The following is a 224,048-nucleotide window of genomic DNA, read 5'->3' as shown; positions in this document are numbered from 1 at the left end:
CAGAATCGAACGAAAAGGGGGTTTAGGGGAAGGAACAACCTCCCCCTCCCACACCGGTCGGACGGCGTCGCGCGAAGGGCCGGAACGGGTCGGACGGCGTCGCGCGAAGGGCCGGAACGGGTCGGACGGCGTCGCGCGGAGAGCCGGAACGGGTCGGACGGCGCGCCGGTCAGCGGGGCTGTGCCCGCGCGCTCTCCAGGTAGTGCAGGACGGCCGCCACCCGACGGTCGACCTGGTCGGCCGGGGACAGGTCGAGCTTGGCGAAGATGCTGCGGATGTGCTTGTGCACCGCGCCGTCGGTGACGACCAGCCGTGCGGCGATGGCGCTGTTGCCGAGGCCCTCCGCCATCAGGGCGAGCACCTCCCGCTCCCGGGGACTGAGACGCTCCAGTCGGGTGTCCTGACGGGTCCGGGTGAACAGCTGGGCGACGACCTCCGGATCGATGGCGGTGCCTCCGGCCGCGACCCGGCGCAGCGCGTCCATGAACTCCTCGACCCGCCCGACGCGTTCCTTGAGCAGGTAGCCGAGGCCCCCCACCCCGCCGGTCAGCAGGTCGGTGGCGAAGGACTGCTCCACGTACGCGGACAGCACCAGCACGGCCATCGCGGGGCGCCGGCGCCGGGCCTCGACGGCCGCGCGGACGCCCTCGTCGGTGTGTGTGGGCGGCATGCGTACGTCCAGGATGGCCACGTCGGGCTCGTGCTCGCCGATGGCGTCGAGCACCGCCTCGGCGGTGTCCGCGGTGGCGACCACGTCCAGGCCCTCGGCCCGCAGCAGCAGGGCGAGTCCCTCGCGCAGCAACGGGTCGTCCTCGGCGATCACGATCCGCAGGGCGCGGTCCGTTTCACGTTCCACGGGGGAGGTCCACTTCCAGGATGGTCGGTCCGCCGGGCGGGCTGGCCAGGCGGAGAGTGCCGTCATGCGCCGCGACGCGGCGCCGGATACCGGTCAGCCCCGAACCCCCGCCCTCGTCGGCGCCGCCCCGTCCGTCGTCCTCGACCACCAGCCGCAACCGGTCGCCCCGTCCCCGCACCGTCACCGACGCCCGCCCCGCACCACTGTGCTTCGCGACGTTCGTCAACGCCTCCGCCACCACGAAGTACGCCGTCGCCTCCACCGACGCCGCGCACCGCTCGGGCACGTCCGCCGCCACCCCGCAGGGCACCCCGCAGTCCGCCGCCAGCCCCGACAGCGCCCCCGCCAGCCCCCGGTCCGCCAGTACGGGCGGCAGGATCCCGCGCGCCACCGCACGCAACTCCCCCAACGCCTGCTCCGCCGCCGACTGCGCCCGCTCCAGCAACTCGTCCGCACCCACCGGATCACGCGCCGCCATCCGCCGCGCGGCGCCCAGCAGCACCGTCACCGACACCAGCCGGTTCTGCGCGCCGTCGTGCAGCGACCGCTCGATACGCCGCAACTCCGCGGCATGCGCGTCCAGCGCCGCGGCCCGCGTCGCCGTCAACTCCGCCACCCGCAACGACAGATCCGTACCCGGACCCGCCACGAGCAGCGACCGCCCCGGACCGGCCTGAAGCCGTGCCATGCCCGGCCCCAGACCCAGCAGGATCGCCATCCAGCCCAGGCCCAGCAGCATCGCCGCGACGGCGTCCGGCCAGGACTCGGCGGTCCCGACGCCCACGGACGTGGTCGTCGCGTCGCTGGGCACGAGCCGCCACCACAGGGGAAAGGTGGTGTCCCGGACGGCGCAGACGGGCAGCAGGAGACCGGCCAGGCCCAGGAGGAGCCCCAGGGTGGCGTGCCGGACCAGCCAGCGCAGCTCGCGCCGGGTGGTGGGGTCGGCCAGGGCGAGCCGCAGCCGGGTGGGCGGCGGATCGGGGGCGATGATCTCGGGGCCCCAGCGGCCCAGCCGTCGCCGTTCCCTGCCGGCGAGGGTGTGCAGCGCCCGCGGCACGGCCGGGGCCATGAGGAGGCCGACGCCGACCAGACAGGCCAGGGCGGTGACGACGACCCCGCACAGGACGAGCAGGGCGAGGAGGGCCGTGCCGAGGCCGCCGGTGAGCTGCCGCACCGCGGCGAGCGCGGCGGAGACGGTACGGACCATGATGTCCCGCCGCCCGGTGAGCCGGTCGCCGGCCGAGCTGTCCCGCGGTGTCTCCATCCGCATTCCTCCGGTCAACGGCCTTACTGGGCAGGCGGGTCGGCTTCCGGCGTGGGCCAGGGATCACCCCAGTCCGCGTCGCGGGCGGCCTTGTACAGGTCTCCGTGGCGCTTGGTGACCGTCCGGCGGCGAAGCTGTTCGTCGGGCTCGCACAGGTCGAGCAGCACCTGGCCCTTGCGGATCTGCGGACGCCGGACCACCCGGGAGGGGGCGGGGTCGACCGGGAGCCGGGTGGCGGCGACGTAGCTGAACTTCTCGTCCTCGTAGGCGAGGGAACCGCCCTTGACCTGGCGGTGCAGGGAGGAACGGCTGACCCGCGCCGCGAAGTGGCACCAGTCCGTGCCGGGGACGATGGGGCAGGCGGCGCTGTGCGGGCAGGGGGCGGCGACCCGGAACCCGGCGGAGATCAGCCGGTCGCGGGCCTCGATGACCCGGGCGTACCCGTCCGGTGTGCCGGCCTCCACGATCACGACGGCCCGCGCGGCCAGGGCGGCGGCGTCGACGAGGGCGGAGCGGTCGGCGCCGGTCAGCTCGTTGAGCACGTAGGAGACGGTGACGAGATCAGTGCTCTCGACGGTGAGCGCCGATCCGATCCGGGAGCGCTGCCAGCGTACGTCGCCCAGGGCCGGGTGGGCCGCGGCGATCTCCCGGCCGAGGGCCAGCGCGGGCTCGGCCCAGTCGAGCACGGTCACCGGGCGAACGCCGCCCCAGGTGTCGCTGACGGCCCAGGTCGCCGCGCCGGTCCCACCGCCGACGTCGACATGGCTCCCGGGCACCCACCCGGGCACGGCGTCCGCGAACGCCGCCAGCGCGGACCGCACCGCCGCGAAGGTCGCGGGCATGCGGTAGGCGGCGTAGGCGACGACGTCCGCGCGGTCCCGCAGGATCGGGGCGTCGGTCGGGGTGGCCCCGCGATAGCTGGCGATCAGCCGCTCCACGGCCTGCGCGGCCTGCCGGGGCGGCAGCCCGTCGACCAGGTCGGCGAGGGCGGTACGCAGGGTGTCGGCGGGGGTGGCTGGGTCGTTCACCCGTCGATTCTACGGGGCGGGCGCTCGGTCACGGCCCCGACCGGCATCCGGACGCACCCCGCCACGCACACCCCCGCCGGCCCCGCGCAGGCCGCCCGCAGACACCCCGGCTCACTCTCCCGCACAGGCCGCCGCAGACACTCCTGCTCAATCCCCGCGCAGACCGCCGCAGACACTCCTGCGCGGTCTCTCGCACAGGCCGCCGCAGGCACTCCTGCGCAGTCTCCCGCGCAGGCCGCCGCAGGCACTCCTGCGCAGTCTCCCGCGCAGGCCGCCGCAGGCACCTCGGCTCAAATCTCCCGCACCGCCCGCGCCACCCGCGTCCCCAGCGCCGCCCGGGGCCCGTTGTCCGGGGTGCGGCGGCGCGGATGGACCGTGTTGGCGAGGAGGACCGCGAACGTGTCCGTCGCCCGGTCGAGGATCAGCATCGTGCCCGTGAACCCGGTGTGCCCGGCCGCCCCCCGCCCCGCCAGCTCGCCCATGAACCAGGGCTGGTCCAGCGCGAACCCGAGCCCCGGCTCGGTGAGCAGCAGCTCCACGAAGTCCGCCCCGAGGATGCGGGCCGGCCCGTACGAGCCCCCCGCCAGCAGCGCGCGGCAGAAGACGGCGAGGTCCCGCCCCGTCGAGAACAGCCCCGCGTGACCGGTCACCCCGCCGAGCGCCCACGCGTTCTCGTCGTGGACGACACCTCTCAGCATCCCCCGGTCCGCCTTGGCCCACGGCCTGCGCTGGTCCTCGGTCGCCGCCGCGCCCGGGCACGGCCCGAAGCGCGTCGCCGTCATGCCCAGCGGCCGGGTGATCCCGTCGTGGACGAGGACGTCGAGGCCGCGGCCGGTGACGCGTTCCAGGACGTGCTGGAGGAGCAGCATGTTCAGGTCCGAGTAGCAGTACGTGCCCGGCACCCCCACCGGCCGCTCCGCCCGCAGCCGCCGCAGTCGTGCCTCGTCGTCGGCGCAGTCGTACAACGGGAGCTCGGGCCGCAGCCCGGAGGTGTGCGTGAGCAGCTGCCGCACGGTGACGCGGTGCGCGGCGGCGGCCCGGAAGTCCGGCAGATAGGCGCCGACCTCCGCGTCGATGCCGAGCGTGCCCCGTTCGATCTGCTGCACGGCGGCGACCGCGGTGAACACCTTCGTCAGGGACGCCAGATCGAACGGCGTGCCGACGGTCATCGGCACCCTGGAGCGTTCGGGCAGTTCCACGCCCGCGTCGGCGCGCGAGTCGTAGGACGCGTACCGCACGGCCCACCCCGCGGCCTCCTCGACGGCGAGCACGGGGCCGCGGCCGACGGCCACGACGGCACCCGCCGCCCAGGGACGCTCACCGGCGGTGAGGCCGTGCACCTCCTCGACGACACGGCGGAGCTGCCCGGGGGCGAGCCCGGCCCGCTCCGGGGTGCCGCTGCGCAGTCTCGGAACGCTCAGCTGTCCTCTCCTTCCGATGGACGGCACATCCCCAGGAAGAAGGCGAGTGCCACCAGCGCCGCCACCAGCTGGACCACGGCCATCGGCAGGGCGGTGTCCTCCCCCGCGATCCCGACGAGCGGGGAGGCGACGGCGCCGATGAGGAACGAGGACGTGCCGAGCAGCGCGGAGGCGGAGCCGGCGGACTTCTCGACCCGCATCAGGGCGAGCGCCTGGGTGTTGGGCAGGCTGATGCCCATCGCGGACATCAGCACGAACAGCGCGCAGGCGACCGGCGCGAGGCCGACCTCGCCGAAGACGCCGAGGGACATCAGCAGCAGCGCGGTCGCGGCGGCGATGACGATGAGCAGCCCGAGACCCAGCACCCGGTCCAGCCGGACCCGTCCGACGAGGATCTTGCCGTTGATCTGTCCGACGACGACCAGGCCGATCGAGTTGACGCCGAACAGCAGGCTGAACGTCTGCGGGGAGGCGCCGTAGATCTCCTGGATGACGAACGGCGAGGCGGCGATGTAGGCGAACAGCGAGGCGAAGGCGAAGCCGCCCGCGAGCATGTAACCGGTGAAGGCGCGGTCGGCGAGCAGCCCGCGCATCGCGCGCAGGGTGCCGCCGACGCCGCCCGCGTGCCGCTCCTCCTCCGGCAGGGTCTCCGGCAGCTTGGCCCACACGACGACGCCCAGGACCACCCCCACCACCGTGAGCACGACGAACACACCCCGCCAGTCCGTCACCCGCAGGACCTGCCCGCCGATGAGCGGCGCGACGACCGGCGCGACTCCGGAGATCAGCATGAGGGTGGAGAAGAAGCGGGCCATGGCGACACCGTCGTACAGGTCGCGGACGACGGCGCGGGCGATGACGATGGCGGCGGCTCCGGCGAGGCCCTGCGCCAGCCGGAAGGCGACGAGGAGTTCGACGGTGGGCGCGAGGGCGCACAGTGCGGTGGCCACGACGTAGACGGCGAGGCCCGCCAGGAGCGGGCGGCGGCGGCCCCACTTGTCGCTCATCGGTCCGACCACGAGCTGCCCGAGCGCCATGCCGGCCAGGCACGCGGTGAGCGTGAGCTGGACGGTCGCGGCGGACGCGTGGAGGGAGCGGGTGACGTCCGGGAGCGACGGAAGGTACATGTCCATCGCCAGCGGCGGCGTCGCGGTGAGGCCGCCGAGGATGAGCGTGACGAGCAGGCCGGTGCGGCGGGTGGCGCGCAGCGAGCGGGCGGCCGGTCCCGTTTCCGGCCCGGCCGCTCGCTCGGTGATCGGTGTGGTGCCCGTGTCCGTAGCTGTTTTCGTGTCCATGTCCGGTGATGGGTGCGGTATGGACGGCCCGCGCTCGGGCATGTGCCCCTCCCTCTTCGACAGATCCGCCACCTATGCTCTCAGCTCGTACGGACTTGAACGAACAGACTCGAACGAATCTGAGCGAGGGTGGGGCAGCGTGTCAGCGGTGACCGGGCAGAGGGTGCGCTGGGGGATTCTGGCGACCGGCGGGATGGCGGCGACGTTCACGGCGGATCTGGTCGATCTGCCGGACGCGGAGGTCGTGGCGGTGGCGTCGCGGACCGAGGCGTCGGCGAAGGCGTTCGCGGAGCGGTTCGGGATACCGCGGGCGTACGGCGACTGGGAGACGCTGGCGCGGGACGAGGAGGTCGACGTGGTGTACGTCGCCACCCCGCACTCGGCGCACCGGGCGGCCGCCGGCCTGTGCCTGGAGGCGGGGCGGAACGTGCTGTGCGAGAAGCCGTTCACGCTGAACCTGCGCGAGGCGGAGGAACTGGTGGCGCTCGCCCGGCGGGGCGGCGGCTTCCTGATGGAAGCGATGTGGATGTACTGCAACCCGCTGGTGCGGCGGCTGAAGTCGCTGGTCGACGACGGCGCGATCGGCGAGGTGCGCAGCGTTCAGGCGGACTTCGGGCTGGCGGGGCCCTTCCCGCCCGCGCATCGCCTGCGCGACCCCGCGCAGGGCGGCGGCGCGCTGCTCGACCTGGGTGTGTACCCGGTGTCGTTCGCCCAGCTGCTGCTCGGTGAGCCGTCGGACATCGCGGCGCGAGCGGTGCTCTCCGACGAGGGCGTCGATCTCCAGACGGGTGCCCTGCTCTCCTACGAGAGCGGTGCTCTCGCTTCGGTGCACTGCTCCATCACCGGCGGTACGCCCAACTCCGCCTCGGTCACCGGCTCCAAGGGCCGCATCGACGTCCCGTACGGCTTCTTCTTCCCGGACCACTTCGTGCTGCACCGGGACGGCCAGGACCCGCAGGAGTTCCGGGCCGACCCGGCCGACGGCCCCCGGGCCAGCCTCAAGCACGAGGCCCGGGAGGTGATGCGCGCGCTGCGCGCGGGCGAGTCCGAGTCCCCGCTGGTCCCGCTCGACGGCACCCTGGCGGTGATGCGGACGCTCGACACGATCCGTGACCGCGTCGGCGTCCGCTACCCCGGCGAGGAGCGTGCGGTCACGCCGGCTTGAGCCCCTGCTCCCCCACCTCCGTCACGAAGGACCCGGCGGTCGTCAGCGGCGCGCCCTGCGTGGTCACGTGGGACACGGTCTTGAAGTCGGCGCGCGCCGACTCCCGGCCGAGTGACACGGTCACGTAGCCGCGCCGCCCGTTGAAGAACTTCAGGTGCGGGTTGGCGGCCATGAGGGTGTCCCAGTTGGACGGCTTCTCCGCGCCGTCGCGGCCGCTGGTGACGGAGGTGGTGACGATCTCCGTGCCCAGGGTCCGGGAGCCGGGGTCGTCGAAGTCGCGTTTGATGTCGAAGCCGTAGGAGACGTGCACGTCGCCGGTGAGGACCATGAGGTTCTCGACTCCGGCTGCCTGCGCGCCGGCCAGCACCCGCTCGCGCGAGGCCGGGTAGCCGTCCCAGGAGTCCATGGAGACCTTGGACGGCAGGGTGGTGGAGTTGAACCGCCGGGAGAAGGTGACCTGCTGGGGCACCACGTTCCACAGGGCGTCCGACCGGTGCCAGCCGTTGATCAGCCAGCGCTCCTGGGCGTCGCCGGTCAGGGTGCGGCTCGGGTCCTCGGACTCGGGCCCGGAGTACTGCCAGCCGTCGCCGTAGGCCTGGTTGGAGCGGTACTGGCGGGTGTCGAGCACGTCGAACTGGGCCAGCCGGCCCCAGTGCAGGCGGCGGTACAGCCTCAGGTCCGGACCGTCGGGCAGCTGGGGCCGGCGCAGCGGCATGTTCTCCCAGTACGCGCGGTAGGCGGCGGCCCGCCGGACGAGGAATTCCTCCGGCGGGACGCTGTTCTCCGGGGTCCCGTCGGCGTAGTTGTTCTCGGTCTCGTGGTCGTCCCAGGTGACGACGAAGGGGTGCGCGGCGTGCGCGGCCCGCAGGTCGGGGTCCGACTTGTAGAGGGCGTACCGCAGGCGGTAGTCGTCCAGGGTCACCGTCTCGCGGTTGAACAGCGAGGGGAGGGTGCCGGCCGGGTAGGCGCGCCGGCCGGCGACGTCGTTGACGGCGTACTCGTAGAGGTAGTCGCCGAGGTGGAAGACGACGTCCACGTCCTCCTGGGCCAGGTGCCGGTAGGCGGTGTAGTAACCCTCGTCGTACTTCTGGCAGGAGACCACGCCGAAGGTGAGGTCGGAGACCCGGCTGCGCTGCGCGGGCGCGGTACGGGTGCGCCCGGCCGGGCTGACCCAGCGGCCGGCGCGGAAGCGGTAGTAGTAGACGTGGCCGGGGGCGAGGTGGTCGACCTCGACGTGCACGGCGTGGTGGAACTCGGGGTGGGCGGTGGCCTTGCCCCGTCTGACCACGCGGCGGAACCGCTCGTCGAGGGCGAGTTCCCAGCCCACGTCGACGCGTTTGGCGGGCAGCCCGCTGTCGGCCTGGTACGGGACGGGGGCCAGGCGCGTCCACAGCAGGACGGAGTCGGACCGCGGGTCGCCGGAGGCGACGCCGAGCGTGAAGGGGTCGTCGGTGAGCTGTGCCGCGTCGAGCTCGGCGGCGCTCGCGGTGCCGACGGCCGGCAGGTTCACGGAGAAGGCGAGCGCGGCGGCGGCGCCGGTGACGGTCAGGAATCGACGGCGGCCCAGGTGGCGGGCGGCGGCGCGGAGTTCGGGCGCGTGCGAGGGCTGGGACTGGGCCTGGTGGTTCGCGGGTGTCATCCGTTCCTCCCCTTGCAGTGGTTGCAAGGGGCATTCGAAGGGCCGGGAACGACCCTTTCTTGGCGCGAACATGGCGAACCCATGTCGGGAGGGTGAGTTCCGCACGATCCGCCACGCGTACGCTGCCGACTCATGAACACCGTGAGAACCGCCGACAAGGAACAGGTCCGCGCACAGAAAGTGGCCGTCGTCACGGGCGCCGGCTCCGGTATCGGCCGGGCGGTCGCCGTCGAACTGCTGGCGGCCGGCTGGTCAGTGACCCTCGCCGGCCGGCGCGTCGAGACGCTCGAGGAGACGGCCGCACAGGCCCCCGCGGGCAGTGCGACGGCGTTCCCCGTGCGCGCCGACGTGTCACGCCCCGAGGACGTGGCGGCCCTGTTCGGCGCCGTACGCGACCGCTTCGGGCGGCTGGATCTGCTGTTCAACAACGCCGGGACGTTCGGCCCGGGCGGCGTGCCGGTCGAGGACCTGCCCTACGAGGCGTGGCGGCACGTGGTGGACACCAACCTCAACGGGGCGTTCCTGTGCGCGCAGGCGGCGTACCGGCAGATGAAGGAACAGGCCCCGCGGGGCGGCCGGATCATCAACAACGGCTCGATCTCGGCCCACACGCCGCGTCCGCACTCGGTGGCGTACACGGCGACCAAGCACGCGCTGACGGGCCTGACCAAGTCACTGTCGCTGGACGGCCGCCCGTACGGCATCGCGGTGGGGCAGATCGACATCGGCAACGCGGCGACCGACATGACGGCAGGTATGCAGACCGGCGCGCTCCAGGCCAACGGGGAGACGGCACCCGAGCCCGTGATGGACGTCGCCGACGTGGCGCGCACGGTGCGGCACATGGCGGAGCTGCCGTTGGAGGCGAACGTGCAGTTCGCGACGGTCATGGCGACGGCGATGCCGTACGTGGGCCGCGGCTGAGCCCACCGCGCGCACCACCGCTGTCTCACACAATCGGAATTTCGCAGTCCGCAGTATCGCGGCCGGTGAAGGGCATATGCTCAACTCGCCTTCACCAGAGCTTCACATTTGGAGCGTTGGCCTTCCGTAACGCTCCTGCCGTTCCGCAGGCCACACCGAGGGGGAGGCGGCAGCCGTCCCGCCGCACCGGCTGGGGGTGGATCCCGCGTGGGACCGCGGGATGCACACCGGTGGGCGGAACGGCTGCCGCGCAGACCACGCGGACGCGGGCTACACCTGCGCGGCTACACCTGCGCGGTTACGCCTGCGCGGTTACGCCTGCGCGGTCTCGAACCGCGCGATCCGCCCCTCCTCGTCCACGGTGAAGTCCCACCGCGTACGCATCTCGCCCCAGGTGTCGTTGCTGTAGCGGGCGATGAGGGCGCGACCGCCGTTCGACTCCTTGTCGACCTCCAGGTGGCCGTGGGAGGAGAAGATCTCCTGGTCGATCCACTGGCCGAGGTCCCGGTCGTTCCCGTCGTCGGCCATGGTGGCGTCCGGGGAGAGCAGGGAGAGGAAGGCCTCGCGGTCGTGGGCGTTGACGGCGGCGACGAAGGCGCGGACGGCCGGGTCGCTGAGTCGCGTGGTCTGAATCGTCATGGCGGCAGCGTCACACCGGCCCCGGGCCCCCGCCACCCGGCCCGCCAATCGGCCCACCACCCGAACGGCGCCCGCGACGGGCCCGAGCGGCGCGGTCGGGCGACGGTGGGGGGGTGAGCCGCCACCACCTGCGAGGGAGTCGACGTGAACTGTTATGACCGGCGTGATCTCGGGCTGCTGCTGCTCCGGCTGGGTACCGGCGGCGTCCTGGCCGCGCACGGCGCGCAGAAACTGCTCGGCTGGTTCGGCGGCGGCGGCATCGAGGGCACCGGCCAGGCCATGGAGGCCATGGGCTACACGCCGGGCCGGGCCAGCGCCACCGCGGCCGGGCTCGCGGAGGCGGGCGGCGGAACGCTGCTGGCGCTGGGTCTGGCCACCCCGGCCGCGGGCGCAGCGGCGGCCGGCGCGATGGCGGGCGCCGCGGCGGTGCACACCCCGAACGGCTTCTTCGCCCAGGCCGGCGGCTACGAGTACGCGGTGTCCCTCGGCCTGACCGCCGCCGGCCTCGCGGTCACGGGCCCCGGCCGCCTCTCGCTGGACCACGCCCTGGGGCACGCGGTCAACCGGAACTGGATGGTCCCGGCCGCCCTGGCGGCGACGGCCGCGGCCACGGCGGTGGTCGTGGGGGCGCGGAACAAGCGGGTACGCAAGGCGGCGGAGGGCGAACAGGAACCGCTGTTCGACTGACGCACCGTCCCGGCCGGACCGGCCTCCGTGGCAGGCTGCCCCGCATGAGCGACGACCGTAACGGCACGCCCCCCGGCCTCTGGGACACCATCGACGACCTGTGGAAGTGGCTGGAGGCCGACCAGCCCGTCGGCGGCGGGGAGGGCCTCCTGCTGCGCATGCTGAAGCTCTCCGAGGAGGTCGGCGAGGTGTCCGAGGCGGTGATCGGCGCGACCGGCCAGAACCCGCGCAAGGGCGTTACCCACACGTGGGACGACGTCGAGGCGGAGCTGTGCGACGTCGTGATCACGGCACTGGTGGCGCTGCGCACGCTGACGCCGGACGCGCGGGAGGTGTTCGCGCGGCATCTGGCGCGGGTGGCGGGGCGGTCGCTGGGCACCTGAGGCCTGCCCGTCCGGGGCACGGCGGCCGGGGACCGCCGTGCCCCAGGAGCGGGCCGGGTTCAGCCGGCGGCGCAGGAGACCGTCGGCCAGGTCCAGTTGCCGTTGGCCTGGATGGTGGCGCCCCAGTTGCCGCCGCTGCCGTTGGACTTGGCCGTCAGCGTCTGCGCGCTCGGGTAACTGGCGTCGATGTTCCAGGTGGACAGGACCTTCGCCGGGGACGGCACGTTCATCGTCACGGTCCAGTCACTCGCCCCGCTCACCGAGACGTCGAGGTTGTACCGGTCCCCCCACCGCTGGCCGGCGGACAGCGTGGCCGTGCACGCACCGCCACCGCCACCACCGCCCCCGCCGCCCCCGCCGCCTTCGGGGGCGACCGCGCGGCCGGTCTGCGGCGAGATCATGCCGGAGCAGAGGCCCTTGCCCGCCAAGGTCTGGGCGATGCGCGGGATGGCCGCGAGCGTGTTGGCCGACCAGTCGTGCATGAGGACGACCTGGCCGTTGCCCAGCCGGGAGACGGCCTGCACGATCGCGTCGGTGCCGGCGTTGTTCCAGTCCTGCGAGTCGACGTCCCAGATCACCTCGGTCAGCCCGTACTTGGCCGCGACCGACCGCAGCGTGGCGTTGGTCTCGCCGTACGGCGGGCGGAACAGCTTGGGCGTACCGCCACCGGCGCTCGCGATGGCCTGCTGGGTCCGGGAGATCTCCGAGTCCATCTGCGCCTGGCTGAGCTGGGTCATGTGGGGGTGGGTATAGCTGTGGTTGGCTACCCACATGCCGGCGTCGGCCTGGGCCCGGACCAGGGACGGGTTCTGGGCCGCGTACTGGCCCTGGTTGAACATGGTGGCCCGCAGCCCGCTCTGCTCGAGCGCGTTGAGCAGGGCCTGGGTGTTGCCGGAGGGGCCGTCGTCGAAGGTGAGTCCGACGTAGCCGTCGCAGGCGGCGGCCCGCGCCGGGGCGGCGTCGGCGGCCACGGTGCCCGCGGCGGCCAGCGCGGCGACGGCCACACCGGTGACGAGGGCACGCAGTGGCGGGCGTGGTCTGGTGCGCATGCGCATACGAGTTGCGCCTCCTCTCCTCGTGTCCGGTGCGGTCAGCCCGCGCTGCAGGAGACCGAGGGCCAGGTCCAGTTGCCGTTGGCCTGGATGGTGGCGCCCCAGTTGTTGCCGCCGCCGTTGGACTTGGCCGTCAGCGTCTGCGCGCTCGGGTAACTGGCGTCGACGTTCCAGGTGGACAGGACCTTCGCCGGGGACGGCACGTTCATCGTCACGGTCCAGTCACTGGCCCCGCTCACCGAGACGTCGAGGTTGTACCGGTCGCCCCACTTCTGCCCGGCGGACAGCGTCGCGGTGCAGCCACCGCCGCCACCGCCACCGCCACCGCCGCCGCCACCGCCGCCACCGCCGGTCCCGCCGACGGTGATGTTGGAGCTGCCGCTGCTCTGGTAGCCCTCGGTGGCCATGATCATGTAGTAGCTGAAGTTGCCCAGCGGCATTCCGGCACGCGACCAGGCGTCGAAGTGGTTGCCGGTGGTGATGGTGCCACCGGTCCGCTTGGACTGCCGCACGCTCCAGTACTGGTCGAAGGTGCGGGTGCCCTCGACGGAGGGCGCGTTGTAGCGGGTCGTCTTGTAGATGTCGTAGGTGCCGCCGTCGGTGGTCACGGTGCCCTTGTACTCACCCGTGGGCCGGTAGGTGCCCCAGTTGTCGACGATGTAGTACTCGACGAGCGGGTTCGACGTCCACCCGTAGAGGGTCAGGTACGCGTTGCCGGACGGATTGAACGTGCCCGAGTACTGCACCGTCCGGCGCCCGCCGTTGCTCCAGCCCTTGCCCGCGACGAAGTTGCCGGTGTTGCGCCACGAGGTGCTGTACTGGCCGCCGGACCCCATGTCCATGGAGACGGTGCCCTGGCTGTCGGTCCAGAACGAGTAGTAGTAGCCGTTGTTGGTGCCCTCCTGGTTGGTCGTGACGACCGTGCCGGCGTGGGCGGTGCCCGGCAGCATCAGCGCGGCCAGGGCGGCCAGCGCGAAGGCCCACGCACTCCTGACGAGCAGTGTGACGGGACCGCTTCTGCGGCGCCCCGGTTGGACGAGCACGTTCATGGCGGGTGCTTCCTCTCCGTGGGGGTTCCGTGGGGGTGTGACAACGGCGCCAGTGTTGAGCCGCACCCGTCGGCCGTCAACAGTTTCGGTAAAAATTTCGAAATCTTCGGCCCGCCATGCCGTTCACAAGTTGCCAGACAGGGCAGCTCAACCCAGCCACGCGGATTGAAGAGGCTATCCAGCAGCACGGCGCGCGACACCATGATCAGAAATCACAGTACGACTCACCGAATGTTTCGATGGCGTCGATGCCGTCTGGACAACGGCGGGCGGGATCACAGATTCCGGAGAGGCAGAACACCAACTCGCCGACGAGGTCGGCTTCCACGCCTGATACGCCGCCCACTACCGCGTCGACTGGGCCCGGACCAGACCGCTCGCAGTTGCGGCTCGCCCAGGAGCGGATCATGCCGGCGTTCGCCTGAGCCGGGAGCTTGTCGAACCACTCGTCCGAGTCGGACCACTCGTCCGAGGTGACCGCGCGACGAGCCGCAGGGAGGGGGTGACGCCGAGGTCAGGGCCCGAGGCCGATGAGGCGTACGGGCTGCCCCCTCCACGCTTCGGGTTCGGTGGTGGCGATCACCGCGCCGTTCGGCCGCTCGGCCGTCGGCTCGGCGGCGTACCGGGTGTGGGCCGGAGCCCAGGAGGCCTCACGGGCCACGGCGAGCACGGCGGACAGGCCCAGTTCCAGCACGGTGATTCCGGGTAACGCGGCAAGATGCTCCGCCGTGCCGGGCCGGATCCGGTCCGCCGCGACCAGGGCGCAGGCGGGGGCGTAGAGGAACCAGCCCGCCTCGGCCTGGGCGCGGTGGATCAGCCGGGAGGCGAGCACATTGCCCTTGCCGGCCGCGACCATCGCGGTGTCGTCCAGGACGATATGCAGGGGCTCGGTCGTCACCTGGCGCCCGCCTCACTCAGCCGCCGGTCGAGCTCCGCGTCGAGAGCCGCCTGCTCGCTCGCGCTCGGGTCGTAGCCGTTCCACTCCCGCAGGGCGACGCGGGTCTGTTCGGCCCTCTCCGCCCTCTCCTCGGGTGTGAGCAGCGTCTCGGCGAGGTGGGAGAGGTACCCCCGCAACGACATGCCTTCGGAGGAAGCTATCCGCGCGAGCCTATCCCGGGCCTCGGCGGGGATGCGGACATTGGCGTCGGACACGGTGCCTCCTCGGTCTGGGCAAGCCAGAGTATGGGTACGGGTACGTACCCGTCCACTGGCGGGGAGATCCACTCGGCAAGCCATCGCCGCGGCCGAGGTGCCGGGGACCTCTCACCTGCTTCGTGCCGGCGCGCGGCTGATCACCAACGGGCCGGAGGGGCCTGCGGTGGAGGCGGCGCGGGCCGGCCATCACTTGTGCCGGGCCCCTGTGCCCCGGCGTGCCGGTTCCCGCGCAGGCCGAGGACGGCCGCGCGGAGCACGCACGCGGTGAAGACGACGTTGACCCCCGCCGCCGACCAGACCCACCTGGCGACGTGGGGCGCACTCCAGCTGGGCGGCACCTCGCCTTCGGGATCCGAATAGACCCGGACCTGGTCTCCGACTCGCGCGCCACGACAGCCACCGGCCGGGCCCGCGAAGCGGGTGCCGTCACTCCCGCTCAGCTCACAGGTCGAGTTGACCCTGGTCTGCTCCCTCGACGTCACGACAGCGTCGATCCACTCGCCGCGCTGTTGCAGGGCCCGGTCCTGGATCAGCAACAGACCGAGGCCGAAGAGCCCTGCGGCGGAGAGGAGGAACACCAGCGCCAGGGCCATCCGCTGACCGGTGTGCACCGCGACCAACCACAACAGCCCGAGCGCCCCCGCAAGGCCGGGGAACACGAGCCAGCGGCCGACGACGCCGGAGAGCATGGCGCCGTCAAGAGCGGCCAGGACGGTCACGCACACGTAGAAGCGCGGTGCCGGGTACCGCCGTTCGAGCCTGTCGAGCCACTGGGGACCTGCCATCACCACCTACCACCGCGCGGGAACGACCGGCCAGGTCCTCTCCTCCGACACCCTCGCCCGGGCTTCCCGCAGTGCCCACGCGTAGTGCCGCACCCCCTTGCCCACCCCCCAGAGGCCGACGGCCGCGATCCCCGCGCCCGCACCGGCCACGCCCGCCTGGACGCAGGCACCGCCGTCGCCCTGGCCGAGGTCTCCCGTCAGGGCGACGAGCACCAGGACCACACCGGTCAGAAGCGGTGCGACGGGCGCCATCATCCACACGAGTGCCTTTCCGGACAGGAACACCAGGTACCGGCGCCCGTCCAGCGGAACGGTGTTCTTCCAGGGCTGCCCCGCCCGCATCAGGTCCCACGTGGAGGCGAGCGGCTGCGGAATGTTCCCCGGCGGGAGGGAGCGGGCCGGGGGCAGGCGATCGAGCTCCGACCACGCCTCCAGCAGCCTCTGCGCGGCACGGCCCCGCCGCACCACGCGTACGAACGCCGCGGCGGCCGCTCCCGCAGCCAGCAGCGGGACGACCACGAGCACGACGGCCACCAGCAGTTCCGTGCCATCGGGACGGTCGAGGCCGAGGTACCAACCGAGTCCCACCCACGCGAGGAGCCAGCCTCCCGCGATCACCGCCGTGGCCAGCCAGGCCCACAGCATGCTCCGCAGCGCCATACCGCGCCGGGCCAGGACGTCCGTCGCCGCGGCGCGGGCGGTCAGGAGGGCTGCCCGGTCGTACCAGATCAGTGTCCGCGGGTCCGGGGGGAGGTCCGGCGGGCTTCCCGGGTTCATGACGACGCACCGTCCTCGGCAGGTTCAGGGTCTTCGAGAAAGGTCGACTTTCCTGCGATGAGGGCCACGATGCTCGCCATCGCCAATACCTGTTCGGCGTCCAGGCAGGTACCCACGACCAGGAGTCCACGGCCGCCGCCGGGCGGGCAGGCCAGGCAGACGGCGAGTCCGAGCTTCGCCAGGGGGCGGGTCGCCCCCGCTCCGCCGCCCCAGCCCCCGTCCGTCTCGGCCTTCGCGGCCTCCGGGAAGAGTTCCGCCCTGTCTGCCGAGTGCAGCTCCGGCTGGGAGATGATTCCCATGCCGATCCCCATCTCGGTGGGGAAGGATTCGGTGTACACCTGCCGCCCCCGCAGTTCCTGCCCGAAATGCCGCGCGAGCACCTCACCGAGGTCCACGTCCTGGTTGGCCGCGGGCACCTCGACGACTCCGGCGCTGATCTGCCACACGGCCCTGCCGTACTCGCCTTCGGGCACCGCGACCACGCCGTGGGTGATCACGCCCTGACTCAGGAGGACCCGCCGCCAGGCCAGCAGCGCGTCGGTGTAGGCCTGGCGCAGACCGGTGGCCTTGTGCGGGTAGCTTCGATTGATCAGGTCGACGCAGCGCGCCCGTGCGGCCTCCTCGTCGTGACCGTCGGCGAGCAGGTCGAACCAGTCGGTCGGCGCGTACAGCAGGACGGAACCGAGCGGGTCCCGCAGGGCGGAGACGTCGAGGTGCGGTGAGACAGTCATGTCAGACCATTCTGAACGTGCGGTCGATGGGCTCGTGCGTCCGGGCCCGCCGGCCGGCCATGGCCGAGGTCACTTCTCATCCCTGAGGGGCGCGGGCGTCAGGGCTTCGGGCCACACGTCATCGCCCGATCCCTTCGTCTGGTCGCCCGGGACTACGTACTTCCCGAGGTCCCACATCAGCTGAGCCCCTCCGCCGGGTCCGAGGGCCGCGGTGTTGGCGCCCCAGTTGGCGCCGAACTGGGCGACTTTCAGTCCGAACTCGGCCCCTTCCATGACATGACCGGGCTGGGTGAGAACCCCCCGGAAGAAGCCGTAGGGCGAGGCTCCCGCCATCTTGCCCAGCTGACTGCCGAGACGGTACGCGCCGAACCCGAAGGTCAGCGCGGCGGCGTCCGCGAGCACTGTCGGGTCCGTGAGCGCGTCGACGAAGCTTCCCGACTCCCCGACCTTCTGCAGGTAGTGGGACCCGAGTGCGACGGCACCGAGGATCAATGCCGGTGCAGCCAGGAACTGCAGTCCGGGGACGAGGGAGAGCAGGCCGAGCACGGTGCTGGCGAAACCGGCGACGTTGCCGATGATCTCGAAGACCCAGGCGTACTCCTTGAGGAAGTCCTTGATGTCGTCGAGGATCGCTTCGCCCAGTTCGGCGGCCATCTTCGCGAAGTCCGCGATGGCCTCACCGATCTTGTCCCAGATGCCCGGCTCGTTGGGCGCGACGTCCATCGCGTGCTTGAGCCGGTCGGCGACCGCCCCGCCTTCCTCGATGTAACGATCCCGCAGTCGTTCGGCCCGGCCGCGTACCGCCTCCAGATCGGCGTTGGCCGTGTGGAGCGACTTCTCCTTGCCGCTGCGCTCGGCCTCCTGCCTCTCCCTCTTCTCCTTCTCCTCGTGCGTCTGGTCGCGCAGCCGCTCGGTGAAGCCGGGTTCGGGGGGCATGCGGTCCAGCTCGCGCTGGAGGCCGGCCGCCTTGTCCTTGGCGTCCTGCGCCTCGCTCTCCAGCTTCTCTGCGTAGGCCTGACGCCCGCGCATGTACTGTGCCCAGTCGTCCAAGGCCCGCCCGGCATCGGTGAACGAGTCGCGCGCGTCGTTGACCTTGGGCCGGAAGTCGTCGTGGAACTGCTCACGGAACGCCTCGGCGGCCTTGCCCTTCCACTCCCCACGTCCGGTGCCGTTGAGGACCTGGGCGATGTCGCGCAGCGTCTTTCCCGTCCGGACGACGATCTCCGCCACGCGCGCGGCGTCCATCTGGTTGCCAGGGCAGGGACAGAATCCGATCGCCGGGAAGCGGGCGTCGGCGGCGGGGTCCGGACGCAGCCAGCCCGGCTGCGAGTAGTCCGTCACCGCTTCCCGCCCTTCGCGGGCCGGGCCTTCTCCAGCTCCCGCGCGAACTCCTCGTCCGTCTCCTCGAAGGTCTTCTTGATCTGTCCCAGCGCCTTCGCCGCGGACTTGGAGAACTTCGACATCTGCTTGATCCCGTACGACCACTCGTCGCCGAAGTCGTCCATGCGCTTGGCGAGCTTGAAGACGCCCATCGCGGCGCCGTCGACCTCCTCCATCTCACGGCACGGCGCCGCCATCACCTCGTGGATGTCGCGGATGTCCTTCTGCGTCTGCTCCAGCATCTCGTAGTCGATGTACAGGTCGCCCATGAATCCCCCGCCACTGCTGTCACTGCTGCTTCACTCGCGCGAACCAACGCTATACAGCGGGAATATGAGGCGACCCGCCGGGGGCCCTTCAAGATCGTTCTTCTGACTGTCCGAACCCGGGCGCATCCAACTGATCAGCGATCAGCAACGGTCACAGCTGGGAACTCGCACTCGGCCCAGACGGTCTTGCCCGGGCCGTCGATGCGTGGATGCCAGTCCCAGCGGGTGGCGAGGCCGGCGACCAGGAGGAGGCCCCGGTCCGACTCCGACTCCCGGGGTGGGGGGCGGTGGCCCCCGGCCGGGGAGGCACGCGCTCGCCGCGAGTGTCGGTGACTTCGATGCGAGCGGTCGTGGTAGGGCCCAACCGGCCGACAGCCTGACCGCGATGGACGTCGAGTCGAAGCTCGACGGCCAGGCCCACACGACCTGGATGGACGTGGCTCTGACCTGAGGAAATAAGGAGCGGCAGACGAGTCGGGCTGTACGCCGGGTTCTGTTCCGGTGGGTCCTCGCGGGCCCGCCGGCGACGGCCATCCATCTAGGACCGGCGTTGCCGCCGGCCTCGTGCGGTCTACCCGCGGACTCGGGCGGGCAGCCCTCGAACGTCCGCGCAGAGACACCGGGGTGTCTCCTTTTGACCTTGCTCCGGGTGGGGTTTACCTAGCTGCCCAGGTCGCCCTGGGCACTGGTGGTCTCTTACACCACCGTTTCACCCTTACCGGAGACCGAAATCTCCGGCGGTCTGCTTTCTGTGGCACTGTCCCGCGGGTCACCCCGGGTGGCCGTTAGCCATCACCCTGCCCTGTGGAGCCCGGACGTTCCTCGGGAAGTCCCGTGAGGGACTCCACGCGGCCGCCCGCCCGGCTCGTCTGCCGTGTCGACCATGGTACCGGGCGTGCGCGCCGGCCCGGTCCGGTGGCCACCGTGGCCAGGACCGAGCCGGCCAGGATCAGGACGAAGGCGGCGATGACGCCGGGGGTCAGGGACTCGTCCAGGAAGAGCGCGCCGGCCGCGACCGCGATCGCCGGGTTGACGTACGTGATGACCGACGCGCGGGTCGGGCCGACCTCCTTGATCAGTTCCAGGAACGCGACGAAGGCGATCGCCGTGCAGATCACGCCCAGGCCGGTGAGCGCGGCGAACACCTCTCCGGAGGGCAGCTCGTCCGGGCGGCCCGCGATGGCGGCGGGGGCGTAGACCAGGGCCGCGAGGGTGAGGCAGGACGCCGTGAGGTGGAGGGACGGGACGTCCTTCAGGTGGCGGGCGGCGATCAGCGGGGCCGTGGCGTAGCCCACCACCGTCAGCAGCACCTCGGCGAGTGAGCGGGCGTCGCCGCCGGTCAGGTGCGGGACGGTGAGGACGCCGACGCCGGCCAGTCCGAGGCCCAGGCCGGTCACGCGGCGTATGCCGAGGTGTTCGGTGTCGCCGAAGAAGCGGGCCAGGGCGACTCCGACGATGGGGACGCCCGCGATCAGCAGGCCCGCGGTGGAGCTGGACAGGTGGCGTTCGGCGTCGGTCAGGGTCCACCAGGGGCCGATGATCTCGATGACGGCGAAGGCGAGGAGGGGTTTCCAGTGGGTCCCCACGGTGCGGAGCAGGCCCCCTTTGCGCAGGGCGAGGGGGAGCAGGATGGCGGCGCCCAGTGCGCAGCGCGTGAACACCACCCCTGACGGGGACACGGTGTCCACCGCCACCTTGATCATCAGGTAGGGGATGCCCCAGACCACTCCCATCAGGGAGAACAGAAGCCAGCCGCGTGCAGTCATGCGGCCGAGTCTCGGCCGGGTCAGGCGGTGCCGTCTTGAACGCTGTTGCGGTACGCCGCCGGGGTCACGCCCAGTACGCGGCGGAACCAGCGGGTCAGGTGGGCCTGGTCGGCGAAGCCCACCAGTGCCGCCGCCTCGGCGGGGCGCAGGCCCGCGTCCAGGAGCCCGCGCGCCCTGGCTACCCGGTGCTGGGCGAGCCAGGCGTACGGCGGTATCCCCATCGTCGTACGGAAGGCGCGCAGCAGTTGGTAGCGGGACAGGCCGAGGTCGGTGGCGAGGGCTGCCAGGGACGGCGGGGCCAGGAGCTCGTCGGCGAGGCGGTCGCGTACGACGCGGGCGATGCGGTCGGCGCCGGGAACGGTGTCGTCGGTCGCGCGGGCCACCGAGTGGCGGCGGGCCAGGGCCGTGAGCAGCCAGGGGAGGCGGGACTCGGTCTCCACGGGGTCGGGGCAGCGGGTCAGGTCGGTGTGGGCGGCGCGCAGGGCGGCGGCGAGTTCCGGGTCCTCCAGAACGGGCTGGCGGAAGTGTGGGAGGCGGGTGCCGCGGGTGCCGTCGGCGAGGAGGTCGGGGGCCGCGTACAGGGCGCGGTACGAGTAGCCGTCGGGGGCTGCCGGGCCGCCGGTGTGCACTTCGCCGGGTTCCAGGACGACGATCGATCCCGGGCCCGAGTGGATGTGCCCGCCCCGGTAGGCGATGACCTCCAGGCCGCCGACGGTGACGCCGACCGTGAACTCGTCGTGGGCGTGCGGAGCGTAGACGTGGCGGTCGAAGCGGGCGGTGAGGAGGTCGAGGGGCGGGCCGTCCGTCCCCAGCCGGGCCCTGGTCCACCTTGCCTGTTCGCGCACGTCCACCGCTTGCCACCCCCTGCCCCAACGGGATCAGAGGAAGTCGGCGGTGTCCAGTTCGAGGGCGAAGGGGGCGGGGAGGGTGAGGGGTTTGCCGAGGGGGCGGGTGCGGTGCTCGCGGTAGTCGTCCTGCTCCGGGTCGCTGAACAGTGTGATCGACGATGCCTCGCGGTCGACGAGCAGGTAGAGGGGGATGCCTCCCCGGGCGTAGCAGCGGCGCTTGGCCTCGCGGTCGGCCCGAGGCTTGGCGGACGTCACCTCGAGGACCAGCGCGACGCCTTCGCAGGGCATCCAGGGGTCCGCACCCCGGTAGAGCCGCAGTTCGGTCGGTGCGAAGGTGCCGTCCGGGATCGCGTGGTCCTTCGGGCAGGCGCCTCCGCTCTTCAGCCTCAGGCCCTTGTTCCCGGAGAAGTCCATGTCCGTCCGGGACCGCCTGATCACCTGCTTCATGATCAGATTGATGTAGTCCTCGTGATCCCCGTCCGGCGGCGGCGTCACAACGATCTCCCCCTCGATCAGCTCGGCCCGGAAGCCTTCCGGCGTGTCCAGGGCGAGGAACCCCTCCAGCAGGACCTCCGCCTGCGTCAGCGGCTCGTGGGCCATGGCAGTCATGTCACGCCCCTCCTTCGGTCGCTCGCCAGACTGGGACATCGGCTGATCACCTGTCCGAGAGATCGGGATCCGTTCCCTCGATCGTGGCACACGATCACGCCCCCCGTCGGAAGCCGGAGCCACGTCGCTTGACCCTGTCGCAACGTCAACGTTTCTACTGAGCTCATGCGGATCGGAGAACTCGCCGGCGCCGTCGGCGTCACCACGCGGACCGTGCGGCACTACCACCACCAGGGCCTGCTGCCCGAGCCGGAACGGCTGGCCAACGGCTATCGGACGTACACCCTGCGGCACGTCGTCGTGCTGGCCCGGATCCGGCGGCTGACGGAGCTGGGGCTCGGGCTGGCGGAGGTGCGGGACGTGCTCGCGGACGAGGCGGGGAAGGACCTGGCCGAGGTGCTGGAGGAGCTGGACGCGGACCTGGCGCGGCAGGAGGCGGCGATCCGGGAGCGCCGAGTGCGGCTGCGGGCGCTGCTGGCGGCGGAGGGCGGGCTGCCGGCCGAGGGGCCGGTCTCGCCGGAGCTGGCCGAGTTGTTCGCCGGGATGGGGGATGTCTCCGGCTCGCCCATGGCCGTCCGGGACCGGGAGATGCTGGCGCTCCTGGAGAGCACCGTGGCGCCGGAGGACCGGGAGCGGCTGCTGGCCGGGCTGCGCGGTGCCCTGGGCTCGCCGGAGGCGGTGGCGCGGGCCCATGCCGCCTACGCCCTGCTCGACGAGCTGGCGGACGCCGGCGCCGACGATCCGCGGGTTGCGGAGGCGGCCCGGGTGCTCGCCGACTGCCTGCCCGCTGAGCTGTTGCCCGAGGAGGACGTCGTACTGGACTCCGGTGGCGGTTTTCTGGGCGCCCTGTACGCCGATTTCGCGCCCGGCCAGGCGGAGGCGGTCCGGCTCGCCATGGAGATCGCGTCGAGGGGGCGGCGGTCGTGAGGGGCCCGTCCTTCGTCACGGTCCCGTACCTCCTGGTGCGGCACGAGCTGCGGCTGCTGGCGAGTCTGTGGCTGTGGGCGGCGCGGCGGACCGACGGGGCGGCGGCCGGCGGGTCGGCCTTCGGGTACTCGCGGGGGCAGGGCGCGATGATGTTCGGCTTCGGGTTCGTGTGCGTGATCGAGTCCGTGATGATGTCCGTGCTGCTGTGGGACTGGCCCACCGTGCATCACGTGGTGCTGGTGCTGGACGTGTACACCGTCCTCTTCGTCGTCGGGCTGCACGCCGCGTCCGTGGTCCGTCCGCACGTCCTGGATCCGGGCCGCGGCACGCTGCGGATACGCCGGGCCGTGCACGTCGACGTACGGATACCGCTGGAGCGGATCGCCTCCGTGCGCCGCGAGCTGCGGACCACGCACGAGCGGGTGGACGGTGAACTCGATCTCGCCATCGGTTCCCAGACCTCCGTGACGGTCCGTCTCGCCGAGCCCGTCACCCACGTCACCTTCTTCGGGCGGCGGCGCGAGGTGCGCGTCGTGCGCTGCCACGCCGACGACCCCGGCGGTCTCGTACGGGCCGTCGGCCAGGCGCGGGAGGGGTACGCCGTACCCTGACCTGGAGCCCGGGAGCTTGGAGCTCGGAGTGAAGGAGTACGTGTGCTTGTCCTGCTGCCGCCGTCCGAGGGGAAGGCCGCGTCCGGCCGGGGCGCCCCGCTGAAGCCGGAGTCGCTGTCCCTGCCGGGGCTGGCCCCCGCCCGGGAGACCGTCCTCGGCGAGCTGGTCGAGCTGTGCGCCGGTGACGAGGAGAAGGCACGCGAGGTGCTCGGGCTCAGCGAGGGACTGCGCGGCGAGGTCGCCAAGAACGCGGAGCTGCGGACGGCGGGGGCGCGTCCGGCCGGGGAGATCTACACCGGAGTGCTGTACGACGCCCTGGACCTGGCCTCGCTGGACCCGGCCGCCAAGAAGCGGGCCGCCCGTTCGCTGCTGGTGTTCTCCGGGCTGTGGGGTGCGGTGCGGATGACCGACCGGATTCCCTCCTACCGGTGCTCGATGGGCGTGAGGCTCCCCGCGCTCGGGGCGCTGGGCGCGTACTGGCGGGCGCCGATGGCCGAGGTGCTGCCCGAGGCGGCCGGGGACCGGCTGGTGCTGGACCTGCGCTCGTCGGCGTACGCGGCGGCGTGGAAGCCGAAGGGAGAGGTCGCCGGGCGGACGGCGACCGTACGGGTGCTGCACGCGCCGACCCGCAAGGTGGTCAGCCACTTCAACAAGGCGACCAAGGGACGGATCGTACGGAGCCTGCTGGCGTCCGGGACCGCGCCCGAGGGGCCCGCGGAGCTGGTGGAGGCGCTGCGGGACCTGGGGTACGCGGTGGAGGCGGCGGCGCCCGCGAAGGCGGGGAAGCCGTGGTCGCTGGACGTGCTGGTGGCGGAGATCCACTGACCCGACCGCCATCCAGACGTTGCGTAGTGCGCAACGGTGATTGCACATGCTGCGGGTCGACGGCACGATGAGGTCATGAGCTCATCGCCGCCCTCCTCCCCGCATGCCTCGACCCCGCCCGCCTCGGCGCCGTCGGTGCTGGACCTCGCGCCCGTGGTTCCCGTCGTGGTCGTCGACGATCTCGCCGACGCCGTGCCGCTCGCCCGCGCGCTCGTGGCCGGCGGGCTGCCCGCGATCGAGGTGACGCTGCGGACGCCGGTCGCGCTCGACGCGATCCGCGCGATCGCCGACGAGGTGCCGGGCGCCGTGGTCGGCGCGGGCACCGTCATCACGCCGGGCCAGGTGGGGGACGTCGTGGCGGCCGGGGCGCGGTTCCTGGTGAGCCCCGGGTGGACGGACGTGCTGCTCGCGGCGATGCGGGCGTCCGGGGTGCCGTTCCTGCCGGGGGTGTCGACCACCTCGGAGGTGGTGGCGCTGCTGGAGCGCGGGGTGCGGGAGATGAAGTTCTTCCCGGCCGAGGCCGCCGGCGGCACCGCCTACCTCAAGGCGCTCGCCGCTCCGCTGCCGCAGGCCCGCTTCTGCCCGACCGGCGGCATCGGGCCGGCCTCGGCGCCGGAGTACCTGGCGCTGCCCAACGTCGGCTGTGTCGGGGGCAGTTGGATGCTCCCGAAGGACGCGTTGACCGACCGCGACTGGGGGCGGGTGGAGGCGCTGGCCCGCGAGGCGGCGGCGCTCAGCGCAGGTGGGACGTGTCGTTGAACAGGCGGACGCTGGCGCCGCCGTCCGCGTAGTACGCCACCGCCGACAGCGACGCCGCCGACAGTTCCATGCGGAACAGCGACTCGGGCGGGGCTCCCAGGGCGAGCCGTACGAACGTCTTGATCGGCGTCACGTGGGAGACCAGCAGCACCGTGCGGCCCGCGTAGGCCGCGACCAGCTTGTCGCGTGCGGCGGCGACCCGCGCGCCGGTCGCCGCGAAGCTCTCGCCGCCGCCGGTCGGCTCCGCGTCCGGGGAGGACAGCCAGGCGCCCAGGTCGTCGGGGTACCGCTCGCGCGCCTCGCCGAAGGTCAGCCCCTCCCAGGCACCGAAGTCGGTCTCCCGCAGGCCCTCCTCGACCGTCACCTCCAGGCCGAGGCGGGCGGCGACGATGCCGGCGGTCTCGCGGGTACGGGCCAGGGGCGAGGCCACGACCGCCTGGATCGTGCCCCGCCGGGCCAGGCTCGCGGCGACCTTCTCGGCCTGCTCCCGGCCGACGGCCGACAGGGACGGGTCGCTGCCGCCGCTACCGGAGAACCGCTTCTGCGGGGTGAGGGGCGTCTCGCCGTGCCGGAGCAGGACGAAGGTGGCGGGGGCGCCCATGTCGGGGGGTCCCCAGCCGGGCGAGGCGACGGTCTTCGCGGCCCGCACGTCGGCGTCGGCCTCGGCGTCGGCGTCGGCCTCGGCGTCGGCGGAGGCGCGCGGGACACCGGCGATCTCAGCGTCCGTCCGGGCCGACTGAGCGATACGTTCGCCCACGGCGGCACCGTCACCGGACCCGGGGGCGTCTCGCTCCGCGTCCGCGTCCGTGGCCGCGTCGGCCTGGGCCCGGGCGTCACCCGCGTCCAGTTCCGCCGTCGACAGCGACGGCGACCACTGCTCGCCGCGCGCCCCCGCGTCCATCGCCTCGTTGGCCAGGCGGTCGGCGTGCTTGTTGCTCGCCCGGGGGATCCACTCGTACGTCACCCGCCCCGGCGGGAAGACGCGCGCCGCCTCGGCGGCAAGGGGCTTCATGTCCGGGTGCTTGATCTTCCAGCGGCCCGACATCTGCTCGACGACGAGCTTGGAGTCCATGCGGACGCGGACACTCGCGTCCGGGTCCAGCTCCCTCGCCGCGCGCAGGCCGGCCAGCAGGCCCCGGTACTCGGCCACGTTGTTCGTGACGACCCCGAGGTACTCGGCCGCCTCGGCGAGGGTCTCCCCCGTCGCCGCGTCCAGCACCACCGCCCCGTAACCCGCGGGTCCCGGGTTGCCCCGTGACCCGCCGTCGGCCTCGACGACGAACTCCCGTACCCCACCGGCGGCCGAAGCCGCCACCGAAGCTGCCACCGGTCCGGCCCCTACAGCCCGGAGTCGGCCGTGCGCACCAGGATGCGGCGGCAGTTCTCGCAGCGTACGACCGTGTCGGGCGCCGCCGAACGGATCTCGCTCAGCTCGGTGATGGCCAGTTCCTGGCGGCAGCCCTGACAGCTGCGCTGGTACAGCTTGGCCGCGCCGACGCCGCCCTGCTGCTCGCGCAGCTTGTCGTAGAGCTTCAGCAGGTCGTCGGGGACCGAGCCCGCGATGACCTCGCGCTCCTTGGTGACCGAGGCCGCCTCGCCGTCCAGTTCCTCGACGGCCGCGTCCCGGCGCCCGGCGGCGTCGTCGATCTTCCCCTGCACGGAGCCGACCCGCTCGGTCAGCTCGGCGACCCGCTCCTGCGCGGACTCACGGCGCTCCATCACCTCCAGGACGACGTCCTCGAGGTCGCCCTGCCGCTTGGCGAGGGAGGCGATCTCGCGCTGGAGGTTCTCCAGGTCCTTCGGGGAGGTGACGGCTCCCGAGTCCAGGCGCTGCTGGTCGCGGGTGGCGCGCTGACGCACCTGGTCCACGTCCTGCTCGGCCTTGGTCTGCTCGCGGGCGCAGTCGCTCTCCTCGGTCTGCGCGGCCACGAGCAGGTCGCGCAGCTGCGTGAGGTCCTTGGTCAGCGACTCGATCTCGGCGTGCTCGGGCAGGGACCTGCGCTTGTGCGCGAGCTGCTGGAGCCGCACGTCGAGGCCCTGGACGTCGAGGAGTCGGATCTGGTCGGCGGGCGCGGCTTTCAGTTGGGGGCTCCCATTGTGTCGGAGGTCGGGGTGGACGCCGCGTGGGCGGTCCAGGGGTCGGTGACCGTCTTGGATACGTGGACCCTGAGGTCCCAGCCGTGCCGGTCGGAAATCTCGTCGAGCTGGGCTGCGGCCAGCTCGCACCAGGGCCACTCGGTGGCCCAGTGCGCCGCGTCGAGCAGCGCGAGGGGACTGTGGGCGCGGGCCTCGGAAACCGGGTGGTGGCGGAGGTCCGCGGTCAGGAACGCGTCGACACCGGCCGCCCGTACGTGGTCGAAGAGGCCGTCGCCGGAGCCGCCGCTGACGGCGACCGTGCGGACGACGGCCTCCGGGTCGCCGGCGACGCGGATGCCCTGCGCGGTGGCGGGCAGCCGCTCGGCGGCTCGGGCGGCGAGCTCGCGGACGGTCAGCGGATGCTCCGGTTCGCACACCCGGCCCAGGCCGCGACGGCCCTCGGGGTCGGCCGGGTCCGGCACCAGGGGGCGCACGACGCGGAGGTCGAGGGCGCCCGCCAGCGCGTCGGAGACGCCCGGGTCGGCGGTGTCGGCGTTGGTGTGGGCGACGTGCAGCGCGATGTCGTTCTTGATGAGCGTGTGCACCACGCGGCCCTTGAAGGTGGAGGCCGCGACCGTCGTCGTCCCGCGCAGATACAGCGGGTGGTGGGTGACGAGCAGGTCGGCGCCCAGCCTCACCGCCTCGTCGACGATCTCCTGGACCGGGTCGACGGCGAACAGGACCCGGGACACCTCCTGGCCGGGCTCGCCCACGACGGTGCCGACCGCGTCCCAGGACTCGGCCCGCCCGGCGGGCCACAGGTTCTCCAGCGCGGCGATGACTTCTGACAGAGGGGGCACGGATGCAAGGCTACCTGGCTGTTCTGTGCCGTCGTACCCGCAGCGGACCTACCCGGCCGCTCCGCTCCGGCACAGCACACACACCACCCTCAGCTCAGGCGAATCGTTCCTGTGACACACGTACGTGTGATGGGTACGGCGGCCGGTCCCCCGCCCGTGCGTGCGAAAACTAGCTTCGTCGCCGGAGGTGACCGAACGATGACAGCCTGTGCGATCGAGCCTTCGGCGGGCCCCGGGAACGGCGGCCCGCCGCGGGCGGGCTGCAGCATCACCGCGGAGGGCGCCTATGCCGCGCGCCTCGCCCTGAGCGGAGACTCCTGGTACCCGGAGCGCTGGACCCTGGACGGCCCCGAGCCGTACGCGGTGCCGCTGCCCGGCAACCAGCCGGAGGAGCCCGGCACCGAGGTGCAGCCGATGGGCGACGGCCGGGTCCTGATCCACCGGGTCGCGGCCGGACGGCACGTCTTCGCGCTGCTGTACCCGACCGGGCCCGGCACCGGCGAGCTGTCGCTCGGTGCGGTCGAGTGCCCCGAGGACTCGGCCGCGCTGCGGCTGCTGCCGCCGGTCCCGGGCGGGGAGCGGGCGTACGCGCTCGCCGCCGGCCCGCGGGCGACGGTGCTGTGGCAGGTCGTGGGCGGCGCCTTCGGACCCGAGCGGGTCGCCGAGATCCCCGGCCGCTGCTCGGGCGGGGCCTGGCTGGACCGCACGGGCCGGATACTGGCCGTGGACCGGGAGACCGGCGGGCGCACCAAGGCGGTCGTGGTGGACCTGGAGCGGGACGGCGAGGTGTCGCCGCTGCTGCAGATCGCCGCGGAGAGCGACGACCGGATACTGCTGGCCGATCCGGACAGCGGGCTGGTACTGCTCCGCTCGGACGCGCCCTCGCCCGGACAGGGTCGGCTCGGCTGGGGAGTGCTGGGCAGCACGCTCCCGGTGCGCTTCCCGGAGTGCCTGCGGCTGCCGGACTGCGTCGTGACGCCGTTCGCGATCCAGCCCGGCCAGGCGCTGACGCCGGAGCGCTGCGCGGTGGCACTGCGCGTGGACGGCGCGTTCGGCAGCTGGGTCGGGGTGTGGCGGCCCGCCGAGCGGCGGGTGCGTCATCTTCCCGCGCCGGAGGGGTGGCTGGCAGGCGCCGGGCTGTGGACCGCGGACGGGGAGCTGCGCCTGCCGTGCTCGACACCGCGGTTGCCGTGTGGCGTGGCACGGCTGACCGCACCCGACGCGGGCGGCGGACGGGCGGCGGGCGCGCAGGATGCGGGCCAGGCGGGCGAGGCGGGCGAGGCGCAGGATGCGGAGGAATCCACTCCGGGCAAGCCCGCTGAATCCGGCGAAACGGACGCGCCGGCGCCTGCTCCGCAACGCCCCGTACCCCTCCAACAGGCCCCGCTGGGACGGCTTGTAACGAAGTAGTGCCGGTTGGCGTGGCCGCCTGGATTCGGGCCGAGGTGTGCCGGTTACACTCGCCCGGCTGTAGGAAAGATCATGTTGACGGGGTGAATTCCTTCCGATGAACGACGCCAGCACGACCCAGCCGATGCAGGCCGACGGTGCCGACGTTCGCGAGACCGAATCCGGCCACGGCCGGCACCGAGGACCGGTCTCCAGTCAGGACGGCGCGGCGACTCCACGGGGCCGCCACCGCAAGCCGGCCGGAGAGTCCGAGACGGCGGCCTGACGGTACGTCAAGTGGCGAGAGCCATGAAGTAAGAAGCAGGCGACCGACCGCGGCCCCGTTCGTCACTCCGGCGGACGGGGCCGTCGCCGTCATCCGTACCGGACGACGGTGTCGGCGAGGACCGGGGCGTCGTCCCTCTCCGCAGCGCTCACGGCCACCCGAACCGAGCCGCCGCCGGCCCGCACCGTCCCGCCACCGGCCGGCAGCGCGGACCGCCACATGCGCACCCGCAGGGTCTCCCCCGGGTACGCGACCCCGGCGAACCGCGTGCGGTACTCGCGCACCCGGGCCACGTCACCGCCGAGCAGCGTGTCGACGACCGACTTGAGTGTGCTGCCGTAGGTGCACAGCCCGTGCAGGACGGGCCGGTCGAAGCCGGCGCGCGCCGCGAACTCCGGGTCGGCGTGCAGGGGGTTCCAATCGCCGGAGAGCCGGTAGAGCAGGGCCTGGTCCTCGCGTACGGGCAGCTCCGCCACGTGGTCCGGCGGCTCGGCGGGCGGCGGTGCCGGACGCCCGGACGGCCCCCGCTCACCGCCCCAGCCGCCCTCCCCGCGGACGAAGATCTCGGCCTCGTCGGTCCACAGCGGGCCGTCCGCGTCGGTGGCCTCGGTGCGCAGGACCAGGACGGCCGCCGCACCCTTGTCGTACGCGGCGACGATGCCCGAGGCGGCCCTCGCACGGCCCCGTACCGGGACGGTCCGGTGCAGGCGCAGCCGCTGTCCGCCGTGCAGGACGTGGGCGAGGTCGACGTCGACGCCGGGCATGGACAGAGCGCCGATGACGCCCGGCGGGCCGCCGCCCGCGACCGTCGCGAAGCTCGGCAGGACGTGCAGCCGGGACTCCAGGGTGTAGCGCAGCTCGCGGGGATCGGTGGCGGGGCGGCCGGCGCCGATGCCGAGGTGGTACAGCTGGACGTCCTCGTGGTCCCAGGCGATCTCGCGGACGCGGGGAGCGGCGGCGAGCGCCTCGGCTGCGTGGATCGGCATGGCTCTCCCGGTGACGCCGTCACGGACAGCCACGACCGTACGGGACGCCGCCCACCCGTGACATTTGTCCCGCCGGACTCCGGACAACCGGATCTGCCGCCCGCCCGCGCCCGCTCCGTAGCGTCGCCCGTATGCCACCGAACGCACCCAGCACACCCAGCACACCCAGCACACCGACCACGATCACGGCCACCACCACACACCACCGCACCGCTCCCGCCGTCTCCCTCACCGGAGCGGTCAAGGCCTACGGCGACGTACGCGCCGTCGACGGCGTGGACCTGCGGATCGCGCGCGGCGAGACGGTCGCGCTGCTGGGACGCAACGGCGCGGGCAAGTCGACGGCGATCGCGCTGCTGCTCGGCCTGTGCACGCCCGACGAGGGCGCCGTGGAGCTGTTCGGCGGGCCGCCCGAGCGGGCCGTGCGGAACGGCCGGGTCGGGGCCATGCTCCAGGAGGCGCGGGCGGTCCCCCGGGTCACCGTGGGTGAGCTGGTCGCCTTCGTGGCCGGCCGCTATCCGGCGCCGATGCCCGTCGGGCAGGCCCTCGAGCTGGCCGGGATCGCGGGGCTGGCCGGGCGGCGCGTGGACCGGCTGTCCGGCGGGCAGACCCAGCGCGTGCGGTTCGCGGTCGCGCTGGCGGGCAACCCCGGCCTGCTGGTCCTGGACGAGCCCACGGCGGCCTTGGACGTGGAGGCCCGGCACACCTTCTGGGAGTCGATGCGGGCGTACGCGCGGCGCGGCAGCACGGTCCTGTTCTCCACGCACTATCTGGCGGAGGCCGAGGAGCACGCCGACCGGATCCTGGTCGTCGACCGGGGGCGGATCGTCGCGGACGGCACGGGCGACGAGCTGCGCCGGGCGGCGGGCGGCAGCCGCGTCTCCTTCGACCTGGCGGGCCGGTCCACGGCGGGCCTGACGCTGCTGCCCGGCGTGCGCGCGCTGGAGACACGGGGAGACCGCGCGCTGCTGCGCACCGAGGACTCCGACGCGACGGTCGTCGCCCTCGCGGAACTCGGCGCGATACGGGGACTGGAGGTCGCCCCGGCATCACTGGACGACGCGTTCCTCGCCCTGACGGCGGGCCCGGGGGCGCCGACCGGGGAGGAGGCGGCGCGATGAGGGGCGTGGCGCGGGGCGGGATGCGGGGCGGAACGCGGGGCGCGGTGCGGGGCGGGATGCGGGACTATCTGCGGCTGGAGACGCGCCGTACGCTGCGCGACCCCGGTTTCGTCGTGGGCGGCATCGCCATGCCCGTTCTGATGTACCTGCTTTTCACCAACCTCGGGGACGGCGACTCGGGCGGCTGGCGGACCGGCGCGATGGTCGGCATGGCCGCCTACGGCGCGGTCGGTTCGGCCCTCAACACCGGCGGCGGGGTCGCCGAGGACCGGGCGATCGGCTGGCTGCGGCAGCTCAGGGTGACTCCGATGCCCCCGCACCAGGTGGTGGTGGGCCGCGCCCTGACCGCTTCGGTCACCGTGCTCCCCGCCATCGCGGCCGTACTCGCCGCGGGCGGCCTGGTCAACGGCGTACGCCTGGACGCCTGGCAGTGGGCGGCGCTGGCGCTGCTGCTCTGGCTGGGGTCGGTGCCCTTCACGCTGCTCGGCCTGGGCAACGGCTACCGGCTGACCGGGCAGACCACGGGCGTGGCGAACATGGTGGCCAATCTGGGCCTGGCGGTCCTCGGGGGCCTGTGGTTTCCGCTCGCGCTGTTCCCGGAGTGGCTGCGCACGGTGTCGGCGTACACCCCGACGAACCGCTTCGCCCAGCTGGGCACGTCGATCGCCACGGGGCACGCGCCGCCCCCGGGTGCGATTCTCGTACTGTCGGCGTGGCTGCTGGCGTTCGGGGCGTATGCCGTCCTGTCCTACCGCCGCGGCGCGGGCGCCGACTGAGCGACGTGGACGGGAAACGAAGGTGGAAGGGAGCCGATGGCCATGACCCGGACCCGAGGGCGGCTGCGCGGGATCTCGTGCCGGCTGGACGCGTGGCACCTGACGCGGCACTCCGCACCGTCCGGGGCCGGCGGGCGACCGGAGCGGATCGGGCCGCCGCCCACCGGCTTCGCGCTGCTCCCCTGGCTGCTGCTGGGTCTGGGCAGCCTCGCGAACATCCTCCAGGGCCGGACCTCCAACCCCTGCATCGGCGGCCTGGGCCTGCTGGTCTTCAACTCGCTCTACATCTACGTGGCCATGCGCTCCTTCGACAAGGAGCGGCGCGAGTCCCCGTCCACCCGGGTGGCGCTCGTCGTCATGGCCCTGGTGACGTGCGGGCTGTCGCTGGCGTACGGGGGCAACTGGCTGCTGTTCTTCCCGCTGCTCGGCCTGGCCGCGGGCGCGGCGCTGCGCGGCCGGTGGCTGGGCCGGTGGGGCTGGTCGCTGGCGGCGCTGGCGGGTGCCGTGGCCGGTTTCAAGGACGGCTGGAACGGCCTGAACATCGCCTACGGCACCTTCCTGTCGACGATGGTGACGGCCGCGATCCTCGGCCTGTCCGACGCCGTACGGGAACTGCGCGCCGCCCGCGAGGAACTGGCCACCCGCGCGGTGGCGGAGGAGCGGCTGCGCTTCTCCCGCGACCTGCACGACCTGCTCGGGCACACCCTGTCGGTGATCGTGGTCAAGTCGGAGGCGGCCCGGCGCCTGGCTCCCCGCGACCTGGAGGCGGCGCTGACCCAGATCACCGACATCGAGTCGGTCGGCCGCCAGGCGCTGACCGAGGTCCGCGAGGCGGTCACCGGCTACCGCGAGGGCAGCCTCGGTACCGAGCTGGACCGGGCCCGCTCGGCGCTGGCGGCGGCCGGCGTGGAGCCGGTGGTCCGCCGCTCCGGCCCGCCGCTGCCGCCGCAGACCGAGGCGCTGCTGGGGTGGGTGGTGCGGGAGGCGGTCACCAACGTCGTACGGCACAGCGGGGCGAGCCGGTGCGAGATCGCGGTGTCCGGCGACGCGGACCGGGCCCGGCTGACGGTCACGGACGACGGCACGGGCGGTGACGGCTCCGCCCAGGGGCCGGGCACGGGTCTGACCGGCCTGACGGAACGCCTGGCCGCGGCCGGGGGCTCACTGACCGCGGGGGTGGCGGCCCGGGGCGGCTTCGCGGTGACGGCGGACCTGCCGGTGGCGGCGGTGGGGCCCGCGGCGGTGGGAGTGGTGGGCACACCGGCATAGCGAGCGAACCCGGGCCCGGCCCGCCCCCTAACCTGGCCCCGTGACCGACGAGACCCCCGGCGCCCGTCCCGTCCGCGTCCTCCTCGCCGAGGACCAGGGCATGATGCGCGGCGCGCTCGCGCTGCTGCTCGGGATGGAGGACGACATCGAGGTGGTCGCGCAGGTGGCGGCCGGGGACGAGATCGTCGCCGCCGCGCTCACGCACCACCCGGACGTCGCCCTCCTGGACATCGAACTGCCGGGCCGGAGCGGTCTGGACGCCGCCGCCGAGCTGTGTGAGCGGGTGCCCGGCTGCCGGGTGCTGATCCTCACCACCTTCGGCCGCCCCGGGTACCTCCGGCGGGCCATGGAGGCAGGCGCCGCCGGTTTCCTGGTGAAGGACGGCCCCGTGGAGGAGCTGGCCGGCGCAGTCCGCCGGGTGCTGGGCGGAGAGAAGGTCGTCGACCCCGCGCTCGCCGCCGCCGCGCTCAGCGCGGGCCCCAGCCCGCTCACCGCCCGTGAGTGCGACGTCCTCAGGACGTCGGCGGACGGGGCGACCGTCGCCGACATCGCCGCGGCCCTGCACCTCTCCGAGTCCACGGTCCGCAACTACCTCTCCGCCGCGATCGGCAAGACCGCCACCCGCAACCGCACGGAGGCGTTCCGCGAGGCCCGGCGGCAGGGGTGGCTCTGAGCCGGACGGCAGTCCGGCGGGAGCCCGCAGCAGGGGTGGCTCCGAGCCGGACGGCAGCCCGGCGGGAGCCCGCAGCAGGGGTGGCTCTGAGCCGGACGGCAGTCCGGCGGGAGCCGACGGGAGGGCGGTCCGGGCCGCGGCTATTCCCGCGCGCCGCGCTTCGCCCGCTCCCCCGCCGGCAGCCACACCCACATCAGCACCGCCCCCGCGACCAGCACGACCGTCGCCGTACGGAAGACCAGCGCGTACCCGTCCGTCAGTTCCCGGGGCCCGGCGTCCTCTCCCCCGGCGCGGGCCGCCGCGATCGTCGACATCACGGCGAGTCCCAGCGAACCCCCCATCGTCCGGGAGGTGTTGATCAGCCCCGAGACCAGTCCGGCGTCCCCGGCCGCCGGGCCGGAGATGGCCAGTGACGCCAGTGGGGTCGCCGCGAGTCCCGCGCCCAGCATCATCAGCACCCCCGGGATCATGATCGCGGTCACGTACCCGCCGTCCGCGGTCATCGTCGACTGCCAGCCGAAGCCGACCGCGGCGACGAGCGTGCCCAGCACGGCCACGTTCCGGGCCCCGATCACCGGCATCAACCGCGGTGCCGCCTTCGACCCGAGGACCACCGCCAGCGAGCTGGGCACGAGGGCGAGACCGGCCTCCAGCGAGGTGTAGCCCAGCACGTTCTGGGCGTACAGCGTCATGAAGAACCACATGGCGAACATCGACGAGCCGGACACCAGCATCGCCACGTTCGCCGACGCCACCGACCGCAGCCGCAGCAGCCCGAGCGGCATCAGCGGCGCCGCCGTCCGCGCCTCGACGAGGAGGAACAGCGCGAGCAGCGCGAGCCCGGCGAGCAGCGGCACCAACGAGGCCGCCGCCGTCCACCCCTCGGACTCGGTCTGCGAGATGCCGTAGGCCAGGGTGGCCAGGCCGGCGGTGACCAGGAGCGCGCCCGGCAGGTCGAGGCGCCGGCGCTCCCCCGCCCGGCTCTCGGTCAGCCACCGCACGGCACCGGCGAGCACGACCGCGCCCACCGGCACGTTGATCAGCAGCACCCAGCGCCAGGACAGCCCGTCCACCAGGACGCCGCCCACCAGGCCGCCCGCGGCGCCGCCGCCCGCGCCCACGGCGGTCCAGGTCGCGATCGCCCGGGCCCGCGCAGCGCCCTCGGGCACCGCCGCGGTGAGGATCGTCAGCGTCGAGGGGGCGAGCACCGCCGCTCCCAGGCCCTGCACGGCCCGCGCGGCCAGCAGCTGCCAGCTCTCCTGGGCGAGTCCGCCGCCCAGCGAGGCCAGCGTGAACAGCCCGAGGCCGACCAGGAACATCCGCTTGCGCCCGTACAGGTCGCCGGCCCGCCCGCCGAGCAGCATGAAGCCCGCGAAGGCGATGGCGTAGGCGTTGACCACCCACTGGAGCCCCTGCGCGCTCAGTCCGAGGTCGGCCCGCATCGACGGCAGGGCGACGTTGACGACGGACACGTCGAGCACGACCAGGAACTGTCCGGCACAGGCGAGCACCACGACCAGCCAGGTGGGCGGCGTGCGGCGCGGGGATATTCGGGCGGTGGCGGTACCGGCGGCTTCGAGCATGAGTGTCATGGTCTCAAGCCGGGAGCGCCCCTTGCATCGGTATTTGGTCCCCGGGCCGTCGTAGGTCTCCGGACGTAGCCGCCCGGCCAAGAGAAGGTCAAGAAATAGTTAGGGACTCGAAGCAACGGAATAGTTGCCCCGGCGCACGAGGTTCAGCCTGCACACAGCTCGATCACGCACCGCATTCGCCGACTACCGGCCCGGAGGCCTCACTCAATGTCCCACACGACGACCGACGAACCCGCGCGGAAGGCGAGCGGGGCCACCGTCCCGGTGCTCGCCTTCGCGGGCATCGTCGTCGCGGTGATGCAGACCCTGCTCGTCCCGGTCATCAAGGACCTGCCGCAACTCCTGGACACCACACCCGCCGACGCCACCTGGGTCCTGACCTCCACGCTCCTGTCCGGGGCCGTGGCCACGCCGATCATGGGCCGGCTCGGCGACCTGTTCGGCAAACGCCGCATGCTGATCGCCAGCCTGTCGGTGATGGTGGTGGGCGCGCTGGTCAGCGCGTTCACCGACGCCCTGGTCCCGATGATCGTCGGCCGTACCCTCCAGGGCTTCGCGATGGGCGCGATACCCCTCGGCATCGGCCTCATGCGCGACATGCTGCCCCGCGAGCGGCTCGGCTCCGCGATGGCGCTGATGAGCTCCTCGATCGGCGTCGGCGGCGGCCTGGCGCTGCCCGCGGCGGCCCTGGTCGCGCAGCACACCGACTGGCACGCCCTGTTCTACGGCGCCGCCGGCCTCGGCGTCCTCGCCATCGCCCTGACCCTGCTGGTCGTACCGGAGTCCCCGCTGCGCGCCAAGGGCTCCTTCGACCTGCCGGGCGCGCTCGGCCTGACGGCCGGCCTGGTCCTCTTCCTCCTGCCGATCACGAAGGGCGGCGACTGGGGCTGGTCGTCGCCCACCACGCTCGGCCTGTTCGCCGCCGCCGCCGTGGTGCTGCTCCTGTGGGGCCTGATGGAGCTGCGTGTCGCGGCCCCGCTGGTCGACCTGCGCACCACGGCCCGCCGCGAGGTCCTGCTCACCAACCTCGCCTCGATCATGGTCGGTGTCGCCTTCTACGTCGTGTCCCTGGTTCTGCCGCAGCTCCTCCAGCTGCCCTCCGAGACCGGTTACGGCCTCGGCCAGTCGATGGTCGTCGCGGGCCTGTGCGTGGCCCCGCTGGGCCTGACGATGATGTTCACGGCGCCGGTGTACGCCCGCCTGTCCGCCCGCTACGGCCCCCGCACCACCCTGATCATCGGTCTGCTGATCATCGCGGTCGGCTACGGCGGCGGCCTCGGCCTGATGAGCGCCGCCTGGCAGACCGTCGTCACCTCTGTACTGCTCGGGGCCGGCATCGGCCTCGCCTACTCCTCGCTGCCCGCGCTGATCGTCGGCGCGGTCCCGGCCTCGGAGACGGGCGCCGCCAACGGCCTGAACACCCTGATGCGGTCCATCGGTACGTCGGTGTCGAGCGCCGTCATCGGCATGGTGCTCGCCAATACCGCGAACGACGTGGGCGGGGTCGCCGTCCCCACCATGCACGGCTTCCGCGTCTCGTTCGTGATCGCGACCGCCGCGGTCGCCGTCGGCCTGGCGCTGGCCTTCTTCCTCCCCCGCCGCAGCCCGGCGACGACGACCACGCGGCTGCGGGCGAGCAGCGAGGAGGACGCGAACCTGGCCCGTGCCGAGCAGGCACTGGCCGCCGAGCCCGGTGCCGAGGCATCGGTTGGCGGCTTCCGCGGCCGGGTACTGGCCGCCGACGGCGCGCCCGTCGCCCGCGCCAAGGTCACGCTGATCGACCGGCACGGCCGGCAGGCGGGCGCCACCCTCTCCGCCGAGGACGGCGGCTACGCCCTCGCCGTCCCCGCCGGGGGCCCGTACGTGCTGGCCGCCCGCGCCACGGGCCACGGCCCGCTCGCCCACTCGGCGACCCACACGGGCGCCGACCGCCCGGTCGACCTGGACCTGGCCCTGCCGGGCGAGACGGTCTCCGCCTGACCCGTGCCGTCCGGCACCCGCACCCCCTGTCGCACCCCGCGTCGGGCGGTGCGGCAGCATGGGGCGCCCGCCCGCATCGCCGGTGCGCACGCCACCGGTGCACATCACCGCCGGTGCACGTCACCGCGGGTGCACGTCACCGCCGGTGCGCACACCGGCGCATGCCACCGCCGGCGCACGCGCCACCGGCACAAGCGCCACCGGCACACCCGCACCACCGAAAGGACCCCTCATGTCCGCGGCACCCACCCCCGGCACCCTGGCCGCCTTCGAGGCCGCGAAGGGGTTCATGCCCGTGCACGAGGGCCTCGCGCTGTACGCCGCTGCGGTGGAGGCCGGCGGGCTCGGGCTGCCGCTGCTGGAGGTCGGCACGTACTGCGGGCGCTCCACGGTCCTGCTCGCCGACGCGGCCCGCCGGGCCGGGGTGACCACGCTCACCGTCGACCACCACCGGGGCAGCGAGGAGCAGCAGCCGGGCTGGGAGTACCACGACCCGGAGACGGTCGACCCCGAACTCGGCGTGATGGACACCCTGCCCACCTTCCGCCGCACCCTCAACCGGGCCGGTCTGGAGGAGCACGTGGTGGCACTGGTCGGCCGCTCCCCCCAGGTGGCGGCGGTCTGGAACGCCCCCCTCGGCCTGGTCTTCGTCGACGGCGGCCACACCGACGAGCACGCGAACGCCGACTACGAGGGCTGGGCGCCGCACGTGGCCGAAGGCGGCCTCCTGGTCGTCCACGACGTCTTCCCGGAGCCGGCCGACGAGTTCACCGGACAGGCGCCGTACCGCGTCTACCTCAGGGCGCTCGCGTCCGGCGCGTTCACCGAGGTCTCCGCGACCGGCTCGCTGCGCGTCCTGCGGCGAACGGGCGCGGGGATCTGAGGGCGCGGTCTAGAGTCGCTGCGTGTCGTACACAGGCCCGGACTTCGATCCTCCCCAGCCCCGCCGTTCCCCGCTGCGCCGCCCGCTGACCGTGGCGATCGCCGCGCTCGTGCCCGGCGCGCTGCTCGGGTGGGGTGTGTACGCGGCGGTCGGCGGGCCGGACGACGACGGCGGCGCGAACCGCGCGGCCGGCGTGCGGACGTCTCCGGCGCCGTCCTCCGGCGGCTCCGCCTCCCCGTCCGCCGACGCCAAGGCGCCCACCGGCACCTCCCCTTCACCCACCGCGGAGAAGCCGTCCGCCTCCGCCTCGAAGTCCGCCTCCGCCTCGAAGTCCGCGCCCGCCGCGGCGTCCGGCCCGCTCGAGGGCAAGGTCGTCGTCATCGACCCGGGCCACAACCCGGGCAACTTCCAGCACGCCTCCGAGATCAACCGCAAGGTGAACGTCGGCACGCACTGGAAGGAGTGCGACACGACGGGCACCGCCACCAACGCGGGCTGGCCCGAGGCGAAGTTCACCCTGGACGTGGCCCACCGGCTGCGCACGCTGCTGGAGGAGCAAGGCGCCACGGTGGAGCTGACACAGGACGACGACCGTCCGTACGGGCCCTGCGTGGACGAACGGGCCCGGATCGGCAACGAGGCCCAGGCCGACGCCGCGATCTCGATCCACGCCGACGGGTCCGGGGCCGGCAACCGCGGCTTCCACGTCATCCTGCCGGGCTCGGTGCACGACGGCGCCGCCGACACCCGCGCCATCGTCGGCCCCTCCGCAGAGCTCGGCCAGCGCATCGCGGGCAACTTCGTCCGCGCCACGGGCAGCGCGCCCGCCAACTACGTCGGTGGCGGCACCGGTCTCGTCACGCGCACCGACCTGGGCGGTCTCAATCTGTCAACGGTTCCCAAGGTGTTCATCGAGTGCGGCAACATGCGCGATAGCAAGGACGCGGCGCTGCTGACCAGCGGTGCCTGGCGGCAGAAAGCGGCGCAAGGGATGTCTGAGGGAATCGTGAGTTTCCTGCGCGGGTAGCGACCGGCGCACGGATCCCTGCGGACAGCCCCGACCTGCGGACGATAGTGTCGTCCGTACGATGAGGGGCCACCCCCGCGCTTCACACCGGAACCTTTCGGCGACATCGTGACAGCGACGCCTCTACCGACGACGAGACGACCTACGAAGGACCTGAAGTGAATATCCGCTCCCTCACTCGAGGCGACGGCGTGGTGATCGGAGCAGCGGTGTTGCTGTTCATCGCGTCGTTCCTCGACATCTACTCGATCGATGGTGCTCCGGACAGCGCGGAAATCCCCAGCCTGTGGGGCAGTGGGCCGGTCTTGCTCGGTGTCGTCCTGGCGGGCGTCATCGGTGCCGCGCTCGTCATCGTGGCCCGCACCCTGCCGCAGCCCAAGAAGGTGGCCGGCCTCGACCTCGGCCAGTTCGGCGCCGCGTTCACGGTCTTCGCCGCGTGGTGCGCGCTCGGCAACATCTTCGACCCGGCGGGCGCGTTCGACAACGAAGGTGGCTTCACCGAGGGTTTCAGTGCCGGCATCGGCCTGATCCTCGCCCTCGTCGCCACGCTGATCATGGCCGCCGCGGCCATCGCCACCCCCCTGGTCCCCGCCCTCAAGGGCTCCCTGATCCCGGCCGCCCGTCCGGCCGCGCCGCAGCCTTACGGCGGCCAGCCGCAGGGTGGTTACGGCTACCCGGGCGCGCAGCAGCAGCCGTACGGCGGCCAGCCGGGGCAGCCGGGCCAGCCGGGGCAGTCCTTCGGCGGCCAGCCGCAGCCGGGCCAGCCGCAGCCGGGCCAGCCGCAGGCCCCGCAGCAGGCGCAGGCCCAGCCGGCCGGGGACTTCTCGCCGTTCTGGTTCGCCGTGCCGGTGCCGCGTCCGCTGTTCGCGGAGGACGGCTCCCCCGCGCCGATCGCCGAACTGGCACCGGGCACCTGGTACCTGGCCGTCGAGCAGCGCGGCGCCAACCTGGTCGCCCAGACGCAGGACGGCCGCCGCGGCGTACTGCAGGACACCTCGGGCATCCAGCGCGGCTGACCGCGCCCGCCCACCCGTCCACGTCAACGGCCCCTCGCTCGCCGGGATTTCCGGGGCGGGGGGCCGTCGTCGTGCGTACCGGCACAGGTTTCAAACAGACTTCCGGGGCCAGACGGAAGGCATGTCCCCTCGAACTCGCAGTGGCTCCACCTCCGCCGGGACGGCCGTCGCGGTGATCGCGGACATCATGGCCGTCATCCTCGGACTGTGGATCCTGATGTACCTGCTGGACGCGAACCGGGCCAACGACCTGGTGCGCTTCGTCCATGACGCGGCCAACTGGCTGGCCGGCTGGTCACGAGACCTGTTCACGTTCGACGAGGCGTGGGCCCGAGTGGTCGCCGGCTACGGACTGGCCGCGGTCGTCTACCTCTTCGTCGGCCACGCCATCGCCAACCGCCTCGGCCGTCGCTGACCGATCAGACGCAGCAGTCCGGGTCGAGGCCCCTCGGCAGGCGGTCACCGGAGAAGACCTGGCAGGTGGCCTCGTGGCCGCCGAGTGCGGCGACGGCGAGGAGCAGGGAGCCGGCCGTCCAGGTGGTGAGTTCCCGCGGCCAGATCGCGTCGTCCTCGAAGACGTAGCCCGTCCAGTAGAGGCCGCTGTCCGGGTCGCGCAGGTGCTGGATCGACTGGAGGATCTCCAGGGCGTGGTCGGACTCGCCCACCGCCCACAGCGCGAGCGCGAGTTCGGCCGACTCGCCGCCCGTCACCCACGGGTTGGGCACGACGCAGCGCACACCGAGGTCCGGGACCACGAAGCGGTCCCAGCTCTCCACGATGCGGGACTTGGCCTCCGTGCCGGTCAGCGCGCCGCCCAGCACCGGGTAGTACCAGTCCATCGAGTAGCGGCCCTTGTCCAGGAACCGCTCCGGGTGGCGGCGGATGGCGTGCCGCAGCGCGCCCGTCGCCAACTCCCAGTCCGGCTGCGGCTCTTCGCGCTGCTCGGCGATGGCGAGGGCGCAGCGCAGCGCGTGGTGGATGGACGAACTGCCGGTCAGCAGGGCATCCGTGGTGTCCGTGCCGTCGTCGTCCCGCCGCCAGCCGATCTGCCCGCCGGGCTGCTGGAGGCGCAGCACGAACTCGACGGCCGCGTGGACGACGGGCCACATCCGGTCCAGGAACGTGTCGTCGCCGGTGGAGAGGTGGTGGTGCCAGACGCCCACGGCCACGTAGGCGACGAAGTTGGTCTCCCGGCCGCGGTCGGTGACGTCGCCGAAGTCGCCGTCGGCGTAGGCGGCGTACCAGGAGCCGTCCTGGTTCTGATGCCGGGCCAGCCACTCGTACGCCCGCTCGGCGGCCTCGTGCTCGCCGGCCGCGTCCAGGGCCATCGCCGCCTCGACGTGGTCCCACGGGTCGAGGTGGTGCCCGCGGAACCACGGGATGGCACCGTCCTCCCGCTGTGCGGCGAGGATGCCGCGGACGGTGATGGCGGCCTCGGCCTCGGTGAGGACGCCGGGCAGGACGAGGTGCTCGGTGCGGGGCGCGCGAGGGCTGCGGGGCGACGTCACGCGGCGTCCACCGGCGGCAGGTGCGGCTTGGTCGCGTAGGCGACGAAGCTCTTGCCGATCAGCGGGTTCAGCGCCTGCTCGGCGACTCTCGTCGCCAGCGGCTTCTTCATGATGTCCCAGACCAGCAGCTTGTGGTACGCCCGCACCGGCAGCGCCTTGTCGTTGTCGACGCCGAACGCGCACTTCAGCCACCAGTACGGCGAGTGCAGCGCGTGCGCGTGGTGGGTGCCGTAGGGCTTGAGGCCCGCCTCGCGGATGCGGGTGAGGAGCTGGTCCGCCTTGTAGATGCGGATGTGGCCGCCCTCGACCTCGTGGTAGGCGTCGGAGAGCGTCCAGCAGACCTTCTCGGGGCCGTAGCGCGGCACGGTGACGGCGATGCGCCCGCCGGGCCTGAGGACGCGGACCATCTCGGCGAGGACGCCCTTGTCGTCGTGGATGTGCTCCATCACCTCGGAGATGATGACGACGTCGAAGGACTCGTCCGGGAAGGGCAGCGCGAGCGCGTCGCCCTCCATGGCGGTGGCGGTGGCGCCGGCCGGGGCCTCGCCGGCCTCCTTCATCGCCGCGAACCACGTGGCGACCTCGCGGATCTCCTCGGCGTTCCGGTCCAGCGCGACGACCCGGGCGCCGCGCCGGTAGCACTCGAACGCGTGCCGGCCGGCGCCGCAGCCGAGATCCAGTACGCGGTCGCCCGGGGCGAGCGGGAACCTGGAGAAGTCGACGGTCAGCACGTGGCCCTGCTTTCGGGGTAGACGCCGGTGTCACTGGTCGGGGCCGTCGGGGTCGCGGGGACGGTCCTCGGGGTGGTCGCGGAGGGGCCGATGGCCTCGCGGTAGCGGGCGGCCGTGCCCTCGGCGGCGCGGGCCCAGGTGAAGTGCCGCAGCACCCGCTCGCGTCCGGCCGCGCCGAGCCGGGCACGGAGTTCGCGGTCGCCGAGCAGCCTGTTCAGTCCGGCCGCCAGCGCGCCCGCGTCACCCGGCGGCACCGCCAGGCAGGTCTCCCCGTCGCGTCCGGCGACCTCCGGGACGGCCCCGCCGGTCGTGGCGAGCAGTGCCGTGCCGGTCGCCATGGCCTCGGCGGCCGGCAGTGAGAACCCCTCGTACAGCGACGGCACGCACGCGACCTCGGCCGAACGCACCAGGTCCACCAGTTCGGTGTCCGAGATGCCCTTGACGAAGTCGACGGCGCCTTCGAGGCCGTACCGCTCGATCGCCTGGGCGACGGGCCCCTCGGCGGGCCGCTTGCCGACGACGATGAGGTGGGCCCGGGGGTGCTCGACGCGTGCCTTCGCCAGCGCCTCGACGAGGAAGACCAGCCCCTTGAGCGGCACGTCCGCGCTGGACGTGGTCACGATCCGGCCGGGCACCCGCGGCACCGACGGATCGGGCGAGAACAGGTCGGTGTCGGCGCCGATGTGCACGACGTGGACGCGGTCGTCCCGTACGCCGAGGTGGTCGATGATCTCCTGGCGGGAGGTGCCGGAGACGGTGAGCACGGAGGGCAGGCGGCGCGCGACGCGCTTCTGCATGCGGGTGAAGGCGTACCAACGGCGCACGGAGTACCGCCGCTTGCGGCTCTCCGCGGCGTCGAGTTCCAGTTGCCGGTCGACGGTGATGGGGTGGTGGATGGTGGTGACGAGAGGGGCGCCCACGTCACCGAGCAACCCGTAGCCGAGGGTCTGGTTGTCGTGTACGACGTCGAAGTCGCCACGGCGGGCACGCAGATGGCGGCGGGCGCGCAGCGAGAACGTCAGGGGTTCCGGGAAGCCGCCGGTCCACATCGTGCCGACCTCGAGCGCGTCGATCCAGTCGCGGTACTCGCCCCGCTTCGGGGTGCGGAAGGGGTCGGGCTGGCGGTAGAGGTCGAGGCTGGGCAGCTCGGTGAGGGTCAGCCGCTCGTCGTGATCCTCGTCGAGGACGTCGAGCACGGGATACGGCTGGGCGCCGATGACCTCGACCCGGTGGCCGAGGCGGGCCAGTTCGCGCGAGAGGTGGCGGACGTAGACGCCCTGACCGCCGCAGAACGGGTTTCCCTTGTAGGTGAGGAGTGCGATGCGGAGCGGTCGCAAGCCGTCGGCGGCGGGCTCCGGACGGGGACCCGTCTGACTGGCCTCAGCGGTCACTCCGGGCCCCCTTCTCACTGCGCTGTCCCGCGACACTACGCCGGGACGTTAATCTAGAACAAGTTTCAGACTTGATCGTTCGGAGGCTCCGAATCTACCGGCAGGTAGGGGCACTGTGACGAGTGGATCAGGTGATTCACGCCACGGCGCGGCAGGCTGTCGCGCCGGACTCGGGGGAGAAGGTGACCAAGGTGGACAACCCGGCAGCGAACGCCTCCGGCCCGTCGCCCCGCGCCGCCGCGCCGCCCCTCACCGAGCGGCAGCGGGAACGCCGCCGCCGCATCCTGCACGCGACCGCCCGGCTGGCCTGCCGGGGCGGCTTCGAGGCGGTGCAGATGCGCGAGGTCGCGGAGTCGTCGCAGGTCGCCCTGGGCACGCTGTACCGCTACTTCCCGTCCAAGGTCCATCTGCTGGTCGCGACCATGCACGACCAGCTGGAACGGCTGCACGGCACCCTGCGCAGGAGTCCCCCGACCGGTGAGACGGCCGCGGACCGGGTGGCGCAGACCCTGATGCGGGCCTTCGGCGCGCTGCAGCGCGAACCCCGGCTGGCCGAGGCGATGGCCCGCGCCCTGACCTTCGCCGACCGCAGCGTCTCTCCGGAGGTCGACCAGGTCTCCCGGCAGACCACGGCGATCATCCTGGACGCGATGGGCGGCCTCGACAACCCCACTCCCGAGCAGCTCTCCGCGGTCCGCGTCATCGAGCACACCTGGCTCTCGACCCTGATCACCTGGCTCTCCGGCCGCGCCTCCCTCGCACAGGTGCGGGTGGACATCGAGACGGTGTGCCGGCTGATCGACCTGACGGAGGCCGGGGCGCACGGGCAGGCGCCCCGGTCCGGCCCCGTTGCCTCCGGGTAAAGTGGCGGCGTCGTCATCACACCCGTACGGGGGGAAGCCGGTGCAATTCCGGCGCTGACCCGCAACCGTGAGCCGTCCGCACAGACCCTTCGGGGACTTGCCCGACGGTGAGCCGGACTGCCCCGCACGGACGTGACCGGCTCACGTGCCCGGCACCCGCCGGCGCACGGGCACCGTCGAGGCATACGGGGCCGAGCCGCCCGGGGGTGCCCGTGCTGCCCGACTCCGCGCAGGGAAAGGCACCCGCCGAATCATGAACGTCCGCCGTCGCAGCAGCGCCGCGGCCCTCGCCGCCATAGCCGTGATCGGCGCCGCCGCCGCGCCCGCGGCCGCCGCCGATCCGTCGTCCTCCCCGTCCGCGCCCGCGCCCGAGCCCTCCGGGCTGTACGGCACCGCCGACCCCCAGTACGACGGGGTCTGGCGCCAGTCCCTCGCCCTGCTCGCGCAGAAGACGGCCGGTGTGACCCCGTCGTCGCGGGCCGTGGACTGGCTCACCGGGCAGCAGTGCGACAACGGCGCCTTCGCCCCCTTCCGCGCCGACCCGGCCAAGGCGTGCGACGCCAAGACCATGGTCGACACCAACAACACGGCCGCCGCGATCCAGGCACTGTGGGCGGTCGGCGGACGGGGCGACGTCGTCGACGACGCCCTCGTCTGGCTGAAGTCCGTACAGAACGAGGACGGCGGCTGGGGCTACACCCCGGGCGGCCCCAGCGACGCCAACTCCACCGCCGTCGTCATCGGCGCCCTGACCGCCACGGAGAGCGAGCCCGAGAAGGTCGAGAAGGACGGCAAGTCCCCGTACGACGCCCTGCTGGCCTTCGCCCTCCCCTGCGCCAAGGACAAGGGATCGGGCGCCTTCGCCTTCCAGCCCGACGAGGACGGCAAGCTGCTCGCCAACGCGGACGCGACGGCGGCCGGCGTGCTCGGCGCGCTCGGCAAGGGCCTGGTCGCCGAGGCCGGCGAGAAGACCGACGACGCCACGTGCACCGACGCGAAGCAGCCGGGCCGCGAGCAGGCCGCCGCCAACGGCGCCGCCTATCTCGCCGACGCCGTCGCCGAGGACGGCCACCTGGAGTCCGCCCTCGGCGGCTCCGCCGACCAGCCCGACTACGGCAACACCGCCGACGCGGTCGTCGCACTCGCCGCACAGGGCGGCGCGGACAAGGCCGCCAAGCCGCTGGCCTGGCTGAAGAAGAACGCCGCCGAGTGGGCCGAGCAGAGCGGCCCGGCGGCCTACGCCCAGCTGATCTTCGCAGCGCACGCCACGGGCACCGACCCGCGGGCCTTCGGCGGCACCGACCTGGTGGCGGAGCTCGGCGCGACCGGGCCCAGCCCGCAGGGGGGCGAGGCGAGGGACACCGCCACCACGAGCGACCAGGCCGACGAGAAGGACGGGAAGAAGGACGGGAAGGATGACGAATCCGGCTTCGGCGTCTGGTGGTTCGTCGGTGTCTGCCTGGTCTTCGGCATCGGCATCGGCTTCCTGCTGAGCGGCCGCAACAAGAAGCGGCAGCCGTGACCCGCCGCGTCGTCCTCCTCTTCCTGGCCGCGTTCCTGCTCATCGCAGGCGCGGGCCAGGCGCAGGCCGCCGGTTACCGCTACTGGTCCTTCTGGGACCGCGACGGCGGGAACTGGGTCTACGCCACCCAGGGCCCGTCCCTGGTCCGCCCCTCCGACGGCGATGTCCAGGGCTTCCGCTTCGCGGTGAGCGAGAACTCGGGCGACGCGGCCAAGCCGCGCGGCGCCGCGGACTTCGCGTCGATCTGCGCGAAGACGCCGGCCGAGGACGGCAGCAAGCGCGTCGCCCTGGTCCTCGACTTCGGTACGGCGTCCGACGCGCCGTCCGGCGAGACCCCGCCGGCCCCGCGCACGGCCTGCGCCCGGGTCGCCCCCGACGCGACGACGGCCGACGCCCTGGCCGCCGTGGCGGACCCGCTGCGCTACAACACCAACGCCCTGCTGTGCGGCATCGCGGGCTACCCGAAGACGGGGTGCGGGGAGCAGGTCGCGCGGAAGGAGGTTCCGACGACGCCCGGCACGGCCCCGGCCCCGGCCCCGGCCCGGAAGGACACGACGGACGACGACGGCCCCTCGGCCGGCCTCTACGCGGGCATCGCCATCGTGGCGGCCCTGGCCGGAGCGGCGGCCTGGCAGGCGAGGCGGCGCGGGAATGCCACCGACTGACCCCGCGGGCAGCCGTGCCGCACAGGCCCAGCCCGCGGGCAGCCGTGCCACTGGGGCGGCGCGGGTGGGCGCGGGTGCCTCCCCCTCCGGGGAAGGCACCCGGCAAGCGCCGGCAAGCGCCCCCGCCCCCCGCCACCGCCCCGGATCCCTGCACCCGGGGGCGTGGTGGCTCTGGGCGCTGGCCCTGGGCACCGCCGCCACCCGGACCACCAACCCCCTCCTCCTCGCCCTCCTCGTCGCCGTCTCCGCCTACGTCGTCATCTCGCGCCGCTCGCACGCCCCCTGGTCCCGCTCCTACGGCGCCTTCGTCAAACTCGCCCTCGCCGTCATCGTCATCCGTCTCCTGTTCACCACGGTCCTCGGCTCCCCCATCCCTGGCACCCACACCCTCTTCACCCTCCCCGAAGTGCCCCTCCCGGACTGGGCGCAGGGCATCCGCCTGGGCGGCCGGGTCACCGCCGAGGGCCTCGCCTTCGCCCTGTACGACGCGATGAAGCTGGCCACCCTCCTCATCTGCGTGGGCGCCGCGAACGCCCTCGCCAATCCCTCCCGCCTCCTCAAGTCCCTCCCCGGCGCCCTCTACGAGATGGGCGTGGCGGTCGTCGTCGCCCTCACCTTCGCCCCGAACCTCATCGCGGACGTCCAGCGCCTGCGCGCCGCCCGACGCCTGCGCGGCCGCCCCGACAAGGGCGTACGGGGCCTGCTCCAGGTCGGGCTCCCGGTGCTGGAGGGCGCCCTGGAGCGTTCCGTCGCCCTCGCCGCCGCGATGGACGCCCGCGGCTACGGCCGTACCGCGCAGGTCCCGGCCGCCGTCCGCCGTACCACCGCGGCGCTCACCCTGGGCGGCCTGCTCGGCGTCTGCGCGGGGACGTACGGGCTGCTGACCGCGGCGGGGGGCACGTACGGCATCCCCGTGCTCCTGGCCGGCGTCGCCGCCGCCCTCGCCGGACTGTGGCTCGGCGGTCGCCGGACGGTGCGCACCCGCTACCGCCCCGACCGGTGGGACGCCCGCGCCTGGCTGGTCTCCGCCTCCGGCGCGGCGGTCGCGGCGCTGCTGTTCCTCGCCGCCGCCCGCCACCCGGCGGCGCTGCAACCGGGCGTCGTCCCGCTGGCCGCCCCGACCCTCCCGCTGTGGCCGGCGGCGGCCGTACTGATCGGCCTGCTCCCGGTGTTCGTCACCCCCGTCCCCGTATCCGCCAAGGAGTCGTCGTGATCCGCTTCGAGGACGTATCGGTCACCTACGACGGTGCGGCCGAACCCACCGTCCGGGGCATCGACTTCGAGGTCCCCGAAGGCGAGCTCGTGCTGCTGGCCGGCCCCTCCGGCGTCGGGAAGTCCACCGTCCTCGGCGCGGTCGGCGGCCTCGTGCCGCACTTCACCGGCGGGACGCTCAGCGGCCGGGTCACCGTGGCCGGCCGTGACACCCGCACCCACAAGCCGCGCGAACTCGCCGACGTCGTCGGCACGGTCGGCCAGGACCCGCTCTCCCACTTCGTGACGGACACCGTCGAGGACGAACTCGCCTACGGCATGGAGTCCCTGGGCCTCGCCCCGGACGTGATGCGCCGCCGCGTCGAGGAGACCCTGGACCTGCTGGGTCTGACCGACCTCCGCTCCCGCCCCATCGCCACGCTCTCCGGCGGCCAGCAGCAGCGCGTCGCCATCGGCTCGGTCCTCACCCCGCACCCCGAGGTGCTGGTCCTGGACGAGCCGACCTCCGCCCTCGACCCCGCCGCGGCCGAGGAGGTGCTGGCCGTCCTCCAGCGCCTCGTGCACGACCTCGGGAGGACGGTCCTGATGGCCGAGCACCGCCTGGAGCGGGTCATCCAGTACGCCGACCAGGTCGTCCTGCTCCCCGCCCCGGGCGCTGCTCCGCTCGTCGGCCCCCCGGCGGACGTGATGGCCGTGTCGCCGGTGTATCCGCCGGTGGTGGGCCTGGGCAGGCTGGCGGGCTGGTCCCCGCTGCCGCTGACGATTCGGGACGCCCGCCGCCGCGCGGCCCCGCTCCGGGACCGGCTGGCCGGCCGGGAGATCCCGGACCACACGCCACCGGCCGCCTCGCTGCCGGCGCCCCCGGCGCTCCGGCCCACCGCCTCCCGCCGGCGGCGGCGCGCAAAGGCACCGGAGACGGCCGCCGCTCCCGCCCCGTACGCCGCCGAGGTCCGCTCTCTCGCCGTCCGCCGCGACCGGATCCAGGCCCTGCGCGACGTCGGCCTCACCGTCTCCCCCGGCGAGACGATCGCCCTCATGGGCCGCAACGGCGCCGGGAAGTCCACCCTCCTGTCCGCCCTCGTCGGCCTCGTCGCGCCGTCCGCCGGTTCGGTGCGGGCGGTGGACGCCGTACCGCACCGCACGGCCCCCCGCGACCTCGTACGCCGCGTCGGCCTGGTCCCGCAGGAACCGCGCGACCTGCTGTACGCCGACACGGTCGCCGCCGAGTGCGCGGCCGCCGACCGGGACGCGGACGCGGCCCCCGGCACCTGCCGCGCCCTCCTCACCGAACTGCTCCCGGGCGTCACCGACGACATCCACCCCCGCGACCTCTCCGAGGGCCAGCGCCTCACGCTCGCCCTGTCCGTCGTCCTGACGGCCCGGCCTCCCCTGCTCCTCCTGGACGAGCCGACGCGCGGCCTGGACTACGCGGCGAAGGCCCGGCTGGCCGGCATCCTGCGCGGCCTGGCCGCCGAGGGCCACGCGATCGTGCTGGCCACGCACGACGTGGAGCTGGCGGCCGAGCTGGCCCACCGGGTGGTGCTGCTCGCGGAGGGCGAGGTGATCGCCGACGGTCCGGCGGCGGACGTGGTGGTGGCCTCGCCGTCCTTCGCGCCGCAGGTCGCCAAGGTGCTGGCGCCGCGGAAGTGGCTGACGGTCGCCCAGGTGCGGGAGGCCCTGGCATGACCGCCGGTCCCGCCTCTCCCCGTGGCCGCGACCGCCAGGCCCGCGCCGTCCGCCTCGGCCCCCGGTCGGTCGCCGCCCTCGTGCTGGTCAGCGCGGTCGGTGTGGCGGGCTTCGGCTGGCCCTTCCTGACCCCGCCGGACGCCTCGCTGAACGCGCACGCGCAGGACGCGCCGTGGCTGTTCGCGGGTCTGCTGGTGCTGCTGGTGGCCGTGGTGGCGGCGACGATCTCGGAGTCGGGTCTCGGCCCCAAGGCGGTGGCGATGCTCGGTGTCCTGGCGGCGGTGGGCGCGGCGCTGCGTCCCATCGGTGCGGGCACGGCCGGCCTGGAGCCGATGTTCTTCCTCATGGTGCTGAGCGGCAGGGTCCTCGGCCCCGGCTTCGGCTTCGTCCTCGGCTCGGTCACGATGTTCGCGTCCGCGCTGCTCACGGGCGGGGTGGGCCCCTGGATGCCGTTCCAGATGCTGTCCATGGGCTGGTTCGCGATGGGTGCGGGTCTGCTGCCCTTCCCCGACCGGCTGCGGGGCCGGGCGGAGCTGCTCCTGCTGGCCGCGTACGGCTTCCTGGCGGCCTTCGCCTACGGCACGGTGATGAACCTCGCGGGCTGGACCTTCATGAACACGCTCGCCTCGGACATCGCCTTCGACCCGGACGCGTCGATCCCCGACAACCTGGCCCGCTTCCTCGCCTTCTGCCTGGCCACATCCCTCGGCTGGGACGGCGGCCGGGCCGCCGTGACGGTCGTACTGACCCTCGCGCTCGGCACCCCGGTCCTGAAGGCGCTGCGCCGTGCCACCCGCCGGGCGGCCTTCGAGACCCCGGTCACGTTCGAGGAGGCCGACGAGGTGAGCCGCCCCACGTGACGGTGCTCACCTACGAAGCGGCTTCGTAGCCGGCGGACCGCGCGTGCGGCCCTTGCCCCGGCCGCGCCCTCCTCCGCCTACGACCGTCACCGGCGAAAGGGACGATTGCGGGCGAGTGGCCGGCCTGTTTCTCTGAACCAGTCGCCAGGCGCCGACGCCCCCTCGGGCGGCGGCGCCGACGCACGCCCCCGGCCGCACACCACGTGGACCGGCCGGCGTGCGCCGACGCCCCCGTCCCCGAAGAAAGGCCCCCCGTTGACCGCCGCCTCCCTCCTCCGCAGCGTCGCCACCCCGAAGAAGGCCCTCGCCGGTGCCGCCGTGGCCGCGGCCACCTGCGGCACGCTGATCGCCGCCGCGCCCGCCCAGGCCGCGACGCCGGCCTCCTCGGCCCAGGCGACCGCGAAGAAGATGATCGGCGACCCGGCCGAGTACCGGTGCTTCGCGAAGATCGTCGACCACGAGAGCGACTGGAACGTCAACGCCACCAACTCCTCCAGCGGCGCCTACGGCCTGGTCCAGGCCCTGCCGGGCTCGAAGATGGCCTCGGCCGGCTCCGACTGGAAGACCAACGCGGCCACCCAGATCGAGTGGGGTCTGGACTACATGAAGGAGCGCTACGGCGGCGCCTGCGACGCCTGGAGCTTCTGGCAGGCCAACGGCTGGTACTGACCCGGCCACCACCCCACTCCCCCCTACCGAAGGCGGCGGCACCCTGATCCCCGGAGCCGCCGCCTTCGTGTGCCGGCCACGCACGTGTCCAGCCCGACGCAGCCCGACGTTCACCTTCCGCGCTTTCACCGGCTCGAGCACCGGCCGCTTCAGTGTGGGGAGCGGCGCGGCCCGCCGATGAGCGGGCGGTGTTCCGGGGGGCGTCAGCCCTGGCTGCCGGGCCCCGTCCGAAACCGGCGGCGGTACTCGGTCGGTGTCGTGTCGAGTCTGCGGCGGAACGCCCTGACCAGGGTGTCGACGGTGCCGAATCCGCATGCGGAGGCGACCCGTTCCAGGGTGGCGTCGGTGGATTCGAGCTGGTGGCGCGCCACCTCGACGCGGGCCGACTCGATGTAGGCGTGCGGGGTGGTGCCGAGTTCGGTCTTGAAGATCCGGGTGAGCTGCCGGTCGCTGACGTGGGCGCAGGCGGCGAGGTCGGCGACGGTGAGGGGTTCGGCGATGTTGCGCATGACGTGGTGGCGGAGATCCTCGATGCGCCGGGTCGGGGAGACCTGTTCCAGGGGGACGCTGAACTGACTCTGCCCGCTCGGCCGCTTCAGGTACATCACGAGTTGCCGGGCGACACGCAGCGCCACGGCCTCGCCGAGGTCGTCGGCGATGAGGGCGAGTGAGAGGTCGAGGCAGGCGCTGATCCCGGCGCCGGTCCAGACATCGCCTTCACGGATGAAGATCGGGTCGGCGTCGACCTCGACGGCCGGGTGCTCGGCGGCGAGTTGTCGCGCGGTGGACCAGTGGGTGGTGGCTCGCTTGCCGTCGAGGAGTCCGGCGGCGGCGAGGATGTGCGCTCCGACGCAGACGGACGTGACCCGCCGGGTCCGGCGGGCGAGTCGCCTCACCCGCTCCACCACCGCGGGGTCGGTGAGCGGGTGCACACGGCGCTGGTCGTCCACCTCGACGGCCCCGGGCACGATCAGGGTGTCGATGCTCCGCACGGACAGTTCGTCGAAGGTGGTGTCGGGCAGGACGCGGACCCCGGCGCCGGTGGTGACCGGTTCCATGGTCTCGGCGGCGAGGACCACGTCGTAGCCCGCCGCCTCGTCCGTCTCCCGCCGGGCGAGGGAGAACACCTCCGGTGGTCCGGTGACGTCGAGCAGGTCGACGTCCTCGAAGAGGACTATGACGATCAGTCGTCTGACGGTGTCCAAGAAGCCCAACCCCCAAGCTCGGCGACAGCCATGTCGGTTTCTGCATGTTAGACGACATTGCCGACACGGGTCGGTGGGCCATAGCGTCGTAGGCGCAGGTCACCGCACCGGTGAACTGCCTCCCCCTCCACGCGAATCCAGGCGGTCTCCCATGCCCAGAACGACGCTGCGCCGGCTCAACGGCCTCGACGACACCCCCGCGAAGCTCAGCACGTCCACCCTGATCCTCGTCGACTACCAGAACACCTACACGACCGGTGTCATGGAACTGGACGGCTGGCAGGCCGCGCTCGACGCCGCCGCCCAACTGCTGGCGCGGGCCCGCCAGGAGGGCACGAAGGTGATCCACGTCGTCAACGACGGCGGCGAGGGCACCCCGTACGACATCCGCGCCGAGATCGGCGCCATCCACCCGAGCGTCGCACCGGTCGACGGCGAGCCCGTCGTCGTCAAGAAGGCGCCGAACGCCTTCGTCGGTACGGACCTCGACCAGCACGTCGACGCCGCGGGCAACGGCGACCTCGTCATCGCCGGGTTCATGACGCACATGTGCGTGGCCTTCACCGCCCAGGGCGCCTTCCTGCGCGGCAACCGCCCCACCGTCGTGGCCGACGCCAGCGCCACCCGCGCGCTGCCGGTCGCGGGCCTCGAACTGGACGCCCACCAGGTGCACTACAGCGCCCTCGCCACCATCGCCGACCTGTACGGCGTCGTCGTCCCGTCCCAGAAGGAGATCTCCTGATGAAGCTGCTCCGCCCCGCCGTCGCGCTCGGCGCCGCCGCCGTCCTCTCGGTCACCGCCACCGCGTGCGGCGGAAGTCCGCAGGCCGCCACCTCCGACGAGAAGCCGCCGGCCTCCGCCCCCACCACCGCGGAGAAGAACGTCGCGAAGGACACGACCACCCTGCGGCAGCTCAACGGCCTGGACGAGACCCCGGCCACGCTCTCCGACGCGACACTCATCCTCGTCGACTACCAGAACACCTACACCGAGGGCGTAATGGAGCTCGACGGCTGGAAGCCCGCGGTGGACAACGCCGAAGCCCTGCTGAAGCGGGCCCGCGAGGCGGGTACGCCGGTCATCCACATCGTCGACAAGGGCTACGGCCTCAAGTCGAAGGCGGGCCAGATCGTCCCGGCGCTCAAGCCGGCCAAGGGCGAGCCCGTCGTGGAGAAGAGCGTCCCGAACGCCTTCCACGGCACCGACCTCGCCGAGCAGGTCAAGAAGGCCGGGAACAAGAACGTCATCGTCGCCGGGTTCATGACCAACATGTGCACCCTGTTCACCGCCCAGGGCGCGTTCCTCAACGGCAACGCGCCGACCGTGGTCGCCGACGCCTCCGCGACCCGGCCGCTGCCCCTGAAGGGCGACCCGGACGGCGTTCCCGCACAGCAGGTCCACGAGGCCGCTCTCGCCACGGTCCAGGACCTCTACGGGGTCGTGGTCCCGTCGCAGAAGTCCCTGACTTCCTGACCCACGGGCCCCCCGGCCCCCCTTCACACCCCCCTTCACACCCCTCACCCCACCTGAGATCCCCCCACCCCGAACTCCCCCCACGCTGTTCCCCCCCCACATCGCCATAAGGCACTTTCACGCACCGAAGAAAGCAGAAAGACGGGGCATGGCAACACGTAGAGGATTTCTGGGTACCGCGTCGGCCGTCGGGGCGGCGACTCTCTTCACCGGCCAGTCGGCCTCCACCGCCTCGGCGGCCACCGCGGGCATCACCGCGACCGACGAGAAGGCGGCACGCGACGCGATACGCGCCGTCAACACGAAGATGCGCGCGAACTACGCGACCCTCAAGAGCGAACTGACGACGCAGCTCAGTCCCGTCATCGTCGTCTCGAACAACGCGGTCGGCGGACGCTTCACCCTCGTCGACGGCGGCAAGCAGGTCGAGACCGTCGACCCGGTCCCGGAGTACTTCGAACTGGCCAAGTCGATCGCCCACGTCCCCCTGGGCCTCTTCTCGGTACTCGCCGCCTACCTCGGCGATCAGGTCCCCAACATCCCCAACGCGGACCGCATCGACCCGCACGACCTCGACATGGTCGTCACCAAGGCACCGGGCGACCAGGGCTGGATCGCCCCGCTGAACGCCTTCAAGACCACGCTCCAGACGGCGCACACCAAGCTCGGCACCGCCAACCTCCCCCTCGACCTGGAGAACTCCTGCGACAAGATCCTGAGCGAGGCGGTCAAGTTCATCGACGCCTCCGTCGCGGCCCAGTCGTTCGACATGGTGTCGTTCAACCGCTTCGCCGCCACCGTCTACCCGTCCATCCGCGTCAACATGACCTTCGCGGCCACCGCGCAGATCACCGGCATCGAGGGTCTGATGAAGCGGTGGCGGGCGCTGATCGGTGAACAGGCGTGGAGCAACCTGTACGTCACGGTCCTGTCGATCTGGACCACGGCCGAGCTGAACCAGGCGTCCATCATCATCCGACGCACCATGAACCAGGCGAAGGTGGACACCCACCTCATCGACCTGCCGACCGTGGAGACCCCCTCGGACCCGATCTTCGTGGCCCTGGACAACCTGGCCCGCATCGTCCAGGACAACGTCGCCGCCGAGATGGTCTTCAACACCGACCTCAAGGTCGCCGACGCCCTCAAGGGCAAGGAGGACCTGCTCTCCGACGAGATCCTCCAGCAGATCGGCGGCACGGCCCCCACCGCCAGGACCGCTTCCCTCGGCACGACGGCGGCGGCGGCCGGCGCCTGCCCGGTCACCGGGCACACCGCGACGGTGTGACCACCGGGCGTCCCCCGCTCCCGGGGCGGGGGACGCCCCTCCGGACCGCCGTGCCCGAGTGATCCGGCCGGATACCGGTCAACGTTTCTGTTCGAATTATCGTCTTCGCACGTGCCCCCGCCGTGCACCCCGATGACGCCGAACGGAAACCCCGACCGTGGTCCCTGCCGCACTGACGACCGTCCCCCGTCCCGAGCGGCGCCGGGAGAGACGCCCGGGCGATGCCCTGCGTGCCTTCGGGCGCCGGCATCGCGTGCCCCTGCTCGCCACGCTGCCCACCATCCCGCTGTACGCGGTGTGGTGGGTGTTTCTCGCCACCGGCGGGGGCGATCTGGCCGCGCAGGAGGCTTGGGCCGACTTCGTCTCGCGGCACGGCGCCTCGGCCTACGGGCTGTTCTGGTACGGCGGGGCGCACACCGCCAACTACAGCGTGCTCTCGCCGTATCTGATGGCCCTGCTCGGCGTGCGCGCGGTCACCGCGGTGTCCGGGCTGGCCGCCGCCTGGCTGGCGGCCGTGTTGATCACGCGGGCCGGTGTGCGCAAGCCGCTGTGGCCCGCCCTGCTCGCTTCCCTCGCCCTGTGGTGCAACGTCGCCTCGGGGCGTACGACCTTCGCGCTCGGGATCGCCTTCGGGCTGGCCGCCTGTGTGGTGCTGGTCCGGGAGCGGCGGCTGGTCCTCGCCGCCGGGTACGCGGTGCTGGCCACCATGGCGTCGCCGGTGGCCGGGTTGTACCTGGCCGTCGTGGGGGCCGCGTTCGTGCTCGTCCGGGACCGGGGACGCGCCCTCGTGCTCCTCATACCGCCCGCCGCGGTCGTCGGGCTGACCACGCTGCTGTTCCCCTTCACCGGGGAGCAGCCGATGCCCGCGGCCCGAATATGGCCGCCGGTCGTGCTCGGCCTCGCCGTCACCGCGCTGGCCCCGCGCACCTGGCGGGTCGCCCGGTGGAGCGGCGCCGTGTACGCGGCCGGCACCGTGCTGACGTATCTCGTCGCCTCCCCCGTCGGCACGAACGTCGAGCGGTTCGCGGAGTACTTCGCGCCCCCCGCGCTGCTCGCGGCCCTGCTCGGCACGGGCCGGACGCGGCGGATCGCGCGCAGTCTGCTGATCGTCGCCCTCGTCTTCTCCGTCGGGTGGATGGGGAAGAAGACCGCCGACGACCTGAAGGAGTACACCGTGGTGCCCGCCTGGGCCGCCGAGACGGACGGCGTCGTCCGGGCGCTGGACGGTCTCGGGGCCGATCGCACGCGGGTGGAGGTCGTGCCGGCCCGCGACCACCGCGAGGCCGCCGCACTCGCTCCGCACGTCAACATGGCCCGCGGCTGGAACCGGCAGCTCGACGTGGAACGCGCCCGCCTCTTCTACGACGGCACCTTCTCCGCGGCCACCTACCGGGACTGGCTGGACCACTGGGCGGTCGGCTTCGTGGTGCTTCCGCTCGGCAAGCCGGACGGTCCCGCCGAGGCCGAGGCGGCGCTCGTCCGGGACCCCGGCCTGCGGCCCGACTGGCTGGAGCCCGTCTGGCAGGACGAGCACTGGCGGGTGTACCGGGTACGGGACGCCGTACCGCTCGTCTCCGAGCCCGGCACCGTCGTGACGTCCACCAGCGCCGGTCTGGTGCTCCGCGTGGACCGCCCCGGCCAGGTGACGGTGCGGGTCGCCTGGTCGCCGTGGCTGCGCACCGACGGCGGGTGCCTCGCCCAGGACGGCGAGTTCGCCCGCCTGACCGTCAAGGCGCCGGGCGAGTACCGGCTCAGCTCCCGGTACGGTCCTTCGCCGGCGCCGGAGGGTCGCTGCTGAGCCCCTCGGCGGACGGAGCGGTGTCCTTGGCCGGGGGCGGGGCGGGGGCGGGGATGGCGTTCGCGGTGGGGGCGGGCTCCTTGGCCGCGGCGGGCTCCTTGGCCGCAGCAGGCTCCCTCGCCGCAGCAAGCTCCTTCGCCGCGATGGACTCCTTCGCCGCGGTCGCCGCGGTCGCCGCGGCCATCCGGGCCCTCGGGCCCTGGAACAGGTACGTCAGGCCGAAACCCGCCACGACCACGGCCGCGCCGCCCACCGCGTCCAGGATCCAGTGGTTGCCCGTCGCCACGATCGCCGCGAGGGTGAAGAGGGGGTGCAGCAGGCCGAGTGCCTTCATCCACGTCTTCGGGGCGATGATCGCGATCGCCAGTCCGCACCACAGCGACCAGCCGAAGTGCAGCGACGGCATCGCCGCGTACTGGTTGGTGAGGTGCGTCAGCGTGCCGTAGTCCGGCTTGGAGAAGTCCTGCACGCCGTGCACCGTGTCGATGATGCCGAGCCCCGGCATCAGGCGCGGCGGTGCCAGCGGGTAGAGCCAGAAGCCGACCAGGGCCAGCAGCGTGGCGAAGCCGAGGGACGCGCGGGCCCAGCGGTAGTCGACCGGGCGGCGCCAGTACAGCACGCCGAGGACGGCCAGCGGGACGACGAAGTGGAACGACGTGTAGTAGAAGTCGAAGAAGTCGCGGAGCCAGCCGACCTTGACGACGGCGTGGTTGATCGCGTGCTCGATGTCGAGGTACAGGAAGCGCTCGATGTCGAGGATCTGTTGGCCGTGCTCCTCCGCGCGGGCGCGGCCCGCCGAGTTGCTGCCGCCGGTCGCCGCGAGACGGACCTGCGAGTAGGCGGCGTAGGTGACCCGGATGAGGAGAAGCTCCAGGAGCAGGTTGGGCCGGGTGAGGACCCGGCGCAGGAACGGCAGCAGGGGGACGTGCTTGAAGCGGGCCGGGACCGGGGGCGCGTAGCTCGTCGGGACCGGCGCGTCGAAGTACGGCGACGTGCGGGACAGGAACGGCACGGCGACGGCGGCGGCCAGTGCCGCGAGGAGTACGACGTTGTCCCGCAGGGGGTACAGGGCCGCCATGTTCGGCAGGATCATCTTCGCGGGCAGCGTCATCACCAGGACGACGGCGACCGGCCACACGTACCGGTCGGAGGCCCTCTTGCCGACCCGGCCCACGACCGCGGGCAGCACCCACAGCAGCTGGTGCTGCCAGGTGGCCGGCGACACCACGACCGCCGCGCAGCCGGTGATGGCGACCGCGAGCAGCAGCTGGCCGTCGCGTGCGTAGCGCACGGCGCGGCGCAGGGCGAGGACGGCGACGGCCGCCCCGAGGAGGAGGAAGAGGGCGATCTCCAGCGGGCCGGAGAGGCCGAGCCGCAGCAGGGCGCCGTGCAGTGACTGGTTGGCGAGGTCGTCGGCCTCGCCGCCGAGGCCCACGCCGGCCATGTGGTGGACCCAGTAGGTGTAGGAGTCCTGCGCCATGGCCGCCCAGGCGACGGCGGTGCAGGCGAGGAACGTGACGCCGGTGGACAGGGCGGCGCGTCTGCGGTCGGTGAACCACAGGAGGGGGACGAAGAGGAGGACGGTCGGCTGGAAGGCGGCGGCGACGCCGATCAGCGCGCCGCCGATCCGGTCGCCGTGTTCGCCGCGTACGGCGAAGCAGCCCAGCAGGACGAGAAGCACCGGGATGATGCTGGTCTGGCCGAGCCACAGCGCGTTGCGCACCGGCAGCGACACCATCAGCAGGCTGACGGCCACCGGTGCCGCCAGCAGCGCCGTGCGGCGGCCCACCGGCTGCGGCAGGGCGCGGGCGGCGACCAGGCCGAGGGCCACGACGAGCAGCAGCGAGCCGAAGGTCCAGCCCCAGCCGAGGGCCTGTTCGGCGGCGCGGGTGAAGGGCTTGAGGACCAGGCCGACGAAGGGGGTGCCGGTGAACTGTGTCGAGTCGTAGAGGGACCCCTCCACGTGCAGGACCCCGTGCTCCCCCACCCAGGTCTCCAGGTCCGTCAGCCGTTCCCCGCTCGGGGTGCCGAGGACCGCGGCCAGCTGCCGTACGGCGAGGACGGCGGCGACCAGCCACAGGCCGAGGCGCGCGACCCGCAGCCGTGCTCTGGTCGCATCGACGGCCGGGGCTCCGAAAGCCTCCGCCGGTCGCCCACTGTGCTCCGCATTCGCCACGCCTCGTCGGCCTCCCGCCCCGTTCGTACCGCGCCCGTGTACGCGATGTGTTGTCCTTGCGAACCCTATGAGGCTCGCACCACCCCCGGGGGGAGACGCAGGCAACCCCCGTTCAACCTGACCGCCGCCCGCTTTTCGTCCCGCATTCTCCGGCGGTCCGACCGTACGGCGGTCCGGCCGTACGACCGTCCGGCGGTCCGACCGTCCGGCCGTTTGTTCGGACGACGATAGTGCGGGCGCCGTTCGGTCGCCTCTCGTGGAATCTCGCGGAAGCGAGAAGGATCACAGGCCGGGGAGGCGGCGAGCGCTCCGTGGTCTGCGGACGTCCCTGCGTGCACGCCTTTTTGGTGCACTGTGCAACGAAAAGCATACCGGGCGTAAACGGCGCATCACCGCCTATGGTCGCTTTTCAGCCCGTGGCCGAGTGCCGCGGGTTCTTTCCGGCCCGGCGACAGTGCCGCCGTGCGGGTCGTGGCGTCCCTGCTCCCGTCGAAAGGTAGGCGAGCGAAGCTTTGTCGGCTGCCCCCGTCGCCGCTCACCCGTCCCGCACGACCCCCTCGTCCACGCCGGGTGCCACCGCCGCCCCCATCGTCACCGACCCGGCGCTCGTCAGGCGCGCCGTGAAGGCGGCGGCGCTCGGCAACGCGATGGAGTGGTTCGACTTCGGCGTCTACAGCTACATCGCCGTGACGCTCGGCAAGGTCTTCTTCCCGTCGGGCAACCCGACCGCGCAGTTGTTGTCGACCTTCGGCGCGTTCGCGGCGGCGTTCCTGGTCCGCCCGCTCGGCGGCATGGTCTTCGGGCCGCTGGGCGACCGGGTCGGGCGGCAGAAGGTCCTCGCCCTCACGATGATCATGATGGCGGCGGGTACGTTCGCCATCGGGCTGATCCCCTCGTACGCCACGATCGGCGTCTGGGCGCCGGTGCTGCTGCTGGTCGCGCGGCTGGTGCAGGGGTTCTCCACCGGGGGTGAGTACGCGGGCGCGTCCACCTTCATCGCCGAGTACGCGCCGGACAAGCGGCGCGGGTTCCTGGGGAGCTGGCTGGAGTTCGGCACGCTGGCCGGGTACATCGGCGGTGCGGGGCTGGTGACGCTGATGACGGCGCTGCTGTCCGACGGCGATCTGACGTCGTGGGGGTGGAGGATCCCGTTCCTCGTCGCCGGGCCGATGGGCATCGTCGGGCTGTACCTGCGGATGCGGCTGGAGGAGACGCCGGCGTTCGCGGCCGAGCTCGACAAGGCGGAGGCCACGCGGCCGAAGGTGCCGCTGCGGGACATGGTCACCGGGCAGTGGAGGGCGCTGCTGCTGTGCGTCGGCCTGGTACTGGTCTTCAACGTCACCGACTACATGCTGCTCTCGTACATGCCGAGCTACCTGACGAGCGAGCTGAGGTACGACGAGACGCACGGCCTGCTCGTGGTGCTGGCCGTGATGGCGCTGATGATGGTCGTCCAGCCGTTCGCCGGCGCGCTGACCGACCGGGTCGGGCGGCGGCCCGTGATCGCGGCGGGCTGCGCGGGGTTCCTGCTGCTGTCGGTACCGGCGCTGCTGCTGATCCGCGAGGGCAGCCTGCTGGCCGTGGGGCTGGGCATGGCCGCGCTGGGGCTGCTGCTGGTCTGCTTCACCGCGTCGATGCCGTCCGCGCTTCCGGCGCTGTTCCCGACGCGGGTGCGGTACGGGTCGCTGTCGATCGGCTTCAACGTGTCCGTGTCCCTGTTCGGCGGGACGACGCCGCTGGTGGTGACGGCGCTGATCGGGGCGACGGGCGACATGATGATGCCCGCGTACTACATGATGGCCGCGGCTGTTGTCGGCGGTGTGGCGGTGTGGTTCATGTCGGAGTCGGCCGGACGCCCGCTGCCGGGCTCGGCACCGGCGGTCGACGGCCGCTACTAGGGCCTGTGCCGGTTACCCCCGGGGGCGGCGGCACGGGTGGGCGCCGGGGCCCTTCTCCGAGGGCGACACCCCGGCGGCCCGGGCCTCGCGTCCCACCCCGCCCAACCGGCACCGGCACCGGCACCGGCACTGGTACTGGTACTGGTACTGGTACCCAGCAGAAGGCCGCCCGACCGAAACACGCCCACGGAAACGGCCTGCCGCACCCCGCCCCCCGACTATCTTCGTTAGCGCACCTACTTAGAAAAGCTAACGACGCACACGGGAGGCCCCGGCATGAGCGACTCGCGGCTCTGGGACGACGTCGACGCCTACTTCACCACACACCTCGCACCGAACGACGAGCCCTTGGAGGCCGCCCTCAGGGACAGCGACGCCGCCCGGCTGCCGCAGGTGAACGTCACCCCCAACCAGGGCAAGCTTCTCCAGCTCCTCGCCCAGATCCAGGGCGCCCGCACCATCCTGGAGATCGGCACCCTCGGCGGTTACAGCACCATCTGGCTGGCCCGCGCGCTGCCCGCGGAAGGCCGCCTGGTCACGCTCGAGTACAGCGACCGGCACGCCGAGGTCGCCACCCGCAACATCGCCCGCGCCGGCCTCGACGCCCTCGTCGACGTACGCGTGGGTCCCGCCCTGGAGACGCTGCCGAAGCTCGCCGACGAGAATCCCCCGCCCTTCGACCTGGTCTTCATCGACGCCGACAAGGGCAACAACCCCCACTACCTGGAGTGGGCCATGAGACTCACCAGCACCGGCAGCCTGATCGTCGTCGACAACGTGGTCCGCGGCGGCCGCGTGGCCGACGCCGACGACACCGCCGACGACGTACGCGGCACCCGCGCCGCCATCGAGCTGATCGGCAGCCACCCGCGGCTCAGCGGTACGGCCGTCCAGACGGTCGGCAGCAAGGGCTACGACGGGTTCGCACTGGCCCGGGTGCTGGCCTGAGGCCCGGCCCTGCGTGACGACGAGCGCGCCGCCTCACACCTCGTGGTAGAAGCCGACGTTGACACTGCGGGGCTCCGCACGGTCCTGGACCACTATCTCGCCGCTGCCGCCCCTCGGCAGCGGCACCGTGCCGCCGTAGGCCAGGGGCTGCGCAAGGCCGCCGACGGTGAGCCGGACCTCGCAGGAGGGGTCCGGCTGCGAGCCACGCAGCCAGGTCAGCCGCCATGTGCCGTCGGTACCGCACCGGAACTCCAGTTGGACCCGGGAGACGAACAGCCAGTCGTCCGGCGTCGGCAGCCGGCACACGGACTTGTCCCGGCCGACCCGCAGCACCGCATCGGGCTCGCTGGGCGCGTCGGCCATCTGCATGCCGGCCGTGGCGCCCGCGTCCGCCGCGGTGACGGCGGCCATGGTGAGTTCGAGCACGTGCGCTCCTTCGCAGACCTGAAGACATCCGTACGTCCGTCATTGGCTTGTCGACACGTCACGTCCGTCATTGGCTTGTCGACGCCGCATGATAGATCGGCCGGTGGCGTGGTGTCCGGCACAATGGGGTCATGACCGAGCGAAAGCCACCCGGCGTCGACTTCGAGTCCTGGGTCGACAAACAGATCCGTGATGCGGACGCGCGCGGCGAGTTCGCACAGCTGCCCGGCGCGGGCAGACCCCTCCCGAGCGAATTGGACAGCACCTACGACGAACTGTGGTGGGTCAAGCGGAAGATGGCCCGCGAGGGCTTCTCCGTGCTGCCGCCCACGCTGGCCCTGCGCAAGGAGGCGGAGGACGCCCTGGAGGCGGCGGCGAAGGCCCCGTCGGAGCGGGTGGTCCGCCGCATCGTCGAGGAGATCAACGTCAAGATCCGCGACGTCATGTTCAAGCCACCGCCCGGCCCCCCGCTGGGTCTGAAGCCCTACGACGTCGAAGAGGTCGTACGGCAGTGGCGGGAGCGCCGGGCGGAGCGGTGACGCCCGTCGTTCACAGGCGCATCAGGCGGTCCGCCAGCTCGCGGTAGTCCCGCAGGGCGAGGCGGAGTTGTTCGGTGTCGGTGCTCGTCGCGCGCTCGTCCCCGCCGGTGTCCTGCCAGGACGTGCGCAGCGTGCGGCGGCGGTGGGTCACCGCGTCCGTGAAGCGGGCGGTGATCTCCTCCAGGACGCGGTCGGCCTCCTCCACGGAGGCGCGGGGCGCGTCGACGAAGTCGGCCACCGCGTGCTGCAGCCGCTGCCCGAGCCTGTCGCACTCCTCGTGCGGGAGGAGCGTGGTGCCGTGGGCGTCCGGGGCGGTGGTGCTCCGGGGCCGCGGATCGGGTGTGGTGTCGGCGGGTGTGCCGGGAACAGGGTCCTTGGCGCCCGCGCGGTCGGTGCCGAGCGCTGCCCCGCCGCGGGCGTCGGGTGTCTGCCTGTCCCGCTCGACGGGGCTGCCGCCGGGCTGCCGGGTCACATCGGACATGAGCCTCAACTCTCCTTCGGCTGGCGCTTGCTGAGCGACCAGGAGTGGCGGGGGCGGGCGGACGCGGGCGCGGGACCGTCGCCGTCCGCTCCGACGCGGTGCCGGCCCGCGTCGTGGCGGCCGGGCCGTACCAGGTCCTCGAACAGCGCGCGGGCGCCGACCATGGCCTCGCGCATCTCCTCCGTACCCGCGCCGCTGTCCTGGGCCCCGTCGACGCGCGCGTGCGTCACGCGGTGCACGCGCCGGTAGCCGTCGACGTGGTGGGCGTGGTGCACGGACAGCGCCGCGAGCTGCTCCTCGTACTGTCCGCCGTCCGGGAAGCCCCGGGCACCGGCCACCTCCGCGAGCAGCCGGTCCGCCTCGCCGACCGCCTCGCGCGGGGAGTCGACGAAACGCTCCTGGGCGGCGGTCCAGCGCGCCTCGAAACGCTCGCGCTCGGCCGGGTCCAGCGGCCTCTCGTGCAGCGACCCGTGCCGTTCCACGCGCTCGGCGAGTTCGCGCTCGGCGGCCTTGGTGTCACCGTCGTGCCGGGCCACGGCCCGGTCGTATTCGGGCCCGAAGCGCCGCTTCAGGCTTCCGCCGTGCTGGGGGCCCCGCGCGCGCAGGGCCAGTACGGCCGCGACAGCGAGCACGGCCGCCACGATCACGATCAAAGCGATGATCACGCCTGTGGACATGAGTGCCTTCCGGGTTCTCGGCCCTACCGGCTCTCCGAGCGGGCCGGTTCGCCGTTCGGGTTGCCCCGGAGTCCCTCCTCAAACGGCGCACGGCGCGCGCGGACGGCACATCGGTGCGAAAATACGCTTGCGTACGGGGCCGGTCCCGTCCCGACAATGCCGCTCATGACCTGGACCATCGCCCCGGAACCGTACGACTCCCCCGTCGCCGCCGCCCTCTGGCGCGCGTACTACACGGAGGTCAGCGACCGCTACTACCTGCTGCACGCGGGGCGGCCCACCGACCCCGCCGAGCTGGAGCGGGAGATCGCCGCACACTCCGGCGCCGACCTCGTGCCACCCCGGGGGCGGTTGCTGGTCGCGCGGTACGGCGGTGAACCGGCCGGCACGGCGGGCGTGCGGCTGCTGGACGACGGCAACGCCGAGCTGACCCGGGTGTTCCTGTACCGGGGGATGCGCGGCCGGGGTGGCGCCGCGCTGCTCGTACGGGCGGCCGAGGACGCGGCACGGGCGCTCGGCGCCTCGCGGATGGTCCTCGACACGCGCGGCGACCTCGTCGAGGCCCGCGCCCTGTACGCCCGGCTCGGCTACACGGAGACCGAGGCCTACAAGGAGGACCCGTACGCCGAACACTGGTTCGTGAAACCGCTTCCGCTGGCTGTCTGACCGGGGGCCTGATCCGGGTGGCGGCCGGGCCTGATCGAGGTGGTGGCTTGGTGCCGGCCGGGATGGCCGGGCTCAGTGGGCTCGCGCCGGTGTGCGCTCGTCGTGCGGGCGCTCCCGCTCCGAGCCGCACAGCTCGCCGGTGAGCTCCTTCACGAGCTGCGTCAGGTCGGTCGGACGGCCCGGGCCCCACCAGTCGCCGAGCAGCTCGGCCAGGGAGTCCTCGCGGGCCCGCGCCAGCCGCTCGGCGGCCTCACGGCCCCGGTCGGTGAGGACCAGGTCGGGGCCCTCGCGAACGGCGAGGTGCCGTTCCTCCACCTCGCGGGCGGCGGCCATGACGGCGGCCAGCGGGACGGGGCTGCGCTCGGCGAGCAGGGCGGGTTCGACCCGGCCGTACTTCCTGACCCGCAGCAGCACCCAGCTCGACGCGGGCAGCAGGTCGTAACCCGCCCGGGCGGTGATCCTCCGGTAGACCTCCCGGCGCCCCTCGCGGGTGCCGAGCACCGACAGCGCACGGCACACCTCGTCGTGCGAGGACCGCTCCACCGGGTTGCTGGCCAGGGTCTGTGTGCCGTCCGGTGCCCTGACCGAGCCGCGCAGCCGGTCCTCCTTCAGGAACCAGGCCAGCACGAACCCGAGGAGGGCGACCGGGGCCGCGAAGAGGAAGACGTCGGTGATGGCGGAGGCGTAGGCGTGCAGGGCGTCCGGACGCAGTGCGGGCGGCAGGGCGCCGATGCCGCGCGGGTCGGCCTTCAGGGTGTCCACGGAGACGCCGGGCGGGAGTTCGGCGCCCCGGAAGGCGTCCGCGAGCTTGTCGCCGAGGCGGCCCGCGAAAACCGTGCCGAAGACGGCGACGCCGAAGGACGCGCCGATGGAGCGGAAGAAGGTCGCGCCGGAGGTGGCGACACCCAGGTCCTCGTACGCCACGGCGTTCTGCACGATGAGGACGAGAACCTGCATCACCAGCCCGAGGCCCAGCCCGAAGACGAAGAAGTAGGCGCTCATCTCGGCGGTCGCGCTGTTCTCGTCGAGCTGGTGCAGCAGGAGCAGGCCGATGGTCGTGACGGCGGTGCCCGCGACGGGGAACACCTTCCAGCGGCCGGTGCGGCTGACGATCTGCCCGGAGACGGTCGAGGACAGCAGCAGGCCGAACACCATCGGCAGCATGTGCACACCGGACATGGTCGGGCTGACACCCCGGACGACCTGGAGGAACGTCGGCAGGTAGGTCATCGCGCCGAACATCGCGAAGCCGACGACGAAGCTGATGACGGCGGAGAGCGTGAAGGTGCGGACGCGGAAGAGCTTGAGGGGGAGGACGGGCTCGGCGGCCCTGCGCTCCACGGCCACGAAGAGAGCGGCCAGGACGACGCCCAGTACCGCCAGACCGATGATCTGCGGCGAACCCCAGGCCCAGGTCGTGCCGCCCAGCGAGGCCACCAGCACCAGGCAGGTGGCGACGGAGGCGATGAGGAGGGTGCCGAGGTAGTCGATGACGTGCCGGGTGGAGCGGCGCGGGATGTGCAGGACCGCCGCGATCACGACGAGCGCGACGATGCCCACGGGCAGGTTGATGTAGAAGACCCAGCGCCAGCTCAGATGCTCGGTGAAGACCCCGCCGAGCAGCGGTCCGAGCACGCTGGTCGCGCCGAAGACCGCGCCGAACAGGCCCTGGTATCGGCCGCGTTCACGGGGCGGGACCAGGTCACCGACGATCGCCATCGACAGCACCATCAGCCCGCCGCCGCCCAGCCCCTGGAGGGCGCGGAAGGCGATCAGCTCGGACATGCTCTGCGCCACGCCGCACAGCGCTGAGCCGACCAGGAAGATCACGATCGCCGTCTGGAACAGCTTCTTGCGCCCGTACTGGTCGCCGAGCTTGCCCCACAGCGGGGTGGCGGCGGTCGCGGCCAGCAGGTACGCGGTGACCACCCAGGACAGGTGCTCCAGGCCGCCCAGGTCGCTGACGATGGTGGGCAGCGCCGTGGACACGATGGTCTGGTCGAGGGCGGCGAGCAGCATGCCGAGGAGCAGGGCTCCGATCGAGACGAGAACGCCGCTGGAGACCTGCTCCTGCGCCTGCGCCTGCCCCTCCCCCTCTCCCTCTTCCTGCCCCTGCCCCTGCCCCTGCCCCGGGGGCCGTGCCGGATCCGTCGCTGCGCGTGCATCTCCCGCCATGAAGACCTCCCACGGACGTCTCGCCTTCCATCCAGGTCGGTGTGACCAGTTATGGGCGGTTCAGTCCTTTGGGAAGCCCGCATTCCGGGGGCGTACGCGCGGGAGTGTGGAGAAGATCTGCATAATCTCTGGAGTTCGCGAGGGGAGTCGCGAGGGGAGGGACGAACGCGTGGAACAGCACAAAGAGCCACCGCAGCACCCGCGGGAGCGGGCCGCGGAACACTCGTGCCCGGAGTGCGGCACGCCCAGGGAGGCGGACAACACCCCCTCCTGCGCCTGCGGGTCACGGGCGTCCGACGCCCTGCGCGACGCGCGTACGGCCCAGGCGGCAGCGGCGGAGGACTTCGACCCGTTGCGGATACGGCCGTACGTCGAGCTGGACGGCGGCGCCGGGGAGCCCCCGTCGCCGCTCACACCGCCGACGCCCCCGGCACCCCCCGCCGGGACGGCGCCCATGCCCACCACGCCCGCACCCACGCCCGGGACACCGGCGCCCCCACCCGCGCCTGCCATCCCCGGGGCCGGGTCCACGTCCACGCCCGCGTCCGGGTCCGGGTCCGGGTCCGGGGCAGATCCTGACGCCACCATGACGCTGCGCGCCGTCGGCGCCGAGCCGCCCGGCGCGGCCATGGAGGCGACCGCCACGCTGCCCACCCCCCTGGCACCCTCGGCCGACGCGCCCAGCGCGCACGACCTGCGCCTGTTCGAGACCTCGGCCACCACGCCCGGCGCCCCCTCCGCTTCCGCTTCCGCTTCCGTGGAGTCCGGTGCGGACGGTGCCGGTGGGCGTCCGCCGCGCAAACGGCGCCGGAGCGTGCTGCTGAGTGCCGCGGGGGCGGTCGTGGTCGTGGTGGGCGCGGCCGGGTACGCGAGCGGCTTGTTCTCCTACGAGACGCCCTCACGGGACGGGGCGCTGCCCGACGAGGTACGGGCGAGTGTGCCGGACCCGTCGACCAGCGAGGCCTCCGCGCCACCCGAGCCGAGCGCGCCGTCGACCCCCGCGACCTCCGCGTCGCCGTCCCCGTCCGCCTCCGCGTCCCCCAGCGCCGGCCCGTCGCCCTCGCCGTCCCCGTCGGCGTCGAGCGCCTCGCCCACGCCGACCCGGTCGGCGGAGCCGACACAGAGCGCGACGACCACGCCGCCCGACGACCCCACGCAGGAGTCCGAGGACGACGACCGCGCCCCCGACGGAGGCACCACCCTGCACCGCGGCGACCGGGGACCCGAGGTCGTCGAGCTCCAGCAGCGTCTGACCCAGCTGTATCTCTACACCGGCGACATCAACGGCAACTACAACCGCCAGGTCGAGGAATCGGTCCGCACCTATCAGTGGGCCCGCGGCATCCGCGACGACGAACTCGGCGTCTACGGGCAGGACACCCGACACCGACTGGAGTCGGAGACGCGCGAGCCGTAAACAGAGGAGCCGCAGACGCACGAGCCGCAGACGCACCGACGGCAGACACGCGAGCCGCAGTGGCGCGAGCCGCAGACGGCGTTCACGGACGCGCCCGCCAGGGCGTCACGGCATCGCCCCGTTCCCCGCCCGCCGTCAGTCGATCAGCCGATGCGCAGCCGCAGCGTTCCGCCCGCCCCGGCCTCCACACGTACCCGCGTCAGGTCCTCCACGACCACGTCGGGCCCGTGGGCGGCAGCCCGCGGGCCCACGCCCACGACCTGCATTCCCGCCGCGCGGGCGGCCGTGATGCCGGCGCCGGAGTCCTCGAAGGCGATGCAGTCGCCGGGGGCGATGCCCAGCTCGGCGGCGCCCTTGAGGAAGCCCTCGGGGTCGGGCTTGCTGGCGCCGACCGACTCGGCGGTGATCCGGACGTCCGGCTGGGCGAGCCCGGCGGCGGCCATCCGCGCGGTGGACAGGGGCACGTCGGCCGAGGTCACCAGGGCGTGCGGCACTCCGTACAGCGAGGCGAGGAACTCCGGCGCCCCGGGAATCGCGACGACACCCTCGGTGTCGGCGGTCTCCTCGGCGAGCATGCGGGCGTTGTCGGCGTGGTTCTGCTCCATGGGCCGGTCCGGCAGCAGCAGCGCCATCGAGGCGTAGCCCTGCCGTCCGTGGACGACCTTCATGACCTCGTCCCCGTCCAGGCCGTGCCGGTCGGCCCAGCGCCGCCAGACGCGCTCGACCGCGGCGTCCGAGTTGACGAGGGTGCCGTCCATGTCCAGCAGCAGGGCACGGGCGGTGAGAACGGTGGTGGCGGTGGCCGTCATCGGCAGACTCCAAGGCGCGGGGAGGAAACAAGGCGGCCCCGCCCGCCGGTCAGGGAAAACGGGCGGGAGCCACTTTGTTCACCCACGGTACAAAACGCGACGGGCATCGCGCCACCGCCCCGCCCGAACGTTCACGAACCGTTCGCTTCGCACGGCACCGGCTCCGGGTACGCACAGCACCGGGATCCGCGCCGCACCTGGATGCGCACGGCACCGCGACCCGCGCCACGCCGGGATCCGCGCCACGCCTGGATCCGCACGGCACCGCGGCCCGCGCCACGCCGGGACCCGCGCGGCCGGCACTCAGCCGGCGATCGCCTCCCAGAGGCTCCACACCCCGAGGCCCAGCATGAGCAGCGCCGCGACCTTCGTGATCAGCGCCAGCGGCACCCGCTTCATCAGGGCCTTTCCGCCGACGATGCCGAGCCCGGCCACCGCCCACAGGGCGAGCACCGCGCCGAGGCCGACGGAGAGCGGGTCGTCGTAGCGGGCGGCGAGGTTCGCGGTCATGATCTGCGTGAGGTCGCCGAACTCGGCGACCAGAATGAGCATGAAGCCCGCCCCGGAGACCTTCCAGAAGGACTGGTCCTCCGGCTTGCGGATCTCCTCGTCCCCGTCGTCCTTCTTCATGAGCAGCACGGCGGCGCCGCCCAGGAACAGCACACCGGTCAGCGCGTGCACGATCTGCTGCGGCAGCAGGGTCAGCACGCTGCCGGCCGCGACCGCGAGCACGACGTGCAGCGCGAAGGCGGCCGCCACGCCGGCGAAGACGTACGAGGCCCGGTAGCGGGTGCCGAGGACGAGGCCGGCGAGCGCGGTCTTGTCCGGCAGTTCGGCGAGGAAGACGACGCCGAAGACGACTGCCGTCACGGTCAGGCTGATCAAGGGATCCTCTATCGGTCGGGGCCGCCCCGCCGAGAGTGCTGGTCCTGCGCTGCGGACACCTCGGCACGGCAGCACACGGTCGCCCCCGCCGTACGGCACGGGCGTGCACTGCTTGCCGAAGGTCTCGCTGGCCGGCCCCGTGTACGAGGCCTGCCTCCGGGCGCCGGCTCAGACGAGCTGAGCAGTATGTCGACGGTCCGGCGAAGAGCTACTCCCCTTCTGCGCCGTCCATAGTACGCGAACCCTCGGACGGCACCGAGAGGCGGAAGTCCCACGCGGCCCGAGGGCCCGGGAGGCGAAAGTCCCACGCGCCCCGTGACCGAAAGTCCCGTCGCGCTTGTAGACGCGTCATGCGCACGTCACTAACTTCTTACCGACCGCACACCTGTGCGCCATGCGGCGTCGCGAGCATTCCCCTGCCCGCGTCCCAACGCCCCCACAATCCAAGGGAGTTCGCATGCCGAAGTTCTACGCGCGTCGACGGCTCGGTTTCATCGCCGCGTTCACCGGACTCATAGCCTCCGCCGGGCTCCTCAACGGCCCGGCCGCCTCCGCCGCCCTCCCCACCCCGGTCAGCGCCGCCACCGCCCGCTCCTACCTCGCCTCCCTCACGGTGAGGACCGAGAACCGCACCGGCTACGACCGCGACCTCTTCCCGCACTGGATCACGCAGTCCGGCACCTGCAACACCCGCGAGACCGTCCTCAAGCGCGACGGCTCGGGCGTCGTCACGGACTCCTCCTGCGCCGCCACCAGGGGCAGCTGGTACTCCCCCTACGACGGCGCCACCTGGTCCGCCGCCTCCGACGTCGACATCGACCACCTCATCCCGCTCGCCGAGGCATGGGACTCCGGCGCCGGCTCCTGGAGCACCTCCCGGCGCCAGGCCTTCGCCAACGACCTCACCCGCCCCCAGCTCCTCGCGGTCACCGACAACGTCAACCAGTCCAAGGGCGACCAGGACCCGGCCACCTGGATGCCCTCGCGCAGCGCCTACCGCTGCACGTACGTCCGCGCCTGGGTACAGGTGAAGTACTACTACGACCTCTCGGTCGACTCCGCCGAGAAGTCGGCGCTGCAGAACCACCTCGCGAACTGCTGACACCCCGCCCGCGGCCCGGTCACCGCGCGTCCGGCGCGGAACCTCCCCGCCGGTCTCCGTCGTTCCGTACCGTACGGGGCGACGGAGGAGGGGATCACCATGGCCGGACTGCGCCTGGGACCACTGTTGAGATACACCGACGGCTCGAGCGCGACCGTCTGGGTCGAGACGAACCGGCCCTGCACCGCCGAGGTGCGCTGCGCCGACGGCGCCCGGGGCACGACCCGCACCTTCCAGATCGCGGGCCACCACTACGCCCTGGTGACGGTGAGCGGCCTGACACCCGGCACGGCGACGGAGTACGAGGTCCTCCTCGACGGCGCACGGGTGTGGCCGCCGCCCGACTCGCGCTTCCCGCCCTCGGTGATCGCCACGTCACCGGCGGACGAGGACACGCGGATCGCCTTCGGCTCCTGCCGCTGGGCCTCGCCGCCGGCCGGCGAGAAGGACCCGGTCGGCCCGGACGCGCTGGACACCCTCGCCACCCGCATCGCGGCGGACCCGGAGGGCGCCCGGCCCGACGTGCTGCTCCTGCTCGGCGACCAGGTGTACGCCGACGAGATCTCCGACGCCACGCGCCGCTGGATCGCCGGCCGCCGCGAGCTGGCCGAGCCCCCGGGCGACCAGATCGCGGACTACGAGGAGTACACCCACCTCTACGACGAGTCGTGGAGCGACCCCCAGGTCCGCTGGCTGCTGTCCACCGTGCCCAGCTGCATGATCTTCGACGACCACGACGTCATCGACGACTGGAACACCTCCGCCGCCTGGCTCGCCGACATGCGGGCCACGGACTGGTGGCGCGAGCGGCTGCTGAGCGGGCTGATGTCCTACTGGGTGTACCAGCACCTGGGCAACCTCTCCCCGGACGAGCTGGCCGCCGACCCCCTCTACGCGGCCGTACGCGACACCCCCGACGGCACCGACGTGCTCCGCGACTTCGCCGCGCGGGCCGACGCCGACCCGGCCACCGTCCGCTGGAGCTACCGGCGCGACTTCGGCCGCGTACGGCTGGTCATGGTCGACTCCCGCGCGGCCCGCGTCCTGGAGGAGGAGCACCGCACGATGCTCGACCCGGTCGAGGCCGCGTGGCTGCGCGAGCAGGTCCTCGAAGACCGGGATGCCTACGACCACCTGCTGATCGGCACCTCCCTGCCCTGGCTGCTGCCCCACCTCGTGCACGACGTGGAGGCGTGGAGCGCCGCGATGTGCGTCGGCGAACGGGGCGCGCGCTGGGCACGGACCGGGGAGCGGATCAGGCGCGGGGCCGACCTGGAGCACTGGTCGGCCTTCCCGGCCTCCTTCGACTCCCTCGCTGACCTGATCGCCGAGGCCGGTACGGGGCCCGGGGCGCCCGCGACGGTGAGCGTGCTGTCGGGCGACGTCCACCATGCCTACGTGGCCGAGCCGTCCTGGCCGGGCCGCGCGCCCGACTCCGTGGTGGCCCAGCTGACCTGCTCGCCCGTCCACAACTCCGTGCCGCTCTCCATCCGCCTCGGCTTCCGCTTCGGCTGGAGTGCCCCGGCGCGGGCCCTCGGGCGGCGTATCGCCCGGCACGGACGCTGTGCGCCGCCGGCGGTCGGCTGGCGCAAGACCGGTGGGCCCTGGTTCGGCAACCAGCTCATGACGCTGACCCTGCGGGGGCGATCTGCCCGGCTGCGTCTGGAGCAGGCGCGGACGGAGCGCGACGGAACGACCATCCTGCGGGAGGTCACGGACCGGAAGCTGGCGTAGGCAGGGACGGGGGGGCGGGACGAGGGGCGGGACGGGGCGAGGTCGGGCGGTACGGGGTAGGGCGGTACGGGGCAGGGCGGTACGAGGCGGGGCGGGTCCGGGTGTGAATCGAGTCATGCCGACAGGCTCCGCCGCCAGAGTGGGAGCGCTCCCACCTGCGGCGGCGGCCGAGACGGAGGCGTGACCACACGCGAATCCATGGCCAGATGTTGAACTTGCAAGTACTCATTAGGCTCACCTAACGTAGGCGGCCCCACTCGGTTTCGTCCCCCACCGGCCCCGACGGGCCGACCCGACCGAAGGAGCACCCCCACATGTCCGGACGCCTCGACAGCGCCCAGCCCTACGCCATCGGCCTGTTCCGCATAGTCGTCGGCCTGCTCTTCGCCTGCCATGGCGCCGCCTCCCTGTTCGGCGTCCTCGGCGGCACGACGGGGAGCGGCGGCACGGTCGAGACCGGCACCTGGCCGGGCTGGTACGCGGCCGTGATCCAGTTGGTCGGCGGCGGCCTCGTCATGCTCGGCCTCGGCACCCGCGCCGCCGCGGTCATCTCCTCGGGCTCCATGGCCTACGCCTACTTCAAGGTGCACCAGCCGGGCGCCCTGTGGCCGATGGAGAACGGCGGCGAGGCCTCCGCCATGTTCTGCTGGGCCTTCCTGCTGCTCGCCTTCACCGGCTCCGGCGCCTTCGGCCTGGACCGGTTCTTCACCCGGCGCACGTCCGAGCGGGAGAAGGCCGCCGCGGAGCAGCAGACCCCGGTCGCGGCCTGATCCCAACCGGAGCGGTGCCTTCCCGAACGGGGGGGCGCCGCTGCTCCTGCACAGGAGCACCGCTGCCACTTCCCACCGCGACACTCGCGGGCGTGAACGCCCACTCCCGGGTGAACGCTCCGTGTGGAACGCACGAGGCCCCTGTGAACCGTGTGTCACACCCCGGGCGTACGCTGGATGGCTGTCATCGGCCGCTCCTGCCGTCCCCGCGTCTCGCGGCATGGCCCGGCCCACGGGGGAGTAACGGGGAGTTGTGGTGGTCGAGAGTTTCGGGAGTATCGGTTCGCTGGTCAGCAGCCCATGGATCTATGCGCTGGTGGCCGTCTCGGTGGCCCTCGACATCTTCCTGCCGGTGCTGCCGAGCGGTGTCCTGGTGATCGCGGCGGCCACGGCGGCGGCCGCGGGCTCGGGCGCGGCGGCCGCCGGGCGGGTTCCGAACGACGTCCCCGACATCCTGGTCCTGACGCTGTGCGCGGCGACCGCCTCGGTCCTCGGTGACCTCGCGGTCTACCGCCTCGCATGGCGCGGCGGGCCGCGCCTGGACCGTGCGATCGCCCGCTCCCGCCGGCTGACCACGGCGCAGGAACGTCTCGGCGGGGCCCTCGCCCGAGGCGGCGGCGCCCTCGTCGTACTGGCCCGCTTCGCCCCCGCCGGCCGCTCGGTCGTCTCGCTCGTGGCCGGCGCCGCCCACCGCCGGATCCGCGAGTTCCTGCCCTGGTCGGCCCTCGCCGGACTCGCCTGGGCGGCCTACAGCGTCTCCCTCGGCTACTTCGGCGGCCAGTGGCTGGGCGGGACCTGGCTGGCGGCAGGGGTGTCGCTGGCGGCGCTGTTCGGCGCCGGGGCGGGGGCCGCGTACCTGATGCGCCGCCAGCCCCGGGCGACGGAGTCCTCGTGACACGGAGCCGCAGACCGGCCGAAGGCGCCGGCACACGCGGGCTTCGTCGCAGGCGGGGCTGCTTCGGGTTCAGGTAGGCGCGGGCGCGGAACGTCGCGCGGCGGTACGTGCACGGTCACGGCCTGCGCGGTCAGGACCACGGGGCTTCACGGGGTCACGGGGGTCACTGAGTCACGGAGCTTCACGGGGTCACGGGGGTCACTGGCGTCACGGAGCTTCACGGGGTCACTGGCGTCACGAAGCTCCACGGGGTCACTGACGTCACGAAGCTTCACGAGGGTCACTGGCATCACGGATGTCACAGCGTCGGGCGTCACGGGGCGTCACGGGCATCCAGGCGTCACCTCACGGTGGCGTCACGCCACGGTGGCGTCACGTCACGGTAGCGGTGTCACGACGCCCGCCGCGTCCCTCCCCTTACCTCGAGGCCGGCCAGCAGTTCGGCCGTGGCTCCCGCGACGGCCTCCACGGCCTGCTCGAAGACCTCACGGTTGTGCGCGGCCGGCGCACGGAACCCGGATACCTTGCGCACGTACTGCAGGGCGGCGGCCCTGATCTCGTCCTCGGTGGCCAACTCGGCCAGCACGGGCGGACGCAGTGTCTTGATGCTGCGGCACATGACGTCAGTCTCCTCTTTCCAGGTCCACCCGCCAGTCGTTCGATCTGATCCAGTGGCCCTTCGGATACTCGAAGTCGGCCTGCCCGAGCAGGGTGAACCCGGCCCCGCGGCAGACCGCGTTGGAGGCGGCGTGGTCGACGCTCGGGAAGGCGTGCAGCCAGCGGTGCGTCCCGTCGGCCCGGGCCGCCTCCCGCACGGCACGGGCCGCCCGCACGGCCAGCCGCCGCCCCTGGAACTCCGGCAGCACCGCCCACCCGGTCTCCCAGACCTCCGCACCCTGCCAGGTCCGCCGCCAGTACCCGATCGAGCCGACGGTGGCTGCGCCGTCCGTCAGGACGACCCGGTACATCCGCCCCGACCGCAGCTCCGCGTACCGCCGATTCCGGGCCGCGAGCTGCTCGTCGGTCTCCGGACCGCCCAGGTGCGCGGTCATCTCTGGGCTGTTGGTCCTGTGCAGCAGCCACAGGTCCGCCTCCGCCCAGGGGACCAGGCACACCCGCTCCCCGCCTTCTCCGGCCCGCTCGTCCACGCCGTCCATGCTCTTCACGGTAGGGCAGGGGTCTGACAGTCGGTCCCGGCGGCGACGGCCACCCTTTCGCGTGAACCACCGAAGGGAACGCGCGCCTCAAAATCGAACAGGCGTATCATTGGCGTGTGGCTACGACCTATGATTTTCCCAGTGATCTCCTCGCCGGTCAGGAGGAACTGCATCAGGTCCGGGCCGAGCTGTCGGCCCTGCTGAAAAGGCTTCCCTGGTCCGTCGAACCCCTCGACGGATTCAGCGATGACAACGGCTGGCGCAAGGTCGAGCGCCCGGCCTCCCCCGGCTGGTCGGCGGACGAGCAGGCCGAGGTGGAGAAGCTGCGGCGGCGCGAGCGTGAACTCGCCGTGTTCGTCAGCACCCATCGCTACTGGTCGGAAATCACCGGCCCCGACCAGGTGAACGCCCGCTCCGAGCTGAAACGCGCTCACGAGGACCCCGACCGGACGAACCCACCCGGCGACGCCTGACGGCAGGCCCAGGCCCAGGCCCAGGCGGCAGGCGGCAGGCGGCAGGCGGCCAGGGCATTGCCCCGCCGGGCGGTGCCCGTGGCTGCCTGCCCGGCGGCCGGCCGCAGTCGTACCCCGGCCGCGCGGTCCGCGCACGCACGCGAAAGGCCCCCGGAAGAATCTCCGGAGGCCTTCGCACCGACGACAACGGCGCCGGTCCTGGTGGGCGCGGACGGTTTCGAACCGCCGACATCCTGCTTGTAAGGCAGGCGCTCTACCCCTGAGCTACGCACCCAGGACGAGTGGACAGCCTACATGGCCCGGGGCGCTGCCCGGCAACGTGTTGACGGCGGTGCCGACTCGGCCGGGGGTTAACCCCACCCCCGATCCGGTAGTGGCCCGGATCGAGGCGCGGGCCCGTGCTCCGTACGGTCTAAGAGCCTCGCCGACAAGGGCCTCTCCCGCTCGGGAAGTGCCTGGCGCGGCACCTCGCAGCCCGTCCCAGGGGGAGATCGCCATGGCCGCCCGCACCGTTTCCGCTCGCACGTTCGCCGCCGTCGGCGCCGTCGCCGTTCTCGTGGCGGGACTCGGCGCCTGTTCCTCCGCCGGGGACGACAAGGACCCCGACCACCGGACCTTCGCTTTCCAGGGCGAGACCCTGACCATCGACGCCGACGACTCCGGACTGGAGATAGTCGCCGCGGACGGCAATCCCTCCGGCAAGGTCGAGGTGACCCGGTGGTTCCAGGGCTCCGTCGTCCTCGGCTCCGACCCGGAGGTGAGCTGGAGCATGGACGGCGACCGGCTGAAGCTGCGGACGGACTGCTCCGGCGTGGTCGCCGACTGCGCCACCAAGCACCGCGTGGAGGTGCCGCGTGGCGTCGCCGTCAAGGTGAGGACCGACGACGGCAGCGTGCGAGCGCGGGGGTTCCGGGATGCGCTGGAGATCCGCACGGCGGACGGGTCCGTCCGCGTCGGCGACTCCACCGGGCCGCTGGAACTCCACAGCGACGACGGGTCGCTGCGCGCGGAGGTGTCGTCGCGCCGGGTGAAGGCGTCCACCGAGGACGGCTCGGTCGACCTCGACCTCGGTACCGTTCCGGACCTGGTGGAGGCCCGCAGCGACGACGGCTCCGTGAGCGTCGCCCTGCCCCGGGAGACGTACAAGGTGTCCGCCGAGAGCGACGACGGATCGGTCGACGTCTCCGTGCCCCGGGACGACGCCAGCTCCCACGTCGTGAACGCGCGGACCCAGGACGGCAAAGTCACGGTCCGAACCGCGAACTGACCGGCCCGTGTGTTCGTCCCTTACGGGTGGGAGAATGAACCCGGGCAGGACGGACGACACGGGAGAGGGATGTGACGGCGACACCATCGCAGCCGTACTCGCCGATGGTGGCGCGCGCGCAGCGCCTGCCGGGCCGCTCCCGCCGCCGTGGCCCCGGGCCGGTCGGTGACACGCTCACCCTCCTGGGCCTGCCGATCCTCGCCGTGCTCGCGTTGCCCGCGGCGTTCGCCGGGGGCGGCACCCGGCGCTGGTTCGGCGGGCGGGCCGAGAGCCAGCGGGCGGAGGCACAGACCGCCAAGGACGACGCGGCGGCCGCCTTCTACGAACTGGACACCGCCCAACGGGATCTGCGGATCTCGATAGAGACGATCGCGGCCGTCGACGCCTCCCCCGCCGCCCGGCGCGCGGTCGCCGACTTCGAGGCGCTCGGCCGGCGCATCGACGAGGTCAGCCACCAGTACATCAGCGCCGTCGACGCCCACGACCTGGACCGGGACGACCTGGAGGCGTCGGCCGCCTCTCATGCCCGCGGCGAACTGACCGCCGCCAAGAACGAGCTGAGCCGGGTCAAGCAGGAACTGGACCGCTTCGCCGACGGCCTCGGACCCCTGCTCGGCAAGGCCGAGACCCAGCTGGCCCGGCTGGCGCCCACCGTCGAACGGGCCCGGCAGGCCCTGCTCGCCGCCTCCAACGCCCTGGACGCCGCGCGGGGAGCCGGGCTGCGGGCGGACGACCTCGCCGCCCGGCTCGCCGCCCTCGGCCCGGAGCTGACCCGGCTGAACCAGGGCGCGGGCCAGCACGGCGTGCCCCAGACCCTCGAACGGGCCGAGCGGGTCACCCGAGAGGCCGAGTCGGTCCGCGCCGAGGCCGAGCGGCTGCCCGAACGCGCTGCCGAGATCGGCCACCGGCTGGTCTCCCTGCGCACCCGCGCCCAGGCCCTCACCACCCGCACCGAACAGGTCGAACCGGTGCTGAGCGAGCTGCGGCGGCGATTCACCTCCGCCTGCTGGCAGGACCTCCAGCAGGTGCCGGACCAGGCCGCGGAGTCGGTCCGGCAGGCCGAGCGGAAACTGGCCGAGGCCCAGACCGCCCGCGACGAACAGCGCTGGCCCGACGCCACCGCCCTGCTGTCGACGGTGCGGGCACTGCTGAACTCGACCGACGAGGCCGTCTCGGCCGCCGGCGACCGGCTGCGGCAGTTGAACGCCGTGCAGAAGGACCCCCAGCAGGAGATCGAGCGCACCCGCTTCGCGATCCGTGACGCCCAGCGCCTGGCCATGGCGGGCCGCCACACCCCCGACCCGCAGCACGCGCGCCCGCTGGACGACGCCGTGGCCCGGCTGGAACGGGCGATCACCACACTGGAGGGCCGCCACCCCGACTACTGGCACTTCCTGACGGAGACCGAAGCGGTCCGGCGGACGGTGGCCGGCGTGGTCACCCGGATCCGTGAGGAGCGCGGGGCCGGTCACTGACCGCCCGGCGGCTGCCGGTGGCCGTGGCGTCCGATCCGACCGGTTCCCCGACGGAGGCCTGCTGCCTGGCTGGGCCGGTTAACCTGTGCGCATGCCTCGCTACGAGTACCGCTGCCGGAGCTGCGGCGACACCTTCGAACTCAGCCGTCCCATGGCCGAGTCCTCCGCTCCCGCCGCCTGCCCGGCGGGCCACGACGACACCGTGAAACTGCTGTCGACGGTCGCGGTCGGCGGCTCGGCCTCCGCATCCGCCCCGGCGCCCTCATCGGGTGGCGGAGGCGGCTGCTGCGGCGGGGGCTGCTGCGGCTGACCTTGCCGGGCCGGAACGCACGCCCCGTACGGAACGCACGACCCGAGACAGGACGCACCGCCGCGTCCGGGACGCACGACCCGGTGCCGATGCGCCGGGACTCCCGGCCCCGGTCGGCTTCCTTCAGCTCCCCAGGTAGCGCAACACCGCCAGCACCCTGCGTGAATAGCCCTCACCCCCGGTCAGTTCCAGCTTGTCGAAGATGGCGTTGGCGTGCTTCTCCACCGCGCTCTGCGAGATGTGCAGCCGCCGCGCGATCGCCGCGTTGGTGTGTCCCTGCGCCATCTCGGCCAGCACGTCCCGCTCCCGTACGGTGAGCCGGGCGAGCAGGTCGGTGTGGGTCGTGCGGCAGAGCAGCTGACGGACGACCTCCGGATCGAAGGCGGCCCGTCCGGCGGCCACCCGCTCCAGCGCGTCCAGGAACTCGTCGATCTGGACCACCCGGTCCTTGAGCAGATAACCCACCCCTTCCGTCTCACCGGTCAGCAGTTCCGTCGCGTACCGCTTCTCGACGTACTGCGAGAGCACCAGCACCCCGACCGCCGGCCAGCGCTCGCGTATCTCCAGGGCCGCGCGCAGGCCCTCGTCCGTGTGCGTGGGCGGCATCCTGACATCGGCGACGACCACGTCCGGCGGATCCTCGGCGACCGCTTTCAGCAGCAGCTCGGCATTGCCGACGGCCGCGAGCACCTCGTGGTCCTCCTCCGTCAGCAGCCTCACCAGCCCCTCCCGCAGCAAAGTCGAGTCCTCGGCGAGGATCACCCGCATGGCAGCTCCGCGGCCACGAGGGTGGGTCCCCCCGGCGGACTGACCACCCTGAGGCTGCCGTCGAGGGCGGCGACGCGTCGGGCCAGCCCGAACAGTCCGCTGCCGGCGGCGTTCGCCCCGCCGCAGCCGTCGTCCTGGACGCTCACGTACATCCGTTCCTCCTCCGCTCTGACGGCGACCCTTATGCGAGTCGGCGCCGCGTGCTTGACCGCGTTCGTGACCGCCTCGCAGACGACGAAGTACGCGACGGTCGCCACGGCCTGCCCGGGCTCCTCGGCCAGGTCGTACTCCACCCCCACCGGCACGGACGCCCGCTCGGCGACCGTCTCCAGCGCCGCGCGCAGCCCCGCCTCGTCCAGCGTGGTCGGATAGATCCGCCAGGCCACCTCGCGCAGCTCGTCCAGAGCCCGGCGGCTCTCGTCGTGGGCCTGGCCCAGCAGCCGGTCCCGGCGATCGGCGTCCTGGTTGCGACGGGCACGGCCGAGCAGCATGCCGAGGGCGACGAGACGCTGCTGCACGCCGTCGTGCAGGTCACGCTCGATGCGGCGCCGTTCGTCGTTCACCGCGTCGACGACGGCGGCGCGGCTGGCGGACAGCTCCGCGATCCGCCGCTCCAGCTCCTCCTGGTGGCGGGGGCCGAGGAAGTGACGCGCGAGCTGCCCCTCCAGTCCGACCACACCGAATATTCCCTGCACGGCGAGGAACACGAGGAAGAAGCCGCCGAGACTGCCGAGGACGAACGAACCGGGGTTGCGTATGCCGTCCAGCAGGAGCCAGCCGTATATCCCGAAGGTGCCGTACCCGATGCCGATCGCGGCGGTCAGCATCACCACCCCGCCCAGGGCGCCCAGGGCCCAGTGGCAGGCCACGTACCGCAGCGCACGCACGTCCTCGTACGCGGGCGTGACACGGAGGTCCAGCCACATCGCCAGCCGCGCCCGTTCCCCCCGCGTCAGTATCCGCGCGCCGGCGAGGACCGGGCGCAGTACGGCACGTCGGCCGGTCGGCCACGCCGCCACCGGCAGCAGTGCCACACCGGCCGACAGGGCGAAGAGCAGCTCGACGGCGGCCGCGGCGGTACCCATGATGAGGCCCACCCCGCACCGTGCTACGCGTCGCGCCGTATTTCGCATGATCGCGAGGCTAGCCGGGCGCGACGACGGCGCACACTGCGGAAAACCGCAATTCCCGCCTGCGGTAGACCGCAGGCGATCCTGCGGTCTTCCTCAGGGTCCCTTCAGCTGCGATTTTCTAGCGTGGTCGTCATGACAGCCATCGCAGCGCAGTCGGCCGCGGACAGCGGTGCGGCACCGCAGTGGATCAACGACCTCATGGACGCGCTCGGCGCACCGGGCGCCGGCCTCGCCATCGCTCTGGAGAACCTCTTCCCTCCCCTGCCGAGCGAGGTGATCCTGCCGCTCGCCGGGTTCGCGGCGAGTTCCGGCCGGATGAACGTGATCGCCGTCCTGCTGTGGACGACGGCGGGTTCGGTGATCGGCGCGCTCGCCCTGTACGGGGTGGGTGCTCTGCTCGGCCGCGACCGCACGGTGGCGATAGCGGGGAAGCTGCCGCTGGTGAAGGTGTCCGACATAGAGAAGACGGAGGCCTGGTTCCTGAAGCACGGGACCAAGGCGGTGTTCTTCGGCCGGATGATCCCGATCTTCCGCAGCCTGATCTCCGTGCCGGCGGGTGTGGAGCGGATGCGACTGCCCGTCTTCCTCGCCCTGACCACGCTGGGCAGCGCGATCTGGAACACGGTGTTCGTCCTCGCGGGCTACGCGCTGGGGGACAACTGGTCCGAGGTGTCGGGCATCGCCTCCACGTACTCGAAGGTGATCCTCGCGATCGCCGCGCTGGCGTTGCTGGTCTTCATCGGCATGCGCCTGTTGCGGCCGGGGGCGGGCCACCGCAGGCGGGTCCGCGGCAGCGATCGCGGGCAGGCGATACGGCCGCCGGCCGATGACGGCGACCGTCCCGGCACCGGGGGCGGTGCCGGGGTCCCGGAGGGCGGGGTCAGCGAGCCGGGCTCGACTCGCGCAGGAACTCCCGCAGGATCCGCTCACCGGCCAGCACGCCGCGCTCGGGCAAGGCGCTGATCGCGGGAGCCGTCCAGCCGGAGTCGGCCAGCTCTCCGTGGCCGGGGCGCCATCCCCGGTCGGCGGCGAGCAGCAGATCCGCGTCGAGGAGGGAGTCGCCGGCGGCGAGGGTGAGCTCGGCGCCGGTACGGCGGGCGACCTCGTGGACCGCGGCGCTCTTGGTGAGCGGCTTGGGAACGGCGTAGAGCTTCCGGCCCTGGAGGGAAACGGTCCAGCCGCGGTTCTCGGCCCACACCGCGAGTTCCTTCACCCAGTCCTCGGGCAGGAGTTCACGCTCGACGACGAGGTAGGCGAAGAGATCCTCGGCGACCCGGTGCTTGCGCACCCACAGCGGGTCGGCGGTGTTCATCAGGTGGTCGCGGACCTCGGACAGCGAGGCGCACTCGTCGGTCAGCCGTGCGGTCACCCGCGCGTGCCAGTCGGGATCGGAGACGCCGTCCACGAGCAGGTGACCGCCGTTGGCGCAGATCGCGTACTTCGACGGGGGCCCGGGGAGGTTGATGCGCTGGTATTGCTTGCGGGTCCGGGTCGTGGTCGGCACGAAGACCGCCGTGTCACCGAGGTCGGTCAGCAGCTGGGCCGCCGTCTCGGTCATGTAGGAGAGGGGTTTGCTCTCGTAGACCTCCACGCACAGCAGCCGGGGTGCCCGCAGGTCGGGCATGGTCAGCCCGAGTGCGGCGGCCGAGTAGATGAGCGTGCGATCGAGGTCGCTGGCGACGAGTACCGGCATCAGAGCGCCACCGCCTTGCCGTCGGCGCCGGTCGCGCCCCGCGTGTACTTGGGGTGGATCAGTCCGACACAGGTGTAGGGCAGGTCGGCGACCTCCTCGACGGGTACGCCCCGCTGTTCGGCCAGCAGGCGTACGTGGTCGAGGTCGGCGCCCGCGCCGGCCCGGGCCAGCACCTTCCACGGCACGCGGCGCAGCATCACGCGGGTGGTCTCGCCGACGCCGGGCTTGATCAGGTTCACGTCGTGGATGCCGTACTCCTCGCTGATGCGCTCGACGGCGGCCCAGCCCTCCCAGGTGGGGGTGCGGTCGGCGGAGAGGAGTTCCTTGGCCTGGGCGTCGACCGTGTCCGCGACGTCCGGGAAGCGGGCCGAGACGGCGTCGAGGAAGTCCGGCGACAGGTCGGCGCCGGCGAGTTCGCGGTAGAACTTCGCGCCGTGGAAGTCGTTCGGGCCGACCAGATCGGCGCGGAGCACGGTGCGGGATATCAGGCCGGAGACGGTGGAGTTGAGGCAGGCGGAGGGGATGAGGAAGTCGTCACGGGTGCCGTAGGTGCGCACGCAGGAGCCGGGATCGGCCAGTACGGCGATCTCCGGGTCGAATCCGGTGACGCCGTCGGAGACCTCGAAGTCGCGCAGGGCGGCGGCGAGTTCGCGGGTGATGGCGCCCTTGCCGGTCCAGCCGTCCACGAAGACGACGTCGGCGGGGTCGTGGCGGTCGGCCAGCCAGCGCAGGGCGTTGGCGTCGATGCCGCGGCCCCGGACGATCGACACGGCGTAGTGAGGGAGGTCGAGACCATGGCGGAACTGCGCCCAGCGGCGCATCAGGATCCCGACGGGGGTGCCGGCGCGGGCGAGGGAGACCAGGACGGGGCGTGGCGAACGCTCCGCGAGCACGATCTCGGTGACGGCCCCGACGGCGCGGGCCAGCCGGGTCGCGGACGTCTCCAGCGCCGCGTGGAAAAGCTCCCGGTACTGCTCGCTGGGCTGGTATTCCACGGGCAGCGACTCCGCGTAGTGCGCGCCGCCGCTCTGGATCGCCTCCTCGCGCTCCTCGGTCGGTGCCTCCAGCGTCACGTCCGACAGGTCCTGGAGCAGCCAGCCGACCTCGTCGGGCGCGTACGAGGAGAAGTCGGGGCCGCGCAGGGGCTCGGGCAGCATGGGGGGCCTTTCGGAGGCGTGCGGGGCTTGCGGGGCGTACGACGGGACGACCGCGAGCAGGACGTGCGGGACGTGGGCGGCGAGCCGGGCCGGCAGTCCGTCGGGCGCGTGCAGCGCGGGGGTGTCGGCGGCCGAGTCGACGACGGCGACGACGGCGTCGAAGCCGGCGCCCGCGACGTTGTAGGCGTAGCGCTCGCCGGGGCCGTCGGCCGGGTCGTCGTGCGCGGGGAACACCAGGCGGGTGCGTATCGCGTAGCCGGGGTCGTCGACGGCGAGGACGGGAGAGCGGGTGGTGGTGGAGTAGCGCACGTCGGCGTCGGCGGTCTGCTCCAGCGCGTGGGCCAGCCGCAGCGGGGCGTACATGAGCTCCTCGAAGCCGAGGACGAGCACGCGGCGGGCAGCTGCGGGCAGCGCCTCGGCGATCCGCCGGGCCATGCCGGGCAGGGCCGCCTCCAGCCGGTCCCGCTGGGCTGCCGTGAACCCGTGACGTCCGCCGTCCGGTACTCCTGCCGGCCAGCGCAGGTCGACGCGTGCGACGGAGCCGGACGGGTGGGCCGGGTCCGGCTCGGCGGCACGCGTCTCGTACCGGGCGACCAGTTCCTGCCCCTTCTCCAGTACGCCCTCCGGCAGCCGGACCGTGCCCGAGGCCGCTGTCACCAGGTCCACGCGGGCGCCTATCTCCCGGGCGAACTCGTCCAGCCGGCCGGCGTCGGCCGGCGAGCGCATGTCGACGAGGGCCACCACGACGTACCGCTTGCGCGGGTAGCGCTCGTGCAGGGCGCGGACGGTGTTGAGCACCGTGTTGCCGGTGGAGAACTCGTCGTCGACGAGGACCAGCGGCCCGTCGCCGGCCAGCAGCGCCGGGTCCTCGGGCAGCAGCAGGTGGGAGGTCGCGTGCGAGTGGGACTCCTCGAAGCCGCCCGCCCGGGGGACGCCGTTGACCGGACGGCGGGTGGAGTGCAGGTACGGGGCGGGGCCCAGGCCGTCGGCGACCGAGTGGCCGAGGCCGGTGGCGGTCTCCGCGTAGCCGAGGACGACCGCGCGTTCGGCCGCTTCGGCGCCGAGCAGGTCGCGGACGCGTCGGCCGAGGGCGACGCCGTGGCCGTACACCACGGAGGGCGACTGCGGGACGTGTTTGCCGAGCACGTTGGAGACGAGCAGGTGCGCCCGCTTGGGGTTGCGGCGCAGGGCGAGTCCCAGCAGGCCGGTCAGCGTGTCGTCACCGGCGAGTTCGACGCCGAGCCGCTCGGCGACCCAGCTGCCGGACCAGACTTCGGCGTGCCCCTCGGCGTGCGCCCTCTCGGTCATGTACTCGTGCCTCCCGTGGTCCACCGCGGCGTGACCCCTTGCGTCGGTCATGGATTCCTTGCGTTCAGTCGGACAGGCCGGCGGCGAGCAGTTCCACGAAGCCGATGTCCTCGTTCGCCACCCCGAAGACCTCCGCGCGCAGCAGCGTGCGCTCGGCCCAGGCGCGGTGGGGCTTCACCTCGTTCATCTTGTTCGTGTAGGAGGACCTCAGTACACCCCCGCCGCCGCGTTCGGGCCGCAGGATGTCCTGGGCGTCGCTGAACTCCTCGTGGCTGACCACGGACAGCGCGTGCACGGGGAGCACGTGCGAGGGGTGGATGCAGGTCTTGCCCAGCAGGCCGTTGGCGCGGTCCAGGGAGATTTCCCGCAGCAGACCGTCCATCGCGTGTGCGATCAGCTTCTGTCGCAGTTCGACGGCCTGTACCTCCAGGAAGGGGCTCTGCCGCAGTTGCGGTTTGAACATCCTCTCCTGGACGCGGAAGTACTCCCATACCGGCCCGGTCACCGTGAAACCGGTGCCGTCGGCCCGGGCGAGCATGTTGACCACGTCGGCGATCACGGAGGCGACGATCTGCACGTCGTACGCCGTCATGTCGGGGCCCCTGCGCAGCCCGTAGGAGGAGCAGAAGTCGGTCACGCCGAGACGCAGGGCGAGCACGCGGTCGCGGTACTTGTCGACGGCGCGGAAGATGCCCTCCAGCGTCTGCACCCGGGTCTCCCGGTACAGCAGGTCCGGTGATTCGAGCACCGGCATGGCGAAGAGCCGGTGGCCGGTGGCCGCCTCGGCGGCGGAGAGCGCCTCGAGGAAGGGCATGCCGCGTTCCTCGGTGAACTTCGGCAGCACGAACCCGGACAGCAGCCGCACGGCGGGGCCGAGGCGCCGTACGAGGTCGGGTATCTGCTCGGGAGTGCGGACGCGGACGAAGAGCAGGGGGATGTCGGCGTCGGGAGTGCGCGCCAGGTCGGTGAGCTGGCGGACGAGGTTCTCCTCGCCGACCGGTACGTCGGCGTCGTCGATCGAGTCCTCCAGGCACAGCACCATCGACACCACACCGCACGCGCTCTGTTTGAGGACGTCCTCGGCGAGTCTGGGCCGGGTGGCCGGACTGTAGAGCGTGGCGCCCAGGGCCGCGGAGAGCAGCCGGGCCGGGGAGTCCGCCGTGAAGGTGCAGGGCTCCTGATGGAAGAGACGCTTCCGTACATCAGGGGCAATCTGTCCGAAATGACGCATTAAAACTCCCCCGCGATGTCTGGGCGACCTGTGAGCTGTCCAAAGGTGGCCGGTAATAGTACGTACGTGTCCATGTCGGAGGTTCCCACCCGGCATGAATTCCAGGTAACCCGGGCATGTCGGCGGCGGCGACCCGGAGCGAGCGGACACGACCCGAGTACCCGCCCCCGCGTTGTCGTGACCAGGACCGAGAGGGCAGGATGACGGCATGACGCACGCGATGCTGAAGGGGTCGAACGTCCCGCTGCAAGCCACCACGGTACGCGCCGTGCTGCGCTGGGCCCCCGGGCAGGGGGTCCCCGACATCGACGCCTCCGCTCTGCTGCTGGGGCCGGACGACCGCGTGCGTTCCGACGAGGATTTCGTCTTCTACAACCAGCCCCGGCACCCTTCGGGTCAGGTCTGGCGGCTCGGCAAGAAGCGGGTCGCCGACGGGCTGACCGACACGATCCAGACAGATCTCTCCGGGGTCGAGCCGTCCGTCGGCCGCATCCTGCTGGTCGCTTCGGCGGACGGCACCGCCTTCGACCGGGTCCGGTCCCTGCGCATCCTGCTGCACGACGCCACGGCCGCCGACGCGGAGCCACTGGCGTACTTCGACGTCAAGCCGGAGACCGGCCAGGAGACGGCACTGATCTGCGGTGAGCTCTACCGGCGCGGGGAGGGCTGGAAGTTCCGGGCGCTGGGCGAGGGCTACTCGAACGGGCTGAAGGGTCTGGCGACCGACTTCGGCATCTCGGTGGACGAGTCGGAGGGGACGGACGGCCCCGCGTCGGCCCCCCGGCCCGGAGCCGCCACCCACAGCCCCGCCCAGGCCGCCCCCGACCAGCCGACGCCCGCTCAGTCGACGCCGGCCCCGCCGGCGGTCGACCCCGAGCAGCCGACGACCGTCCAGCCCCTCCCGGACGTCTCGCGCCCGCTGCCCCCGGAGCAGCCCGCCGGAGTACCGGCACAGCCCTCGTACGGCTACCCGCAGCAGCCGCCGACGGCCCAGCCGGCCTACGGCTACCCGCAGCCGGCCGGACACCCCGGGTACGGGTACCCACAGGCGCCCGCCGCGGCCGGCGTCACCGGCGCGCAGTCCGGCTACGGCTATCCGCCACCGGTCACCGGGGCACCCGACCCGGACTTCCGGCTGCCGCCGCAGGGGCCGCAGTTCGTCGGGCGGTAGCCGCCTCGGCGGTACATGCGGTGGCACGAGCGGCGCCTCGGCGCACGAGCGGCGCCAGGGCGGGCGGTGCGGTCAGGATCGCAGCGGTACGGGCGGGGCGTCGGCGCTCCGCCTTTGCCCGGCGTCAGCGCTCCGCCTTGCTCTTGTGCCCTCGGCCCCACTGCAGGCCCCACCCGTACAGCCGGTCCAGCTCCCCCTGGAAGCCGTACACGAACTTCACCTCGCGGCGGACGAAGATCTCGCCCTTGATGTTCTCGATCATCACCACGGCGCAGGAGCGGGCCTGCGGATGGCGCTCGTCGAGGCCTATCTCGATGCGGGGGCCGTTGCTCGGGTAGAGCGTGACGATGGCGTGCGTCCGGTCGAAGGCCGGGGTCTGGTCGTAGATGTAGGCGAAGAGCAGGAGGCGTTTTATGGCGTCCTTGTGGTCGAGGTTGACGTAGATCGTCTCGCCGGAGGCCGAGCCGAACCGGTCGTCGCCGCTGAGCTTGACGTACGGCGGGCCGTTGACGTCGCCCAGGAAGCCGCCCAGCGGCTGGACGACCCCGCGGGTGCCGTCCTGGAGCTCGTAGAGGCAGCCGAGGTCGAGGTCGACGTTGACCATGCTCTGGCTGTGGCCGACGACCTCGGGCGGCTTGAGCGCCTTCAACGGGTGCCGCAGCAGGCTCTCGCGCTGTGAGCCCATGAGGTCCGAGGTCCGCATCCGCCAGGAGAGGTTGACGCGCAGGTTGCCGGTCGCCGCGCCCTGTTTGGTCAGGGAGACCTGGCTGTGCCGTTTGGTCAGCTGAATGGAGTTGGTCGCCGCGCTGCCCGAGTCGAACTCGCTCTCGCGACCGCGCCACAGACCGTTCAAGAAGCCCATTCCCGCCCCCACCTTCGCTCGAACCACCGGCCGCGGACCGCCGACGGGGCGGCCCCGAGGAGTCGTCCTCGTCGGCCGCCCCGCACAGAGCGTTCCTCACCCGGGCCGTGTTCACACCGAAGGAGCAGGCGCACCGGGGGCGAACCCGGCCCGGGGACAGAAGGGTTTCACACCCCGGAGGAGACCTCCGCCTTCTCCTTGCCGCCGTCTCCCCCGGCCTCGGCGAGCCGCTTGTTGCGGCGCACGGAGGACCAGAAGGAGGCGCCGATCAGGAACACTCCGACGAGGCCGGTGATGAACTCGTTGATCTGGTACTGGATGGTGACCAGGAGGATGACGGCGAGGGCGCCGATGGCGTAGTGCGCGCCGTGCTCCAGGTAGACGTAGTCGTCGAGGGTGCCCTGGCGGACCAGGTACACAGTCAGGGACCGGACGTACATGGCGCCGATGCCGAGGCCGAGGGCCATCAGGACGATGTCGTTGGTGATGGCGAAGGCGCCGATGACGCCGTCGAAGGAGAAGGACGCGTCCAGGACCTCGAGGTAGAGGAACATGAAGAACGCCGCCTTGCCGGCCAGTGCGATCGCCGACTTGGGCTTGCCGGTGCGTTCGGCCGCTTCCTCTGCCTCGTGCTCGCGCTCCTCCTCTTCCTCGAGTTTGTCCTCGAAGTAGCCGGAGAGACCGCCGACGATCATGTAGGTGATCAGGCCGGCGATGCCGGACAGCAGGACCGTCTCCGCCTTGTCGGCATGGGTGCCGCCGTGCTGGTGGGCGTGGGCGCCGAAGGTGATCGCGGAGATCAGCAGCACGATCAGGGCGATGCAGACCGACAGCATGTCGACCTTGCCGAGCTTGGACAGCGGGCGCTCCAGCCAGCCGAGCCACTTGATGTCCCGGTCCTCGAAGATGAAGTCGAGGAAGATCATCAGGAGGAACATGCCACCGAAGGCGGCGATCGACGGATGGGCGTCCGTCACCAGCTCCTGGTAGCGGTCCTTGTCGGTGAGCGCGAGGTCGACGGCCTCGATCGGCCCGAGCGACGCGCTGACCGCCACGATCACGACCGGGAAGACCAGGCGCATGCCGAAGACGGCGATCAGGATGCCGATGGTGAGGAAGATCTTCTGCCAGAAGGCATTCATCTTCTTCAGGATCCCGGCGTTGACCACCGCGTTGTCGAAGGACAGCGAGATCTCCAGGATGGACAGGATCGCCACGATGCCGAAGGCGGCCCACCCCCCGTAGAAGATCGCGGCCACCAGGCCGAGCGCGGTGACCGCGAACGACCACCCGAAGGTTTTCAGAACCACTGGCTACCCAATCGTATGTGTACGGGGCTCCCCCGCGCCGTACGCGGCTTTACGAAACGTTGACTCCGAAGTCTAGAGCGATGCCTCGGAGCCCCGACGCGTACCCCTGCCCCACGGCACGGAACTTCCACTCGCCCTGATAGCGGTAGAGCTCACCGAAGATCATCGCGGTCTCCGTGGAGGCGTCCTCGCTGAGGTCGTAGCGGGCGAGTTCCTGGCCGTCGGCCTGGTTGACGACGCGGATGAAGGCGTTGCTGACCTGGCCGAAGGTCTGGCCGCGCTCGTCGGCCAGGTGGATCGAGACCGGGAAGACGATCTTGTCACACTGGGCCGGCACCGCGGAGAGGTCGATCAGCACCGACTCGTCGTCACCGTCGCCCTCACCCGTGAGATTGTCGCCGGTGTGCTCGACGGATCCGTCCGGGCTCTTGAGCTGGTTGTAGAAGACGAACCACTCGTCGCCGAGCACCCGGCCGCTGCCGCACACGAGTGCGCTGGCATCGAGGTCGAAGGGTGCTCCGGTGGTGGAACGCGCGTCCCAGCCCAGTCCGACCAGTACCTGCGTGAGGTTCGGTGCGGCCTTGGACAGGGAGACGTTGCCTCCCTTGGCAAGCGTGACGCCCATGGTGATCCCTCCCCGGGTGACGGTTCTTCGGTTTCCTGCGCGTCCGGCGCCGCACGTAAACCGTGCGGCGCCGGACGGTCGAGGCCGTGGCCTCGGACGTATCGGTGACTCAGACGTTCACGCCGAAGTCCTGGGCGATACCGCGCAGGCCTGACGCGTAGCCCTGGCCGATGGCGCGGAACTTCCACTCCGCACCGTGCCGGTACAGCTCGCCGAAGACCATGGCGGTCTCCGTGGAGGCGTCCTCGCTCAGGTCGTAGCGAGCGATCTCGGCGCCGCCGGCCTGGTTGACGACGCGGATGAACGCGTTGCGTACCTGGCCGAAGGACTGCTGGCGGTTCTCGGCGTCGTAGATCGAGACCGGGAAGGTGATCTTCTCGACGTCGGCGGGGACGTTGGCGAGGTCGATCTTGATCTGCTCGTCGTCGCCCTCGCCCTCACCGGTGAGGTTGTCGCCGGTGTGCTCGACCGATCCGTCCGGGCTCTTCAGGTTGTTGAAGAAGATGAAGTGCGCGTCACTGGCGACCTTGCCGCCGCTGTTGAGCAGCAGCGCGCTGGCGTCGAGGTCGAAGTCGGTGCCGGTCGTGGTGCGGATGTCCCACCCCAGACCGACGATGACCGCGGTCAGGCCGGGGGCCTCCTTGGTCAGCGAGACATTGCCGCCCTTGCTGAGGCTGACTCCCACGAGTCCTCCATTGGTGTCCTGGGGCGGGGAGCCCCGTGGTGCGTGGATATCGGATCAACGATTCGATCCTAGTGACGGGTTCCCGCCCGCCGCAGGCCCTGGGGCCGACGAATCACGCGGTGTCGGCTCGCCGGGCGCGTCGATCACAGGGTGTCGAGCGCCTTCACGTACTCGGCCAGGTCACGGGCGTCCGGCAGGCCGTTGACGACGGTCCAGCGCACGACGCCCTCCTGGTCGATGATGAAGGTGCCGCGGACGGCGCAGCCCTTGTCCTCGTCGAAGACGCCGTACGCGCGCGAGACGTTGCCGTGCGGCCAGAAGTCGGACAGCAGCGGGTACTCCAGACCCTCCTGCTCGGCGAAGACGCGCAGGGTGTGGATGGAGTCGTTGGAGACGGCGAGCACCTGGGTGTCGCGGTCGGAGAACTGCGGCAGGTTGTCGCGCACCTCGCACAGCTCGCCGGTGCACACGCCGGTGAAGGCGAACGGGTAGAAGAGCAGCACGACGTTCTTCCGGCCGCGGAAGTCGGACAGCCGGACGGTCGCACCGTGGTTGTCCTTGAGTTCGAAGTCGGGGGCCTTGTCGCCGACCTGGAGCGTCATGTCCTGTTCGTCCCTTCGTAGGGTGGTTCGCTGGAACCACCCTACGCAGGGATCATCGCGGGTCCGCGGACGGGCCGACGGCGGTCGGCCCGTACGGGGTCCGGGTGTGGTGCGGAGCCTGGGCGGCTACCGCTTGGACTTGGCGGCCTTGGGCGTAGCCAGCCGGCTGCCGCTCCAGTCCTTTCCGACGCTGACGCTCTTGGACGCCGTCAGTCCGGCCGTCGTCGCGGCTTCCGAAATGTCGCTGGCCTCGACGTACCCCGAACGGCCGGTCTTCGGCGTGAGGAGCAGGATCGCCCCGCCCTCTTCGATGTACGTGGTGGCATCCACCAGCGCATCCGTCAGGTCGCCGTCGTCGTCACGGAACCACAGCACGACGGCATCGGCCACGTCCTCGTAGTCCTCGTCCACCAGCTCGCCCTCGACGGCGCCCTCAATGGCCTCGCGGAGCTCCTGGTCGACATCGTCGTCGTAGCCGATCTCCTGGACCACCTGCCCGGGCTGGAACCCCAGCCTGACGGCAGGGTTCGTCCGCTCCTCCGCGTGGTCCGCGGTCGCGCTCACGGGTTGCCTCCTGATCATGTCTTGGTGAATATCTCAGCCACGCGCGTGCGCGAAGCATTGGCCGTAGTCCACACGGGCGGGACGGATCGCGCAAGTACCCGGCGACTGGGACCGCCGAAACGGTGACGATCCCGGCCGTGTCGCCGCAACTCCAGCCATGCCGTCCAGACCGAACGTGACGTACACCACACCTATCTGCCCCGTTTGCGTATTTGGGAACCATGTGTGGGTACGAGACTCGAATGAACGTGCCCCCGATCCCCATGGGGGGACCGGTTACCCCACGGTACAGATGACGTTTGCCCCCGCGAGGTACACGATGGTGATTCGGCGGGGAATCGGCGCGACACCCGGCAAAGTTGCCCTCTGACAGCGAAGGAACAGCGTGGCTTCCGCATCCGATCGCAGTGATCGCAATCCGATCATCATTGGCGGCCTTCCGAGTCAGGTTCCTGACTTCGATCCCGAGGAAACCCAGGAGTGGCTCGACTCCCTCGACGCCGCCGTCGACGAGCGCGGCCGCGAGCGGGCCCGCTATCTGATGCTGCGACTGATCGAGCGGGCCCGCGAGAAGCGCGTGGCCGTGCCCGAGATGCGCAGCACGGACTACGTCAACACGATCCCGACCAAGAGCGAGCCGTTCTTCCCGGGCAACGAGGAGATCGAGCGCAAGATCCTCAACGCCACCCGCTGGAACGCCGCGGTGATGGTCTCGCGCGCCCAGCGCCCCGGCATCGGCGTCGGCGGCCACATCGCGACGTTCGCCTCCTCGGCGTCCCTGTACGACGTGGGCTTCAACCACTTCTTCCGGGGCAAGGACGAGGGCGACGGCGGCGACCAGGTCTTCTTCCAGGGACACGCCTCGCCGGGCATCTACGCGCGCGCGTACCTGCTGGACCGGCTCAGCGAGGAGCACCTGGACGGCTTCCGGCAGGAGAAGTCCAAGGCGCCGAACGCGCTGTCGTCGTACCCGCATCCGCGGTCGATGCCGGACTTCTGGGAGTTCCCGACCGTCTCGATGGGCCTCGGCCCGATCGGCGCGATCTACCAGGCGCGGATGAACCGCTACATGCACGCGCGCGGGATCGCGGACACGTCGAAGTCGCACGTGTGGGCCTACCTCGGCGACGGCGAGATGGACGAGCCGGAGTCGCTGGGCCAGCTGTCCATCGCGGCCCGCGAGGGCCTGGACAACCTCACCTTCGTCGTCAACTGCAACCTGCAGCGCCTCGACGGCCCGGTGCGCGGCAACGGGAAGATCATCCAGGAGCTGGAGTCGGTCTTCCGGGGCGCCGGCTGGAACGTCATCAAGCTGGTGTGGGACCGCACCTGGGACCCGCTGCTCGCCCAGGACCGCGACGGCGTGCTGGTCAACCGCATGAACACGACCCCGGACGGCCAGTTCCAGACGTACGCCACCGAGTCCGGCGCCTACATCCGCGACCACTTCTTCGGCGACGACCACCGGCTGCGCGCCATGGTCGAGAACATGACCGACGACCAGATCCTGCACCTGGGGCGCGGCGGTCACGACCACCGGAAGATCTACGCGGCGTACAAGGCGGCCCTGGAGCACAAGGGCCAGCCGACGGTGATCCTCGCCAAGACGATCAAGGGCTGGACGCTGGGCCCGAACTTCGAGGGCCGCAACGCCACGCACCAGATGAAGAAGCTGACGGTCGACGACCTCAAGCGCTTCCGCGACCGGCTGCATCTGCCGATCTCCGACAAGGAGCTGGAGTCCGGCCCGCCGCCGTACTACCACCCCGGCCGGGACACCGAGGAGATGCAGTACATGCACGACCGCCGCCTCGGCCTCGGCGGCTACGTCCCGACCCGGGTCGTACGCTCGAAACCCCTCGCGCTGCCGGACGACAAGACGTACGCGACCGTGAAGAAGGGGTCGGGCCAGCAGTCCATCGCCACGACGATGGCCTTCGTGCGGCTGCTCAAAGACCTCATGCGGGACAAGGAGATCGGCAAGCGGTTCGTACTGATCGCGCCGGACGAGTACCGCACGTTCGGCATGGACTCCTTCTTCCCGAGTGCGAAGATCTACAACCCGCTCGGGCAGCAGTACGAGTCCGTGGACCGGGACCTGCTGCTCGCCTACAAGGAGGCGCCGACCGGGCAGATGCTGCACGACGGCATCTCGGAGGCCGGCTGCACGGCCTCGCTGATCGCGGCCGGGTCGGCGTACGCCACACACGGCGAGCCGCTGATCCCGGTCTACGTCTTCTACTCGATGTTCGGTTTCCAGCGCACCGGCGACCAGTTCTGGCAGATGGGCGACCAGCTGGCGCGCGGTTTCGTACTGGGCGCGACCGCGGGCCGTACGACGCTGACCGGTGAGGGCCTCCAGCACGCCGACGGCCACTCGCAGCTGCTGGCCTCGACGAACCCGGCCTGTGTGGCGTACGACCCGGCCTTCGGCTTCGAGATCGCGCACATCGTCGAGGACGGTCTGCGCCGGATGTACGGCGGGGACGAGCGGCACCCGCACGGCGAGGACGTCTTCTACTACCTCACCGTCTACAACGAGCCGATCCAGCACCCGGCCGAGCCCGAGAACGTGGACGTCGAGGGCATCCTCAAGGGCGTCCACCGCTTCAGCGAGGGCACGGGCGGCTCGATCCCGGCGCAGATCATGGCGTCCGGAGTCGCCGTGCCGTGGGCCGTCGAGGCGCAGCGGATCCTCGCCGAGGAGTGGAACGTGCGCGCCGACGTCTGGTCGGCGACCTCCTGGAACGAGCTGCGGCGCGAGGCGGTGGCGTGCGAGGAGCACAACCTGCTGCATCCCGAGGAGGAGCAGCGGGTGCCGTACGTGACGCGGAAGCTGGCCGGCGCGCAGGGGCCGTTCGTGGCGGTGTCCGACTGGATGCGGTCGGTTCCGGACCAGATCGCGCGGTGGGTGCCGGGGACGTACCAGTCGCTGGGCGCGGACGGGTTCGGCTTCGCGGACACCCGCGGCGCGGCACGGCGCTTCTTCCACATCGACGCGCAGTCGATCGTGGTGGGCGTGCTGAGCGAGCTGGCGCGGGAGGGGAAGGTCGACCGGTCGGTGCTGAAGCAGGCGATCGACCGGTACCGGCTGCTCGATGTGACGGCGGCGGATCCGGGGGTCGCGGGCGGCGACGCCTAGCACGTCGGCGGCGCTCGGGGAGGCGGCGGGCTTCGGAGTCCGCCGCCTCTCGGCCATCCGGGCGGGGGCCTACGATGCGGGCATGAGCACCGACGCGGACACAGGGCGGCCCACGGCACAGGAACGCTGGGAGCGGCACACACAGCGGCCTCTGCTGGCGCTGGCCCTGCTGTTCGCCGTCGCCTACGCCACGCCGATCGTCGATGGCTCGTCGAGCCCGGCCGTGACGCGGGCGTGCCTGGTGACCGAGTGGGTGGTGTGGGGGGCGTTCACGGTCGACTACCTGGTGCGGCTGCGCCTCGCCCCGCACCGCATGAGGTTCGTCCGCACCCACTGGCTGGACCTCTGCGCGGTGGCACTGCCGCTGCTGCAGCCCCTCAGACTGCTGCGACTGGTCTCGACGCTGCTCCTGGTGGGGCGGCGGGCGCGGATGGCCTCGCAGATCCGGCTGACGACCTATGTCGCGGGCTCGGTGGTCGGGCTGCTGATCTTCGGGTCGCTGGCGGTGCTGTCGGTGGAGCGGAGCGCGCCGGACGGGAACATCCGGACCCTGGGTGACGCCATGTGGTGGTCCTTCACGACGATGACCACCGTGGGGTACGGGGATCTCGCGCCGACCACGGCGATGGGACGGGTGCTGGCCGTCGGCCTGATGCTGTCCGGGATCGCGCTGCTCGGTGTGGTGACCGCGAACATCGCGGCCTGGTTCATCGCCAGGTTCGAGCGGGACGACGTGGACGGGCGGCGGCGGACGGAGGCCATTCACGCGCTCACGGAGGAGGTCCGGGCGCTGCGGGCGGAGGTGGCCGAGTTGCGGCGGCCCGGCGGCGCGGTGCCGGACTCGCCCCGGGGCGAGTCCGTGCCCGACGATCCCGACGGCCAGCGGCTCCCGAGCCACCGGTCTCGGGAGCCGCTGGCCGTGCCGGGTCAGAACATGCCGTAGCCCGGCGACGCCGCCCCGGCGAGCCAGACGACCGCCACAAGCGTGTCGATGATGCCCAGGACCAGGGCGACCACGGCCGGTACCGGGCGGGGGCCCGCCCAGCTTCGGCCCATGGCGAGCCAGCCGCAGACGATCGCGGCGGGGCCGAGGACGATACCCAGCACGAAGAACCCGGCGACCGCGCAGATGACTCCGACGACTGCGAGCGTCGCGCGATCCGGCCCGTTCCGTGACCACGTCCGGCCACGTGAGCGGGGGTGCCTGCGCGATCCTTGTCCGAAGCTCGCCATCGTCAACTCCCTGAACTCCTCGTGGAGTTCGGGTACCCCCGTGCGGCGCCTTATGCCTGCCGCGCACGCGCTGCCCGCGCGCTGCCCCCCTCCAGCAGCGCGCCGCAGCCTCCCGCCCTCCCTGCCCTGCGGAGGACTTGACCCACTGTGACCTGCGGGATCGGGCCGAGGGGAGGGTTCACCGGCCCTGTCACCCGGATAGGCGAACAGGGCCGGGACACCGCGCGAGGCTCGCCTGTCAGATGTGGCCGACGCCCGCCCCGGTCTCCGCGTTCTGCCCGCGCTTGGTGAGGAAGGCGACCAGCACGGCCACGGCGGCGACGCCGGCGGCGACGAGCGACGCCAGGCTCATGCCGGAGATGAACGTGTCGTGCGCGACCTCCGTGACCTTCGCGGCCATCGGCTCCGGCATGCCCTCGGCCACCGGTGCCACACCGACCTGGACCGCCTCGGAGGCCTGGCCCAGCTGTTCCGGCGACAGCTCCGGAAGGCCGGCGTCCGCCCAGTTGCCGGCCAGGTCGCTGTCGACCTTGGAGGCCATCACGGCGCCCAGCACGGCCGTGCCGAGGCTGCCGCCGATCTGCATCGCCGCCTGCTGGAGGCCGCCGGCGACGCCGGACAGCTCCATCGGCGCGTTGCCGACGATGACCTCGGTGGCGCCGACCATGACGGGCGCGAGGCCCAGGCCCAGCAGGGCGAACCACAGCGACATGAGACCGCTGCCGGTGTCCGTCTCCAGCGTGGACATGCCGTACATAGCGATCGCGGTGAACGCCATGCCGGCCGCGAGCGGTATGCGGGGGCCGACCTTGGTGATCATCGCCCCGGCGAGCGGGGAACCGACGATCATCATGCCGGTGAGCGGCAGCAGGTGCAGACCGGCGTCGATCGGGCTCATGCCGTGCACGTTCTGCAGGTAGAACGTCACGAAGAACAGGCCGCCCATGAAGGCGATGGCCATCATGACCATCAGCACCACACCCGCCGACAGCGGCACCGAACGGAACAGCCCGAGCGGGATCAACGGCTCCTTGACCTTCGTCTCCCAGAAGGCGAAGACTCCGAAGCCCGCGACGGACGCGACGAGGAACAGCCACGTCATGCCGTCGCCCCAGCCCCACTCGGGGGCCTTGATGAGCGCCCAGACCAGGCAGAACATCGCGGCGGAGAGCAGCGCGATACCCAGGACGTCGAAAGAGCGCGGGGCGTTCTCCGCGCGGTGGTCCAGCAGGATCATGACACCGAGGACGACGGCGAGGACGCCCACCGGCACGTTGATGAAGAACACCGACTGCCAGTTGACGTGCTCGACCAGCACACCGCCGAGGATCGGGCCGCCCGCGGTGGAGGCGCCGATGACCATGCCCCAGATGCCGATGGCCATGTTGAGCTTCTCGGCCGGGAAGGTGGCCCGCAGCAGGCCGAGCGCGGCCGGCATCAACAGCGCTCCGAACAGGCCCTGCAGCACCCGGAAGGCGACGACCAGCGGAATGGTGTCGGACAGGCCGATGGCGCCGGAGGCGGCGGCGAAGCCGACCACGCCGATGAGGAAGGTCTGCCGGTGTCCGAAGCGGTCACCGAGCTTGCCCGCGGTGATCAGGGAGACCGCGAGGGCGAGGAAGTAGGCGTTGGTGATCCACTGGACGTCGGCGAAGCTGGCGTTCAGGTCGTGCGCGATGGCCGGGTTGGCGATGGCCACGATGGTGCCGTCGAGGGCCACCATCATGACCCCTACCGCGACGGTGATGAGGGTGAGCCACGGGTGGCCGCGCAGTCCGCCGGCCGGTGCCGGGCCCTGCGAGCCGGACGACGCTCCCCCGTCCCCCGGCCCCGCCTTGTCGATGGTGGTCTGACTAGTCATACATTTGAGGCTAATGACAGTGACTGACAGTTGACAAACCATTTCACCAGTCGGTAACTGACATGACATCTCCCAATAGCCTGAACTGCGGAAACGACGGCGAGGCAGCACGCCGGAGCCGACCCGAGGAGCGAAGCTCTTGAACATGGCGGACACAGCCGGCGCGCCGGGCCTGCGCGAACGCAAGAAGCAACGCACCCGGGACACGCTGCTGCGATCCGCCCTCGAGCTGTTCACCGAGCGGGGATACGAGGAGACGACCGTCGACGACATCGCCGAGGCGGCCGATGTCTCGCAGCGCACCTTCTTCCGCTACTTCGCCAGCAAGGAGGAGGCGGCCTTCTTCGTGGCGCGGCTGGCGGAGTCGCACTTCGTCGACGCCGTACACAGCCGGCCCCTCGACGAGGCACCGCTGGACGCGATGCGCCAGGCCCTCGTGGCGAGCTGGGACACCATCGGCGAGGCCGTCGAGCAGCTGATCCCGCTCGAACTGCACATGCGTTTCTACCGGGTGATCGAGTCGACGCCCGCACTGCTCGCCGCCCATCTGCGGCGCGCGACGGAGCTCGAGGAGGAGATCGCGCGCGTCATCGCCGACCGCGAGGGCCTGGACATGGACGCGGACCCGAGACCCCGCGTGGTCGTGGCCGTCTTCGGCGCGGTGATGCGGGTGACCGAGCGGATCTGGTCGGCGCGGGAGGACGCCGGTCTCGCGGCGCTGCGCGAGCTGACCACCGCCTACCTCGATCAGGTGGGACCCGCGCTCACCGGGACCTGGCGGAACCAGTCCGGCCCCGGGCAGACCGAACGAGCGGACCGAGCCCCGTAACACACACCCGAAACGTGATCCGCGTCACTGGATTCACGCGAGACCGTCCCGTTCTCCTAGTGTGTCCTCCCAGTGACTTCCTTCGACACCTCCCCGCAGCTGAACGTCTGGCGCGCGTTGCTCGCCCTGGTCGTGGTGTTCGTGATGCTGGCGACCACCGGCTGGACCGCCCTGCGCAACCAGCGGGGCCCCACGGCCCTCGAAGCGTCGGTCACGGCCTGGGAGCACGGCCGGATCGACGGACGTCGGCTGCCCGACGCGCAGGCCGGCCCCTCCCGGCTGGCCCGCTTCTTCGCCTCGCTCACCGAATGGCAGCGCGCGAGCCTGGCCCGTCGCTACCCTCTGGCCGTCGGCAACATGAACGGCGCCCCCGTCGAGCTGCGCTACCTCGCCAACCGCGCGGCGCTCCGCAAGGCACGGGCCGTGGAGCGACTGCGCATGCACGACAAGCGGCTCTCCCTGTCCGGGCAGCGCGAGGCGGGCCGGCGCGCTCACCACTACCACTCACTGCTCGGCCCCGGCCGCGACATCCTCGCCTTCGACCCGGCGGGCTCGGGCAGGATCGCCGAGGTGTTCGGGGACCTCGACCGCGCCGAGCGCGTGTCCGTCGTCGTACCCGGCGTCGACACCGAACTGCTCACCTTCCAGCGCACCGACCGCAAGTACTCGGCGCCCGTCGGCATGGCCGAGTCGCTGCACGCGGCCGAACGCAGGGCGAGCCCGGGCACGCGTACGGCCGTGATCGCCTGGGCCGACTACACCTCCCCCAGCGGCCTCGGCATGGAGGCGGCCACGGCCACCCGCGCCGAGCACGGAGCCGCCCGGCTGAACGCGCTGCTGCGCGCGCTGCCCGGCCGGTCCCCCGTCTCGCTGTTCTGCCACAGCTACGGCTCGGTGGTGTGCGGCCTCGCCGCCGACACGCTGCCCGGCCGGGTCACCGACATAGCGGTGGCCGGCAGCCCCGGCATGCGCGCCGAGAAGGCCACCCACCTGCGCACCTCCGCCCGAGTGTGGGCGATGCGGGACGCCGGCGACTGGATCCAGGACGTGCCCTACCTGGAGGTCGGCGGCCTCGGCCACGGCGCCGATCCGGTGTCCGCCGCGTTCGGGGCGCGGGTGCTGTCCGCGGGGGGCGCCGAGGGGCACAGCGGCTACTTCGTACCGGGTACGGAGAGCCTGCGGAACTTCGCGGAGATCGGCGTTGGCGCATACCGCACACTGACCTGCGCCGCACAAGACGACACATGCCGGGCGGGTTTGTCCGCAGCAGCGACGGCCGGACGCGCGTAGAGGCGCAGAAACTCCGGTTTGCACGGGGAGGGGACGGAAGAGCTCGTGCCGCATACGATGGCCCGCATGGGTGACGTACTGGCCGGATTTCATGCCGCCTGGGAGTTCGAGTCCGACTCCGTGCTCATCCGCTACGAACGGGGGATACGAACACCCAAGCTGTTCCAGGCCCTGGGGGAACGCCGTGTCCCCCTGGAGGCGATCGCCGGGGTGACGCTCACGCCCGGCCGGCGGGGCACCGTCGTGCTGCGCGCCGAGCCGCGCCCGGGCGCCGATCCGCTGATGGAGGCGGCGGCCGGGCAGCTGAAGGAGGGCTGCGACCCGTACCGGCTGGTGCTGCCCGCCGAGCGGGAGACGCTCGCGGAGTACTACGCCGACGAGCTGCGGAGCCTGCTGAGCGAGTCCGGCAAGACCGAGCGGTACCTGGTCTCGGCTCCCGAGGCCCCTCTGCACTTCAAGGCGTACGACGGCAAGGCGTCCTTCGACGGGCGGTCGGTGTCGTTCCGCTGGTCCTGGACGGGCGCGTCGTCGGCGAAGTGGAAGGCCGGCGACCAGAACTTCCCGGTCGCCGAACTGGGCGGGGTGGAGTGGCGCTCCCCCGAGGTGTTCGAGGGGTATCTGCGGTTGCTGCCGCGGGACGCCGCGGCGCTCGCTCCGCAGGCCGACCAGGACCCCGCTTCGGTCGTCTTCGGGCTCGGGTACGGGCCGGTGCACGAATCACTGCCCTTCGCCGCGGCGGTGCTGGCCGCGGTGCGGGAGCGCGGTCCGGCGGTCCCGGTGCCGGTGCCCGCGCCCCGCCGTGATCCCGCGGACATCGCCGAGCGGATCCGGCACCTCGGGGAGTTGCATCAGGCGGGGCTGGTGACGGACGAGGAGTTCTCCTCGAAGAAGGCGGAGTTGCTGGCGGAGCTCTGACTACTCGCGTCCGGCGGACGTGAACGTCATGTCCGCGTAGCGGTCCCCCGCCACCTCTTCCGCGATCGGCTCCAGCAGGGACAGCTCCTCCTCGGTGAGGACGATCCGCGCCGCGCCCACGTTCTCCTCCACCCGCGCCGGCCTCCGGGTGCCCGGGATCGGGACCACCGGCAGGCCGTGCACCCGTGCCCGCTGCTGGGCCCAGGCCAGGGCGATCTGGCCGAGGGTGGCGCCGTGGGCCTCGGCGACCGTGCGGACCGGGTCGAGGAGGGCCGCGTTGGCCGCCGCGTTGTCGCCGGTGAAGCGGGGCTGCCACCGGCGGAAGTCGCCGGCCGTGAGGTCCCGGTCCGCGTCGGCGAAGGAGCCGGTGAGGAAACCCCGGCCGAGCGGCGAGTACGGGACGAGGGCGACTCCCAGGTCACGGGCGACCGGTACCACGCCCGCCTCGATGTCCCGGCTGAACAGCGACCACTCCGACTGCACGGCGGCGATCGGATGCACCGTCCGCGCGGCCCGCAGCTCGTCGCCCGTCACCTCGCTCAGCCCGAGGTGCTTGACCTTGCCCTGGCGGACCAGGTCCGCCATGACGGCCACGGTCTCCTCGATCGGCACGTTCACGTCGCGCCGGTGCATGTAGTAGAGGTCGATCACGTCGACGTCCAGACGGCGCAGGCTCGACTCGACCGCCTGTCGGATGTACGGCGCGTCGTTGCGGATGATCCGCTTCGTCGGCTCGTCCGGCGGGATCGTCAGGGCGAACTTGGTCGCGATGACGACCTCGTCGCGGTGCGCCCTGAAGAACGGCGACAGGAACCGCTCGTTCTCGCCCGCCCCGTACGCGTCGGCCGTGTCGTAGAGCGTGACGCCCAGCTCCAGCGCACGTTCCAGGGTCGTCCGTGAGGCGTCGGCGTCCGACGGGCCGTACCCGAAGCTCATGCCCATGCAGCCGAGGCCCTGGACGCCCACCTCCGGGCCGTCCTCGCCGAGCCGCACCGTCGGGATCCTGCTGTCGGTCATCGCGTCCTCTCTCCTTCACCGGTGCGTCCGGCGTCCCCGTAGAAACTGATCTTCCGGTCGAGTACGGCGAGGGTGTCCTGGAGCTCGGCGATCCGCGTCAGCACGTCGCGGCGCGTGGATTCCAGGAGGTCCCGCCGGTCGGGGTAGGTGTTCTCGCCCTCGCGCACCAGTTCCGCGTACCGGACCATGTCGGCGACCGGCATGCCGGTCAGGCGCAGCTTGCCGACGAAGTCGAGCCAGTCCAGGTCGCGGTTGCTGTAGCGGCGCTGCCCGGTGTGCGAGCGGTCGATGTGGGACATCAGGCCGATCCGCTCGTACCAGCGCAGCGTGTGGGCCGTCAGTCCGGTGAAGGCGACGACCTCGCTGATGGTGTAGTGGTCCTGCCCGTCGGGGCGCGGGTGGCGCCGGGGCGGGGCGGAGCAGATGTCTGTTCTGGTGGCGTTCGGCCCGAGGCTCCCGGCCGTGGTCTGCATCACCGTCATGCGCTCAACGCTATGACCTTGGAGTGCACTCCAAGCAAGCGGCCACGGTAAGAAGGCGACGTGACCAGGTGACGTGACCAGGCGCCGTGACCAGGCGACGAGACCAGGTGACGGTGAGCGAGCGACGGTGAGCGAGCCGCCACGGGACGACGGCAGAACTCGTGGCACGGCGTGTCACCAGCGGCCGGACGCCTGCATGGACGACCTGCTGGAGTGGCTCCGGCAGCGGGGCGCGGGGCAGGTCGTGCCCACCGCGCCCCCCGACGCCGAGCCCCGGTACGAGCCCCTCGGCTTCACACGCAACACGACCCACACGACCCACACGACCCACACGCCCCCCCCTCGATGAGGCTGTACCCGTGAGCCGCTTAGGCTCGGTGGCATGTCCTTGAAGAGCCTCGCGTTGATCGAGAACTGGCCGGTTCCCACCGCCGCGGCGGGTGCCGTACGCGCCGACGGCACGATCCTGGGAACCCACGGCCCCGTCGGGCGGCGGTTCCCCCTCGCCTCGGTCACCAAGCCGCTCGCGGCGTACGCGGCACTCGTCGCGTACGAGGAGGGCGCGGTCGAGCTGGACGAGCCCGCCGGACCGGCCGGGTCGACGGTCCGTCACCTGCTGGCGCACACCTCGGGGCTGGCCTTCGACGAGCACCGGGTGACCGCCCCGCCCGGAGAGCGCCGGCTGTACTCCAACGCCGGCTTCGAGCAGCTCGGCGACCACATCGCGAAGGCGGCCGACATCCCGTTCGCCGAGTACGCGCGGCAGGCGGTGCTGGAGCCGCTGGGCATGACGGACACCACCCTCGACGGCTCCCCGGCCAAGGACGGGGTCTCGACGGTCGAGGACCTGCTGCGGTTCGCGGCCGAGGTACAGGCACCGCGCCTGCTGGACCCGCGCACGGTCGCCGAGGCGATGACGGTCCAGTACCCGGGTACGAAGGGCGTGCTGCCGGGTTACGGACACCAGAACCCCAACGACTGGGGGCTGGGCTTCGAGATCCGCGACTCCAAGTCCCCGCACTGGACGGGCGCGTCGTCCTCGCCGCGCACCTTCGGGCACTTCGGGCAGTCCGGTACGTTCCTGTGGATCGACCCCGATGCCGGGCTCGCCTGTGTGGCGCTCACCGACCGGGCGTTCGGGGCCTGGGCGGCCGAGGTCTGGCCGGCCCTCACGGACGCGGTGCTCGCCGAGGTCTAGGACATCTCCCACAGGAGCAGCTCGGCCCGCGTCACCGCCACCGCGTCCACGCCGTCCGCGTCCGTGATCCGCGCCGCGTCCCCCGCCCCCAGTTCCTCGCCGTCCAGCCGCACCGCACCCCGCACGACATGGACGTACACGTACGCCCCGTCCGGCACCGCCGTCCGCTCCCTGGGCGCGAGGCGGCGCACGTGGAGCATCGCGCCCGCCTCGGGGACGGCGTAGGGGGTGGAGTCGGCGATGCCGCGGACGATCTCGTAGGCGGGGTCGCCGCCGGGCTCGCGCGGGGCCAGCCACATCTGGACGAAGGTCAGGGGTGTGGCGCCGCCGTTGCGCTCGACGTGGCGGACGCCGCCCGCCGAGCTGAGGCGCTGTACGTCCCCGGCGCGGACGATCGTCTCGTGGCCCGCGGTGTCGCGGTGGGTGAGCTCGCCCTCGGCCACCCACGTGACGATCTCGGTGTGGCTGTGCGGGTGCTCGTCGAAGCCGGAGCCGGGCGCGAGGCGCTCCTCGTTGCAGGCGATCAGCGACCCGAAGCGCAGGTTGCCGGGGTCGTAGTGGGGTCCGAAGGAGAAGGCGTGCCGCGACTCGATGCCGGCCGCCGCGTCGCCTCCGGGGTAGCGCTCGTCGGCGCGCCGTACGTCCATCACGTCGTCCACCGTAGACCCGGCGACACGCTCGCCCGTCCCGATAAGGCAGTCTTGTCCCCGTGCCCGAACCCGAAACCAGCAAGCCCGAGCCCGGGGCGCACGCCGTCCACTCGCACACCGCGACCCTGAAGCGGCTGGAGCAGTCCTCCGGTTCGCTCGCCGCGCAGGCCATCGCGCGGATGGACGAGACGCTGCCGTGGTACCGGGCCATGCCACCGGAGAACCGCTCCTGGATCGGACTGGTGGCCCAGGCGGGCATCGCCGCCTTCACCGAGTGGTTCCGGCGCCCGGACGCCCCGCAGGCCATCTCCACCGACGTCTTCGGCACCGCGCCGCGCGAGCTGACCCGGGCGATCACTCTGCGGCAGACGGTCGAGATGGTGCGGACCACGATCGAGGTCATGGAGTCCGCGATCGACGAGGTCGCCGCTCCCGGGGACGAGTCGGTGCTGCGCGAGGCGCTGCTCGTGTACGCCCGGGAGATCGCCTTCGCCACCGCCCAGGTGTACGCGCAGGCCGCCGAGGCACGCGGTGCCTGGGACGCCCGGCTGGAGTCCCTCGTGGTGAACGCCGTACTCAGCGGCGAGGCCGACGAGGGGGCGGTCTCCCGGGCCGCGGCCCTCGGGTGGAACTCACCCGAACATGTGTGTGTCGTGCTGGGCACCGCCCCCGACGGGGACTCCGAGCTGACCGTGGAGGCCATCCGGCGCGCGGCCCGGCACGCCAAGCTCCAGGTGCTGACCGGGGTGCTCGGGGACCGGCTGGTGGTGATCGCGGGCGGCAGCGACAACCCCCTGGCGGTGGCCAAGTCGCTGATCGGGCCGTTCGCGCAGGGCCCGGTGGTGGCCGGTCCCGTGGTGCCGGATCTGCAGGCCGCGACCCGGTCCGCGCAGGCCGCCGCCGCCGGCCTCAAGTCCTGCACCGCGTGGCAGGACGCGCCGCGCCCGGTCCTGGCGGACGATCTGCTGCCGGAGCGCGCGATCGCCTCCGATCCCTCGGCCCGCGAGCAGTTGGTGGAGGAGATCTACAGACCACTGGAGGAGGCCGGGGCCGCGCTGCTGGAGACGCTCAGCGTCTATCTCGAACAGGCGAGCAGTCTCGAAGGCGCCGCCCGGATGCTCTTCGTTCACCCGAACACCGTGCGCTACCGGCTCCGACGTGTGACTGACGTCACCGGATGGTCACCCTCTGATGTACGGTCTGCGTTCACACTGCGGATCGCGCTCATCCTGGGGCGTCTGGCCGATGGAGATCCGCAACTCTAGGCTTTTGTCGAGGGTCCACAAAACCCCCTCGTGTTCTTCGTCCCTGTCCTCACGGGCGGTCGTGGCCGTCCTCAAGAGAGAGTGTGAGAGTGCTCGTACTCGTCGCTCCCGGCCAAGGTGCTCAGACGCCCGGCTTCCTGACTGACTGGCTCGCCCTTCCCGGTGCCGCGGACCGCGTCGCCGCGTGGTCCGACGCCATTGGACTCGATCTCGCCCACTTCGGCACGAAGGCCGACGCGGACGAGATCCGTGACACGTCCGTCGCCCAGCCGCTGCTGGTCGCCGCCGGACTCCTCTCCGCGGCGGCACTCGGTGACATGACGGACATCGCGCCGGGCGCGGTCGCGGGCCACAGCGTCGGCGAGATCACCGCCGCCGCGTTCGCGGGCGTCCTCGACGACACCGCCGCGCTGACCCTCGTACGCCGCCGGGGCCTGGCCATGGCCGAGGCCGCCGCGGTCACCGAGACCGGCATGTCGGCGCTGCTCGGCGGCGACCCCGAGGTGAGCGTGGCGCATCTCGAGAAGCTCGGTCTGACCCCGGCGAACGTGAACGGCGCCGGTCAGATCGTGGCGGCCGGCACGATGGAGCAGCTGGCCGCGCTGAGCGAGGACAAGCCCGAGGGCGTGCGCAAGGTCGTCCCGCTGAAGGTGGCCGGCGCCTTCCACACGCGCCACATGGCGCCCGCGGTGGACAAGCTCGCCGAGGCCGCGAAGGCGCTCACGCCGGCCGACCCGAAGGTGACGTACGTCTCCAACAAGGACGGGCAGGCCGTCGCCACCGGCGCCGAGGTGCTTCAGCGGCTGGTCGGCCAGGTCGCCAACCCGGTCCGCTGGGACCGGTGCATGGAGACGTTCAAGGAGCTGGGCGTCACCGCACTGATCGAGGTCTGCCCGGGCGGCACGCTGACCGGCCTGGCCAAGCGGGCGCTGCCGGGCGTGAAGACGCTGGCCCTCAAGACCCCCGCCGACCTCGACGCGGCCCGCGCGCTCGTCGCCGAGCACGCCGAACAGGCCTGACAAGGAGCGCGAGAGCATGTCGAAGATCAAGCCCAGCAAGGGCGCCCCGTACGCGCGCATCCTCGGTGTCGGCGGCTACCGCCCGACCCGCATCGTGCCGAACGAGGTGATCCTCGAGAAGATCGACTCGTCCGACGAGTGGATCCGCTCGCGTTCCGGCATCGAGACGCGGCACTGGGCGTCGCCCGAGGAGACCGTCGCCGCGATGTCGGTCGAGGCGTCCGGCAAGGCGATCGCGGATGCCGGGATCGACGCCTCGCGGATCGGTGCCGTGGTCGTCTCGACCGTGTCGCACTTCAGCCAGACCCCGGCCATCGCGACCGAGATCGCCGACAGGCTGGGCACGGACAAGGCCGCGGCCTTCGACATCTCGGCCGGCTGCGCGGGCTTCGGCTACGGTCTGACCCTCGCCAAGGGCATGATCGTCGAGGGCTCGGCGGAGTACGTCCTGGTCATCGGCGTGGAGCGGCTCTCGGACCTGACCGACCTGGAGGACCGGGCCACGGCCTTCCTGTTCGGCGACGGCGCCGGCGCGGTCGTGGTCGGCCCCTCCCGGGAGCCGGCGATCGGCCCGACCGTCTGGGGATCGGAGGGCGACAAGTCCGAGACGATCAAGCAGACGGTCTCCTGGGACCGCTTCCGGATCGGCGACGTCTCCGAGCTGCCCCTCGACAGCGAGGGCAACGTCAAGTTTCCTGCGATCACGCAGGAGGGCCAGGCGGTGTTCCGCTGGGCCGTGTTCGAGATGGCGAAGGTCGCCAAGGAGGCGCTGGACGCTTCCGGACTTTCGCCGGACGACCTGGACGTCTTCATCCCGCACCAGGCCAACGTGCGGATCATCGACTCGATGGTGAAGACACTGAAGCTGCCGGAGCACGTCATGGTCGCCCGTGACATCCGCACCACCGGCAACACCTCGGCCGCCTCGATTCCGCTCGCGATGGAGCGGCTCCTGGCGACCGGCGAGGCCAAGAGCGGCGACACCGCGCTCGTCATCGGCTTCGGGGCGGGTCTCGTCTACGCCGCGACGGTCGTTACCCTCCCCTAGGCACTCCGTGCCGGATCACCCGGTCCGGAACGGAGAGCAGCAACACCTGCCGCTGACGCGGCGGGCCGCCACACCCCCTGAAAACAACGAAGGAGCGCCATCATGGCCGCCACTCAGGAAGAGATCGTCGCCGGTCTCGCCGAGATCGTGAACGAGATCGCCGGCATCCCGGTTGAGGACGTCCAGCTGGACAAGTCCTTCACCGACGACCTGGACGTCGACTCGCTGTCCATGGTCGAGGTCGTCGTCGCCGCCGAAGAGCGCTTCGACGTCAAGATCCCGGACGAGGACGTCAAGAACCTCAAGACGGTCGGCGACGCGACCGAGTACATCCTCAAGCACCAGAGCTGATCACCCGATCACTGCCTCTGGGCTGACTGCCCCGCCACCCGGCGGTGGCGCCGTACGAATCCGTATCCCGTTGGAGAAAGAATTCCCGTGAGCTCGACCAATCGCACCGTGGTCGTCACCGGTATCGGCGCAACCACACCGCTGGGTGGCGACGCAGCCTCTACCTGGGAAGGCCTGGTCGCCGGCAAGTCCGGCGTCAAGCCCCTGGAGCAGGAGTGGGCCGCCGACCAGGCCGTCCGCATCGCCGCACCGGCCGCCGTGGACCCCTCCGAGGTCATCCCGCGTCCGCAGGCCCGCCGTCTGGACCGCTCGGCCCAGTTCGCGCTGATCGCGGCGCAGGAGGCCTGGAAGGACGCCGGTTTCACCGGCAAGGCCGGCGAGGCCGGTGAAGGCGGCGGCGTCGACCCCGACCGGCTCGGCGCGGTCATCGCCTCCGGCATCGGCGGCGTGACGACCCTGCTCGACCAGTACGACGTGCTCAAGGAGAAGGGCGTCCGCCGCGTCTCCCCGCACACCGTCCCCATGCTGATGCCGAACGGCCCGTCGGCCAACGTGGGTCTCGCCGTGGGCGCCCGGGCGGGCGTGCACACGCCGGTCTCCGCCTGCGCGTCGGGCGCCGAGGCCATCGGCTACGCCATCGAGATGATCCGCACCGGCCGCGCCGACGTCGTCGTCGCGGGTGGCACGGAGGCGGCGATCCACCCGCTGCCCATCGCCGCGTTCGGCAACATGATGGCGATGTCCAAGAACAACGACGACCCGCAGGGTGCCTCGCGCCCCTTCGACACGGGCCGCGACGGCTTCGTCCTCGGTGAGGGCGCCGGCGTCCTCGTCCTGGAGTCCGCCGAGCACGCCGCGGCACGCGGTGCCCGCGTCTACGCGGAGGCGGTCGGCCAGGGCATCTCCGCCGACAGCCACGACATCGTGCAGCCGGAGCCGGAGGGCCGCGGCATCTCGCACGCCCTGCAGCACCTGCTGGACAACACCGACCTGGACCCGGCCGAGCTCGTGCACGTCAACGCGCACGCCACCTCGACGCCGGCCGGTGACATCGCCGAGCTGAAGGCGCTGCGCAAGGTCCTCGGCGACGACGTCGACCACATGGCGGTCTCCGGCACCAAGTCGATGACCGGCCACCTCCTCGGTGGCGCGGGCGGCGTGGAGTCCGTCGCGACCGTGCTCGCCCTGTACCACCGGGTGGCACCGCCGACCATCAACGTCGAGAACCTCGACCCCGAGGCCGAGGCCGCCGCGGACATCGTCCGGGGCGAGGCCCGCAAGCTGCCCGTCGAGGGCCGGATCGCCGCGCTGAACGACTCGTTCGGTTTCGGCGGCCACAATGTCGTACTCGCGTTCCGGACGGTCTGAGCGGCTGATCTGAACGTTTGATGGCCCGGGCCCCCGGAGGGGCTCGGGCCATCGTCGTCCGTCGGGTGCCGGGTGCGGGTCGTACGTGGCCGGTCGCGCCCACGCGGCGGAGCCGCACATCGGCAGAGACCCGCGCCCCTTCGAGGGCGCTTCAGACCACCTGGTGCAGCCAGCGGACCGGGGCGCCCTCGCCCGCGTAGCGGAAGGGTTCCAGTTCGTCGTCCCAGGGCTTGCCGAGGAGCTTGGCGATGTCCGACTCCAGGTCGGTCTCGCCGCGCTGGGAGCGGGCCAGGGCGGCGCGCAGCCGGTCCTCGGGGATGAGGATGTCGCCGTGGATGCCGGTGACGGCGTGGAAGATGCCGAGTTCGGGGGTGCAGCTGTAGCGCTCGCCCTCGGCGTTCGCGGACGGTTCCGCGGTGACCTCGAAGCGCAGCAGCTGCCAGCCGCGCAGTGCGGAGGCGAGCTTGGAGGCGGTGCCGGCCTGGCCCTGCCAGGAGAACTCCGAGCGCCAGGTGCCGGGCGCGGCGGGCTGCCGGATCCAGTCCAGGCCGACGCGCGTGCCGAGCACCCCGGCGATGGCCCACTCGACGTGCGGGCAGAGCGCGCGCGGCGCGGAGTGCACGTACAGAACTCCACGTGTCGTCACCGGAACCTCCGGGCTGAGCGGGACATCTCGGAACGGGCGGAACGGCCGCGGCCGGGCAGGCCACGTTGATGGCGAGGCTACCGTGCGACGGGGCAAGGAGTGTGACGTACCGTCGGTCCCGGTGCCGACAAACCTTCGCCATTCACCCGGCAGGACGCTTGTACGGGTGTGAGCCGTCGCATCCGCGCCCTCGGGAACCCTGGCGCGGTGTCATGGGTTGAGGACTTCGGAGGCACTAGGCGAGGGGTGGGACCGGTATGGGTCAGCGGACGGGCCAGGGGACGCCCGGCGGTCGTCGCCGTCCGCGTGTCGGTCGTCGCCGTTCGCGTGCCGCGCTCGCCGTGGTGACGGCCGCCGTCCTGGGCGTGGCCGGCTGCGACGCCGTGGGCGGTGACTCCGGCCCGTCCCACTCCGCGTCGAAGCGGCCGAAGGCCGGCCCCGCCTGGGACACGAGCCCGGAGTCGGTCGCCGCGGTGGGCGACTCCATCACGCGCGGCTTCGACGCCTGCGCGGTCCTGTCCGACTGCCCGGAGGTCTCGTGGGCGACCGGCAGCAGCACCGAGGTCGACAGTCTCGCCGTACGGCTGCTGGGGAAGGCGCAGGCGGCCGAGCGGAGCTGGAACCACGCGGTCACCGGGGCCCGGATGGCGGATCTGGCCGGGCAGATGGCCCGGGCGGCGGCGCGGAAGCCGGAGCTGGTCGCGGTGATGGTCGGGGCGAACGACGCCTGCCGGGCCACGACCTCGGCGATGACGTCGGTCGCCGACTTCCGGGACGGGTTCGAGGAGGCCATGGCCACCCTGCGCGGAAAGCTGCCCAAGGCCCAGGTGTACGTGGCGAGCATCCCGGACCTGAAGCGGCTCTGGTCGCAGGGGCGCACCAACCCGCTGGGCAAGCAGGTGTGGAAGCTGGGCATCTGCCCGTCGATGCTGGGCGACGCGGACTCCCTGGACGCGGCGGCGACCCTGCGTCGGAACACCGTGCGGGACCGGGTGGAGGACTACAACGAGGTGCTGCGGGAGGTCTGCGCGAAGGACCGGCTGTGCCGCACCGACGGCGGCGCGGTGCACGAGTACCGGTTCGGCACCGACCAGTTGAGCCGCTGGGACTGGTTCCACCCGAGTGTGGACGGCCAGGCCCGGCTGGCCGAGATCGCGTACCGCGCCGTCACCGCGAAGCGGCCCTGACCGGCCCCACCGGGGTCTGACCGGCCCGACCGGGGTCTGACCTGGGCGTGTCCTAGAGTTCCGCACATGAACGAACTCTTCGGCACACTTTCCGACGGCACTCCCGTCCACCGCTGGACCCTGGAACGGGCCGGTGTACGGGTACGAGTCCTGTCCTACGGCGGGATCGTGCAGTCGGCCGAGGTCCCGGACCGGAACGGGAACACCGCCGGTGTGGTGCTGGGGTTCGCCGGCCTGGACGGCTACGTGACGCACCCGGAGCCCTACCTCGGCGCGCTCGTCGGGCGGTACGCCAACCGGATCGCGGGCGGCCGTCTCCCGCTGGACGGGCAGACGTACACGCTGGCGCTCAACAACGGGCCGAACTCGCTGCACGGCGGCGAGCGCGGCTTCGACAAGCGCGTGTGGGACGCGGAGCCCGTCGGGGAGGGCGCGCACGGCGTCCGGCTGAGCCGGGTCAGTCCGGACGGCGAGGAGGGGTTCCCGGGCCGCGTGGAGTTCTCGGCCACGTACACGCTGGACGCGTCGGGTGCGCTGCGGATCGCGTACGAGGCGGTGACCGACGCGCCGACCGTGCTGAACCCGACGAACCACAGCTACTTCAATCTGGGCGGGGCGGGCTCCGGGCACGCGGGCGGTCACGAGCTGCGGCTCGCCGCGTCCCGGATCACGGCGGTCGACGCCGACCTGATCCCGACGGGCGTCCTGGAGGACGTGGCGGACACCCGCTTCGACTTCCGGCGGGCGCGCAAGGTCGGTTCGGGCTACGACCACAACTTCGTCCTCGACAAGGGCGTGACGGACACCGCCGTGGAGGTCGCCGAGCTGTACGACCCGGCGTCGGGGCGCGTGCTGACGGTGGCCACGACCGAGCCCGGCCTCCAGCTCTACACCGCCGACCACCTGGGCGAGCCGTTCGCGCCCGGGGACGGCGTCGCACTGGAGACGCAGCACTTCCCGGACTCCCCCAACCGGCCGGAGTTCCCGGGCACGGTGCTGCGGCCGGGCGAGGTCTTCCGCTCGGAGACGGTGTACGGCTTCTCGGCGCGGTAGGCACGGCAGGCGCGGCAGGCGGCCCGGTGCTCCCGCGGTGAGCGAGGCGTTACGAGCCCCGGCCCGGATGTCAGGTCCCGGGCCGGGGCTGTTCGCGGGGGCACGGCGTGAGCCGTGCCGAGTCAGACGGTAATCGCCCCGGTCATCCGGTGGTCCGCGAACGGGCGTCCGGCCGCCGGTTCGTACGAACCCTTCACAAACGGCCGCGAGCCGGTCGCCACGCGCCATGGCGCACGCCCCTTCCGTCAAGCGATACTGCCCCGTCCGGCAGCGCACCCCCACGGCGACGGAAGGACCTGGACTCCCTTGACACACATACGCGTTCGGATCGGCGTACTCGGACTGGCCCTGGTGGCGGGGCTCGCGGCCCCGGCGACGGCCACGGCGGCGCCCCCGGCCACCGCCCCCGCACCGACCGCCGAGGAGCGGCGGCTCGACGGCGAGGCGCCCCAGGAGATCCTTCGGCGCTCCGGCTTCGCCTCGGCGGCACCGGCGTTCGCCCGTGCCCTCGGACGGGCGGACTCCTACCGCGAGGCCCGCCGCCTCGTCGCCCGCGAGGGCTCGGCGCTGTGGCGACGGGCCGTGGACCGGGCGCAGGGGCGGGGCCCGGCCCGCGGGGACCTCAGCCGGGACGACGACCGGCCGCTGTACTGGGCGCGGCTCGGGATGACGCGCGAACTGCGGACCTGGGAACCGGAGTTCGGCCTGACCGAGCGCCGGCGGGCCGCGCTGCTCGGGGAGCTGGAGCGCACCTCGCGCGGCCAGAGCGACATCCGCCTTCCCCGCGGCAAGGGCGTGAAGCGGGTCCTGCTCACCGGCTTCGACCCCTTCACCCTGGACCGGGACATCCGGATCTCCAACCCGTCCGGCGCCGCCGCGCTCGCCCTGGACGGCACGGTGATCGACACGCCGGACGGGCCGGCGCGCGTGGAGACGGCCGTGTTCCCGGTGCGCTGGCGGGACTTCACCCAGGGGGCGGTGGAGCGGGCGCTGCGGCCGTACCTGCCGCGGGCCGACCTGTTCACGACCGTGAGCCAGGGGCGGGTCGGGCGGTTCGACGTGGAGCGGACCAACGGGGCCTGGCGGGGCGGTTTCCCCGACAACGAGAACGTGTCCCGTACCGAGACGGTGCCCGTCGCCGACCCGGCCTCGCAGCCGCAGTGGACGACGACCACACTGCCGTACCGGGCGATCACGGCCGCGGACACCGGGCGCTTCCCCGTGTACGACAACACGAGCGTGACCGAGATCCCGGCCACGGGCACCGGGCCGGTGGTCCGCCCGGACGGGCCGACGCCCGGTTCGACGGCCCGCGCCGGGGGCGGCGGGGACTACCTCTCCAACGAGATCGCCTACCGGGCGACCCTGCTGCGGGACCGGCTCGGTCTGCGCGCCACGCTGCCGGGCGGGCACGTCCACACGCCGGTGCTGCGGTTCGGGGCCCAGAACACCGATCCGGCGACCGGGACGGTCACCGATCCCGCGTTCGTGCAAAACCGGCTGGACATCGTGGCGCAGGTGCGGGCGATCGTGTCCGTGGCGGTCAGTGCGCCGGAGCCGGACCGGCCGGAGGGGAGCTGACCTCCGGGTCGTCGGAGCCGCCGCCCAAGCGGTCCTCGTCGGCGTCGCGGGTCTCCTCGCCCAGCAGTTCGCGGGCGAGGAGCGTGGCGCCCGCGACCGCGCCCGGCATCAGGAACACCGCGACGAACGGCACCAGGAAGGACACGCCCAGCGGGGTGCCGAAACCCCAGACCAGCGTCTTGCGGGAGCGCAGGAGGGCGAGGCGGTCGCGCAGTCCGACGCCGCGGCGCTGGAGGGCGACGGAGGCGAGTTCCTCGGTGAGGAAGAAGCCGGTGACGAGGAGGCCGATCACCGGGACCACCGTCTGGCCGACGAGCGGGATGAAGCCGAGGGCGAAGAGCAGTACGCCCCAGACGGCGGCGCGGACGAGGATCCGGAGGCTGTCGCGGCCCGAGATCCACACCTCGCGCCACAGGGGCAGGTGCGACTCGGGAGCGGTGCCGTCCGGGGAGACGTCGCGGTCCACCCGCTCGGACAGGGCCTCGTAGAAGGGCTGGCCGACCAGCAGCGTCACCGCGGTGAAGGTGAGGACGGACAGGAGCAGGGCGAGGGCGAACAGGACGGCGGTGAGGAAGCCGCGGAACAGGCCGGGCAGGGGGCTCGACCAGTCGTCGGCGAAGGGGGTCGCCCAGGCGACGAAGTCCGTGCCCCACATCGCCAGCCCGACCAGCGCCGCCGCGTACAGCACCAGTGTGATCAGGCCCGGGAGGAGCCCGAAGCCGTAGCTCTTGCCGTGCCGGGCCACCCAGCGCTGGCCCTTCAGGAGATGGCCGAATCCCGCCCCAAGATCGCGCATGGGCGGAACTCTACCGTTCGGGACCGGCACCGCCGTGCCCGCGGGAGCCGCTGGAGCCGCGGGAGCCGCTGGAGCCGCTGGAGCCGCTGGAGCCGCGATTGAGTCGAACGCGCTCATCGCGCCGTACCGATCGGCGAACGGACCCGGAGGGGTCCGGCGAGTCGGTGAGGAGAAGCGGATGACGCAGGAGATCCACGGCACCGTCGCCGACGGCTTCGAGGCGGTGCGTGAGGAGTTCGCGGCGGTCGTGGCCGGCGAACGGCCGGACTACGAGGGCCAGCTGTGCGCCTACGTCCACGGTCGCCGGGTCGTCGACCTGTGGACCGGCGACGGCGCCGGCGCCGGCTCGCTGTACGGGGTGCACTCGGCCACCAAGGGCGCGGCCCATCTGGTGGTCGCCATGCTGGTGCAGGAGGGCACACTGGAGCTGGACCGCAAGGTGACCTACTACTGGCCGGAGTTCGCGGCCGAGGGCAAGGGCGGGCTGACCCTGCGCGACCTGCTCGCGCACCGCGCGGGTGTGATCGGCACGGACACCGGGTTCAGCACCGCCGAGCTGGCCGACGACCGGGTGATCGCCGAACGCCTCGCCGACCAGCGGCCGTACTGGCGTCCCGGCACGGCCTTCGGGTACCACGCGCTCGTGCTCGGCGCCCTCGCGGGCGAGGTGGTGCGCCGGGCCACCGGCCACACCCTCCAGGAGGTCTACGAGGAGCGGGTCCGCGCCCCGCACCGGCTGGACTTCCACCTGGGTCTGCCGGCCTCGCTGGACCACCGCTTCCGCGCCGCGCAGGCGATGGTCCGCACCCCGGTGCAGGAGGTGGCGCCGGGTCCGCTCCCGGACGGCCCGCACACCCTCGCCGCGATCGCCTTCAACCGCAACGCGGCGCACCCCACCGACCTGGAGACCCTGCCCAACGAGCCGGTCGTCCGCGCCCGGGGCCCGGCCTCCGTCGGCGGCGTGGCCTCGGCGCGCGGGCTGGCCGGGCTGTACGCGGCGGCCATCGGCGAACTGGACGGCAAGGCGCCGCTGCTGAAGGCGGACACGGTGGCGGAGTTCGGGCAGCCGCACTCGGTGGGCTACGACCTGGTGACCCGGACGCACCGCTCGTACGGTCTCGGCTTCCAGGCGACGGCGGACACATGGCACCCGTTTCTGGGCGCCGGGGCGATCGGGCACAGCGGCGCGGGCGGCTGCCAGGCCTTCGCGGACCCGTTCAGCGGACTGGCGTACGGGTACACCAGGCGCCGTTGCGCCTACCCGGGCGGGGCGGCGCCGGAGAACGGGCGGCTGGTGGCGGTGGTGCACGGGGCGGCGCTCGATGTGTGAGCGCCGCCCCGCACCGGACCGGGCACCGGTCAGGCGAGCGTCACGGTGATGTTGCCGCGGGTCGCCTTCGAGTACGGGCAGACCTGGTGGGCCTTCTCCACCAGCGACCGCGCGGTGGCGGCGTCCACCGCCGGGATCTGCGCGGAGATCTCGACGATGATGCCGAACCCGTCGTCGTTCTTGCCGATCCCGACCTTCGCGGTGACGGTCGAGCCGGTGATGTCGGCGCCCTCCTGGCGGGCCACCACGCCGAGCGCGCCCTGGAAGCAGGCGCTGTACCCGGCGGCGAAGAGCTGCTCCGGGTTGGTGCCGGCACCGTTGCCGCCCATCTCCTTGGGCGGGTTCACGACCAGGTCGAGCTTGCCGTCATCGGTGGCCACCCGTCCGTCGCGGCCGTTCTCGGCGGTGGCGACGGCGGTGTAGAGGACCTCGGACTGCTGAATCGGCATGCGGTTGTCTTCCTCCTCGGTCCGCCGTGACTCGCGCCCACGACCACGACGGATTTCGGAAAGACGCTACCGCATGCCGGAAACTCAGTGAAGGCCCGCCCTCTCTCGGGAGGGGGCGTCAGAGCTTGACGATCATCTTGCCGGTGTTGTCGCCGCGCAGGACGCCGAGGAAGGCCTCCAGGTTGTTCTCGATGCCCTCGACGACCGTCTCGCGGTACTTCAGCTCGCCGGAGCGGACCCACGGGCCGACCTCCTGGACGAACTGCGGCTGGAGGTCGTAGTGGTCGCCGACGAGGAAGCCCTCGATGCGGCCGCGGGTCTGGATCAGCCGGGCGAGGTTCTTCGGGCCGGGGGCGGGCTCGGTGTTGTTGTAGACCGAGATCATGCCGCAGACGGCGACGCGGCCGCCCAGGTTGAGGGAGCCGATGGCGGCCTCGAGGTGGTCGCCGCCGACGTTGTCGAAGTAGACGTCGATGCCGTCCGGGGCGGCGGCGCGCAGCTGCTCGCTCACCGGGCCGTCCTTGTAGTTGAAGGCGGCGTCGAAGCCGTACTCGTCGACGAGGAGCTTGACCTTCTCGTCCGAGCCGGCGGAGCCGATGACCCGGGCGGCGCCCTTGAGCCTGGCGATCTGGCCGACCTGGCTGCCGACGGCACCGGCCGCGCCGGAGACGAACACGGTGTCGCCCTCCTTGAGCGCGGCGACGCGCAGCAGACCGGCGTACGCGGTGAGCCCCGTCATACCGAGCACGCCGAGGTACGTCGACAGCGGCGCGGCCTCCGGGTCCACCTTGACGGCGTTCTTCGCGTCCATGGCGGCGTACTCGCGCCAGCCGAAGAAGTGCAGGACGTGGTCGCCCACCGCGATGCCCTCGGCGTTGGAGGCGACGACCTCGCCGACCGCGCCGCCCAGCATGGGCTTGCCCAGCTCGTAGGGGTCGGCGTAGGACTTGGCGGCGCTCATGCGGCCGCGCATGTACGGGTCGACGGAGACGTACAGGTTGCGCACCAGCACCTGGCCCTCACCCGGGGTGGGGACCTCCGCCTCGACGAGGGCGAAGTCCTCGGGCTTGGGCCAGCCGACCGGACGGCTGACCAGGTGCCATTCGCGGTTGACGGTGGGGAGGGCGGGGGAGTCGGTCATGGCGCACCTTTCCTGGGGCTTCGAAATGTTTCAGGCTCTGAAACAACCATGCGGCTGAACATTTCAGGTTGTCAAACAAATGGGTACCCTGGATTCCATGGCCACACCACGCGACACGACCCGCCGACCCGACGCACTCACCCTCGAAGTCGTCGAACTGATCGGCGAGGTCGTGGCCCGCTTCCACGCCGACTACGAGGAGGCGGCCGCGGAACGCGCGCTCACCGCGGCGCAGGCCAAGCTGCTCAGCCTCCTGTCCCTGGAGCCGCTGCCCATGCGGAAGCTGGCCCTGAAGCTGAAGTGCGAGCCGTCGAACGTCACCGGGATCGTGGACCGGCTGGAGGCGCGGGGGCTGGTCGAGCGGCGCCCGGACCCCGTCGACCGCCGGGTGAAGGTGGCGGCCGCGACGGACGAGGGGCGGCGGGTGGCACGGGGGCTGCGCGAGTCACTGCACTTCGCCCGGGAACCGCTGGCGGGACTGTCGGAGGGCGAGCGGGTGGCGCTGCGGGACGCGCTGCGTCTGATGGTCGGGGAGGGCTCGCCGGAGGGCTGACCATCACCGCATTTCGCACTCGTACTGCAACTCGTAGAAGTGCCCGGCCTTCACCATGACCGTCACCTCGACCGGGCCGCCCCCGTCACCGTGGACGACCCGGAGGGTCCGCAGGACGGGCGTACCGCTGGTGAGGTGGAGTGCTCGGTACTGCTCCTGAGTCGGAATCCGAGCGGAGACTCGATCCACGCTACGGCGCGCGGGGTGGCCCAGTTTCGCCGGCAGCGCAGGCGCGCCGCCTTTGATCCGGCGTCGCTCCAGGAGCGCCGTGTCCCGGGCGATGTCCAGCGGGTAGTAGCAGTCGACGAGTTCCGCGGGCTCGTCGTCGATCAGGAGAGTCTGACTGCGCAGCAGTGCCGTGCCGTCCGCAGGAAGGCCGAAGGCGGAACGGACGTCGGCGGGTGGGCAGACCTCCGCGACATCACGGAGGACGCTGCGGGCGCCGCTGCCGTGCTTGGCAGCCTCCGTGAGCCAGCGGTCTGCTGTCGTGAGCGCGGCCGGTGAGACCGTGCGCTGCCGGTGCTCGCGGACGGTGACGGAGGCTCCCGCCCTGCCGACCACGAGACCCTCCTCCTTGAGGAGCTGCAACGCCTTCTGCACCGTGGCGTTCGACGCGTCGAACCGCCCCTTGAGCCGCGCCGTGGAGGGGAGGCTCGCGCCTGGCGCCAGTTCGCCACTCATGATGTCGTCGCGCAGGTCGGCGGCGATGCGCTCGTGGAGGGAGCGACGGTCGACGCCTTCCGTTTCGGCCTGGGGCACGGTCATCCGATCTCGATCTCGTAGCGCAGCCTCTGCCGCAGGGCAGGCATCACCATACGATCCACCTGGATCGGACGGTCCTCGCGGTCGACCGTCAGCCGGGTGAGCCGCAGGACCGGCTCATCGGAGGCTGTCTCCAAAGTCCGGCGCTCTTCCTCGTCCGGCATCGTGGCCGTCACGTCCTCGCGTACCAGGACGCCGATGTGACCGAGTTCGGCGAGCAACGTGACGGCGCCACCGCGGATCTTGGCAGTGCGCGCCAGGGCGGTGTCCTGGGCGATGGCCAGCGGGTAGTACGTGTCGGTCAGCTCGTTCGGCATCTCGTCGAGGAGGATCAGGCGCCGACGCACGACGACCGGTTCCCCTTCGGCGATGCCGAGTAGTTTCGCCACCTCGGCGGGCGCGGGTACCTCGCCGGCATGCAGGATGCGCTGGGTTCCCCGGCGGCCCTGCGCCTCGGCCTCGGCACCCCAGGAGTCGCCGTGTTCCTTCTCCTGCGGCGTCAGATACGGAAGAGACGTGCTGACCCAACCGCTCGCACTCATGAGGCCCTCCTCGCGGCCGACGCTTACGCCCATCGGGGGCCAACGTTAGGCGACTTCGTCCGTGTGCTCCTCTCCATCGCCCGGCAGGGAGTACCGCGTGAGTCTCACGCTCGACGGCTCGGTGATCCGCCTCGCGGTCCGGGACAGCGGCGACCGACAGCTCGACATCGACGTCCGGGAGACCGACCCGGAGGCAAGTTCCGGACGCGGTTTGCGCCTGGCCCGGGAGGTCGCCGACGCCATGGGGGTCACACGGGAAGTTGTCGGCAAGAGCGTCTGGGTGGCTTTCAAGAGCGTGTCGCCGAGCGCGTGCGCTGGGGAAGCCTCACCACGCCGGCCGGCGCCGAGGCGCGATGAGAGGCGTTCGGGGTCGCTTCCGGTGATGTGCCAGAGCCGTTCGTGCCGCGCCGTGCCGCGCCGGATCGGTCGCGAGCCGCGTAAGCCGCACGGTGTCCCGCTGCTCGCGCAGCATCTGCGGGCAGCCCGTCAGCCCCATGCCGCCCGGAACGGTGAACGCTCCGGCACCTCCCGTTGCGTAAACCGCATCTGCCCAGGAGTCTGCCCAGGAGTACTGACAGCCACGGCAAGGGGGTACGAGCGAGCCGCACCGCCCACGGGGCATACGGAGCTCCTACGCGCACCACCACAGGAAGCGGTCGCACGTCTCGGTGGGGGTCGGGTCCGGTGCGGTCGTCGGGGTGGGAGTCGTGGTCGGGGGCGGGTCGTCGTCCGGCCGCGTGGCAGGCGGGTCGGCGGTCGGGGGGGCCTCCGGGGCCTGCGAAGAGGGTGCCGACGGGGCCTCGGTGCCGTCCGCCGCCTTCGACTCCTCCGCGTCCGGGGACCCCGACTCCGAGGCCGAGGCCGAGTCGGAGGCGGAGGCCGAGGCGGAGGCGGAGGCTTCGGAGGAGGGCGTACCGGAGGTCGACGTCGTCCTCGACGTCTCGCCGGCCGGAACCGCCGGCGGCTCCCCCACCTCGCGCGCCGCCCCGCCGTCCGTCGTCTCGCCTCCGTCGGCCGCCGGCTTCACCGGGGGCCCGGGGGCGTCCATGCCGAGTTCCGCGAGACTCAGTCCGCCGGCCGCCAGGACGAAGCCCGCGGCGATCAGCAGGGTCCGGCGGCGGCGCCGGCGGTGTGCGGCGGCCTTGCGGTCGCGGCGACTGCCCCGCCCGCCGCGGGCACCGTCGGCGGGGGCGTCGCCGGAGGCGCCGTCGGCCGCGCCGGCCTCGTCGAGGGCGCCGGTTCCGCCCGGCGTCCCGGAGGCGTGAGGCGTCCGGGACTCGTCGGGCACCCCGAAGCCGTCGAGCGCGCCGGAGCCCTCAGGCGCCCCGGAGCCGTCGGGCGCGCCGGGTCCGTCCGGCGCGGCACCGTCGCCGACGACTCGTGGCGGGTGCCCCTCACTCCCCGTCAGATAGCCGTCCGATACGCCGAGTTGTCCGGCAGGTGTGCCGCACCCCGGGCAGGCGAGGGCGCCGTTGAGGTGCCGTCGGCACGGGTCGCAGTAGTCCATGACGCGGGAAGGTTAAGTTCCGCGACGGTCGTGTTCCTAGACGTGACTGTGAAGGTTGTGTGGGAAAGCGGCCGGGAGCGCTCCGCGCCGTACTTTCGAAACTGTCGAAACCGTTATGTGTCCGACCCATTGACACCCCGACCGCCCCCTCCTTACTGTCACGCCAGCATTTCGAACGAGTGACGAAATATCGAACATAGCGAAGGGCAACCGTCGTGCGCATCACCGGAATCAGCACACACGTGGTCGGGACGCCGTGGCGCAACCTGACGTACGTCCAGGTGCACACCGACGAGGGGATCACTGGAGTCGGCGAGACCCGGATGCTGGGGCACACCGACGCTCTCCTCGGCTATCTGAAGGAGGCCGAGGCCAACCACATTCTCGGTTCCGACCCGTTCGCTGTCGAGGACCTGGTCCGCCGCATGAAGTACGGCGACTACGGCCGCGCCGGCGAGATCGTGATGTCCGGTATCGCCGTCGTCGAGATGGCCTGCTGGGACATCAAGGGCAAGGCGCTCGGCGTACCGGTCTGGCAGCTGCTCGGCGGCAGGGTCACCGACAAGGTGAAGGCGTACGCCAACGGCTGGTACACCACCGAGCGGACGCCGGAGGCGTACCACAAGGCCGCGCAGGGGGTCATGGAGCGCGGGTACCGGGCGCTGAAGATCGACCCCTTCGGCACCGGGCACTTCGAGCTCGACCACGCCGAGACGCTGTACGCCGTGTCCCTGATCGAGGCCGTACGGGACGCCATCGGGCCCGAGGCGGAGCTGATGCTGGAGATGCACGGGCGCTTCTCCCCCGCCACCGCCGTCCGGCTCGCGCACGAGCTCGCGCCCTTCAAGCCGGCCTGGCTGGAGGAGCCGGTCCCGCCGGAGAACCTCAAGGCGCTGCGGAAGGTCGCCGAGAAGGTGGACATGCCCGTCGCCACCGGCGAGCGCATCCACGACCGGATCGAGTTCCGCGAGCTGTTCGAGGACCAGTCCGTGGACATCATCCAGCCCGACGTCGGCCACATCGGCGGCATCTGGGAGACCCGGAAGCTCGCCGCCACCGCCGAGACGCACTACACGCTCGTGGCCCCGCACAACGTGGGCGGGCCGGTGCTGACCGCCGCGAGCCTCCAGGTCGGCTTCACCTCCCCGAACTTCAAGATCCTGGAGCACTTCAACGACTTCGCGGACGCGGAGATCAAGAAGGTGGTGAAGGGCGCGCCGCAGGTGAACCCGGAGGACGGGTGCTTCCACCTCTCCGACGCCCCCGGCCTCGGGGTCGAGCTGGACACCGACGCGGCGGCCGAGTTCCCGCAGCAGCAGGCCCGGTTCGACCTGTGGGCCGAGGGCTGGGAGCAGCGCAAGCCCAAGGGGACCGAGGGATGAGCAACGCGGTCGTCATCGAGGCGCCGGGCGAGCACCGGCTCGTGCCGCACGAGCCGCGCGAGCCCGGTCCCGGGGAGGCGCTGGTGCGGGTGCACGCGGCCGGCATCTGCGGCAGCGACCGCGAGGTCTACCAGGGCAACCGGCCCGAGGGGTACGTGCGTTACCCGCTCACTCCCGGGCACGAGTGGTCCGGGACCGTGGAGCGGGTCGGCGCCGGGGTGCCCGCGTCGCTCGTCGGGCGCGGGGTCGTCGGTGAGGGGTTTCGCAACTGCCAGGTCTGCGACCGCTGCCACGCGGGTGACACGACGCTGTGCACGGCGGGGTACGAGGAGACGGGGTTCACCCAGCCGGGGGCCATGGCGCCCACGCTGACGCTGCCCGCCCGGCTCCTGCACGCCCTGCCCGACGACGCCGACCTCACCGCCGCCGCCCTGCTGGAGCCCGCCGCCTGCATCGCGGCCGCCGCGCTCAAGGCGAACGCCCGCCCCGGCGAGCGGGTCGCGGTCGTCGGCACGGGCACGCTCGGCATGTTCGCCGTGCAGTTCCTGCGTGCCGCCTCCCCGGGCGAGCTGCTGGTCGTCGGCACGCGCGGGGACCGGGAGGCGCTCTCCCGGCAGTACGGGGCGACCGGCTTCCGGACGAAGGACCAGCCGCTCCCGGACGACTTCGACGTCGTCATCGAGACCGCCGGGTCCGCCGACGCCGCCCGTACCGCCGCCGGACTGCTCCGCAGGGGCGGACGGCTGGTGCTGACCGGCATCCCGGCGCCGGGGGCCGACGGGCTGGACCCGACCGACCTGGTCGTACGCCAGCTCGAGGTGCACACCGTCTTCGGGGCACCGCCGGACGCCTGGGCACACACGGTGCGGGTCTTCGCGGCCGGCCTGCTCGACCCGCGGCCCCTCGTGACGCACGAACTGCCGCTCGACGGGTTCGCCGAGGCCATCGAGCTGGTGGGGTCCGGTGACCCGAAGGTCGGCAAGGTGCTGCTGCGTCCTGACGTCCGCCCCTGAGCCGTACGCCGGTACGGGGGCGACCTGACGGCCTCCGTACCGGCGTACATCCATCCGCGGGGCTCCTCTCCCGGCCCGGCACTCCGGCCACTCCTCCCCAAAGCCGCGAACTTCGTCCGAAATACCGAACACTAAGGAACGCTTGTGACCGACGCTTCCGCCAAGGCCGCCGCACGCAGGCCCGGTGAGCAGGCGCTCACCGCTCTCGGTCTGGCCGCGCCCGCCCTCGACCCCGCCGACGCCTCTCCGCACTCCTTCCCGGGCGGCGGCCGCTGGCGCACCGAGATCCCCTCCTGCGAGGGGCCGGAGGCGCTGGGGGTGGTACTGAAGGAGTCCTCTCGGCTGGACGTGCCGATCCACCGGATCAGCCAGGGCAGCGGGGTGTGGATGCTGACCGACGCCGAGATCACCGAGATGGTCGAGGCCACCGCCGAACGCGACATCGAGCTCTGCCTGTTCACCGGCCCGCGCGGCACCTGGGACATCGGCGGCTCCACCCGGACCGACTCGGGCGGCGCGGGCCTTCGGGCACGGGGCCACGACGCGGTCGCCGGATGCGTGGAAGACGCGGTCCGGGCGACGGAGCTGGGCGTCAAGTGCCTGCTCGTCGCCGACGAGGGCGTGCTGTGGACGCTGCACCGGGCGCGGACGGCCGGGATCGTCCCCGCCGACACCACGCTCAAGCTCTCGGCACTCGTCGGGCCGGTCAACCCCGCCTCGTACGCGGTGTACGAGCGGCTCGGCGCCGACTCCATCAACGTGCCGAGCGACCTGACGCCGGACCACCTGACCGAAATACGGCGGGTTTCGGCCGCGCCCATGGACATGTACATCGAGGCTCCCGACGACCTCGGCGGCTACGTGCGGATGTACGAGGTCGCCGAGCTGATCCGGCGCGGCGCCCCGCTGTACCTGAAGTTCGGGCTGTCCAAGGCGCCCGGGATCTACCCGTACGGCCACCACCTGCGGGAACTGACCCTCACCACGGCCAAGGAGCGGGTGCGGCGCGGCCGGCTCGCGCTGGACCTGCTCGAGCGGCACGGGGCGGACGGGGACATGGCTCCGCTCGGCACCCGGCTGCCCGGTCCGCTCAACCGGTTCGAGATTTCGTCATAACGTTCCGGAAACTCCCTTCACAAAAGACGACACAGCCGCGCACAATCCCACACACCTGCTCTCGGTCGATCCACCCTCAGCTTTTCGCGTGCCGGCACCACCAGACCGAGCCCTGCACCCACATCAAGGATGATGACCATGCGCAACCGCAGAGCCGCACTCGCCGCCATAGCCTCCGCCGCCTCCCTCGCCCTCACGCTGACCGCCTGCGGCCAGAGCAGTGAGGGCGGCAGTGAGGAGGACAAGGGAGGCAGCGACGGCGCCACCATCGGCATCGCGATGCCGACCAAGTCCTCCGAGCGCTGGATCACCGACGGCGCCAACGTCGAGAAGGAACTGAAGGCCAAGGGCTACGAGACCAAGCTCGTCTACGGCGAGGACGACCCGGACCAGCAGGTCGCCCAGCTCGAGAACATGATCACGCAGGGCGTGGACGCCCTGATCGTCGCCGCGATCGACAACAAGTCCCTGGGCAACGTGCTCCAGCAGGCCAACGACGCCGACATCCCGGTCATCTCCTACGACCGGCTGATCCTCGGCACGGAGAACGTCGACTACTACGCCTCGTTCGACAACGAGAAGGTCGGCGAGCTGCAGGGCTCGTACATCGTGGAGAAGCTCGGTCTGAAGGACGGCGAGAAGGGCCCCTTCAACATCGAGCTGTTCGCCGGTTCCAACGACGACAACAACACCAGGTACTTCTTCAAGGGCGCGATGAAGGCCCTGAAGCCGTACATGGACAAGGGCCAGCTGGTCGTGCGGTCCAAGCAGACCGACCTCAACCAGGTCACCACCCTGCGCTGGGACGGCGGCACCGCGCAGAAGCGCATGGACGACCTGCTCACCTCCACCTACCGCAGCGCCCGGATCGACGCGGTGCTCTCGCCCTACGACGGCATCTCCATCGGCATCCTGTCCGCCCTGAAGTCGGACGGCTACGGCTCCGCCAACAAGCCCATGCCCGTCGTCACCGGCCAGGACGCCGAGATCGCCTCGGTGAAGTCGATCATGGCGGGCCAGCAGACCCAGACCGTCTTCAAGGACCTGCGCGAGCTCGCCAAGGTCGCCTCGAACATGGTCGACGCGGTCCTGAACGACAAGGAGCCCGAGGTCAACGACACCGAGTCCTACGACAACGGTGCCAAGGTCGTGCCCGCCTACCTGCTCCAGCCGGTCAGCGTCGACAAGTCCAACTACGAGAAGGTCCTCGTCGACGGCGGCTACTACTCCGCGGACGACCTCAAGTAACCGGGCCCCCTCAAGGATTGGAAGGCACGACCATGGCGGGACCCGTCCTGGAAATGCGCTCGATCGTCAAGACCTTTCCCGGTGTCAAAGCGCTGTCGGACGTCACACTGACCGTCCGCCAGGGCGAGGTCCACGCCATCTGCGGGGAGAACGGCGCCGGCAAGTCGACCCTGATGAAGGTGCTCTCCGGCGTCCATCCGCACGGCAGCTACGAGGGGGACGTCCTCTTCGAGGGCGAGGCCTGCCGGTTCAAGGACATCCGGGCGAGCGAACAGCACGGCATCGTGATCATCCACCAGGAGCTGGCGCTGGTGCCGTATCTGTCCATCGCGGAGAACATCTTCCTCGGCAACGAGCACGCCAAGCGCGGACTCATCAACTGGAACGACACCCTGAAGCACGCCACCGAACTGCTGCGCCGGGTCGGACTCGACGAGCACCCCGAGACCCGCGTGGCCGACATCGGCGTGGGCAAGCAGCAGCTGGTGGAGATCGCCAAGGCGCTGTCGAAGAAGGTGAAGCTGCTCATCCTCGACGAGCCGACGGCGGCGCTCAACGACGAGGACAGCGGCAAACTCCTCGACCTGATCCTTCAGTTGAAGGAACAGGGCATGACCTCGATCATCATCTCGCACAAGCTGAACGAGATCCGCCGGGTCGCCGACTCGGTCACGATCATCCGCGACGGGAAGTCCATCGAGACGCTCGACGTGAAGGCCGAGGAGACGACCGAGGACCGGATCATCAGCGGGATGGTCGGCCGCGACCTGGAACACCGTTTCCCGGAGCGGACCCCGCACCACCCGGAGGAGGGGACCGCCCCCGCCCTGGAGATCCGCGACTGGACCGTGCACCACCCCATCGACCAGCAGCGCAAGGTCGTCGACGACGTCTCGATCGAGGTGCGGCGCGGCGAGATCGTCGGTATCGCCGGCCTCATGGGCGCCGGCCGCACGGAACTCGCGATGAGCGTCTTCGGCCGCACCTACGGCCGGTACGCGGGCGGCACGGTCCTCAGGGACGGCACCGAGATCCGTACGAAGACCGTCCCGGAGGCGGTCGGGCACGGCATCGCGTACGTCACCGAGGACCGCAAGCACTACGGCCTGAACCTCATCGACACCATCAACCGGAACATCTCGCTGACCGCGCTGGGCAAGGTCTCCAAGCGCGGTGTGGTCGACGAGCACGGGGAGCGGCAGGTCGCCGAGGACTTCCGCAAGTCCATGAACATCAAGGCGCCCACCGTCTTCGAGCCGGTCGGCAAGCTGTCCGGCGGCAACCAGCAGAAGGTCGTCCTCAGCAAGTGGATCTTCGCGGGTCCCGAGGTGCTGATCCTGGACGAGCCCACGCGCGGCATCGACGTGGGCGCCAAGTACGAGATCTACACGGTCATCGACCAGCTGGCCGCCCAGGGCAAGGCGGTCGTCTTCATCTCCTCCGAACTGCCGGAGCTGCTCGGCATGTGCGACCGCATCTACACGATGGCCGCGGGGCGGCTGACGGGTGAGTTCTCGCGGGCCGAGGCCTCGCAGGAAGCGCTGATGCGTCAGATGACGAAGGACAAAGAGGTAACCCGATGAGCACGGACGTGACAGCCAAGACCCCGGCCCCCGCGCCGCCCGGCAAGGACTCGGCGGCCTCCGGCGGCGGCCTGCTGCAGCTCATGCTCGACGGCATGCGCCGCAACATGCGCCAGTACGGCATGCTGATGGCCCTCGGCCTGATCGTGGTGCTGTTCGCGGTGTGGTCGGACGGCGACCTGCTGCTGCCGCGCAACGTCTCCAACCTGGTGCTGCAGAACAGCTACATCCTGATCCTCGCGATCGGCATGATGCTCGTCATCATCGCGGGCCACATCGACCTGTCGGTCGGCTCGCTGACCGCGTTCATCGGCTCGATGGCCGCCGTACTGATGGTCAGGAACGATCTCCCGTGGCCGGTCGCGGTGGTGCTGTGCCTGGCCATCGGCGCCCTCGCGGGCTCCGTGCAAGGCTTCTTCATCGCCTATCTCGGCATACCGTCGTTCATCGTGACCCTCGCGGGCATGCTGCTCTTCCGCGGTCTGACGGAGATCTTCCTGAAGGGGCAGACCCTCGGCCCGTTCCCGAAGGACCTGCAGAAGATCGCCAACGGCTTCCTGCCCGAAGTCGGCCCGAACACCAACTACCACAACCTCACCCTGTTGCTGGGCTTCGCGCTGATCGCGTTCGTGGTGTTCCAGGAGGTCCGCGACCGCAAGCGGCAGCAGGAGTTCGCCCTGGAGGTGCCGCCGGTCAAGCTGTTCCTGCTCAAGCTGGTCGCGCTGGTCTCCGCCGTCCTGGTCGTCACGCTGCTGCTCGCCAGCTACAAGGGCGCCCCGGTCGTGCTGCTCATCCTGGGCGTGCTGGTCGTCGGGTTCGGCTACCTGATGCGCAACGCGATCATCGGCCGCCACATCTACGCCATCGGCGGCAACCTGCCCGCGGCCAAGCTGTCGGGCGTGAAGGACAAGAAGGTCACCTTCCTGGTCTTCCTGAACATGGGCATGCTCGCGGCCCTGGCGGGTCTGGTCTTCGCCGCCCGCTTCAACGCGGCCTCTCCCAAGGCCGGCCTCAACTTCGAGCTGGAGGCCATCGCCGCCTCGTTCATCGGCGGCGCTTCGATGAGCGGCGGCGTCGGCACGGTCCTCGGCGCGATCATCGGCGGTCTGGTCCTGGGCGTGCTGAACAACGGCATGAACCTCGTCGGCATCGGCACCGACTGGCAGCAGGTCATCAAGGGCGCGGTGCTGCTGGCGGCGGTCGGGTTCGACGTGTGGAACAAGCGCAGGGTCGGTTCGTAGGTCACTCCGGGCCCCGCCTCACCGAGCGGCGGGGCCCGCTTCTTTCCACGGACTTCTTTCCACCTTCTTTTCACGGAAGCAGAGGAGCCGCACATGGAACTGAACAGACGTACGGTCATCGCGTCGGCGGCAGCCGCGGGCATCGCCGCCACCGCGGTCGGCGGCACGGCACACGCCACGGGAGGCAGGAAGCCGGTGAAGGAGCTCTTCGGCAGGCTCGCCGACGGCACGAAGGTGTACCGCTGGTCGCTGGAGAACGGCGGCACGCGGATGAAGGTGCTGTCGTACGGCGGCGTCGTCCAGTCCCTGGAGATACCCGACCGCCGGGGCCGCCACGAGAACGTCTCGCTGGGCTTCGGCAACCTCGACGACTACGTGGCCTCCAGCCCCTACTTCGGGGCCCTGATCGGCCGCTACGGCAACCGCATCGACAAGGGCCGCTTCACGCTGGACGGCAAGGCGTACCAGCTCTCCGTCAACGACGGCGAGAACACCCTGCACGGCGGCGCCCAGGGCTTCGACAAGCGGGTGTGGGACGTCGAGCCGTTCACCGAGGGCCCCGACGTCGGCCTGGTCCTGCACTACACCAGCGTCGACGGCGAGATGGGCTACCCGGGCACGCTCAAGGCGAAGGTGACGTACACCCTCACCCGGCGCGGCGACTGGCGCATCGACTACGAGGCCACCACCGACAAGGCCACCGTCGTCAACCTCACCAGCCACGTCTACTGGAACCTGGCCGGCGAGGGCAGCGGCACGATCGAGGACCACGAGCTGTCGATCGCCGCCTCCCGCTACACGCCGACCGACGCGGGTCTCATCCCCACGGGCGAGCTGGCGCGGGTGTCCGGTACGCCCTTCGACTTCCGCCGGGCCAAGCCCATCGGCCGGGACATCCGGGACGCCCACCCGCAGCTGGTCACCGCCAAGGGCTTCGACCACAACTGGGTCCTCGACAAGGGCACCACCGACCGCCCCGAGCACATCGCCACCCTGCGCGACCGCTCCTCGGGACGCACCCTGCGCATCGCCACCGACCAGCCCGGCCTGCAGTTCTACTCGGGCAACTTCCTCGACGGCACCCTGACCGGCACCGGCGGCTCCCTCTACCGCCAGGGCGACGCCCTGTGCCTGGAGACGCAGCACTTCCCGGACTCGCCGAACCAGCCGTCGTTCCCGTCGACCGTGCTGCGGCCCGGGCAGACGTACCGGACGACGACGGTGCACTCGTTCGACGCGTGAGAGCACACTTTCTTCACACGCGTTGAACACCCCCGCGGCCCCCTCCGTATGTATGTGCGGCCCGCGCTACCCCGCGCGGGCCGCACACAGACGGAGGTTCCCTTGTCCGGCAACGTCACCTCGTTGTTCCGCAGCACCGCGGCGCACAGCCCGTCGATGGCGGCGCTGACGCGGGAGAGCGGCGAGGCGGCGGGCGCCGGCCCGGTGGACTTCTGCATTCCCTGCAACCCGTACTTCCCCACCCCGGCGATGTTCGACGAGATGGCCGGCCGGCTGCGCGAGATCATCACGTACTACCCGAGCGGCGCCGACACCATCACCGCCGAACTGTGCAGCCTGCTCCGGCTTCCGCCGCAGTGCGTGGCGATGGGCAACGGCTCGACGGAGCTGATCACCTGGATCGACCATCTGCTGGTCCGGGAGTCCCTCGCCGTCCCCGTCCCCACCTTCGGACGCTGGACCGACCAGCCCATGGAGACCGGCAAGCGGGTCGACATGTTCCCGCTCCAGGAGTCCGGCGGCTTCGCCCTCGACCTCGCGCGGTACGCCGAGTTCATCCGGGCCCGCGGCACCCGGGTCGCCGTCGTCTGCAACCCCAACAACCCCGACGGCGGCTATGCGCGCAAGCAGGCGCTGGTGCAGTTCATGGACGCGATGGCCGACCTGGACCTGGTCGTCGTCGACGAGTCGTTCCTGGAGTTCGCGGACGCGGAGGCGGAGCCCAGCGTGGTCCAGGAGGCGATGCTGCGCCCCAACGTCGTCGTCCTGCGCAGCCTCGGCAAGAACTTCGGGCTGCACGGCATCCGCTTCGGCTATCTGGTCGCCAACCCGGCACTCGCGGGCAAGGTGCGCGCCATGCTGCCCAAGTGGAACCTCAACTCCTTCGCGGAGCACGTCGTGTTCATGCTGCGCGACCACGGTGCCGAGTACGCGCAGAGCCTCCACCAGGTCCGCCGCGACCGCCTGGAGATGGCCGGCCAGTTGTCCGCGCTGCCCGGCCTGACCGTCTACCCGTCCCAGGGCAACTTCCTCTTCGTACGCCTCCCCGTGGGCGCCGAGGGCACCGTGGTGCGGGACCGGATGCTCACCGAGCACCGGGTCCTGGTCCGTGAATGCGGCAACAAGATCGGTTCGTCCAGCCGCTTCCTGCGTCTCGTGGTGCGCCCCCAGGCGGACGTGCGTCGCCTGGTGTCCGGCCTGGAACAGGTGCTCTACGGGTCCAGGAGGGGAGCCGCCGTGCCCGAGCCCGGCAACGGGACCGGCTACAGCTCGGGCACGGCGGCGGTGGACCGCCTGATGAGCGAGACCAACGGGTCCGGCCTGTGGGGCATCGCCGCCGGTGCCGGTGTCCCGGGGCTCGCCGCTCCGGCCACCGGCACCGGCACCGGCATGCCGCTGCCCGCCGCGGTGCCCGCCGCTCCGGCGGCGGCCGCCATCGGCCCGACGCCGGTGCCGACCGCACCCCCGCAGGCCCCGCAGGCCCCGCAACCGGCGCTGGTCCCCCAGCCGGCGCCGTATCCCGGGCCGGGGCCGGTCCCCCACCCGGCACCGGCCCCACAGCCCATGGCGGCCCCGGCTCCCGCCCCGGCCCCGGTGGCTCCGGCCGCCGCGGCGGCCCCGTACCCCGTCCCGGGCGGGCCCGTCCCGGCCGGCCCCACCCCGCCCGGTGTCCCGGCGCGCGGCGGCCTCACGGCCGCCCAGGTCCGGGGCACCAACGGCTTGGAGTCGGTGCCGGCGACGGGCCGGCCGGGACCGCAGGGCTGGCCGAACGCGGCGGGCATGAGCCGGACGGGGTGAGGGCGCGGGCGGTGCTTCAGGCCGGCGTCAGCCGCCACTGCTGACAGGCGTTGTTCAGCCACGACCACTGCCGTACGTCGGCGGAGTCCGCCGTCGAGCAGTCCGCGACGTCGGCGACCTTGCCGGTGGCCTGGTTGACGATGCGGACGTGGCCGCCGTCGGTCGCGAGGAACCGGAACCGCTGGCAAGTGTTGTCCAGCCAGGACCACTGCCGCAGGTCGGCCCCGTCGGCGGCCGAGCAGTCGGCGGTGTCCAGCACCTTCCCGGTGGCCACGTTCACCAGCCGGTGGGTGTCGTCCCCGAGATCCTCCAGACGCCAGCGCTGGTTGGCGCCGCCGTTGCAGGAGTACTGCACCACGTCCGCCCCGTCCGCCGGTGAACTCCCGGCCACGTCCAGGCACTTGCCGCTGTTGCGGTTGGTCACCATGTACGTGGTCGAGACGGACGCCGGCTCGCCCGAGGGTCCGGGCATGCTCGCCCCGAGCCGGACGGGGGTGCCGAGATCCGGGGTGCCGTCGGCGTTCCAGCCGAACTTCTGCGCCCGCGCCGTACGCCCGTTGTCGCAGCCCTCCGAGGCGGCGTCGTTGGCGTGGTAGACGATCCAGCTCTCGGAGCCGTCGGGCGAGGTGAAGAAACCGTTGTGCCCGGGCCCGTAGACCCCGTTGCCGTCACTGCGCTGGAAGAGCGGCGTCGGTTTCTTGGTCCAGGAGGACGCGGACACCGGATCGGACCCGGTCAGTTCCAGCTGCCCGAGCTTGTAGTCGGGGGTCCAGCAGCCGCTGGCGGAGTAGACGAGGAAGGTCCGGCCGCCGCGCTGGAGGATCTCCGGCCCCTCGTTGACCGGGGCGCCCGAGCGTTCCCAGTCGTGCGTCGGCGTGGAGACGGTGGTGAAGGAGGAGGAGACCGTGTACGGGTTCGACATCCGCGCGGCGACGATGTTCTGGGTCCCGCTGTGCGTGCTGCCGAAGAGGTACAGCCGGCCGTTGATCGTCGCCACCGTGGGGTCGAGCATCCAGGCGGAGTTGAGCTGTCCCCGGTAGGTGTACGGGCCCATGGGGTCGGACCCGGCGCTCTCCAGGACGTGGCTGCGCTGGGTCGGGTTGTAGTCGGAGACGTTCTGCCCGGCGACGTAGTACAGGTACCAGCGGCCGTTCAGGTAGTGCAGTTCGGGCGCCCAGATGTTGCAGCACCGGGAGGCCGCGTCGCCCTTCCAGACCTGCACGCCGGGCGCGGTGGCGAGCCCGCCGAGGGTGGGCGACTTGCGGACGGTGATGACGTCGGTCCAGCTCGTCGACACCATGTAGTAGTTGCCGTCGTGGTGGGTGATCCAGGGGTCGGCGCCCTTCTGCGCCTTGACCGGGTTGGCGAAGGTGGCCGCGCTCGCGGAGGGCTGCCCGAGCGAGAGGGCGAGCAGCAGGGCGGCCAGCAGGGTCAGTAGGCGACGGGCCATCCGCTGCTCCAGTTCAGGAGGTTGATGCCGAGCTTGGGGGTGCCGTTGTCGTTGCCGTCGTAGTAGTGGTAGACGATCAGGTCGCCGTCGACGTCGTTCATGATCGACTGGCCGCCGGGGCCGATGACGCTGCCGTGCGACTCGAGCACGGGCGTCCCGCCGTTGTTCATCATCGAGACGCCGTTCTTGTCCCGGTAGGGCCCGGTGACGCTGGTCGCCCGGCCGACCTTGACCTTGTACGTGGAGCTGGTGCCGGCGCAGCAGGTGTCGTACGAGGCGAAGAGGTAGTAGTACCCGTTCCGCTTGACGATGTAGGGCGCCTCGACGGCCTTGGTGCCCGACGGGCGGGAGGCGAGGGAGCGGCGGGCGGTGTCGGAGGCGTGCTGCTTTCCGGTGGACGGGTCGATCCGGATCATCTTGATGCCGGTCCACCAGCTGCCGAAGGACAGCCACCACTTGCCGTCGTCGTCGACGAAGAGGTTGGGGTCGATGGCGTTGTAGTCGCTGCCGGAGCTGGAGGTGTAGACGATGCCGTAGTCGCTCCAGCTGCCCGGCTGCCCCGTGGCGGAGCCGGCGAGGCCGATGGCGGAGGTGTTGGAGCCGAACTTCGAGACGGAGTAGTACATCAGGTACTTACCGCCGTGGTACGAGATGTCGGGCGCCCAGGCCTCCGGGACGGATGAGTAGCGCGACCACCAGGCGGGCCGGGAGCCGAAGGCGTCGGCGCCCGCGGAGAAGGCCGTGCGGTCGGCGGACGTCTTGCTGCTGATGCCGCCGCCGGTGGCGTAGAGCTGGTACTGCCCGGACGAGGTGCGGATCATCGTCGGGTCGTGCGTCACGACGGAGCCGGTGACCCGGCCCGGGTTGGGGTACGCCGAAGCCGTGGTGGGGATCAGGGCGAGCAGCGCGGCGGTGGGGAGAGCGAGGAGTGCGATTCGCTTCTTGCGGCTCATGGGGAGACGCTCCTGTTCCGTATGTCGAACACCGATCGTCACTTCGGACGGAACGTAGAATCGAACCCCTTGCGCGTCAATGGCCCGCGCGACATCGGCAACCAACGTCCGGAAAACACCACGTTTCACAGGTGACGCACCGATGAATTCCTGACGGCCGGTCAGCATGCCTGCGGTTGACCACCCGCGCGCCCGGACAACATGGCCTCCCCATCCATGCGCCTCCACCCCGACTCGGGAGTCTCGGTCAATGAACGGTGTTCCGTGGGAGTCCGTGATCGCGGTGCTCGGCCTCGCCGTGCCCGTGACCGCCGCCCTGTGGGAGTTCTTCCTCGCGGGCCGCAAACGGCTCGGCTACCGGGTCCAGATGGACACCAGCGCCCGGGACTCGGCCACTTCCTCCGGGCCGGAGGCCGGGGTGCTCCAGCGCATGCAGTGGGACGGCACCAACCTGCGCGACCCGTCGGTCGTCCTGCTGCGCATCGAGAACGTCGGCTGGACCCCGATAGTCGAGGAGGACTACGTGGCTCCCGCCAACGACTCGGTGGGCATACGCGTGGCGTTCCCGGGCCGCCGCGTGGTCGGCATGGTCGTGACGGAGTGCAGCCACACCGTGCTGCGCGACTTCTTCACACCGGGAACGCCGGGCCTCGGGGCCACGGACGGTGTCATCAGGCTGCCCAAGGTGAAGCTCAACCGGCGGGCGCACTACAAGGTACTGGCGGTCCTGGACCGCCTCCCGGGCTTCACCGAGACCGACTTCCCCGACCCGGACGTCACCGCGGGCGTCGTCGGCGGGGTGCGCGGCGGAACCATCAAGAAGACCGAGTACTACCCCTTCGCCTCCCGGCCGGTCCGCTGGCTGCTCGCCCTGCTCGTCCTGGTGAGCGCCGCCCAGTCCGTCGCCACGTTCGCCCGGGGCGAGGAGGCCGCGGCCGCGCCGCTGGACTGCGCCGAGGGGACGCTGCACCTGTCGGGTTCCACGGCGTTCCAGCCGGTCCTGGAGCGCGCCGCCGAGCAGTACACGAAGACCTGCACGGACGCCCGCATCCCGCTCACCGACAACTCCTTCAAGGGCAGCGTCCCGGGTCTGGACGCTCTCGCCGCGGCGGGCGGGAAGGCCACGCCGGAGGAAGACCAGGGCCTGGGGGACCGGCTGTCGTTCAGCGACGGCCCCAAGTCCGACGGCCGCCCGCAACTGCTGCCCAGACCGGTCGCCCTGTCCTTGTTCACCCTGGTGGTCAACAAGGACACCGGGGTGCGGGACCTGTCGCTGACGCAGGTCCGGAACATCTACGCCGGAAAGATCACCAACTGGAAGCAGGTGAAGGGCAACGACCTGCCCGTCCAGCTCGTCAGCCGCAACCCCGGCTCCGGCACCCGCACCACGCTCCAGGAGCAGGTCCTGGACGGCAGGCCCCTGCTCGCGACCACGGCCAACGACTGCAAGAGCCTGGACGCGAAGACGCCGGGCCGCTGCGAGGTCGGCGGCACCCCCGGCCTGCTGGACACCGTGGCCTCGGTCCCCGGCGCCCTCGGCCACAGCGAGGTCGGCGCCGCCACCGCCCGCGACGACGTGCGGCTGGTCCGCATCGACGGCTACCCGGCGACCCTGGAGGGCGCCGACGAGGGCGCCTACCCGTACTGGCAGACGGAGATCGCCTACACCTACGGCGAACCCCCGGCCGACTCGATCGCCGCGGGCTTCCTGCGCTACCTCGCCAACGAGGTCGGCAAGGACATCATCCGCTCCCAGGGCCACCGCCCCTGCTCCGAACTGGACGAGCCGCTCCTGTGCCGGCCGAGCGGTTCGTGACCCTCGTCGGGCCCAGGTCCGCGCCCCACCCGTCCCGCACCGCCCCGCGCCGGCGGGGTCGCCCGTGCCCTCCGCGGTGAAGGGCGGCCGCCGCCCGGAGGACCGACGCACGTGCGGGCCCTACCGCGCGGGTACGTCGTCAACCGGGGGCGGTTCGTGGACCACGTCGAAAACAAGCCCGTGCCGCCGAGGTCACCCGCGGCACGGGCGTGGCCGTGACCGCCCGCGCCGGCGACCGCGGCCACGCCCGCCGTCGGTCCCGGTCAGGACTCGGGGCACTCCTTCCACGCCAGGTGGTACACCGTGCTGATATCCCCGTCCGTGGAGTCCATCGTCATGAAGCTCACCCGGCCGGGGTCGGACGTCCCGGTGCTGACCCGCAGCTCCGTGTTGATGTTGAAGTTGCGCTGCACCCCGCAGGGCGCCCAGACCAGCTGCGCCCAGTCGGTGCTGTCGGTGGCCTGCCAGTTGTCGTCGAGCGGGCCGCTGAAGGGGTGGGTGCGGTACTGCGTGTCCGGTGAGCCCTGGAAGTAGTACGAGGCCCGCTGGGTGCCCTTGGCGCCGGGCTGGAGGGCGGCGAAGCCGCGGTAGTCCGCGCTGGCCACCGCGTAGGTGAAGCCCTGCGGGACGTGGACGAGCAGGCTGAGCTGGCAGTTCTTGCGGAAGTCCGTGGGGGCGGAGTCGCCGCCCGCCTGGGCCAGGTAGTCGCTGTAGGTGACGGTGAAGGCGGTGTTGTCCCCGGAGACGGCGACCGCCGCCGTGCCCTGCGGACAGCCGGAGCCGTTCACCGTGGCGACCTTGATGACGATCTTGTCCGGCGGCGGGTCCTCGAACCCGCCGGAGGGCTGGTGCTGCGCGGGCAGCGCGGAGGTGAGGAGCGCGGCGATCGTGCCGCTCAGGAGCAGGCCGGTGGCCATGGGTCTCCCATCCCGGTCTGTGGGGGGTGGATGTAGTTGAACACCTTGCCTATCTGTTGTGCACATGACATTCACAAGGCGATCGCATCGTATGCACGCACACCCGACGCGAACAGGTGCCACTCCGGCCATTTAACGCATCGCCGGGCGGGTGTGGAGAATGGCCCGGCAGCGCAGCACCAGAAGGACAGCAACAGGAGAGGCTCCCTTGGAGCTCAGCAGGCTCAGCAGACGAGCGTTCAGCGCCCTCGCGGGCACCACCGTCCTCGGCCTCGCGCTCGGCGGCAGCGTGAGCAGCCAGGCGCTGCCCCGCTCCGGCGTCCGCGGCCCCGTGCCCACCGGACCGCCGCCCGGGCCGCCCGGCGCGGACGGCGTGCGCCACCGGGTAGCCCTGGACCGGCACTCCCTGCTGATCGACGGCAGACGCCTCGCGCTGTGGTCCGGCGAACTGCACCCCTTCCGGCTGCCGAGCCCGTCCCTGTGGCGGGACGTGCTGCAGAAGACGCGCGCGTACGGCTACAACGCGGTCACTGTCCGCCTCGCCTGGAACCAGCACTCCCCCGCCCCCGGCGAGTACGACTTCTCCGGCGTCCGCGACCTGGACCTGTTCCTGCGCACGGCCGCCGAGACCCGTATGTACGTCGTCCTCCAGCCGGGCCCGTACATCGGCGCGGACGTGGACGCGGGAGGCCTGCCCGGCTGGCTGACGGCCACCGAGGGCACGGCGCGGACTCTCGACCCCGCCTACCTGCGCCACGCCGACGAGTGGCTGAGCCGCGTCAACGCCGTCGCCGCCCGGCACCAGTACACCCGCGGCACCGGCACCGTCCTGCTCTACCGGGTCGACGCCCCGCGGCGCGCCCACCTCACCCACCTGCGCGACAGGCTCCGCGCCGACGGCATCGACGTCCCCGTCCTGCACGCCGGCACACCGGTCGCCTGGGGCGAGGCCGAGCGGACCCGGGACGCCGCCGAGGCGCGCCGCGTCCACCTCGGCCACCTCGCGCACGGGATCACGCTGCACAACGTCCGCACGGCGTTCGGCGGCACCTCGTGGGGCTGGCTGCCCGCACCGTCCGCGCCCACGCCGACGTACGACCCCACGGCGGCGATCGACGAGGCCCGCCGGCCGACGGACAAGCTCGCCCCGCTCCACCAGATCGGACAGCTGCTGCGCCACGTCCCCGACTTCACCCGGCTGGAGGAGGCGCCCGAGGTGAGGGCCGCGGACGCCCGCATCCGGGTGCGGCACCTGGCCAACCCGGACACCGGCACCCACGCGTACGTCGCGCGCAACGACTCCGCCACCGACATCACGTCGACGCTGCCCATGGGCGGGACCGACGTGGAGGTCACCGTCCCCGCCCGGGACGCCAAGCTGTTCGCCACCGGGCTCCACCTGGGCGCGGGCCGGAAACTGGCCTACGCCACCGTGCAGCCCATGATGTCCCTGAGCGTCGGACGGCTGGACATCGCCGTCTTCGTCGGCCGGGCCGGGGAGGCGGCGCACCTGGTGCTGGACTGCCCGGACGAACCGTGGCCGACCCGGCTGGACGAGGAGGCCGCCTGGGCGTACGACCACGGCGAACTGCACGTCACCGTGCCGCTCGCCGAGGACCGGGTGACCCGGGTGCGGGTCCGCGGCGCGGACACCGACCGCACCCTGCTGCTGCTCTTCGCCGACGACGCCGCCTCGCTGCGGCTGTGGCCGTACGAGACCCCGTCGGGCCGCGTCCTCGTGCACGGCCCGGACCTGGTGCGCGACGTCGCCCTGGACGGCGCCACGATCCGGCTGACCGGTGACACCGTCGGGGAGCACGGGCTGGAGGTGTGGGCGCCGCGCGGCATCACCCACGTCACCTGGAACGGCGACGCGGTGGAGGCGTCCGTCGGCCGCGCCGAGAGCCTGATGGCCGTCTGGCCGCTGCCCGGTGTACCGGAGCTGGTGCTGCCCGCCCTGGACGGCTGGCGGCGGCGCACCGAGAACCCCGAGGCGGACCCCGGCTACGGCGACTCGGGGTGGGCGGTCGCCGACCGGCGGACGTCGTACAGCACGACCCCCGTGCCCGACGGGCAGCCCGTGCTCTTCGCCGACGACTACGGCTTTCACTACGGCGACGTCTGGTACCGGGGCCGGCTCGGCGGCGCCGCCGGCCTGGAGTCGGTGTCCCTCGCCTACAGCACGGGTGCGCGCGGGATGCTGATGGCCTGGCTGGACGGGGTGCCGCTGGGCACGCACCGCATGGGCCCGGGGGACGACGGCGGCCAGGGCACGTGGACCGCCACGGCCGGGTTCCGCCTGCCGGAGGAACTGCGGGAGGCGCTGCGGGGCAAACGGCGGCAGGTATCCGGCGCCGGCGGCTCCCCGGTCCTGTCCGTCCTCGTCCGGCGCACACAGCACGACCAGGACGCCTACAAGGCGGCCCGCGGGCTGACCTCGGCCGCCTTCGAGGGGGCGTCGCCGGAGGTGGAGTGGCGGATCCAGGGCGCCGCCGCGCCCGACCCCGTGCGCGGGCCGCTCAACACCGGCGGGCTGTACGGGGAACGGTGGGGCTGGCATCTGCCCGGGTACGACGACGACGGCTGGGAGCCCGTGTCCTTCCCCCGGGAGGACCGGCGCCAGGGCGTGGCCTGGTACCGGACCACCTTCCGGCTGGACGTGCCGCCGGACGTCGACGCCTCGGTCGGGCTCGTCGTCGACGACGACCGGGACCGGGACTACCGCGTCCAGGTCTTCCTCAACGGCTGGAACATGGGCGAGTACGCGGCCGGCCGAACCGGCGCCCCGCACACCTTCGTCCTGCCGAACGGCATCCTGCGCACCCGCGCCGCCGCCAACACCCTGGCCCTCGCGGTCCTGGCCGGCGGCGACACGCCGTCGGGGCCGGGAGCGGTACGGCTGGAGCTGCTGGGCGGCGCGGCCGGAGGCGTACCGGTGAAACCGGTCGCGTCCCCCGGCCGCCGCCGCTGACCCCGGCCGGGTCCGCCGCCTCAGCGCAGCCGGATCACGTTCCAGGACAGCGGCTCCAGTACGGCCCGCAGCCCGCCGTCCCGCAGCGCCGTGCCCTCGACCGGGTGCGGGACGACCCGCTCGGGCTCGTCGAGCGTGTTGCGGGCGTCCGGGTCGGCGTCCGCGAGGGCGCTGTGCTCGACGACCTCGGTCAGGTCCAGGCCGCTCAGGGTGACGTCGAGCGGCAGGGACTCGGTGCGGGAGCGGTTGACGGCGAAGACGGTGACCGAGCCGTCCTCGGCGCGCACGGCGGTGGCGTGCAGGAGGTCGGCCTCGCCGTACTTCCTCGTCTCGTACGTCGGCGAGTCCACCCGGACGTCGAGGACCTCGCCGCGGCCGTGCTTCGACGCCTGCGCGAACGGGAAGAACGTCGTCTGGCGCCAGGCCGGGCCGCCCGGCTCGGTCATGATCGGCGCGATGACGTTGACGAGCTGGGCGAGGCAGGCGACGGTGACGCGGTCGGCGTGCCTCAGCAGGGCGATGAGGAGCGAGCCGAAGACGACCGCGTCCATGACGCTGTAGTTGTCCTCCAGCAGGCGCGGCGCCTCGGGCCAGTCCAGGGCGCTGACCTCGGCCTGGGTCTTGGCCATGTACCAGACGTTCCATTCGTCGAAGGAGAGGTTGATCTTCTTCTTGGACTTGAGGCGGGCGCCGATGTGGTCGCAGGTGGCGACGACGTTCTCGATGAACGACTCCATGTCCACGGCGGAGGCGATGAAGGAGTCGATGTCGCCGTCGAGCGGCTCGTAGTACGCGTGCAGGGAGATGTGGTCGACCAGGTCGTACGTCTCCTTCAGGACCGTCGCCTCCCATTCGGCGAAGGTCTCCATGGACTGGCCGGAGGAGCCGCAGGCCACGAGTTCGAGGTCCGGGTCGATCTGGCGCATGGCGCGGGCCGTCTCGGCGGCGACGCGACCGTACTCCTCGGCGGTCTTGTGGCCGGTCTGCCAGGGGCCGTCCATCTCGTTGCCGAGGCACCAGAGCCGGATGCCGAAGGGGTCCTTGTCGCCGTGCTCGGCGCGCAGGTCCGAGAGCGCCGTGCCGGAGGGGTGGTTGGCGTACTCCTGGAGCTCGAGGGCCTCGGCGACGCCGCGGGTGCCGAGGTTGACGGCCATCATGGGTTCGGCCTGCGGGCCGATCTTCTTGAGGAAGGCGATGTACTCGGACAGTCCGAAGCGGTTGGTCTCCGTGGAGCGCCAGGCCAGGTCGAGGCGGCGGGGGCGGTCCTCCACCGGACCGACCGAGTCCTCCCACTTGTAGCCGGAGACGAAGTTGCCGCCGGGGTAGCGGATGGCGGTGACGCCGAGTTCCCGGACCAGGTCCAGCACGTCCTGGCGCAGACCGGCGTCGTCGGCGGTGGGGTGGCCGGGCTCGAAGACGCCGGTGTACACGCAGCGGCCGAGGTGTTCCACGAAGGAGCCGAAGAGGCGGGGGTTGACCTCACCGACGGTGAAGGCGGGGTCGAGGGTGAAGCGGGCGGTTCGCATGTCTGCCTTTCCAGAGGTTCGCGTGTGTCCGCGGGTTCGTCGTGGCCGGCCGTGCCCTAGGAGACCTTCGGCCAGCCGTCCTTGGTCCAGGTCAAGGCGTTCAGCCCGAGCTTGGGCGTGCCTTCGTCCTCGGCGTCGTAGTAGTGGTATGCCAGCCAGTCCCGGCCCCGGTCGCGGTAGACGGACTGGCCGCCCGTGCCGATGTGGCGGCCGTGGCCCTCCAGGAGGAGGTCGCCGCCGCCTTCCAGCAGCGGGGTGCCGGTGCTGTCGACGTAGGGGCCCCTGATGTCCGTGGCTCTGCCGACCTTGATCTTGTACGTGCTCTCCACGCCCGAGCAGCACGCGTCGTACGACGCGAACAGGTAGTAGTGGCGGCCGTGCTTGACGATGGCCGGGCCTTCGACGGCGTACGGCTCGTCCGGGCGGGTGGCGAGGTGGTGGACCTTCGCGTCCCGGGCGGCCTTGCCGGTGTGCCGGTCCAGTTCGACCATGCGGATGCCGCTCCAGTACGACCCGAAGGACATCCACAGGCGGCCGTCGGCCTGGACGACCGCCGGGTCGATGGCGTTCCAGGTGTCGGTCGTCTCGGAGGAGAAGACCTTGCCGTGGTCGGTCCAGGTGCCGGGCAGGCCGGTGCGGGAGGTGGCGACGCCGATCGCGGAGTGGTTGGTGCCCCAGGAGGAGACGGCGTAGTAGAGCCAGTAGCGGCCGGCGCGGTAGGAGAGGTCGGGCGCCCACGGGTCGCCGGTGTCGTTGTACTCGTACCACCAGCTCGGCGGCTCGGCGAAGGCGTTGCCCGCGTCCACCCAGTGCCTGCCGTCCTCGGAGAGGCGGGCGCCGATGACACCGCCGGTGGAGTAGGCGACGTAGCCGCCGCCCTTCAGGCGCGTGACGGTGGGATCGTGGATGATCTGCTGCCCGGTGACGGGGCGCGGGTCCGGGTAACTCTGCGACGCCTGCGCCGTGTTGGGCAGCATGACGATGAGGGCGGCCGTCGCCGCGGCGGCGAGGGTTCTGCGCGCGGTCACTGTCCCGCCAATCCCGTGTGGGCGACGCCCGCCACGATCTGCCGCTGGAAGAAGACGAAGACGATGATGAGCGGCAGGCCGGCCATGAGGCCGCCGGCCATGAGCTGGGCCCACTGGATGCCGTAGGAGTTCATGACGGTCGCGATGCCGTTCGGCATGGTCATCAGGTCGGGGTTGTTGGTGACCATGTAGGGCCACAGGAAGTTGTTCCACGAGCTGATGAAGGTGAAGATGCCGACCGCCGCGAGCGAGGGGCGGGAGAGCGGCACGATGATCGTGAAGAAGACGCGCCAGCGGCCCGCGCCGTCGATGAAGGCGGCCTCCTCCAGTTCGCGCGGGATGCCCTGGAAGAACTTGTAGAGGATGTAGACCATCGCGGCGGGCGCGCACTGCGGCAGGATCATGCCCCAGTAGGTGTCGACCATCCCCATCTGCTGGACGGTGGTGAACAGGGGGACGCCGAGCACGGCCGGGGAGACCATCAGGCCCGCCATCACCACGCCCATCAGCACCCCCTTGCCGCGGAACTCGGTGCGGGCGAAGCCGTACCCGGCCAGCGCGCCGACCAGCAGCACGACCGCCGTCACGCACACCGACACGACCAGGGAGTTGACGAACCAGTTGGTGATGTTGCCGGTCTCGAAGAGGGCCGTCCACGCCTGGCCCGTCCAGTCCTCGGGCAGCCAGTGCGTCGGTACCTCGACTGCCTCGGTCTCCGACTTGAGCGAGGTGAACAGGGCCCAGGCGAGCGGGGCGAGGAAGACCGCGGAGACGGTGACGCCCAGGAGCGTGAGCACGATCTGGCTGAGGGACCAGGCCCTGCGTGGCCGGGTCCGCGTCGGTGCTGCGGCGGTGGTCATCGGCCGCCCTCCTCACGGTTGCGCAGCAGCCACATCCGGGCGAGGGCGACGGCCGCGATGAGCACGAAGAAGATGATGGAGATCGCGGAGGCGTAGCCCACGCGGTAGCTGGTGAAGCCCTGTTCGAGGGTGTACTGCACGAAGGTGCGGGTCGATTCCTCGGGGCCGGGCCCGAAGTCCTGCATCACGACGGCCTGGTCGAAGACCTGGAGCGAGGCGAGGATCTGCAGGGCGACGACGAGACCGGTGATGTTGCGCAGCATCGGCAGCGTGATGTGGAGCATGCGGTGCCAGGCGTTGGCGCCGTCCAGCTTGGCGGCCTCGTACAGGTGCGGGGGGATGCCCTGGAGTGCGGCGAGGTAGAGCAGGAAGCTGAAGCCGACCGTCCACCACAGGGTGGTGATGACGACCGCGAGCAGCGCGTACGACTTGTCGGTCAGCCACGGCGTCTCGAGGCCGAGGACGTGGTTCACCATGCCGGTGCCGGGGTTGAACAGCCACTGCCACAGGTTGGCGGCGACGGTGGACGGCAGCAGGAACGGCATGAAGAAGCACAGCCGCCACAGCCACTTGCCGCGCTCGATGTGGTGGGCGAGCATCGCGAGGAGGAAGGCGAGCACCGTGATGCAGGGCACCACCAGCAGCGTGAAGTAGGCGCTGTGGCCGAGCGCGTCCCACATCAGCGGGTCCTGGAGGGCCTCGCGGTAGTTGTCCAGGCCGATGAAGTTCGCGGCGTCGCCGGAGATGTTGGCGTCCGTGAAACTCAGGTAGAGGCCGCGCAGCAGGGGCCAGACGACGAAGAGCGCGAACAGGGCGAGGAACGGGGCGACGAACCAGCCGCCGTGCTGGAAGCCCTGCCTGCGGCGGACGGTGGCGCTCTCCGCGGCGGTCCTGGCCCGGGCCGGGCGGATGATCGTTTCAGCGCTGGTCGTCGTCATGCGACCGCACCTCCCTGCGCGGCGGTCTTGCCGTCCATGGGGTTCTTCGTGCCGAGCAGGTCGGTGAGCGCGCCCTTCATCCGGCGGGCGGCCGCCTCGGGTTTCGACGAGCCCATCGTCGAGGAGACGACGATCGGGCCGACGCGCTGGGCGAGGATGCCGGTGGAGCCGGCGAACCACACCTTGGGCTCGGTGGCCTGGTGGTCCATCGCGCCGGCGTACTCGCTCTGCGGGTTCAGCTCCTTGTACGCGGCCGTGGACAGGGTCGGCGTGTAGGCGGGGATGTGTCCGCCGGCCGCCCACTGCCGGGCGTGCTTGACGACGTAGGCGGCCAGTCGGTGCGCGGCCTCGTTGGTGGCGCCGCCGCGGCCGGCCTGGTGCGGGAGTACGAAGGAGTGCGACTCGGCGTGGGTGGCCTGCTTGCCGAAGACGGGCGGCAGCGGGGCCGCGCCGTAGTCGACCTTCGCGCCGGAGAAGACCGGCACCGACCAGTTGCCCTCCCAGGCGAAGGGGGCGCCGTTGACGAACTGCTCGGCGCCCGCGCCGCCTCCGAAGCCGGGGTCGGCGTAGCCGTCGGCGACGTGCCGGCGCAGGAACTCCAGGACCTGGCCGGCCTTGTCGGTGTCGAAGGTGACCTCGGTCTTGTCGTCGTTGAACCAGGTGCCGCCGAGCTGGGTGTAGAAGGCGACGAAGTCCCACCACTGGAAGTTCTGGTCGTTGTGCCAGAAGCCGATGGTCTGAAGGCCCTTCTTGGTGGCCTTCCTGGCCTCCTTGAGCACGTCGAACCACTCCTCGGTCGACGTCACGGACACCATCCGCCCGTCGGCGCCGAGCAGGCCCGCCTTCTTCAGCACGTCCTTGCGGTAGAAGCAGAGCTGGACGTGGATGTCGAGCGGGAGGGCGTAGAGCTTGCCGTCGATGACGGCGCGCTTCCACAGCTCGGGGTTGAAGTCCGCCTCCCTGACGCCGTACTTGGCGAGCAGGCCGACGTCCCAGGGGTCCAGGAGGCGGCCGGGCGAGAAGCCGGTGACGCGGCCCAGGTGCATGACGCCGAGGTCCGGCGCGCGGTTGCCGGCGGCCGCCATGGCGAGCTTGGTGTAGAAGGGGCTGCCCCACTGGAGGGTGGAGTCCTTCACGTCGATGCCCGGGTTCTCCTTACGGAAGGAGTCCAGCATCGCGATCATGTTGTAGCCGTCGCCGCCGCTGAAGAGGTTCCAGTAGCTGACGCGGGTGGCCGCTCCGGAGGCGAGCGCGTCGGCGCCCGTGCCCAGGGCCGCGAAGCCGAAGCTGCCCGCGACCGTCAGGCCGCCCGCCGCGGCCAGAAAGTGCCTGCGATCCAGGCCAGGTCGTCCCATGCCCTGCCCTATCTGCTCATGGTTTGCTCGAAACCGAACTCAGAACGTTCGATATATCGGATAGCGCTCGTAACTTCGAACGGGACCGTAGGTGGGGGATGCCTGCACGTCAATGGTTCGGACAAGATCTCGGGGCAGGACTTTCCGCGCGCCCGCATCGCATGACGCGGACACTTCCATCCGCGTAGGCTCGAACGGCCTTGAGTACGGCGGTCAACGCGGCGGTGGGTGCGAACGGGGGTGGAGGAGGAAGATGGAGTCCGCGGACGCGGCCATGGGTCCGGCCTCGTTCCTCAGCGAGTTCTACACGTCCTTCTGGTGGATCCCGGCCGCCGTGCTGGCCGCCGCCCTGGCGATCAAACTGCCGACGATCATCCGGCTCTGGAAGGACCCGTTGCTGCGCGCGGTCGGCGGCCTGCTGCTGCTCGCCTGCGCGGTGTTCGTGTTCGTAGCACCCTCGACCATCGTCTGGGTCAACCGCGTCACCGGCGTGCCCAACATCTCGGCACCCTGGGTGTACTCCCTGCTCACCGCGTTCTGCGGCTCCTGCCTCGTGCTGATCATCGCCTGGCGCGACGGCCTGTCCGAGCGCTCCGCCCCGACCCGCCGGGCCACCCGCTGGGTCGTCTGCGCGTACGGGAGTGTGATCGTCGCCCTGTGGGTGCTGTTCGCCCTCGCGGACGTGCCCGTGGAGCGCACCCGGGACCTGGACACGTACTACGCCAACACGCCGTTCATGCGCGAGGAGATCCTGCTCTACCTCGTCGCGCACACCACGGCCGTGCTCATCACCTCGAAGCTCATCTGGAACTGGATCCGCACCGGCGGGTTCGACGCCTGGCTGCGCTGGGGACTGAGGTTCCTGGGCATCGGCTACGCGCTCAACCTGGCCTTCGACGCGGCCAAGCTGACCGCCGTCACGGCCCGCTGGACCGGCCACGACCTGGACTGGCTGAGCCTGGACGTGGCCCCGGCCCTGGCCTGTCTGTCCGCGGTGTCGATCGCGGTCGGCTTCATCCTGCCGCACGCCGGGCAGTACCTGCACGAGCGCCGGCGGATCCGCCTCGCCCACCGCCGGCTGCGGCCGCTGTACCGGCTGATGCGGACCGTCAACGGCTCCGGGGTGCCGTTCGTCCTGCGCGCCAGCCCCGAACTGCGCCTGACCCGCCGCGAGACCTTCATCCGCGACGTCCTGCTGCCGCTGGCCCGGCACACCGACGAACGGCTGGGCGAGCGGTCCTACGCCGCCGCCCTCGGCCTGGGCTTCACCGCGGAGCGGGCGAAGGCGCTCGCCGGCGCGGTGGTGATCCTCGACGCGGTCGACGCCGGGCCCCGCGCGGACGGCGGCGACGGCAGCCGCGACCCCGACACCACGGACCTGCTCCGCGAGATCGGGGCCGTCTCGCGCGCCCTGCGCCACCCCGACGCGATCCGGGAGGTCCGCGCCCGCGCCGCGGCACCCGAGGACACCGTGGCGGTCACCGAGTGACCTTCCCGCACGCGGAACTGGCCCGGACGGCATCCGTCTTGGCATATTGCACAGGTGACCGAGCGACACCCAGGAAAACAGGGAGACAGCGGTGCGTACCAGGAAGGAGATGCGTCGTCTCGCTGACGCCCTCATCGACCCCATCCGGGTCCCGGTCCCGGCGGATCCGGAGGTCCTGTTCGACGCGCTCGTCGCCTCCGTCAGCGCATGGCGGGGACGCGAGGTGGTCGTCCACCGTGCGGCGTTCCCGCCGCACACCGCGAGCGGGCTGTGGCTGGAGCGGGAGAGCCACGACGACGTGGTGGTGGACGAGCGCGCCGCCGTGTGGCACCAGATCGTGATCCTCTGCCACGAGGTGTGGCACATGAGCCGCCGGCAGGCGGACGCCGGCCCGGCCGCCGCCGGTGAACGGTCCCGGCCGGTCGCCGCGCGCACCGACTTCTCCCTGGCCGAGGAGCAGGAGGCGGACCGCTTCGGCATGCTGATGGGCGGTCGGCTGCGCACCTGGCTGGAGGCCTCCACCGACTCGGTGTTCGCCGCGGAGGGCGGCGATCCCGACGATCCCCAGGACCTCGCCGGACGCATCGGAGCCGCGCTCAACTACCGCGGGACGACGAGATGAACGGCCTGATCAACTACGTCAGCTGCGGGGCGCTGTGGCTGGGCCTGGTGGTGAAGGCCCCCGATCTGCTGCGCCACCGACGCGATCCGTACCTGCGCGCCATCTGCGCGGTGCTGGGCCTGGCCGGGCTCTGCTTCCTGCTCGGCGCGCCGCCCACCGTCGGCGCCGTCAACCGGCTCAGCGGTGTGCCCAACCTCGCGGCGCCCCTCACCTACGCGGCGATCACCGGGTACTGCGCCGCCTCCCAGGTCCTCGTCGTCCACTGGCGCGGCGGGCCCCGGGTGCAGCGCACGGTCCGCCGCTGGACACTCGCCTACTCCGCCGTCGTCCTCGGCATCGCGGTGACCTTCGCCCTCGGTGAAGCGCCCGTGGAGCGCCGCACCGACCTGGACACCTACTACGCGACGACCCCGTTCATCGGCCACATGATCGTGCTGTACCTGGTCGCGCACCTCGTCGCGGTGACCGTCATCACGGTGTCGTCGCTGCGCTGGGCGCGCCGGGTGCGGGGCGGGCTGCGGGCCGGTCTGACGCTGCTCGGCGTCGGCTCGCTGTGCGGCGCCGGATACAGCGTGGCCAAGCTGGTCGCGGTGGGGGCCAGTTGGGCCGGACGCGACTGGTCGGCGCTCGGCACCGCCTTCTCCCCGGCCGCGGCCGGGCTGGGTGCCCTGCTGATGGTCGTCGGGGTGCTGGTCCCGCTGGCGACGCCCCGGGTGGCCGAGTGGCGGCGGGCCCGGCGTACGTACACCCGGCTCGAGCCCCTGGAGCGGGCGCTGGACGAGGTGCTCACCCGCCGGGCGCTGCGGCTGCCCCGGCCCCGGTTCGCCTCCCCCACCACCCGGCTGATGTGGCGTCAGACCAGCATCCACAACGCGCTGAGCCACCTGGACGCGTACTTCGACCGGGACCTGTACGACCGGACCCGCTCCGCCGCGCTGGCGGCGGCGGGCGATCCGGAGCGGGCCGAGGCCGCCGCCTGGGCGACGGTGATCGTCGCCGCGCTTCCGCACGAGACGGAACCGGAGGGGGAGGCCGCGCCGTCCGGCGGCAGCGGTCCGCTGCCCGGCCGGGTGCCGGGCCCGGCCGCCCTCGGCCGGATCGCCGACGCGCTGGCCGGCACCGCGCCGCTGCCGCCGGCCGCCGTGCCGAGCGGTACGGCCGCGGCGGGTACGACCACGGCGGGCACCGCGTGAACCGGGCCCCGCGCGAGAGGAGTGCGCCGGTATGAGCCTCGTCGTCTACCTGGCGGCCGTCGTGTTCGGGATGACCTCCGTCCTGCTGTTCCGCCGCCCGCGCACGGCCATGCGAAACCCGCTGACCCTGTCCACCTGCGCGGCGATCGTCCTCGGCGCCCTGGTCTTCGTCTGCGCCGCCCCGGCCACCCTCGCCACCGTCAACGAGCTGACCGGCGTCCCCAACTTCGGAGCCCCGCTGACCTACGGCATGCTCTCGGCGTACAGCTGCGCCGTGCTCGTGCTGCTGATCAACTGGCGGGGCGGCTCCCGCGAGCGGGTGCGGCGCATGGTGCTGCGCAGCATGGCCGCCTACGGTCTGCTGGTGGTCGCCATCGTCGTGCTGTTCGCGCTCGCGGACGCGGACACCGAGCGGCTGACCGACCTCGACACGTACTACGCCGGCACCCCGTTCATGCGGGAGATGATCCTGCTGTACCTGCTCGGGCACAGCGCGGCGATGCTGGTGATGTGCGCCGTCTGCGTCAAGTGGGGCCGGGAGGTGGGCGGGCTGCTGCGGGCCGGGCTGCGGCTGATCCTGCTGGGGGCGCTGCTGGACGTGGTGGGGTTCCAGCTGACCAAGTACACGGCGGTGGTCGCGCGCTGGTCGGGTCACGACCTCGACTTCCTGTCCACCACCGTGGCCCCGCCGATGGCCTCGCTGGCCGCCCTGCTGTGCTCGGCCGGGTTCGTACTGCCCAGGCTGCTGCCGCCCGTGGTCGCCCACTGGCGGGGGCTGGGCGACTACCGGCGGCTGGATCCGCTGTGGTCGCTGGTGCGGTCGGTGTCCACCGCCCCCAAGCCCCCGTCCTCGTGGTGGCAGCTCCCCCAGGCCCGGCTCCAGTGGCGCGAGGTGTCCATCCACGACGCCCTGCTCGCCCTCGCGCCGTACTTCGACCACCGGGTCCGTGAGCGGGTGCGGGACACCGCCCTGCACGCGGGCCGCTCCCCCCACGAGGCCCGGCTGGCGGCGGAGGCGGCCATGCTCGCCGACGCCGCGCGCCGGGCCGCCGCCGGCGAGGAACCGCCCGAGACCGCCGGCACCTACCGTCTGCACGCCACCGAAGTCTCCGGCTCGAGCGGGCTGGTGGAGCTGGCGCAGACACTCGACCGCCCGCCCGCCGCGTCCGGCGGTGCGGTGCCGTCCTCCATGACCGGATCAATGGCTGAACCCGAGGAGCCCCATGTCGCGTAGAGCTGTCGTCATCGGTGCCGGCCTGGCCGGGATGCTGGCCGCGTCCGTGCTGTCCGGCGCGGGCGTGGACGAGGTGATCGTGCTGGACCGCGACGAGCTGCCCGAGGGGCCGGAGCACCGCCGGGGGCTGCCGCAGGGGCGGCACGCGCATCTGCTCATGGCCGGAGGGCTGACCGCGATGGAGGAGCTCGTGCCGGGCGTGAGCCTGCGCAAACGGCTGCTCGCCGCCGGCGCCCACGAGATATCCCTCAGCTCGGGCATGCTGGCCCGCACGCCCGAGGGCTGGCTGCGGCGGTGGCGGCGTGCGGGGCCGGTCATGCTCACGTGCAGCCGGGCCCTGCTGGACTGGACGGTGCGGGCGGCGGTGCTGGAGCACTGCCCGGTGGAGGTCCGCAAGGCGGCCGTGGTGGGGCTGACGGGTTCCGCCGACCGGGTGCGGGGGGTGCGCGTCGCGGCCGCCGGCGGGGACACCGAGCTCGAAGCGGACTTCGTCGTCGACGCGAGCGGGCGCGGTACCCGGATAGTCAACTGGCTCGGCGGGCTCGGTCTTGCCGGTGTCCGGGAGCGCACCGTGGACTCCGGACTGGTCAACGCGACGCGCGTATACCGGGTCCCGGAGGGCGCGGAGCGGTTCCCGCTGACGATCGTGCAGTCCGACCCGTACGTGTCCCGGCCGGGGCGCAGCGCGATGGTCCTGCCGATCGAGGACGACCGGTGGATGGTCAGCTGCGGCGGTACGCGGGGCGGTGAGCCGCCGGCGGACCCGGAGGGTTTCCTGCGGTACACGCTCGAACTGCCGGACCCGATCGTGGGGCGGCTGATCTCCGGCGCCCAGCCGCTCACCGACGTGCACCTGAGCCGGTCGACCAGCAATGTGCGGCGGTACCTGGAGAAGTCCGCCCGGTGGCCCGACGGTCTCGTCGTCCTCGGAGACGCGCTGGCCACCTTCAACCCGGCGTACGGACACGGCATGTCGGTGGCCGCGTTCGGCGCGCGGATCCTCGGCCGGGAGCTGGAGCGGGCCGGCGGTCCCGGCGCGCCCGGTCTCGCCCGGCGGGTGCTGCGGGGGGCGGCGCGCTCGGCGGACCCGGCGTGGTCCATGGCCGTCGGCCAGGACGTCCTCTATCCGGGGGTGCGCGGCGGACGGCCGGGCGCCGCCGACCGCGTCGTGACGGCGTACACGCGGCGCATGACGAGGGCGGCCACCGGCTCCTACGCCGCCGCCTCGGCGATCTGGGACGTCACCAGCATGCGCACACCCCCGACCCGCATGTTCCACCCCGGCGCGGTCCTGGCCGCCCTCACCGGCTCACCGCTCGCCCCGTTGACCGGACCGCCGCTGACCCAGCCCGAACGGGAGGTGCTGCGTCGGCTGGACCGCACGGGAGTGTGAGGGAACGGGCGGACGCACCCGCGCGTCCGCCCCGCGCTCATCCCGCGAACGCCGGCTGGGCCAACCCCCGCCCCGCGCCCGGCACCACCAGTACCGAGCCGGCCAGCGGGTGCGGGGCCGTCAGCCCCACCCGGGCCGTGGTGACGTACAGGTCGGTCAGGCCGGGGCCGCCGAAGGCGCAGGCCGTGACCCGGGGGACGGGGAGGGGGATGACCCGGTCCAGGTCACCGGACGGGGTGTAGCGGCGTACCGCGCCGCCGTCCCACAGGGCGACCCACACACAGCCCTCGGCGTCGACGCAGAGGCCGTCGGGGAAACCGGCGCCGTCCTCGATGGCGGCCAGGGTGCGGCGGCCCGTGATCCGGCCGTCCGCGCCGGGGACGTCGAAGACGTCGATACGGCGGGTCGGCGAGTCGACGTAGTACATCAGCCGGCCGTCGGGGCTCCAGCCGGTGCCGTTGCTCACCGCCACGTCGTCCAGTACCGGCGTGACCGTGCCGTCCCCGCCGACCCGGGACAGGGTGCCGCCGCCGGGTGCCTCGTCGTAGCGCATGGTGCCGGCCCACAGTGTGCCGTCGGGGGCGACGGCGGCGTCGTTGGCGCGGCGGCCGGGGACGACCTCCCGGTGCAGCCAGCGGAAGGTGTCGTCGGGGTCGAGCAGACCGATCCCGTCCCGCAGGTTGAGGACGAGGCCACCGCCCGCGCGGGGCTTGACGGCGCCCACGTGCTGGTCGGTGCGGCGGACCGTGCGCCGGCCGGTGGCCGGGTCGTAGGTGTGGACGCGGGAACCGAGGATGTCGATCCACAGGAGGCGGTCCGTCGCCGGGTCCCAGGTGGGCCCCTCGCCGAGCGTCGCCTCCGCCCGCACGGCCACCTCGTACGCCGCGCCGGTCGACGCGTGCGCCGCGCCGGTCGTCGTCGTACCGCGCTTCGTCGTACCGCGCTCGTTCGTACGGTGCTCGTTCGTACGGTGCTCGTTCGTACTGTGCTCGTTCATACGGTGCTCCGTCATTCCGCGCTCCGGTGGCCGAGGCGCTCGGAGAGGTCGGCGGCGCCCTTGACGGCGAGCTGCTCCAGCTCGGCGAGGCGCTCCTCGCTCCAGCGGATCATGGGCACGGAGATCGACAGCGCGGCGACGACCCGGCCGGTGCGGTCGCGGACCGGGGCGGCCACGCAGGAGACGTCGGGGTTGGACTCGCGGCTCTCCACCGCGATGCCGCGCTCCCGGATCCGGTCCAGGGCCTCGCGCAGCGCGGCCGGGTCGGTGATGCTGTTCGGAGTCATCGCGGTCAGCTCGGCGCCGTCGGGGAAGCGGGCGGCGACCTCCGGCTCGGGGAGGGAGGCCAGCAGCATCTTGCCGACGGAGGTGCAGTGGGCGGGCAGCCGGCGGCCGGCCGCGGACACCATGCGCACCGCGTGCGTGGAGTCGACCTTGGCGATGTAGATGACGTCGGTGTCCTCCAGGATCGCCACGTGCACGGTCTCGTCGCAGGTCTCGGCGACGGTCCGGGCGACCTGCTGGCCCTCGGCGGCGAGGTCGAGGTACTCGGCGTAGCGGGCGCCGAGCTGGTAGGGACGCACGCCCAGGCGGTACCGTCCGGGCTGCCCGGCCACGGGGACGATGTACTTGCGGGCGGCGAGCGTGGTGACCAGCTCGTGCACGGTGGTGCGCGGCAGCTGGAGCCGGCGCACGATGTCGGGGGCGGAGAGCGTGCCGTCCCCGTCGAGGAAGAGCTCCAGTATGTCGAGAGCCCGGGTCACGGCTGGTACGAGGCGTCCCATGTCCCGCCCCCTCCCTAAGTTGTTCGAGATTTCAACAGGCGATCGGGATTGCGAACACAGGCTACTCATATCGCGTTTGCCGGGGCAATGGGGCTGCACCTGCGCGATCGCACCTCCCATGGGCCACGATGGTCTCCATGGCCACCGGAAAGCAGCCCGCCGACCCGTTCACCCCGCGCGACTTCCAGCTCGTCCTGCTGCGCCGCATGGCCGACCACAACCCCGGACCGGTGGAGGACGCCCGCCGCGAGCTGGGCGCCTCGCTCGCCGAGATGCGGGAGGCCAACAGGCGCTGGCAGGCGATGCTCCGCTCCCCGCGCTCCCGCTCGGCGGCCTCCCGGTACCGCTCGGTCCTGGGTGAGCCCGAGTCGGCCGCACCCCGCCGGATCGGCGACCTGGAGTGCGAGGCCCGGCAGTGGGCGCTCCCGCTCTGGCCGGACCTGCGCTTCGAGGTCCTCGTGGCCGACAAGGGCGTCGTGTGGAACGAGTGGCTGGTCCGCGCGCCCGGCGCCGAGGGACCGCGGCTGCGCACCGTGGACGACCTCACGCCCTGGTCCTGCACGGTCGACGAGGCGGCCCGCGCCTTCGCGCCCGCCCGCCCGCTCCAGGGTTCGGCCCCGACCCGGTGGGGGCTCGCCTTCACTGCCCCGGACGCGCGGGGACGACACCGCGAGGTCGTCGCGGAGTTCACCTGGGGACTGCTCCAGCGGACGGCGGTCGGCGACCGCTAGGGGTGTCGAACGGATCTTGCCGGGGGCGCGGCGCCGGGCCGGCCGCGAGGCACCGTTGCCTGGAGCCGGCCTGATCCGGACGTCACCCCCCGGCCGCGCCGAGCACCGCCTCCACCACCCGCGGCAGCGACCGCTCGTGCAGCCACAGGAACAGGTTCGGCTCGACGAGCTCCAGCTCCATCACCCGCGGCCGGCCGTCATCCCCGTCCACCAGGTCGACGCGGGCGTACAGCAGCTCGGGGGCGCCCGGTACCGCGGCCAGGGCGCGTTCGGCGACGGCCAGTTCGGCCGCGGTCGGGGTCCAGGGCTCCAGGCCGGGGTGCGCCACCTTCCGCTCGTCGTACGGCGTCCCCGGGGTGAGGACGGCGCCCTTGCGACTGGCGTGCAGCGGGCGCCCGCCGAAGAACTGCAGCGCCCGTTCGCCGGCGGTGTCGATGCCGCGCACGTACGGCTGCACCATCGCCGTGAAGCCCTCGGCGTGCATCCGCTCCACCTGCCGTACGGCGGTGGCGTGCTCGTCGGGGGTGTAGCGGGCGGCGAAGCGGGCCCCGGCGCCGGAGGTGGGCTTGACGACGTACTCGTGGTCGCCGGGCAGGTCCGGCTGCTCACCGGGGGCTGTGTACCGGGTGGGGACGGTGGGCACGCCGGCCGCCGCGAGGTCGCCCAGGTAACGCTTGTCGGTGTTCCAGCGCACGACACCGGCCGGGTTCGCGAGCCGCGTGAGCTCGCCGCACTTCTCGGCCCACGCCGTGAACTCGCCGGCACGCCAGCTGTAGTCCCAGGTGGAACGGATCACGGCGAGGTCGAAGGCCCCCCAGTCGACGGCGTCGTCGTCCCACGCCTCGGCGGACGCCCGCGCCCCCGCCGCCTCCAGCGCCCGCACGAGCACCGGCAGATCGCGGTCCTCGCTGACGTGGGGCCCGGGACGGCAGGTGACGAGCGCTATCCGGGGCACGGTGGACGTGGCGGACGTGGCGGTCATGACTGTCTCTCCTCTTCGGGGTCCCAGTCCAGCAACCGGACCTTGGCGACCGTGCGGACGTGGCGGCGCATCGCCGTGGCGGCCTGCCGGGGCTGCCGGGCGTCGACGGCGTCGAGGATGGCCTGGTGCTGGGCCAGGGAGCGGCCGGGCCGGCCGGGCTGGCGCAGGGACTCGGTGCGGCTCTCGGCGATCTGGTGGGCGATGGAGCGCATGAACTCCGCGAGCAGGCTGCTGTGCGCCGCCGCCGTCACCGCCGCGTGGAACAGCCGGTCGCCCTCGGCCCCGTGCCCGCCCCGCTCGATCTCCTCGGCCATCACGGCCAGCGCGGACCGCATCGCGGCCAGGTCGTCGTCCGTGCGGCGCTCGGCGGCCAGTTCGGCGAGCTTCGTCTCCAGCGCCTCGCGGGCCTCCAGGACGTCCGGGAGCCGTCGCCGGCGTTCGACCATCTCCTCGACCGGCTCGACGTCGAGGCTGTCGCGGACCAGGTAGGTCCCGCCGCCGTGCCGCGCCTCCACCAGGCCCTGGACCTCCAGGACCACGATCGCCTGCTTCACCGAGGCCCGGCTGACCCCGAGCCGCTGGGCGAGGTCCCGTTCGGGCGGAAGCCGGTCGCCGGCGCGCAGGCCGCCGTCGGTGACGTACTGGCGCAGCCGCTCCAGCACCTGTTCGTACAGGCGCCGCTTGGTCATGGGGCGCAGGGCGTCGGTCACGAGATCCCCCTCTCGCGGGGAGCGTAGCACCGGCGGACGGTGGTCCAGTGGCTGAGCCAATTCGTGCGCGACCCCTTGACGCCGGCCCGGAGCGGGCCCACGCTGACCGACCAGTCGCACCGCTCAAGTGGCTCAGCCACTCTGCCAATCAGGTCAGCCCTCGGGAGCCCCCGCATGTCCCCCGAACTCATCTCGATCCTCGTCCTCGTCGTGGTGTTCGTCATCGCCACCACCCGTTCCGTCAACATGGGCGCGCTCGCCTTCGCCGCCGCCTTCGGGGTGGGCACGCTCGTCGCGGACCTCGACGCGGACGGCATCTTCGCCGGCTTCCCCGGCGACCTCTTCGTCGTCCTCGTCGGCGTCACCTACCTGTTCGCGATCGCCCGCGCCAACGGCACCACCGACTGGCTGGTGCACGCGGCCGTCCGGCTGGTGCGGGGGCGGGTCGCGCTGATTCCGTGGGTGATGTTCGCGCTCACCGGCGCGCTCACGGCGATCGGCGCGGTCAGCCCGGCCGCCGTCGCGATCGTCGCGCCGGTCGCGCTGAGCTTCGCCACCCGGTACGCGATCAGCCCGCTGCTGATGGGCACGATGGTGGTGCACGGCGCGCAGGCCGGCGGTTTCTCGCCGATCAGCATCTACGGCTCGATCGTCAACGGCATCGTCGAGCGCGAGGGACTCCCGGGCAGCGAGGTCACCCTCTTCCTCGCCTCGCTGATCGCCAACCTCGTCATCGCGAGCGTGCTGTTCGCGCTGTTCGGCGGGCGGAAGCTGTGGGCGCGGGGCGCGGTGGCACCGGAGGACGACGGCGCGACGGGCAAGGGCACGGAGCCCACCGCCCCCGGCACCGGCACCGGGGCCGGGTCCAAGGCCGTCCCCGCAGCCGGGTCCGAGGCCGAAGCCGGGTCCGGCGGCACCGCCCCCGCCGCGGTCGCCGTCCGACCCGGCCAGGCCGCCGACGGCACCGGCACCGGCACCGGCGGCCTGCGCCTGACCCCCGCGCGGATCGCCACCCTCACCGCCCTGGTCACCCTCGTCGTCGCCGTACTCGGCTTCGACCTGGACGCGGGTCTGACCGCGGTCACCCTCGCCGTGGTGCTGAGTACCGCCTGGCCGGACGACAGCCGCCGCGCGGTCGGTGAGATCGCCTGGTCCACGGTCCTGCTGATCTGCGGTGTCCTCACCTACGTCGGCGTGCTCGAGGAGATGGGCACCATCACCTGGGCCGGCGAGGGCGTCGGCGGCATCGGCGTCCCGCTGCTGGCCGCGGTGCTGCTCTGCTACATCGGCGCGATCGTGTCGGCCTTCGCCTCCTCCGTGGGGATCATGGGCGCGCTGATCCCGCTGGCGGTGCCGTTCCTCGCACAGGGGGAGATCGGGGCCGTCGGCATGGTGGCGGCGCTCGCGGTCTCGGCGACGGTGGTGGACGTCAGCCCGTTCTCCACCAACGGCGCACTGGTGCTGGCCGCGGCGCCGGACGTCGACCGTGAGCGTTTCTTCCGGCAGCTGATGATCTACGGAGGAGTCGTGGTGGCCGCCGTGCCCGCGCTGGCGTGGCTGGTGCTGGTCGTGCCCGGCTTCGGGTAGGCCCACGTCGAAGAATCGGTAACCGCCGACAACAGCCAAGGAGTACGACGCGTGTCCTCTCTCTTCCCCGCCCTCTCCCCGGCCGCGACCGGCGCACCGGCCGACCGGACCGCCGTGCGCTTCGGCGAGCGCTCCCTGACCTACGCCCGACTGGCCGCCGCGGCCGGCGGCACGGCCGGCCGGATCCGGGGGGCCGGACGGGTCGCCGTCTGGGCGACACCGGAGATGGAGACCGCCGTCGCCGTGGTGGCGGCGCTGCTGGCCGGCGTCCCCGCCGTACCGCTCAACCCGAAGTCCGGCGACAAGGAACTCGCGCACATCCTCGCCGACAGCGAGCCGTCGCTCGTCCTCGCGCCCCCGGGAAGCGGCCTCCCGCCCGCTCTGGGCGCCCTCGAGCGTGTGGACGTCGACGTGCACGCCACCGCCCCCGTCCCCGTCCCCGTCCCCGAGGATCACCACCACACCGACGACGGCGACCCCGCCCTCGTCGTCTACACCTCCGGCACCACCGGCCCGCCCAAGGGCGCCGTCATCCCCCGCCGGGCGATCGCCACGACCCTGGACGCGCTCGCCGACGCATGGGGGTGGACCGGCGACGACGTGCTGGTCCATGGGCTGCCGCTGTTCCACGTGCACGGCCTCGTACTGGGCATCCTCGGGCCGCTGCGGCGCGGCGGATCCGTGCGGCACCTGGGCAGGTTCTCCACCGAGGGCGCGGCGCGGGAGCTGAACGACGGCGCGACCATGCTGTTCGGGGTGCCGACGATGTACCACCGGATCGCCGAGTCCCTGCCCGGCGACCCGGAGCTGGCGAAGGCCCTTTCCGGGGCCCGGCTGCTGGTGTCGGGGTCGGCCGCGCTGCCCGTGCACGACCACGAGCGCATCGCCGCCGCGACCGGACGGCGGGTCGTCGAGCGGTACGGCATGACGGAGACGCTGATGCTGTGCTCCTCCCGGTGGACGCCCCCGGACCCCCGGCCCGGCGTGCGGGCGGTGGGCGAGCCGCGCGCCGGGACCGTGGGCGTGCCGCTGCCGGGCGTCGAGCTGCGGCTCGTGGAGGAGGACGGCACGCCGATCACGGAGCTGGACGGGGAGAGCGTCGGCGAGATCCAGGTGCGCGGCCCGAACCTGTTCACCGAGTACCTCAACCGCCCCGACGCCACCGCCGCCGCCTTCACCCCCGACGGCTTCTTCCGCACCGGCGACATGGCGGTGCGCGACCCGGACGGCAACGTCCGCATCGTCGGCCGCAAGGCCACCGACCTGATCAAGAGCGGCGGGTACAAGATCGGGGCCGGTGAGATCGAGAACGCGCTCCTCGAACACCCGGGGGTGCGCGAGGCGGCCGTCACCGGGGAGCCCGACCCGGATCTCGGCGAGCGGATCGTGGCGTGGATCGTGCCGGCCGACCCCGGGTCGCCACCCACCCTCGCCACGCTGGCCGACCATGTCGCGGGCCGGCTGGCCCCGCACAAGCGACCCCGGGTCCTGCGGCACCTCGACTCACTCCCCCGCAACGACATGGGGAAGATCATGAAGCGGGCGCTGACGCATGGCTGAGCGGCCGTCCGCGCGCGAGTTCCTCGCGCTCCTCACCGACGACTTCGCCGAACTCCCCCACCCGGCCGGCGAGTCGCGGCCCGACGGCCCCCTCGGCTGGCACGGCTACGACGCCTCCCGCGTCCGCGCCGCCGAGCGCAGCGGCGAGGAGGAATCCGTCGTCTGCGGGACCGGGCACGTCGAGGGCACCCGCGCGGTGCTCCTCGCCTTCGAGTTCGGCTTCCTCGGCGGCTCACTGGGCCGTGCCACCGGTGACCGGCTGGAGGCGGCGTACTCGTACGCCCGCGAGCACCGGTTGCCGGTGGTGCCGCTGGTGGCCACCGGCGGCAGCCGGATGCAGGAGGGGATGCTCGCGCTGACCCAGCTCCAGCGGGTGGCACGGCAGTCGGCGCTCACCCGCCGGGCCGGGCTGCCGCAGATCGCCGTGGTGCGGGACCCGGCCACCGGGGGCGGCTGGGCGACGCTGGGCGCGGGCGCCGACGTGGTCCTCGCGCTGCCCGGCGCCCAGGTGGGTTTCGCCGGGTCCCGGGTCCGGCCGCCGGACGCCGACCCGGCGGCGTACACGGCCGAGGCGCAGGTGGCGGCGGGCAGCGCGGACGCCGTCGTGCCGGCCGGGGAGCTGCGCGGGACGCTGGGGCGGTGGCTGCGGCTGCTGACGGCACCGTCGGGCGCCCCGGCGCCGGTGCCCGGGCCGCTGGGCGGCACCGCCCTGCCGGACACCGGCTGGGACGCGGTCCAACGGGCGCGCGCTCCCGAACGCCCGCGCGCCCGGGCCTACCTCGACGCCTACTTCACCCACCGCGCCGCCCTCTCGGGCGACCGCTGCGGGGGCACCGACCCGGACGGCATGCTCTGCGGCTTCGGTGAGCACGCGGGGCGGACGGTCGCGTACGCCGCCCAGACCGGGACCGCGACCAGGCCCGCCGGGTACCGCACCGCGGCCCGGCTGCTCCGCCTCGCGGACCGGCTCGGCATCCCGGTGCTGACCCTGGTCGACACCCCTGGTGCGGCGGGCGACGCGGAGGCGGAGCGGCAGGGCGTGGGGCCGGCGATCGCCGACCTGTTCGTCGTGATGGCCTCGGTCCGCACGCCGGTCACCACCCTGGTGATCGGCGAGGGAGGCTCGGGCGGCGCGCTGGCGCTGGCCGCGCCCGGCAGCACCTGGGCCACGCCGGACAGCTACTTCTCCGTCATCGCGCCGGAGCTCGCGGCGGCGATCCTGAAGCGCCCGCCGGAGGAGGCCGAGGCGACGGCCGGTCACCTGCGGCTTCGGCCGCAGGACTTGGCGGAACTCGGCGTGATCCGAACAGGCGATCAGTTGTTCCCTGGAACAGGTGATCGTCGCTCAGGGGAGCGCATGTGACCACAGAGACCAACGATACTTACGGTGTGCGAGCGACGGGCTGCAGACCGTAGTCGACGCACGAGTCCCAAGTAGGTCCCACACGCACAGCGCAAGGAGCTGCACGATCATGAACCTTCTCACCGACATCCTCGCCGGCATCGTCCACTTCGTCGGCTGGCTGGTCTGACGGTCCGAGAACCCAGGCGGCGCCGCCTCCCCGTCCCAGGGAGGCGGCGCCGTCCGCGTGTCACCGCACGGCGACGGCCCGCATGATCTCCTGGGTGACCGAACCGCCCCGGTCGTCGCGCGCCGAGGCCCGCAGCGAGACGTGCTCGGCGTCCCGGGGCACGTTCAGCGTCCCGTACCAGGACGCCTCCCCGTCACCACCGCGCAGCCGCACCCGCTGCCAGGTCCCGCCGTCGTCGTACGACACCTCCAGCTTCCCGCCGCCGATCGTCCCGGTGTCCGGGGCGCCCGCCACGTACTGGGCGCCGATCCCGGCCCGCAGCCGCTTCCCGCCGCGCACCTCGCCCGCGAGGTCGGTGCCGACGTCGAAGGAGAGGTTGATCAGGGGGAGGTGGGTCCAGCGGTCCTCGGGTGTGGCGGCCGAGCGGAAGGTCCACTCCGCGTGCCCCTCGGTCCCGAGGCGCCAGCGATCGGCGTCGAGCGCGGTGTCGGTGACGAGCCGGTAGGTGTGCTCGTCGGCCGGCGCGTCCCACACGTAGGCGGCCGAACTCGGCCCCTGGCCGACCAGTTCGCCGTCCAGGTACACGGACGTGGTCTGCGACATCCCGCTGCCCTCGCTCCACACGTCGCCGAAGCCGGTGTGGTCGGGGCCGGAGTCGCCCCAGCCGGGGGCGTTGAACCGGAGCCGGGCGCCCGCGCGCTGCTGTCCCCAGCCCAGCCCGGTGCCGAGGTACGGGTGCCACACGGGCTTGAACCAGTTCAGCTCCGTACGCGAGCCGCCCTCGTACCGGACCGTTCCGGACCGCTGCTCCAGCGCGCCGTCGGCGGCCGTCACGGACTCGTGCCACAGCTGGCCGGGCCCGGTCGACACGTACTCGGTGCGCTCGGCCGGGTAGTCGATCCGCTCCCGGAAGCCGAGGCCGATCGGGAACGTGTCGGTGATCGAGTACCGGAACTCGCCGCCGCTCGCCGGTTCGGCCGCGTGGTACCTGGTCCGCAGCACGGCGAGATCGCGGTGCCCGGGCTCGTAGGTGAGGTCCCGGTCGGGCACGCCGCCGCGATGCCCTTCCGAGAGGTCGTACGTGTAGGGCGTGTCGCGCGTCCCCGTCATGTGGACCCGTCCGGCGTCCCGCAGCCGCTGCGCGTCGGCGGCACTCACCGTGGCGATCTGCAGCGGCCGGTCGGCGTTGTCGTCCGTGCCCCACCAGGCCGTCAGCCGTCCGGGTGCGTCGTCGGTCACGAACAGCGCCTTGACGCCCGCGTCCTGGGCGGCCTGTGCGAGGTCCGCCGGTTCGGTGCCCTCGGTGAGCCGGGCGAGGGCCGCCTTGCCCCGGACGCCGTCCGGGAAGGGCCCGTCCCCGACGTCGGCCAGGGGCAGCCGGCCGCGGCCCTCGATCAGGGTGCCGCCCGCCTGCACGACGGCCTCACCGATCCCCTGGACCTCCAGCAGCGGTTTGCCCAGCCGCCACACGGTCCGGTACTCGAAACCGCCCTCGGTGACCTTGCCGGTGGGCGCCGCGAAGACGCTGTCGTACGTCAGGGGCACCTGTACCGCGCCGAAGAGGTCGGAGCCGTTCGCGCCGCGGTCGTACTCCATGAGCAGTTGCCGCGTCTCGGTGCGTTGGTCGACGTCGGCGCTGATCTCGCGCAGCTTCGTGCCGTCCAGGGTGATCTCGCGGTTCCGGTCGACGACGACCTCGGGCGCCGCGAGGAAGCCGAGTCCGAGCGAGTCGGCGCCGTGGCTGCCGCGCACGTCGAGGAAGGACGTCAGGCTGTAGGTACCCGGCGCGAGGCGCAGCTTCAGGGTGCCGGACTCACCGACGCGCGCGGGGACGGGGTCGACGCCCTCGGCGAGGTGCTGCACGACCAGGTCGGCCGGGGCGGCGGCACCGGCCCGGTCCTTGACGTGCACGGTGAGCGTGTACCGCTCCTCCTCCTTGACCATCCCGAACGCCGTGTGCGCCACGGGCATGCCGTCCGCGCCCGACGCCACGATCCGGCCGCTCGTCGTCCCGGCCGGGGCCCTGGACCCGTCGCCGGTGACGGTGGTGGAGGCGGTGCCGTGCGCTGGCACGGTGAGGGCGGTGTCGGCGAGGGTGGCGACGCCCTCGGGGGCGCCCCGCACGGCGAGCTGCAACTCGACCGCCGTGTCGGAGGCGTTGGTGTAGGTGAGGGTGCGGGTGACCGGCTCGTCGGCCTCGTACGGCCAGGCGTGGAAGCCGAGGTCGGCGCTTCCGGTGGCGGTGACGGCGGCGCCGATCGCGTCCGGCACGCTGACCCGTCCCGCGCCCAGCCGGTAGGCGGAGGCGTCCAGTCGCTTCGACGTGGACATCAGCGCGTCCTTGAGCTGCGCGCCGGTCCAGTCGGGGTGCTCCTCGGCGAGCAGGGCGGCCACTCCGGCGACGTGCGGTGTCGCCATCGACGTACCGCTCATGGAGGTGTAGTCGCCGCTGCCCCCGCTGAGCCGGGAGCGGGCGGCGAGGATGTCGACGCCGGGGGCGGCCAGGTCGGGCTTGAGCGCGTTGTCGCCGTGGCGGGGCCCCGCGCTGGTGAAGTACGCCGCCTCGTCGGCGGAGTCGACGGCGCCGATCGTCAGGGCGGCGTCGGCGGCGCCGGGCGAGCCGATGGAGGACGGGGTGCCGGTGTTGCCGGCGGCGACGACGAACAGCGCACCGGTCTCGCGGGACAGGGTGTCGACGGCCCGCGCCATCGGGTCGGTGCCGTCGCTGGGCTCGGTGGAGCCGAGGCTCATGGAGACGATGTCGGCGTCCACGTCCCGGGCGGCCCACTCCATCCCGGCGATGATCTCGGACTCGCTGCCCGAGCCCGAGTCGTCGAGGACCTTTCCGACCGCGAGGTCGGCGCCCGGCGCCACGCCCTTCTCCTCGCCGTCGGAGGCCGCGCCGCTGCCGCCGACGGTGGAGGCGACGTGGGTACCGTGGCCGTGCCGGTCGGCGACCTCCTCCCCCGCGATGAAGCTGCGGCTCTCGGCGACCCGGCCGGCCAGGTCGGGGTGGCCGGCGTCCACGCCGCTGTCCAGCACGGCCACGGTGACGCCCTTGCCGGTCAGCCCTGCCCGCCAGGCCTCGGGGGTGCCGATCTGCGCGTTGGACTCGGCCATGGCGGCGGTGACCCGTCCGTCGAGCCACACACCGTCGATCCCGGCGCCGCGACGGGTGAATTCGCGCCAGAATCCACGCCGCTTGTCGGCCTCGACGGCGGCCCCGCGCACGCTGGGCAGCGCCCGGGTCCGCTCGGACCCTCGCGGGGCGGCGGCCCGCGCGCCCTTCTCATAGGTCACGATCAGCGGCAGTTCGCCCGTCTCGGAGTCGGCGAGCCCCTGCTCGATCAGCTCACCGACGTCGAAGAGCCGTGCGTCGAGGCTGCCGTCGCGCAGATACGGCAGGGCCTCGTCCGGTACGACGGTGGTCCGGCCGCCTGAAACACGGGTGTGCACGGCGCCGGTGGCGCCCTCGGGCCGCTCGACCGTGACGGTCCTTCGGCCGCCGCCGAGGTCGCCGACGGTCACCCGGTCGCCGGTGACGAGGGTGACGGTGCGGGTGGCGGCCGGGCCTACGGCGGCCGGGGCGCGCGCCGGGTCCGGGGGCGGCTCCTGCGCTGCCGCCGCCCCGGCCGGCAGCAGCGCGGTCACGAGCCCCGCCGACAGGAGGAACGCTCCGCGTCTGACTGGTCCTCTGCTCATCCACGCCTCTCTTCGTATCGTCGTAGAGTGCTGTGACGAGTGCTGGGAGCAGTCTCAGGGGGCTTGCGGGGCAAAGGAGTTGACCGAGGGTGGCGGATTGGCGCCCTGGCGGGTTCCCGCCAGGGCGGCGCTGGGCGGGAGAGGGCGGGCGGGACAGGTCCGAGTACCGTCCGTCACAATGACCTTCCGCACAGGCACGGCATACGGGGAGCGAGCGGCGTCATGGACGGGTTGGTCGAGTTCAGGACCGAGGACGGCACGCGGGTGGTCGTCGAGGGCGTCGAGGACGAGGACGGCGCGCGGCTGGTCTCGCGCGGCGACGGACCGGCCCAGGCGGCACGCACCTTCGAGGGCTCCCTGGAGGGCGTGCGGGCGGCGGCCGAGTCCGCGCTGCGGGTCTTCCGGGACGGCACGCTCAGACCCGACTCGGTGGAGCTGGAGTTCGGGGTCAAGCTGAGCGCGGAGGCCGGCGCGGTCATCGCGAAGGGCTCGGCGGAAGGCCATCTGGTCGTGAAGCTCAGCTGGTCGCCGGAGCCGTCCCCGACGCGCCCGGACGGCCCGGAAGCCGTCGGCCGGTCATGAGCGGTACGGCGTGGCACGCCCGCATCGAGTGCGGCAAGGAGGTCGGCGCCGGATTCCTCGTCTCCGCGCGCCGGTTGCTCACCTGCGCCCATGTCGTCAGGTGGAGCGAGAGCGCGGCGGTCACGGTGTCCTTCCCGGGCCGCCGGGAGCTGGGCGAACTGTCCGCCACGGTCGCCGTGCACGGCGGCTGGCAGGGCGGCCCCGCCGACCTCGGTGACCTGGCCGTACTGGAACTGGACCGGGAGGTGCCGCTCGAACCGGCCGTGTTCGCCCGGCCCGGCTCGGAACAGACGTCGCCCGCGCCCGAGTTGGTCGCCTACGGATTCCCCAAGGGGTACGACGAGGGCATGCTCGCCTCCTACCGGGCCCAGCCCGGCCCGCTCATCTCGGACGAGTGGGTCCAGCTGGAGGCGCTCACGGCGCACGGACAGCCGCTGGCGGCCGGGTTCAGCGGAGCGGCGCTGGCGCTGGCCGACGGCGCGGTCGTCGGCATGGTCACCGCGGTCGCGGGCGGCAAGGACGTACGCGTCGGCAGAATGCTGCCCGTCGAGGTCATGGCGCGCTACTGGCCGGAGATCGGCGAACTGGTGCCCACGCCGGGTCACCGGGCGGACGCGCGCCGGCGGTTGTACGCACTGGTGCGCCGGGCCGAGAGCACCGGCCCGGCGTGCGACCCGAACCGGCTGTACGTCTCCGCCATGGACCGCTTCGACCCGCCGCCCCCGGAAGGGGGGTTCGCCTCCCTGTGGGAGGCCGCCGCGTACGTGCAGTGGGAGGTGCCGGAGCCGGACGCCGTGGCCCGGTTCGCCGACCGGCTGGAGGAATTCCTGCACGCACCGCCGCCGCGCCCCGCGACGTGGTCGCCCATCGTCGTCGAGATCGACCACAGCGGCGCCGGCGCCGATCAGGTCACCGTCGAGGTGTCCGCCTACCGGGACGGGCAGCGCCGCCCGGTGGGCACGCGCCGGCTGGCCAGGAGCGGGGTGCGGTCGTTCGTGCAGGAGCGCATCGACGAGGCGTTCACCCAGCTCGATCCCGGCGCCGACGAGCTGCTCACGTTCGTACTGCCGCGCGAGTGGCTGAACGAACCGGTGGCGCACTGGGCGTGCAGCGAGGACGATCCCACACCGCTCGGCTGCGCCTACCCCCTCGTGGTCACCGACCGCCACCGCCACCGCAGCGGACGGCTCCGCCACCAGCTGCGCAAGAAGTGGCGCAAGCTCGGGGCCAGCCCGGGCGGGACGCTGCACCGCGTCGACTGCGGCACCCGGGAGCGGCCGGCCGGCCTGCGCAAGCGGCTGCGGGACGACGCGGAGCTGGCCGGTTTCGCCACCGCGCCCGCGGCGGTGCGGGAACACTTCGAGGTCGGCCTCCACGTCCCCGTCCCGGTGCTGCTCTGGCCACGCAGGGGGTGCCCCGGCGACGGGCACGACGGTCCCTGCTCCGGCACGGCGTTCCTGGACGAACTCGCCGTGTCCGTGGCCGGGGTGCCGCCGTCCGAACTCCCCCGCCTGGTCCGGGAACTGCGCGAGACGGCGGACGCGGCCGACGACCCCGACGAGCACTGGGCGAGGGACGTCCAGCTGCTGTGGGACGACCCCCGCTGCTTCGCCGAACCCGCCGCCCCGCTGCGCTCACCCGTCGGCTGAACCGACCGCCGCACCGAACCGCCCACCAAGCCGAGCCGCCCACCGAGCCGAGCCGACCACTACACCGACCCTCACCACACCAAGCCACCCGCCACACCGCCACCGCCGACCACCCGCCACCACCGCCGAACCGCCGCACCACTCACCACCACCGCCGAACCGCCCGCCACACCACTCACCACCACCGCCGAACCGCCCGCCACACCGCACCGATCGCTCGGAGAGAAGAACCATGCCCCTGTGGCCCGTCTACACCGGCGCGCCGGCCCCCCACGACGGCATCACCAAGCTGCCCCCGCCTCCGCCCTGGCGGGCCTTCGACGGCCACCCCGTGCTCGACCCGCCGGACGAGGACGCCGACGCCCTGGCCACCTCGCCCGACCGCGTCCACCGTGCCGCGACCTACCAGGCCTCCGAGCACACGGTGCAGTTGGTCAACGCCGCCCTCTACCTGCGGCGCCCGCTGCTGGTCACCGGTCCGCCCGGCACGGGGAAGTCGTCCCTCGCCTACGCGGTCGCCCGTGAACTGCGGCTCGGCCCGGTCCTGAGGTGGAACATCACCAGCCGCAGCACCCTGCACGACGGCCTCTACACGTACGACCCGCTCTCCCGCCTGTACGCGGCGCGCCACGCCTCCGAGCGTCCCGACGACCCGGCGGCCGGGACGGGCATCGAGAACCACCTGCGGCTGGGCCCGCTCGGCACCGCCCTCCTCCCCTACGCCCGCCCGCGCGCCCTGCTCATCGACGAGATCGACAAGAGCGACCTCGACCTGCCGAACGACCTGCTGCACGTCCTGGAGGAGGGCCAGTACGAGATCCCCGAACTCGTGCGGGCCTCCCGGGACACCCCCGACGGGCGTGCCGAGGTGCTGATCGACGGCACCGACCAGCGGGTGCCCGTCGAGCGCGGCCGGGTCCGCTGCAAGGCCTTCCCCTTCGTCGTCCTGACCAGCAACGGCGAGCGCGAGTTCCCGCCCGCGTTCCTGCGCCGCTGTGTCTCGCTGCGGCTGCGGCAGCCGGACGACGACCACCTCACCGAGATCGTCCGCGCCCACCTGGGCGAGCCCGACGGGTACGCGCAGCAGCTGATCGACCGGTTCCTGTCCCGGGTGGGCAGCGGCGAACTGGCCACCGACCAGCTCCTCAACGCGATCTACCTGGCCCGTTCCTCCGGCCTGGGCGCCGAGTCCCTCGACGAGCTGGCGGAGCGGCTCATGCCGTACCTGGGCCGGTCCCCACAGTCCGACGCCTTCTGATGGCCGCCGACCGCCCCGGCGCCCCGGAGCCCCTTCCCCACCTGGCCGACATCCTCGGCCGGGCGGCCTCGGGCGTCCGGCCGACCCCGCTGGAGCTTGCCGAACTCCTGTGGCTGGCGGGGCGGATGGAACCGACGGAGGCGGACCCGCCGGGTCCGGCGCCCGAGGCGGAGCCCGCCGACCCGGCACCGCACGCACCCCGGGCGGCGCCGGGACCCGACCGGAGGCACCGGCGGGACCGGCCGCCCCCGCCCGGCCGGCCACAGGAACCACCTCTCGCTCCGCAGGCGCCCCGCACCCCCCTGCGCCTGCCGTCCCCGGCCCCCACACCGGGCACGTCGGCGGCCGAGCCGCACAGCGCCCTGCTCGCGCCCGCCCCGCCGATGCTGCGGCACACCCTGGCGCTGCAACGCTCCCTGCGCCCGCTGAAGCGCCGTACCGACGCGCCGGTGGGGCACGAGGTGGACGAGGCCGCGACCGCCGACCGCATCGCGCGGCTGGGCGCCGGCCCCGAGTGGTGGCTGCCGGTGCTGCGCCCGGTGCGGGAACGCTGGCTGCGGCTGAACCTGGTGCACGACGCGGGCCCCACGATGCCCGTCTGGCAGCCCCTCGTACGCGAACTGCACGCCACGCTCGCCCAGTCGGGCGTCTTCCGCACGGTCACCCTGCACCGCGCGGACCCCGACGGCACCGTTCGCGGCGACGGAACCGACGCGCCCGCCGACGGCCGTACCGTCACCCTTCTGATCAGCGACTGCATGGGCCCGCAGTGGCGCGAGGGCCCGGCCGGCACCCGATGGTTCGACACGCTGCGCCGCTGGGCCCGCCGGACGCCGCTGGCCGTACTCCAGCCGCTGCCCGAGCAGTTGTGGCGGGACACCGCCCTGCCGCCGGTCCCCGGCCGGCTGTCGGCCCCGCACCGGGCCGCGCCCAGCGCGTCGCTCGCCTTCACGCCGTACGACGGCACCGCGTCGCGGGCGTCCGGGAAGGCCGTGTACGTGCCCGTGCTGGAACCGGGGCCCGAGTGGCTGGCGAACTGGGCGTCACTGGTGGCGAGCCCGGGCGGCACCGAGTACCCGGGCGCCGCCGCCGCGCTGCACCGTCCGTTGCCGGCCGACGCCGACGACCGCACCGACGTGACGCGGCTGTCCGCCGAGGAGCTGGTCCTGCGCTTTCGCGCGAGCGCCTCCCCTCCGGCCTTCCGGCTGGCCGGGCACCTCGCGCTCGGCCGCCCCGACCTGCCGGTGATGCGACTGGTGCAGGCCGCCGTCGAGCCGCACCCGCTCCCCCAGCACCTGGCCGAGGTCATCCTCAGCGGCCTGCTCACCACGGTCGCCGGGCCGCCCGGCTCGTACGCGTTCCGTCCCGGGGTACGCGAGCTCCTGCTGCGCGGTCTGCCCCGCACCGCGCGCAACCGCACCCACGAGCTGCTGCTGCGGACCGGCGGCCTGATCGACGAGCGGGCGGGGCGGTCGCCCGGCGAGTTCCGCGCGCTGATCCCCTCCCGGGACGGCACCGAGAGGGCCGACGGGAACGAGTCCTTCGCGGCGATCAGTCAGGAGAGCGCCCGGCAGCTGGCCGCGCGGGAGCGGCCCCCGGCCCCCTCGCCCTTCCCGCCCGCGCTGGGCGCGCGCTACCGGTCGGTGCGGCGGCTCGCGCCGACCGGGAGGATGTGGCTGGCCGAGGACACCGAGACCAACCGGACGGTGACGATCCGCCTGCACGACGCGAACACCGACCCCGCGTCGCGCACGGCGTTCCTGCGGGACGCGCGCCGGCTGACGGAGCTCGCCCATCCGAACGTGGTGACCGTCCTCGACGGCGGCATCGAGGACGACATCCCGTACGTCGTCATGGAGCACCTCGACGGCATCGCCCTGAACGCCCTCGCCCGGTCGGACGGCCGGCGGCTGCCACCGCCGTTGACGGTGTCGGTGGGCGCGCAACTGGCCGAGGCGCTCACCGTCCTGCACCGGGCGGGCGTCACGCACGGCGGCCTGGAGGCGTCCCGGGTCGTCCTCCTGCCGGACGGCACGGTCCGGCTCAGCCTCTTCGAACCGGGGCGCACCTCGGGCCCGGCGGGCCGCTCCGATGACCTGCGGGCCCTGTGCGACATCCTGCTGCTGCTGACGTCGGGGACCTCGCGCCTGGCCGTCCCGATCGACTCCCGCCGCCTGGACCGGCTGCCCGACGCCCTGCGCATCCACTTCGCGCACGCCTTCGACCAGCTCATGTTCCCGTCGCTGGAGACCCAGGTCCGGGGCCGGGACATGCTCACGCGTGCGACGCTGTCGGAACGGGCCCGCCAGGAGTACGAGCCGCGCCGGTACCACGTCCTGGGCCCGCTGCGGGCCGACCTGCCGGGCGGCGCCTCCCCCGGCCTGCCGCCGGACGTCCGCGCGCTGCTCGCCATGCTGCTGCTCAAGCACGGCCGCACGGTGACCCACGAGGAACTGCGGTGGGGACTGTGGGACCCCGGCGACGAGCCGCGCAACCCGCGGGCCGAGCTGACCCGGCTGGCGACGCGTCTCGCGGACGTCCTGGGCCCCGGCGTACTGGCGGCGCCCGCCCACGGCTACGCGCTGCACACCAGCGCCGACCACGTGGACGTGGTGCACTGCGACGAACTCGTACGGCGCGCCGACGCCGCACGGCTGGCCGGCTCGCTCGCCGAGGCCCGCGCCCACGTCACCGAGGCGCTGTCGCTCTGGCGCGGCACCGAGCCCCTCGCGGACGTGCCCGGGCCCGCCGCCCGCACCGCCCGCACCCGGCTCGTCCGGCTCCGCCTCGCCCTGAGCACCAAGCGCGCCGAACTCGACCTGGCGCTAGGCGAGTACGACCGGGCGTCCACCGACCTGGCCGACCTGGTGGCGGCCCACCCGCACCGGGAGGACTTCCGCCGCCTGTATCTGATCGCCCTGCGCCGCCAGGGCCGGGGCGAGGAGGCCCTGGCGGTGTACGAGGAGTACGAGCTGTCCGGGGGGCGGAGTCCGGCGCTGGCGGCGCTCGGCCGGGAGCTGCGCGAGGAGCACGACGAGCCGGCGGACGACGCCCCGTGGCAGGCGTACGCGGAGCCGTCGGCCACGGACGGGACGAACGGCACCGTGTCCGCGCCGGACGAGCTTCCGGAGGGCCCCTTCCCCACGGAGGACGACCTGTGGACACCCCTGCCGGAGGAGACGGAGGGCCCGACCGAGGAGGAGGCGGAGACGGCCGAGGTGATCGCCACGAGCGCCGCGTGGGGGGACGGCCCCTACTACGACCCGGACCTGGACCCCGAGGAGGCCCGGGAGCGGCAGGAGCGGGCGGAGATCCTGGCGGAGATCGCGGCGGAACTCGAGGAGGATTCGGAGGAGGATGCCGAGGAGGACGACGCCGGCTTCGACACCGACTACCGCGACTGCGCCCGCTACGCGTTCGCCGACGGCCCCCGGGGCGACGAGGCACACGCCGCCCTGCGCCGCGTGGTCACGGATCTGCTGACGGACAGTGGGCTCGACGGTGACGCCTACGAGGTCCTGGACGACCTGAAGGGCGTCCTCGTGCTGCTGGAGCCGCGGACGGAGGTCTCCGGCCTGCTCCGGGCGACCCTGGAGGGGCTGCCCGGACAGTTGGCGCGCGTGGGCGGACTGCGGCTGCGGGCCGAGTTCTGGCAGGTGGAGTTCCCGGTGGGCGGCGGCGAGGAGCAGGCCTTCCGCGCCGACGCCGGGTCGGTCGGCGCCGCACTGGACGCCTCCGGCGCACAGGCGATCGTCGCCCTTTCCGACTCCCTGTACTACGACGAGGTGTACGAGGAGGAGGGGCCGGACGGCCCCCTCTTCGCCCCGGACGTGCTCCGGCCGCTGGACGACGACACGGGCTGGTACCGCCCGATCGACGGCGCCGGGGACCCGAGGGCGGCGGTACCGGCCGTTGGAGCGGTGCGCGGGCCCTTCCCGATGCCGTCCGAGGGGTGGGTCCCCCTCCCGTCCGACGCGTCCCAGGCCGTCGTCCTGCGGCTGCCCGACGGGACGCTCGCCCTGCCGGAGTCCGACCTGGTCCGCTCGGCGTCCGGCAGGTCCCGTGCGACCTGGCGGTACTTCGAGGCCGACCTGACCGAGCACGTCCTCGCCACGGATCTTCCCGGGGTCGAGGCGACGTGGCGCGTGGCGGATCCGGTGGAGGCCGTGGCCGGGCGGGAGACCGACCCGCAGGCGGTGTTCAACGAGTTGTCCCGCGAAGGCCCGGCGGCACCCCGGGGCGGTCGCGGAATCCTTCCGGGGAGCGTGGAGGTGTCCGGCCACCTCATCCGGTGGTTCTCCTCCGGCGCCGCCGGCCCCGCCCGTGCGCAGCCGCGCCGCACGGCCTCCGCCACGGACCTGATCGCCGGCGCCCGCTGCGTCCTCCTCGGCTTCGACGACGTGACGGCCCGGCTGTACCGGCCCGCCGCGGAGCGGGAGGTCCTGCTGGACCTCGCCCGGCTCGTCGTCGAGGAGCGTGCGCCCGAGGACGCGCTCGCCGGGGTACCACTGCCCCGGGTCGCCTCGGACGGGTACACCGGCAGCCTGGACTTCATCCGGGCGCTCGCCGGGCACCGGCTCGCCCACGACGTGCGTCGCCGCCTCGACCGGCACGAGGCGCGGGCGGCGCGCACCGCGCAGCCGACCCCGCTGGCCGACCGGCTGATCCAGGCACTGCACCTGCGCAAGGTGCCCACCGCCGTGGTGACCGACCGGGCCCCCGCCCCGGTCGCCGACTACCTGCGACGACGGAGCCTGCTGGCCGCGCTCCCGGGCGGCGTCCACGGCCGCGACGCCGACCTCACCCGCCTCATGCCCGATCCGGACGTCCTGCACCGGGCCCTGGAACGGCTCGACGCCCCGCCGGGCGAATGCGTGCTGATCGGTTCCTGTCCCGCCGAGCAGGCCGCCGCCCGCGCGATCGGCCTGCCTTTCATCGGCTACTGGCGCGGTGAACGGGTCCGGCGGGCCCTGCGAGCGGCGGACGGCGACACGCTCCTCGTACCGGACCTGCGTCCGCTGCTCACGGCGGCCGAGAACCGCTGACCCGCACACCCCCCATTCAGCGGCCCCCCGCCCGGCCCTCTCCGGCGGGCGCCCGTCCCGGTCTCCGCGCACGATGCCTAGGAGGCCGGCCACCGGGCGGCCCGCACGGTCCGCGCTCTCGGGAGGATCTGCCATGACCGCCAGTACCGCCAGTCTGGAGCAGCTGCGCCGCTGCCACTTCGCCGTCGATCTGGGCGCGGCGCGGACCCGCGTGTACGTCAAGGGTGCCGGGCTCGTCGTCGACCAGCCGTCCGCCGCCGCGGTCAACACCCGCACCGGTGCGCTCATCGCGGTCGGTGAGCTCGCGGAGAAGATGACCGGCCGCACCCCCGCCTACATCCGCGTCGTCCGGCCCGTGTCGGGCGGCACCGTCGTCGACATCGAGATGGCCCAGCGCATGCTGCGGCATCTGCTCGGTGACAAGATCCGCCGCGCCCTGCGCCGCAAGCCCCGGCTGCGCGCCGCCGCCTGTACCCCGCACGACGCCGATCCGCTGGCCCAGCGGGCGGCGATCGAGACGCTGGTCGGGCTCGGCGCCCGCCGCGTGGAACTCGTCGACACGCTGATCGCCGCGGCGGTCGGCTGCGGGCTGCCCGTGGAGCAGCCCGAAGCGACCATGATCATGGTGTGCGGGGCGCACGCCACGCAGGTCGCGGTGCTCTCCCTCGGCTCGATCGTGACCGCCGAACGCATCCCGGTCGGCGGTGAGGCCGTGGACCACGCGATCGTGCAGCTCCTGCGCCACCAGCACGAGCTGGTGCTGCCCAGCCAGTCCGTGCGCCCGCTGCAACTCGCCCTGTCGGGCAACGGGCTCACCGCGCAGGGACCGGCGTCCACCGAAATCCACGGACGGGACGTGGCGACGGGGCTCGCCCGCAGCGTGCGCGTCGACACCGCGACCGTGCGCAACGCCATCCAGACGCCGCTCACGGCCGTGCTCGACGGCATCGGCAAGGTGCTCCGGGACTGCCCGCCGGACCTGGTCGCGGACCTCGCCGACCGCGGGATCATGATGGTCGGCGGGAGCGCGCTGCTGCCCGGTTTCGACCAGATGCTCCGTCAGGCCACGGGCATGCCGGTGCACATCGCGGAGCGGCCCGACGTCTGCGCGGTCCAGGGACTCGGCACCATGCTGGAGGGCCGGGTCGAGCCACTGTCCCTGAGCCCGACGTCGTCCGACTGATCCACCGCCGACCGGACCGGACCGATCGCCGGCGCCAGTGCGGGCGTGATCCTGCAGCCGACCGCCGAGGGCGGCATGGAGATCGTGACCGCCTCCGCCTCGACGCCCGAGGACCCGGACGGCATCGTCGGCGCGGCCATCGCGCCCGGCAGCCCCGTCCTGGAGCAGCTCCTTGGCGGTGAACCGGTGTTCGTCGCGGACTCGGCGGCCGGTCCGCGCATGACGACGCGCGTACGGCACCGGTTCGGGCCGAACATGATGCTGCCCCTGCGGGCGGGCGGCCGGCTGATCGGTACCCTCGCCCTCCCCGCCGCCGCGGCGACCGCCCGTACCCGGCCGTCGAACGGCTGCACGCCACGCAGTTCGCCTCGCAGCCGGCGCTCGCCCTCGTCCTCGCCGACGCCCGGCGCGGCCGGGAGCGCCTCGCGGTCTGCGAGGACCGCGACCGCGTCGCCCGGGACCTGCACGACCTGGTGGTGCGGCGGCTGTTCGGCACCGGGCTGATGCTGGAGTCCACGCAGCGCCGCCCCGGCGCCGAGGACGTCCGCGACATCCTCGGCCGGGCGGTGGACGAACTCCGGTCCACGGTCCGGGAGGTCCGTACGACGATCTTCGCGCTGCGGCAGCCCCCGGCGGGCCCGGCGGCCGGCCTGCGCGGCCGGGTGCTGCGCGAGACCGCGTCCGCCGCCGTCCTGCTCGGCTTCCCGCCGTCCACGCACTTCACGGGCGCCGTCGGCACCCGTGTACCGGACCGGGTCGCGGACCGCCTGCTCACCACCCTGCGCCACGCCCTGGCCGACGCGGCCGGGCGGCCGGGCGGCCGGGCGTCTCCCGGGTGGAGGTCACCGTCGACGCAGCCCCCGCCTCGCCGGACGGCGGGAGCGGCGTACGGCTGACGGCCGGCGACGACGGCGAGACCGGCGGGACGGGCGCGAGCGACGGGAAGGGGACGAGCGACGGGAAGAGGACGACGTTCACGTGGTGGTCGCCGCTGTGAGCGTGCGGGTGCGGGATCCGGGCCGGAGCCGGCGGACAGCACCTTTACCCAGCGGTGCGCCGGGCATTCCCCGGCGCCGGGTGTAGTCCGCGATCCGGCGGGCAGGCGCACCGACAGCGGCGCCGGACAGCCGCGGACCGGGTACGCCCCGGCCGCCGGTCGGTCCGACGGCGACGGGGGCTGTGTGACGTTCGCGAACGTCTGACAGGGACCAAGCAAGGACGGACGGACAAGGCGGTGACATGACCCCATCGGCACCACCACGTCTGGCGGGGAGGCCGACCGCCCTGGTCATCGACGGCCGGGTGGACGCCGGACGGGCGCTGCTCGTCCCGCGTGGAGAACTCGTCCACGGGTGCGTGGACGTCCTGGCCGAGGCCCTGGCCACGCTGCCGAGCGACGTCGAGCGGGTCGACCTGGACATGGGCGACGTGGCGTTCATGGACACGGCCGGGCTGCAGTTCCTGGACCTGCTGGGCGGCTACAGCCACCGGCAGGCGGTGCCGGCGACGGCGACGAACTGGCGCGGCCAGCCGCTGCGGGTCCTGGAACTCACCGGCCTGGACACCACCGACCCCCTGCGCGCCTCGTCCCACCGGCCGGAGCCCGGGCCGCGGCCCGCCCCCGCCGCCCCCGCCGCGGCCGCCTCGGCGGTGGCGGCGGAGCGCTGCGAGCGGCTGCACGTCCTGCAGGAGGAGGTGGAGCAACTGCGCCAGGCGATCGCGTCCCGCCCGGTCATCGACCAGGCCCGGGGCGTACTCATGGCGCTGCACGCCTGCACGTCGGAAGAGGCGTGGCACATCCTGCGGGAGGCCTCCCAGCTCTCCAACACCAAGCTGCGCACGGTCGCCGCGGCCGTCACCGCCAGCGCGGAGAGCGACGGCCCGCCCCCGCCCGCCGAGGTGCGCACGGCCCTGCGGACGGCCCTGGACCGGCTCGGCCGCTGAGTGGTGCCCCGGGGCACGGACGGGTACCCGGCCCGAAACCCCGTCCGTCAGCAGGAGGCACCACGATGAGCCCGAGCGAGCAGACCCCGTCCCAGGCGGAGGGCGAGCGCGACGACGAGCGGGACGACGCCCCCGACCCGCCGCACACCACTCCCTCCCAGGCGGAGGGCGAACGAGACGACGAGGACGCCGAGGACGCCGAGGACGGCCGGTAGCGCGACTCACGCACTGTCTCCCCGGCGGTCGTGTACGCCTTGGCCGGCAACGGGCCGGTCGGCGATCCCTGCGACGAGCGGAGGAAGCCCGCCCCGACGAGGTTTCAGGCGCCACCGCAGGTGAAAACGTTCCTGCGCCAAGGGGCTGTGGTGGGGCGGGTGGGACTCGAACCCACGGCCGGCGGATTATGAGTCCGCTGCTCTAACCGGCTGAGCTACCGCCCCATAGCGGCGTGTCGCGTACACGTGTGCGCGCCGTCTGCCGCAGCATAGCCGCTCATACGATCTCCTGCCTCGGATGGTCGGCTACCGCGACGCCTTCATGACCTTGAGGACTCCGCAGCGTGCCGCGCGGTTCCCGGACATGAAAAAGGACCCCCGGCGGGGTCCTCGTTCACCATGCTCCCCCGACTGGACTCGAACCAGTAACCTGCCGGTTAACAGCCGGCTGCTCTGCCAATTGAGCTACGGAGGACCGAGCTCCTCGGACTGGACTCGAACCAGTAACCTGCCGGTTAACAGCCGGCTGCTCTGCCAATTGAGCTACCGAGGAATGTCTCGTTGCATCGAACGCATCCACCTGGGTATCCGCCAGGGGGCGCGCGCTCGCTGCGACACATACATTAGCGCAAGCAGGGGGGTGCTCCGCCAATCGGTACTCCCCGGCACCTCAGAGGCAGAGCAAGGGAAGGGTGGCCGCCATGCGTTACCGGCTCACGTTCGTCGTCGGACTCGCGGTGGGATACGTGCTGGGCACGAAGGCCGGACGGGAGCGTTACGAGCAGTTGCGCAAGTCCGCCCGCCAGGTCGCGCAGAACCCCGCCGTGCGCAACACCGCCGAGTCGGCGGCCCAGCAGGGCAGGCACTTCGCCGACAAGGCCTACACCGCGGTGAGTGACAAGGTCGGGGACCGGATGCCCGACTCGGTGGCCCAGCGGGTCCGCTCCCTGCGCGAACGCAACGCGAACGGCAGCGGCGCGGACGACTGGGGCACCAGCAACACCTGAGGCGGATGCCTCCGCCGGGTCCCGTGCCCCCACCGGGTACGGACACCGCTCCCGGTGCGGCAGAATTTCGGGTATGGGGATAGTCGCCGGGTTGGACAGTTCGCCCGATTTCACTCGTATCGTCGTCTGCGATTCGGACACGGGCGCCGTGCTGCGCCAGGGCTACGCGCCGCACCCGTTGGAGAGCCCCGAGGGCGGGGGCCGTCCCGCAGACGTCGATCCGCAGGCCTGGCTGCTCTCCCTCGGGGAGGCCGCCGGCGGCGGGCTGCTGGAGGGCGTGCAGGCCATCGGCGTCTCCGCACAGGCGAACTCGGTCGTGCCGCTGGACTCGCAGGGCAACACCGTGCGCCCGGCCATGGTGGGCGGCGACAAACGCTCCCAGGTGGCGGCGGCCGACCTGATCGACGCGCTCGGCGGGCGCGAGGCGTGGGCGCAGGCCGTGGGCTGTGTGCCGCAGGCCGCGCAACCGGTGACCAAGCTGCGCTGGCTGGCGAGGAACGAGCCCGAGGCCGCGGCGCGGACCGCGGTGCTGCTCCAGGCCCACGACTGGCTGGTCTGGCAGCTGCTCGGGCGACCGGTCAGGAGAACCACCGACCGGGGCGGAGCCTCCGGGACCGGCTACTGGTCGGCGGCGAGCAGCGGCTACCGGCCCGATCTGGTCGAGCTGGCGCTCGGGCACCAGGTGATGCTGCCGGAGGTGATCGGCCCGGCCGACGCGGCCGGTACGACGCCGGAGGGCCTGCTGATCTCGGCCGGAACCGGTGAGACGCAGGCCGCCGCCTTCGGGCTGGGGATCGGGCTGGGCGACGCGGTGGTGTCGCTGGGCGCGTCCGGGTCCGTCATGGCCGTGCACACCGAGCCGCTCGTCGACCAGTCCGGCATGATCACCGCGCTGGCCGACGCCACCGGCATGCACCTGCCGGTCGTGACCACCCTGAACGCCGTACGGACCCTGCGGGGCGCCGCCGAGCTGCTCGGCACGGGGGACCTGGAGGGCCTGTCCGAGCTGGCGATGAAGTCGACGCCGGGCTCGCACGGGCTGGTGCTGCTGCCCTACCTGGAGGGCGAACGCACTCCCAACCTGCCGCACACCGCCGGCACGCTCGCCGGACTGCGGCGCGAGTCGATGAAGCCGGAGCATCTGGCGCGGGCCGCGTTCGAGGGCATGCTGTGCGGTCTGGCGGACGCCCTGGACGTGCTGCGCGGCCGGGGCGTGGACGTACGGCGGGTCTTCCTGCTGGGCGCGGCGGCCGAGCTGCCGGCCGTGCAGGCGGCGGCGCCCGCGCTGTTCGGGACGCAGGTCGTCGTGCCGCAGCCGGCGGACTACGCCGCGATCGGCTCCGCCCGGCAGGCGGCCTGGGCGCTGGGCGTGTCCCAGGGCACCCTGGACCCGCGCACTCCCCCCGTCTGGCAGGGCGCCGTCGCGCAGGTGCTGGAGCCGGGCGAGGAGCTGGCGGTGGGCCAGGCGGTGCGCCAGCAGTTCGTGTCGGTGCGGGAACAGACGCATCCAGGGGCGCTGCACACGCAGGGCCGCCCGTAAGGCCGGAAGCAGCGCGCCGTTGGGTTAATCGGTTGAGGTAACGCGGGTGGAGTGTCCGACGATAGGGGCCAGGGGCAACCATCCGCCCCGTCGCCGACTCCGAGAGACCCAGTGTGCTCATACGACTCCTGCGGACCTATCTCAGGCCCTACCAGAAACCCATCGCCCTGCTGGTGGCGCTGCAGTTCCTGCAGACCTGCGCCTCCCTCTACCTGCCCACGCTGAACGCGGACATCATCGACAACGGTGTCGTCAAGGGGGACTCCGGCTACATCCTGAGCTACGGCGCCCTGATGATCGGCATCTCGCTGGTCCAGGTGGTGTGCAACATCGGCGCCGTCTACTACGGCGCCCGGACCGCGGCCGCGCTCGGCCGGGACGTGCGCGGTGCCGTCTTCGACCGGGTGCAGTCCTTCTCCGCACGCGAGGTCGGCAACTTCGGCGCGCCCTCGCTGATCACCCGGACGACCAACGACGTGCAGCAGGTCCAGATGCTGGCCCTGATGACGTTCACCCTGATGGTGTCGGCGCCCATCATGTGCGTCGGCGGCATCGTGATGGCGCTCGGCCTGGACGTGCCGCTGTCCGGGGTGCTGGTCGCGGTCGTGCCGGTGCTGGCGGTCTGCGTGACGCTGATCGTGCGGAGGCTGCGGCCGCTGTTCCGGGCCATGCAGGAGCGTCTGGACACGGTGAACCGGGTGCTGCGCGAGCAGATCACCGGCAACCGCGTCATCCGCGCCTTCGTGCGCGACGAGTACGAGCAGCAGCGCTTCCGGAAGGCCAACGCCGATCTGACCGATGTCGCGCTGGGCAGCGGCAACCTGCTCGCGCTGATGTTCCCGGTGGTCATGACGGTGGTGAACCTGTCGTCGATCGCGGTGGTGTGGTTCGGCGCCCACCGGATCGAGAGCGGCGGGATGCAGATCGGCGACCTGACCGCGTTCCTCGCCTATCTCATGCAGATCGTGATGTCCGTGATGATGGCCACCTTCATGTTCATGATGGTGCCGCGCGCCGAGGTGTGCGCCGAGCGCGTCCAGGAGGTCCTGGACACCGAGAGCAGTGTGGTACCGCCGCCGGCGCCGGTCACCGAGCTGCGCCGGCACGGGCATCTGGAGATCCGGGGGGCCGGTTTCCGCTACCCCGGTGCCGAGGAGCCGGTGCTCCGGCACATCGACCTGGTGGCCCGGCCGGGCGAGACGACCGCCGTCATCGGCTCGACCGGCAGCGGCAAGTCCACGCTGCTCGGGCTGGTCCCCCGGCTGTTCGACGCCACGGACGGCGAGGTGCTGGTCGACGGGGTGGACGTGCGGACCGTCGATCCGAAGACGCTGGCCAAGGTCGTGAGTCTGGTGCCGCAGAAGCCGTATCTCTTCGCGGGCACGGTCGCCACCAACCTGCGCTACGGCAATCCGGACGCCACGGACGAGGAGTTGTGGCACGCGCTGGGTGTCGCGCAGGCCAGAGACTTCGTCTCCGGACTGGAGGGCGGGCTCGACGCGCCGATCTCGCAGGGCGGCACCAACGTGTCGGGGGGCCAGCGGCAGCGCCTCGCCATCGCCCGCACCCTCGTCCAGCGCCCGGAGATCTACCTCTTCGACGACTCCTTCTCCGCCCTCGACTACGCCACCGACGCCGCGCTCCGTGCCGAGCTGGGCCGGGAGACGGCCGAGGCGACCGTGGTGATCGTGGCGCAGCGGGTGGCGACCATCCGGGAAGCGGACCGGATCATCGTGCTGGACGAGGGACGGGTGGTCGGCATGGGCCGGCACCACCAGCTGATGACGGACAACGAGACCTACCGGGAGATCGTGCTCTCCCAGCTGACGGAAGCGGAGGCTGCCTGATGGCCGGGCCTGCGGGTCGCATGATGGCCGGGGGCGGTCCCGACCAGCGTTCGATGGACTTCAAGGGGTCGACCAAGCGGCTCGTCGCCCGGTTCCGGCCGGAGCGGGTGACCCTTTACACCTTGCTGGCGTGCCTGGTCGTCAGCGTCGGCCTCAACGTGATCGGGCCGAAGATCCTCGGCCGGGCCACCGACCTGATCTTCGCGGGGATCGTCGGGCGGGACATGCCGGCCGGGGCGACGAAGGAACAGGTCCTGGACTCCATGCGCGAGCGCGGCGACGGCAATGTCGCCGACATGCTCCGCAGCACGGACTTCGTCCCGGGCCAGGGCATCGACTTCGGTGCCGTGGGCGAGGTGCTGCTGCTCGCGCTGGCGACCTTCGCCGTCGCCGGGCTGCTGATGGCGGTGGCCACGCGGCTGGTGAACCACGCGGTCAACCGGACCGTGTACCGGATGCGGGAGGACGTGCAGACGAAGCTGTCGCGGCTGCCGCTGTCGTACTTCGACAAGCGCCAGCGCGGCGAGGTGCTCTCCCGTGCCACGAACGACATCGACAACATCGGGCAGACCCTCCAGCAGTCGATGGGCCAGCTGATCAACTCGCTGCTCACCATCATCGGCGTGCTGGCGATGATGTTCTACGTCTCCTGGATCCTGGCGCTGGTGGCGCTGGTGACCGTGCCGCTGTCGTTCGTGGTGGCCACGCGCGTGGGCAAGCGGTCGCAGCCGCAGTTCGTACAGCAGTGGCGCTCGACGGGGCAGCTGAACGCGCACATCGAGGAGATGTACACGGGACACGCGCTGGTGAAGGTGTTCGGGCGCCAGGAGGAGTCGGCGCAGCAGTTCGCCGAGCAGAACGACGCGCTGTACGAGGCCGGCTTCAAGGCGCAGTTCAACAGCGGGATCATGCAGCCGCTGATGATGTGCGTGTCCAACCTGAACTACGTGCTCGTCGCGGTGGTGGGCGGTCTGCGGGTGGCCTCGGGCTCCCTGTCCATCGGTGACGTGCAGGCCTTCATCCAGTACTCCCGGCAGTTCTCGATGCCGCTGACGCAGGTCGCGTCGATGGCGAACCTGGTGCAGTCGGGCGTCGCGTCCGCGGAGCGGGTCTTCGAGCTGCTGGACGCCGAGGAGCAGTCGGCGGACCCGATCCCGGGCGCCCGGCCCGAGGACCTGCGCGGGCGGGTGGCGCTCGAGCACGTGTCGTTCCGGTACGACCCGGAGAAGCCGCTGATCGAGGACCTGTCGCTGAAGGTGGAGCCGGGCCACACGGTCGCCATCGTCGGCCCCACGGGCGCCGGCAAGACGACGCTCGTCAATCTGCTGATGCGGTTCTACGAGGTCTCCGGCGGGCGGATCACCCTGGACGGCGTGGACATCGCGAAGATGTCCCGGGACGAGCTGCGGGCCGGTGTCGGCATGGTGCTCCAGGACACCTGGCTGTTCGGCGGCACCATCGCGGAGAACATCGCGTACGGGGCGTCGCGGAAGGTCACCCGCGGCGAGATCGAGGAGGCCGCGCGGGCCGCGCACGCCGACCGGTTCGTGCGGACGCTGCCCGACGGCTACGACACCGTGATCGACGACGAGGGCACGGGGGTGAGCGCCGGTGAGAAGCAGCTCATCACCATCGCGCGGGCCTTCCTGTCCGACCCGGTGATCCTGGTCCTCGACGAGGCGACGTCGTCCGTGGACACCCGTACCGAGGTACTGATCCAGAAGGCCATGGCCAAGCTGGCGCACGGGCGCACGTCGTTCGTGATCGCGCACCGGCTGTCGACGATCCGGGACGCGGACACGATCCTGGTGATGGAGGACGGGTCGATCGTCGAGCAGGGCGCGCACACCGAGCTGCTGGCGGCGGGCGGGGCGTACGCACGGCTGTACCAGGCGCAGTTCGCGCAGGCGGTGGCCGAGGTGGAGTAGGAGGTGGGGTGGGGGGTGGGGGCTCAGTCCAAGTAGCCCCTCAGCTGGTCCGCGAAGGTGTGGTCGCGGAGTTTGCTGAGGGTCTTGGACTCGATCTGGCGGATCCGCTCGCGGGTCACGCCGAAGATGCGGCCTATCTCCTCGAGCGTGCGGGGGCGGCCGTCGACCAGGCCGTAGCGGAGCTGGACGACCTTGCGCTCGCGTTCGCCGAGGGTGGAGAGCACCGCCTCCAGGTGCTCGCGCAGCAGCAGGAACGCGGCCGACTCGACGGGGCTGGCGGCGTCGCCGTCCTCTATCAGGTCACCGAGGGCGACGTCGTCCTCCTCGCCGACCGGGGCGTGCAGCGACACCGGCTCCTGGGCTAGGCGCAGCACCTCGCCGACCCGCTCGGGGGCCAGGTCCAGGTGGGCGGCGACGTCCTGCGGGGTGGGCTCGCAGCCGCGCTCCTGGAGCATGCGCCGCTGGACGCGGACGACCCGGTTGATCAGCTCCACGACGTGGACGGGGACGCGGATGGTGCGCGCCTGGTCGGCCAGCGCCCGGGACATGGCCTGGCGGATCCACCAGGTGGCGTAGGTGGAGAACTTGTAGCCGCGGGCGTAGTCGAACTTCTCCACGGCCCTGATCAGGCCCAGGTTTCCCTCCTGGACCAGGTCGAGCATGGTCAGCCCGCGTCCGACGTAGCGTTTGGCCACGGACACGACGAGCCGCAGGTTCGCCTCGATCAGGCGGCGCTTGGCCAGGCGGCCCATGACGACGAGCCGGTCGAGGTCCAGGGCGAGCCGGCTGTCCAGGTCGACGGCGAGCCGCAGCTTCTCCTCGGCGAACAGTCCGGCCTCCACACGCCGGGCGAGGTCGACCTCCTCGGCGGCGGTGAGCAGCGGGATCCGGCCGATCTCCCGCAGGTACTGCCGGAACAGGTCGGAGGAGGGCCCGCCGGTCTCCGTGCGGGTGGGGGGTGGGGGTTCGGCCGGCTCGGGGGCGTCGGCGGGGACGTCGGCCGGGTCGCCCGGGTGGCCGGCCGCTTCGGGGGCGTCCGCCGCGGGCGGCTCCTCCGGCCGGTTCCCGGGGTGGTGCACGGCGCGGTGCTGCGCGGGCATCGCGACGAGGACGCCGCTCTCCGCGTCCGGCTCCGCGCCGTCGGTACTGGTGTCGGTCTGGGTGAGGGTCTGGGTCTGCACGGGGGCGACCTCCAGGATGGACGCGGCCGGCGGGGGGCCGGCGCGGTACTTCGGGGCGGAGCCGGCTCGCTCGCCGCTGTCCGCCCCGTACGCGTTGAACGCGGCCGCGGGGACCGGCGGCCCGCCGGGACGGATCGGCTGCGCTCCGAGGACTCGGGCACCGCCCCCAGTGTGGGGTACGACACATCACCGCCACGAGGGGCGTGCGGTGACTTTTTGCGTCCGGCTCGTGACCCGGCGCTGCCTCGCGGCCCGTCCTAGAGCGCGGCGGCGCCGTGTACGCGCAGGGTCTGGTCGTACTGCTGGAGGACCCACAGTTCGTTCTGCACGGCGGCCAGCTCGGCGGGGTCGCCGTGGCCGGTGAGGCGGGTGAGGCGGCCCGTGATGTCGCGGATGCGGCGCTCGACGGCCCGGCGCCGGACGGTGACCAGCTGGGCGCCCGCGTAGACCTCGTCGACGTCCTTCACGCCCCGGTGCAGCATGATCGCCTCGACCGCGAGCTCGGTGACCATGGCGCGGACGGCGTCGTCCGGGGCGGCCTCGCGGACGCGGACCAGGTAGTCCTGCGGGTCCTGGACGCCGGCCTCGGCGCCGCCGGCCTCCATGATCGCCTCGCGTACGGCGGCGTAGGGCGGGGCGGTGAACTCGTCGACGCCGTACGCGTCGAAGGCCGGGGAGACCAGCTCCGGGCGCTGGAGGGCGAGCTTGAGCAGCTCGCGTTCGGTGGCGAAGACGGGGTTGCGGAGGTTGAGCGCCGGACCGCCGCGGGGGCCCGGGCCGGCCGGGGCCGCGTACTGCTGCGGGGCGCCGCCGCTGCCGCGCCGCTGCCGGTCGGGGGCGGGTCCCTTGCCGCCGCGGTCGCGGGCCCAGCGGGCCAGCTGGGCGATCCGCTTGACCACGAACTGCGTGTCGAGGATGCCGAGCATGCCCGCGAGTTGCACGGCGACCTCGTGCTGGGCGCCGCTGTTCTTGATGCGGGCGACGACCGGGGCGGCCTCGTCCAGTGCCGACGCGCGGCCGGCCGGGGTGTCCAGGTCGTAGCGGCTCACGATCTGGCGGAGGGCGAACTCGAAGAGCGGGGTGCGCGGCTCGACCAGGTCGGCGACCGCGTCGTCGCCCTTGGCCAGGCGGAGGTCGCAGGGGTCCATGCCGTCGGGGGCGATGGCGATGTAGGTCTCGGCGGCGAACTTCTGGTCGTCCTCGAAGGCGCGCAGGGCCGCCTTCTGGCCGGCCGCGTCGCCGTCGAAGGTGAAGATCACGCGGGCGGAGCCGTTGTCCATCAGGAGGCGGCGGAGGATCTTGATGTGGTCGCCGCCGAAGGCGGTGCCGCAGGTCGCGATGGCGGTGGTGACGCCGGCCAGGTGGCAGGCCATGACGTCCGTGTAGCCCTCGACGACGACGGCGCGGCTGGCCTTCGCGATGTCCTTCTTCGCGAGGTCGATGCCGTACAGGACCTGGGACTTCCGGTAGATCGCGGTGTCGGGGGTGTTCAGGTACTTCGGGCCGTTGTCCGACTCGTGGAGCTTGCGGGCGCCGAAGCCGACGACGTCGCCGCCGATGTCGCGGATGGGCCACATCAGCCGGCCGCGGAAGCGGTCGATGGGGCCGCGGCGGCCCTCCTGGGCGAGCCCGGAGAGGATCAGCTCCTTGTCGCTGAAGCCCTTGCCGCGCAGGTAGCGGGTGAGGTGGTCCCAGCCCTGGGGGCTGTAGCCGACACCGAAGTGCTCGGCGGCGGCCTGGTCGAAGCCGCGCTCGGCGAGAAAGGCGCGGCCGGTGTCGGCCTCGGGGCCGGCCGCCAGCTGCTCCGCGTACCACTGGGCGGCGATCTTGTGGGCCTCGACCAGGCGGATGCGTTCGCCGCGCTGGTGGGAGGGGTTGTACCCGCCCTCCTCGTAACGCAGCGTGATGCCGGCCTGGCCGGCCAGGCGCTCGACCGCCTCCGAGAAGGTGAGGTGGTCGATCTTCATCACGAACGTGATGGTGTCGCCGCCCTCCTGGCAGCCGAAGCAGTGGAAGAACCCCTTGCTCGGGCTGACCTGGAAGGACGGGGACTTCTCGTCGTGGAAGGGGCACAGCCCCTTCAGGTTGCCGCCGCCCGCGTTCCTCAGCTGGAGGTACTCGGACACCACGGCGTCGATCGGGACCGCGTCCCGTACCGCCTTCACGTCCTCGTCGTTGATCCGTCCAGCCACGCCTGAAGTCTACGGGGCGCCACCGACATGCCCGGGCGCGGTGACCTGCCCCGGCGGTCGGCGGACCGACAGCTACGCGACGAGGCTTTCCAGGGGCACGTGCGGGTTCGCGAGCGCCTCCGTGTCCACCCGGGCCTTCGAGCGGATCAGCTGCTGGATCGGCTCCGTGACGTCCCACACGTTCACGTTCATCCCGGCCAGCACCCGGCCCTCCTTCACCCAGAAGGCGATGAACTCGCGCTTCGCCGCGTCCCCGCGGATCACCACCTGGTCGTACGACCCCGCGGGCGCCCAGCCGGAGTACTCCATGCCCAGGTCGTACTGGTCGGTGAAGAAGTAGGGCACGCGGTCGTGGGCGAGGCCCCTGCCGAGCATCGCGCGGGCGGCCGCCGGGCCGCCGTTCAGGGCGTTGGCCCAGTGCTCCACGCGCAGGCGGGTGTCGAAGAGGGCGTGGTGGAAGGAGGCCGCGTCACCGGCCGCGTGGATGTCGGGGTCGGAGGTGCGCAGGTTCGCGTCGACGACGATGCCGCCGCCGTGCGCGCGGTCGGCGATCTCCAGACCCGCCGCCTGGGCCAGCGCGGTGCGCGGGGCGGCGCCGATCGCGGCGAGCACGTCGTGCGCGGGGTGCTCCTCGCCGTCGTCGGTGCGGGCGGCCAGCACCATGCCGTCCTGGCCGATGATCTCGGTCAGCCGCACCCCGAAACGGAAGCGGACGCCGTGCGCCTCGTGCAGCTCGGCGAAGACGGCGCCCAGCTCGGGGCCGAGTACGCCGTGCAGCGGGGTCGGTCCGGGCTCGACGACGGTGACCTCGGCGCCGTACTCGCGGGCCGCCGCCGCGACCTCCAGGCCGATCCAGCCGGCGCCGGCGATCACGAGGTGGCCGTTGTCCCGGCCGAGGGAGGCGAGGACGCCCTTGAGGCGCTCGGCGTGGGCGAGTCGGCGGAGGTGGTGGACACCGGCGAGGCCGGTGCCGGGGACGTCGAGGCGGCGCGGTTCGGCACCGGTCGCGATGAGCAGCTTGTCGTACTTGACGTGGGTGCCGTCGTCGCCGTAGTGGACGGTCTTGGCGGCGCGGTCGATCGCGTCGACGGTCTGGCCGAGGTGCAGTTCGATGTCGTGCCGCGCGTACCAGGCGGGTTCGTGTACGAAGACGCTGTCGCGTTCCTCCTTGCCGAGGAGGTAGCCCTTGGACAGCGGCGGGCGCTCGTAGGGGTGGTCGCGCTCGTCGCAGATGAGGATCACCCGGCCGGTGAAGCCCTCCGTGCGGAGTGTCTCGGCCGCCTTCGCGCCGGCCAGGCCGCCTCCCACGATGACGTAAGTCTGATCCGCGTCGACCACTTGTTTGCCTCCTCGTCAGGGTGCCGCCACATGCGAGCGTCCCGCACGTGGCGTGGTGCGGGAAGAGGGAGTGACCCGATCAGGCCATGGAGGGTCGTGTTTCGCGGGCTTCGGGGCCTGTCGGGTCACTCCGGTCCCGTCAGTCTCATCGATGCCCCGTCAGGCGTGCGTGAAGCGAGCGGGCCGAGACGTCGGTGAGGGAGGCGATCTGGTCGACGATCACCCGTTTGCGGGCGCGGTCGTCGGCGGCCCGGTCGAACAGGGCGCGGAACTGGGGGTCGAGGCCCTCGGGGGCACGGGCGGTGAGGGCCTCGGCCAGCTCGGCGACGACGACGCGCTGGTCGGCGCGGAGCCGCTCCTGCTCGATGCGCTGCATGACGTACCGCACGGCGACCGCCTTGAGGACGGCGCACTCCATGCGGGTCTCCCGGGGGACCACCAGTTCCGCCGTGTACCGGGTGAGCCGGCCGCCGCCGTACGCGGCCCGGGTGGCGGTCTCGGCGGCGAGGCAGAAGCGGCCGATGAGCTGGCTGGTGGCGTCCTTCAGCCGGGCCTGGGCGACGGCCGAGCCGTCGTAACCGTGCGGCCACCAGTCCTGGGCGAGGAGGCGGTCGAGGGCGGCGGCGAGTTCGGCGTGGTCGGTGCCGGCCGGGACGTAGCGTCCGGCGGCGGCCTCGAAGACCGCCTCGCGCTCGGGGTCGGCGAGCAGGCAGTTCGGGTCGATGTGGCCGGCGTGCAGGCCGTCCTCGACGTCGTGCACGGAGTACGCCACGTCGTCGGCCCAGTCCATCACCTGGGCCTCGAAGCAGGTGCGGGCGCCGGGGGCGTCCTCGCGGAGCCACTCGAAGACGGGCCGGTCGTCGTCGTACACGCCGAACTTGGGTGAGGCCGGGTCGGTGGGGTGGGCGCCGCGGGGCCACGGGTACTTGGTGGCGGCGTCGAGGGTGGCACGGGTGAGGTTGAGGCCCACGGAGCCGTCCTCGGTGAACCGCTTGGGCTCGATGCGGGTGAGGAGTCTGAGCGACTGGGCGTTGCCCTCGAAGCCGCCGCAGTCCTCGGCGAACGCGTTGAGCGCCTGTTCGCCGTTGTGGCCGAAGGGCGGGTGGCCCAGGTCGTGGGAGAGGCAGGCGGCCTCGACGAGGTCGGGGTCGCAGCCGAGGGCGGCACCGAGTTCGCGGCCGACCTGGGCGCATTCCAGGGAGTGCGTGAGGCGGGTGCGGGGGCTGGCGTCCCAGACGGGGTTGCGCTCGCCCGGCGTGACGACCTGCGTCTTGCCGGCCAGGCGGCGCAGGGCCGAGGAGTGCAGAATGCGGGCGCGGTCGCGTTGGAAGGCGGTGCGGCCGGGGCGTTTGTCCGGTTCCGGGGCGTAGCGGGCGACTGACGTCGGGTCGTATGGGGGTGGGGGTGCGGTGCCTTCCATGTCAGGAACAGTAAGCGGAAGCGGTGACAGTCGGGGGCCTACGCGGGTGCCGGGTGCGGTCGCCGGGCGAGTGCGGGTTCGGTCGGGGCCGGTCGCGTCCGCGCGGCGGCGCCGCGGATCGGTACTCCCCGCGCCCCTTCGGCGGCGTTGTTCCGCCGGTCTGCCGTCAGCGCCTGGTCGTAGCGGTGCAGGAGCAGCCGCGCCATCGCCGGGTGCGTGCCCAGCGGGGCGGCGGCGATCCACGGGGCCGCCGCCGCGCACTCTGCGGCGAAGCGGCCCGGGGCCGTGAAGTACGAGGCGACGGCGACGTGGCGGTGTCCCCGGGCCGTCAGCGCGCGTACCGCCTCCGGGACCGTCGGAGCCGCCGCCGAGGCGTACGCGGGGACCACCGGGACCCCGAGGCGGGCGGACAGGAGTGCCGCCGTGCGGCCCGTGTCCGCCCCGGACTCCGGGGCGCGGGAGCCCGCGGAGGCGAGGACGACGGCGCCGTCCCGGGGGGCGTGGGCGGGCCAGCCGGCCTCGGTGAGGCGGTCGTGCAGGGCGTCGACGAGGAGTGGGTGCGGGCCGAGCGGTGCTGCCACGCGGGTGCGGGCCGGTGCCGCCGCGGCCATCTCGGGGATGTCCCGCTTGACGTGGTGGCCGCGGCTGAGCAGGAGCGGGACGACCACCGCCGCCCCGTCGCCGAGGGCGGCCAGCGTGTCGGGGAGGAGGGGGGCGTTCAGTTCGATGTGGCCGAGGTGCACCGGCAGGGCGGGGCGCAGGGCTCGGACCCGGTCGAGCAGGGCGCGTACGGTGCTCAGCGCCCGCGGGTCGCGGCTGCCGTGGGCGACGACGACCAGGGCGGGGGTGCCGCCGGGTGCCGCCGTGCTCGTCGCCGTGCCCATCCGTGTCATCGCCGTCATGTGTCGAGGGTGGCGGCCGGACGTTGCCTCCCCGTTGCGCGGGTGTCACGGGGATTTTCCGGCGGTTCACACGGCACCCCGCACCACCTGTGAGCGGCCCGGTGAACCGGACGGCGCGCCCGGACGTCCCTGGGGTCAGGAGACGATCGGGGAGGGGACCGACACCGATGCGCCGCTGGAGACCTGGCAGACCGCGGCTTCCGCGCACCCGCAAGGGGCGGCGGCGGCTGGTGCGGGCGGTGATGGCCGGGTGTGTGCTGGCGCTGCTGCCGAGCACCTGGACGTACGTCGTCGCGGGCGACCGGCTGCGCACCACCGCCGACGTGCCGCGCACCGAGGTCGCGGTCGTGTTCGGGGCCGGGCTGTGGGAGGGGGAGCCGTCTCCCTATCTGGCGCACCGGCTGGACGCGGCGGCCGGGCTGTACCGCGCCGGCCGGGTCGAGGTGATCCTCGTCACCGGGGACAACAGCCGCGAGGAGTACGACGAGCCGGACGCCATGCGCGCGTACCTGGTCCGGCACGGGGTGCCCGACGGGCGGATCGTCAGCGACTACGCGGGCTTCGACACCTGGGACTCCTGCGTGCGCGCGAAGAAGATCTTCGGTGTCGACCGGGCCGTGCTGGTCAGCCAGGGCTTCCACATCCGGCGGGCGGTGGCGCTGTGCCAGGAGGCGGGGGTGGCGTCGTACGGCGTCGGGGTCGACGACAGGCACGACCTCACCTGGTACTACGGGGGCGTGCGGGAGATCCTCGCGGCGGGCAAGGCGGCCCTGGACGCGGTCTTCGAGCCGGACCCGCGGTTCCTGGGACCGCGGGAGCCGGGGGTGGAGCGCGCCCTGGCCGGTGCCCGGTGAAGCCGTGACGCGGCCCTCACGCGGGCCGGAGGGCGGCGGGGAGGTCGCCGTCCCGGCGGTGTAACAGAGCGCCGCCCGGTCGCGTAACACGGGCGGCGCACCCTGGGCGGTATGCAGAACACCGCCACGCCCACGCACTGCCCGTACTGCGCCCTGCAGTGCGGGATGAATCTGACACCCGCCGCCGACGGGACCGTCGAGGTGACCGAGCGCGCGGACTTCCCGGTGAACCGGGGCGCGCTGTGCGGCAAGGGGCGTACGGCGCCGGCCCTGCTGTCGTCCCGGGTGCGGCTCACCTCCCCCTTGGTGCGGTCCGGTGACGGGGCGCTGGTGCCGGCCACCTGGGAGGAGGCACTGGACCGGATCGCCGGGAACCTGGCCCGCACGCGCGCGCGGCACGGCGCGGACGCGCTCGGTGTGTTCGGCGGAGGCGGACTGACCAACGAGAAGGCGTACACGCTCGGGAAGTTCGCCCGGGTGGTATTGGGCACCTCGCAGATCGACTACAACGGGCGGTTCTGCATGTCGTCGGCGGCGGCGGCCGGCACGAGGGCGTTCGGCCTCGACCGAGGGCTGCCGTTTCCGCTGGAGGACATCCCGAAGACCGGGTGCGTCGTCCTCGTCGGGTCGAACCCGGCGGAGACGATGCCGCCATCCCTGCGGTACTTCACCGAGCTGCGCGAGAACGGCGGCACGCTGATCGTCGTCGACCCGCGCCGGACGAAGACCGCCGAGCAGGCCGACCTGCACCTGGCGCCGAGGCCGGGCACCGACCTGGCCCTCGCGCTCGGCATGCTGCACCTGGTCGTCGCGGAGGGGCGGGTCGACGAGCGGTACGTCGAGGAGCGCACGGCCGGCTGGGAGGACGCGCGGGCGGCGGCGATGGCGCACTGGCCGGAGTACGTGGAACGGATCACGGGGGTGTCCGTCCCCGAACTGCGGGAGGCGGTACGGCTGTTCTGCGCGCCCGAGGCGGCGATGGTGCTGACCGCGCGCGGGCCCGAACAGCAGGCCAAGGGCACGGACACGGTGGGGGCGTGGATCAACCTGTGCCTGGCGACCGGGCGGGCCGGACGGCCCCTGTCGGGGTACGGCTGTCTGACCGGGCAGGGCAACGGGCAGGGCGGGCGCGAGCACGGGCAGAAGGCCGACCAGCTGCCGGGCTACCGGAAGCTGACCGATCCGGCGGCGCGCCGGCATGTGGCTCAGGTGTGGGGGGTGGACCCCGACTCGCTGCCGGGGCCGGGGCGCAGCGCGTACGAGCTGCTGGACGCGCTGGGCACGGACATCAGGTCGCTGCTGGTGATGGGGTCCAACCCGGTGGTGTCGGCGCCGCGCGCGGCGCACATCGAGGGGCGGCTGCGGTCGCTGGACTTCCTGGCCGTGTGCGACGTGGTGCTGTCCGAGACCGCGGCGCTGGCGGACGTGGTGCTGCCGGTGACGCAGTGGGCGGAGGAGACGGGCACCACGACCAGTCTGGAGGGACGGGTACTGCTGCGGCGGCGCGCGGTCAGCCCGCCGGACGGGGTCCGCAGCGACTTGGAGGTGCTGCACGAACTGGCGGGCCGGCTGGGCGTGGAGAAGGGCTTCCCGGCCGACCCCGAGGAGGTGTTCGAGGAGCTGCGCCGGGCGAGCGCGGGCGGTCCGGCGGACTACTCCGGGATCGACTACCGGCGGCTGGCGGAGGAGAACGGGGTGTTCTGGCCGTGCCCGGCGCGGGAGGAGACCGGCACCGGGGCGGCGGACCGGCATCCGGGCACTCCGCGCCTCTTCCTGGACCGCTTCGCCACCGGCGACGGGCGGGCCCGGTTCGTGCCCGTCTCGCACCGGCCGAGCGCCGAGGAGCCGGACGACGAGTACCCGGTGCTGCTGACCACCGGGCGGGTCGTGGCGCAGTACCAGTCCGGCGCGCAGACGAGGCGGGTGGACGAGCTGAACGCCGCCGCGCCCGGCCCGTTCGTGGAGCTGCACCCGCGCCTGGCGGCGCGGCTGGGGGCGGCCGAGGGGGAACCGGTGGCCGTCGTGTCGCGGCGCGGCCGGGCGGTGGCACCGGCCCGCATCACCACCGGCATCCGGCCCGACACCGTGTTCATGCCCTTCCACTGGCCGGGCGAGGGGCGCGCCAACACCCTGACCAACCCGGCCCTCGACCCGACCTCGCGGATGCCGGAGTTCAAGGTGTGCGCGGTTCGGGTGGAAGCGGTGCCGGAGACGGCGGGTGAGGCGATGGCGGAGACGGTGACTGAGGCGGTGGGGGTGGGGGTGGGAGTGGGAGTGGCGGAGACTGAGGCGGTGGGAGTGAGGTTGGCGGAGACTGAGGCGGTGGGGGTGGCGGAGACGTAGCGCACTCGCGACGCGCGGGCGCGACACGGCCGCCCCGGTGAAGTCGGCCGGGGCGGCCGTGGCCCGGGGCCGACGGCCCGGCGGTCACCTGTCGTCGTAGGGCCGCTTCTCCTTGGCCTCCCGCAGCGCCCGCCCCCACCACACCAGCTGGTCGAGCATCGTCTTCGCCGCCGCGTCCGGTCCCGACGGGTCCCTGAGCCTGCCCTCGTCGTCGAACGAGGCGCCCGCGTTGTGGAAGGAGACGGTGTCGCGGACGGTGACGGCGTGCAGCTCGGCGAAGACCTGGCGCAGGTGCTCCGAGGCGCGCAGGCCCCCGGCCAGACCGCCGTAGGAGACGAGGCCGACGGGCTTGGCCCGCCACTCGGTGAAGTGCCAGTCGACGACGTTCTTCAGGCCCGCCGGGAACGAGTGGTTGTACTCGGGGGTGAGCACGACGAACGCGTCGGCGCGCGCCAGTTTCGGGGTGATCTCCGCCAGCGCCGCGGTGGCCTCCGGGGTCGGGGCGAAGGTGGTGGGCAGGTCGGTCCCGGCGACGTCCACCACCTCCGGTACCAGGTCGTCGTGGGCCCGGAGATGGTCCAGGAGCCAGTCGGCGACGACGGGGCCGAAGCGGCCGTGGCGGTTGCTGCCGACGAGCAGGGTCACATGGAGCGGAGCGGTCGTTGTGTTCATGCGGCCAGCCTGGTACCTCAACCTTCATTGAGGTCAAGGCCGTGGCGTCGGCGGGCCCGTCCGGAGGCACCGGTCACCCGTTCACCCCCTCTCCCCGCACTCTTCGGGATCTTTTCCGGCACCCGCCCGCCACACGCCGGTGACCTGCCGAAACGACGTCCCGCGTGGGTCGGCCGGGCGCGCGGCCGACACCCGTTCATCCCATTCCCGGCGCATCCTCGGGAAGCGGGGCGCGTCCGGTGCGACTTTCCTCGGTAGGGCAGGGGCCACCGAAGAGCTCAAAGGAGCACCGATGCGACGTACCGCCCGCCTGCTGACCGGTACCGCGCTCGCCGTCGCGGCCGTCGGCCTCGCTTCCCCGGCGCCCGCGTACGCCGGGGAGGCCGCAGCGACCGGTCGTCTGGAGGTGTACCCGGCCTCGGTCGTGCCGGGGGAACCGGCCATGGTGACCACGCAGGCGTGCGGCGAGGGCGGTTCGGCCGCGGGCGACGCCAGCGCGGTGGGCGCCGGTACGTTCCCGCTGGCGCCGGGCAGCGACGAGGGCGGGACGGTCGGCCGCTTCGAGGTGCCGCCGAGCGCGCAGCCGGGGACGTACGAGATCGTCGCGACCTGTGGCGGGAGCGGCCTGCGGGTGACGGGCGACCTGGTGGTCACGCTGACCTCCGCCCGTGGGCAGGTGTACCCCAAAGGAAGCGTGAAGACGGGGGTCGGCGGCGCTCTTGGCCCCGATCCCGTGCAGACCGCGGCCGGCGTGGCGGCTCTGGCCGTCGCCGCCGCGGGCGGTACCTGGCTCCTGCATCGCCGGGCGAGAGGCGACGGGATCTGACGGGCACCCTCCGCTGCCCGTCAGCCGGTACCGCACTTCCCCACCCCCTCCGGGTCCGACGCCCCTCGCGGCCCGGAGGGGGCAGGGGACCTTCCAAGGGACCCGAGGGAGAGGGGACGTCATGCGCAGGGTCGGCAACACCGCGATAGCGGCCGTCACCGCGGTCGCCCTGTGCTCCGGAGCGTGGCTGCTGCTCGGCGGCGCCGGGACCGAGGCACCGCCGCAGCCGTCGGCCGCCCAGGCCCGCGCCGACGCCGGGCAGGGCGGACAGGCGCCCGCCGCACCCGCGCTGCCGCCCTCCCCGCCGGACCGCGTCCGGATCCCGGCGATCGGCGTGGACGCCCCGGTGACGGGCCTCGGTCTCACGCCGTCCGGCAGTCTCGAGGTGCCGCCGGCCGAGAAGGAGAACCTGGCCGGCTGGTACGAGGCCGGCACCACCCCCGGCGAGACGGGCACCGCGATCGTCGCCGGGCACGTCGACAACGCCGACGGCCCCGCCGTCTTCTACCGGCTCGGCGCCCTGGAAAAGGGCGGCACGATCGAGGTCGACCGGCGCGACGGCGGCGTCGCGGTGTTCACCGTGGACGCGGTGGAGGTGTACGCCGCCAAGGACTTCCCCGACGAGAAGGTGTACGGCGCCGCCGGCCGGCCCGAGCTGCGCGTCATCACCTGCGGCGGCGACTACTCACGCAGTACCGGCTACCAGGGCAACGTGGTCGTCTTCGCGCACCTCACCGGCGGCCGGTGAGGGGTTCAGCGTGTTCGCCCTCCCCCAGGCGCCGAGCGGCGCCGGCGCCTCGTTCGTCCGCCTCCCGTATTCCCCTCACCGTCCTCGGCACCGGCGCCATGGGCACCGCCCTGGTCCGCGCCTGGCTCGCCGCCGGGCACCCGGTGACCGTCTGGAACCGCACCCCCCGACCTGAAGGCCCTCGCCGCCGACGGCGCCACCGTCGCCGCGAGCGCCGCCGAGGCGGGGGCGCCCGGACAGGCCCTGGAAACTAGGCCACCCACTGCTCGTAGGCGAGGTTCGCCACCAGGGCGAAGACGACCGTCAGCAGCACGATCCGGACGAAGCCGCTGCCCTTCTTGAGGGCCGTGTGCGCGCCGAACATGCCGCCGGCGAGGTTGAACACCGCCATCAGGGCGGCGAGCTGCCACAGGACCGCGCCCTGCCAGGCGAAGGTGGCGAGGGCGCCCGCGTTCGTGCAGCAGTTGACGATCTTGGCGGTGGCGGAGGCGGTCACCAGGTCCAGGTGGAGGACGGCGGTGAGCGCGAGGACGAGGAACGTGCCGGTGCCGGGGCCGACGAGACCGTCGTAGAAGCCGATGCCGAGGCCCGCGAGGCCGATCGCGGCGAAGACCCGGCGGCGGGTGACCGGGCCGGTGGCGGGGGCGGTGCCGAAGGCGGGGCGCAGGATGACGAAGGCCGCGACCGCCAGCAGTACGACCATGATCACCGGCTTGAGCACCTCGGTGCTCATCCCGGCCGCGAAGAAGGCCCCGCCCGACGAACCGGCCAGCGCCGCGAGGCCGATGCGGACGGCCGTGCGGACGTCCACGGGCGCCTTGCGGACGTAGGTCACCGCCGCGCCCGTGGTGCCTACGATGGCGACCGCCTTGTTGGTGCCCAGCGCGTGCGCGGCCGGCGTACCGGCGGGCAGTCCGAGCAGCAGCGCCGGCAGCAGCAGGAGCCCGCCACCGCCGACCACGGCGTCGATCCAGCCGGCCGCGAGGGCCGCGAGGCACAGCAGGACGACCGTGGTCAGCGATATGTCGGGCATGATCGGGACCCTAAGGACAGGATGGATGTGCCGTCCATCAAGATGAGGGACTTCTGAGGTTCCCGAACATCCGCCCCGGCGGTCCCGGGCGTCCGTCCCACCGGTTCCGGACGTCGCCCCGGCGGCCCCCGGCGCCCGCCCACGTCCCTCACACCCGCCCGCCGCCCCCGCTGAGGGCAGCGTTCCCCGTGGGAAACAGACGCGATGCCACCGGGTAACACCCGCACCGCACGCTCGTTGCCATGACCTCGAATACGCGTGTGGTGGTGATCGGCGCCGGGCTCGCGGGCGTGACGCTCGCCCGGCGGCTCGGTGAGCTCGGCACGCCCGCGCTGGTCGTCGGCGACGAGGAGCACCGCCCGTACAACCGGGTGCTGCTCGCCGAGGTGCTGGCCGGACGGTACAGCCCCGAGGTGGTCGCGCTGCCCGCGCCCGCCGGGCTGCTGCGCGGCCGGGTCACCGGCATCGACCGGGCCGGGCGGACCGTGCGGTGCGCCGACGGCTCCCTCATCGCATACGACACGCTGGTCCTGGCCACCGGCTCCAACGCCGTACTGCCACCCCTGCGCGGTCTGTTCACCACGGACCGCGAACTGCCCGAGGGCGTGCACGCGTTCCGGACCATGGACGACTGCCTGGGCCTGTCCAAGGCGGTACGGCCGGGGGTGCGGGCGGTCGTCATCGGGGGCGGGCTCCTCGGGGTCTCCGCCGCCCGCGCGCTGGCGGTGCGCGGCGCCCAGGTCGTCCTCGCCCAGCAGTCCGAGCGGCTCATGGAACGCCAGCTCGACCCGGCCGCCTCCGCGCTCGTGCGGCGGCATCTGGAGGACCTCGGCGTCGAGGTGCACACCGAGTGCCGGGTGCGGGACGTGCGCAGCGTCGGCGGGGCGGTGCGGTCGGTGGAGATGGCCGACGGGTACGCCCTCGGCGCCGACCTGGTCGTCCTCGCCTGCGGGGTCCGGCCGCGGGTCGGCCTCGCGCAGGCGGCGGGGCTGGAGGTCGCGAAGGGCGTGGTCGTCGACGACGAGCTGCGCACCAGCGACCCGCACATCCGGGCCGTCGGCGACTGCGCCCAGCACGCGGGGCGCGTGTACGGGCTGGCCGCCCCGGCCCTCGAACAGGCCGGCGCGCTCGCCGAGCTGCTCACCGGGAGCGGCACCGCCCGCTACACCGGCACCCGCTCCCTGACCCGGCTCACCCTCACCGGGCCGGACAGCCCCTTCGACCTCGCCGCGTTCGGCGAGACCGACCCCCGCCCCGGCGACGACGTCGTGCAGCTGGCCGACGCCACCCGCGGCACGTACCGCAAGGTCGTCGTCCGTGACGACCGGCTGGTCGGCGGGGTCCTGGTCGGCGAACTCGGCACCGTCGGCGCGCTCGCGCGCGCCTGGGAGGGAGCAGAGCCGCTCCCGTCCGACGGCGGCCCCCTGCTCCACCTGCTCACCCATGACGGAGGCTCCTGATGACCACGACCCTGCCCATGGGGGACCGGCCCCGCCCGACGATCGTGCTGGTCGGCCACGGCATGGTCGGCCAGCGCTTCCTCGAGGCGCTCGCCGAGCGCGGCCTGACCGCCACGCACCGCGTGGTAGTGCTGTGCGAGGAGCCGCGCCCCGCCTACGACCGGGTGCAGCTCACCTCGTACTTCTCGGGGAAGACCGCCGAGGACCTGTCGATGACCGACCCCGCCTTCATCGAGGAATACGGCATCGAACTGCGCGTCGGCGACCCGGCCGAGAGCGTCGACCGGGACGCGCGCGAGGTGACCGCCCGCTCCGGGCTGGTCCTCGGCTACGACGTGCTGGTGCTGGCGACCGGCTCGTACCCCTTCGTGCCGCCGGTCCCCGGCAAGGACGCCGACGGCTGCTTCGTCTACCGGACGATCGAGGACCTCCTCGCCATCGAGGAGTACGCCAAGAGCGCCACGACGGGCGCGGTGGTCGGCGGCGGGCTCCTCGGCCTGGAGGCGGCCGGCGCGCTCAAGGGCCTCGGACTCACCTCGCACATCGTGGAGTTCGCGCCCCGTCTGATGCCGGTCCAGGTCGACGAGGGCGGCGGCGCGGCGCTGCTGCGCACCATCGAGGACATGGGCCTGTCCGTCCACACGGGCGTGGGCACGCAGGAGATCGTGGTCGGCGAGGACGGCGCCGTCACCGGCATGAAGCTGTCCGACGGCTCCGAACTCGCCACCGACCTGGTGGTGTTCAGCGCCGGGGTCCGCCCCCGCGACCAGCTGGCCCGGGACTGCGGGCTGGCGGTGGGTGAGCGCGGCGGCATCAGCGTCGACGAGCAGTGCCGCACGGTCACCGACGAGCACGTCTTCGCGATCGGCGAGTGTGCGCTGGCCTCCGACGGACGGGTGTACGGGCTGGTGGCCCCCGGGTACGAGCAGGCCGAGACGGCCGCCGCGACCATCGCCCGGGACGAGGCGGCGTTCACCGGCGCCGACCTGTCCACCAAGCTCAAGCTGCTCGGCGTGGACGTGGCGTCCTTCGGTGACGCGCACGGCACCGCCGAGGACTGCCTGGACGTCGTCTACTCCGACTCCCGCGCGGGCCTGTACAAGAAGCTGGTGGTCGGCCGCGACGGCACGCTGCTCGGCGGCATCCTGGTCGGCGACGCGGAGGCGTACGGCACGCTGCGCGCCTTCACCGGCTCGGTCCCGCCGGTCTCCCCCGAGTCCCTGGTGCTGCCCGCCGGGGCCGGTGCCCCGGCCCAGCTGGGCCCGTCCGCGCTGCCCGACGACGCGGTGATCTGCTCCTGCCACAACGTCACCAAGGGCGCGATCCGCGGCGCGGTGACGGAGCACTCCTGCACGACCGTGCCCGAGGTGAAGAAGTGCACCAAGGCCGGCACCGGCTGCGGCTCCTGCGTGAAGGTGCTCGGCCAGCTGGTCACCGCCGAGCTGGAGGCGAGCGGCGTCGAGGTCGACAAGGGCCTGTGCGGCTGCTTCGCCCAGACCCGCGAGGAGCTGTACGAGATCGTCCTGGCCCTGCGGATCACCTCCTACCGGGAACTGCTGGACCGGCACGGCCGCGAGGGTGCGCGGGGCGGTGAGGGCTGCGAGGTCTGCAAGCCGGCGGTCGGCTCGATCATCGCCTCCCTCGCCCCGGCGATCGGCGCGAGCGGCTACGTCCTGGACGGCGAGCAGGCCGCGCTCCAGGACACCAACGACCACTTCCTGGCCAACCTCCAGCGCAACGGCTCGTACTCCGTCGTCCCGCGCATCCCCGGCGGCGAGATCGCCCCGGAGAAGCTGATCGTCATCGGCGAGATCGCCCGGGACTTCGGGCTCTACACGAAGATCACCGGCGGTCAGCGCATCGACATGTTCGGCGCCCGGGTCGAGCAGCTCCCGGTGATCTGGGCACGGCTGGTGGACGCCGGCTTCGAGTCCGGGCACGCGTACGGCAAGTCGCTGCGCACGGTGAAGTCCTGCGTGGGGCAGACCTGGTGCCGCTACGGCGTCCAGGACTCCGTGCGGATGGCGATCGACCTGGAGCTGCGCTACCGGGGGCTCAGGTCCCCGCACAAGCTGAAGTCGGCGGTGTCCGGGTGCGCCCGGGAGTGCGCCGAGGCCCAGTCCAAGGACTTCGGCGTGATCGCCACGTCCAACGGCTGGAACCTCTACGTCGGCGGCAACGGCGGCGCCACCCCGCGCCACGCGGACCTGCTCGCGCAGGACCTCTCCGACGCCGAACTGGTCCGGCTCATCGACCGGTTCCTGATGTTCTACATCCGCACCGCCGACAAACTGGAGCGCACCTCCACCTGGCTGGAGCGCGTACCGGGCGGCCTGGACCACGTACGGGACGTGGTCGTGCACGACTCGCTCGGCATCTGCGACGAGCTGGAGTCGCTGATGTCCGCCCACGTCTCGCACTACCGCGACGAGTGGGCCGAGACCATCAACGACCCCGAGAAGCTGGCCCGGTTCGTGTCCTTCGTGAACGCGCCCGACACCCCCGACCCGGTCGTGGGCTTCGTGCCCGAGCGCGACCAGATGAAGCCCGACCTGCCGCTGCTGAACATCGGCCTGCGGCGCACCGAGGAAGACCTCCTGGAAGGAAGCACCCGGCGATGACCCTGGCACCCGAGTCCCTGGCACCCGAGACGACCGACCTCAAGGTCCGGCTGCGGCTGACGGACGACTGGTTCACGGCCTGCGACCTCGGCGCCCTGCTCCCGGGCCGGGGCGTCGCGGCCCTGCTGCCGGACGGCGGCCAGGCGGCCCTGTTCCGCGACCGGAACGGCGAGCTGTACGCCATCGACAACCGGGACCCCTTCACCGGAGCGGCGGTCCTCTCCCGCGGCCTGACCGGCACCCACCAGGGCCGTCCGTTCGTCGCTTCCCCGCTGCTCAAGCAGCGCTTCGACCTGACGACCGGGGAGTGCCTGGACGACGAGGCGGTGCGGGTGGAGACGTACGAGGTGAAGGCCGCCTGACCGCAGCTTGATTGACCGGCCGTTTCAGCGGAGTCCCCGTGGCCGATGCCCCGTCAGCCCGGGTGCCACGGCGACCGCCATGTCCCTGCGGCCCGGCGAGACGGAGACGGAGCGGGCCGAACGGACGCGGAGCGAGACGCCGCTCGGCCGGGTCTCGGCGGTGGCGGAGGTCGCGGCCGCCGTGCTGTACCTGGTGTCGGACGACGCGGCGTCGGTGGTGGGCACCGACCCGGTGGTGGACGGCGGGCAGCCGGCCTGACTCCCGGGGCGGCTGTCGGTCACCCGCCGATCCCGGCCCGGTCCCCGCTTCGGCGGCCCCGCCACCGCCGCCCGCTTCGGCGTCCGCCTACCTCGTCAACGCGCGTTTCACCAGGCCGCGGACGCCCGGGTCGACGTTCAGCGCGGTGGCGGTGGATCGCTGAGGGCGCGCCGCCCGGCCGTCACCGCTTGTCCATGCACCGTCAATCGAGTGCCTCTAGGGTCCGTATCCGCAGTCCGTATCCGCACCCCCGTCGCCGTCCGGCGGCGGGGCCGGTCATGACCCCCGGAGGCAGCAGTGGAACGTCGTACCCTCCTGCGCACGGCCATCGTCGGCGGCTCGGCCGTCCTCGGCGGGACCCTGTGGCGCGGTGCCGCGTACGCCGCCCCCGCCCAGCCCGGCAGTGGCCCCTACGGGGCACTCGGCTCACCCGACGCCAACGGCCTCCGGCTGCCCGCCGGCTTCACCAGCAGGGTGATCGCCCGCTCCGGCCAGAAGGTCGCGGGCACGTCGTACACCTGGCACAACGCGCCGGACGGCGGCGCCTGCTTCACGGACGGCTCCGGCTGGATCTACGTCTCCAACTCGGAGATCAACCCCTCGGGCGGCGCCGGCGCGGTGCGGTTCTCGGCCACCGGGGCGATCACGTCGGCGTACCGCGTCCTGTCCGGCACCCGGCAGAACTGCGCGGGCGGCCGGACCCCGTGGAACACCTGGCTGTCCTGCGAGGAGGTGGACCGCGGTTACGTCTACGAGACCGACCCGTGGGGCGTGAAGGCCGCGGTGCGGCGGGACGCCATGGGCCGCTTCAAGCACGAGGCGGCGGCGGCCGACCCGGTCCGCGGAGTCGTGTACCTCACGGAGGACGTCAGCGACGGCTGCTTCTACCGCTTCCGCCCGACGACCTGGGGCGACCTGTCCTCCGGCACGCTGGAGGTCCTGGTCGCGGGCTCGGCCACCAGCGGCCCGGTGACCTGGGCGAGGGTCCCCGACCCGTCCGGCGCGACGGCCACCCGCCGCCAGGTCTCCGGCGCCAAGCGGTTCAACGGCGGCGAAGGCTGCCACTACGCCGACGACACCTGCTGGTTCACCACCAAGGGCGACAACCGGGTCTGGCAGTACAACGCGAGCGCCCAGACCATCGAACTGGCCTACGACGACTCCCTGGTGACGTCCGGCACGGCCCCGCTGACCGGCGTCGACAACGTCACCGGAAGCTCCTCCGGCGACCTGTTCGTGGCGGAGGACGGCGGCAGCATGGAGATCTGCGTGATCACCCCGAACGACGTGATCGCCCCCTTCCTGCGCATCGACGGCCAGTCCGGCTCGGAGATCACCGGCCCGGCGTTCTCGCCCGACGGCACGCGGCTGTACTTCTCCAGCCAGCGGGGGACGAGCGGGAGTTCGTCCGGCGGCATCACGTACGAGGTGCGCGGGCCGTTCCGGACCTAGGGGCGTGCCGTTCGGGCCTTGCCGGCGGGGTCGCGGGGACGGTCGCAAGGCGCCGTTCCCCCGAGCCGGCTGATCCGGACGCCCCCCGGTGGCCCGGTCCGCCGGCGGCCGGCCGGGGGCGTTCAGGCCTTCAGCGCCTCGTAGGTGACCCCGGTGAGCCGCTCGGAGGCGGCCCACAGCCGCTCGCCCATCGCGTCGTCGGTGGTCCAGGACGCCCGCCAGGACGGTGCGGGCGCCCCCCGCCACATCGCGAAGGACGGGCCGGTGAAGGAGTCGGAGGGGACGCCGGGCGCGGTCGCCGCGTACAGGACCGGCAGCGCGCCCGCCTCGGCGGGCTGGGCGACGACCCGGTTCGCGAGCACCATCAGCCGCTCGGCGAGCCGGCGCCCCTCGGCCCGGGGTCCGGCGGTATGGAGGTTGGTCGCCGCGTATCCCGGATGGGCGGCGACCGCACGCACGTCCGAGGCGCCCTCCCGTGCCGCGAGCCGGCGTGCCAGTTCGTGGGTGAAGAGCAGGTTGGCGGACTTCGAGCGGGCGTAGGCGGTCCAGCGCCCGTACCGGCGGACGTTGTTGAGGTCGCGGGGGTCGATGTTGGCGAGCGCGTGCAGAAAGCTGGAGACGGTCACGACCCGGGCACCCGGCGTGGCGAGCAGGGTGGGCAGCAGCAGCCCGGTGAGCGCGAAGTGGCCCAGGTGGTTGACGCCGAACTGGGTCTCGAAGCCGTCCGCCGTCGTGCCGTAGGGCAGCGCCATCACCCCGGCGTTGTTGACGAGCAGATCGACCCGGTCGTACGGCAGCCCGTACGCGAACTCCCGGACGGAGGCCAGGTCCCCGAGGTCCAGCCGCGCCAGTTCCACGACGGCGTCCGGCACCTCGCCGACGAGTCGGCGAACGGCCTCGCTCCCCCGTGGCTCGCTGCGGCAGGCGAGGACCACGCTCGCCCCCTTGCGCGCCAGTTCCCGGGCCACGACGTACCCGAGGCCGCTGCCGGCGCCGGTGACGACGGCGACGCGCCCGTCCAGGCCCGGCATGTCGCCCACGTTCCAGCCGGTCATCCGCGGCTCCTTCCCTGGTCCGGACCTCACTCACCGTACGCGCCCGGGGCTCCGGCGCGGAGAGCTACCGCCCGGTCACGTCACGTTCGCATCACGAGTCCTTCATAACGCCACCACATCTACTGCACCTCAATACGTTCGTCACCTCATATCCGCCCATCCACACCATTCCCGGGACTCTCGATGAACCTGCTCCGCAAGCCCGCCGCCGTGGCCGTCGCCGCGCTGGCCCTGGCCGCCCTGCCGACCGCCGCCCAGGCGCACGAAGGCACCCACCCCTTCAAGAACTGCACCGAGGCGTACGACGCCGGATACTCCGAGATCCAGAAGGGTGACGAGCACTACGGCGAGCACCTGGACCGCGACAACGACGGCGTCGGCTGCGACAAGCCGCCCGCCGACTTCGTGCCCGCCGGCGACAAGGACACCGACGACGGGGCCGGCTCCGGGGACTCCGGGAAGGACGAGAACTCCGGGAACGGCGACGCCGGCGCGGAAGAGGCCGCCGGGCAGCAGGGCACCGACCTGGCCGAGACCGGCGGCGACGACACCACGCCGTACATCGCGGCGGGCGGCGCGGCCGTCGTGCTCGCCGGTGGCGGACTGCTGCTGGCCGCGCGCCGGCGCCGGAGCGACGGCGCCGGCTGACGTCGCGCAAGACCGCCGGTGGCCCGCCCGCTCAGCGGCGGGGTGCCGGCGGCTCCAGGCTGAACGCGGCGCTGCTCAGCCGGCGCCGCATGGCCCGCGCCACCGGGCGCTCGACGAACCGCTGCACGACGTACGACAGCGCGACCAGACCGGCCACCGTGAGCACGACCACGACCCAGGGGTCGGCACGGTCGCCGAAGCGGTGCAGGACGTTCACGCCGATGGCGTCGTGCAGCAGGTACAGCGGGAAGGTCAGCGTGCCCGCGACGGTCAGTCCGCGCCAGCGGATCCGGCTGGTCCAGCCGAGGGCGACGGCGGCGATCAGCAGGAAGAAGACCGTGATCACCAGGACCAGCCAGCCACGCCCCGGCGACCAGACGTCCCAGTTGAGGCGGCCCCCGTCGGGCGTCAGCAGGTAGTGCAGCGCCACCAGCCACGACATGGCGACGATGCCCCAGAGCAGCGGTGTCGGCCGGTAGCGGTACATGAGGTAGAAGGCCGTGCCCGCGATGAAGTACGGGGCGGACGGCGGGTTGACCAGCAGTGTCAGCAGCCGGATGTCGGCCCCGGGTGCCAGCACCGCGGCGACCGTCCACAGCCCGCAGTAGATCACCACTCGCTGGTAGGTCAGGCCCTTCCACACCACGACCGCGAAGGTGAGGTAGAAGCAGAGCTCGGGCCAGAGCGTCCAGTAGACGGAGTCCAGGTGCTCCACGCCGAGCGGGGTCTGCAGCATCGTGAGATTGGCGAACAGCACGCGCGGGTGCGGGTGGCCGAACGGGTTGTCGGCGAAGTAGACCACGCACGCCGTGATCGCGATCGCCGCCCAGTACATCGGGTACAGCCGGGTGACCCGGGAGATGAAGAAGTCGCGCGGGGTGCGCCCCCACGCGCTCATGCAGATGACGAAGCCGCTGATCAGGAAGAACAGTTCGACGCCGAGCCGGCCGAACGCGAAGTAGCCGTGGGCCTCGGGGAAGACGTCCCCGACGGGGCGGCCCCAGATGGTCTGCATCGTGGAGGGCGCCTGGCCGACGAAGTGGAAGAAGACCACGGCCAGGGCCGCCAGGAACCGCAGTCCGTCGAGCGCCGCGAGCCGGTCCCTGCGGACGGGGGGCCCGGCCTCGGGCACCTTCGCCTCGGCGGCGGCCCGGGGACTCGGCACTCCGGATGCCTGCTCGCCGCCGCGCGCGGCGGTCGTACCGGCGGTCTCCCTGTGATCCGTCGAGGTCATCCAACCACCGTTCCGGTGTGGGCCGCTGTCCGCTGCCAGGGCTCTCAAACTTCGCTGACAGCTTCCTGCTGCTCAATGCACAGGAATTCACACCATCGAACACGTCACAAAGCCCCGGCACGCAGGCCCGGCACGACACGACATGGCACGGCCCGGCACGCAGGCCCGGCACGACACGGCACGACACGGCACGAAGGGCGGCACCCCCGCACAGGGTGCCGCCCTTTCCCGTGAACCGGAGCCGCCGCCGATCGTGAGGGTGGTCGGGTGACAGACGGCGGCTCCGGGGCTCTGGGCCCCTCTCAGGGGCTTACCGGTGGTCGCTGCCCTTCGACTGCGACGCCGCCCGGCCGGCCTCCAGCCGGGCCACCGGAATCCGGAACGGGGAGCAGGAGACGTAGTCCAGTCCGGCCTCGTGGAAGAAGTGGACCGACTCCGGGTCGCCCCCGTGCTCGCCGCAGACGCCGAGCTTCAGGTCGGGCCGGGTGGCGCGGCCCGCCTTCGCGGCGGCGGCGACCAGGGAGCCGACGCCGTCCTTGTCGATCGTCTCGAACGGGGAGACGCCGAAGATGCCCTTCTCCAGGTAGGCCGTGAAGAAGCTGGCCTCCACGTCGTCGCGGCTGAAGCCCCACACCGTCTGGGTCAGGTCGTTGGTGCCGAAGGAGAAGAACTCCGCGGCCTCCGCGATCTGACCGGCCGTCAGCGCGGCGCGCGGCAGCTCGATCATCGTGCCGATGGACAGCTTCAGCTTGGCGCCCGTGGCCGCCTCGACCTCGGCGATGACCTGGTCGGCCTCGTCGCGGACGATCTCCAGCTCCTGGACGGTGCCGACCAGCGGGATCATGATCTCGGCGCGCGGGTCGCCCTTGGCCGCCTTGCGCTCGGCCGCGGCCTCCGCGATGGCCCGCACCTGCATGGTGAACAGGCCGGGGATGACCAGGCCCAGGCGTACGCCGCGCAGGCCCAGCATCGGGTTCTGCTCGTGCAGGCGGTGCACGGCCTGGAGCAGGCGCAGCTCGTTCTCGTGCGGCTCCTGGCGGGACTCGGCGAGCGCCACGCGCACCGACAGCTCGGTGATGTCGGGCAGGAACTCGTGCAGCGGCGGGTCCAGGAGGCGCACGGTGACCGGGAGGCCGTCCATCGCCTCGAACAGCTCGACGAAGTCCCGCTTCTGGAGCGGGAGCAGCGCCTTCAGCGACTCCTCGCGCTCGTCCTGGGTGTCGGCGAGGATCAGCCGCTCCACCAGCTCGCGCCGGTCGCCGAGGAACATGTGCTCGGTGCGGCACAGGCCGATGCCCTGGGCGCCGAACCGGCGGGCGCGCAGCGCGTCCTCGGCGTTGTCGGCGTTGGCGCGCACCCGCAGCCGGCGCTTGCGGTCGGCGAAGGCCATGATGCGGTGCACGGCCTCGACCAGTTCGTCGGCGTCCTCGGCACCGGCGTGCATGCGGCCCTCGAAGTACTCGACGACCGGCGACGGCACGACCGGGACCTCGCCCAGGTAGACCTTGCCGGAGGAGCCGTCGATGGAGATGACGTCGCCCTCCTCGACGACGTGCCCGCCGGGCACGGTCATCCGGCGGCGCTTGGTGTCGACCTCCAGCTCCTCGGCGCCGCAGACGCAGGTCTTGCCCATGCCGCGCGCGACGACGGCCGCGTGGGAGGTCTTGCCGCCGCGCGAGGTGAGGATGCCCTCGGCGGCGATCATGCCGTCCAGGTCGTCGGGGTTGGTCTCGCGGCGCACCAGGATGACCTTCTCGCCGGAGCGGGACCACTTCACCGCGGTGTACGAGTCGAAGACCGCCTTGCCGACCGCCGCGCCCGGCGAGGCCGCGATGCCCCGGCCGACCTTCTCGACCTTGGCGTCGTCGTCGAAGCGCGGGAACATCAGCTGGGCCAGCTGGGCGCCGTTGACGCGCTGGAGGGCCTCCGCCTCGTCGATCAGGCCCTGGTCGACGAGCTGGGTGGCGATGCGGAAGGCCGCGCCCGCCGTGCGCTTGCCGACGCGGGTCTGGAGCATCCACAGCTGGCCGCGCTCGATGGTGAACTCGATGTCGCAGAGGTCCAGGTAGTGGTTCTCCAGCGTCTCCATGATCTGCATCAGCTGGTCGTACGACTTCTTGTCGATCCGCTCCAGCTCCGCCAGCGGGACGGTGTTGCGGATGCCGGCGACGACGTCCTCGCCCTGGGCGTTCTGGAGGTAGTCGCCGTAGACGCCCTGGTGGCCGGAGGCGGGGTCGCGGGTGAAGGCGACGCCGGTGCCGGAGTCGGGGCCCAGGTTGCCGAAGACCATGGAGCAGACGTTGACGGCGGTGCCGAGGTCGTGCGGGATGCGCTCCTGGCGGCGGTAGAGCTTGGCGCGTTCGCCGTTCCAGGAGTCGAAGACGGCCTTGATGGCGAGGTCCATCTGCTCGCGCGGGTCCTGCGGGAAGTCCCGGCCGGCCTCCGCCTTGACGATCTTCTTGAACCTGGTGACCAGCTTCTTGAGGTCGGCGGCCTCCAGCTCGGTGTCGACCGCGACCTTCTTGGCCGTCTTCGCCGCCTCCAGCGCCTCCTCGAAGAGGTCGCCGTCGACGCCGAGGACGGTCTTGCCGAACATCTGGATCAGGCGGCGGTAGGAGTCCCAGGCGAAGCGGTCGTCCCCGGCCTGCTCGGCCAGGCCCCGCACCGACTTGTCGGAGAGGCCGATGTTGAGGACCGTGTCCATCATGCCGGGCATGGAGAACTTGGCTCCGGAGCGGACCGACACGAGGAGGGGGTCGTCGGCCTGGCCGAGCTTCTTGCCCATCTTCGCTTCGAGGGCGTCGAGGTGCGCACTCACCTCGTCACGCAGTGCCGCCGGCTCCTCGCCGCTGTCGAGGTAGGTCTTGCAGGCCTCGGTGGTGATGGTGAAGCCGGGAGGGACCGGAAGACCCAGGTTGGTCATCTCGGCGAGGTTGGCGCCCTTGCCGCCGAGGAGGTCCTTGAGGTCCTTGTTGCCCTCGGTGAAGTCGTAAACGAACTTGGTGACGTTCGCTACCTGGGGTTCTTTGTTTTCCGACACGGGTCTCGACTCCTCGAGGACGCGGTGGCTGCCCTGACGGCGAGGAATGTACCCAGATCAAAGGCACCTGGGTACGTCCACTTGCGCGTCATGCGCCTGTAACCACTCGTCCGCCAGCGGATCGAAAGTCAAGGCTTGGCAAGCGACCGAGGGATTGTGTTTTCACTTCTTGAACGAAGGGACTCACGAAAGCGCCACCGATCGCTCACATGAGCGCCAATCCATTCGTTTGAGTTCGATCGATGAACGATCAAGCCGTGGCACTCAGTGCCACACCTTGAGGAAGTGGAATCGCCCAAGATCCGCTCATCTGAGCGCTACCCCTATCAGAGGTGGCGAGAATCACGCTGCCACAGGCCGCCCGATTTCACCATGCGGACGTGTGCGGACGTGATCGCACCCGTGGTGAACACACCGCCCGCGGCGGACGTACGAGAGTGCGGCGGGCCCGGCCCCCTCGCCGGGCCCGCCGTCCACCGGGTTACGTACGGAAGGACCTTCGGGTGCCTGTCATCACGCCTTTCCGCCGGCCACCGCGGACCGCCGAGGACCCCGACGCACCCGAACCCGCCGCGCTGCCGTCCCTCAAGGCCCGGCTGGCCCACCGGCGTGCCTGGCGTACCCGGCACCCCCGCGCCGCCCTCGCCGTCCGCCGGACCACGACCGCCCTCGCCGCCGCCCTCGTACTCGGGGCGCTGCTGCTGCCGAACACCCTGGCCGCGCTGGAGCCCAACCGGTTCGCCCGCATCCCCGCGGAGGCGGTCATCGCAGCGGTGCTGCTGCTCTGCCTGCCGCGTGTGCCGCGCCTGGTGCTGGCGGCGCTCTTCGGGCTCGTCCTCGGCGCGCTGACCGTGCTGAACCTGCTCGACATGGGCTTCACCGAGTACCTGGGGCGCGGCTTCAACGTCGTCCTGGACTGGGGGCTGCTGGACGACGCCCAGTCGTACGTGGCGGACTCGATGGGCGGGGCGGCGGCGGCCTGGGCCGCGGTGGGCGCCGCCGTGGGAGTCCTGCTGCTGCTGGTGCTCATGGCGCTCGCGGCGGTCCGGCTCGGCGAGCTGCTCGCCGCGCACCGGGAGCGGGCCGCCCGGGGCGCGCTGCTGGCGGCCACCGTGTGGATGACGTGCGTGGCGCTGGGCGTGCAGACCTTCGGCGTGCCGGTCGCCACCAGGAGCGCCTCCGGGGCGCTGGAGGCGCAGGCGCGCCGGGTGGCGGACACGCTGCGGGACGAGGCGGCCTTCGCGAAGGAGGCGAGGACCGACCGCTTCGGCGCCACGCCCGGCGCGCAGCTGGTGCCGGACCTGCGCGGCAAGGACGTGATCTTCGCGTTCATCGAGAGCTACGGCCGCAGCGCCCTCGAGGACCCGGTCATGGCACCGGGTGTCGGCCGGACGCTCGGCACCGGCACGAAGGCGCTGGCCGAGGCGGGCTTCCGGGCGCGGAGCGGCTGGCTGACCTCGTCGACGTACGGCGGCAGCAGCTGGCTCGGTCACTCCACGTTCATGTCGGGCCTGTGGGTCGACAACCAGCAGCGCTACCGCACCGTCACCGCCGGCGACCACCTCACGCTCACCAAGGCGTTCGGGAAGACCGGCGCCTGGGACACCGTCGGCGTCATGCCGGGTGTGCAGAAGACCTGGCCGGAGGCCGAGTGGTACGGCCTCGACAAGGTCTACGACGCCTTCGACGTCGGCTACGAGGGGCCGAAGTTCAGCTGGTCCACCATGCCGGACCAGTACGCGCTCGAGGCCTTCCAGCGCCTGGAGCACGGCAGGGAGCGGGACAAGCCGCTGATGGCGGAGATCATCCTGACCTCCAGCCACCAGCCGTGGGCGCCGCTCCCCGAGATGGTCGGCTGGGACGAGATCGGCGACGGGTCGGTGTACGACGGCATCGAGGCGTCGGGTGTGAAGGCGTCGGACGTCATCGCCGACTCCACCCGCTCGAAGGAGCAGTACGGCAAGTCGGTCGAGTACTCGGTCACCAGCCTCACCCAGTGGCTGGAGCGCTACGGCACCGACGACACGGTCCTCGTCTTCCTCGGCGACCACGAGCCGATCACGCGCGTCACCGGCGACAAGACGAGCCGGGACGTCCCCGTCTCGATCGTCGCCAAGGACCCGAAGGTGCTCGACGCGATCGACGACTGGAACTGGACGGAGGGGCTCGAGCCCGCCCGGGACGCCCCGGTGTGGAAGATGAGCTCCTTCCGCGACCGCTTCCTGACGGCCTACGGCTCGACCCCGCACCCCTCCGGCGGCTGATCAGCCGCCGGAGGTGTCCAGTTCCGCGTCCTCGCCGATGCCCGCGCAGTCGTACGGGTCCTTCAGCCAGCCGTCCGGCAGGACCACCCGGTTGTTGCCGGAGGTGCGGCCGCGGGGGCCGTCGGCGCCGGTGGGCCACGGCTGGTCGAGGTCCAGCTCGTCGAGCCCGGCGCGCAGCGCCTCCAGGGAGGAGGTGACGGCCAGCCGCTTGCGCATCTCGGAGCCGACCGCGAAGCCCTTGAGGTACCAGGCGACGTGCTTGCGGAAGTCGATGACGCCGCGCGCCTCGTCGCCGATCCACTCGCCGAGCAGGGCGGCGTGCCGGACCATCACGTCGGCGACCTCGCGCAGCGTGGGCCGTACGTAGGCGTCCGTGCGGCCCTCGAAGGCGGCCACCAGGTCGGCGAAGAGCCACGGCCGCCCCAGGCACCCGCGCCCGACCACGACGCCGTCGCAGCCGGTCTCCCGCACCATCCGCAGCGCGTCCTCGGCGGACCAGATGTCGCCGTTGCCGAGCACGGGGATCTCCGGGACGTGCTCCTTGAGGCGGGCGATGGCGTCCCAGTCGGCGGTGCCGCCGTAGTGCTGGGCGGTGGTGCGGCCGTGCAGGGCGATGGCACTCACGCCCTCCTCGACGGCGATGCGGCCGGCGTCGAGGCAGGTGAGGTGGTCGTCGTCGATGCCCTTGCGCATCTTCATGGTGACGGGCAGGTCGCCGGCGCCGGTGACGGCCTCGCGGACGATGGCCCGCAGCAGGTTCCGCTTGTACGGGAGGGCCGAGCCGCCGCCCTTGCGGGTCACCTTGGGCACGGGGCAGCCGAAGTTCAGGTCGATGTGATCGGCGAGGCCCTCCTCCGCGATCATGCGGACGGCCTTGCCGACGGTCACCGGGTCGACGCCGTACAACTGGATCGAGCGCGGCGTCTCGGTCGCGTCGAAGTGGATCAGCTGCATGGTCTTCTCATTGCGCTCGACCAGCGCCCGGGTGGTGATCATCTCGCTCACGAACAGGCCCTTGCCCCCGCTGAACTCCCTGCACAGCGTGCGGAAGGGCGCGTTGGTGATCCCCGCCATCGGCGCCAGTACGACGGGCGGCGCGACGGTGTGCGGGCCGATCCGCAACGGCCGGGAGGTGGTGCTGGGGAGGGGCGTGGTGGGCGTGGACATTCCTCCATTGTCACGTACGCGGGGCAGTGCTCGCCGAGCGGTGGAACCGAAGATCATGTATCGGTCATTAGTTAACCGCACTATCGAAACGGGCTACGATGGCGGCCATGCCGGAGCTCACCCACCGCCGCCGTCTGCTCGTGCTCGCCGTCTGCTGCATGAGCCTGCTGATCGTGAGCATCGACAACACGATCCTCAACGTGGCCCTGCCCTCCATGCAGCGCGATCTCCACGCGAGCACGTCGGGGCTGCAGTGGGCGATCGACGCGTACACGCTGGTACTGGCCGCGCTGCTGATGCTCGCCGGGTCCACGGCCGACCGGATCGGCCGCAAGCGGGTCTTCATGACCGGCCTGGCCGTCTTCACCCTCGGCTCACTGCTGTGCTCGCTGGCGCCGGACCTGTCGTCGCTGGTCGTGTTCCGGATGATCCAGGCGGTGGGCGGCTCCATGCTCAACCCGGTCGCCATGTCGATCATCACCAACACCTTCACCGACCCCCGGGAACGCGCCCGCGCGATCGGGGTCTGGGGCGCGGTGGTCGGCATCTCCATGGCCGCCGGCCCGCTGGTGGGCGGCGTACTGGTGGAGTCGGTCGGCTGGCGCTCGATCTTCTGGGTCAACCTGCCGGTGGGCCTCGCGGCCCTCCTCCTCACCCTGCGCCACGTCCCCGAGTCCCGCGCGCCGAGGGCCCGCCGCCCGGACCCGTTGGGCCAGCTGATGGTGATCGTGCTGTTCGGCTCGCTGACGTACGCCATCATCGAGGCGCCGCACACCGGGCTCGCGACGGTACTGCCCTTCGCCGCGCTGGCCCTGGCCGCCCTGCTCGGTCTCCTGCTGTACGAACCCCGCCGCGCCGAGCCCCTCATCGACCTGCGCTTCTTCCGGTCGGTGCCGTTCAGCGGGGCCACCGTCACAGCGGTCAGCGCGTTCGCCGCGCTGGGCGGCTTCCTCTTCCTGTCCACGCTGTACCTGCAGAACGTGCGCGGGCTGAGCGCCCTGCACGCCGGGCTGTGGATGCTGCCGATGGCCGTGCCGACCTTCCTGTGCGCCCCGCTGTCCGGGCGGCTGGTCGGCAGCCGGGGACCGCGGCTGCCGCTGCTGATCGCGGGCGGCGCGCTGACCGCGAGCGGGGTGCTGTTCGCCGCCTTCGAGGCCGAGACGTCCGACGTCACCCTCTTCCTCGGCTACGTGCTGTTCGGCGTCGGCTTCGGTTTCGTCAACGCGCCCATCACCAACACCGCCGTCTCCGGCATGCCCCGCGCGCAGGCCGGGGTCGCCGCCGCCGTCGCCTCCACCAGCCGCCAGTTGGGCCAGACCCTCGGCGTGGCGGTGGTCGGCGCGGTGCTGGCGGCGGGCGTGGGCGCGTCGTCATACCGCGACGCCTTCGTCTCCGCGGCCCGCCCCGGCTGGTGGATCCTGGCCGGCTGCGGCCTCGCGGTCCTGGTCCTCGGCGCCGTCGCCAACGGCGGCTGGGCCCGCCGCACCGCCGAACGCACCGCCGGGCGGCTGGAGTCGGCGCAGGCCCGGGAGGCGGCGGGCGTGAAAGCCTGACCTGGGCAGCGGCCGGCGCGGCCGGGCCGGAGCCCCGCACCCCGGGCATCAGGAGGGCGGCCCGGCTGCTCCCCCGGTAGCAGGGCAGACCTCGTCCGCCCGGCGGATGGTCGCGCGCACCTCCGCGGCGCACAGTGGGCGGTGTCCGAGCGATCAACCGGCCACAGGAGAGGGGTGCGGAATGCTGCTGATCGAGGTTTTCGTCCCCAAGGGGACCCTGAGCGAGGAGGAGCGGCAGGCGCTGGCGCACCGGCTCGTCGACACGCTCATGGTCGAGGACGACGGCCACGCCATCGAGATCATCGAGGCCCAGCGCACGCTCACCCAGGTACTCGTGCACGAACCCGCCACCTGGGTGCTCGGCCGGCGGCCGGCCGCGGACCCGGCCGACCCGCCCCGTTACCTGGTGCGGGTCACCGTCCCGGCATCGTGGCGCAAGGAGATGAGCGGCCACACGGTGGAGACCGTCACCGGTGTGCTGGCCGAGACCGAACGGGCCGCCGGCCGTGACCCGGAGCGGGTGCGGCGCGAACCGGACGCCGTCATCCTCGTGGACGGCATCTCCGAGGGCGGTATCGGGATCCACGGCAAGGCCATGAGCAGCCTGGACCTCACGGAACTCGTCTCGCGCCCCTACCGCGACCACGCCGAATCCCGGCCGGCACCCGAGCCACCGGAAGGCCGGCTGATCGACCCGGTCTGCGGCATGAGTGTCGACCTCGACGACTCCCCGCTCACGCTGGTGCACCAAGGGGTCCTGTACGGCTTCTGCCACGGTCTGTGCCGACGGTCCTTCGCGGACGAGCACGGGGTGCCGCTCGGCCGGTAGCGGGCGGCGTCCGCCGGGGAACGGCTCCGGCGCCGGGCTCAGCGCGCGCTCGGCCGGTAGCGGGCGGCATACCCCGGGAAGCCGCTCGGCCGGTAGCGGGCGGCGTCCGCCGGGGAACGGCTCCGGCGCCGGCTCAGCGCGCGAGGACCGGCAGCCGTTCCGTCACCTTCGGCCAGTACCTCACGACCGTCTCCTCCATCCGCGGCAGCGCTCGCTGCCCCGCCAGTGCCAGGACGATGGCCGCCGTCACGCCCGCCCAGGCGAGGGGCCCCAGCGGCGTGCAGCCGAAGAGCTGGCTGGCGCCCGGCGTCTGGACCAGGGCGACCAGCGCGGCGGCGGAGCCCAGCGACGTGACCTGCACCAGGCGGCTGCCGCGGCGGTCGGCGAGGGTCTGGGCGAGCTGGGTGCCGACCACGGCGCACAGGGCCATCGTCGTCGAGCGGCGCCGCGTGCCCGGCGTGAAGCGGCCGAAGAGCCAGGCCGCGGTAGCGCCGAGGGCCGTGGTCATCGCCCGGTGCCGGATCTGGCGGATCAGGGGCTCGCCCAGTACCGCCGTACCGAGCGGAGTCCCCGCGTCGTCCTCCTCCTGCTCGGGGTCGCCGGTCTCCGTCACCGCCACCGCCATCGCGGGGAACAGGTCCGTGAAGAGGTTGACCAGCAGCATCTGACGGGTGGACAGCGGGGCGGAGCCGCCCAGGACGGTGCCGAGGATGCCGAAGCCGACCTCGCCCGCGTTGCCGCCGATCAGGATGGCGATGGCGTCGGCGACGCTGTGCCACAGCGCCCGGCCCTCCCGGACCGCCTCCACCAGGACCAGCAGGTCGTCGCCCGTGACCACCAGGTCGGCGGCGTTGCGGGCGGCGGCCGAGCCGCGGGCGCTGATGCCGACGCCGATGTCGGCGGCGCGGATGGCGGCGGCGTCGTTGGCCCCGTCGCCGACCATGCCGACGACCCGCCCGGCGTCCCGCAGCGACTCGACGACCTGGAGCTTCTGCTCGGGCGCCACTCGGGCGACGACGTCCGCGTCGCGCAGCATCCGCGAGCGCGCCGAGCGGTCCGCGGCGGCGATCTCGTCACCCGTGACCACGACCGCGTCCTCGGGCCAGCCCAGGTCGACGGCGATGGCGTGGGCGGTCTGCGGATGGTCGCCGGTCAGCACCACGGGACGTACGCCTGCCTCGCGCAGCCCGCGCACCAGCGCCGGGGACGTCTCGCGCGCCACGTCGGCCAGCCCGAGCATCCCCGTGAACTCCAGCTTCTCCGGATCCTGTTCGAGGACGTCGGCCGCCTTCTCCCCCTTGCGCAGGGGCCGGCTGGCCACCGCGATGATGCGCAGCCCGTCGCGGGCCAGCGTCTGCGCCACCTCCGAGGCGTGCGAGGGCAGGTCGGCGCAGGCGGGCAGCACCGTCTCCGGGGCGCCCTTGACCACCAGCACCGGAGCTCCGTCCCCGTCCCGTCCGACGGCGGCGGCGTAGCCGCGCGAGGTCTCGAAGGGCAGGCCCTCCTCCTGCGTCCACCCGGGGTCGTCCCCGGCGGCGTCCAGGACGGCCTCGTCGGTGGCGTGGGTGGGCCGGGCGCCGTCGCCGTTGAGGCGGGGGCAGGCGCGCGCCGCGACCCGTACGGCGTCGGCGGCGTCCGGGTCGGCCGCCTTGCGGACCGTGCCGTCGGCGCCCGCCACCCGCGACACCCGCAGCTTGTTCTCGGTGAGCGTGCCGGTCTTGTCGAAGCAGATGGTGTCCATGCGGCCCAGTGCCTCCAGCGTGCGCGGGGTGCGCACGAGGACGCCGCGGCGGCTGAGCCGGCGGGCCGCCGCGAGCTGGGCCACCGTCGCCACCAGCGGCAGCCCCTCGGGCACGGCGGCCACCGCCACCGACACACCGCCGGCGACGGCCTGCCGGATCGGCGTCCCGCGCAGCAGCGAGAGGCCGGTCACCGCAGCCCCGCCGGCCAGCGTCAGCGGCAGCGCCTTGCGGGTCAGCTCCTGGAGCCTGGCCTGCACTCCGGCCGCCGAGGGCGTACGGGCGGCCAGCGAGACCGCCCGCGCGGCCTCGGTGTGCTCCCCCGTGTCCACGACGACCGCCTGGGCGCGGCCGGCCACCACGGTCGTGCCCTCGAAGACCATGCAGTGCCGTTCGGCCACGGGGGCGTTCGCCACCGGGTCCACGCACTTGTCCACCGGCAGCGACTCGCCGGTGAGCGCGGACTCGTCGACCTCCAGGCCGTCCTCCCACAGCAGCCGGGCGTCGGCGGGCACGACGTCGTCCGCCTTGAGTTCGACGATGTGGCCCGGATGCAGTTTGGCGGCGTCCACGACGAGCGGCTCGGCCGACGGGTCGTGCGTCTCCTCCTCGGCGACCCGCGCCTTCTGCTTCTGCTGCGCGAGCAGCCCGGACAGCGCCCGCTCGGCCCGCAGCCGCTGGAAGCCGCCGACCATCGCGTTCAAGTCGAGCGCGCCGACGACCAGCAGCGCGTCCATGACGGAGCCGAGGATCGCCTCGGCGGCCGAACCGACCGCCAGCACCGGTGTGAGCGGATCGTCCAGCTCGCCCCGTACGGCCTGTCCCAGCTGCCACGTCCACTTCACCGGGGCGAGCACGGGGAAGCGGCCCGCCCGGTCGGCCACCGCGCGCGTCCTGGCAGCCAGCTGCTCGGCGAGGGACGGCTCCGGCTCCTTCTCCCGCGCCAGGCGTTCCCGCACGCCCGTGGGGTCCAGCGTGTGCCACGCCACCCGCGCCCGGGGGCGCGGGGCGCGGGCCATCGCCACGCCGAGCGCGGCACGCGTCCCGGAAAGCAGGGCCGCCGCCGCGCTCACGTCGACGGGCGCGTGCCGCAGCCCGGGCAGCGCCGAATAGCCGCCCTTGCCACCGTTCTTGCTCTTTTCGCGTGCCTCGCCGACCGCGACCAGCAGCCCGGACAGCGCGGCCCCGGACCGGGCCAGCGTCTGCGACCGGCGCCCGATCGCGCGGGCCGCCGGCACCGCCCGCAGCAGCCGCCACACGTCGGCGAGTCCTTGCGGAGCGATCACGTCCGCACCCCAGGCCACCGGGGCGTCCGCGTCGGCCAGCGCGACGGCCACGTCCCCGCCGAGCAGCCCGGCCGTCATCGTCTCGTCGTCGCCGGGCCGGGGCCGTACGACGGTGATCACGCCGCCCTCGGCGCGCAGTTCGTCCACGACGTCCCTGAGCGGGCGCTTGGCGCTGACGACCTGGTCCGCGAGACCGGTGAAGTCGGCCAGCGCCGGGTCCTTCACCATCACCACGCGCAGTCCCGCGCGCCGCGCCGCGTCCAGCACGTCCTCGGTCCACGGGTCGGCGCCCGCGTCCGGCGCCCGCAAGGCGCTGGGGTGCAGGACGACGGTGGCCGCCATCTCCAGCTGCCGCAGCCGTTCGGGGTCGCGCACGAGCACACCGGTACGCGACAGCGCGGCGCTCAGTACGGCGTGGAAGGCGGCGGGCCCGTAGCGCGCGGCCTTGGGCGAGCCGGCCAGTACCGCCTCGGCGGCCTCGGCCACGTCGTGCTTGACCAGCAGGGTCGCCACCGCGCCCGCCACACTGCCGGTCGAGGCGTGGGCGGCGTAGTTCTGCGCCGGGGAGCTCTGCAGCGGCGGGCGCAGGGCGGGGTCGGCGGGCAGGCTGATCCGGTCCGGAGCGCACAGCCGGTCGTGTACGACCTCGAAGGTCGCCGTCCGGGTCACCGCCTCCGTCAGCTGGCAGACGCGGAGCGCCCCGTCGAGCACCAAGGAGGTGTAGCTCTGGCCGGCGCCGTGCACGGCGGCGTTGGCTGCGGCCATGGCCACGTCCATGCCTTGGGCGCCAAGGCGTTCGCGCAGCCAGGCGCGGAAAGTCGGGTTCTCGCGCAGCAGCGTCGCCACGGCCGTCACCAGGCGGGGCGAGGGCGGCAACCGCAGGCGCGCGCCGGTCACGGCGGCGGCGATGCCCAGCATGTCGGCCCCGAGGGCCGTGGCGGCGACGCGCACGGAGGCCGGGTCGCCGGGGTGGGCCAGTTCCTCCACCGGATCGTCCGGGCCCGGTCCGTCCGCCCGGGTCAGTCCGTGCTGTTCGGCCAGTTCGGTGGCCCGGTCCACCACCCGGTCGGTGAGTGCTTCCTCGGTCGCGGTCACCACCAGCCGGGCGAGACCGGTGTCCCAGTAGGCGAGCACCACGTCCGGGTGCTCGGCCAGTGCCGCCGCCACCCGTCGCGCCACGCGTTCCGTGCCGCCCGCCCGGCGCACCTTCTCCGTCGCGGCCGGCCGGAGTGCGAGGTGCGCCCGGGATCCGGCCCGCCAGTCACGGGTGCCGCCCGGCAGCGCGGCACGGGCGACCCGTGCCGCGCGCGCCGCGAAGTCGGCGCCGCGCACACCGGCCCGCGCGGTGCCCGCCACCGCGCCGGCCGCGGCACCCACCGCGGGCGCGGTGCCGCGCGCGAGCAGCCGGGGCCCGGCCAGCACAATCCCGGTGACGGCGCCCTGGGAACGCGTCAGAAGTCCACCGACCATCGTTGTCTCTCAGCCCGCCTTTCGTGTGGACGCGGCCGTCTTCTTGCTCCGGCTGCGGGAGGACGTACCACGGGCAGGACCGGACGTGGCCTTCTTCGCGGTGCTCTTCTTGGCGGAACTCTTCTTGGGCGCGCTCTTCTTGGCCGCGCTCTTCTTCGCCGCGCTTTTCGCGGTGGTGCTCTCCGCGGCGGTGCTTTTCGCGGCGGTGCTTTTCGCGGCGGCCTTCTTGGCGGTGCTCTTCGCCGCGTTGCTCGTCGCCGCTGTGCTCTTCGCCGCGGTCTTCTTGGCGGGGCCCGTCTTCGCGGCGCCCTTCGTCGCGGGGCTCTTCGTCGCGGGGCTCTTCCGGGTGGCGGTCTGTGTCGCGGTCTTCTTGGCGGGGCTCCGCCGCGCGGGGCTCTTCTTCGCCGAACCCGTTCCGGCCGTACGCGTTTCCGCCGTACCGGCCTTCGCCGAACCGCGGTCCCCACCACCGCCCGACTCCTTCGCCCCGTTCTGGAGCACCCGCGCGGCCTCCGCCTCCGGCGACGCCTGCGGCCGCGGCCGCGTCAGCCACGCCACCGCCGCCCCGGTGGCCGCCACCGGCCACTCCACCAACCCGGCGATGCCCAGCACCCCGGCCCCCGTGTACACGAGCGCGCGCCGCCCGCGCGGCGACACGGCCCCGATCCTGTCCAACGTGCCCTCGGCGGCCCTGCCGACCGTCCCGGCGCCCGGAACCTTCCGCAGCGCCGACGCGGCCGCGTGCAGCGGCCTCGGGAGCGTCTGCGCCGATTTCTGCTCAGCCATGACTGTTCGTCCTCGCCTGTGCAAGCTTGTGCAAGCTGTGGAAACCCTGGAACATCACCTTCCGCACTTCTCCGGGTTCCCGCACTTCGGGCACTCACCCCGACGATGTCGGCCCGCGCTCCAGAGCGATCGCGTGCAGCCTCTCCAGCCGTTCCCGGGAGGTCTCGTCGGCCGGCGCGTAGGTCACCATCCTGGGTCCGGCCTCGGGGCCGAGCCACAGGTCCGTGTGGTCGACGCGGACCCGGCCGACGTACCGGTTGAGGAACTCCTTGCGCTTGCCGCGGTGCGCGACGACCTCGTGCCGGTCCCAGGCCTGCCGGAATTCGGGCGACTGGGCGCTCAGCCGCTTGAGCAGCACCTTCCAGGCGGGCTCGCCGAGGTGACCGGCCATCGACGCGCGGAACCGGGCGGCCATCACCCGCTGGGTCTCCTCCAGATGGACGATCGAGGAGCGCCACTCGTCGTGGGTGAAGCTCAGGACCATGCAGTTGCGGTCCTCGGGCGGCACGGTCTCGAGGTCGCACAGCAGCAGTCCGTACGTGCGGTTGTGGGCGAGGATGTCGTACCGGCTGTTCTGCACGCAGGCGGGGTACGGCTCGAACTGCTCCAGCACCGCGCGCAGCGCCGGCGTGACGGACGGGCAGGCCGTCGCCGGCGTCGGGTCGACCGCTCCGGCCAGTTGGAAGAGGTGGGCGCGCTCGGTGGGGTCGAGCAGCAGGGCGCGGGCGAGCGCGTCGAGGACCTGCACGGAGACCTGGATGTCACGGGCCTGCTCCAGCCAGGTGTACCAGGTGACGCCGACGGCCGAGAGCTGGGCGACCTCCTCGCGCCGCAGCCCCGGTGTACGGCGCCGACGGCCGCGGGGCAGCCCGACCTGCTCGGGGGCGATGCGTTCGCGGCGGCTGCGCAGGAAGGCGGCGAGTTCGTGCCGCCGGACCTCCGAGCCCGGGTCCCGGGGCCGGGGGCGGGGGACCGTCTCCTGGGCTGTCGTCGTCATGCTTCCAGGGTGCCGCGCCCCGGACCCTGTTGCCAGGTACTTCTTCTACCAGGACAAGGACACTCTGGTACCACTCTGACAACCACCGCAGTCTCGTCTCCGTGACCGAAACGACCGTCCCTTCCCGTCCCGTCCGTCCGGCCGCCCCGCCGCCGCCCGCGCTCGGCGGACTCGGGCTGTTCACGGTGCTGCTGGCCGCGGCACTCCCCCTCGTCGACTTCTTCATCGTCAACGTCGCCCTGCCGACCATCGGAGCGGACCTGTCCGCGAGCGAGGCCGTCCTGGAACTCGTCGTCGCCGGATACGGGGTGGCCTACGCCGTCCTGCTCGTCCTCGGCGGCCGGCTCGGCGACCTGTTCGGCCGGCGGCGGCTGTTCCTGGGCGGCATGGCGGCCTTCGGACTGACCTCCCTGGCGTGCGGGCTGGCGCCGGACGCCTGGTCGCTGGTGGCGGCGCGGGTGGCGCAGGGTGCCTCGGCCGCCGCGATGCTGCCGCAGGTGCTGGCCACCATCCAGGCGACCACGTCCGGCACCCGGCGCGCCAAGGCCATGAGCCTGTACGGAGCCACGGCAGGCCTGTCGATGGTGGCCGGCCAGATCCTGGGCGGCGTACTCGTGGCCGCCGACCTGGCCGGTACGGGGTGGCGTTCCGTCTTCCTGGTGAACGTCCCGGTCGTCCTGGCGGGCCTGCTCCTGGCCGTCCGCGCGGTCCCGGAGACCCGCTCCCCGCGTCCTGAACCGGTGGACGTTCCCGGCACGTTCCTGCTGGCGGCATCGCTCCTCGCGCTCCTCGTCCCCCTCACCGAGGGCCGGGCGGCCGGGTGGCCGCCGTGGACGTGGCTGTCGCTGGCGGCGTTCCCCCTCCTGGCGGCGGCGTTCTACGCGGTGGAGCGCAGGGCCGACCGCGCGGGCCGTACGCCTCTGGTCCCACCGAGCCTGTTCGCGATCACCTCGCTGCGGCGCGGGCTGCTGCTGATCGTGCCGTTCTCGATCGGCTTCAGCGGCTTCATGTTCGTGATCGCGGTGGCGTTGCAGCAAGGCGCGGGCCTGGGCCCGGTGGAGGCGGGGCTGGCCCTGGCGCCGCTGGCGGTGGTGTTCTTCCTCGTCTCCCTCGCCGGTCCTCGGCTGGTCGCCCGGTACGGCACCCGAGTGGTGCCGGCCGGTGCCGTCCTCCAGGGCGTGGGCCTGGCCCTGATGACACTGGCCGCCTGGCGTTCCTGGCCGGACCTCGGCCTGGTGGAACTTCTCCCGGGCGCGGCGGTCGCCGGTGCCGGGCAGGCGCTCCAGCTCCCCGTGGTCTTCCGGATCGTCCTGTCGGAGGTCCCGCCGGTCCGCGCGGGCGTCGGCAGCGGCGTCATGATCACCACCCAGCAGTCGGCGCTGGCCCTCGGCGTGGCGACGCTGGGCACCCTGTTCCTTTCCCTGACCCCGGATCTGGGCATGCGCGATGCCCTGATCGCCACGTTGTCGGTCCAGTTGGTGACGGTGGTGCTGACCGGGCTGCTGAGCCTGCGCCTGCCCCGGACGGTCGCCTGAGACGCCAAGGCCTTTCTGGTCCAGACCTCTTGACGAAAGGTCTGGACCAACAGCACTGTCATGTCTACGACACCTCACCGCACCCCCACCGGGAGGCCCGGCATGATCCGCCGCAAGCTCCGCCCGCTCGCCGCCGCGCTCGCGGCCACCGTCCTCGCCCCACTGGGGATCGCCACCGCGTCCGCCGCTCCCGCGTCCGCCGACACCTGCGCCGTGAAGCCGAAGCCCACCGGCAAGGTGCTCCAGGGTTACTGGGAGAACTGGGACGGCGCCGCCAACGGCGTCCATCCGCCCTTCGGCTGGACCCCGATCACCGACTCCCGCATCGCCGCCCACGGTTACAACGTGATCAACGCGGCCTTCCCGGTCATCCGCTCCGACGGAACGGCCCTGTGGGAGGACGGCATGGACCGGGACGTGAAGGTGGCGACCCCGGCCGAGATGTGCGCGGCGAAGGCGTCCGGGCAGACGCTCCTGCTCTCCATCGGCGGCGCGACGGCCGGCATCGACCTCGGCTCGGCCGCCGTGGCCGACCGCTTCGTCGACACGATCGTGCCGATCCTCAAGAAGTACAACTTCGACGGCATCGACATCGACATCGAGACCGGCCTGGTCGGCAGCGGCAACATCAACCAGCTGTCCCCGTCCCAGGCCAACCTGATCCGCATCATCGACGGCGTCCTGGCCCGCATGCCGTCCGGCTTCGGCCTCACCATGGCCCCGGAGACCGCCTACGTCACCGGCGGCAGCGTGGTCTACGGCTCGATCTGGGGCGCGTACCTGCCGGTCATCAAGAAGTACGCCGACAACGGCCGCCTGTGGTGGCTCAACATGCAGTACTACAACGGCAGCATGTACGGCTGCTCCGGCGACTCCTACCCGGCGGGCACGGTGCGGGGCTTCACCGCCCAGACCGACTGCCTGGACAAGGGCCTGGTCGTCCAGGGCACGACGATCCGCGTTCCGTACGACAAGCAGGTACCGGGCCTGCCCGCCCAGCCCGGCGCGGGCGGCGGCCACATGGCGCCGTCCCAGGTCGCCCAGGCCTGGAACCACTACAACGGCGCCCTCAAGGGCCTGATGACCTGGTCGATCAACTGGGACGGCTCGAAGAACTGGACCTTCGGCGACAACGTCAAGGCCCTTCAGGGCCGCTGACGCCCCCTCACCGGGCCGCGAACGCCGGCTTCGCCCCCAGCGCCGCGAACGACCCGGCGAAGCTCCGCCGCAGCCACGCCATCACCCGCGGCCGGGAGACGACGTGGCCGGCGAAAACGCCCACCCGCCGGCCGACCGGGTCGGGTGGCGGGTGGGCGTAGGCCGGGTCCAGGGGGACGGAACCCCCTGGCCCGGCGAGCGCGACGGACGTCAGCAGCCG

General features: G+C 72.7%; 191 protein-coding genes, 4 tRNA genes, 1 other RNA gene and 6 pseudogenes (1 of these 202 cut by a window edge). 108 read left to right on the top strand and 94 right to left on the bottom strand.

From position 1 onward, the window contains the following. Positions 1–169 precede the first annotated feature (169 nt). The 5 genes from ACZ4V1_RS03490 to ACZ4V1_RS03470 form a co-directional block, all read right to left on the bottom strand. Positions 170–832 carry a response regulator transcription factor gene (locus ACZ4V1_RS03490; protein ID WP_468328966.1) on the bottom strand — a complete coding sequence of 221 codons (663 nt, stop codon included), beginning with the start codon at positions 830–832 and terminating at the stop codon, positions 170–172. 13 nt (positions 833–845) lie between these two features. Then, positions 846–2,120: a sensor histidine kinase gene (locus ACZ4V1_RS03485; RefSeq protein WP_468328635.1), complete on the bottom strand. Its 1,275-nt coding sequence runs from the start codon at positions 2,118–2,120 to the stop codon at positions 846–848. 23 nt (positions 2,121–2,143) lie between these two features. After that, positions 2,144–3,148 carry a small ribosomal subunit Rsm22 family protein gene (locus tag ACZ4V1_RS03480; protein WP_468328633.1) on the bottom strand — a complete coding sequence of 335 codons (1,005 nt, stop codon included), beginning with the start codon at positions 3,146–3,148 and terminating at the stop codon, positions 2,144–2,146. A gap of 290 nt (positions 3,149–3,438) precedes the next feature. Further along, the gene (locus ACZ4V1_RS03475) at positions 3,439–4,596 is read right to left on the bottom strand and encodes a serine hydrolase domain-containing protein (protein WP_468328631.1); all 1,158 of its coding nucleotides are present in this window, start codon (positions 4,594–4,596) and stop codon (positions 3,439–3,441) included. After that, entirely contained in the window at positions 4,566–5,906 is a 1,341-nt protein-coding gene (locus tag ACZ4V1_RS03470; RefSeq protein ID WP_468328629.1) for a multidrug effflux MFS transporter, read from the bottom strand. Before ACZ4V1_RS03470 ends, ACZ4V1_RS03475 begins: the two co-directional genes overlap by 31 nt. A gap of 106 nt (positions 5,907–6,012) precedes the next feature. Here ACZ4V1_RS03470 and ACZ4V1_RS03465 point away from each other — a divergent pair, with 106 nt between their 5' ends. Continuing rightward, a complete protein-coding gene (locus ACZ4V1_RS03465; RefSeq protein WP_468328627.1) occupies positions 6,013–7,029 on the top strand; it encodes a Gfo/Idh/MocA family protein in 1,017 nt (338 codons plus the stop codon). On the opposite strand, the gene ACZ4V1_RS03460 is transcribed toward ACZ4V1_RS03465, so the two are convergent. Continuing rightward, positions 7,016–8,668: an alkaline phosphatase D family protein gene (locus ACZ4V1_RS03460; RefSeq protein ID WP_468328625.1), complete on the bottom strand. Its 1,653-nt coding sequence runs from the start codon at positions 8,666–8,668 to the stop codon at positions 7,016–7,018. The two genes, ACZ4V1_RS03465 and ACZ4V1_RS03460, sit on opposite strands and share 14 nt — an antisense overlap. A gap of 132 nt (positions 8,669–8,800) precedes the next feature. Between ACZ4V1_RS03460 and ACZ4V1_RS03455 the strand changes: the two genes are divergently transcribed. Next, positions 8,801–9,592 (top strand): SDR family oxidoreductase, encoded by a 792-nt coding sequence (locus tag ACZ4V1_RS03455; protein ID WP_468328623.1) that lies wholly within the window; start codon positions 8,801–8,803, stop codon positions 9,590–9,592. Positions 9,593–9,904: 312 nt separating this feature from the next. On the opposite strand, the gene ACZ4V1_RS03450 is transcribed toward ACZ4V1_RS03455, so the two are convergent. Then, positions 9,905–10,231: a nuclear transport factor 2 family protein gene (locus ACZ4V1_RS03450; protein ID WP_468328621.1), complete on the bottom strand. Its 327-nt coding sequence runs from the start codon at positions 10,229–10,231 to the stop codon at positions 9,905–9,907. Positions 10,232–10,375: 144 nt separating this feature from the next. Between ACZ4V1_RS03450 and ACZ4V1_RS03445 the strand changes: the two genes are divergently transcribed. Both ACZ4V1_RS03445 and ACZ4V1_RS03440 read left to right on the top strand, forming a co-directional pair. Beyond that, positions 10,376–10,918, top strand: a complete 543-nt coding sequence (locus ACZ4V1_RS03445) for a DoxX family protein (RefSeq protein ID WP_468328619.1) — start codon at positions 10,376–10,378, stop codon at positions 10,916–10,918. Between the two features lie 44 nt (positions 10,919–10,962). Continuing rightward, positions 10,963–11,301, top strand: coding sequence for a MazG-like family protein (locus ACZ4V1_RS03440; RefSeq protein WP_468328617.1), 339 nt, complete (start codon positions 10,963–10,965; stop codon positions 11,299–11,301). A 59-nt stretch (positions 11,302–11,360) separates the two neighbouring features. On the opposite strand, the gene ACZ4V1_RS03435 is transcribed toward ACZ4V1_RS03440, so the two are convergent. The 13 genes and pseudogenes from ACZ4V1_RS03435 to ACZ4V1_RS03375 form a co-directional block, all read right to left on the bottom strand. Continuing rightward, positions 11,361–12,350 (bottom strand): polysaccharide deacetylase family protein, encoded by a 990-nt coding sequence (locus ACZ4V1_RS03435; protein ID WP_468328963.1) that lies wholly within the window; start codon positions 12,348–12,350, stop codon positions 11,361–11,363. Between the two features lie 41 nt (positions 12,351–12,391). Next, positions 12,392–13,402 (bottom strand): glycoside hydrolase family 11 protein, encoded by a 1,011-nt coding sequence (locus tag ACZ4V1_RS03430; protein WP_468328615.1) that lies wholly within the window; start codon positions 13,400–13,402, stop codon positions 12,392–12,394. Positions 13,403–13,916: 514 nt separating this feature from the next. Continuing rightward, positions 13,917–14,285 (bottom strand): PIN domain-containing protein, encoded by a 369-nt coding sequence (locus ACZ4V1_RS03425; RefSeq protein WP_468328960.1) that lies wholly within the window; start codon positions 14,283–14,285, stop codon positions 13,917–13,919. Positions 14,286–14,296: 11 nt separating this feature from the next. Beyond that, positions 14,297–14,554: a hypothetical protein gene (locus ACZ4V1_RS03420; RefSeq protein ID WP_453525333.1), complete on the bottom strand. Its 258-nt coding sequence runs from the start codon at positions 14,552–14,554 to the stop codon at positions 14,297–14,299. Between the two features lie 140 nt (positions 14,555–14,694). Next, entirely contained in the window at positions 14,695–15,342 is a 648-nt protein-coding gene (locus ACZ4V1_RS03415; RefSeq protein ID WP_468328613.1) for a hypothetical protein, read from the bottom strand. A 6-nt stretch (positions 15,343–15,348) separates the two neighbouring features. Continuing rightward, on the bottom strand, positions 15,349–16,119 hold the full coding sequence (locus tag ACZ4V1_RS03410; protein ID WP_468328611.1) for a hypothetical protein: 771 nt from the start codon (positions 16,117–16,119) through the stop codon (positions 15,349–15,351). Continuing rightward, entirely contained in the window at positions 16,116–16,850 is a 735-nt protein-coding gene (locus tag ACZ4V1_RS03405; RefSeq protein WP_468328609.1) for a hypothetical protein, read from the bottom strand. Before ACZ4V1_RS03405 ends, ACZ4V1_RS03410 begins: the two co-directional genes overlap by 4 nt. 69 nt (positions 16,851–16,919) lie before the next feature. Then, on the bottom strand, positions 16,920–18,191 hold the full coding sequence (locus ACZ4V1_RS03400) for a WXG100 family type VII secretion target (protein WP_468328607.1): 1,272 nt from the start codon (positions 18,189–18,191) through the stop codon (positions 16,920–16,922). Beyond that, a complete protein-coding gene (locus tag ACZ4V1_RS03395) occupies positions 18,188–18,499 on the bottom strand; it encodes a hypothetical protein (RefSeq protein WP_468328605.1) in 312 nt (103 codons plus the stop codon). Before ACZ4V1_RS03395 ends, ACZ4V1_RS03400 begins: the two co-directional genes overlap by 4 nt. A 466-nt stretch (positions 18,500–18,965) precedes the next feature. Continuing rightward, positions 18,966–19,367, bottom strand: an RNA gene (gene rnpB / locus ACZ4V1_RS03390) — RNase P RNA component class A. 115 nt (positions 19,368–19,482) lie between these two features. Further along, positions 19,483–20,265, bottom strand: a pseudogene (locus tag ACZ4V1_RS03385) (DMT family transporter); the annotation flags it as partial. Positions 20,266–20,285: 20 nt separating this feature from the next. Next, positions 20,286–21,116, bottom strand: a complete 831-nt coding sequence (locus tag ACZ4V1_RS03380; protein WP_468328603.1) for an AraC family transcriptional regulator — start codon at positions 21,114–21,116, stop codon at positions 20,286–20,288. A 27-nt stretch (positions 21,117–21,143) separates the two neighbouring features. Beyond that, complete coding sequence (locus ACZ4V1_RS03375; protein WP_468328957.1) at positions 21,144–21,713, bottom strand: Uma2 family endonuclease; 570 nt, start codon at positions 21,711–21,713, stop codon at positions 21,144–21,146. A gap of 174 nt (positions 21,714–21,887) precedes the next feature. On the opposite strand from ACZ4V1_RS03375, the gene ACZ4V1_RS03370 reads away from it, so the two are divergent. From ACZ4V1_RS03370 to eda, 4 genes are all read left to right on the top strand, one after another. After that, on the top strand, positions 21,888–22,649 hold the full coding sequence (locus ACZ4V1_RS03370; RefSeq protein ID WP_468328601.1) for a MerR family transcriptional regulator: 762 nt from the start codon (positions 21,888–21,890) through the stop codon (positions 22,647–22,649). Next, positions 22,646–23,260 (top strand): hypothetical protein, encoded by a 615-nt coding sequence (locus tag ACZ4V1_RS03365; protein ID WP_468328599.1) that lies wholly within the window; start codon positions 22,646–22,648, stop codon positions 23,258–23,260. The genes ACZ4V1_RS03370 and ACZ4V1_RS03365 overlap by 4 nt, the downstream gene beginning before the upstream one ends. Before the next feature lie 42 nt (positions 23,261–23,302). Further along, positions 23,303–24,085 carry a peroxide stress protein YaaA gene (yaaA, locus tag ACZ4V1_RS03360; RefSeq protein ID WP_468328597.1) on the top strand — a complete coding sequence of 261 codons (783 nt, stop codon included), beginning with the start codon at positions 23,303–23,305 and terminating at the stop codon, positions 24,083–24,085. A gap of 75 nt (positions 24,086–24,160) precedes the next feature. Further along, positions 24,161–24,844, top strand: coding sequence for a bifunctional 4-hydroxy-2-oxoglutarate aldolase/2-dehydro-3-deoxy-phosphogluconate aldolase (gene eda / locus ACZ4V1_RS03355; protein ID WP_468328595.1), 684 nt, complete (start codon positions 24,161–24,163; stop codon positions 24,842–24,844). Here the strand turns inward: eda and ACZ4V1_RS03350 are convergent. From ACZ4V1_RS03350 to ACZ4V1_RS03340, 3 genes are read right to left on the bottom strand one after another with little or no spacing between them, the layout of a single operon-like run. Further along, positions 24,819–26,171 (bottom strand): bifunctional RNase H/acid phosphatase, encoded by a 1,353-nt coding sequence (locus ACZ4V1_RS03350; protein ID WP_468328593.1) that lies wholly within the window; start codon positions 26,169–26,171, stop codon positions 24,819–24,821. The two genes, eda and ACZ4V1_RS03350, sit on opposite strands and share 26 nt — an antisense overlap. 11 nt (positions 26,172–26,182) lie before the next feature. Continuing rightward, positions 26,183–26,926 (bottom strand): zinc ribbon domain-containing protein, encoded by a 744-nt coding sequence (locus tag ACZ4V1_RS03345; RefSeq protein ID WP_468328954.1) that lies wholly within the window; start codon positions 26,924–26,926, stop codon positions 26,183–26,185. Then, positions 26,923–27,780, bottom strand: coding sequence for a Nif3-like dinuclear metal center hexameric protein (locus ACZ4V1_RS03340; protein ID WP_468328591.1), 858 nt, complete (start codon positions 27,778–27,780; stop codon positions 26,923–26,925). The genes ACZ4V1_RS03345 and ACZ4V1_RS03340 overlap by 4 nt, the downstream gene beginning before the upstream one ends. A 198-nt stretch (positions 27,781–27,978) precedes the next feature. On the opposite strand from ACZ4V1_RS03340, the gene ACZ4V1_RS03335 reads away from it, so the two are divergent. After that, on the top strand, positions 27,979–29,190 hold the full coding sequence (locus ACZ4V1_RS03335; RefSeq protein WP_468328589.1) for a hypothetical protein: 1,212 nt from the start codon (positions 27,979–27,981) through the stop codon (positions 29,188–29,190). A 97-nt stretch (positions 29,191–29,287) separates the two neighbouring features. Continuing rightward, positions 29,288–29,455, top strand: coding sequence for a hypothetical protein (locus ACZ4V1_RS03330; RefSeq protein ID WP_468328587.1), 168 nt, complete (start codon positions 29,288–29,290; stop codon positions 29,453–29,455). An 89-nt stretch (positions 29,456–29,544) separates the two neighbouring features. Here ACZ4V1_RS03330 and ACZ4V1_RS03325 read toward each other — a convergent pair whose 3' ends face one another. Then, the gene (locus ACZ4V1_RS03325; RefSeq protein WP_468328585.1) at positions 29,545–30,441 is read right to left on the bottom strand and encodes a MaoC/PaaZ C-terminal domain-containing protein; all 897 of its coding nucleotides are present in this window, start codon (positions 30,439–30,441) and stop codon (positions 29,545–29,547) included. Between the two features lie 131 nt (positions 30,442–30,572). On the opposite strand from ACZ4V1_RS03325, the gene ACZ4V1_RS03320 reads away from it, so the two are divergent. The 4 genes from ACZ4V1_RS03320 to ACZ4V1_RS03305 are packed head-to-tail and all read left to right on the top strand — an operon-like array spanning position 30,573 to position 34,280. Then, on the top strand, positions 30,573–31,562 hold the full coding sequence (locus tag ACZ4V1_RS03320; RefSeq protein ID WP_468328583.1) for an ABC transporter ATP-binding protein: 990 nt from the start codon (positions 30,573–30,575) through the stop codon (positions 31,560–31,562). A gap of 56 nt (positions 31,563–31,618) precedes the next feature. Continuing rightward, positions 31,619–32,338 carry an ABC transporter permease gene (locus ACZ4V1_RS03315; RefSeq protein WP_468328951.1) on the top strand — a complete coding sequence of 240 codons (720 nt, stop codon included), beginning with the start codon at positions 31,619–31,621 and terminating at the stop codon, positions 32,336–32,338. A 42-nt stretch (positions 32,339–32,380) separates the two neighbouring features. Continuing rightward, on the top strand, positions 32,381–33,607 hold the full coding sequence (locus ACZ4V1_RS03310) for a sensor histidine kinase (RefSeq protein WP_468328581.1): 1,227 nt from the start codon (positions 32,381–32,383) through the stop codon (positions 33,605–33,607). Positions 33,608–33,647: 40 nt separating this feature from the next. Beyond that, on the top strand, positions 33,648–34,280 hold the full coding sequence (locus ACZ4V1_RS03305; protein WP_468328579.1) for a response regulator: 633 nt from the start codon (positions 33,648–33,650) through the stop codon (positions 34,278–34,280). Between the two features lie 140 nt (positions 34,281–34,420). Here ACZ4V1_RS03305 and ACZ4V1_RS03300 read toward each other — a convergent pair whose 3' ends face one another. Then, the gene (locus tag ACZ4V1_RS03300) at positions 34,421–35,863 is read right to left on the bottom strand and encodes an MFS transporter (protein ID WP_468328577.1); all 1,443 of its coding nucleotides are present in this window, start codon (positions 35,861–35,863) and stop codon (positions 34,421–34,423) included. Between the two features lie 216 nt (positions 35,864–36,079). Between ACZ4V1_RS03300 and ACZ4V1_RS03295 the strand changes: the two genes are divergently transcribed. The 5 genes from ACZ4V1_RS03295 (at position 36,080) to ACZ4V1_RS03275 (ending at position 41,193) form a co-directional block, all read left to right on the top strand. Continuing rightward, a complete protein-coding gene (locus ACZ4V1_RS03295) occupies positions 36,080–37,852 on the top strand; it encodes an MFS transporter (protein WP_468328575.1) in 1,773 nt (590 codons plus the stop codon). 232 nt (positions 37,853–38,084) lie between these two features. Then, positions 38,085–38,735: a class I SAM-dependent methyltransferase gene (locus ACZ4V1_RS03290; RefSeq protein ID WP_468328573.1), complete on the top strand. Its 651-nt coding sequence runs from the start codon at positions 38,085–38,087 to the stop codon at positions 38,733–38,735. Positions 38,736–38,757: 22 nt separating this feature from the next. Beyond that, positions 38,758–39,762 (top strand): N-acetylmuramoyl-L-alanine amidase, encoded by a 1,005-nt coding sequence (locus ACZ4V1_RS03285; protein ID WP_468328571.1) that lies wholly within the window; start codon positions 38,758–38,760, stop codon positions 39,760–39,762. A gap of 158 nt (positions 39,763–39,920) precedes the next feature. Then, positions 39,921–40,778, top strand: a complete 858-nt coding sequence (locus ACZ4V1_RS03280) for a hypothetical protein (RefSeq protein WP_468328569.1) — start codon at positions 39,921–39,923, stop codon at positions 40,776–40,778. Positions 40,779–40,899: 121 nt separating this feature from the next. Beyond that, on the top strand, positions 40,900–41,193 hold the full coding sequence (locus ACZ4V1_RS03275) for a hypothetical protein (RefSeq protein ID WP_468328567.1): 294 nt from the start codon (positions 40,900–40,902) through the stop codon (positions 41,191–41,193). A 4-nt stretch (positions 41,194–41,197) separates the two neighbouring features. Here ACZ4V1_RS03275 and ACZ4V1_RS03270 read toward each other — a convergent pair whose 3' ends face one another. The 3 genes from ACZ4V1_RS03270 to ACZ4V1_RS03260 are packed head-to-tail and all read right to left on the bottom strand — an operon-like array spanning position 41,198 to position 44,408. Further along, positions 41,198–42,286 carry a prenyltransferase/squalene oxidase repeat-containing protein gene (locus ACZ4V1_RS03270; RefSeq protein WP_468328565.1) on the bottom strand — a complete coding sequence of 363 codons (1,089 nt, stop codon included), beginning with the start codon at positions 42,284–42,286 and terminating at the stop codon, positions 41,198–41,200. Then, positions 42,283–43,017: a class I SAM-dependent methyltransferase gene (locus ACZ4V1_RS03265; protein ID WP_468328563.1), complete on the bottom strand. Its 735-nt coding sequence runs from the start codon at positions 43,015–43,017 to the stop codon at positions 42,283–42,285. Before ACZ4V1_RS03265 ends, ACZ4V1_RS03270 begins: the two co-directional genes overlap by 4 nt. Next, positions 43,011–44,408, bottom strand: a complete 1,398-nt coding sequence (locus ACZ4V1_RS03260; RefSeq protein ID WP_468328561.1) for a glycosyltransferase family 4 protein — start codon at positions 44,406–44,408, stop codon at positions 43,011–43,013. Before ACZ4V1_RS03260 ends, ACZ4V1_RS03265 begins: the two co-directional genes overlap by 7 nt. Before the next feature lie 182 nt (positions 44,409–44,590). On the opposite strand from ACZ4V1_RS03260, the gene ACZ4V1_RS03255 reads away from it, so the two are divergent. From ACZ4V1_RS03255 to ACZ4V1_RS03225, 7 genes are all read left to right on the top strand, one after another. After that, on the top strand, positions 44,591–45,271 hold the full coding sequence (locus tag ACZ4V1_RS03255; protein ID WP_468328948.1) for a TetR family transcriptional regulator: 681 nt from the start codon (positions 44,591–44,593) through the stop codon (positions 45,269–45,271). 253 nt (positions 45,272–45,524) lie between these two features. Then, positions 45,525–46,793 (top strand): prenyltransferase/squalene oxidase repeat-containing protein, encoded by a 1,269-nt coding sequence (locus ACZ4V1_RS03250; protein WP_468328559.1) that lies wholly within the window; start codon positions 45,525–45,527, stop codon positions 46,791–46,793. After that, complete coding sequence (locus ACZ4V1_RS03245; protein WP_468328557.1) at positions 46,790–47,458, top strand: SCO2322 family protein; 669 nt, start codon at positions 46,790–46,792, stop codon at positions 47,456–47,458. Before ACZ4V1_RS03250 ends, ACZ4V1_RS03245 begins: the two co-directional genes overlap by 4 nt. A 64-nt stretch (positions 47,459–47,522) precedes the next feature. After that, positions 47,523–48,671 (top strand): energy-coupling factor transporter transmembrane component T, encoded by a 1,149-nt coding sequence (locus ACZ4V1_RS03240; protein WP_468328946.1) that lies wholly within the window; start codon positions 47,523–47,525, stop codon positions 48,669–48,671. Then, complete coding sequence (locus ACZ4V1_RS03235; RefSeq protein WP_468328555.1) at positions 48,668–50,356, top strand: ABC transporter ATP-binding protein; 1,689 nt, start codon at positions 48,668–48,670, stop codon at positions 50,354–50,356. Before ACZ4V1_RS03240 ends, ACZ4V1_RS03235 begins: the two co-directional genes overlap by 4 nt. Next, a complete protein-coding gene (locus ACZ4V1_RS03230; RefSeq protein WP_468328553.1) occupies positions 50,353–51,216 on the top strand; it encodes an ECF transporter S component in 864 nt (287 codons plus the stop codon). The genes ACZ4V1_RS03235 and ACZ4V1_RS03230 overlap by 4 nt, the downstream gene beginning before the upstream one ends. Positions 51,217–51,471: 255 nt before the next feature. Further along, positions 51,472–51,885 (top strand): aggregation-promoting factor C-terminal-like domain-containing protein, encoded by a 414-nt coding sequence (locus ACZ4V1_RS03225; RefSeq protein ID WP_468328551.1) that lies wholly within the window; start codon positions 51,472–51,474, stop codon positions 51,883–51,885. 203 nt (positions 51,886–52,088) lie between these two features. Here ACZ4V1_RS03225 and ACZ4V1_RS03220 read toward each other — a convergent pair whose 3' ends face one another. Then, positions 52,089–53,090 carry a GlxA family transcriptional regulator gene (locus ACZ4V1_RS03220; protein ID WP_468328549.1) on the bottom strand — a complete coding sequence of 334 codons (1,002 nt, stop codon included), beginning with the start codon at positions 53,088–53,090 and terminating at the stop codon, positions 52,089–52,091. Between the two features lie 151 nt (positions 53,091–53,241). Between ACZ4V1_RS03220 and ACZ4V1_RS03215 the strand changes: the two genes are divergently transcribed. The 4 genes from ACZ4V1_RS03215 to ACZ4V1_RS03200 all read left to right on the top strand — a co-directional run bounded on the left by ACZ4V1_RS03215 (position 53,242) and on the right by ACZ4V1_RS03200 (position 57,649). After that, positions 53,242–53,832: an isochorismatase family protein gene (locus ACZ4V1_RS03215; protein ID WP_468328547.1), complete on the top strand. Its 591-nt coding sequence runs from the start codon at positions 53,242–53,244 to the stop codon at positions 53,830–53,832. Continuing rightward, complete coding sequence (locus ACZ4V1_RS03210) at positions 53,832–54,563, top strand: cysteine hydrolase family protein (RefSeq protein WP_468328545.1); 732 nt, start codon at positions 53,832–53,834, stop codon at positions 54,561–54,563. The genes ACZ4V1_RS03215 and ACZ4V1_RS03210 overlap by 1 nt, the downstream gene beginning before the upstream one ends. 148 nt (positions 54,564–54,711) lie before the next feature. Next, on the top strand, positions 54,712–55,851 hold the full coding sequence (locus tag ACZ4V1_RS03205; RefSeq protein WP_468328543.1) for a hypothetical protein: 1,140 nt from the start codon (positions 54,712–54,714) through the stop codon (positions 55,849–55,851). A 157-nt stretch (positions 55,852–56,008) separates the two neighbouring features. Beyond that, entirely contained in the window at positions 56,009–57,649 is a 1,641-nt protein-coding gene (locus ACZ4V1_RS03200) for a hypothetical protein (RefSeq protein ID WP_468328541.1), read from the top strand. Here ACZ4V1_RS03200 and ACZ4V1_RS03195 read toward each other — a convergent pair. After that, entirely contained in the window at positions 57,603–59,825 is a 2,223-nt protein-coding gene (locus tag ACZ4V1_RS03195; protein ID WP_468328539.1) for a bifunctional glycosyltransferase 87/phosphatase PAP2 family protein, read from the bottom strand. The two genes, ACZ4V1_RS03200 and ACZ4V1_RS03195, sit on opposite strands and share 47 nt — an antisense overlap. Positions 59,826–60,337: 512 nt before the next feature. Here ACZ4V1_RS03195 and proP point away from each other — a divergent pair. Together proP and ACZ4V1_RS03185 are read left to right on the top strand one after the other, a co-directional pair. Continuing rightward, a complete protein-coding gene (proP, locus tag ACZ4V1_RS03190) occupies positions 60,338–61,723 on the top strand; it encodes a glycine betaine/L-proline transporter ProP (protein WP_468328537.1) in 1,386 nt (461 codons plus the stop codon). A gap of 276 nt (positions 61,724–61,999) precedes the next feature. Then, entirely contained in the window at positions 62,000–62,671 is a 672-nt protein-coding gene (locus tag ACZ4V1_RS03185; RefSeq protein ID WP_468328535.1) for an O-methyltransferase, read from the top strand. A gap of 33 nt (positions 62,672–62,704) precedes the next feature. Here ACZ4V1_RS03185 and ACZ4V1_RS03180 read toward each other — a convergent pair whose 3' ends face one another. After that, positions 62,705–63,097 carry a hypothetical protein gene (locus ACZ4V1_RS03180; protein WP_468328533.1) on the bottom strand — a complete coding sequence of 131 codons (393 nt, stop codon included), beginning with the start codon at positions 63,095–63,097 and terminating at the stop codon, positions 62,705–62,707. A gap of 131 nt (positions 63,098–63,228) precedes the next feature. On the opposite strand from ACZ4V1_RS03180, the gene ACZ4V1_RS03175 reads away from it, so the two are divergent. Next, positions 63,229–63,636 carry a DnaJ family domain-containing protein gene (locus tag ACZ4V1_RS03175; protein WP_468328531.1) on the top strand — a complete coding sequence of 136 codons (408 nt, stop codon included), beginning with the start codon at positions 63,229–63,231 and terminating at the stop codon, positions 63,634–63,636. A 10-nt stretch (positions 63,637–63,646) separates the two neighbouring features. On the opposite strand, the gene ACZ4V1_RS03170 is transcribed toward ACZ4V1_RS03175, so the two are convergent. After that, positions 63,647–64,117, bottom strand: coding sequence for a hypothetical protein (locus tag ACZ4V1_RS03170; RefSeq protein WP_468328529.1), 471 nt, complete (start codon positions 64,115–64,117; stop codon positions 63,647–63,649). Positions 64,118–64,122: 5 nt separating this feature from the next. Then, positions 64,123–64,794: a hypothetical protein gene (locus ACZ4V1_RS03165; protein ID WP_468328527.1), complete on the bottom strand. Its 672-nt coding sequence runs from the start codon at positions 64,792–64,794 to the stop codon at positions 64,123–64,125. A 165-nt stretch (positions 64,795–64,959) separates the two neighbouring features. On the opposite strand from ACZ4V1_RS03165, the gene ACZ4V1_RS03160 reads away from it, so the two are divergent. Further along, the gene (locus ACZ4V1_RS03160) at positions 64,960–65,460 is read left to right on the top strand and encodes a GNAT family N-acetyltransferase (RefSeq protein WP_468328525.1); all 501 of its coding nucleotides are present in this window, start codon (positions 64,960–64,962) and stop codon (positions 65,458–65,460) included. A gap of 72 nt (positions 65,461–65,532) precedes the next feature. Here ACZ4V1_RS03160 and ACZ4V1_RS03155 read toward each other — a convergent pair whose 3' ends face one another. Next, the gene (locus ACZ4V1_RS03155) at positions 65,533–67,635 is read right to left on the bottom strand and encodes an MDR family MFS transporter (RefSeq protein ID WP_468328523.1); all 2,103 of its coding nucleotides are present in this window, start codon (positions 67,633–67,635) and stop codon (positions 65,533–65,535) included. A 169-nt stretch (positions 67,636–67,804) separates the two neighbouring features. On the opposite strand from ACZ4V1_RS03155, the gene ACZ4V1_RS03150 reads away from it, so the two are divergent. After that, the gene (locus ACZ4V1_RS03150; RefSeq protein ID WP_468328521.1) at positions 67,805–69,052 is read left to right on the top strand and encodes a peptidoglycan-binding domain-containing protein; all 1,248 of its coding nucleotides are present in this window, start codon (positions 67,805–67,807) and stop codon (positions 69,050–69,052) included. A 143-nt stretch (positions 69,053–69,195) separates the two neighbouring features. Here the strand turns inward: ACZ4V1_RS03150 and ACZ4V1_RS03145 are convergent, their stop codons facing one another. Together ACZ4V1_RS03145 and ACZ4V1_RS03140 are read right to left on the bottom strand one after the other, a co-directional pair. Then, the gene (locus tag ACZ4V1_RS03145; protein WP_468328519.1) at positions 69,196–69,861 is read right to left on the bottom strand and encodes an HAD family hydrolase; all 666 of its coding nucleotides are present in this window, start codon (positions 69,859–69,861) and stop codon (positions 69,196–69,198) included. Positions 69,862–70,164: 303 nt separating this feature from the next. Further along, a complete protein-coding gene (locus tag ACZ4V1_RS03140; RefSeq protein WP_468328517.1) occupies positions 70,165–70,746 on the bottom strand; it encodes a TMEM165/GDT1 family protein in 582 nt (193 codons plus the stop codon). Positions 70,747–71,203: 457 nt separating this feature from the next. Here ACZ4V1_RS03140 and ACZ4V1_RS03135 point away from each other — a divergent pair, with 457 nt between their 5' ends. The 4 genes from ACZ4V1_RS03135 (at position 71,204) to ACZ4V1_RS03120 (ending at position 75,247) form a co-directional block, all read left to right on the top strand. Then, positions 71,204–71,848: an HNH endonuclease family protein gene (locus tag ACZ4V1_RS03135; RefSeq protein ID WP_468328515.1), complete on the top strand. Its 645-nt coding sequence runs from the start codon at positions 71,204–71,206 to the stop codon at positions 71,846–71,848. A 99-nt stretch (positions 71,849–71,947) separates the two neighbouring features. Next, positions 71,948–73,582, top strand: a complete 1,635-nt coding sequence (locus tag ACZ4V1_RS03130; RefSeq protein ID WP_468328513.1) for an alkaline phosphatase D family protein — start codon at positions 71,948–71,950, stop codon at positions 73,580–73,582. A gap of 314 nt (positions 73,583–73,896) precedes the next feature. Continuing rightward, positions 73,897–74,352 carry a DoxX family protein gene (locus ACZ4V1_RS03125; RefSeq protein ID WP_468328511.1) on the top strand — a complete coding sequence of 152 codons (456 nt, stop codon included), beginning with the start codon at positions 73,897–73,899 and terminating at the stop codon, positions 74,350–74,352. A 256-nt stretch (positions 74,353–74,608) separates the two neighbouring features. Further along, on the top strand, positions 74,609–75,247 hold the full coding sequence (locus ACZ4V1_RS03120) for a DedA family protein (RefSeq protein WP_468328509.1): 639 nt from the start codon (positions 74,609–74,611) through the stop codon (positions 75,245–75,247). Positions 75,248–75,638: 391 nt separating this feature from the next. Here the strand turns inward: ACZ4V1_RS03120 and ACZ4V1_RS03115 are convergent, their stop codons facing one another. Continuing rightward, positions 75,639–75,866 carry a DUF2277 domain-containing protein gene (locus ACZ4V1_RS03115; protein ID WP_468328507.1) on the bottom strand — a complete coding sequence of 76 codons (228 nt, stop codon included), beginning with the start codon at positions 75,864–75,866 and terminating at the stop codon, positions 75,639–75,641. Positions 75,867–75,870: 4 nt separating this feature from the next. Then, complete coding sequence (locus ACZ4V1_RS03110) at positions 75,871–76,404, bottom strand: GNAT family N-acetyltransferase (RefSeq protein WP_468328505.1); 534 nt, start codon at positions 76,402–76,404, stop codon at positions 75,871–75,873. 116 nt (positions 76,405–76,520) lie between these two features. Between ACZ4V1_RS03110 and ACZ4V1_RS03105 the strand changes: the two genes are divergently transcribed. After that, a complete protein-coding gene (locus tag ACZ4V1_RS03105) occupies positions 76,521–76,877 on the top strand; it encodes a hypothetical protein (RefSeq protein ID WP_468328503.1) in 357 nt (118 codons plus the stop codon). A 199-nt stretch (positions 76,878–77,076) separates the two neighbouring features. On the opposite strand, the gene ACZ4V1_RS03100 is transcribed toward ACZ4V1_RS03105, so the two are convergent. Beyond that, positions 77,077–77,151, bottom strand: a tRNA-Val gene (locus ACZ4V1_RS03100). Positions 77,152–77,373: 222 nt separating this feature from the next. Between ACZ4V1_RS03100 and ACZ4V1_RS03095 the strand changes: the two genes are divergently transcribed. The 3 genes from ACZ4V1_RS03095 to ACZ4V1_RS03085 all read left to right on the top strand — a co-directional run bounded on the left by ACZ4V1_RS03095 (position 77,374) and on the right by ACZ4V1_RS03085 (position 79,929). Continuing rightward, entirely contained in the window at positions 77,374–78,144 is a 771-nt protein-coding gene (locus ACZ4V1_RS03095) for a DUF4097 family beta strand repeat-containing protein (protein ID WP_468328501.1), read from the top strand. 71 nt (positions 78,145–78,215) lie between these two features. Then, positions 78,216–79,619, top strand: coding sequence for a hypothetical protein (locus ACZ4V1_RS03090; RefSeq protein WP_468328499.1), 1,404 nt, complete (start codon positions 78,216–78,218; stop codon positions 79,617–79,619). Positions 79,620–79,710: 91 nt separating this feature from the next. Next, complete coding sequence (locus ACZ4V1_RS03085; protein WP_164410144.1) at positions 79,711–79,929, top strand: FmdB family zinc ribbon protein; 219 nt, start codon at positions 79,711–79,713, stop codon at positions 79,927–79,929. Positions 79,930–80,052: 123 nt separating this feature from the next. Here the strand turns inward: ACZ4V1_RS03085 and ACZ4V1_RS03080 are convergent, their stop codons facing one another. Next, entirely contained in the window at positions 80,053–80,697 is a 645-nt protein-coding gene (locus ACZ4V1_RS03080) for a response regulator transcription factor (RefSeq protein WP_468328496.1), read from the bottom strand. Further along, positions 80,688–81,830: a sensor histidine kinase gene (locus ACZ4V1_RS03075; RefSeq protein WP_468328495.1), complete on the bottom strand. Its 1,143-nt coding sequence runs from the start codon at positions 81,828–81,830 to the stop codon at positions 80,688–80,690. Before ACZ4V1_RS03075 ends, ACZ4V1_RS03080 begins: the two co-directional genes overlap by 10 nt. Before the next feature lie 132 nt (positions 81,831–81,962). On the opposite strand from ACZ4V1_RS03075, the gene ACZ4V1_RS03070 reads away from it, so the two are divergent. Then, the gene (locus ACZ4V1_RS03070) at positions 81,963–82,793 is read left to right on the top strand and encodes a DedA family protein (protein WP_468328494.1); all 831 of its coding nucleotides are present in this window, start codon (positions 81,963–81,965) and stop codon (positions 82,791–82,793) included. On the opposite strand, the gene ACZ4V1_RS03065 is transcribed toward ACZ4V1_RS03070, so the two are convergent. The 3 genes from ACZ4V1_RS03065 to ACZ4V1_RS03055 all read right to left on the bottom strand — a co-directional run bounded on the left by ACZ4V1_RS03065 (position 82,711) and on the right by ACZ4V1_RS03055 (position 87,219). Beyond that, positions 82,711–83,523, bottom strand: a complete 813-nt coding sequence (locus ACZ4V1_RS03065; protein WP_468328493.1) for an HAD family hydrolase — start codon at positions 83,521–83,523, stop codon at positions 82,711–82,713. The two genes, ACZ4V1_RS03070 and ACZ4V1_RS03065, sit on opposite strands and share 83 nt — an antisense overlap. Further along, the gene (locus tag ACZ4V1_RS03060; protein WP_468328943.1) at positions 83,523–85,988 is read right to left on the bottom strand and encodes a phosphoribosyltransferase; all 2,466 of its coding nucleotides are present in this window, start codon (positions 85,986–85,988) and stop codon (positions 83,523–83,525) included. Before ACZ4V1_RS03060 ends, ACZ4V1_RS03065 begins: the two co-directional genes overlap by 1 nt. A gap of 64 nt (positions 85,989–86,052) precedes the next feature. Beyond that, on the bottom strand, positions 86,053–87,219 hold the full coding sequence (locus tag ACZ4V1_RS03055; protein WP_468328492.1) for an HpcH/HpaI aldolase/citrate lyase family protein: 1,167 nt from the start codon (positions 87,217–87,219) through the stop codon (positions 86,053–86,055). A 208-nt stretch (positions 87,220–87,427) separates the two neighbouring features. On the opposite strand from ACZ4V1_RS03055, the gene ACZ4V1_RS03050 reads away from it, so the two are divergent. Continuing rightward, a complete protein-coding gene (locus ACZ4V1_RS03050; RefSeq protein ID WP_468328490.1) occupies positions 87,428–88,390 on the top strand; it encodes a TerD family protein in 963 nt (320 codons plus the stop codon). Positions 88,391–88,514: 124 nt separating this feature from the next. Here the strand turns inward: ACZ4V1_RS03050 and ACZ4V1_RS03045 are convergent, their stop codons facing one another. From ACZ4V1_RS03045 to ACZ4V1_RS03020, 6 genes are all read right to left on the bottom strand, one after another. Beyond that, the gene (locus ACZ4V1_RS03045; protein WP_468328488.1) at positions 88,515–89,252 is read right to left on the bottom strand and encodes a TerD family protein; all 738 of its coding nucleotides are present in this window, start codon (positions 89,250–89,252) and stop codon (positions 88,515–88,517) included. 167 nt (positions 89,253–89,419) lie between these two features. After that, positions 89,420–90,562, bottom strand: coding sequence for a DUF475 domain-containing protein (locus ACZ4V1_RS03040; RefSeq protein WP_468328486.1), 1,143 nt, complete (start codon positions 90,560–90,562; stop codon positions 89,420–89,422). Between the two features lie 49 nt (positions 90,563–90,611). Beyond that, a complete protein-coding gene (locus ACZ4V1_RS03035; protein WP_468328484.1) occupies positions 90,612–91,187 on the bottom strand; it encodes a TerD family protein in 576 nt (191 codons plus the stop codon). A gap of 109 nt (positions 91,188–91,296) precedes the next feature. Beyond that, positions 91,297–91,872: a calcium homeostasis/redox stress adaptation protein gene (locus tag ACZ4V1_RS03030; RefSeq protein ID WP_395571580.1), complete on the bottom strand. Its 576-nt coding sequence runs from the start codon at positions 91,870–91,872 to the stop codon at positions 91,297–91,299. 143 nt (positions 91,873–92,015) lie between these two features. Further along, positions 92,016–92,474, bottom strand: coding sequence for a peroxiredoxin (locus tag ACZ4V1_RS03025; protein WP_375919862.1), 459 nt, complete (start codon positions 92,472–92,474; stop codon positions 92,016–92,018). Between the two features lie 126 nt (positions 92,475–92,600). Further along, positions 92,601–93,038 carry a DUF3052 domain-containing protein gene (locus ACZ4V1_RS03020; RefSeq protein ID WP_055416717.1) on the bottom strand — a complete coding sequence of 146 codons (438 nt, stop codon included), beginning with the start codon at positions 93,036–93,038 and terminating at the stop codon, positions 92,601–92,603. 385 nt (positions 93,039–93,423) lie between these two features. Here ACZ4V1_RS03020 and aceE point away from each other — a divergent pair, with 385 nt between their 5' ends. Beyond that, on the top strand, positions 93,424–96,180 hold the full coding sequence (gene aceE / locus ACZ4V1_RS03015) for a pyruvate dehydrogenase (acetyl-transferring), homodimeric type (RefSeq protein WP_468328480.1): 2,757 nt from the start codon (positions 93,424–93,426) through the stop codon (positions 96,178–96,180). 82 nt (positions 96,181–96,262) lie between these two features. Beyond that, on the top strand, positions 96,263–97,123 hold the full coding sequence (locus ACZ4V1_RS03010; RefSeq protein ID WP_468328478.1) for a potassium channel family protein: 861 nt from the start codon (positions 96,263–96,265) through the stop codon (positions 97,121–97,123). Here ACZ4V1_RS03010 and ACZ4V1_RS03005 read toward each other — a convergent pair. Together ACZ4V1_RS03005 and ACZ4V1_RS03000 are read right to left on the bottom strand one after the other, a co-directional pair. Continuing rightward, positions 97,108–97,413, bottom strand: a complete 306-nt coding sequence (locus ACZ4V1_RS03005) for a small hydrophobic protein (protein WP_468328476.1) — start codon at positions 97,411–97,413, stop codon at positions 97,108–97,110. The genes ACZ4V1_RS03010 and ACZ4V1_RS03005 overlap by 16 nt on opposite strands. A gap of 238 nt (positions 97,414–97,651) precedes the next feature. Next, entirely contained in the window at positions 97,652–99,274 is a 1,623-nt protein-coding gene (locus ACZ4V1_RS03000) for an MFS transporter (protein ID WP_468328474.1), read from the bottom strand. A 145-nt stretch (positions 99,275–99,419) separates the two neighbouring features. On the opposite strand from ACZ4V1_RS03000, the gene ACZ4V1_RS02995 reads away from it, so the two are divergent. From ACZ4V1_RS02995 to ACZ4V1_RS02985, 3 genes are all read left to right on the top strand, one after another. Then, positions 99,420–100,103 (top strand): TetR family transcriptional regulator, encoded by a 684-nt coding sequence (locus ACZ4V1_RS02995; protein WP_468328472.1) that lies wholly within the window; start codon positions 99,420–99,422, stop codon positions 100,101–100,103. A gap of 72 nt (positions 100,104–100,175) precedes the next feature. Then, positions 100,176–101,393 (top strand): alpha/beta hydrolase family protein, encoded by a 1,218-nt coding sequence (locus ACZ4V1_RS02990; RefSeq protein ID WP_468328470.1) that lies wholly within the window; start codon positions 100,176–100,178, stop codon positions 101,391–101,393. 66 nt (positions 101,394–101,459) lie between these two features. Further along, entirely contained in the window at positions 101,460–102,308 is an 849-nt protein-coding gene (locus ACZ4V1_RS02985) for a DUF4429 domain-containing protein (protein WP_468328468.1), read from the top strand. On the opposite strand, the gene ACZ4V1_RS02980 is transcribed toward ACZ4V1_RS02985, so the two are convergent. Further along, complete coding sequence (locus tag ACZ4V1_RS02980) at positions 102,309–103,325, bottom strand: aldo/keto reductase (RefSeq protein ID WP_468328466.1); 1,017 nt, start codon at positions 103,323–103,325, stop codon at positions 102,309–102,311. Then, positions 103,322–103,807, bottom strand: a complete 486-nt coding sequence (locus ACZ4V1_RS02975) for a MerR family transcriptional regulator (RefSeq protein WP_468328464.1) — start codon at positions 103,805–103,807, stop codon at positions 103,322–103,324. Before ACZ4V1_RS02975 ends, ACZ4V1_RS02980 begins: the two co-directional genes overlap by 4 nt. 382 nt (positions 103,808–104,189) lie before the next feature. Between ACZ4V1_RS02975 and ACZ4V1_RS02970 the strand changes: the two genes are divergently transcribed. Then, positions 104,190–105,005 (top strand): serine hydrolase domain-containing protein, encoded by an 816-nt coding sequence (locus tag ACZ4V1_RS02970; protein WP_468328462.1) that lies wholly within the window; start codon positions 104,190–104,192, stop codon positions 105,003–105,005. Here the strand turns inward: ACZ4V1_RS02970 and ACZ4V1_RS02965 are convergent. Continuing rightward, positions 105,002–105,652 carry a pirin family protein gene (locus tag ACZ4V1_RS02965; protein WP_468328940.1) on the bottom strand — a complete coding sequence of 217 codons (651 nt, stop codon included), beginning with the start codon at positions 105,650–105,652 and terminating at the stop codon, positions 105,002–105,004. The genes ACZ4V1_RS02970 and ACZ4V1_RS02965 overlap by 4 nt on opposite strands. Before the next feature lie 62 nt (positions 105,653–105,714). On the opposite strand from ACZ4V1_RS02965, the gene fasR reads away from it, so the two are divergent. The 5 genes from fasR (at position 105,715) to ACZ4V1_RS02940 (ending at position 110,706) form a co-directional block, all read left to right on the top strand. Continuing rightward, complete coding sequence (gene fasR, locus ACZ4V1_RS02960; RefSeq protein WP_468328460.1) at positions 105,715–106,920, top strand: fatty acid biosynthesis transcriptional regulator FasR; 1,206 nt, start codon at positions 105,715–105,717, stop codon at positions 106,918–106,920. Positions 106,921–107,009: 89 nt separating this feature from the next. Beyond that, on the top strand, positions 107,010–107,939 hold the full coding sequence (locus ACZ4V1_RS02955) for an ACP S-malonyltransferase (protein ID WP_468328458.1): 930 nt from the start codon (positions 107,010–107,012) through the stop codon (positions 107,937–107,939). A gap of 16 nt (positions 107,940–107,955) precedes the next feature. Further along, positions 107,956–108,987: a beta-ketoacyl-ACP synthase 3 gene (locus ACZ4V1_RS02950; RefSeq protein WP_468328456.1), complete on the top strand. Its 1,032-nt coding sequence runs from the start codon at positions 107,956–107,958 to the stop codon at positions 108,985–108,987. A gap of 102 nt (positions 108,988–109,089) precedes the next feature. Further along, positions 109,090–109,338 (top strand): acyl carrier protein, encoded by a 249-nt coding sequence (locus ACZ4V1_RS02945; RefSeq protein ID WP_055416733.1) that lies wholly within the window; start codon positions 109,090–109,092, stop codon positions 109,336–109,338. An 87-nt stretch (positions 109,339–109,425) separates the two neighbouring features. Beyond that, entirely contained in the window at positions 109,426–110,706 is a 1,281-nt protein-coding gene (locus ACZ4V1_RS02940) for a beta-ketoacyl-[acyl-carrier-protein] synthase family protein (protein WP_468328454.1), read from the top strand. A 151-nt stretch (positions 110,707–110,857) separates the two neighbouring features. On the opposite strand, the gene ACZ4V1_RS02935 is transcribed toward ACZ4V1_RS02940, so the two are convergent. Beyond that, positions 110,858–111,352, bottom strand: coding sequence for a DUF3145 domain-containing protein (locus ACZ4V1_RS02935; protein ID WP_468328452.1), 495 nt, complete (start codon positions 111,350–111,352; stop codon positions 110,858–110,860). Positions 111,353–111,609: 257 nt separating this feature from the next. Here ACZ4V1_RS02935 and ACZ4V1_RS02930 point away from each other — a divergent pair, with 257 nt between their 5' ends. From ACZ4V1_RS02930 to ACZ4V1_RS02920, 3 genes are all read left to right on the top strand, one after another. Next, a complete protein-coding gene (locus tag ACZ4V1_RS02930) occupies positions 111,610–112,539 on the top strand; it encodes an SGNH/GDSL hydrolase family protein (protein WP_468328450.1) in 930 nt (309 codons plus the stop codon). A 66-nt stretch (positions 112,540–112,605) separates the two neighbouring features. Beyond that, positions 112,606–113,592, top strand: a complete 987-nt coding sequence (locus ACZ4V1_RS02925; RefSeq protein WP_468328448.1) for an aldose epimerase family protein — start codon at positions 112,606–112,608, stop codon at positions 113,590–113,592. 306 nt (positions 113,593–113,898) lie between these two features. Then, positions 113,899–115,173: a pyroglutamyl-peptidase I gene (locus ACZ4V1_RS02920; protein ID WP_468328446.1), complete on the top strand. Its 1,275-nt coding sequence runs from the start codon at positions 113,899–113,901 to the stop codon at positions 115,171–115,173. Here ACZ4V1_RS02920 and ACZ4V1_RS02915 read toward each other — a convergent pair. Continuing rightward, positions 115,136–115,969, bottom strand: coding sequence for an EI24 domain-containing protein (locus ACZ4V1_RS02915; RefSeq protein WP_468328444.1), 834 nt, complete (start codon positions 115,967–115,969; stop codon positions 115,136–115,138). The genes ACZ4V1_RS02920 and ACZ4V1_RS02915 overlap by 38 nt on opposite strands. Positions 115,970–116,147: 178 nt before the next feature. Between ACZ4V1_RS02915 and ACZ4V1_RS02910 the strand changes: the two genes are divergently transcribed. Beyond that, complete coding sequence (locus tag ACZ4V1_RS02910) at positions 116,148–117,299, top strand: serine hydrolase domain-containing protein (RefSeq protein ID WP_468328442.1); 1,152 nt, start codon at positions 116,148–116,150, stop codon at positions 117,297–117,299. Between the two features lie 29 nt (positions 117,300–117,328). On the opposite strand, the gene ACZ4V1_RS02905 is transcribed toward ACZ4V1_RS02910, so the two are convergent. Together ACZ4V1_RS02905 and ACZ4V1_RS02900 are read right to left on the bottom strand one after the other, a co-directional pair. Further along, a complete protein-coding gene (locus ACZ4V1_RS02905) occupies positions 117,329–117,748 on the bottom strand; it encodes an organic hydroperoxide resistance protein (RefSeq protein ID WP_468328440.1) in 420 nt (139 codons plus the stop codon). 118 nt (positions 117,749–117,866) lie between these two features. Then, on the bottom strand, positions 117,867–118,889 hold the full coding sequence (locus ACZ4V1_RS02900; protein ID WP_468328438.1) for an NADP-dependent oxidoreductase: 1,023 nt from the start codon (positions 118,887–118,889) through the stop codon (positions 117,867–117,869). 97 nt (positions 118,890–118,986) lie between these two features. On the opposite strand from ACZ4V1_RS02900, the gene ACZ4V1_RS02895 reads away from it, so the two are divergent. Then, positions 118,987–119,442: a MarR family winged helix-turn-helix transcriptional regulator gene (locus ACZ4V1_RS02895; protein ID WP_468328436.1), complete on the top strand. Its 456-nt coding sequence runs from the start codon at positions 118,987–118,989 to the stop codon at positions 119,440–119,442. A 3-nt stretch (positions 119,443–119,445) separates the two neighbouring features. Here ACZ4V1_RS02895 and ACZ4V1_RS02890 read toward each other — a convergent pair whose 3' ends face one another. From ACZ4V1_RS02890 to ACZ4V1_RS02880, 3 genes are all read right to left on the bottom strand, one after another. Then, positions 119,446–120,207: a GntR family transcriptional regulator gene (locus ACZ4V1_RS02890; RefSeq protein ID WP_468328434.1), complete on the bottom strand. Its 762-nt coding sequence runs from the start codon at positions 120,205–120,207 to the stop codon at positions 119,446–119,448. Beyond that, positions 120,204–120,746 (bottom strand): GntR family transcriptional regulator, encoded by a 543-nt coding sequence (locus ACZ4V1_RS02885; protein ID WP_468328432.1) that lies wholly within the window; start codon positions 120,744–120,746, stop codon positions 120,204–120,206. Before ACZ4V1_RS02885 ends, ACZ4V1_RS02890 begins: the two co-directional genes overlap by 4 nt. Before the next feature lie 631 nt (positions 120,747–121,377). Further along, positions 121,378–122,253, bottom strand: a complete 876-nt coding sequence (locus ACZ4V1_RS02880; protein ID WP_468328430.1) for an SCO2400 family protein — start codon at positions 122,251–122,253, stop codon at positions 121,378–121,380. Between the two features lie 215 nt (positions 122,254–122,468). Between ACZ4V1_RS02880 and ACZ4V1_RS02875 the strand changes: the two genes are divergently transcribed. From ACZ4V1_RS02875 to ACZ4V1_RS02840, 8 genes are all read left to right on the top strand, one after another. Then, the gene (locus ACZ4V1_RS02875; RefSeq protein ID WP_468328428.1) at positions 122,469–123,635 is read left to right on the top strand and encodes a mandelate racemase/muconate lactonizing enzyme family protein; all 1,167 of its coding nucleotides are present in this window, start codon (positions 122,469–122,471) and stop codon (positions 123,633–123,635) included. Then, positions 123,632–124,648 (top strand): zinc-dependent alcohol dehydrogenase, encoded by a 1,017-nt coding sequence (locus tag ACZ4V1_RS02870; protein WP_468328426.1) that lies wholly within the window; start codon positions 123,632–123,634, stop codon positions 124,646–124,648. The genes ACZ4V1_RS02875 and ACZ4V1_RS02870 overlap by 4 nt, the downstream gene beginning before the upstream one ends. A 144-nt stretch (positions 124,649–124,792) precedes the next feature. Beyond that, complete coding sequence (locus ACZ4V1_RS02865; protein ID WP_468328424.1) at positions 124,793–125,764, top strand: glycosyltransferase family protein; 972 nt, start codon at positions 124,793–124,795, stop codon at positions 125,762–125,764. A 138-nt stretch (positions 125,765–125,902) separates the two neighbouring features. Next, complete coding sequence (gene chvE, locus ACZ4V1_RS02860) at positions 125,903–127,012, top strand: multiple monosaccharide ABC transporter substrate-binding protein (protein ID WP_468328422.1); 1,110 nt, start codon at positions 125,903–125,905, stop codon at positions 127,010–127,012. Between the two features lie 32 nt (positions 127,013–127,044). Beyond that, the gene (gene mmsA / locus ACZ4V1_RS02855) at positions 127,045–128,595 is read left to right on the top strand and encodes a multiple monosaccharide ABC transporter ATP-binding protein (RefSeq protein ID WP_468328420.1); all 1,551 of its coding nucleotides are present in this window, start codon (positions 127,045–127,047) and stop codon (positions 128,593–128,595) included. After that, positions 128,592–129,836 (top strand): multiple monosaccharide ABC transporter permease, encoded by a 1,245-nt coding sequence (gene mmsB / locus ACZ4V1_RS02850; protein WP_468328418.1) that lies wholly within the window; start codon positions 128,592–128,594, stop codon positions 129,834–129,836. Before mmsA ends, mmsB begins: the two co-directional genes overlap by 4 nt. A 93-nt stretch (positions 129,837–129,929) precedes the next feature. Continuing rightward, entirely contained in the window at positions 129,930–131,078 is a 1,149-nt protein-coding gene (locus ACZ4V1_RS02845; RefSeq protein ID WP_468328416.1) for an aldose epimerase family protein, read from the top strand. A gap of 102 nt (positions 131,079–131,180) precedes the next feature. After that, positions 131,181–132,875 carry a pyridoxal phosphate-dependent aminotransferase gene (locus tag ACZ4V1_RS02840; RefSeq protein ID WP_468328414.1) on the top strand — a complete coding sequence of 565 codons (1,695 nt, stop codon included), beginning with the start codon at positions 131,181–131,183 and terminating at the stop codon, positions 132,873–132,875. A 16-nt stretch (positions 132,876–132,891) separates the two neighbouring features. On the opposite strand, the gene ACZ4V1_RS02835 is transcribed toward ACZ4V1_RS02840, so the two are convergent. Beyond that, positions 132,892–134,325, bottom strand: a complete 1,434-nt coding sequence (locus ACZ4V1_RS02835) for a family 43 glycosylhydrolase (protein ID WP_468328412.1) — start codon at positions 134,323–134,325, stop codon at positions 132,892–132,894. Further along, on the bottom strand, positions 134,307–135,278 hold the full coding sequence (locus ACZ4V1_RS02830; protein WP_468328410.1) for an arabinan endo-1,5-alpha-L-arabinosidase: 972 nt from the start codon (positions 135,276–135,278) through the stop codon (positions 134,307–134,309). The genes ACZ4V1_RS02835 and ACZ4V1_RS02830 overlap by 19 nt, the downstream gene beginning before the upstream one ends. A gap of 250 nt (positions 135,279–135,528) precedes the next feature. Here ACZ4V1_RS02830 and ACZ4V1_RS02825 point away from each other — a divergent pair, with 250 nt between their 5' ends. Then, on the top strand, positions 135,529–137,094 hold the full coding sequence (locus ACZ4V1_RS02825) for a substrate-binding domain-containing protein (protein WP_468328408.1): 1,566 nt from the start codon (positions 135,529–135,531) through the stop codon (positions 137,092–137,094). A 263-nt stretch (positions 137,095–137,357) separates the two neighbouring features. On the opposite strand, the gene ACZ4V1_RS02820 is transcribed toward ACZ4V1_RS02825, so the two are convergent. After that, positions 137,358–138,011 (bottom strand): DUF4360 domain-containing protein, encoded by a 654-nt coding sequence (locus ACZ4V1_RS02820; RefSeq protein WP_468328406.1) that lies wholly within the window; start codon positions 138,009–138,011, stop codon positions 137,358–137,360. Positions 138,012–138,219: 208 nt separating this feature from the next. On the opposite strand from ACZ4V1_RS02820, the gene ACZ4V1_RS02815 reads away from it, so the two are divergent. After that, complete coding sequence (locus ACZ4V1_RS02815; RefSeq protein WP_468328404.1) at positions 138,220–140,982, top strand: beta-galactosidase; 2,763 nt, start codon at positions 138,220–138,222, stop codon at positions 140,980–140,982. A 20-nt stretch (positions 140,983–141,002) separates the two neighbouring features. Here ACZ4V1_RS02815 and arfA read toward each other — a convergent pair whose 3' ends face one another. The 5 genes from arfA to ACZ4V1_RS02790 are packed head-to-tail and all read right to left on the bottom strand — an operon-like array spanning position 141,003 to position 146,689. Next, positions 141,003–142,508 carry an arabinosylfuranosidase ArfA gene (gene arfA / locus ACZ4V1_RS02810; protein WP_468328402.1) on the bottom strand — a complete coding sequence of 502 codons (1,506 nt, stop codon included), beginning with the start codon at positions 142,506–142,508 and terminating at the stop codon, positions 141,003–141,005. 56 nt (positions 142,509–142,564) lie between these two features. Continuing rightward, complete coding sequence (locus ACZ4V1_RS02805; protein ID WP_468328400.1) at positions 142,565–143,536, bottom strand: arabinan endo-1,5-alpha-L-arabinosidase; 972 nt, start codon at positions 143,534–143,536, stop codon at positions 142,565–142,567. Continuing rightward, a complete protein-coding gene (locus tag ACZ4V1_RS02800; RefSeq protein WP_468328398.1) occupies positions 143,533–144,396 on the bottom strand; it encodes a carbohydrate ABC transporter permease in 864 nt (287 codons plus the stop codon). The genes ACZ4V1_RS02805 and ACZ4V1_RS02800 overlap by 4 nt, the downstream gene beginning before the upstream one ends. Beyond that, on the bottom strand, positions 144,393–145,334 hold the full coding sequence (locus ACZ4V1_RS02795) for a carbohydrate ABC transporter permease (RefSeq protein WP_468328396.1): 942 nt from the start codon (positions 145,332–145,334) through the stop codon (positions 144,393–144,395). Before ACZ4V1_RS02795 ends, ACZ4V1_RS02800 begins: the two co-directional genes overlap by 4 nt. After that, positions 145,331–146,689 (bottom strand): extracellular solute-binding protein, encoded by a 1,359-nt coding sequence (locus ACZ4V1_RS02790; protein ID WP_468328394.1) that lies wholly within the window; start codon positions 146,687–146,689, stop codon positions 145,331–145,333. Before ACZ4V1_RS02790 ends, ACZ4V1_RS02795 begins: the two co-directional genes overlap by 4 nt. Positions 146,690–146,942: 253 nt before the next feature. On the opposite strand from ACZ4V1_RS02790, the gene ACZ4V1_RS02785 reads away from it, so the two are divergent. From ACZ4V1_RS02785 to ACZ4V1_RS02765, 5 genes are all read left to right on the top strand, one after another. After that, positions 146,943–148,178 (top strand): MAB_1171c family putative transporter, encoded by a 1,236-nt coding sequence (locus tag ACZ4V1_RS02785; RefSeq protein ID WP_468328392.1) that lies wholly within the window; start codon positions 146,943–146,945, stop codon positions 148,176–148,178. A gap of 91 nt (positions 148,179–148,269) precedes the next feature. Further along, positions 148,270–148,800: a toxin gene (locus ACZ4V1_RS02780; RefSeq protein WP_468328390.1), complete on the top strand. Its 531-nt coding sequence runs from the start codon at positions 148,270–148,272 to the stop codon at positions 148,798–148,800. After that, positions 148,797–149,993 carry an MAB_1171c family putative transporter gene (locus ACZ4V1_RS02775; RefSeq protein WP_468328388.1) on the top strand — a complete coding sequence of 399 codons (1,197 nt, stop codon included), beginning with the start codon at positions 148,797–148,799 and terminating at the stop codon, positions 149,991–149,993. The genes ACZ4V1_RS02780 and ACZ4V1_RS02775 overlap by 4 nt, the downstream gene beginning before the upstream one ends. A 31-nt stretch (positions 149,994–150,024) precedes the next feature. Further along, on the top strand, positions 150,025–151,227 hold the full coding sequence (locus tag ACZ4V1_RS02770) for an MAB_1171c family putative transporter (protein WP_468328386.1): 1,203 nt from the start codon (positions 150,025–150,027) through the stop codon (positions 151,225–151,227). Then, a complete protein-coding gene (locus tag ACZ4V1_RS02765) occupies positions 151,217–152,620 on the top strand; it encodes an FAD-dependent monooxygenase (protein WP_468328384.1) in 1,404 nt (467 codons plus the stop codon). Before ACZ4V1_RS02770 ends, ACZ4V1_RS02765 begins: the two co-directional genes overlap by 11 nt. Positions 152,621–152,657: 37 nt before the next feature. Here ACZ4V1_RS02765 and ACZ4V1_RS02760 read toward each other — a convergent pair whose 3' ends face one another. Beyond that, on the bottom strand, positions 152,658–153,617 hold the full coding sequence (locus ACZ4V1_RS02760) for an SMP-30/gluconolactonase/LRE family protein (protein WP_468328382.1): 960 nt from the start codon (positions 153,615–153,617) through the stop codon (positions 152,658–152,660). 11 nt (positions 153,618–153,628) lie between these two features. Next, entirely contained in the window at positions 153,629–154,402 is a 774-nt protein-coding gene (locus ACZ4V1_RS02755) for an IclR family transcriptional regulator (protein WP_468328380.1), read from the bottom strand. Positions 154,403–154,539: 137 nt separating this feature from the next. On the opposite strand from ACZ4V1_RS02755, the gene ACZ4V1_RS02750 reads away from it, so the two are divergent. Next, on the top strand, positions 154,540–155,133 hold the full coding sequence (locus tag ACZ4V1_RS02750; RefSeq protein WP_468328378.1) for a hypothetical protein: 594 nt from the start codon (positions 154,540–154,542) through the stop codon (positions 155,131–155,133). A gap of 82 nt (positions 155,134–155,215) precedes the next feature. On the opposite strand, the gene ACZ4V1_RS02745 is transcribed toward ACZ4V1_RS02750, so the two are convergent. Together ACZ4V1_RS02745 and ACZ4V1_RS02740 are read right to left on the bottom strand one after the other, a co-directional pair. After that, the gene (locus ACZ4V1_RS02745; protein ID WP_468328937.1) at positions 155,216–156,088 is read right to left on the bottom strand and encodes an ATP-grasp domain-containing protein; all 873 of its coding nucleotides are present in this window, start codon (positions 156,086–156,088) and stop codon (positions 155,216–155,218) included. 23 nt (positions 156,089–156,111) lie between these two features. Next, a complete protein-coding gene (locus tag ACZ4V1_RS02740) occupies positions 156,112–156,825 on the bottom strand; it encodes a FadR/GntR family transcriptional regulator (RefSeq protein WP_468328376.1) in 714 nt (237 codons plus the stop codon). A gap of 174 nt (positions 156,826–156,999) precedes the next feature. On the opposite strand from ACZ4V1_RS02740, the gene ACZ4V1_RS02735 reads away from it, so the two are divergent. From ACZ4V1_RS02735 to ACZ4V1_RS02725, 3 genes are read left to right on the top strand one after another with little or no spacing between them, the layout of a single operon-like run. Then, entirely contained in the window at positions 157,000–158,412 is a 1,413-nt protein-coding gene (locus tag ACZ4V1_RS02735) for an SLC13 family permease (protein ID WP_468328374.1), read from the top strand. A gap of 51 nt (positions 158,413–158,463) precedes the next feature. Then, the gene (locus ACZ4V1_RS02730; RefSeq protein ID WP_468328372.1) at positions 158,464–159,972 is read left to right on the top strand and encodes an acyl-CoA synthetase; all 1,509 of its coding nucleotides are present in this window, start codon (positions 158,464–158,466) and stop codon (positions 159,970–159,972) included. Beyond that, on the top strand, positions 159,965–161,335 hold the full coding sequence (locus tag ACZ4V1_RS02725) for a carboxyl transferase domain-containing protein (RefSeq protein WP_468328370.1): 1,371 nt from the start codon (positions 159,965–159,967) through the stop codon (positions 161,333–161,335). The genes ACZ4V1_RS02730 and ACZ4V1_RS02725 overlap by 8 nt, the downstream gene beginning before the upstream one ends. Positions 161,336–161,564: 229 nt before the next feature. Here ACZ4V1_RS02725 and ACZ4V1_RS02720 read toward each other — a convergent pair whose 3' ends face one another. Beyond that, positions 161,565–165,206 (bottom strand): S8 family serine peptidase, encoded by a 3,642-nt coding sequence (locus tag ACZ4V1_RS02720; protein WP_468328368.1) that lies wholly within the window; start codon positions 165,204–165,206, stop codon positions 161,565–161,567. 222 nt (positions 165,207–165,428) lie between these two features. On the opposite strand from ACZ4V1_RS02720, the gene ACZ4V1_RS02715 reads away from it, so the two are divergent. From ACZ4V1_RS02715 to ACZ4V1_RS02680, 8 genes and pseudogenes are all read left to right on the top strand, one after another. Continuing rightward, positions 165,429–165,788: a CU044_2847 family protein gene (locus ACZ4V1_RS02715; RefSeq protein WP_468328366.1), complete on the top strand. Its 360-nt coding sequence runs from the start codon at positions 165,429–165,431 to the stop codon at positions 165,786–165,788. Next, the gene (locus ACZ4V1_RS02710) at positions 165,785–167,437 is read left to right on the top strand and encodes a VMAP-C domain-containing protein (protein WP_468328364.1); all 1,653 of its coding nucleotides are present in this window, start codon (positions 165,785–165,787) and stop codon (positions 167,435–167,437) included. The genes ACZ4V1_RS02715 and ACZ4V1_RS02710 overlap by 4 nt, the downstream gene beginning before the upstream one ends. Before the next feature lie 232 nt (positions 167,438–167,669). After that, the gene (locus tag ACZ4V1_RS02705) at positions 167,670–168,695 is read left to right on the top strand and encodes an AAA family ATPase (protein WP_468328362.1); all 1,026 of its coding nucleotides are present in this window, start codon (positions 167,670–167,672) and stop codon (positions 168,693–168,695) included. Further along, positions 168,695–173,740 carry an SAV_2336 N-terminal domain-related protein gene (locus ACZ4V1_RS02700; protein ID WP_468328360.1) on the top strand — a complete coding sequence of 1,682 codons (5,046 nt, stop codon included), beginning with the start codon at positions 168,695–168,697 and terminating at the stop codon, positions 173,738–173,740. The genes ACZ4V1_RS02705 and ACZ4V1_RS02700 overlap by 1 nt, the downstream gene beginning before the upstream one ends. Before the next feature lie 133 nt (positions 173,741–173,873). Then, entirely contained in the window at positions 173,874–174,923 is a 1,050-nt protein-coding gene (locus ACZ4V1_RS02695) for a rod shape-determining protein (RefSeq protein ID WP_468328358.1), read from the top strand. Continuing rightward, positions 174,924–175,920, top strand: a pseudogene (locus ACZ4V1_RS02690) (GAF domain-containing sensor histidine kinase); the annotation flags it as partial. A gap of 242 nt (positions 175,921–176,162) precedes the next feature. After that, on the top strand, positions 176,163–176,867 hold the full coding sequence (locus ACZ4V1_RS02685; protein WP_468328356.1) for an STAS domain-containing protein: 705 nt from the start codon (positions 176,163–176,165) through the stop codon (positions 176,865–176,867). A gap of 65 nt (positions 176,868–176,932) precedes the next feature. Continuing rightward, complete coding sequence (locus tag ACZ4V1_RS02680) at positions 176,933–177,082, top strand: hypothetical protein (protein WP_468328354.1); 150 nt, start codon at positions 176,933–176,935, stop codon at positions 177,080–177,082. A 148-nt stretch (positions 177,083–177,230) separates the two neighbouring features. On the opposite strand, the gene ACZ4V1_RS02675 is transcribed toward ACZ4V1_RS02680, so the two are convergent. The 3 genes from ACZ4V1_RS02675 to ACZ4V1_RS02665 all read right to left on the bottom strand — a co-directional run bounded on the left by ACZ4V1_RS02675 (position 177,231) and on the right by ACZ4V1_RS02665 (position 177,635). Beyond that, positions 177,231–177,307 (bottom strand) — tRNA-Ile (locus ACZ4V1_RS02675). A gap of 177 nt (positions 177,308–177,484) precedes the next feature. After that, positions 177,485–177,557, bottom strand: a tRNA-Asn gene (locus tag ACZ4V1_RS02670). Between the two features lie 5 nt (positions 177,558–177,562). Next, a tRNA-Asn gene (locus ACZ4V1_RS02665) sits at positions 177,563–177,635 on the bottom strand. Between the two features lie 148 nt (positions 177,636–177,783). On the opposite strand from ACZ4V1_RS02665, the gene ACZ4V1_RS02660 reads away from it, so the two are divergent. The 4 genes from ACZ4V1_RS02660 (at position 177,784) to ACZ4V1_RS02645 (ending at position 183,404) form a co-directional block, all read left to right on the top strand. Beyond that, positions 177,784–178,089, top strand: coding sequence for a YtxH domain-containing protein (locus tag ACZ4V1_RS02660; protein WP_055416777.1), 306 nt, complete (start codon positions 177,784–177,786; stop codon positions 178,087–178,089). Positions 178,090–178,162: 73 nt separating this feature from the next. After that, entirely contained in the window at positions 178,163–179,629 is a 1,467-nt protein-coding gene (locus ACZ4V1_RS02655) for a xylulokinase (protein ID WP_468328351.1), read from the top strand. 113 nt (positions 179,630–179,742) lie between these two features. After that, a complete protein-coding gene (locus ACZ4V1_RS02650) occupies positions 179,743–181,476 on the top strand; it encodes an ABC transporter ATP-binding protein (protein ID WP_468328349.1) in 1,734 nt (577 codons plus the stop codon). Beyond that, positions 181,476–183,404 carry an ABC transporter ATP-binding protein gene (locus tag ACZ4V1_RS02645; protein ID WP_468328347.1) on the top strand — a complete coding sequence of 643 codons (1,929 nt, stop codon included), beginning with the start codon at positions 181,476–181,478 and terminating at the stop codon, positions 183,402–183,404. The genes ACZ4V1_RS02650 and ACZ4V1_RS02645 overlap by 1 nt, the downstream gene beginning before the upstream one ends. A gap of 23 nt (positions 183,405–183,427) precedes the next feature. Here ACZ4V1_RS02645 and ACZ4V1_RS02640 read toward each other — a convergent pair. The 5 genes and pseudogenes from ACZ4V1_RS02640 to ACZ4V1_RS02620 form a co-directional block, all read right to left on the bottom strand. Beyond that, positions 183,428–184,676, bottom strand: a pseudogene (locus tag ACZ4V1_RS02640) (RNA polymerase sigma factor); the annotation flags it as partial. A gap of 166 nt (positions 184,677–184,842) precedes the next feature. After that, positions 184,843–186,777, bottom strand: coding sequence for a DNA primase (gene dnaG / locus ACZ4V1_RS02635; protein ID WP_468328345.1), 1,935 nt, complete (start codon positions 186,775–186,777; stop codon positions 184,843–184,845). A gap of 72 nt (positions 186,778–186,849) precedes the next feature. Beyond that, entirely contained in the window at positions 186,850–188,115 is a 1,266-nt protein-coding gene (locus tag ACZ4V1_RS02630; protein WP_468328343.1) for an NAD(P)/FAD-dependent oxidoreductase, read from the bottom strand. Positions 188,116–188,260: 145 nt separating this feature from the next. Then, on the bottom strand, positions 188,261–189,535 hold the full coding sequence (locus ACZ4V1_RS02625) for a deoxyguanosinetriphosphate triphosphohydrolase (protein ID WP_468328341.1): 1,275 nt from the start codon (positions 189,533–189,535) through the stop codon (positions 188,261–188,263). A gap of 38 nt (positions 189,536–189,573) precedes the next feature. Beyond that, positions 189,574–190,437: a sirohydrochlorin chelatase gene (locus ACZ4V1_RS02620; RefSeq protein WP_468328339.1), complete on the bottom strand. Its 864-nt coding sequence runs from the start codon at positions 190,435–190,437 to the stop codon at positions 189,574–189,576. A gap of 167 nt (positions 190,438–190,604) precedes the next feature. Between ACZ4V1_RS02620 and ACZ4V1_RS02615 the strand changes: the two genes are divergently transcribed. Further along, a complete protein-coding gene (locus ACZ4V1_RS02615; protein ID WP_468328337.1) occupies positions 190,605–191,291 on the top strand; it encodes a SanA/YdcF family protein in 687 nt (228 codons plus the stop codon). 111 nt (positions 191,292–191,402) lie between these two features. Beyond that, complete coding sequence (locus ACZ4V1_RS02610; protein WP_468328335.1) at positions 191,403–193,634, top strand: molybdopterin oxidoreductase family protein; 2,232 nt, start codon at positions 191,403–191,405, stop codon at positions 193,632–193,634. An 84-nt stretch (positions 193,635–193,718) separates the two neighbouring features. Here ACZ4V1_RS02610 and ACZ4V1_RS02605 read toward each other — a convergent pair whose 3' ends face one another. Then, positions 193,719–194,306 (bottom strand): NADPH-dependent FMN reductase, encoded by a 588-nt coding sequence (locus ACZ4V1_RS02605; protein WP_468328333.1) that lies wholly within the window; start codon positions 194,304–194,306, stop codon positions 193,719–193,721. Positions 194,307–194,598: 292 nt separating this feature from the next. Here ACZ4V1_RS02605 and ACZ4V1_RS02600 point away from each other — a divergent pair, with 292 nt between their 5' ends. From ACZ4V1_RS02600 to ACZ4V1_RS02590, 3 genes and pseudogenes are all read left to right on the top strand, one after another. After that, positions 194,599–195,132, top strand: a complete 534-nt coding sequence (locus ACZ4V1_RS02600; protein WP_468328331.1) for a hypothetical protein — start codon at positions 194,599–194,601, stop codon at positions 195,130–195,132. 121 nt (positions 195,133–195,253) lie between these two features. Further along, complete coding sequence (locus ACZ4V1_RS02595) at positions 195,254–195,880, top strand: class F sortase (protein WP_468328329.1); 627 nt, start codon at positions 195,254–195,256, stop codon at positions 195,878–195,880. Positions 195,881–195,978: 98 nt separating this feature from the next. Continuing rightward, positions 195,979–196,111, top strand: a pseudogene (locus ACZ4V1_RS02590) (NAD(P)-binding domain-containing protein); the annotation flags it as partial. A gap of 19 nt (positions 196,112–196,130) precedes the next feature. Here ACZ4V1_RS02590 and ACZ4V1_RS02585 read toward each other — a convergent pair. Next, a complete protein-coding gene (locus ACZ4V1_RS02585; RefSeq protein ID WP_468328327.1) occupies positions 196,131–196,913 on the bottom strand; it encodes a sulfite exporter TauE/SafE family protein in 783 nt (260 codons plus the stop codon). A gap of 242 nt (positions 196,914–197,155) precedes the next feature. Here ACZ4V1_RS02585 and ACZ4V1_RS02580 point away from each other — a divergent pair, with 242 nt between their 5' ends. The 5 genes and pseudogenes from ACZ4V1_RS02580 (at position 197,156) to ACZ4V1_RS02560 (ending at position 203,067) form a co-directional block, all read left to right on the top strand. Further along, the gene (locus ACZ4V1_RS02580) at positions 197,156–198,373 is read left to right on the top strand and encodes an NAD(P)/FAD-dependent oxidoreductase (RefSeq protein ID WP_468328325.1); all 1,218 of its coding nucleotides are present in this window, start codon (positions 197,156–197,158) and stop codon (positions 198,371–198,373) included. Next, positions 198,373–200,994 carry a nitrite reductase large subunit NirB gene (gene nirB, locus ACZ4V1_RS02575; RefSeq protein WP_468328323.1) on the top strand — a complete coding sequence of 874 codons (2,622 nt, stop codon included), beginning with the start codon at positions 198,373–198,375 and terminating at the stop codon, positions 200,992–200,994. The genes ACZ4V1_RS02580 and nirB overlap by 1 nt, the downstream gene beginning before the upstream one ends. Then, positions 200,991–201,356 carry a nitrite reductase small subunit NirD gene (gene nirD, locus ACZ4V1_RS02570; RefSeq protein ID WP_468328321.1) on the top strand — a complete coding sequence of 122 codons (366 nt, stop codon included), beginning with the start codon at positions 200,991–200,993 and terminating at the stop codon, positions 201,354–201,356. The genes nirB and nirD overlap by 4 nt, the downstream gene beginning before the upstream one ends. Before the next feature lie 52 nt (positions 201,357–201,408). Next, a pseudogene (locus ACZ4V1_RS02565) lies at positions 201,409–201,615 on the top strand (SDR family oxidoreductase); the annotation flags it as partial. Positions 201,616–201,912: 297 nt separating this feature from the next. Further along, positions 201,913–203,067, top strand: coding sequence for an alkaline phosphatase PhoX (locus ACZ4V1_RS02560; RefSeq protein WP_468328319.1), 1,155 nt, complete (start codon positions 201,913–201,915; stop codon positions 203,065–203,067). Between the two features lie 122 nt (positions 203,068–203,189). Here the strand turns inward: ACZ4V1_RS02560 and ACZ4V1_RS02555 are convergent, their stop codons facing one another. Beyond that, complete coding sequence (locus ACZ4V1_RS02555) at positions 203,190–204,122, bottom strand: oxidoreductase (protein ID WP_468328317.1); 933 nt, start codon at positions 204,120–204,122, stop codon at positions 203,190–203,192. Positions 204,123–204,305: 183 nt separating this feature from the next. Here ACZ4V1_RS02555 and ACZ4V1_RS02550 point away from each other — a divergent pair, with 183 nt between their 5' ends. Next, positions 204,306–204,770 (top strand): excalibur calcium-binding domain-containing protein, encoded by a 465-nt coding sequence (locus ACZ4V1_RS02550; RefSeq protein ID WP_468328315.1) that lies wholly within the window; start codon positions 204,306–204,308, stop codon positions 204,768–204,770. Positions 204,771–204,801: 31 nt separating this feature from the next. On the opposite strand, the gene ACZ4V1_RS02545 is transcribed toward ACZ4V1_RS02550, so the two are convergent. After that, positions 204,802–206,004, bottom strand: a complete 1,203-nt coding sequence (locus tag ACZ4V1_RS02545; RefSeq protein WP_468328313.1) for an acyltransferase family protein — start codon at positions 206,002–206,004, stop codon at positions 204,802–204,804. Between the two features lie 310 nt (positions 206,005–206,314). Further along, positions 206,315–209,044, bottom strand: coding sequence for a pyruvate, phosphate dikinase (ppdK, locus tag ACZ4V1_RS02540; protein WP_468328311.1), 2,730 nt, complete (start codon positions 209,042–209,044; stop codon positions 206,315–206,317). 503 nt (positions 209,045–209,547) lie between these two features. Here ppdK and ACZ4V1_RS02535 point away from each other — a divergent pair. After that, complete coding sequence (locus ACZ4V1_RS02535) at positions 209,548–211,308, top strand: alkaline phosphatase family protein (protein WP_468328309.1); 1,761 nt, start codon at positions 209,548–209,550, stop codon at positions 211,306–211,308. Here the strand turns inward: ACZ4V1_RS02535 and dusB are convergent, their stop codons facing one another. Then, on the bottom strand, positions 211,309–212,475 hold the full coding sequence (dusB, locus tag ACZ4V1_RS02530; protein ID WP_468328307.1) for a tRNA dihydrouridine synthase DusB: 1,167 nt from the start codon (positions 212,473–212,475) through the stop codon (positions 211,309–211,311). Positions 212,476–212,582: 107 nt separating this feature from the next. Between dusB and ACZ4V1_RS02525 the strand changes: the two genes are divergently transcribed. Further along, positions 212,583–214,028 carry an MFS transporter gene (locus tag ACZ4V1_RS02525; protein ID WP_468328305.1) on the top strand — a complete coding sequence of 482 codons (1,446 nt, stop codon included), beginning with the start codon at positions 212,583–212,585 and terminating at the stop codon, positions 214,026–214,028. Between the two features lie 181 nt (positions 214,029–214,209). Further along, positions 214,210–214,857 (top strand): hypothetical protein, encoded by a 648-nt coding sequence (locus ACZ4V1_RS02520; RefSeq protein ID WP_468328303.1) that lies wholly within the window; start codon positions 214,210–214,212, stop codon positions 214,855–214,857. A 133-nt stretch (positions 214,858–214,990) separates the two neighbouring features. Here ACZ4V1_RS02520 and ACZ4V1_RS02515 read toward each other — a convergent pair whose 3' ends face one another. From ACZ4V1_RS02515 to ACZ4V1_RS02505, 3 genes are all read right to left on the bottom strand, one after another. Then, on the bottom strand, positions 214,991–219,352 hold the full coding sequence (locus ACZ4V1_RS02515; protein WP_468328301.1) for an HAD-IC family P-type ATPase: 4,362 nt from the start codon (positions 219,350–219,352) through the stop codon (positions 214,991–214,993). A 9-nt stretch (positions 219,353–219,361) separates the two neighbouring features. Next, entirely contained in the window at positions 219,362–220,138 is a 777-nt protein-coding gene (locus tag ACZ4V1_RS02510) for a hypothetical protein (protein ID WP_468328299.1), read from the bottom strand. Between the two features lie 94 nt (positions 220,139–220,232). Further along, positions 220,233–221,135, bottom strand: coding sequence for an MmyB family transcriptional regulator (locus ACZ4V1_RS02505; protein WP_468328297.1), 903 nt, complete (start codon positions 221,133–221,135; stop codon positions 220,233–220,235). Positions 221,136–221,236: 101 nt separating this feature from the next. Here ACZ4V1_RS02505 and ACZ4V1_RS02500 point away from each other — a divergent pair, with 101 nt between their 5' ends. Next, positions 221,237–222,670, top strand: a complete 1,434-nt coding sequence (locus ACZ4V1_RS02500; RefSeq protein ID WP_468328295.1) for an MFS transporter — start codon at positions 221,237–221,239, stop codon at positions 222,668–222,670. A gap of 102 nt (positions 222,671–222,772) precedes the next feature. Continuing rightward, entirely contained in the window at positions 222,773–223,828 is a 1,056-nt protein-coding gene (locus ACZ4V1_RS02495) for a chitinase (RefSeq protein WP_468328934.1), read from the top strand. Between the two features lie 7 nt (positions 223,829–223,835). Here the strand turns inward: ACZ4V1_RS02495 and ACZ4V1_RS02490 are convergent. Then, positions 223,836–223,934, bottom strand: a pseudogene (locus ACZ4V1_RS02490) (LysE family translocator); the annotation flags it as partial. A 104-nt stretch (positions 223,935–224,038) separates the two neighbouring features. Then, positions 224,039–224,048, bottom strand: the final stretch of a protein-coding gene (locus ACZ4V1_RS02485; RefSeq protein WP_468328293.1) for a glycine--tRNA ligase. The gene runs 1,373 nt beyond the window's last position; 10 of the gene's 1,383 nt are visible here — the last part of the coding sequence; its start codon lies beyond the right edge, outside the window — the gene reads right to left on this strand; the stop codon is at positions 224,039–224,041.

It is taken from the genome of Streptomyces sp. NPDC028991 (assembly GCF_055564775.1).
Note: the sequence above shows the minus strand (reverse complement) of the source record. Positions and strands in the feature narration are given on the sequence as shown.

Excerpts from the sequence above, each read along its gene's own strand:
- ACZ4V1_RS03485 (WP_468328635.1), bottom strand. The coding sequence starts at position 2,120 with ATGGAGACACCGCGGGACAGCTCGGCCGGCGACCGGCTCACCGGGCGG.
- ACZ4V1_RS03470 (WP_468328629.1), bottom strand. The coding sequence starts at position 5,906 with ATGCCCGAGCGCGGGCCGTCCATACCGCACCCATCACCGGACATGGAC.
- ACZ4V1_RS03460 (WP_468328625.1), bottom strand. The coding sequence starts at position 8,668 with ATGACACCCGCGAACCACCAGGCCCAGTCCCAGCCCTCGCACGCGCCC.
- ACZ4V1_RS03455 (WP_468328623.1), top strand. The coding sequence starts at position 8,801 with ATGAACACCGTGAGAACCGCCGACAAGGAACAGGTCCGCGCACAGAAA.
- ACZ4V1_RS03450 (WP_468328621.1), bottom strand. The coding sequence starts at position 10,231 with ATGACGATTCAGACCACGCGACTCAGCGACCCGGCCGTCCGCGCCTTC.
- ACZ4V1_RS03440 (WP_468328617.1), top strand. The coding sequence starts at position 10,963 with ATGAGCGACGACCGTAACGGCACGCCCCCCGGCCTCTGGGACACCATC.
- ACZ4V1_RS03435 (WP_468328963.1), bottom strand. The coding sequence starts at position 12,350 with ATGCGCACCAGACCACGCCCGCCACTGCGTGCCCTCGTCACCGGTGTG.
- ACZ4V1_RS03430 (WP_468328615.1), bottom strand. The coding sequence starts at position 13,402 with ATGAACGTGCTCGTCCAACCGGGGCGCCGCAGAAGCGGTCCCGTCACA.
- ACZ4V1_RS03415 (WP_468328613.1), bottom strand. The coding sequence starts at position 15,342 with ATGGCAGGTCCCCAGTGGCTCGACAGGCTCGAACGGCGGTACCCGGCA.
- ACZ4V1_RS03410 (WP_468328611.1), bottom strand. The coding sequence starts at position 16,119 with ATGAACCCGGGAAGCCCGCCGGACCTCCCCCCGGACCCGCGGACACTG.
- ACZ4V1_RS03405 (WP_468328609.1), bottom strand. The coding sequence starts at position 16,850 with ATGACTGTCTCACCGCACCTCGACGTCTCCGCCCTGCGGGACCCGCTC.
- ACZ4V1_RS03395 (WP_468328605.1), bottom strand. The coding sequence starts at position 18,499 with ATGGGCGACCTGTACATCGACTACGAGATGCTGGAGCAGACGCAGAAG.
- ACZ4V1_RS03375 (WP_468328957.1), bottom strand. The coding sequence starts at position 21,713 with ATGGCCCACGAGCCGCTGACGCAGGCGGAGGTCCTGCTGGAGGGGTTC.
- ACZ4V1_RS03370 (WP_468328601.1), top strand. The coding sequence starts at position 21,888 with ATGCGGATCGGAGAACTCGCCGGCGCCGTCGGCGTCACCACGCGGACC.
- eda (WP_468328595.1), top strand. The coding sequence starts at position 24,161 with ATGAGCTCATCGCCGCCCTCCTCCCCGCATGCCTCGACCCCGCCCGCC.
- ACZ4V1_RS03335 (WP_468328589.1), top strand. The coding sequence starts at position 27,979 with ATGACAGCCTGTGCGATCGAGCCTTCGGCGGGCCCCGGGAACGGCGGC.
- ACZ4V1_RS03330 (WP_468328587.1), top strand. The coding sequence starts at position 29,288 with ATGAACGACGCCAGCACGACCCAGCCGATGCAGGCCGACGGTGCCGAC.
- ACZ4V1_RS03325 (WP_468328585.1), bottom strand. The coding sequence starts at position 30,441 with ATGCCGATCCACGCAGCCGAGGCGCTCGCCGCCGCTCCCCGCGTCCGC.
- ACZ4V1_RS03320 (WP_468328583.1), top strand. The coding sequence starts at position 30,573 with ATGCCACCGAACGCACCCAGCACACCCAGCACACCCAGCACACCGACC.
- ACZ4V1_RS03315 (WP_468328951.1), top strand. The coding sequence starts at position 31,619 with ATGCGGGACTATCTGCGGCTGGAGACGCGCCGTACGCTGCGCGACCCC.
- ACZ4V1_RS03310 (WP_468328581.1), top strand. The coding sequence starts at position 32,381 with ATGACCCGGACCCGAGGGCGGCTGCGCGGGATCTCGTGCCGGCTGGAC.
- ACZ4V1_RS03300 (WP_468328577.1), bottom strand. The coding sequence starts at position 35,863 with ATGCTCGAAGCCGCCGGTACCGCCACCGCCCGAATATCCCCGCGCCGC.
- ACZ4V1_RS03295 (WP_468328575.1), top strand. The coding sequence starts at position 36,080 with ATGTCCCACACGACGACCGACGAACCCGCGCGGAAGGCGAGCGGGGCC.
- ACZ4V1_RS03290 (WP_468328573.1), top strand. The coding sequence starts at position 38,085 with ATGTCCGCGGCACCCACCCCCGGCACCCTGGCCGCCTTCGAGGCCGCG.
- ACZ4V1_RS03275 (WP_468328567.1), top strand. The coding sequence starts at position 40,900 with ATGTCCCCTCGAACTCGCAGTGGCTCCACCTCCGCCGGGACGGCCGTC.
- ACZ4V1_RS03250 (WP_468328559.1), top strand. The coding sequence starts at position 45,525 with ATGAACGTCCGCCGTCGCAGCAGCGCCGCGGCCCTCGCCGCCATAGCC.
- ACZ4V1_RS03230 (WP_468328553.1), top strand. The coding sequence starts at position 50,353 with ATGACCGCCGGTCCCGCCTCTCCCCGTGGCCGCGACCGCCAGGCCCGC.
- ACZ4V1_RS03215 (WP_468328547.1), top strand. The coding sequence starts at position 53,242 with ATGCCCAGAACGACGCTGCGCCGGCTCAACGGCCTCGACGACACCCCC.
- ACZ4V1_RS03210 (WP_468328545.1), top strand. The coding sequence starts at position 53,832 with ATGAAGCTGCTCCGCCCCGCCGTCGCGCTCGGCGCCGCCGCCGTCCTC.
- ACZ4V1_RS03205 (WP_468328543.1), top strand. The coding sequence starts at position 54,712 with ATGGCAACACGTAGAGGATTTCTGGGTACCGCGTCGGCCGTCGGGGCG.
- ACZ4V1_RS03185 (WP_468328535.1), top strand. The coding sequence starts at position 62,000 with ATGAGCGACTCGCGGCTCTGGGACGACGTCGACGCCTACTTCACCACA.
- ACZ4V1_RS03175 (WP_468328531.1), top strand. The coding sequence starts at position 63,229 with ATGACCGAGCGAAAGCCACCCGGCGTCGACTTCGAGTCCTGGGTCGAC.
- ACZ4V1_RS03170 (WP_468328529.1), bottom strand. The coding sequence starts at position 64,117 with ATGTCCGATGTGACCCGGCAGCCCGGCGGCAGCCCCGTCGAGCGGGAC.
- ACZ4V1_RS03165 (WP_468328527.1), bottom strand. The coding sequence starts at position 64,794 with ATGTCCACAGGCGTGATCATCGCTTTGATCGTGATCGTGGCGGCCGTG.
- ACZ4V1_RS03160 (WP_468328525.1), top strand. The coding sequence starts at position 64,960 with ATGACCTGGACCATCGCCCCGGAACCGTACGACTCCCCCGTCGCCGCC.
- ACZ4V1_RS03155 (WP_468328523.1), bottom strand. The coding sequence starts at position 67,635 with ATGGCGGGAGATGCACGCGCAGCGACGGATCCGGCACGGCCCCCGGGG.
- ACZ4V1_RS03145 (WP_468328519.1), bottom strand. The coding sequence starts at position 69,861 with ATGACGGCCACCGCCACCACCGTTCTCACCGCCCGTGCCCTGCTGCTG.
- ACZ4V1_RS03135 (WP_468328515.1), top strand. The coding sequence starts at position 71,204 with ATGCCGAAGTTCTACGCGCGTCGACGGCTCGGTTTCATCGCCGCGTTC.
- ACZ4V1_RS03130 (WP_468328513.1), top strand. The coding sequence starts at position 71,948 with ATGGCCGGACTGCGCCTGGGACCACTGTTGAGATACACCGACGGCTCG.
- ACZ4V1_RS03125 (WP_468328511.1), top strand. The coding sequence starts at position 73,897 with ATGTCCGGACGCCTCGACAGCGCCCAGCCCTACGCCATCGGCCTGTTC.
- ACZ4V1_RS03115 (WP_468328507.1), bottom strand. The coding sequence starts at position 75,866 with ATGTGCCGCAGCATCAAGACACTGCGTCCGCCCGTGCTGGCCGAGTTG.
- ACZ4V1_RS03110 (WP_468328505.1), bottom strand. The coding sequence starts at position 76,404 with ATGGACGGCGTGGACGAGCGGGCCGGAGAAGGCGGGGAGCGGGTGTGC.
- ACZ4V1_RS03095 (WP_468328501.1), top strand. The coding sequence starts at position 77,374 with ATGGCCGCCCGCACCGTTTCCGCTCGCACGTTCGCCGCCGTCGGCGCC.
- ACZ4V1_RS03085 (WP_164410144.1), top strand. The coding sequence starts at position 79,711 with ATGCCTCGCTACGAGTACCGCTGCCGGAGCTGCGGCGACACCTTCGAA.
- ACZ4V1_RS03080 (WP_468328496.1), bottom strand. The coding sequence starts at position 80,697 with ATGCGGGTGATCCTCGCCGAGGACTCGACTTTGCTGCGGGAGGGGCTG.
- ACZ4V1_RS03075 (WP_468328495.1), bottom strand. The coding sequence starts at position 81,830 with ATGCGAAATACGGCGCGACGCGTAGCACGGTGCGGGGTGGGCCTCATC.
- ACZ4V1_RS03070 (WP_468328494.1), top strand. The coding sequence starts at position 81,963 with ATGACAGCCATCGCAGCGCAGTCGGCCGCGGACAGCGGTGCGGCACCG.
- ACZ4V1_RS03065 (WP_468328493.1), bottom strand. The coding sequence starts at position 83,523 with ATGCCGGTACTCGTCGCCAGCGACCTCGATCGCACGCTCATCTACTCG.
- ACZ4V1_RS03060 (WP_468328943.1), bottom strand. The coding sequence starts at position 85,988 with ATGACCGAGAGGGCGCACGCCGAGGGGCACGCCGAAGTCTGGTCCGGC.
- ACZ4V1_RS03055 (WP_468328492.1), bottom strand. The coding sequence starts at position 87,219 with ATGCGTCATTTCGGACAGATTGCCCCTGATGTACGGAAGCGTCTCTTC.
- ACZ4V1_RS03050 (WP_468328490.1), top strand. The coding sequence starts at position 87,428 with ATGACGCACGCGATGCTGAAGGGGTCGAACGTCCCGCTGCAAGCCACC.
- ACZ4V1_RS03045 (WP_468328488.1), bottom strand. The coding sequence starts at position 89,252 with ATGGGCTTCTTGAACGGTCTGTGGCGCGGTCGCGAGAGCGAGTTCGAC.
- ACZ4V1_RS03035 (WP_468328484.1), bottom strand. The coding sequence starts at position 91,187 with ATGGGCGTCACGCTTGCCAAGGGAGGCAACGTCTCCCTGTCCAAGGCC.
- ACZ4V1_RS03025 (WP_375919862.1), bottom strand. The coding sequence starts at position 92,474 with ATGACGCTCCAGGTCGGCGACAAGGCCCCCGACTTCGAACTCAAGGAC.
- ACZ4V1_RS03010 (WP_468328478.1), top strand. The coding sequence starts at position 96,263 with ATGAGCACCGACGCGGACACAGGGCGGCCCACGGCACAGGAACGCTGG.
- ACZ4V1_RS03005 (WP_468328476.1), bottom strand. The coding sequence starts at position 97,413 with ATGGCGAGCTTCGGACAAGGATCGCGCAGGCACCCCCGCTCACGTGGC.
- ACZ4V1_RS03000 (WP_468328474.1), bottom strand. The coding sequence starts at position 99,274 with ATGACTAGTCAGACCACCATCGACAAGGCGGGGCCGGGGGACGGGGGA.
- ACZ4V1_RS02995 (WP_468328472.1), top strand. The coding sequence starts at position 99,420 with ATGGCGGACACAGCCGGCGCGCCGGGCCTGCGCGAACGCAAGAAGCAA.
- ACZ4V1_RS02985 (WP_468328468.1), top strand. The coding sequence starts at position 101,460 with ATGGGTGACGTACTGGCCGGATTTCATGCCGCCTGGGAGTTCGAGTCC.
- ACZ4V1_RS02980 (WP_468328466.1), bottom strand. The coding sequence starts at position 103,325 with ATGACCGACAGCAGGATCCCGACGGTGCGGCTCGGCGAGGACGGCCCG.
- ACZ4V1_RS02975 (WP_468328464.1), bottom strand. The coding sequence starts at position 103,807 with ATGACGGTGATGCAGACCACGGCCGGGAGCCTCGGGCCGAACGCCACC.
- ACZ4V1_RS02970 (WP_468328462.1), top strand. The coding sequence starts at position 104,190 with ATGTCCTTGAAGAGCCTCGCGTTGATCGAGAACTGGCCGGTTCCCACC.
- ACZ4V1_RS02965 (WP_468328940.1), bottom strand. The coding sequence starts at position 105,652 with ATGGACGTACGGCGCGCCGACGAGCGCTACCCCGGAGGCGACGCGGCG.
- ACZ4V1_RS02950 (WP_468328456.1), top strand. The coding sequence starts at position 107,956 with ATGTCGAAGATCAAGCCCAGCAAGGGCGCCCCGTACGCGCGCATCCTC.
- ACZ4V1_RS02945 (WP_055416733.1), top strand. The coding sequence starts at position 109,090 with ATGGCCGCCACTCAGGAAGAGATCGTCGCCGGTCTCGCCGAGATCGTG.
- ACZ4V1_RS02930 (WP_468328450.1), top strand. The coding sequence starts at position 111,610 with ATGGGTCAGCGGACGGGCCAGGGGACGCCCGGCGGTCGTCGCCGTCCG.
- ACZ4V1_RS02925 (WP_468328448.1), top strand. The coding sequence starts at position 112,606 with ATGAACGAACTCTTCGGCACACTTTCCGACGGCACTCCCGTCCACCGC.
- ACZ4V1_RS02915 (WP_468328444.1), bottom strand. The coding sequence starts at position 115,969 with ATGCGCGATCTTGGGGCGGGATTCGGCCATCTCCTGAAGGGCCAGCGC.
- ACZ4V1_RS02910 (WP_468328442.1), top strand. The coding sequence starts at position 116,148 with ATGACGCAGGAGATCCACGGCACCGTCGCCGACGGCTTCGAGGCGGTG.
- ACZ4V1_RS02905 (WP_468328440.1), bottom strand. The coding sequence starts at position 117,748 with ATGCCGATTCAGCAGTCCGAGGTCCTCTACACCGCCGTCGCCACCGCC.
- ACZ4V1_RS02900 (WP_468328438.1), bottom strand. The coding sequence starts at position 118,889 with ATGACCGACTCCCCCGCCCTCCCCACCGTCAACCGCGAATGGCACCTG.
- ACZ4V1_RS02895 (WP_468328436.1), top strand. The coding sequence starts at position 118,987 with ATGGCCACACCACGCGACACGACCCGCCGACCCGACGCACTCACCCTC.
- ACZ4V1_RS02890 (WP_468328434.1), bottom strand. The coding sequence starts at position 120,207 with ATGACCGTGCCCCAGGCCGAAACGGAAGGCGTCGACCGTCGCTCCCTC.
- ACZ4V1_RS02885 (WP_468328432.1), bottom strand. The coding sequence starts at position 120,746 with ATGAGTGCGAGCGGTTGGGTCAGCACGTCTCTTCCGTATCTGACGCCG.
- ACZ4V1_RS02880 (WP_468328430.1), bottom strand. The coding sequence starts at position 122,253 with ATGGACTACTGCGACCCGTGCCGACGGCACCTCAACGGCGCCCTCGCC.
- ACZ4V1_RS02870 (WP_468328426.1), top strand. The coding sequence starts at position 123,632 with ATGAGCAACGCGGTCGTCATCGAGGCGCCGGGCGAGCACCGGCTCGTG.
- chvE (WP_468328422.1), top strand. The coding sequence starts at position 125,903 with ATGCGCAACCGCAGAGCCGCACTCGCCGCCATAGCCTCCGCCGCCTCC.
- mmsA (WP_468328420.1), top strand. The coding sequence starts at position 127,045 with ATGGCGGGACCCGTCCTGGAAATGCGCTCGATCGTCAAGACCTTTCCC.
- mmsB (WP_468328418.1), top strand. The coding sequence starts at position 128,592 with ATGAGCACGGACGTGACAGCCAAGACCCCGGCCCCCGCGCCGCCCGGC.
- ACZ4V1_RS02845 (WP_468328416.1), top strand. The coding sequence starts at position 129,930 with ATGGAACTGAACAGACGTACGGTCATCGCGTCGGCGGCAGCCGCGGGC.
- ACZ4V1_RS02835 (WP_468328412.1), bottom strand. The coding sequence starts at position 134,325 with ATGGCCCGTCGCCTACTGACCCTGCTGGCCGCCCTGCTGCTCGCCCTC.
- ACZ4V1_RS02830 (WP_468328410.1), bottom strand. The coding sequence starts at position 135,278 with ATGAGCCGCAAGAAGCGAATCGCACTCCTCGCTCTCCCCACCGCCGCG.
- ACZ4V1_RS02825 (WP_468328408.1), top strand. The coding sequence starts at position 135,529 with ATGAACGGTGTTCCGTGGGAGTCCGTGATCGCGGTGCTCGGCCTCGCC.
- ACZ4V1_RS02820 (WP_468328406.1), bottom strand. The coding sequence starts at position 138,011 with ATGGCCACCGGCCTGCTCCTGAGCGGCACGATCGCCGCGCTCCTCACC.
- arfA (WP_468328402.1), bottom strand. The coding sequence starts at position 142,508 with ATGCGAACCGCCCGCTTCACCCTCGACCCCGCCTTCACCGTCGGTGAG.
- ACZ4V1_RS02800 (WP_468328398.1), bottom strand. The coding sequence starts at position 144,396 with ATGACCACCGCCGCAGCACCGACGCGGACCCGGCCACGCAGGGCCTGG.
- ACZ4V1_RS02795 (WP_468328396.1), bottom strand. The coding sequence starts at position 145,334 with ATGACGACGACCAGCGCTGAAACGATCATCCGCCCGGCCCGGGCCAGG.
- ACZ4V1_RS02790 (WP_468328394.1), bottom strand. The coding sequence starts at position 146,689 with ATGGGACGACCTGGCCTGGATCGCAGGCACTTTCTGGCCGCGGCGGGC.
- ACZ4V1_RS02785 (WP_468328392.1), top strand. The coding sequence starts at position 146,943 with ATGGAGTCCGCGGACGCGGCCATGGGTCCGGCCTCGTTCCTCAGCGAG.
- ACZ4V1_RS02775 (WP_468328388.1), top strand. The coding sequence starts at position 148,797 with ATGAACGGCCTGATCAACTACGTCAGCTGCGGGGCGCTGTGGCTGGGC.
- ACZ4V1_RS02770 (WP_468328386.1), top strand. The coding sequence starts at position 150,025 with ATGAGCCTCGTCGTCTACCTGGCGGCCGTCGTGTTCGGGATGACCTCC.
- ACZ4V1_RS02765 (WP_468328384.1), top strand. The coding sequence starts at position 151,217 with ATGTCGCGTAGAGCTGTCGTCATCGGTGCCGGCCTGGCCGGGATGCTG.
- ACZ4V1_RS02760 (WP_468328382.1), bottom strand. The coding sequence starts at position 153,617 with ATGAACGAGCACAGTACGAACGAGCACCGTACGAACGAGCACCGTACG.
- ACZ4V1_RS02755 (WP_468328380.1), bottom strand. The coding sequence starts at position 154,402 with ATGGGACGCCTCGTACCAGCCGTGACCCGGGCTCTCGACATACTGGAG.
- ACZ4V1_RS02750 (WP_468328378.1), top strand. The coding sequence starts at position 154,540 with ATGGCCACCGGAAAGCAGCCCGCCGACCCGTTCACCCCGCGCGACTTC.
- ACZ4V1_RS02735 (WP_468328374.1), top strand. The coding sequence starts at position 157,000 with ATGTCCCCCGAACTCATCTCGATCCTCGTCCTCGTCGTGGTGTTCGTC.
- ACZ4V1_RS02725 (WP_468328370.1), top strand. The coding sequence starts at position 159,965 with ATGGCTGAGCGGCCGTCCGCGCGCGAGTTCCTCGCGCTCCTCACCGAC.
- ACZ4V1_RS02720 (WP_468328368.1), bottom strand. The coding sequence starts at position 165,206 with ATGAGCAGAGGACCAGTCAGACGCGGAGCGTTCCTCCTGTCGGCGGGG.
- ACZ4V1_RS02715 (WP_468328366.1), top strand. The coding sequence starts at position 165,429 with ATGGACGGGTTGGTCGAGTTCAGGACCGAGGACGGCACGCGGGTGGTC.
- ACZ4V1_RS02710 (WP_468328364.1), top strand. The coding sequence starts at position 165,785 with ATGAGCGGTACGGCGTGGCACGCCCGCATCGAGTGCGGCAAGGAGGTC.
- ACZ4V1_RS02705 (WP_468328362.1), top strand. The coding sequence starts at position 167,670 with ATGCCCCTGTGGCCCGTCTACACCGGCGCGCCGGCCCCCCACGACGGC.
- ACZ4V1_RS02700 (WP_468328360.1), top strand. The coding sequence starts at position 168,695 with ATGGCCGCCGACCGCCCCGGCGCCCCGGAGCCCCTTCCCCACCTGGCC.
- ACZ4V1_RS02695 (WP_468328358.1), top strand. The coding sequence starts at position 173,874 with ATGACCGCCAGTACCGCCAGTCTGGAGCAGCTGCGCCGCTGCCACTTC.
- ACZ4V1_RS02685 (WP_468328356.1), top strand. The coding sequence starts at position 176,163 with ATGACCCCATCGGCACCACCACGTCTGGCGGGGAGGCCGACCGCCCTG.
- ACZ4V1_RS02680 (WP_468328354.1), top strand. The coding sequence starts at position 176,933 with ATGAGCCCGAGCGAGCAGACCCCGTCCCAGGCGGAGGGCGAGCGCGAC.
- ACZ4V1_RS02660 (WP_055416777.1), top strand. The coding sequence starts at position 177,784 with ATGCGTTACCGGCTCACGTTCGTCGTCGGACTCGCGGTGGGATACGTG.
- ACZ4V1_RS02655 (WP_468328351.1), top strand. The coding sequence starts at position 178,163 with ATGGGGATAGTCGCCGGGTTGGACAGTTCGCCCGATTTCACTCGTATC.
- ACZ4V1_RS02645 (WP_468328347.1), top strand. The coding sequence starts at position 181,476 with ATGGCCGGGCCTGCGGGTCGCATGATGGCCGGGGGCGGTCCCGACCAG.
- ACZ4V1_RS02625 (WP_468328341.1), bottom strand. The coding sequence starts at position 189,535 with ATGGAAGGCACCGCACCCCCACCCCCATACGACCCGACGTCAGTCGCC.
- ACZ4V1_RS02620 (WP_468328339.1), bottom strand. The coding sequence starts at position 190,437 with ATGACGGCGATGACACGGATGGGCACGGCGACGAGCACGGCGGCACCC.
- ACZ4V1_RS02615 (WP_468328337.1), top strand. The coding sequence starts at position 190,605 with ATGCGCCGCTGGAGACCTGGCAGACCGCGGCTTCCGCGCACCCGCAAG.
- ACZ4V1_RS02610 (WP_468328335.1), top strand. The coding sequence starts at position 191,403 with ATGCAGAACACCGCCACGCCCACGCACTGCCCGTACTGCGCCCTGCAG.
- ACZ4V1_RS02605 (WP_468328333.1), bottom strand. The coding sequence starts at position 194,306 with ATGAACACAACGACCGCTCCGCTCCATGTGACCCTGCTCGTCGGCAGC.
- ACZ4V1_RS02600 (WP_468328331.1), top strand. The coding sequence starts at position 194,599 with ATGCGACGTACCGCCCGCCTGCTGACCGGTACCGCGCTCGCCGTCGCG.
- ACZ4V1_RS02595 (WP_468328329.1), top strand. The coding sequence starts at position 195,254 with ATGCGCAGGGTCGGCAACACCGCGATAGCGGCCGTCACCGCGGTCGCC.
- ACZ4V1_RS02585 (WP_468328327.1), bottom strand. The coding sequence starts at position 196,913 with ATGCCCGACATATCGCTGACCACGGTCGTCCTGCTGTGCCTCGCGGCC.
- ACZ4V1_RS02580 (WP_468328325.1), top strand. The coding sequence starts at position 197,156 with ATGACCTCGAATACGCGTGTGGTGGTGATCGGCGCCGGGCTCGCGGGC.
- nirB (WP_468328323.1), top strand. The coding sequence starts at position 198,373 with ATGACCACGACCCTGCCCATGGGGGACCGGCCCCGCCCGACGATCGTG.
- nirD (WP_468328321.1), top strand. The coding sequence starts at position 200,991 with ATGACCCTGGCACCCGAGTCCCTGGCACCCGAGACGACCGACCTCAAG.
- ACZ4V1_RS02555 (WP_468328317.1), bottom strand. The coding sequence starts at position 204,122 with ATGACCGGCTGGAACGTGGGCGACATGCCGGGCCTGGACGGGCGCGTC.
- ACZ4V1_RS02550 (WP_468328315.1), top strand. The coding sequence starts at position 204,306 with ATGAACCTGCTCCGCAAGCCCGCCGCCGTGGCCGTCGCCGCGCTGGCC.
- ACZ4V1_RS02545 (WP_468328313.1), bottom strand. The coding sequence starts at position 206,004 with ATGACCTCGACGGATCACAGGGAGACCGCCGGTACGACCGCCGCGCGC.
- dusB (WP_468328307.1), bottom strand. The coding sequence starts at position 212,475 with ATGTCCACGCCCACCACGCCCCTCCCCAGCACCACCTCCCGGCCGTTG.
- ACZ4V1_RS02525 (WP_468328305.1), top strand. The coding sequence starts at position 212,583 with ATGCCGGAGCTCACCCACCGCCGCCGTCTGCTCGTGCTCGCCGTCTGC.
- ACZ4V1_RS02520 (WP_468328303.1), top strand. The coding sequence starts at position 214,210 with ATGCTGCTGATCGAGGTTTTCGTCCCCAAGGGGACCCTGAGCGAGGAG.
- ACZ4V1_RS02515 (WP_468328301.1), bottom strand. The coding sequence starts at position 219,352 with ATGGTCGGTGGACTTCTGACGCGTTCCCAGGGCGCCGTCACCGGGATT.
- ACZ4V1_RS02510 (WP_468328299.1), bottom strand. The coding sequence starts at position 220,138 with ATGGCTGAGCAGAAATCGGCGCAGACGCTCCCGAGGCCGCTGCACGCG.
- ACZ4V1_RS02505 (WP_468328297.1), bottom strand. The coding sequence starts at position 221,135 with ATGACGACGACAGCCCAGGAGACGGTCCCCCGCCCCCGGCCCCGGGAC.
- ACZ4V1_RS02495 (WP_468328934.1), top strand. The coding sequence starts at position 222,773 with ATGATCCGCCGCAAGCTCCGCCCGCTCGCCGCCGCGCTCGCGGCCACC.